Annotated in this window: 202 protein-coding genes, 2 tRNA genes and 1 pseudogene (2 of these 205 cut by a window edge); 108 read left to right on the forward strand and 97 right to left on the reverse strand. The window is 65.0% G+C overall.

Annotated elements, in window-relative coordinates; genetic code table 11:
* Both NLM15_RS02120 and NLM15_RS02125 read right to left on the reverse strand, forming a co-directional pair.
* A protein-coding gene (locus NLM15_RS02120) for an ABC transporter permease (RefSeq protein ID WP_254115046.1) crosses the window boundary here: on the reverse strand, window positions 1-480 show its 5' portion. 2,091 nt of this gene lie to the left of the window's left edge; only the first 480 of its 2,571 coding nucleotides appear in the window; the start codon lies at window positions 478-480; its stop codon lies beyond the left edge, outside the window.
* A complete protein-coding gene (locus NLM15_RS02125; RefSeq protein WP_254115047.1) occupies window positions 477-1,199 on the reverse strand; it encodes an ABC transporter ATP-binding protein in 723 nt (240 codons plus the stop codon). The genes NLM15_RS02120 and NLM15_RS02125 overlap by 4 nt, the downstream gene beginning before the upstream one ends.
* A 55-nt stretch (window positions 1,200-1,254) precedes the next feature.
* On the opposite strand from NLM15_RS02125, the gene NLM15_RS02130 reads away from it, so the two are divergent.
* The 13 genes from NLM15_RS02130 (at window position 1,255) to NLM15_RS02190 (ending at window position 16,673) form a co-directional block, all read left to right on the forward strand.
* Window positions 1,255-1,890, forward strand: coding sequence for an arylesterase (locus tag NLM15_RS02130; protein WP_254124123.1), 636 nt, complete (start codon window positions 1,255-1,257; stop codon window positions 1,888-1,890).
* 172 nt (window positions 1,891-2,062) lie between these two features.
* Window positions 2,063-2,599, forward strand: coding sequence for an RNA 2',3'-cyclic phosphodiesterase (thpR, locus tag NLM15_RS02135; protein WP_254115048.1), 537 nt, complete (start codon window positions 2,063-2,065; stop codon window positions 2,597-2,599).
* A 145-nt stretch (window positions 2,600-2,744) separates the two neighbouring features.
* Window positions 2,745-3,929: a cell division protein ZapE gene (gene zapE / locus NLM15_RS02140; RefSeq protein ID WP_254115049.1), complete on the forward strand. Its 1,185-nt coding sequence runs from the start codon at window positions 2,745-2,747 to the stop codon at window positions 3,927-3,929.
* A 241-nt stretch (window positions 3,930-4,170) separates the two neighbouring features.
* Complete coding sequence (gene mdh, locus NLM15_RS02145) at window positions 4,171-5,139, forward strand: malate dehydrogenase (RefSeq protein WP_008145224.1); 969 nt, start codon at window positions 4,171-4,173, stop codon at window positions 5,137-5,139.
* 220 nt (window positions 5,140-5,359) lie between these two features.
* Window positions 5,360-6,556 carry an ADP-forming succinate--CoA ligase subunit beta gene (gene sucC, locus NLM15_RS02150; protein WP_254115050.1) on the forward strand — a complete coding sequence of 399 codons (1,197 nt, stop codon included), beginning with the start codon at window positions 5,360-5,362 and terminating at the stop codon, window positions 6,554-6,556.
* Between the two features lie 4 nt (window positions 6,557-6,560).
* Window positions 6,561-7,040, forward strand: a complete 480-nt coding sequence (locus tag NLM15_RS02155; RefSeq protein WP_254115051.1) for a DUF1579 domain-containing protein — start codon at window positions 6,561-6,563, stop codon at window positions 7,038-7,040.
* A 33-nt stretch (window positions 7,041-7,073) separates the two neighbouring features.
* Window positions 7,074-7,958, forward strand: a complete 885-nt coding sequence (gene sucD / locus NLM15_RS02160) for a succinate--CoA ligase subunit alpha (protein WP_254115052.1) — start codon at window positions 7,074-7,076, stop codon at window positions 7,956-7,958.
* 137 nt (window positions 7,959-8,095) lie between these two features.
* The gene (locus NLM15_RS02165; RefSeq protein WP_254115053.1) at window positions 8,096-11,065 is read left to right on the forward strand and encodes a 2-oxoglutarate dehydrogenase E1 component; all 2,970 of its coding nucleotides are present in this window, start codon (window positions 8,096-8,098) and stop codon (window positions 11,063-11,065) included.
* A gap of 159 nt (window positions 11,066-11,224) precedes the next feature.
* The gene (gene odhB, locus NLM15_RS02170) at window positions 11,225-12,466 is read left to right on the forward strand and encodes a 2-oxoglutarate dehydrogenase complex dihydrolipoyllysine-residue succinyltransferase (RefSeq protein WP_254115054.1); all 1,242 of its coding nucleotides are present in this window, start codon (window positions 11,225-11,227) and stop codon (window positions 12,464-12,466) included.
* Between the two features lie 55 nt (window positions 12,467-12,521).
* Window positions 12,522-13,283: an SDR family oxidoreductase gene (locus NLM15_RS02175; protein ID WP_254115055.1), complete on the forward strand. Its 762-nt coding sequence runs from the start codon at window positions 12,522-12,524 to the stop codon at window positions 13,281-13,283.
* Between the two features lie 57 nt (window positions 13,284-13,340).
* The gene (lpdA, locus tag NLM15_RS02180) at window positions 13,341-14,741 is read left to right on the forward strand and encodes a dihydrolipoyl dehydrogenase (protein WP_254115056.1); all 1,401 of its coding nucleotides are present in this window, start codon (window positions 13,341-13,343) and stop codon (window positions 14,739-14,741) included.
* A 34-nt stretch (window positions 14,742-14,775) separates the two neighbouring features.
* A complete protein-coding gene (locus tag NLM15_RS02185; RefSeq protein ID WP_254115057.1) occupies window positions 14,776-15,306 on the forward strand; it encodes a hypothetical protein in 531 nt (176 codons plus the stop codon).
* Between the two features lie 191 nt (window positions 15,307-15,497).
* Complete coding sequence (locus NLM15_RS02190) at window positions 15,498-16,673, forward strand: IS481 family transposase (protein ID WP_254115031.1); 1,176 nt, start codon at window positions 15,498-15,500, stop codon at window positions 16,671-16,673.
* Window positions 16,674-16,727: 54 nt separating this feature from the next.
* Here NLM15_RS02190 and NLM15_RS02195 read toward each other — a convergent pair whose 3' ends face one another.
* A complete protein-coding gene (locus tag NLM15_RS02195) occupies window positions 16,728-17,318 on the reverse strand; it encodes a DUF4337 domain-containing protein (RefSeq protein WP_254115058.1) in 591 nt (196 codons plus the stop codon).
* Window positions 17,319-17,408: 90 nt separating this feature from the next.
* A complete protein-coding gene (locus NLM15_RS02200) occupies window positions 17,409-18,374 on the reverse strand; it encodes a tyrosine recombinase XerC (RefSeq protein WP_254115059.1) in 966 nt (321 codons plus the stop codon).
* A gap of 122 nt (window positions 18,375-18,496) precedes the next feature.
* On the opposite strand from NLM15_RS02200, the gene NLM15_RS02205 reads away from it, so the two are divergent.
* Entirely contained in the window at window positions 18,497-20,707 is a 2,211-nt protein-coding gene (locus NLM15_RS02205) for a primosomal protein N' (protein ID WP_254115060.1), read from the forward strand.
* Between the two features lie 205 nt (window positions 20,708-20,912).
* On the opposite strand, the gene NLM15_RS02210 is transcribed toward NLM15_RS02205, so the two are convergent.
* Window positions 20,913-21,419: a septal ring lytic transglycosylase RlpA family protein gene (locus NLM15_RS02210; RefSeq protein ID WP_254115061.1), complete on the reverse strand. Its 507-nt coding sequence runs from the start codon at window positions 21,417-21,419 to the stop codon at window positions 20,913-20,915.
* 637 nt (window positions 21,420-22,056) lie between these two features.
* Here NLM15_RS02210 and NLM15_RS02215 point away from each other — a divergent pair.
* From NLM15_RS02215 to NLM15_RS02240, 6 genes are all read left to right on the forward strand, one after another.
* On the forward strand, window positions 22,057-22,617 hold the full coding sequence (locus NLM15_RS02215; RefSeq protein ID WP_254115062.1) for a F0F1 ATP synthase subunit delta: 561 nt from the start codon (window positions 22,057-22,059) through the stop codon (window positions 22,615-22,617).
* Window positions 22,617-24,146 (forward strand): F0F1 ATP synthase subunit alpha, encoded by a 1,530-nt coding sequence (gene atpA, locus NLM15_RS02220; protein ID WP_254115063.1) that lies wholly within the window; start codon window positions 22,617-22,619, stop codon window positions 24,144-24,146. Before NLM15_RS02215 ends, atpA begins: the two co-directional genes overlap by 1 nt.
* A 142-nt stretch (window positions 24,147-24,288) precedes the next feature.
* A complete protein-coding gene (locus NLM15_RS02225) occupies window positions 24,289-25,164 on the forward strand; it encodes a F0F1 ATP synthase subunit gamma (RefSeq protein ID WP_254115064.1) in 876 nt (291 codons plus the stop codon).
* A 52-nt stretch (window positions 25,165-25,216) separates the two neighbouring features.
* The gene (gene atpD / locus NLM15_RS02230) at window positions 25,217-26,659 is read left to right on the forward strand and encodes a F0F1 ATP synthase subunit beta (protein ID WP_254115065.1); all 1,443 of its coding nucleotides are present in this window, start codon (window positions 25,217-25,219) and stop codon (window positions 26,657-26,659) included.
* Window positions 26,660-26,754: 95 nt separating this feature from the next.
* A complete protein-coding gene (locus tag NLM15_RS02235; protein WP_254115066.1) occupies window positions 26,755-27,162 on the forward strand; it encodes a F0F1 ATP synthase subunit epsilon in 408 nt (135 codons plus the stop codon).
* A 149-nt stretch (window positions 27,163-27,311) separates the two neighbouring features.
* Window positions 27,312-28,976 (forward strand): adenylate/guanylate cyclase domain-containing protein, encoded by a 1,665-nt coding sequence (locus NLM15_RS02240; protein WP_254115067.1) that lies wholly within the window; start codon window positions 27,312-27,314, stop codon window positions 28,974-28,976.
* A gap of 282 nt (window positions 28,977-29,258) precedes the next feature.
* On the opposite strand, the gene NLM15_RS02245 is transcribed toward NLM15_RS02240, so the two are convergent.
* The 10 genes from NLM15_RS02245 to proB form a co-directional block, all read right to left on the reverse strand.
* Entirely contained in the window at window positions 29,259-29,759 is a 501-nt protein-coding gene (locus NLM15_RS02245; RefSeq protein ID WP_254124124.1) for an RNA pyrophosphohydrolase, read from the reverse strand.
* 64 nt (window positions 29,760-29,823) lie between these two features.
* The gene (locus tag NLM15_RS02250) at window positions 29,824-30,330 is read right to left on the reverse strand and encodes an RNA pyrophosphohydrolase (RefSeq protein ID WP_254115068.1); all 507 of its coding nucleotides are present in this window, start codon (window positions 30,328-30,330) and stop codon (window positions 29,824-29,826) included.
* A 72-nt stretch (window positions 30,331-30,402) separates the two neighbouring features.
* On the reverse strand, window positions 30,403-31,629 hold the full coding sequence (locus NLM15_RS02255) for a divergent polysaccharide deacetylase family protein (RefSeq protein ID WP_254115069.1): 1,227 nt from the start codon (window positions 31,627-31,629) through the stop codon (window positions 30,403-30,405).
* 147 nt (window positions 31,630-31,776) lie between these two features.
* Complete coding sequence (locus tag NLM15_RS02260) at window positions 31,777-33,135, reverse strand: S41 family peptidase (protein ID WP_254115070.1); 1,359 nt, start codon at window positions 33,133-33,135, stop codon at window positions 31,777-31,779.
* Window positions 33,132-34,469 (reverse strand): murein hydrolase activator EnvC, encoded by a 1,338-nt coding sequence (locus tag NLM15_RS02265; RefSeq protein ID WP_254115071.1) that lies wholly within the window; start codon window positions 34,467-34,469, stop codon window positions 33,132-33,134. The genes NLM15_RS02260 and NLM15_RS02265 overlap by 4 nt, the downstream gene beginning before the upstream one ends.
* Before the next feature lie 33 nt (window positions 34,470-34,502).
* The gene (gene rlmH / locus NLM15_RS02270) at window positions 34,503-34,985 is read right to left on the reverse strand and encodes a 23S rRNA (pseudouridine(1915)-N(3))-methyltransferase RlmH (protein WP_254115072.1); all 483 of its coding nucleotides are present in this window, start codon (window positions 34,983-34,985) and stop codon (window positions 34,503-34,505) included.
* Window positions 34,986-35,080: 95 nt separating this feature from the next.
* The gene (gene rsfS, locus NLM15_RS02275; RefSeq protein WP_254115073.1) at window positions 35,081-35,437 is read right to left on the reverse strand and encodes a ribosome silencing factor; all 357 of its coding nucleotides are present in this window, start codon (window positions 35,435-35,437) and stop codon (window positions 35,081-35,083) included.
* Between the two features lie 209 nt (window positions 35,438-35,646).
* Window positions 35,647-36,291 carry a nicotinate-nucleotide adenylyltransferase gene (locus NLM15_RS02280; RefSeq protein WP_254115074.1) on the reverse strand — a complete coding sequence of 215 codons (645 nt, stop codon included), beginning with the start codon at window positions 36,289-36,291 and terminating at the stop codon, window positions 35,647-35,649.
* A 22-nt stretch (window positions 36,292-36,313) separates the two neighbouring features.
* Entirely contained in the window at window positions 36,314-37,609 is a 1,296-nt protein-coding gene (locus tag NLM15_RS02285; RefSeq protein ID WP_254115075.1) for a glutamate-5-semialdehyde dehydrogenase, read from the reverse strand.
* Between the two features lie 136 nt (window positions 37,610-37,745).
* The gene (gene proB / locus NLM15_RS02290; protein ID WP_085348678.1) at window positions 37,746-38,867 is read right to left on the reverse strand and encodes a glutamate 5-kinase; all 1,122 of its coding nucleotides are present in this window, start codon (window positions 38,865-38,867) and stop codon (window positions 37,746-37,748) included.
* Between the two features lie 192 nt (window positions 38,868-39,059).
* On the opposite strand from proB, the gene NLM15_RS02295 reads away from it, so the two are divergent.
* Window positions 39,060-40,019, forward strand: coding sequence for a Bug family tripartite tricarboxylate transporter substrate binding protein (locus NLM15_RS02295; RefSeq protein WP_254115076.1), 960 nt, complete (start codon window positions 39,060-39,062; stop codon window positions 40,017-40,019).
* 177 nt (window positions 40,020-40,196) lie between these two features.
* On the opposite strand, the gene NLM15_RS02300 is transcribed toward NLM15_RS02295, so the two are convergent.
* From NLM15_RS02300 to NLM15_RS02315, 4 genes are all read right to left on the reverse strand, one after another.
* Window positions 40,197-41,831: an alkaline phosphatase family protein gene (locus NLM15_RS02300; RefSeq protein ID WP_254115077.1), complete on the reverse strand. Its 1,635-nt coding sequence runs from the start codon at window positions 41,829-41,831 to the stop codon at window positions 40,197-40,199.
* A 258-nt stretch (window positions 41,832-42,089) separates the two neighbouring features.
* Complete coding sequence (gene obgE, locus NLM15_RS02305) at window positions 42,090-43,130, reverse strand: GTPase ObgE (RefSeq protein WP_254115078.1); 1,041 nt, start codon at window positions 43,128-43,130, stop codon at window positions 42,090-42,092.
* 110 nt (window positions 43,131-43,240) lie between these two features.
* Window positions 43,241-43,867 carry an ATP-dependent Clp protease adaptor ClpS gene (locus NLM15_RS02310; protein ID WP_254115079.1) on the reverse strand — a complete coding sequence of 209 codons (627 nt, stop codon included), beginning with the start codon at window positions 43,865-43,867 and terminating at the stop codon, window positions 43,241-43,243.
* A 229-nt stretch (window positions 43,868-44,096) separates the two neighbouring features.
* The gene (locus tag NLM15_RS02315) at window positions 44,097-44,576 is read right to left on the reverse strand and encodes a MaoC family dehydratase (protein WP_254115080.1); all 480 of its coding nucleotides are present in this window, start codon (window positions 44,574-44,576) and stop codon (window positions 44,097-44,099) included.
* A gap of 130 nt (window positions 44,577-44,706) precedes the next feature.
* Here NLM15_RS02315 and NLM15_RS02320 point away from each other — a divergent pair, with 130 nt between their 5' ends.
* Window positions 44,707-45,621 (forward strand): DMT family transporter, encoded by a 915-nt coding sequence (locus tag NLM15_RS02320; protein ID WP_254115081.1) that lies wholly within the window; start codon window positions 44,707-44,709, stop codon window positions 45,619-45,621.
* Window positions 45,622-45,681: 60 nt separating this feature from the next.
* Here NLM15_RS02320 and NLM15_RS02325 read toward each other — a convergent pair whose 3' ends face one another.
* The 3 genes from NLM15_RS02325 to rplU form a co-directional block, all read right to left on the reverse strand.
* Window positions 45,682-46,275, reverse strand: a complete 594-nt coding sequence (locus NLM15_RS02325; protein ID WP_254115082.1) for a GNAT family N-acetyltransferase — start codon at window positions 46,273-46,275, stop codon at window positions 45,682-45,684.
* 152 nt (window positions 46,276-46,427) lie between these two features.
* Window positions 46,428-46,697 (reverse strand): 50S ribosomal protein L27, encoded by a 270-nt coding sequence (gene rpmA / locus NLM15_RS02330; RefSeq protein ID WP_008137923.1) that lies wholly within the window; start codon window positions 46,695-46,697, stop codon window positions 46,428-46,430.
* Between the two features lie 97 nt (window positions 46,698-46,794).
* Window positions 46,795-47,184: a 50S ribosomal protein L21 gene (rplU, locus tag NLM15_RS02335; protein ID WP_254115083.1), complete on the reverse strand. Its 390-nt coding sequence runs from the start codon at window positions 47,182-47,184 to the stop codon at window positions 46,795-46,797.
* A 334-nt stretch (window positions 47,185-47,518) separates the two neighbouring features.
* Here rplU and NLM15_RS02340 point away from each other — a divergent pair, with 334 nt between their 5' ends.
* Window positions 47,519-48,643 (forward strand): ROK family protein, encoded by a 1,125-nt coding sequence (locus NLM15_RS02340; protein ID WP_254115084.1) that lies wholly within the window; start codon window positions 47,519-47,521, stop codon window positions 48,641-48,643.
* 371 nt (window positions 48,644-49,014) lie between these two features.
* On the opposite strand, the gene NLM15_RS02345 is transcribed toward NLM15_RS02340, so the two are convergent.
* Window positions 49,015-49,878, reverse strand: coding sequence for an alpha/beta fold hydrolase (locus NLM15_RS02345; protein ID WP_254115085.1), 864 nt, complete (start codon window positions 49,876-49,878; stop codon window positions 49,015-49,017).
* A 234-nt stretch (window positions 49,879-50,112) separates the two neighbouring features.
* On the opposite strand from NLM15_RS02345, the gene NLM15_RS02350 reads away from it, so the two are divergent.
* Window positions 50,113-50,202, forward strand: a tRNA-Ser gene (locus NLM15_RS02350).
* 31 nt (window positions 50,203-50,233) lie between these two features.
* Here NLM15_RS02350 and NLM15_RS02355 read toward each other — a convergent pair.
* On the reverse strand, window positions 50,234-51,145 hold the full coding sequence (locus NLM15_RS02355; protein WP_254115086.1) for a LysR family transcriptional regulator: 912 nt from the start codon (window positions 51,143-51,145) through the stop codon (window positions 50,234-50,236).
* 114 nt (window positions 51,146-51,259) lie between these two features.
* On the opposite strand from NLM15_RS02355, the gene NLM15_RS02360 reads away from it, so the two are divergent.
* From NLM15_RS02360 to NLM15_RS02390, 7 genes are all read left to right on the forward strand, one after another.
* Window positions 51,260-52,900, forward strand: coding sequence for an FAD-dependent oxidoreductase (locus NLM15_RS02360; protein WP_254115087.1), 1,641 nt, complete (start codon window positions 51,260-51,262; stop codon window positions 52,898-52,900).
* 57 nt (window positions 52,901-52,957) lie between these two features.
* Window positions 52,958-53,938 (forward strand): tripartite tricarboxylate transporter substrate binding protein, encoded by a 981-nt coding sequence (locus NLM15_RS02365; RefSeq protein WP_254115088.1) that lies wholly within the window; start codon window positions 52,958-52,960, stop codon window positions 53,936-53,938.
* Window positions 53,939-54,429: 491 nt separating this feature from the next.
* Window positions 54,430-55,212, forward strand: coding sequence for a FadR/GntR family transcriptional regulator (locus NLM15_RS02370; RefSeq protein ID WP_254115089.1), 783 nt, complete (start codon window positions 54,430-54,432; stop codon window positions 55,210-55,212).
* Entirely contained in the window at window positions 55,172-55,717 is a 546-nt protein-coding gene (locus NLM15_RS02375; protein ID WP_254115090.1) for a TRAP transporter small permease, read from the forward strand. The genes NLM15_RS02370 and NLM15_RS02375 overlap by 41 nt, the downstream gene beginning before the upstream one ends.
* Window positions 55,714-56,997: a TRAP transporter large permease gene (locus NLM15_RS02380; protein ID WP_254115091.1), complete on the forward strand. Its 1,284-nt coding sequence runs from the start codon at window positions 55,714-55,716 to the stop codon at window positions 56,995-56,997. The genes NLM15_RS02375 and NLM15_RS02380 overlap by 4 nt, the downstream gene beginning before the upstream one ends.
* Window positions 56,998-57,027: 30 nt before the next feature.
* Window positions 57,028-58,047 (forward strand): TRAP transporter substrate-binding protein, encoded by a 1,020-nt coding sequence (locus NLM15_RS02385; RefSeq protein ID WP_375166924.1) that lies wholly within the window; start codon window positions 57,028-57,030, stop codon window positions 58,045-58,047.
* 32 nt (window positions 58,048-58,079) lie between these two features.
* Entirely contained in the window at window positions 58,080-59,285 is a 1,206-nt protein-coding gene (locus NLM15_RS02390; RefSeq protein ID WP_254115093.1) for a mandelate racemase/muconate lactonizing enzyme family protein, read from the forward strand.
* A 363-nt stretch (window positions 59,286-59,648) separates the two neighbouring features.
* On the opposite strand, the gene NLM15_RS02395 is transcribed toward NLM15_RS02390, so the two are convergent.
* Window positions 59,649-60,740, reverse strand: coding sequence for a tripartite tricarboxylate transporter substrate binding protein (locus tag NLM15_RS02395; protein WP_254115094.1), 1,092 nt, complete (start codon window positions 60,738-60,740; stop codon window positions 59,649-59,651).
* 310 nt (window positions 60,741-61,050) lie between these two features.
* Here NLM15_RS02395 and NLM15_RS02400 point away from each other — a divergent pair, with 310 nt between their 5' ends.
* Window positions 61,051-62,322 carry a DUF2157 domain-containing protein gene (locus NLM15_RS02400; protein ID WP_254115095.1) on the forward strand — a complete coding sequence of 424 codons (1,272 nt, stop codon included), beginning with the start codon at window positions 61,051-61,053 and terminating at the stop codon, window positions 62,320-62,322.
* The gene (locus tag NLM15_RS02405) at window positions 62,319-62,915 is read left to right on the forward strand and encodes a GDYXXLXY domain-containing protein (protein WP_254115096.1); all 597 of its coding nucleotides are present in this window, start codon (window positions 62,319-62,321) and stop codon (window positions 62,913-62,915) included. Before NLM15_RS02400 ends, NLM15_RS02405 begins: the two co-directional genes overlap by 4 nt.
* Here the strand turns inward: NLM15_RS02405 and NLM15_RS02410 are convergent.
* Window positions 62,912-64,327 (reverse strand): PLP-dependent aminotransferase family protein, encoded by a 1,416-nt coding sequence (locus NLM15_RS02410; protein WP_254115097.1) that lies wholly within the window; start codon window positions 64,325-64,327, stop codon window positions 62,912-62,914. The two genes, NLM15_RS02405 and NLM15_RS02410, sit on opposite strands and share 4 nt — an antisense overlap.
* Before the next feature lie 105 nt (window positions 64,328-64,432).
* Between NLM15_RS02410 and NLM15_RS02415 the strand changes: the two genes are divergently transcribed.
* Window positions 64,433-65,293, forward strand: a complete 861-nt coding sequence (locus tag NLM15_RS02415; RefSeq protein WP_254115098.1) for a DMT family transporter — start codon at window positions 64,433-64,435, stop codon at window positions 65,291-65,293.
* 11 nt (window positions 65,294-65,304) lie between these two features.
* Here the strand turns inward: NLM15_RS02415 and NLM15_RS02420 are convergent, their stop codons facing one another.
* The 3 genes from NLM15_RS02420 to NLM15_RS02430 form a co-directional block, all read right to left on the reverse strand.
* Window positions 65,305-66,519: an EAL domain-containing protein gene (locus NLM15_RS02420; RefSeq protein WP_254115099.1), complete on the reverse strand. Its 1,215-nt coding sequence runs from the start codon at window positions 66,517-66,519 to the stop codon at window positions 65,305-65,307.
* Window positions 66,520-66,803: 284 nt separating this feature from the next.
* On the reverse strand, window positions 66,804-67,229 hold the full coding sequence (locus NLM15_RS02425; RefSeq protein ID WP_254115100.1) for a hypothetical protein: 426 nt from the start codon (window positions 67,227-67,229) through the stop codon (window positions 66,804-66,806).
* Between the two features lie 330 nt (window positions 67,230-67,559).
* Window positions 67,560-68,723: a hypothetical protein gene (locus NLM15_RS02430; RefSeq protein ID WP_254115101.1), complete on the reverse strand. Its 1,164-nt coding sequence runs from the start codon at window positions 68,721-68,723 to the stop codon at window positions 67,560-67,562.
* Window positions 68,724-69,062: 339 nt separating this feature from the next.
* Here NLM15_RS02430 and NLM15_RS02435 point away from each other — a divergent pair, with 339 nt between their 5' ends.
* The gene (locus NLM15_RS02435; protein WP_254115102.1) at window positions 69,063-69,686 is read left to right on the forward strand and encodes a LuxR family transcriptional regulator; all 624 of its coding nucleotides are present in this window, start codon (window positions 69,063-69,065) and stop codon (window positions 69,684-69,686) included.
* Between the two features lie 79 nt (window positions 69,687-69,765).
* Here the strand turns inward: NLM15_RS02435 and NLM15_RS02440 are convergent, their stop codons facing one another.
* The 4 genes from NLM15_RS02440 to NLM15_RS02455 form a co-directional block, all read right to left on the reverse strand.
* Window positions 69,766-70,014: a hypothetical protein gene (locus tag NLM15_RS02440; RefSeq protein ID WP_254115103.1), complete on the reverse strand. Its 249-nt coding sequence runs from the start codon at window positions 70,012-70,014 to the stop codon at window positions 69,766-69,768.
* Between the two features lie 98 nt (window positions 70,015-70,112).
* Window positions 70,113-70,490: an Hpt domain-containing protein gene (locus NLM15_RS02445; protein ID WP_254115104.1), complete on the reverse strand. Its 378-nt coding sequence runs from the start codon at window positions 70,488-70,490 to the stop codon at window positions 70,113-70,115.
* Window positions 70,491-70,641: 151 nt separating this feature from the next.
* Window positions 70,642-71,340 (reverse strand): Crp/Fnr family transcriptional regulator, encoded by a 699-nt coding sequence (locus tag NLM15_RS02450; RefSeq protein WP_254124125.1) that lies wholly within the window; start codon window positions 71,338-71,340, stop codon window positions 70,642-70,644.
* Between the two features lie 167 nt (window positions 71,341-71,507).
* Window positions 71,508-72,218: a Crp/Fnr family transcriptional regulator gene (locus NLM15_RS02455; RefSeq protein WP_254115105.1), complete on the reverse strand. Its 711-nt coding sequence runs from the start codon at window positions 72,216-72,218 to the stop codon at window positions 71,508-71,510.
* Between the two features lie 327 nt (window positions 72,219-72,545).
* Between NLM15_RS02455 and NLM15_RS02460 the strand changes: the two are divergent.
* The 7 genes and pseudogenes from NLM15_RS02460 to NLM15_RS02490 form a co-directional block, all read left to right on the forward strand.
* Window positions 72,546-72,668, forward strand: a pseudogene (locus tag NLM15_RS02460) (response regulator); the annotation flags it as partial.
* A gap of 409 nt (window positions 72,669-73,077) precedes the next feature.
* Entirely contained in the window at window positions 73,078-75,900 is a 2,823-nt protein-coding gene (locus NLM15_RS02465) for a hybrid sensor histidine kinase/response regulator (RefSeq protein WP_254115106.1), read from the forward strand.
* Window positions 75,901-75,921: 21 nt separating this feature from the next.
* Complete coding sequence (locus NLM15_RS02470; RefSeq protein WP_254115107.1) at window positions 75,922-76,395, forward strand: chemotaxis protein CheW; 474 nt, start codon at window positions 75,922-75,924, stop codon at window positions 76,393-76,395.
* 32 nt (window positions 76,396-76,427) lie between these two features.
* Window positions 76,428-76,814 carry a response regulator gene (locus NLM15_RS02475; protein ID WP_254115108.1) on the forward strand — a complete coding sequence of 129 codons (387 nt, stop codon included), beginning with the start codon at window positions 76,428-76,430 and terminating at the stop codon, window positions 76,812-76,814.
* 59 nt (window positions 76,815-76,873) lie between these two features.
* Window positions 76,874-77,752, forward strand: a complete 879-nt coding sequence (locus NLM15_RS02480) for a protein-glutamate O-methyltransferase CheR (RefSeq protein ID WP_254115109.1) — start codon at window positions 76,874-76,876, stop codon at window positions 77,750-77,752.
* A gap of 2 nt (window positions 77,753-77,754) precedes the next feature.
* Window positions 77,755-78,072: a hypothetical protein gene (locus tag NLM15_RS02485; protein WP_008565131.1), complete on the forward strand. Its 318-nt coding sequence runs from the start codon at window positions 77,755-77,757 to the stop codon at window positions 78,070-78,072.
* Window positions 78,073-78,220: 148 nt separating this feature from the next.
* Window positions 78,221-78,724: a response regulator gene (locus tag NLM15_RS02490; RefSeq protein WP_254115110.1), complete on the forward strand. Its 504-nt coding sequence runs from the start codon at window positions 78,221-78,223 to the stop codon at window positions 78,722-78,724.
* Window positions 78,725-78,778: 54 nt separating this feature from the next.
* On the opposite strand, the gene NLM15_RS02495 is transcribed toward NLM15_RS02490, so the two are convergent.
* Window positions 78,779-79,072 (reverse strand): hypothetical protein, encoded by a 294-nt coding sequence (locus NLM15_RS02495; RefSeq protein WP_254115111.1) that lies wholly within the window; start codon window positions 79,070-79,072, stop codon window positions 78,779-78,781.
* Window positions 79,073-79,221: 149 nt separating this feature from the next.
* Between NLM15_RS02495 and NLM15_RS02500 the strand changes: the two genes are divergently transcribed.
* Window positions 79,222-79,857, forward strand: coding sequence for a response regulator transcription factor (locus NLM15_RS02500; protein ID WP_254115112.1), 636 nt, complete (start codon window positions 79,222-79,224; stop codon window positions 79,855-79,857).
* Window positions 79,858-79,963: 106 nt separating this feature from the next.
* On the opposite strand, the gene NLM15_RS02505 is transcribed toward NLM15_RS02500, so the two are convergent.
* From NLM15_RS02505 to NLM15_RS02515, 3 genes are all read right to left on the reverse strand, one after another.
* Entirely contained in the window at window positions 79,964-83,464 is a 3,501-nt protein-coding gene (locus tag NLM15_RS02505; RefSeq protein WP_254115113.1) for a PAS domain S-box protein, read from the reverse strand.
* 67 nt (window positions 83,465-83,531) lie between these two features.
* Window positions 83,532-83,945, reverse strand: a complete 414-nt coding sequence (locus tag NLM15_RS02510) for a response regulator (RefSeq protein ID WP_254115114.1) — start codon at window positions 83,943-83,945, stop codon at window positions 83,532-83,534.
* 202 nt (window positions 83,946-84,147) lie between these two features.
* Window positions 84,148-84,876: a GntR family transcriptional regulator gene (locus tag NLM15_RS02515; RefSeq protein WP_254115115.1), complete on the reverse strand. Its 729-nt coding sequence runs from the start codon at window positions 84,874-84,876 to the stop codon at window positions 84,148-84,150.
* Window positions 84,877-84,971: 95 nt separating this feature from the next.
* On the opposite strand from NLM15_RS02515, the gene NLM15_RS02520 reads away from it, so the two are divergent.
* From NLM15_RS02520 to NLM15_RS02545, 6 genes are all read left to right on the forward strand, one after another.
* Window positions 84,972-85,991: an ABC transporter substrate-binding protein gene (locus NLM15_RS02520; protein WP_254115116.1), complete on the forward strand. Its 1,020-nt coding sequence runs from the start codon at window positions 84,972-84,974 to the stop codon at window positions 85,989-85,991.
* The gene (locus NLM15_RS02525) at window positions 85,991-86,752 is read left to right on the forward strand and encodes an ABC transporter ATP-binding protein (RefSeq protein WP_254115117.1); all 762 of its coding nucleotides are present in this window, start codon (window positions 85,991-85,993) and stop codon (window positions 86,750-86,752) included. Before NLM15_RS02520 ends, NLM15_RS02525 begins: the two co-directional genes overlap by 1 nt.
* Window positions 86,753-86,763: 11 nt before the next feature.
* The gene (locus NLM15_RS02530; protein WP_254115118.1) at window positions 86,764-87,627 is read left to right on the forward strand and encodes an ABC transporter permease; all 864 of its coding nucleotides are present in this window, start codon (window positions 86,764-86,766) and stop codon (window positions 87,625-87,627) included.
* Window positions 87,624-89,363, forward strand: coding sequence for an L-arabinonate dehydratase (gene araD / locus NLM15_RS02535; RefSeq protein ID WP_254115119.1), 1,740 nt, complete (start codon window positions 87,624-87,626; stop codon window positions 89,361-89,363). Before NLM15_RS02530 ends, araD begins: the two co-directional genes overlap by 4 nt.
* 124 nt (window positions 89,364-89,487) lie before the next feature.
* Window positions 89,488-90,207: a ribonuclease activity regulator RraA gene (locus NLM15_RS02540; protein ID WP_254115120.1), complete on the forward strand. Its 720-nt coding sequence runs from the start codon at window positions 89,488-89,490 to the stop codon at window positions 90,205-90,207.
* A 74-nt stretch (window positions 90,208-90,281) separates the two neighbouring features.
* Entirely contained in the window at window positions 90,282-91,373 is a 1,092-nt protein-coding gene (locus NLM15_RS02545) for an SMP-30/gluconolactonase/LRE family protein (protein ID WP_254115121.1), read from the forward strand.
* A 199-nt stretch (window positions 91,374-91,572) separates the two neighbouring features.
* Here NLM15_RS02545 and NLM15_RS02550 read toward each other — a convergent pair whose 3' ends face one another.
* Window positions 91,573-93,678, reverse strand: a complete 2,106-nt coding sequence (locus NLM15_RS02550) for a S9 family peptidase (RefSeq protein ID WP_254115122.1) — start codon at window positions 93,676-93,678, stop codon at window positions 91,573-91,575.
* A 140-nt stretch (window positions 93,679-93,818) separates the two neighbouring features.
* Between NLM15_RS02550 and NLM15_RS02555 the strand changes: the two genes are divergently transcribed.
* Together NLM15_RS02555 and NLM15_RS02560 are read left to right on the forward strand one after the other, a co-directional pair.
* Window positions 93,819-95,255, forward strand: a complete 1,437-nt coding sequence (locus tag NLM15_RS02555) for an MBOAT family protein (protein WP_254115123.1) — start codon at window positions 93,819-93,821, stop codon at window positions 95,253-95,255.
* Window positions 95,255-96,361, forward strand: coding sequence for a hypothetical protein (locus tag NLM15_RS02560; protein ID WP_254115124.1), 1,107 nt, complete (start codon window positions 95,255-95,257; stop codon window positions 96,359-96,361). Before NLM15_RS02555 ends, NLM15_RS02560 begins: the two co-directional genes overlap by 1 nt.
* A gap of 191 nt (window positions 96,362-96,552) precedes the next feature.
* Here NLM15_RS02560 and NLM15_RS02565 read toward each other — a convergent pair whose 3' ends face one another.
* From NLM15_RS02565 to NLM15_RS02575, 3 genes are all read right to left on the reverse strand, one after another.
* Window positions 96,553-97,740: an alanine--glyoxylate aminotransferase family protein gene (locus tag NLM15_RS02565; RefSeq protein WP_254115125.1), complete on the reverse strand. Its 1,188-nt coding sequence runs from the start codon at window positions 97,738-97,740 to the stop codon at window positions 96,553-96,555.
* A gap of 105 nt (window positions 97,741-97,845) precedes the next feature.
* Window positions 97,846-98,586 carry a thermonuclease family protein gene (locus NLM15_RS02570; protein ID WP_254115126.1) on the reverse strand — a complete coding sequence of 247 codons (741 nt, stop codon included), beginning with the start codon at window positions 98,584-98,586 and terminating at the stop codon, window positions 97,846-97,848.
* Window positions 98,587-98,833: 247 nt separating this feature from the next.
* Entirely contained in the window at window positions 98,834-100,561 is a 1,728-nt protein-coding gene (locus tag NLM15_RS02575) for a hypothetical protein (RefSeq protein WP_254115127.1), read from the reverse strand.
* A 425-nt stretch (window positions 100,562-100,986) separates the two neighbouring features.
* Here NLM15_RS02575 and NLM15_RS02580 point away from each other — a divergent pair, with 425 nt between their 5' ends.
* On the forward strand, window positions 100,987-101,835 hold the full coding sequence (locus NLM15_RS02580; RefSeq protein WP_254115128.1) for a caspase family protein: 849 nt from the start codon (window positions 100,987-100,989) through the stop codon (window positions 101,833-101,835).
* A 256-nt stretch (window positions 101,836-102,091) separates the two neighbouring features.
* On the opposite strand, the gene NLM15_RS02585 is transcribed toward NLM15_RS02580, so the two are convergent.
* The 3 genes from NLM15_RS02585 to NLM15_RS02595 all read right to left on the reverse strand — a co-directional run bounded on the left by NLM15_RS02585 (window position 102,092) and on the right by NLM15_RS02595 (window position 104,536).
* Complete coding sequence (locus NLM15_RS02585; protein WP_254115129.1) at window positions 102,092-102,979, reverse strand: efflux RND transporter periplasmic adaptor subunit; 888 nt, start codon at window positions 102,977-102,979, stop codon at window positions 102,092-102,094.
* Between the two features lie 178 nt (window positions 102,980-103,157).
* Window positions 103,158-104,273: a beta-propeller fold lactonase family protein gene (locus tag NLM15_RS02590; protein ID WP_254115130.1), complete on the reverse strand. Its 1,116-nt coding sequence runs from the start codon at window positions 104,271-104,273 to the stop codon at window positions 103,158-103,160.
* Between the two features lie 125 nt (window positions 104,274-104,398).
* Complete coding sequence (locus tag NLM15_RS02595; RefSeq protein ID WP_254115131.1) at window positions 104,399-104,536, reverse strand: hypothetical protein; 138 nt, start codon at window positions 104,534-104,536, stop codon at window positions 104,399-104,401.
* Between the two features lie 133 nt (window positions 104,537-104,669).
* Between NLM15_RS02595 and NLM15_RS02600 the strand changes: the two genes are divergently transcribed.
* The 3 genes from NLM15_RS02600 to NLM15_RS02605 all read left to right on the forward strand — a co-directional run bounded on the left by NLM15_RS02600 (window position 104,670) and on the right by NLM15_RS02605 (window position 105,513).
* Entirely contained in the window at window positions 104,670-104,846 is a 177-nt protein-coding gene (locus NLM15_RS02600; RefSeq protein ID WP_254115132.1) for a hypothetical protein, read from the forward strand.
* 111 nt (window positions 104,847-104,957) lie between these two features.
* Window positions 104,958-105,083 (forward strand): hypothetical protein, encoded by a 126-nt coding sequence (locus tag NLM15_RS43455; RefSeq protein WP_256565372.1) that lies wholly within the window; start codon window positions 104,958-104,960, stop codon window positions 105,081-105,083.
* Between the two features lie 133 nt (window positions 105,084-105,216).
* Entirely contained in the window at window positions 105,217-105,513 is a 297-nt protein-coding gene (locus NLM15_RS02605; protein WP_254115133.1) for a hypothetical protein, read from the forward strand.
* A 27-nt stretch (window positions 105,514-105,540) separates the two neighbouring features.
* On the opposite strand, the gene NLM15_RS02610 is transcribed toward NLM15_RS02605, so the two are convergent.
* Entirely contained in the window at window positions 105,541-106,230 is a 690-nt protein-coding gene (locus NLM15_RS02610) for an aspartate/glutamate racemase family protein (protein WP_254115134.1), read from the reverse strand.
* Between the two features lie 236 nt (window positions 106,231-106,466).
* On the opposite strand from NLM15_RS02610, the gene NLM15_RS02615 reads away from it, so the two are divergent.
* Complete coding sequence (locus NLM15_RS02615; protein ID WP_254115135.1) at window positions 106,467-107,576, forward strand: DUF937 domain-containing protein; 1,110 nt, start codon at window positions 106,467-106,469, stop codon at window positions 107,574-107,576.
* Window positions 107,577-107,669: 93 nt separating this feature from the next.
* The gene (locus NLM15_RS02620) at window positions 107,670-108,164 is read left to right on the forward strand and encodes a hypothetical protein (protein ID WP_254115136.1); all 495 of its coding nucleotides are present in this window, start codon (window positions 107,670-107,672) and stop codon (window positions 108,162-108,164) included.
* Between the two features lie 150 nt (window positions 108,165-108,314).
* Here NLM15_RS02620 and NLM15_RS02625 read toward each other — a convergent pair whose 3' ends face one another.
* Together NLM15_RS02625 and NLM15_RS02630 are read right to left on the reverse strand one after the other, a co-directional pair.
* Window positions 108,315-110,978 (reverse strand): EAL domain-containing protein, encoded by a 2,664-nt coding sequence (locus NLM15_RS02625; RefSeq protein WP_254115137.1) that lies wholly within the window; start codon window positions 110,976-110,978, stop codon window positions 108,315-108,317.
* A 113-nt stretch (window positions 110,979-111,091) separates the two neighbouring features.
* Window positions 111,092-111,775, reverse strand: coding sequence for a hypothetical protein (locus tag NLM15_RS02630; RefSeq protein ID WP_254115138.1), 684 nt, complete (start codon window positions 111,773-111,775; stop codon window positions 111,092-111,094).
* Window positions 111,776-111,962: 187 nt separating this feature from the next.
* On the opposite strand from NLM15_RS02630, the gene NLM15_RS02635 reads away from it, so the two are divergent.
* Together NLM15_RS02635 and NLM15_RS02640 are read left to right on the forward strand one after the other, a co-directional pair.
* Window positions 111,963-113,024: a LysM peptidoglycan-binding domain-containing protein gene (locus NLM15_RS02635; protein ID WP_254115139.1), complete on the forward strand. Its 1,062-nt coding sequence runs from the start codon at window positions 111,963-111,965 to the stop codon at window positions 113,022-113,024.
* Window positions 113,025-113,178: 154 nt separating this feature from the next.
* A complete protein-coding gene (locus NLM15_RS02640; protein ID WP_254124126.1) occupies window positions 113,179-114,450 on the forward strand; it encodes a Spy/CpxP family protein refolding chaperone in 1,272 nt (423 codons plus the stop codon).
* On the opposite strand, the gene NLM15_RS02645 is transcribed toward NLM15_RS02640, so the two are convergent.
* The 3 genes from NLM15_RS02645 to NLM15_RS02655 all read right to left on the reverse strand — a co-directional run bounded on the left by NLM15_RS02645 (window position 114,451) and on the right by NLM15_RS02655 (window position 120,303).
* Window positions 114,451-115,278: a hypothetical protein gene (locus tag NLM15_RS02645; protein WP_254115140.1), complete on the reverse strand. Its 828-nt coding sequence runs from the start codon at window positions 115,276-115,278 to the stop codon at window positions 114,451-114,453.
* A 266-nt stretch (window positions 115,279-115,544) separates the two neighbouring features.
* The gene (locus NLM15_RS02650; RefSeq protein ID WP_254115141.1) at window positions 115,545-117,989 is read right to left on the reverse strand and encodes an adenylate/guanylate cyclase domain-containing protein; all 2,445 of its coding nucleotides are present in this window, start codon (window positions 117,987-117,989) and stop codon (window positions 115,545-115,547) included.
* Between the two features lie 247 nt (window positions 117,990-118,236).
* Complete coding sequence (locus tag NLM15_RS02655) at window positions 118,237-120,303, reverse strand: AsmA family protein (protein ID WP_254115142.1); 2,067 nt, start codon at window positions 120,301-120,303, stop codon at window positions 118,237-118,239.
* A gap of 260 nt (window positions 120,304-120,563) precedes the next feature.
* Between NLM15_RS02655 and NLM15_RS02660 the strand changes: the two genes are divergently transcribed.
* Window positions 120,564-121,238 (forward strand): Crp/Fnr family transcriptional regulator, encoded by a 675-nt coding sequence (locus NLM15_RS02660; RefSeq protein WP_254115143.1) that lies wholly within the window; start codon window positions 120,564-120,566, stop codon window positions 121,236-121,238.
* 98 nt (window positions 121,239-121,336) lie between these two features.
* On the opposite strand, the gene NLM15_RS02665 is transcribed toward NLM15_RS02660, so the two are convergent.
* From NLM15_RS02665 to NLM15_RS02680, 4 genes are all read right to left on the reverse strand, one after another.
* Window positions 121,337-124,507 (reverse strand): efflux RND transporter permease subunit, encoded by a 3,171-nt coding sequence (locus NLM15_RS02665; RefSeq protein ID WP_254115144.1) that lies wholly within the window; start codon window positions 124,505-124,507, stop codon window positions 121,337-121,339.
* The gene (locus NLM15_RS02670) at window positions 124,507-125,436 is read right to left on the reverse strand and encodes an efflux RND transporter periplasmic adaptor subunit (protein WP_254115145.1); all 930 of its coding nucleotides are present in this window, start codon (window positions 125,434-125,436) and stop codon (window positions 124,507-124,509) included. Before NLM15_RS02670 ends, NLM15_RS02665 begins: the two co-directional genes overlap by 1 nt.
* Before the next feature lie 158 nt (window positions 125,437-125,594).
* Window positions 125,595-126,266: an OmpA family protein gene (locus tag NLM15_RS02675; RefSeq protein ID WP_254115146.1), complete on the reverse strand. Its 672-nt coding sequence runs from the start codon at window positions 126,264-126,266 to the stop codon at window positions 125,595-125,597.
* A gap of 148 nt (window positions 126,267-126,414) precedes the next feature.
* Window positions 126,415-127,956 (reverse strand): caspase family protein, encoded by a 1,542-nt coding sequence (locus tag NLM15_RS02680; RefSeq protein WP_254115147.1) that lies wholly within the window; start codon window positions 127,954-127,956, stop codon window positions 126,415-126,417.
* A gap of 367 nt (window positions 127,957-128,323) precedes the next feature.
* Here NLM15_RS02680 and NLM15_RS02685 point away from each other — a divergent pair, with 367 nt between their 5' ends.
* The gene (locus tag NLM15_RS02685) at window positions 128,324-129,130 is read left to right on the forward strand and encodes an N-acyl homoserine lactonase family protein (protein ID WP_254115148.1); all 807 of its coding nucleotides are present in this window, start codon (window positions 128,324-128,326) and stop codon (window positions 129,128-129,130) included.
* A 132-nt stretch (window positions 129,131-129,262) separates the two neighbouring features.
* Here NLM15_RS02685 and NLM15_RS02690 read toward each other — a convergent pair whose 3' ends face one another.
* Window positions 129,263-129,805, reverse strand: coding sequence for a MarR family winged helix-turn-helix transcriptional regulator (locus NLM15_RS02690; protein ID WP_254115149.1), 543 nt, complete (start codon window positions 129,803-129,805; stop codon window positions 129,263-129,265).
* A 110-nt stretch (window positions 129,806-129,915) separates the two neighbouring features.
* Between NLM15_RS02690 and NLM15_RS02695 the strand changes: the two genes are divergently transcribed.
* The 5 genes from NLM15_RS02695 (at window position 129,916) to fahA (ending at window position 135,601) form a co-directional block, all read left to right on the forward strand.
* A complete protein-coding gene (locus NLM15_RS02695; RefSeq protein ID WP_254115150.1) occupies window positions 129,916-131,532 on the forward strand; it encodes an FAD-dependent oxidoreductase in 1,617 nt (538 codons plus the stop codon).
* Window positions 131,533-131,540: 8 nt separating this feature from the next.
* The gene (locus tag NLM15_RS02700) at window positions 131,541-131,765 is read left to right on the forward strand and encodes a DUF2783 domain-containing protein (RefSeq protein WP_092192079.1); all 225 of its coding nucleotides are present in this window, start codon (window positions 131,541-131,543) and stop codon (window positions 131,763-131,765) included.
* A 35-nt stretch (window positions 131,766-131,800) separates the two neighbouring features.
* Window positions 131,801-132,757: an MBL fold metallo-hydrolase gene (locus tag NLM15_RS02705; RefSeq protein ID WP_254115151.1), complete on the forward strand. Its 957-nt coding sequence runs from the start codon at window positions 131,801-131,803 to the stop codon at window positions 132,755-132,757.
* 2 nt (window positions 132,758-132,759) lie between these two features.
* Complete coding sequence (gene hmgA / locus NLM15_RS02710) at window positions 132,760-134,106, forward strand: homogentisate 1,2-dioxygenase (protein ID WP_254115152.1); 1,347 nt, start codon at window positions 132,760-132,762, stop codon at window positions 134,104-134,106.
* Window positions 134,107-134,332: 226 nt separating this feature from the next.
* On the forward strand, window positions 134,333-135,601 hold the full coding sequence (fahA, locus tag NLM15_RS02715; protein WP_254115153.1) for a fumarylacetoacetase: 1,269 nt from the start codon (window positions 134,333-134,335) through the stop codon (window positions 135,599-135,601).
* 111 nt (window positions 135,602-135,712) lie between these two features.
* Here the strand turns inward: fahA and NLM15_RS02720 are convergent, their stop codons facing one another.
* Entirely contained in the window at window positions 135,713-136,024 is a 312-nt protein-coding gene (locus NLM15_RS02720) for a DUF1272 domain-containing protein (protein WP_254115154.1), read from the reverse strand.
* Window positions 136,025-136,097: 73 nt separating this feature from the next.
* Window positions 136,098-136,577, reverse strand: coding sequence for an Lrp/AsnC family transcriptional regulator (locus NLM15_RS02725; RefSeq protein ID WP_254115155.1), 480 nt, complete (start codon window positions 136,575-136,577; stop codon window positions 136,098-136,100).
* 120 nt (window positions 136,578-136,697) lie between these two features.
* Here NLM15_RS02725 and hppD point away from each other — a divergent pair, with 120 nt between their 5' ends.
* The gene (gene hppD / locus NLM15_RS02730; protein WP_254115156.1) at window positions 136,698-137,816 is read left to right on the forward strand and encodes a 4-hydroxyphenylpyruvate dioxygenase; all 1,119 of its coding nucleotides are present in this window, start codon (window positions 136,698-136,700) and stop codon (window positions 137,814-137,816) included.
* 134 nt (window positions 137,817-137,950) lie between these two features.
* Here the strand turns inward: hppD and NLM15_RS02735 are convergent, their stop codons facing one another.
* The 4 genes from NLM15_RS02735 to NLM15_RS02750 form a co-directional block, all read right to left on the reverse strand.
* Entirely contained in the window at window positions 137,951-139,057 is a 1,107-nt protein-coding gene (locus NLM15_RS02735; protein WP_254115157.1) for a CaiB/BaiF CoA-transferase family protein, read from the reverse strand.
* Window positions 139,058-139,262: 205 nt separating this feature from the next.
* On the reverse strand, window positions 139,263-140,063 hold the full coding sequence (locus NLM15_RS02740) for a xanthine dehydrogenase family protein subunit M (RefSeq protein ID WP_254115158.1): 801 nt from the start codon (window positions 140,061-140,063) through the stop codon (window positions 139,263-139,265).
* A 15-nt stretch (window positions 140,064-140,078) separates the two neighbouring features.
* Complete coding sequence (locus NLM15_RS02745; RefSeq protein WP_254115159.1) at window positions 140,079-142,421, reverse strand: xanthine dehydrogenase family protein molybdopterin-binding subunit; 2,343 nt, start codon at window positions 142,419-142,421, stop codon at window positions 140,079-140,081.
* A gap of 85 nt (window positions 142,422-142,506) precedes the next feature.
* Window positions 142,507-142,992, reverse strand: coding sequence for a (2Fe-2S)-binding protein (locus tag NLM15_RS02750; RefSeq protein WP_254115160.1), 486 nt, complete (start codon window positions 142,990-142,992; stop codon window positions 142,507-142,509).
* 340 nt (window positions 142,993-143,332) lie between these two features.
* Between NLM15_RS02750 and NLM15_RS02755 the strand changes: the two genes are divergently transcribed.
* Both NLM15_RS02755 and NLM15_RS02760 read left to right on the forward strand, forming a co-directional pair.
* Window positions 143,333-145,372, forward strand: a complete 2,040-nt coding sequence (locus NLM15_RS02755) for a methyl-accepting chemotaxis protein (protein ID WP_254115161.1) — start codon at window positions 143,333-143,335, stop codon at window positions 145,370-145,372.
* A gap of 219 nt (window positions 145,373-145,591) precedes the next feature.
* Window positions 145,592-147,625 (forward strand): methyl-accepting chemotaxis protein, encoded by a 2,034-nt coding sequence (locus NLM15_RS02760; RefSeq protein WP_254115162.1) that lies wholly within the window; start codon window positions 145,592-145,594, stop codon window positions 147,623-147,625.
* Between the two features lie 199 nt (window positions 147,626-147,824).
* Here the strand turns inward: NLM15_RS02760 and NLM15_RS02765 are convergent, their stop codons facing one another.
* On the reverse strand, window positions 147,825-148,163 hold the full coding sequence (locus tag NLM15_RS02765) for a DUF3175 domain-containing protein (protein WP_254115163.1): 339 nt from the start codon (window positions 148,161-148,163) through the stop codon (window positions 147,825-147,827).
* A 182-nt stretch (window positions 148,164-148,345) separates the two neighbouring features.
* On the opposite strand from NLM15_RS02765, the gene NLM15_RS02770 reads away from it, so the two are divergent.
* From NLM15_RS02770 to NLM15_RS02780, 3 genes are all read left to right on the forward strand, one after another.
* Window positions 148,346-149,833 carry an MFS transporter gene (locus NLM15_RS02770; RefSeq protein ID WP_254115164.1) on the forward strand — a complete coding sequence of 496 codons (1,488 nt, stop codon included), beginning with the start codon at window positions 148,346-148,348 and terminating at the stop codon, window positions 149,831-149,833.
* A 3-nt stretch (window positions 149,834-149,836) separates the two neighbouring features.
* A complete protein-coding gene (gene otsB / locus NLM15_RS02775; protein ID WP_254115165.1) occupies window positions 149,837-150,658 on the forward strand; it encodes a trehalose-phosphatase in 822 nt (273 codons plus the stop codon).
* Between the two features lie 235 nt (window positions 150,659-150,893).
* Window positions 150,894-152,354 carry a trehalose-6-phosphate synthase gene (locus NLM15_RS02780; RefSeq protein WP_254115166.1) on the forward strand — a complete coding sequence of 487 codons (1,461 nt, stop codon included), beginning with the start codon at window positions 150,894-150,896 and terminating at the stop codon, window positions 152,352-152,354.
* Window positions 152,355-152,539: 185 nt separating this feature from the next.
* Here NLM15_RS02780 and NLM15_RS02785 read toward each other — a convergent pair whose 3' ends face one another.
* The gene (locus NLM15_RS02785; RefSeq protein WP_254124127.1) at window positions 152,540-152,881 is read right to left on the reverse strand and encodes a hypothetical protein; all 342 of its coding nucleotides are present in this window, start codon (window positions 152,879-152,881) and stop codon (window positions 152,540-152,542) included.
* A 194-nt stretch (window positions 152,882-153,075) separates the two neighbouring features.
* Between NLM15_RS02785 and NLM15_RS02790 the strand changes: the two genes are divergently transcribed.
* Window positions 153,076-153,165: transfer RNA gene (locus tag NLM15_RS02790), tRNA-Ser, on the forward strand.
* 6 nt (window positions 153,166-153,171) lie between these two features.
* Here NLM15_RS02790 and NLM15_RS02795 read toward each other — a convergent pair.
* The gene (locus tag NLM15_RS02795; RefSeq protein WP_254115167.1) at window positions 153,172-154,125 is read right to left on the reverse strand and encodes a LysR family transcriptional regulator; all 954 of its coding nucleotides are present in this window, start codon (window positions 154,123-154,125) and stop codon (window positions 153,172-153,174) included.
* Between the two features lie 98 nt (window positions 154,126-154,223).
* On the opposite strand from NLM15_RS02795, the gene NLM15_RS02800 reads away from it, so the two are divergent.
* Window positions 154,224-155,405: an MFS transporter gene (locus NLM15_RS02800; RefSeq protein ID WP_254115168.1), complete on the forward strand. Its 1,182-nt coding sequence runs from the start codon at window positions 154,224-154,226 to the stop codon at window positions 155,403-155,405.
* A gap of 27 nt (window positions 155,406-155,432) precedes the next feature.
* On the opposite strand, the gene NLM15_RS02805 is transcribed toward NLM15_RS02800, so the two are convergent.
* Both NLM15_RS02805 and NLM15_RS02810 read right to left on the reverse strand, forming a co-directional pair.
* Window positions 155,433-157,043, reverse strand: coding sequence for an amidohydrolase family protein (locus tag NLM15_RS02805; RefSeq protein WP_254115169.1), 1,611 nt, complete (start codon window positions 157,041-157,043; stop codon window positions 155,433-155,435).
* Window positions 157,040-157,858 carry a uracil-DNA glycosylase gene (locus tag NLM15_RS02810; protein WP_254115170.1) on the reverse strand — a complete coding sequence of 273 codons (819 nt, stop codon included), beginning with the start codon at window positions 157,856-157,858 and terminating at the stop codon, window positions 157,040-157,042. Before NLM15_RS02810 ends, NLM15_RS02805 begins: the two co-directional genes overlap by 4 nt.
* Window positions 157,859-158,113: 255 nt before the next feature.
* Between NLM15_RS02810 and NLM15_RS02815 the strand changes: the two genes are divergently transcribed.
* The gene (locus NLM15_RS02815; RefSeq protein WP_254115171.1) at window positions 158,114-159,712 is read left to right on the forward strand and encodes an amidase family protein; all 1,599 of its coding nucleotides are present in this window, start codon (window positions 158,114-158,116) and stop codon (window positions 159,710-159,712) included.
* A 70-nt stretch (window positions 159,713-159,782) separates the two neighbouring features.
* Here the strand turns inward: NLM15_RS02815 and NLM15_RS02820 are convergent, their stop codons facing one another.
* Window positions 159,783-161,081 carry a TadE/TadG family type IV pilus assembly protein gene (locus NLM15_RS02820; RefSeq protein WP_254124128.1) on the reverse strand — a complete coding sequence of 433 codons (1,299 nt, stop codon included), beginning with the start codon at window positions 161,079-161,081 and terminating at the stop codon, window positions 159,783-159,785.
* Window positions 161,082-161,198: 117 nt separating this feature from the next.
* Here NLM15_RS02820 and NLM15_RS02825 point away from each other — a divergent pair, with 117 nt between their 5' ends.
* The 5 genes from NLM15_RS02825 (at window position 161,199) to recQ (ending at window position 166,928) form a co-directional block, all read left to right on the forward strand.
* Window positions 161,199-161,522 carry a hypothetical protein gene (locus NLM15_RS02825; protein WP_254115172.1) on the forward strand — a complete coding sequence of 108 codons (324 nt, stop codon included), beginning with the start codon at window positions 161,199-161,201 and terminating at the stop codon, window positions 161,520-161,522.
* A gap of 129 nt (window positions 161,523-161,651) precedes the next feature.
* On the forward strand, window positions 161,652-162,953 hold the full coding sequence (locus NLM15_RS02830) for an O-acetylhomoserine aminocarboxypropyltransferase/cysteine synthase family protein (protein WP_254115173.1): 1,302 nt from the start codon (window positions 161,652-161,654) through the stop codon (window positions 162,951-162,953).
* Between the two features lie 12 nt (window positions 162,954-162,965).
* Entirely contained in the window at window positions 162,966-163,967 is a 1,002-nt protein-coding gene (locus NLM15_RS02835; RefSeq protein WP_254115174.1) for a homoserine O-succinyltransferase, read from the forward strand.
* A 106-nt stretch (window positions 163,968-164,073) separates the two neighbouring features.
* Window positions 164,074-164,817 (forward strand): polysaccharide deacetylase family protein, encoded by a 744-nt coding sequence (locus NLM15_RS02840; RefSeq protein ID WP_309144913.1) that lies wholly within the window; start codon window positions 164,074-164,076, stop codon window positions 164,815-164,817.
* A 245-nt stretch (window positions 164,818-165,062) separates the two neighbouring features.
* The gene (gene recQ / locus NLM15_RS02845) at window positions 165,063-166,928 is read left to right on the forward strand and encodes a DNA helicase RecQ (RefSeq protein WP_254115176.1); all 1,866 of its coding nucleotides are present in this window, start codon (window positions 165,063-165,065) and stop codon (window positions 166,926-166,928) included.
* Between the two features lie 187 nt (window positions 166,929-167,115).
* Here the strand turns inward: recQ and NLM15_RS02850 are convergent, their stop codons facing one another.
* Window positions 167,116-168,132: a 1-aminocyclopropane-1-carboxylate deaminase gene (locus tag NLM15_RS02850; RefSeq protein WP_254115177.1), complete on the reverse strand. Its 1,017-nt coding sequence runs from the start codon at window positions 168,130-168,132 to the stop codon at window positions 167,116-167,118.
* Window positions 168,133-168,289: 157 nt separating this feature from the next.
* Here NLM15_RS02850 and NLM15_RS02855 point away from each other — a divergent pair, with 157 nt between their 5' ends.
* The 3 genes from NLM15_RS02855 (at window position 168,290) to NLM15_RS02865 (ending at window position 170,687) form a co-directional block, all read left to right on the forward strand.
* A complete protein-coding gene (locus NLM15_RS02855) occupies window positions 168,290-168,754 on the forward strand; it encodes an Lrp/AsnC family transcriptional regulator (protein WP_254115178.1) in 465 nt (154 codons plus the stop codon).
* A 108-nt stretch (window positions 168,755-168,862) separates the two neighbouring features.
* Entirely contained in the window at window positions 168,863-170,017 is a 1,155-nt protein-coding gene (locus NLM15_RS02860) for a PLP-dependent cysteine synthase family protein (RefSeq protein WP_254115179.1), read from the forward strand.
* A 109-nt stretch (window positions 170,018-170,126) separates the two neighbouring features.
* Window positions 170,127-170,687 (forward strand): carboxymuconolactone decarboxylase family protein, encoded by a 561-nt coding sequence (locus tag NLM15_RS02865; RefSeq protein WP_254115180.1) that lies wholly within the window; start codon window positions 170,127-170,129, stop codon window positions 170,685-170,687.
* 16 nt (window positions 170,688-170,703) lie between these two features.
* On the opposite strand, the gene NLM15_RS02870 is transcribed toward NLM15_RS02865, so the two are convergent.
* On the reverse strand, window positions 170,704-172,287 hold the full coding sequence (locus NLM15_RS02870; RefSeq protein WP_254115181.1) for a sensor domain-containing diguanylate cyclase: 1,584 nt from the start codon (window positions 172,285-172,287) through the stop codon (window positions 170,704-170,706).
* 212 nt (window positions 172,288-172,499) lie between these two features.
* Window positions 172,500-173,372, reverse strand: coding sequence for a hypothetical protein (locus NLM15_RS02875; RefSeq protein ID WP_254124129.1), 873 nt, complete (start codon window positions 173,370-173,372; stop codon window positions 172,500-172,502).
* Window positions 173,373-173,588: 216 nt separating this feature from the next.
* On the opposite strand from NLM15_RS02875, the gene NLM15_RS02880 reads away from it, so the two are divergent.
* Window positions 173,589-173,837 (forward strand): hypothetical protein, encoded by a 249-nt coding sequence (locus NLM15_RS02880; RefSeq protein WP_254115182.1) that lies wholly within the window; start codon window positions 173,589-173,591, stop codon window positions 173,835-173,837.
* Window positions 173,838-173,880: 43 nt separating this feature from the next.
* Here NLM15_RS02880 and NLM15_RS02885 read toward each other — a convergent pair whose 3' ends face one another.
* Window positions 173,881-174,816 carry an alpha/beta hydrolase gene (locus NLM15_RS02885; RefSeq protein WP_254115183.1) on the reverse strand — a complete coding sequence of 312 codons (936 nt, stop codon included), beginning with the start codon at window positions 174,814-174,816 and terminating at the stop codon, window positions 173,881-173,883.
* A gap of 119 nt (window positions 174,817-174,935) precedes the next feature.
* On the opposite strand from NLM15_RS02885, the gene NLM15_RS02890 reads away from it, so the two are divergent.
* A complete protein-coding gene (locus tag NLM15_RS02890) occupies window positions 174,936-175,823 on the forward strand; it encodes a branched-chain amino acid aminotransferase (RefSeq protein ID WP_254115184.1) in 888 nt (295 codons plus the stop codon).
* 227 nt (window positions 175,824-176,050) lie between these two features.
* On the forward strand, window positions 176,051-177,226 hold the full coding sequence (locus NLM15_RS02895; protein ID WP_254115031.1) for an IS481 family transposase: 1,176 nt from the start codon (window positions 176,051-176,053) through the stop codon (window positions 177,224-177,226).
* A 28-nt stretch (window positions 177,227-177,254) separates the two neighbouring features.
* Here NLM15_RS02895 and NLM15_RS02900 read toward each other — a convergent pair whose 3' ends face one another.
* Together NLM15_RS02900 and phaR are read right to left on the reverse strand one after the other, a co-directional pair.
* Window positions 177,255-177,872 (reverse strand): trans-aconitate 2-methyltransferase, encoded by a 618-nt coding sequence (locus tag NLM15_RS02900; RefSeq protein ID WP_254115185.1) that lies wholly within the window; start codon window positions 177,870-177,872, stop codon window positions 177,255-177,257.
* Between the two features lie 106 nt (window positions 177,873-177,978).
* A complete protein-coding gene (gene phaR, locus NLM15_RS02905) occupies window positions 177,979-178,575 on the reverse strand; it encodes a polyhydroxyalkanoate synthesis repressor PhaR (RefSeq protein ID WP_254115186.1) in 597 nt (198 codons plus the stop codon).
* A gap of 305 nt (window positions 178,576-178,880) precedes the next feature.
* On the opposite strand from phaR, the gene NLM15_RS02910 reads away from it, so the two are divergent.
* The 3 genes from NLM15_RS02910 to NLM15_RS02920 all read left to right on the forward strand — a co-directional run bounded on the left by NLM15_RS02910 (window position 178,881) and on the right by NLM15_RS02920 (window position 182,019).
* Window positions 178,881-180,059 carry an acetyl-CoA C-acetyltransferase gene (locus NLM15_RS02910; protein ID WP_254115187.1) on the forward strand — a complete coding sequence of 393 codons (1,179 nt, stop codon included), beginning with the start codon at window positions 178,881-178,883 and terminating at the stop codon, window positions 180,057-180,059.
* A gap of 249 nt (window positions 180,060-180,308) precedes the next feature.
* Window positions 180,309-181,034: an acetoacetyl-CoA reductase gene (gene phbB / locus NLM15_RS02915; RefSeq protein ID WP_254115188.1), complete on the forward strand. Its 726-nt coding sequence runs from the start codon at window positions 180,309-180,311 to the stop codon at window positions 181,032-181,034.
* Window positions 181,035-181,149: 115 nt separating this feature from the next.
* Window positions 181,150-182,019: a DMT family transporter gene (locus tag NLM15_RS02920; protein WP_254115189.1), complete on the forward strand. Its 870-nt coding sequence runs from the start codon at window positions 181,150-181,152 to the stop codon at window positions 182,017-182,019.
* Window positions 182,020-182,026: 7 nt separating this feature from the next.
* On the opposite strand, the gene NLM15_RS02925 is transcribed toward NLM15_RS02920, so the two are convergent.
* The 3 genes from NLM15_RS02925 to gloB all read right to left on the reverse strand — a co-directional run bounded on the left by NLM15_RS02925 (window position 182,027) and on the right by gloB (window position 184,076).
* On the reverse strand, window positions 182,027-182,710 hold the full coding sequence (locus NLM15_RS02925; RefSeq protein WP_254115190.1) for a flavin reductase family protein: 684 nt from the start codon (window positions 182,708-182,710) through the stop codon (window positions 182,027-182,029).
* Between the two features lie 152 nt (window positions 182,711-182,862).
* Window positions 182,863-183,285, reverse strand: a complete 423-nt coding sequence (locus NLM15_RS02930) for a cupin domain-containing protein (RefSeq protein ID WP_254115191.1) — start codon at window positions 183,283-183,285, stop codon at window positions 182,863-182,865.
* A gap of 23 nt (window positions 183,286-183,308) precedes the next feature.
* Entirely contained in the window at window positions 183,309-184,076 is a 768-nt protein-coding gene (gene gloB, locus NLM15_RS02935) for a hydroxyacylglutathione hydrolase (RefSeq protein WP_254115192.1), read from the reverse strand.
* A gap of 107 nt (window positions 184,077-184,183) precedes the next feature.
* On the opposite strand from gloB, the gene NLM15_RS02940 reads away from it, so the two are divergent.
* Window positions 184,184-184,930, forward strand: a complete 747-nt coding sequence (locus NLM15_RS02940) for a class I SAM-dependent methyltransferase (RefSeq protein WP_254115193.1) — start codon at window positions 184,184-184,186, stop codon at window positions 184,928-184,930.
* Window positions 184,931-184,994: 64 nt separating this feature from the next.
* Here NLM15_RS02940 and NLM15_RS02945 read toward each other — a convergent pair whose 3' ends face one another.
* Window positions 184,995-185,777 (reverse strand): DUF4167 domain-containing protein, encoded by a 783-nt coding sequence (locus NLM15_RS02945; protein WP_254115194.1) that lies wholly within the window; start codon window positions 185,775-185,777, stop codon window positions 184,995-184,997.
* Between the two features lie 463 nt (window positions 185,778-186,240).
* Window positions 186,241-187,137, reverse strand: a complete 897-nt coding sequence (prmC, locus tag NLM15_RS02950) for a peptide chain release factor N(5)-glutamine methyltransferase (protein ID WP_254115195.1) — start codon at window positions 187,135-187,137, stop codon at window positions 186,241-186,243.
* Window positions 187,138-187,227: 90 nt separating this feature from the next.
* On the opposite strand from prmC, the gene NLM15_RS02955 reads away from it, so the two are divergent.
* Window positions 187,228-187,653 carry an HIT family protein gene (locus tag NLM15_RS02955; protein WP_254115196.1) on the forward strand — a complete coding sequence of 142 codons (426 nt, stop codon included), beginning with the start codon at window positions 187,228-187,230 and terminating at the stop codon, window positions 187,651-187,653.
* An 11-nt stretch (window positions 187,654-187,664) separates the two neighbouring features.
* Here NLM15_RS02955 and NLM15_RS02960 read toward each other — a convergent pair whose 3' ends face one another.
* The 4 genes from NLM15_RS02960 to NLM15_RS02975 form a co-directional block, all read right to left on the reverse strand.
* A complete protein-coding gene (locus tag NLM15_RS02960) occupies window positions 187,665-188,363 on the reverse strand; it encodes an ABC transporter ATP-binding protein (protein ID WP_028149500.1) in 699 nt (232 codons plus the stop codon).
* Complete coding sequence (locus NLM15_RS02965; RefSeq protein WP_254115197.1) at window positions 188,360-190,207, reverse strand: ATP-binding cassette domain-containing protein; 1,848 nt, start codon at window positions 190,205-190,207, stop codon at window positions 188,360-188,362. The genes NLM15_RS02960 and NLM15_RS02965 overlap by 4 nt, the downstream gene beginning before the upstream one ends.
* Window positions 190,208-190,218: 11 nt before the next feature.
* A complete protein-coding gene (locus NLM15_RS02970; RefSeq protein WP_254115198.1) occupies window positions 190,219-191,094 on the reverse strand; it encodes a branched-chain amino acid ABC transporter permease in 876 nt (291 codons plus the stop codon).
* Between the two features lie 99 nt (window positions 191,095-191,193).
* A complete protein-coding gene (locus tag NLM15_RS02975; protein ID WP_254115199.1) occupies window positions 191,194-192,525 on the reverse strand; it encodes a substrate-binding protein in 1,332 nt (443 codons plus the stop codon).
* Window positions 192,526-192,935: 410 nt separating this feature from the next.
* Here NLM15_RS02975 and NLM15_RS02980 point away from each other — a divergent pair, with 410 nt between their 5' ends.
* Both NLM15_RS02980 and NLM15_RS02985 read left to right on the forward strand, forming a co-directional pair.
* Window positions 192,936-193,334 (forward strand): hypothetical protein, encoded by a 399-nt coding sequence (locus NLM15_RS02980; protein ID WP_254115200.1) that lies wholly within the window; start codon window positions 192,936-192,938, stop codon window positions 193,332-193,334.
* Window positions 193,335-193,442: 108 nt separating this feature from the next.
* Entirely contained in the window at window positions 193,443-193,922 is a 480-nt protein-coding gene (locus NLM15_RS02985; protein WP_375166925.1) for a MarR family winged helix-turn-helix transcriptional regulator, read from the forward strand.
* 7 nt (window positions 193,923-193,929) lie between these two features.
* Here NLM15_RS02985 and prfA read toward each other — a convergent pair whose 3' ends face one another.
* The 3 genes from prfA to NLM15_RS03000 form a co-directional block, all read right to left on the reverse strand.
* Window positions 193,930-195,015 carry a peptide chain release factor 1 gene (gene prfA, locus NLM15_RS02990; RefSeq protein ID WP_254115201.1) on the reverse strand — a complete coding sequence of 362 codons (1,086 nt, stop codon included), beginning with the start codon at window positions 195,013-195,015 and terminating at the stop codon, window positions 193,930-193,932.
* A gap of 57 nt (window positions 195,016-195,072) precedes the next feature.
* On the reverse strand, window positions 195,073-197,340 hold the full coding sequence (gene ptsP / locus NLM15_RS02995) for a phosphoenolpyruvate--protein phosphotransferase (protein ID WP_254115202.1): 2,268 nt from the start codon (window positions 197,338-197,340) through the stop codon (window positions 195,073-195,075).
* A 268-nt stretch (window positions 197,341-197,608) separates the two neighbouring features.
* Window positions 197,609-198,865: an aspartate kinase gene (locus NLM15_RS03000; RefSeq protein WP_254115203.1), complete on the reverse strand. Its 1,257-nt coding sequence runs from the start codon at window positions 198,863-198,865 to the stop codon at window positions 197,609-197,611.
* 148 nt (window positions 198,866-199,013) lie between these two features.
* Here NLM15_RS03000 and NLM15_RS03005 point away from each other — a divergent pair, with 148 nt between their 5' ends.
* The 3 genes from NLM15_RS03005 (at window position 199,014) to NLM15_RS03015 (ending at window position 201,430) form a co-directional block, all read left to right on the forward strand.
* The gene (locus NLM15_RS03005; RefSeq protein WP_254124131.1) at window positions 199,014-199,481 is read left to right on the forward strand and encodes a PH domain-containing protein; all 468 of its coding nucleotides are present in this window, start codon (window positions 199,014-199,016) and stop codon (window positions 199,479-199,481) included.
* 14 nt (window positions 199,482-199,495) lie between these two features.
* Window positions 199,496-200,263, forward strand: coding sequence for a bifunctional 2-polyprenyl-6-hydroxyphenol methylase/3-demethylubiquinol 3-O-methyltransferase UbiG (gene ubiG / locus NLM15_RS03010; protein WP_254115204.1), 768 nt, complete (start codon window positions 199,496-199,498; stop codon window positions 200,261-200,263).
* Window positions 200,264-200,530: 267 nt separating this feature from the next.
* A complete protein-coding gene (locus NLM15_RS03015) occupies window positions 200,531-201,430 on the forward strand; it encodes an EamA family transporter (RefSeq protein WP_254115205.1) in 900 nt (299 codons plus the stop codon).
* A gap of 13 nt (window positions 201,431-201,443) precedes the next feature.
* On the opposite strand, the gene NLM15_RS03020 is transcribed toward NLM15_RS03015, so the two are convergent.
* Genes NLM15_RS03020 through NLM15_RS03035 form a run of 4 tightly spaced genes read right to left on the reverse strand, consistent with a single transcriptional unit; the run spans window position 201,444 to window position 203,915 of the window.
* The gene (locus NLM15_RS03020) at window positions 201,444-201,923 is read right to left on the reverse strand and encodes a DUF1178 family protein (RefSeq protein ID WP_254115206.1); all 480 of its coding nucleotides are present in this window, start codon (window positions 201,921-201,923) and stop codon (window positions 201,444-201,446) included.
* Entirely contained in the window at window positions 201,920-202,798 is an 879-nt protein-coding gene (locus NLM15_RS03025) for a carbon-nitrogen hydrolase family protein (RefSeq protein ID WP_254115207.1), read from the reverse strand. The genes NLM15_RS03020 and NLM15_RS03025 overlap by 4 nt, the downstream gene beginning before the upstream one ends.
* Window positions 202,795-203,070, reverse strand: coding sequence for a glutaredoxin 3 (gene grxC, locus NLM15_RS03030; protein ID WP_254124132.1), 276 nt, complete (start codon window positions 203,068-203,070; stop codon window positions 202,795-202,797). Before grxC ends, NLM15_RS03025 begins: the two co-directional genes overlap by 4 nt.
* 35 nt (window positions 203,071-203,105) lie before the next feature.
* Window positions 203,106-203,915, reverse strand: coding sequence for a ComF family protein (locus tag NLM15_RS03035; protein ID WP_254115208.1), 810 nt, complete (start codon window positions 203,913-203,915; stop codon window positions 203,106-203,108).
* Between the two features lie 150 nt (window positions 203,916-204,065).
* Here NLM15_RS03035 and NLM15_RS03040 point away from each other — a divergent pair, with 150 nt between their 5' ends.
* Window positions 204,066-204,914, forward strand: coding sequence for a methyltransferase domain-containing protein (locus NLM15_RS03040; RefSeq protein WP_254115209.1), 849 nt, complete (start codon window positions 204,066-204,068; stop codon window positions 204,912-204,914).
* Between the two features lie 112 nt (window positions 204,915-205,026).
* Here NLM15_RS03040 and mutT read toward each other — a convergent pair whose 3' ends face one another.
* The 3 genes from mutT to NLM15_RS03055 form a co-directional block, all read right to left on the reverse strand.
* Entirely contained in the window at window positions 205,027-205,437 is a 411-nt protein-coding gene (gene mutT / locus NLM15_RS03045; RefSeq protein WP_254115210.1) for an 8-oxo-dGTP diphosphatase MutT, read from the reverse strand.
* 5 nt (window positions 205,438-205,442) lie between these two features.
* Window positions 205,443-206,684, reverse strand: coding sequence for a bifunctional glutamate N-acetyltransferase/amino-acid acetyltransferase ArgJ (gene argJ, locus NLM15_RS03050; RefSeq protein ID WP_254115211.1), 1,242 nt, complete (start codon window positions 206,682-206,684; stop codon window positions 205,443-205,445).
* A gap of 102 nt (window positions 206,685-206,786) precedes the next feature.
* Window positions 206,787-207,713, reverse strand: coding sequence for a peptidylprolyl isomerase (locus NLM15_RS03055; protein WP_254115212.1), 927 nt, complete (start codon window positions 207,711-207,713; stop codon window positions 206,787-206,789).
* Between the two features lie 353 nt (window positions 207,714-208,066).
* On the opposite strand from NLM15_RS03055, the gene secA reads away from it, so the two are divergent.
* Window positions 208,067-210,907, forward strand: coding sequence for a preprotein translocase subunit SecA (secA, locus tag NLM15_RS03060; RefSeq protein ID WP_254115213.1), 2,841 nt, complete (start codon window positions 208,067-208,069; stop codon window positions 210,905-210,907).
* A 366-nt stretch (window positions 210,908-211,273) separates the two neighbouring features.
* Here secA and NLM15_RS03065 read toward each other — a convergent pair whose 3' ends face one another.
* Window positions 211,274-211,708: a MarR family transcriptional regulator gene (locus NLM15_RS03065; RefSeq protein WP_254115214.1), complete on the reverse strand. Its 435-nt coding sequence runs from the start codon at window positions 211,706-211,708 to the stop codon at window positions 211,274-211,276.
* Window positions 211,709-211,886: 178 nt separating this feature from the next.
* Between NLM15_RS03065 and NLM15_RS03070 the strand changes: the two genes are divergently transcribed.
* From NLM15_RS03070 to NLM15_RS03100, 7 genes are all read left to right on the forward strand, one after another.
* A complete protein-coding gene (locus NLM15_RS03070; protein WP_254115215.1) occupies window positions 211,887-213,077 on the forward strand; it encodes a substrate-binding domain-containing protein in 1,191 nt (396 codons plus the stop codon).
* A gap of 152 nt (window positions 213,078-213,229) precedes the next feature.
* Window positions 213,230-214,744 carry an amidase gene (locus tag NLM15_RS03075; RefSeq protein WP_254115216.1) on the forward strand — a complete coding sequence of 505 codons (1,515 nt, stop codon included), beginning with the start codon at window positions 213,230-213,232 and terminating at the stop codon, window positions 214,742-214,744.
* A 90-nt stretch (window positions 214,745-214,834) separates the two neighbouring features.
* On the forward strand, window positions 214,835-215,692 hold the full coding sequence (locus NLM15_RS03080) for a branched-chain amino acid ABC transporter permease (protein ID WP_254115217.1): 858 nt from the start codon (window positions 214,835-214,837) through the stop codon (window positions 215,690-215,692).
* A gap of 2 nt (window positions 215,693-215,694) precedes the next feature.
* Window positions 215,695-216,912: a substrate-binding protein gene (locus NLM15_RS03085; RefSeq protein ID WP_254115218.1), complete on the forward strand. Its 1,218-nt coding sequence runs from the start codon at window positions 215,695-215,697 to the stop codon at window positions 216,910-216,912.
* Between the two features lie 6 nt (window positions 216,913-216,918).
* Window positions 216,919-218,013, forward strand: coding sequence for a branched-chain amino acid ABC transporter permease (locus tag NLM15_RS03090; protein WP_254115219.1), 1,095 nt, complete (start codon window positions 216,919-216,921; stop codon window positions 218,011-218,013).
* The gene (locus NLM15_RS03095; protein WP_254115220.1) at window positions 218,000-218,734 is read left to right on the forward strand and encodes an ABC transporter ATP-binding protein; all 735 of its coding nucleotides are present in this window, start codon (window positions 218,000-218,002) and stop codon (window positions 218,732-218,734) included. The genes NLM15_RS03090 and NLM15_RS03095 overlap by 14 nt, the downstream gene beginning before the upstream one ends.
* Window positions 218,727-219,422, forward strand: coding sequence for an ABC transporter ATP-binding protein (locus NLM15_RS03100; protein WP_254115221.1), 696 nt, complete (start codon window positions 218,727-218,729; stop codon window positions 219,420-219,422). Before NLM15_RS03095 ends, NLM15_RS03100 begins: the two co-directional genes overlap by 8 nt.
* Window positions 219,423-219,610: 188 nt before the next feature.
* Here NLM15_RS03100 and NLM15_RS03105 read toward each other — a convergent pair whose 3' ends face one another.
* From NLM15_RS03105 to NLM15_RS03120, 4 genes are all read right to left on the reverse strand, one after another.
* The gene (locus NLM15_RS03105; RefSeq protein WP_254115222.1) at window positions 219,611-221,170 is read right to left on the reverse strand and encodes a murein L,D-transpeptidase family protein; all 1,560 of its coding nucleotides are present in this window, start codon (window positions 221,168-221,170) and stop codon (window positions 219,611-219,613) included.
* 459 nt (window positions 221,171-221,629) lie between these two features.
* Window positions 221,630-222,592: an acetyl-CoA carboxylase carboxyltransferase subunit alpha gene (locus NLM15_RS03110; protein WP_254115223.1), complete on the reverse strand. Its 963-nt coding sequence runs from the start codon at window positions 222,590-222,592 to the stop codon at window positions 221,630-221,632.
* Window positions 222,593-222,866: 274 nt separating this feature from the next.
* Entirely contained in the window at window positions 222,867-223,826 is a 960-nt protein-coding gene (gene xerD / locus NLM15_RS03115) for a site-specific tyrosine recombinase XerD (RefSeq protein WP_254115224.1), read from the reverse strand.
* Between the two features lie 17 nt (window positions 223,827-223,843).
* On the reverse strand, window positions 223,844-223,990 hold the full coding sequence (locus NLM15_RS03120; RefSeq protein ID WP_014439243.1) for a hypothetical protein: 147 nt from the start codon (window positions 223,988-223,990) through the stop codon (window positions 223,844-223,846).
* A 157-nt stretch (window positions 223,991-224,147) separates the two neighbouring features.
* On the opposite strand from NLM15_RS03120, the gene NLM15_RS03125 reads away from it, so the two are divergent.
* The 3 genes from NLM15_RS03125 to NLM15_RS03135 form a co-directional block, all read left to right on the forward strand.
* Window positions 224,148-224,771 (forward strand): shikimate kinase, encoded by a 624-nt coding sequence (locus NLM15_RS03125; RefSeq protein ID WP_254115225.1) that lies wholly within the window; start codon window positions 224,148-224,150, stop codon window positions 224,769-224,771.
* Window positions 224,768-225,916: a 3-dehydroquinate synthase gene (gene aroB / locus NLM15_RS03130; RefSeq protein ID WP_254115226.1), complete on the forward strand. Its 1,149-nt coding sequence runs from the start codon at window positions 224,768-224,770 to the stop codon at window positions 225,914-225,916. Before NLM15_RS03125 ends, aroB begins: the two co-directional genes overlap by 4 nt.
* Window positions 225,917-226,008: 92 nt before the next feature.
* Window positions 226,009-226,927, forward strand: the 5' portion of a protein-coding gene (locus NLM15_RS03135) for an HlyC/CorC family transporter (protein ID WP_254115227.1). Its footprint extends 386 nt past the window's final position; only the first 919 of its 1,305 coding nucleotides appear in the window; its start codon is at window positions 226,009-226,011; its stop codon lies off the right edge, out of view.

Consider the following 226,927-nt stretch of genomic DNA (forward strand, 5'->3'; position numbering starts at 1 on the left):
CCGCGCCAGCAACGTCGGATCGGCGGCGGCACCGAACGCGCCGTCGCGCATCGCGAGCAGGTCGGACATCGCTAGCTGTGGCGCCAGCGTCAGCTGGCCCAGCATCGGATAGGTGTCGTCGACCGCCTTCATCTCGACCAGCGCGAGCTTGCCCTCGGCCGAGCGGGCCATGCCGCGCAAGGTGGCGGCCGTCGAGACGGTGCCGCGCGAGCGCAGGAAGGAGACCTCCTCGGGCTTCGCCTCGCGCTGGAACAGCACGAAGGAGACGTCGCCCCCGAGCAGCGTGCGGCCCTCGCGGGCGAGACCGTCGGAGAGGCTCGCCGAGACCGAGCCGACGCCGGCGATGGCCATCACGCCAAGCGCGATGCAGGCGATGAAGACATAGAAGCCGCGCAGGCCTCCGCGCAATTCGCGCAGCGCGTAGCGCAGCGACAGCGCGACGGCGTTGGGCCTCGCGAACGGTTCAGCCGCGACGCTCATGCCGGCGCGGACTGGGTGTCGATGCGCCCGGAGCGCAGGCGGATCACGCGATCGCAGCGATGCGCGAGCGAGGAATCGTGCGTCACCAGCACCAGCGTCATGCCGCGCTCGGCATGCTTGCCGAACAGCAGATCGACGATCTGTTTTCCCGTGGCCTCGTCGAGGTTGCCGGTCGGCTCGTCCGCGACGAGGATCGCGGGATCGGGCGCCAGCGCGCGGGCCAGTGCGACGCGCTGCTGCTCGCCGCCCGACAGCTGGGTCGGATAATGATGCAGGCGGTCGCCGAGCCCGACCGATTGCAGCTCCTGCGCCGCGCGTCTTGCAGCGTCCGGGTTGCCCGCGAGCTCGAGCGGCACGGCGACGTTCTCCAGCGCCGTCATGGTCGGGATCAAATGGAAGGACTGGAAGACGATGCCGACCTGGCGGCCGCGGAAGCGGGCCAGCGCGTCCTCGTCGAGGGCATTGAAAGGCGTGCCATTCACCACCACCTCTCCGCTATCAGGACGCTCCAACCCCGCCATCACCATCAGCAGCGTGGATTTGCCCGAGCCTGACGGGCCGATCAGGCCGATCGTCTCGCTACGGCCGACCCGCAGGCTGATATCCTTGAGGATGTGAACGCGTGCCGCGCCCGTACCCAATGAAAGATTGACGTTGGAGATGGCGATGGTGTCCGGCACGGTGCCGGCGAGCGAAGAGGTTTCGATGCGAGTGTCCATGGTCCGGTCATATGGCAACTCCGCACACGCGGTCGAGAGGCGTTACGGATTCTTCATGCACATAGCCGTGTTGATGCTCGCTTTGATGACGGTCGTGAACCCGGCTTGGGCGGAAGCGACGAAACCGGTCAAGCTCGTCGTTCTCGGCGATTCCCTGAGCGCCGGCCTCGGCCTTCAGGTCCAGGAAGCATTCCCGACAAAACTTCAAAAAGCCTTACAAGCCAAAGGGATAGCGGTGGACATGACGAATGCCGGAGTGTCCGGCGACACCTCGTCCGGCGGCCGTGACCGGCTTGACTGGTCGGTCCCGGACGGAACCGACGGCGTGATCATCGAGCTCGGCGCCAACGACGCGCTGCGCGGCATCGATCCCGACCTGACACGGACTGCGCTGACCGACATCGTCGCGCGGCTCAAGGCCCGCAAGATCGCGGTGATGCTGTGCGGCATGCTGGCACCGCCGAATTACGGCGCGGAATATGCTGCGCGCTTCAATTCGATTTATCCGGATCTAGCGAAAAAATTCGACGTGCCGCTCTATCCGTTCTTCCTCGACGGTGTTGCGGCCGACGCCAGGCTCAACCAGGCCGACGGCATTCATCCGACCGCGGCCGGTGTCGACATCATCGTCGGCAACATCATGCCCACAGTGGAGGCATTCCTTGGCACGATAAGCGAGCAACGGCGTTGAAAAGCGGGCAGCGCCAGCCGTAATTCCCAGGGATTTACCGGGGTGGGGCGCGCGATGCTTCGCAGAGTCACACAACTGCGATAGGAATCAGGGTACCGGTGATTCGTCGCCGGCTCTAATTTGGGTAAGGTCCTGCTCAGGGACTGTGCCCAAGCATCGGGAGTGCTGAACGATGCCGCGTTTGTTCACTGGTCTGGAAATTCCGGCCGAGATCGGCCAGTCGCTTTCCAACTTGCGGGGTGGCCTTCCCGGCGCCCGGTGGATCGATCCCGAAAATTATCACGTCACCTTGCGCTTCATCGGCGACATCGACGGCCTGTCCGCCAACGAGATCGCCTCGATGCTGTTTCGCGTCGACCGCAAGCCGTTCGAGGTGAAGGTGCAGGGGCTGACGAGTTTTGGCGGCCGCAAACCGAGGGCAGTCGTTGCGACGATCGCGCCGAGCAAGCCGCTGATGGAATTGCAGGCCGAGCTCGAACGCATGATGCAGCGGATCGGTCTTAATCCGGAGGGACGCAAGTTCATCCCGCATGTCACGCTGGCCCGGCTGCACGACGCCACCGACCGCGACGTCGCCGATTATCTCTCGCTGCGCGGCTACTTCCCGAGCAAGGCGTTCATGGCCGAACGCTTCGTGCTGTTCTCGTCGCGCGCCTCCACCGGCGGCGGGCCGTATGTGGTCGAGGACGCCTACGAACTGTGCGAGTAGGCCGCTCTTCGCGATGTACGAAACAGTGCGTCCCGGCTCTGCGCGGCAGCGTTCCACGCCGCCGCGCGTCCGGGACATGAAAGCGCATACCCCGTCCACCAATTGACGGCTTGCAATTTCCGCCGGTCTCTGGCGGTAAAGAGCGATGCTCTCGACCCAAAACTCCTCATTCCGCGAGGCGTATCAGGCAGAGGTCGCGTCCGGCGCGATCGAGCCCGATGCTGCGCAGGCCGAAATCGCCGAAGCCTATGCGGCGCTCGACCAGCGGCTCGCGAATTACAAGCCGCAGCGCAAGCAGGGCCTGCTCAGTCGTCTCTTCAGCGGCGACAAGGACGAGGCGCCGCACGGGCTCTACATTCATGGCGAAGTCGGTCGCGGCAAGACCATGCTGATGGACCTGTTCTTCCAGCACTCGACCGTCGAGCACAAGCGCCGCGCGCATTTCCACGAGTTCATGGCTGAAGCGCATGAGCGGATCTACGATTATCGCCAGGGTATCTCGCGCGGTGAGATCGCCGATGGCGACGTCATCGCGCTGACTGCGAACGCGATCTTCGAGGAGAGCTGGCTGCTCTGTTTCGACGAATTCCACGTCACCGACATCGCGGACGCGATGATCCTGGGGCGCCTGTTCGCAAAGCTGTTCGAGCTCGGCACCGTGGTGGTCGCGACCTCCAACGTCGCGCCCGACGATCTCTACAAGGGCGGCCTGAACCGTTCGCTGTTCCTACCCTTCATCAAGCAGATCACCGACCGCATGGACGTGCTGCGGCTCGATGCGCGCACCGATTTCCGCCTGGAGAAGCTCCAGGGCGTGCCGATGTGGCTGACGCCGGCCGACGGCGATGCGGACGCCGCGCTCAACCGCGCCTGGTCGAAGATGACCGGCAACGCCAGATGCAAGCCGCGCGATATTGCGATCAAGGGCCGCATCCTGCACGTGCCGTGCTCGGCCCATGGCGTGGCGCGGTTTGCGTTCGCCGATCTCTGCGAGAAGCCGCTCGGGGCATCCGACTATCTCAGGCTTGCGCACGACTATCACACCATCCTGGTCGACCATATTCCAGTGATGGATCTCTCCCAGCGTAACGCGGCCAAGCGCTTCATCACGCTGATCGATACGCTCTATGACAATGCCGTGAAGCTGATGGCCTCGGCCGATGCCAACCCGATCTCGCTCTACCTCGCGCACGAGGGCAACGAGGCCAACGAGTTCAAGCGGACGGCGTCGCGCCTGATCGAAATGAGCTCGGAATCCTATCTGGCGCTGCCTCACGGCCGCAAGGATTCCACCGCCAGCGGCTCCACGAAGGGCCTGGTGGAGACTTAAGTCCTATTTGCCAGCGCTGTCATTTTGGGACGCGCGAGCCCCGGAATCCATTTCGCCGCCTTTGTTGGCGCCCGATGGATTCCGGGTTCGCGACCTTCGTCGCGCCTGGGAATGACAGGGATGCGCTCGAATGCTCGGCAAGCCCGACAATTGGGCATCCGGCGACTTGAACGAGGGAAGCGAAAGGGATAACCACCCGTCTCAGTTTTCCCCTCCTTACGTGTCTAAAGGACAGGTTCACATGGCGCGCGACAAGATTGCTTTGATTGGCTCAGGTCAGATCGGCGGAACGTTGGCTCATCTCATCGGCCTGAAAGAACTGGGCGACGTGGTGATGTTCGACATCGCCGAGGGCGTGCCCCAGGGCAAGGCGCTCGACATCGCGCAGTCCTCGCCGGTCGACGGCTTCGACGCGCACTACACCGGCGCGAACTCCTACGAGGCGCTCGACAACGCCAAGGTCTGCATCGTCACCGCCGGCGTGCCGCGCAAGCCCGGCATGAGCCGCGACGACCTCCTCTCCATCAACCTCAAGGTCATGGAGCAGGTCGGCGCCGGCATCAAGAAGTATGCCCCCGACGCGTTCGTCATCTGCATCACCAACCCGCTCGACGCGATGGTCTGGGCGCTGCAGAAGGCTTCCGGCCTGCCGCACAAGAAGGTCGTCGGCATGGCCGGCGTGCTGGATTCGGCGCGCTTCCGCTACTTCCTGGCCGACGAGTTCAACGTCTCGGTCGAGGACGTCACCGCCTTCGTGCTCGGCGGCCACGGCGACACCATGGTGCCGTTGGTGAAGTACTCCACCGTCGCCGGCATTCCGTTGCCCGACCTCGTCAAGATGGGCTGGACCTCGCAGGCGCGCCTCGACGAGATCGTCGACCGCACCCGCAACGGCGGCGCCGAGATCGTCAATCTGCTCAAGACCGGCTCGGCCTTCTACGCGCCCGCCGCGTCGGCAATCGCGATGGCCGAGAGCTATCTGCGTGACAAGAAGCGCGTGCTGCCCTCGGCGGCGTATCTGAACGGCGAATACGGCGTGAAGGACATGTATGTCGGCGTGCCCGTCGTGATCGGCTCCAAGGGCGTCGAGCGCGTCGTCGAGATCGAGCTCGCCGGCAAGGACCGCGAGGCCTTCGACAAGTCGGTCGGCGCCGTACAGGGCCTGGTCGACGCCTGCAAGAAGATCGCACCCGATCTTCTCGGCCGCTAAGGTCAAACCAATCCCCGCCGAAGACCGAAACCGGTCTTCGGCGGTTTCACTTCCGGGGCCCGGCCGACCACCAGTTGAAGGCTTGGCGGGCCTCCGGTTCGGCAGTCCAGAGATCGATGTCAAAGAATCCGGGTTGCAGTTCCTGTGGTATATGGTATGCCAGCCACAAGACTGAGGTGGGCCCAAGAGGTCACCGCCCGCGGGTTCAGGGAGCGACCATATGAATATCCATGAATATCAGGCCAAAGCGCTGCTGAGCGAGTTCGGCGTAGCGATCTCCAAGGGCGTGCCGGTCCTGAAGCCCGCCGATGCGGAAGCTGCCGCCAAGGCGCTGCCGGGTCCGGTCTGGGTGGTGAAGAGCCAGATCCACGCCGGCGGCCGCGGCAAGGGCAAGTTCAAGGAAGCCAGCGCCGGCGACAAGGGCGGCGTCCGCATCGCCAAGTCGGCCGCCGAGGTCTCCGAATTCGCCAAGCAGATGCTCGGCGCCACGCTGGTGACGATCCAGACCGGCCCCGCCGGCAAGCAGGTCAACCGCCTCTACGTCGAGGACGGCTCGGACATCGACAAGGAGTTCTACCTCTCGATCCTGGTGGACCGCGAGACCTCGCGCGTCTCGTTCGTCGTCTCGACCGAAGGCGGCGTTAACATCGAGGACGTCGCGCACAACAACCCCGAGAAGATCGTGACCTTCTCGGTCGACCCGGCGACCGGCATCATGGGCCATCACGGCCGTACCGTCGCCAACGCGCTGAAGCTGTCCGGCGATCTCGCCAAGCAGGCCGAGAAGCTCACCGCGCAGCTCTACGCGGCGTTCGTCGCCAAGGACATGTCGATGCTGGAGATCAACCCGCTGGTCGTGACCAAGCAGGGCCAGCTCCGCGTGCTCGACGCCAAGGTCTCGTTCGACGACAACGCGCTGTTCCGTCACCCCGAAGTGCTCGCGCTGCGCGACGAGACCGAGGAAGACGCCAAGGAAATCGAGGCGTCGAAATACGACCTCAACTACGTCACCCTCGACGGCAACATCGGCTGCATGGTCAACGGCGCCGGTCTCGCCATGGCGACGATGGACATCATCAAGCTCTACGGCATGGCGCCGGCCAACTTCCTCGACGTTGGCGGCAGCGCCAGCAAGGAGAAGGTCGCGGCCGCCTTCAAGATCATCACCGCTGATCCCAACGTGAAGGGCATCCTGGTCAACATCTTCGGCGGCATCATGAAGTGCGATGTGATCGCCGAAGGCGTCACCGCCGCCGTGCGCGAGGTCGGCCTCAGCGTGCCGCTGGTGGTCCGCCTCGAAGGCACCAATGTCGAGCTCGGCAAGAAGATCATCCGTGAATCCGGCCTGAACGTGGTGCCGGCCGACAATCTCGACGACGCCGCGCAGAAGATCGTGAAGGCCGTCAAGGGAGGCTGAGGCCATGACCCAGGACCATCTCGCCGCATCATCTCCGCTTGCAGAGCACGCGCGCCTCGCCGCGTTCGCCGGCGAATGGAATGGCGAAGAGGTGGTCTTTCCGTCGCGCTGGATGGAGGGTGGCCCTGCCACCTCTCACATCGTCGCGCGCATGGATCTCAATGGCTTCTACCTGATCCAGGACACGGTGCAGACGCGTAACGGCAAGCAGAGCTTCGCCACCCACGGCATCTTCACCTACGACCGCGACGACCGGACCTACAAATTGTTCTGGCACGATTCGCTCGGCTACACGCCGCCCTCGCCCGCTTCCGGCGGGTGGGTCGGCAAGACCCTGACGCTGGTGCGCGGCTCGCTCCGCGGCAATGCGCGCCACGTCTACGAGATCATCGACGACAATTCCTACTCGTTGAAGATCCAGTTCTCGCCGGACGCGGAAGGCTGGGCCGACGTGCTCACCGGCGTCTACCGCCGCATCCACTGACCTCTCACTCGTTAGTTCGCGAAAGCAGACCTCATGTCCATCCTGATCGACAAGAACACCAAGGTCATCTGCCAGGGCTTCACCGGCAAGAACGGCACCTTCCATTCCGAAGCCGCGATTGCCTATGGCACCAAGATGGTCGGCGGCACCTCGCCGGGCAAAGGCGGCTCGACGCATCTGGGCCTGCCGGTGTTCGACACCGTGCGCGATGCGCGTGAGAAGACCGGCGCCGATGCGTCGGTGATCTACGTGCCGCCGCCGGGCGCCGCGGACGCGATCTGCGAAGCCATCGACGCCGAGATCCCGCTGATCGTCTGCATCACCGAAGGCATTCCCGTGGTCGACATGGTGCGCGTGAAGCGCTCGCTGGCCGGCTCCAAGTCGCGCCTGATCGGGCCGAACTGCCCGGGCGTCATGACCGCCGGCGAGTGCAAGATCGGCATCATGCCGGCCAACATCTTCAAGACCGGCAGCGTCGGCATCGTCTCCCGCTCGGGCACGCTGACCTATGAAGCCGTGTTCCAGACCTCCCAGGAGGGCCTCGGCCAGACCACCGCGGTCGGCATCGGCGGCGACCCGGTCAAGGGCACCGAGTTCATCGACGTGCTGGAGATGCTGCTGGGCGACCCCAAGACCGAATCGATCATCATGATCGGCGAGATCGGCGGTTCCGCCGAGGAGGACGCCGCCCAGTTCCTCAAGGACGAGGCCAAGCGCGGCCGCAAGAAGCCGATGGTCGGCTTCATCGCCGGCGTCACCGCACCTCCCGGGCGCCGCATGGGCCATGCCGGTGCGATCATCTCGGGCGGCAAGGGCGACGCCGGTTCCAAGACCGACGCGATGAAATCGGCTGGAATTACAGTCTCGCCGTCGCCCGCCCGCCTCGGACATACGCTTGCCGAAAAATTGAAGGGCTAATTCACTCCTTCGTGCTTTTCCGGGCGAAGTTTCGCAGCAAATAGGATAAATGGTGCCTGTCGCGCTGGGCCTCTGCCGGGGAGCTCAGCGCCAGCGCCGTTTGTTATGCGCGAACCGAAATCGCCAGGAACTCAAGTATGTCTCGCCAGGACGCGAACGCAGCCTTTGCCCTCTCTTCCTTTTTGCAGGGCACCAACGCCACCTACATCGACGAAATCTACGCCCGCTACGAGAAGGACCCGTCCTCGGTCGACGCCGAGTGGCAGGAATTCTTCAAGAGCCTCAACGACCAGCCCGGCGATATCAGCAAGAACGCCGAAGGCCCGTCCTGGGAGCGCGCCAACTGGCCGCTGACCCCGCAGGACGATCTGACCTCCGCCCTCGACGGCAACTGGGCTGAAGTCGAGAAGGCGGTTGGCGCCAAGATCGCCGCCAAGGCGCAGGCCAAGGGCGGTGACAAGGCCGCCGGCCTCTCCTCCGCCGACCTGCTCCAGGCCACGCGCGACTCGGTCCGCGCGCTGATGCTGATCCGCTCCTACCGCATGCGCGGCCATTTCCACGCCAAGCTCGATCCGCTCGGCATCGAAGCCCCGCGCAACCGCGAAGAGCTCGATCCGCGCACCTATGGCTTCAGCGAGGCCGATTTCGACCGGAAAATCTTCCTCGATCACGTGCTCGGCCTCGAATACGGCACGCTTCGCGAGATCACCGCGATCTGCGAGCGCACCTACTGCCAGACGCTCGGCGTCGAGTTCATGCATATCAGCAATGCCGCGCAGAAGGCCTGGATCCAGGAGCGCATCGAGGGTCCGGACAAGGAGATCTCGTTCACCCGCGAAGGTCGCCGCGCCATCCTGATGAAGCTCATCGAAGCCGAAGGCTTCGAAAAATTCTGCGACACCAAGTTCACCGGCACCAAGCGCTTCGGTCTCGACGGCGGCGAATCGCTGATCCCCGCGCTCGAGCAGATCATCAAGCGCGGCGGCAATCTCGGCGTGAAGGAGATTGTGCTGGGCATGCCGCATCGCGGCCGCCTCAACGTGCTGACCCAGGTGATGGGCAAGGCCCATCGCGCGCTGTTCCACGAGTTCAAGGGCGGCTCGGCCAACCCCGACGCGGTCGAAGGCTCCGGCGACGTCAAGTATCACCTCGGCGCGTCCTCGGACCGCGAGTTCGACGGTAATCGCATCCATCTGTCGCTGACCGCCAACCCCTCGCATCTCGAGATCGTCGATCCCGTCGTCCTCGGCAAGGTCCGCGCCAAGCAGGACCAGCACGGCGATCCGCCGGACATGCGCATCTCGGTGCTGCCGCTCCTGATGCACGGCGACGCTGCGTTCGCGGGGCAGGGCGTGGTCGCGGAATGCTTCGGCCTGTCGGACCTGAAGGGCTACCGCACCGGCGGCTCCGTCCACTTCATCGTCAACAACCAGATCGGCTTCACCACCTATCCGCGTTACTCGCGTTCCTCGCCCTATCCGTCTGATGTGGCGAAGATGATCGACGCGCCGATCTTCCACGTCAACGGTGACGATCCGGAAGCCGTGGTGTTCGCGGCCAAGGTCGCGATCGAGTTCCGGCAGAAGTTCCACAAGCCTGTCGTCATCGACATGTTCTGCTACCGCCGGCATGGCCATAACGAGGGCGACGAGCCGGCTTTCACCCAGCCGGTGATGTACAAGCGGATCGCCGCGCATCCGTCCACGCTGGAGCTCTACGCCCGCCGCTTGATCGGCGAAGGCGTGCTGACCGAAGGCGAGGTCGACAAGGCCAAGGCCGACTGGCGCGCGCGGCTCGACGCCGAGCTCGAAGCCGGCTCCGGCTACAAGCCCAACAAGGCCGACTGGCTCGACGGCAAGTGGTCCGGTTTCAAGATCGCCGACCAGGAAGAAGATGCACGACGCGGCGTCACCGGCGTCGACGTCGCCGAGTTGAAGGAGATCGGCCGCAAGATCACCAAGGTGCCGGACGGCTTCCGCGCCCACCGCACCATCCAGCGCTTCCTCGACAATCGCGCCAAGGCCATCGACACCGGCGTCGGCATCGATTGGGCGACCGGCGAAGCATTGGCGTTCTGCACACTGCTCAACGAGAACCACCACGTCCGCCTGTCGGGCCAGGACTCCGAGCGCGGCACCTTCTCGCAGCGCCACTCGGTCCTGATCGACCAGGAAGACGAGAGCCGCTACACGCCGTTCAACCATCTCGGCCACGAGCAGGGCCATTACGAGGTCATCAACTCGCTGCTGTCGGAAGAAGCCGTGCTCGGCTTCGAATACGGCTACTCGCTCGCGGAGCCGAACACGCTGACGCTGTGGGAAGCCCAGTTCGGCGACTTCGCCAACGGTGCGCAGGTCGTGTTCGACCAGTTCATCTCCTCGGGCGAGCGCAAATGGCTGCGCATGTCCGGCCTGGTCTGCCTGCTGCCGCACGGCTATGAGGGCCAGGGACCGGAACACTCCTCGGCGCGTCTGGAGCGATATCTGCAGATGTGCGCCGAAGACAACATGCAGGTGGTCTATCCGACCACGCCGGCGAACTACTTCCACGTGCTGCGCCGCCAGCTTCATCGCGAGATCCGCAAGCCGCTGATCCTGATGACGCCGAAGTCGCTGCTGCGTCACAAGCGGGCGGTGTCGCGTCTCGAGGAGCTGGCGAAGGGCACGACCTTCCACCGCATCCTCTATGATGACGCCCAGATGCTGCCGAACGAGGCGGTCAAGCTCGTCCCCGACGAGAAGATCCGTCGCATCGTGCTCTGCTCCGGCAAGGTCTATTACGACCTCTACGAGGAGCGTGAGAAGCGCGGCATCGACGACATCTACCTGATGCGCGTCGAGCAGCTCTATCCGGTGCCGCTGAAGGCGCTGGTGGCCGAGCTGTCCCGCTTCAAGAAGGCTGAAGTGGTGTGGTGCCAGGAAGAGCCCCGCAACATGGGTGCCTGGCACTTCATCGAGCCCTATCTGGAATGGGTGCTGAACCAGGTGCACGGCGTGAGTCGGCGTCCGCGTTATGTCGGCCGCGCCGCTTCCGCTGCGACCGCCACTGGTCTGATGTCCAAGCATCAGGCGCAGTTGAAGGCGTTCCTGGACGAAGCACTGAGCTGAAGTTTTTGAGATGCTGTCATGCCCCGCGAAGGCGGGGCATCCAGTACTCTGCGGCGTTCGTTATGATCACGAAGGTCACGGCGTACTGGATTGCCCGCCTTCGCGGGCAATGACGTTTGAATTCATGACCGCACTGGCGATCTCCTTAAGGAAAAGACCATGACTGAAATTCGTGTGCCGACGCTCGGCGAATCCGTCACCGAGGCCACCATCGGCCGCTGGTTCAAGAAGGCCGGCGATCCCGTCGCCGTCGACGAGCCCTTGGTGGAGCTCGAGACCGACAAGGTCACCATCGAAGTCCCGGCGCCCTCCGCAGGCACGCTGAGCGAGATCATCGCCGCCGATGGCGCGACCGTTGCGGTCGGCGCGCTGCTCGGCCAGATCACCGACGGTGCCGGCGCTGCGAAGCCCGCCGCCGCGCCCGCCAAGCCCGCGGCTGCCGCTCCTGCTGCGGCTGCTGCCGCGCCGGCTCCCGCTGCGGCGAAGGCGCCGCCGGCCGACGCCCCGCTCGCCCCGTCCGTGCGCAAGCTCTCGGCCGAGACCGGCATCGACGCCTCGACCGTTCCGGGCTCCGGCAAGGACGGCCGCGTCACCAAGGGCGACATGCTCGCCGCGATCGAGCGTGCGGCGTCCGCGCCGACCCCGGTCAACCAGCCCGCCGCCGCCGTGCAGGTTCGCGCGCCGTCGCCGGCCGATGACGCCGCCCGCGAAGAGCGCGTCAAGATGACCCGGCTGCGCCAGACCATCGCGCGCCGCCTCAAGGACGTGCAGAACACCGCGGCCATGCTCACGACCTTCAACGAGGTCGACATGACCAACGTCATGGCGCTGCGCGCCCACTACAAGGATGCGTTCGAGAAGAAGCATGGCTCGAAGCTCGGCTTCATGGGCTTCTTCACCAAGGCCGTCGTGCAGGCGCTGAAGGACATCCCGGCCGTCAACGCCGAGATCGACGGCACCGATCTGATCTACAAGAACTACTATCACATCGGCGTCGCCGTCGGCACCGACAAGGGCCTCGTCGTGCCGGTCGTGCGTGACTGCGACCACAAGTCGATCGCCGACATCGAGAAGGGCATCGCCGATTTCGGCCGCCGCGCGCGTGACGGCCAGCTCAAAATCGACGAGATGCAGGGCGGCACCTTCACCATCACCAATGGCGGCATCTACGGCTCGCTGATGTCGACCCCGATCCTGAACGCGCCGCAGTCCGGCATCCTGGGCATGCACAAGATCCAGGAGCGCCCGATGGTCGTCGGCGGCAAGATCGAGGTCCGCCCGATGATGTATCTGGCGCTGTCCTACGATCACCGCGTGATCGACGGCAAGGAAGCCGTCACCTTCCTGGTTCGCGTCAAGGAGAGCCTGGAAGATCCGGCGCGTCTGGTGCTCGATCTCTGATCCCTGATGCTCTGCGAGCGCCGTCGCTCTCTCGCGCGACGGCGCGTGTCGAACAATGGAGGCGCGCGTGACGGATAAAGTCGTTGTCATCACCGGCGGCAGCCGCGGCATTGGGCGGGCAACTGCGATCGCGGCGGCCGCGCGCGGCTATCGCGTCGTGGTCGGCTATGCCAGCAACAAGCAGGCCGCCGACGAGGTCGTCGCGCAGATCGCGGCGAGCAACGGCAAGGCCATCGCGGTGAAATGCGATGTCGCCGAAGAAGGCGATATCGTCGAGCTGTTCAAGCAAGCGGACAAGTTCGGCACGCTTGGCGCGCTCGTCAACAATGGCGGCATCGTCGGCAAGAGCGGCGTGCGCGTCGACGAGATGTCGGCCGAGCGCATCCAGCGCGTCATGGCGGTCAACGTCACCGGCTCCATCCTCTGCGCGCGCGAAGCCGTGAAGCGGATGTCGACCAAGCACGGCGGCAAGGGCGGCGTCATCGTCAATCTGTCATCGGTCGCTGCCAAGCTCGGTTCGCCGAACACCTACGTCGACTATGCGGCGTCCAAGGGCGCGATCGATTCCTTCACCATCGGCCTCGGCTACGAGGTCGCAAGCGAAGGCATCCGCGTCGCGGGCATCCGCCCCGGCCTGATCGACACGGAAATCCATGCCGCCGGCGGCGAGCCCGACCGTGCCCATCGTCTGGCCCATATGGTGCCGATGAAGCGCGTCGGCACCGCCGACGAAATCGCCAACGCCATCGTCTGGCTGATGTCGGACGAGGCGTCCTACGTCACCGCAGCCACTCTCGATGTGTCCGGCGGACGCTGACGCGCCGCGCGGACGCTGACACATCCTCATCACGCTAAACTTACGGGACTTCCTCTCATGGCTACCTACGATCTCGTCGTCATCGGCACCGGACCTGGCGGTTATGTCTGCGCGGTGCGCGCAAGCCAGCTCGGCATGAAAGTCGCCGTGGTCGAAAAGAACGCCACGCTCGGCGGCACCTGCCTCAATGTCGGCTGCATGCCGTCGAAGGCGCTGCTGCACGCGTCCGAGATGTTCGAGGAAGCCGGGCATTCCTTCGCCAAGATGGGCGTGTCCGTTTCCGCGCCGAAGCTCGAATTGCCTGCGATGATGAACTTCAAGCAGCAGGGCATCGACGGCAACGTCAAGGGCGTCGAGTTCCTGATGAAGAAGAACAAGGTCGACGTGCTCAAGGGCACCGGCAAGATTCTTGGCACCGGCAAGGTCGAAGTCTCCGCCGACGGCAAGTCGCAGGTGATTGAAACGAAGAACATCGTGATCGCCACCGGCTCGGACATCGCGCGTCTCAAGGGCATCGAGATCGACGAGAAGCGCATCGTCTCGTCCACCGGCGCGCTGTCGCTGGAGAAAGTGCCCGGCAGAATGCTGGTGATCGGCGCCGGTGTGATCGGGCTTGAGCTCGGCTCGGTGTGGCGCAGACTCGGGTCCGAAGTCATGGTCGTCGAATTCCTCGATCGCATCCTGCCCGGCATGGACGGCGAGATCGCGAAGCAATTCCAGCGCATCCTGGAAAAGCAGGGATTTGCGTTCAAGCTCGGCTCCAAGGTCACGGGTGTCGAGAACAATGGGAAGGCGCTGCTCGCAAAGATCGAACCGGCTGCCGGTGGCGCGGCCGAGACGATCGAAGCCGACGTCGTTCTCGTCTGTATCGGCCGCGTGCCGTACACGGATGGGCTTGGCCTGAAGGAAGCCGGCGTTGCGCTGGACAATCGCGGCCGCGTGCAGATCGATCCGCATTTCGCCACCAGCCTCAAGGGCGTCTACGCCATCGGCGACGTCGTCGCCGGGCCCATGCTCGCGCACAAGGCCGAGGATGAAGGCGTCGCGGTCGCCGAGATCATCGCGGGCCAGTCCGGCCACGTGAACTACGACGTTATCCCAGGCGTCGTGTATACCACGCCGGAAGTGTCCGCCGTCGGCAAGACCGAGGAGGAGCTGAAGCAGGCGGGCGTCGCTTATACCGTCGGGAAGTTTCCCTTTACCGCCAACGGCCGCTCCAAGGTCAACCAGACCACCGACGGCTTTGTGAAGATTCTCGCAGATGCGAAGACCGATCGCGTGCTCGGCGTGCACATTATCGGCCGCGAAGCCGGCGAAATGATCCACGAGGCCTGCGTTCTCATGGAGTTCGGCGGCAGTGCGGAAGATCTCGCCCGCACCTGCCACGCGCATCCGACCCGCTCGGAGGCCATCAAGGAGGCCGCGCTTGCGGTCGGCAAGCGGGCGATCCATATGTAGGCGGCGCCCAGCGCCAAATCGGGCGGGACATCACATGCTACGCCGCCTACTTCAACCGGTCTGGGTCCTGCTGGCGATCATCTTCCTGATCGAAGCCTGGCTGTGGGACCATCTCGAGCCGATCGTTGCGCGGGTTGTCGCAATCATCCCGCTCGCCCGGTTCAAGCAATGGCTGTCGGAGCGTGTCGATGCGCTGTCGCCGGCGATGACGCTGATCGTCTTCGCCGTCCCGATCATCCCGCTGTTTCCGCTCAAGCTGGTGGGGCTGTGGCTGCTCGCGCACGAGTACTGGACCAGCGCGGTCTTCACCATCCTGTTCGCAAAGCTGCTCGGCGTCGGCGTCACCGCCTTCGTGTTCGACGTGACGCGCGACAAGCTCATGGAGATGCACTGGTTCGAGCGGATCTATGATCTCGTGATGAAGCTGCGCGCCAAGGCCGCCGAGCTGGTCGACCCGATCAAGCGGCGCGTCCGCGAGCTGATCGCCGGCAACGGCGAGGGTTGGTCGTCACGTACGCTCCGCCTGATCCAGCGTTTCCGCAAGAGCGTGCACGAGGCGCGCTGACACATACTCAGTGTCATTGCCCGCGAAGGCGGGCAATCCAGTATTCCAGAGACGTAAATCAAACACCGAGAAGCCGCGGCGTACTGGATGCCCCGGTCAAGTGTTTAGCCCGGACAGATCACTGACGGGTGTTCGGAGACATAGCTGACACATCAACATTGGCTGGATTGGTCCGATTCGGGAGGCCGTCCATGCCTTGGAATGAGGTGTCAGTAATGGATCAGCGCCACGAGTTTGTGCGGCTTGCTTTGCAAGAGGGAGCCAATCGGCGCGAGCTCTGCCGCCGGTTCAACATCAGTCCTGATGTTGGCTACAAGTGGCTGGCGCGCTGGCAGGCCGGTGATCGGGAGCTGGCCGACCGCTCGCGGCGCCCGCACGCGATGCCCAGGCGGAGTGAGCCCGCGGTCGAGACGCAGGTTCTGGCTGTGCGCGACAAGCATCCGGCCTGGGGAGCGCGGAAGATCGCCCATTGCCTGAAGCGGGGCGGGCAGACGGTGCCTGTGCCGTCAACGGTGCACCAGATCCTGTGCCGGAACGGCCGGGTCAGCCCCAGCGAGAATGCACCGCCAAATCCGGGGCACCGCTTCGAGAAGGAAGCTCCCAACCTGCTGTGGCAGATGGACTTCAAGGGGCACCTGCCGCTCGCCAACGGAACGCGCTGCCATCCGCTCACAATCGTCGACGATCACTCGCGCTATGTTCTGTGCCTGAAGGCCTGTGCCGACGAGCAGCGTCTGACCGTGCAGGATCACCTGACGGCGACGTTCCGCTGCTATGGCCTGCCGGAGGCCTTCTACACCGACAACGGCTCACCCTGGGGCGACACGTCCGGCATTCGTTGGACCGGACTGAAGGTGTGGCTGCTCAAGCTTGGCGTCAGGGTGGTCCATGCCAGGCCGTGCCATCCACAGGCCCGCGGCAAGAACGAACGCTTCCATCGCACCCTGAAGGCCGAGGTCTTTGCCATGCGCCGCTTCCGCACCCTCCCGGAAGTCCAGCGTGCCTTCGATGCCTGGCGGCCGGTCTACAATCTGGAGCGGCCCCACGAGGGCCTGGATATGCACGTCCCTGCCGATCGCTTCCGGCCAAGTGCCCGTGCCATGCCGGCCCGCGTTCCGAACGTCGCGTATGACAGCGGCGAGATCGTGCGCAGGGTCTCATCGACAAGACCCTACATCTCCTTCAAGGGGCGCTTCTGGAAAGTTCCCCAGGCTTTCGCACGCGAACGTCTCGCCATCCGACCGCTGGATCGTGACGGCCACTACGGAATCTTCTTCGCCAGCTGGCAGGTCGCATCCATCGACTTGACCAACGCCCAACCTGTCAGTGATGTGTCCGAACAGGTGTCAGCTATGTCTCCGGACTAAACATCAAGCCGGGGCATGACACTGTCTGTGTGGCTTCAAGCGCCCCGCATCAGCTCAATGCAAATGCAGCAGATGCGGCCACCACAGGCCGAGCGCGGTCATGAACAGGCCGGCGAGCGTCAGGATGCCGCCGACATAGGCGAGCGCGATCATGCCGGTGATGATGGTGGCCGAGGCCAGCACGATGCCGATCTGGAAGGCCGCCGACGCCAGCTCGAAGTGATGGTATTTCGCGGTCGCCTCGTCGCGCACGTGCTCGGCGTGCTTGGCCTTCTCGGCGAGCTGCTCGGTGCCTTCGCCGGTCTCCGGCTCGGAGCGGTAGCGTTGCGCGGTCTTGGTCCAGTCGTCGACCTGCTTCTGCACCGTCGCCTTCATGGCGTCGTCGGTCGTGGCGCCCAGCGTGAGCTTGCCCTGCTCGGCCGCGGTGATCACCACGGTGCGGCGGATGCTCTTGGCCTGGAAGAAGGCCCAGAGATTGGCCGCCTCGACGTTCTTGCTGATCGATTCGGTCTGGGCGCCCTTGCCGAGCGTTTCCGAGATCGCCAGGAACAGCGCCAGAATCGCGATCAGGAGCGCGATCTTCTTGTTCGAGCCGGACGCGTGTTCGGCGTGCTCGGCGTGCTCCATGCTTTCGTGTGCGCTCATGATTCCCCTCCGGTCTCGGTTCCTCACGATTGACCGAACCGCGGGCGCCGCGCAAGAGGGACGCGCGTTATGACAGCTTCATGTCAGGCTTCAGCGCCGCGGATGCGCGCTCGCATAGACCTCGAGCAGCCGCTCGGAATCGATCCCGGTATAGATCTGCGTGGTCGAGAGCGAGGAATGGCCGAGCAATTCCTGGATGGCGCGCAAGTCCCCGCCGCGCGACAAGAGATGCGTGGCGAAGGAATGGCGGAGCGCGTGCGGCGTCGCGCTGTCGGGCAGGCCGAGTGCGCCGCGCAGCCGCTCCATCGCGAGCTGGATGATGCGCGGGCTGAGCGGGCCGCCGCGTGCGCCGAGGAAGATCGGGCCCTCGGGAGGCAGCGGATACGGGCACATCGCGACGTACTCTTGCACCAGCTCGAGCACGTTTTGCAGCACCGGCACCATGCGGGTCTTGTTGCCTTTGCCGGTCACGATCAACACGTCGCCCTCGCCGGGACGCGGCACCTCGCGGCGCTTCAGGCCGAGCGCTTCGGAGATGCGCAGGCCCGATCCATACAGCAGCGCCATCACCGCGGCGTCGCGCGCCAGAACCCAGGTCTCGCGTTCCTCGCCGGCGCGCTCGTCGGCGTCCGCAAGGCGCTTTGCCGATGCCATCGGCAATGGCTTTGGCAGGCTCTTCGCAACCTTTGGCGCGCGGATCGCGGATAACGCGCCGACCTTGCCCTTGCCCTCGCGTTCGAGGAAGCGGCCGAACGAACGCAGGCCCGCCAGCGCGCGCATCAAGCTGCGGCCGGCAATGTCGTCGGCGCGGCGCATCGCCATGAAGGAGCGGATGTCGGTGGCTTCCAGCGCGGCGAAGCGCGCCAACGTGACGCGTTCGCCCCAATGGGAGCAGAGGAAATCCAGGCACTGCCTGAGGTCGCGGCCATAGGCCTCCAGCGTCTTCGGCGACAGCCGCCGCTCGGCGCCGAGATGCGACAGCCAGCGCGTCATCTCCTGCGCGATGTCAGGATCGGCGCTGGCGAGCTCGATTTGTGGGGCGGCCGCTTTGCTCATGCGCTCTGGACGTAATGATTCCGCACAGTATATCGCATCACACCCGTTTACTGTTCGCTAAGGCCGCCCCGGGGCGCTAGCCTTGAGGTCTCCAGGTTCCGATTCTCCCTCCAAGACACTTCATGGATCACTCGTCGCGCAGCAACGCCGCCCCCGCCAACGCGACCCGCATGGTCGACGTGCTGGTGCCGGTCGCGCTCGACCAGACCTATTCCTACAAGGTGCCGCGCGGGATGGAGCTGAAGGCGGGCGATCTCCTCAGTGTGCCGCTCGGCCCGCGCGAGGTGCTCGCCGTGGTCTGGGCTGAAAACGCCAATCCCGATCCGCGCCTGCACAACCGCCTCAAGGAGGTCAGCGAAAAGCTCGACATCCCGCCTTTGAAGCCCGAGTTGCGTTCCGTGGTCGACTGGGTCGCCAATTACACGCTGAGCCCGCGCGGCATGGTGCTGCGCATGTGCCTGCGGATGGGCGAGAATCTCGGCCCCGAGCGGGTGCGCGCCGGCGTGCGCCTGGTCGGCGATCCGCCGCGGCGGCTGACGCCGGCGCGGCAGCGCGTGATGGAGGTGCTGTCGGACCGGCTGCTGCACGGCAAGTCCGAGGCGGCCAAGGAAGCGGGAGTCTCGGCCGGCGTGATTGACGGCCTCGTCGACGAGGGCACGCTGACGGTCGAGCCGATGCCGCCGCCTCCGCCGCCGCCCGCGCCCGATCCGGAATTCGGCCGGCCGGATTTTTCGCCGCTCCAGCGCACCGCCGCCGATACGATGCGCGCGCTCGCCGCCAACGGCACGTTTCACGTCGCGCTGCTGGACGGCGTCACCGGCTCCGGCAAGACCGAGGTCTATTTCGAGGCGGTTGCGGAAGCGATCCGTCGGGGAAAACAGTCGCTGATCCTGATGCCGGAGATCGCGCTGACCGGCCAGTTCCTCGATCGTTTCGCGCAGCGTTTTGGCGTGCGCCCGATCGAATGGCATTCGGAACTGACGCCGCGCACCCGCGCGCGCAATTGGGCCGCGATCTCCGAAGGCACCGCCCCGGTCGTGGTCGGCGCGCGCTCGGCGCTGTTTTTACCTTACGCCAATCTCGGGCTGATCGTGGTCGATGAAGAGCACGACCAGGCCTACAAGCAGGACGAGGGCGTACATTATCACGCCCGTGACATGGCGGTGGTGCGGGCGCATATCGCCAAAATTCCGATCGTGCTGGCGTCCGCCACGCCGTCGGTCGAGTCCGAGGTCAATGCGCGCAAGACCCGCTATCAGCGCATCGCGCTGCCCTCGCGCTTCGGCGGCCAGCACATGCCGCATATCGAGGCCATCGACATGCGCCGCGAGCCGCCAGCGCGCGGGCGTTTTATCTCGCCGCGCCTCGCTTCCGAGATCAGAACGGCGATCGAAAAGCGCGAGCAGGCGCTGCTGTTCCTCAATCGCCGCGGCTATGCGCCGCTGACGCTGTGCCGCGCCTGCGGCCATCGCTTTGCCTGCACGATCTGCGATGCCTGGCTGGTCGATCACCGTTTCCGCCAGCGCCTCGTCTGCCATCACTGCGGCTTCTCGATGCCGCGCCCGCAGACCTGCCCGCATTGCGCGGCGGAGGAATCGCTGGTCGCGGTCGGGCCCGGTGTCGAGCGCTTGCAGGAGGAGGCGGCGGCGCTGTTCCCGAACGCACGCACCATGGTGCTGTCGAGCGATCTCATCACCTCGATCGAGACCATGCGCTCGGAACTTGCCGAGATCGCGGAGGGCCGCGTCGACATCATCATCGGCACGCAGCTCGTCGCCAAGGGCCACAATTTCCCGCGGCTCAATCTCGTCGGCGTGGTCGATGCGGATCTCGGCCTGTCCAACGGCGATCCGCGCGCCTCGGAGCGCACCTGGCAATTGCTCAACCAGGTGATCGGCCGCGCCGGGCGCGAGCAGGGCCGCGGCGTTGGCTATCTCCAGACCCACCAGCCCGATCATCCCGTGATGAAGGCGCTGATCGCCTGCGACCGCGAGGCCTTCTACGACAGCGAGATCGATCTGCGCGAACGCACGCTCTATCCGCCGTTCGGCCGGCTCGCGAGCCTGATCATCTCGGCAGGCGACCGTCCGAGCGCCGAAGGCCTTGGCCGCCGCCTCGTTGCGCTCGCCCCGCGCGACGAGCGCGTCGTGGTGCTGGGTCCGGCGGAGGCGCCGCTCGCCGTGATCAAGGGCCGTTACCGCTTCCGCATCCTGGTGAAATCGGCGCGCGGTTTTGATCTGTCGGACTATCTGCGCAACTGGCTCGCCGTGTGCCCGAAGCCGAAGGGCAATCAGAAGCTCGAAGTGGACGTCGACCCGCAGAGCTTTTTGTAGTTCTCCCCCGTCATTGCAAGCGAAGCGAAGCAATCCAGACAGTCTCCGCGGAAAGACTCTGGATTGCTTCGCTTCGCTCGCAATGACGGAAGAATAGAAAAACCCGCCGTCCCCCAAGACGGCGGGCTTGTTTTACCCGCTGATCCCGTCGCTCACAGGTCCATGCGGACGCTGACGGGAACTGCGGTGAGGCGCATCTCACGCCTTAGGAGACGACCTCCGCGGTGACGCGGCCGACGCCGGCACCGGTGAGGCCGATGGCGCGGGCAGCGCCCGTGGAGAGATCGAGAACCCGGCCGCGAATGAACGGACCACGGTCATTGATGGTGACGATGACGCTCGAGCTGCCATGGGTGACGCGCAGCTTGGTGCCGAACGGCAGCGAACGATGCGCCGCGGTCATGGCGTTCTGGTTGAAGCGCTGGCCCGAGGCAGTCCTGCTCCCGGATTCGTTGCCGTAGTAGGAGGCCATGCCGGAGAAGCTGCGGCCCGTGCCCGACGACGGCGTCATCGACGCATTGGCGTTGCGCCAATCGGCGGTCGTGTTGGTATCGTTCTGGGCGTGGTGGCGGTGATGATGGTGAGAATAGCGGTGGTGATGCCGGGATTTGGCAGAGGCTTCGGTGGCGGTTCCACCGACGACCAGGGTTGCGGCGATGAAAGCGATCGCCGTACGCGGCCGGGTCACGCCCAGCGTCTTCAAAGACAGCATTTATCAGTCCCTAAGCTAGTATTGCCACATATGTGGCAAGAGGAGCCCCTATCAGTTTGTGAGCGGGATCGCGTTTCGATTCCTAATGAGGCGTGAATTGGGCAGTAAATCTGTTCTATGTCGTCGTGTAATATCTTGTTACCGGCGGCCGATATTCAGCCGATGCTCCGTATCTTTCGGCTTTAACGATTTGTTAATCTAAAGATTACTTGCGAATACTGTAGATCGAAGTTGTTGTTCCCGATATTTAGAATTGGGTAAGTATTCGGAAGGTGGAACCGACGGGATCGGAATCACGCCTCAGCGATCTGTGTTCATGGCGGCTATGCGCTGGGAGCAGGAACGAATGGGCGTCGGGCCGCCGCAATGCTCGCGGCAATTCCGTGTCGTGGCAGTTCGCTGACGCGGCGCCGTCGTCTGCGACGAACTGGCGACAGAAGGTCGTGCCTTTAATTTGGCGTCATGTTGCACGTGCGCGCCTGCTATGATAGCAAAGCCGCGATTTTAACGGATCCGGCACCTCCCGTGTCGGCCGAAAATCGAAGTCCCGCTTGAATTCCAAGGGCTTGGATCGCTTGGCGCCGCGTTGTGGCGACGGTTTTTCCCTTGCGAATTTGACAGCAAAAAGAGCGCGTCTGTGGCTGCAGAAGATACGTCCGTTTCAGGTGTGTCCGGTCGTTATGCAACGGCCTTGTTTGAACTGGCCCGCGACCAGAAAGTGGTCGACGAGGTCAAGGCCGATCTCGATAAATTCGAGGCCTTGCTGAACGAAAGCGCCGATCTGAAGCGCCTCGTCCGCAGCCCGGTTTTCGCGGCCGATGCCCAGTCCAGGGCCCTCTCGGCCGTGCTGGACAAGGCGGGCATAGCCGGCATCTCCGCCAATTTCCTGAAGGTCCTGACCGCCAACCGCCGCCTGTTCGCGGTGGCTGACGTCATTCGCGCCTATCGCGCCCTCGTCGCCAAGTTCAAGGGCGAGACGACGGCCGACGTCACCGTGGCGGAAGCGCTTTCGGACAAGAATCTCGACGCCCTCAAGGTTGCCCTGAAGTCGGTGACCGGCAAGGACGTCGCGCTCAACGTGAAGGTCGATCCCTCGATCATCGGTGGCCTCGTGGTCAAGCTTGGCAGCCGCATGATCGATAGTTCGCTTCGCACCAAACTCAATTCGATCAAGCACGCGATGAAAGAGGCAGGCTGATGGACATCCGCGCCGCGGAAATTTCCGCGATCCTCAAGGACCAGATCAAGAATTTCGGCCAGGAAGCTGAAGTTTCCGAAGTCGGACAGGTGCTGTCCGTCGGCGACGGTATTGCCCGCGTCTACGGTCTGGACAACGTCCAGGCCGGTGAAATGGTCGAGTTCGAGAACGGCACCCGCGGCATGGCGCTGAACCTCGAAACCGACAACGTCGGTGTCGTTATTTTCGGCGCCGACCGCGAGATCAAGGAAGGCCAGACCGTCAAGCGCACCCGCGCCATCGTGGACGCGCCGGTCGGCAAGGGCCTGCTCGGCCGCGTCGTCGACGCGCTCGGCAACCCCATCGACGGCAAGGGTCCGATCCAGGCCGACAAGCGCATGCGCGTCGACGTCAAGGCGCCCGGCATCATTCCGCGCAAGTCGGTGAACGAGCCGATGGCGACCGGCCTCAAGGCGATCGACGCCCTGATCCCGATCGGCCGCGGCCAGCGCGAGCTGATCATCGGCGACCGTCAGACCGGCAAGACCGCGATCGCGCTCGACACCATCCTGAACCAGAAGCCGCTCAACGCGCAGCCGGACGAGAACATCAAGCTGTATTGCGTCTACGTCGCGATCGGCCAGAAGCGTTCGACCGTCGCCCAGTTCGTGAAGGTGCTGGAAGAGCAGGGCGCGCTCGAATACTCGATCGTCGTCGCCGCCACCGCTTCGGATCCGGCGCCGATGCAGTACATCGCGCCGTTCACCGGCTGCACCATGGGCGAATACTTCCGCGACAACGGCATGCACGCCGTCATCATCTATGACGATCTGTCCAAGCAGGCCGTCGCCTACCGCCAGATGTCGCTGCTGCTGCGCCGCCCGCCGGGCCGCGAAGCCTATCCGGGCGACGTGTTCTATCTGCACTCCCGCCTGCTCGAGCGCGCGGCGAAGCTGAACAAGGACCAGGGCTCGGGCTCGCTGACGGCGCTGCCGGTCATCGAAACCCAGGCCAACGACGTGTCGGCCTACATCCCGACCAACGTCATCTCGATCACCGACGGCCAGATCTTCCTGGAAACCGACCTGTTCTTCCAGGGCATCCGTCCCGCGGTGAACGTCGGTCTGTCGGTGTCGCGCGTCGGTTCTTCCGCGCAGACCAAGGCCACCAAGAAGGTCGCCGGCAAGATCAAGGGCGAGCTCGCGCAGTACCGCGAAATGGCGGCGTTCGCGCAGTTCGGCTCCGATCTCGACGCCTCGACCCAGCGCCTGCTCAACCGCGGTTCGCGCCTGACCGAGCTCCTGAAGCAGCCGCAGTTCGCACCGCTGAAGATGGAAGAGCAGGTCTGCGTGATCTGGGCCGGCACCAACGGCTATCTCGATCCGCTGCCGCTCAACAAGGTGCGCGCGTTCGAGGACGGCCTGCTGTCGCTGCTGCGCGGCAAGAACGCCGACATCCTCACCGCGATCCGGGACAGCCGCGATCTCTCCGACGACACCGCCGCCAAGCTGAAGTCGGCGGTCGAAGGCTACGCCAAGAGCTTCGCCTGATTGCTGCATGGCCGGGTCTACCGGCCATGACCGCTTCGCGAGAGGCAAGACAATACGAAGCGTGCCCGGCGCCCGGCCGGGCATCGCGTTAGGGACAGGCTAGCGGTTCGATGTTGCGTCGAACCGCCGGGGTGAACGAAGAATGGCGTCACTTAAAGACATGCGCGTCCGCATCGCCTCCACCAAGGCGACGCAGAAGATCACCAAGGCGATGCAGATGGTCGCGGCGTCCAGATTGCGCCGTGCCCAGCAGGCGGCCGAGGCGGCGCGGCCTTATGCCGACAAGATGAGCGCGGTGATCTCCAACATCGCCAGCGCTGCCGCGGGTTCGCCCGGCGCGCCGGCGCTGCTGTCCGGCACCGGCAGGGACCAGGTCCACCTGCTGCTGGTCTGCACCGGCGAGCGCGGCCTGTCTGGCGCCTTCAACTCCTCGATCGTTCGCCTCGCGCGCGAACGCGCCCAGGCGCTGATCGCGCAGGGCAAGGAAGTCAAATTCTTCTGCGTCGGCCGCAAGGGCTACGAGCAGCTCCGCCGCCTGTTCGACAAGCAGATCGTCGAGCATCTCGACCTGCGCAGCGTTCGCCAGCTCGGCTTCGTCAACGCCGAGGACATCGCCAAGAAGGTGCTGGCCCGTTTCGACAACGGCGAGTTCGACGTCTGCACGTTGTTCTACGCGCAGTTCAAGTCGGTGATTGCCCAGATCCCGACCGCGCAGCAGATCATTCCGCTGGTCGTCGAGGAAAAGGCGGCGAACGCGGCGACGACGTCCTACGAATACGAGCCGGAAGAGGACGAGCTGCTGTCCGGCCTGTTGCCGCGCAATATCGCGGTGCAGATCTTCCGCGCGTTGCTGGAAAACAACGCCTCGTTCTACGGCGCGCAAATGAGCTCGATGGACAACGCCACCCGCAACGCGGGTGAAATGATTCGCAAGCAAACCCAGATCTACAACCGAACCCGTCAAGCCCAGATCACCAAGGAGCTGATCGAGATCATCTCCGGCGCCGAGGCGGTCTGACGCACGAACTAAACGACGGTCGTTCAAGTACAGAATTTCGAAGGAGAGCTTCATGGCTACAGCAGCTAACCCGGTCGGTCGCGTCACCCAGGTCATGGGCGCCGTCGTCGACGTTCAGTTCGAAGGCCACCTGCCGGCCATTCTCAATTCGCTGGAAACCAAGAACGGCAACATCCGCCTCGTGCTGGAAGTTGCGCAGCATCTCGGCGAGTCCACCGTGCGCACGATCGCGATGGACGTGACCGAGGGTCTGGTGCGCGGCCAGGAAGTGACCGACACCGGCCAGCCGATCGCGGTTCCGGTGGGCGACGGCACGCTCGGCCGCATCATGAACGTGATCGGCGAGCCGATCGACGAAGCCGGCCCGATCAAGTCCGAAGGCGTGCGCGCCATCCACCAGGACGCGCCGACCTACACCGACCAGTCGACCGAAGCTGAAATTCTCGTCACCGGTATCAAGGTCGTCGATCTCTTGGCTCCGTATGCGAAGGGCGGCAAGATCGGCCTGTTCGGCGGCGCCGGCGTCGGCAAGACCGTGCTGATTCAGGAGCTGATCAACAACGTCGCGAAGGCGCACGGTGGCTACTCCGTGTTCGCCGGCGTCGGCGAGCGTACCCGCGAGGGCAACGACCTCTATCACGAGTTCATCGAGTCCAAGGTCAACGCCGATCCGCACAATCCGGATCCGAGCGTGAAGTCGAAGTGCGCGCTGGTGTTCGGCCAGATGAACGAGCCGCCCGGCGCCCGCGCCCGCGTCGGCCTCACCGGCCTGACCGTCGCCGAGCACTTCCGCGACCAGGGCCAGGACGTGCTGTTCTTCGTCGACAACATCTTCCGCTTCACCCAGGCCGGCTCGGAAGTGTCGGCGCTCTTGGGTCGTATTCCTTCGGCGGTGGGTTATCAGCCGACGCTCGCCACCGACATGGGCGCGCTGCAGGAGCGCATCACCACCACGCAGAAGGGCTCGATCACCTCGGTGCAGGCCATCTACGTTCCGGCCGACGACTTGACCGACCCGGCGCCCGCGACCTCGTTCGCGCACTTGGACGCCACCACGGTGCTGTCGCGCGCGATCTCGGAAAAGGGCATCTACCCGGCGGTGGATCCGCTCGACTCGACCTCGCGCATGCTCTCGCCGCTCGTCGTCGGCCAGGAGCACTACGACACCGCGCGTCAGGTCCAGCAGGTGCTGCAGCGCTACAAGTCGCTCCAGGACATCATCGCCATTCTCGGCATGGACGAGCTCTCGGAAGAGGACAAGCTGACGGTGGCCCGCGCCCGCAAGATCGAGCGCTTCCTGTCGCAGCCGTTCCACGTCGCCGAAATCTTCACCGGCTCGCCCGGCAAGTTCGTCGACCTCGCGGACACCATCAAGGGCTTCCGCGGCCTCTGCGAAGGCAAGTATGACCACCTGCCGGAAGCCGCCTTCTACATGGTCGGCACCATCGAAGAGGCAGTCGAGAAGGGCAAGAAGCTGGCGGCCGAAGCCGCCTAAGAGGCGAATAGCGAATAGGGAGTGGCGAGTAGAATCTATTCGCCATTCGCTACTCGCCAGTCGCCCGTTCGCTACTCACCATTCGCAGGTTTCCAATGGCCACCTTCCACTTCGATCTCGTCTCGCCGGAAAAGCTCGCATTCTCGGGCGAGGTCGACCAGGTCGACATCCCCGGCGTCGAAGGTGACTTCGGCGTGCTGGCGGGACATGCGCCGGTCGTGGCTGCGATCCGGCCCGGCATTCTCACCGTGACCTCCGGCGGCCGGCACGAGAAGATCATCGTGCTCGGCGGTATCGCCGAAGTCTCCGAAAAGGGCCTCACCGTGCTCGCCGACGTCGCGACGTCGCTGGCCGAACTCGACCGCATCCAGTTTGCTGCGACCGTCGCGGAGATGGAGGAAGGGTTGAAGGAGCACGAGGGCGACGAGCTCGACCAGGCCATCGCGCGGCTCGACCACTTCAAGAGCATCCAGCAGCAGCTCAACAGCACGGCTATGCACTAAGCCCCGGTGCACTGCTCCGGGGCTCAGGTTTCAAATTTCTGAACAGGTTCAGCGCTCGTCACGGAAGTGGCGGGCGCTGAAACTTTGTTGCACCGCGCCGCCGATAGCGGCATTCTGCCCTCGCGAATTTGTTCCGGGGCTGGTGACAGATGAAACGCAAGATCGCAGCGATTTTCGCAGCCGATATTGCCGGTTACTCGAGGCTGGTCGCGGAAGACGAAGAGGAGACGCTGCGGCGTCTCGCCTCCTATCGCGAGGTCGTCGACGATTTCATCGCCAAGGCCGGCGGACGCATCTTCAACACGGCGGGCGACGCCGTGCTCGCGGAATTTCCGAGCGCGGTCGATGCGGTGCGCTGCGCGATCGACATCCAGGAATCCTTGCGAACCCGCAACATGGCCTATCCGCCGAGCCGGCAGATGTCGTTCCGCATCGGCATCACCATCGGCGACGTGGTCGAGCGCGACGGCGATCTGCTCGGTGACGGCGTCAATATCGCGGCCCGGCTCGAAGGCCTCGCCGAGGTCGGCGGCATCTGCGTCTCCCGCGCCGTGCACGAGCAGGTCGCCAACAAATTGTCGGTGCACTTCGCCGATATCGGCGCGCAGGAGGTCAAGAACATCCCGACGCCGGTGCACGCCTACATGGTGGCGATGCGGCGCGAGGACGGCAGCTACGCGACGCCGCAGATCAAGAAGCCGGTCTCCAAGCTGGCCGCCGCACCCGTATGGATGTGGCCGCTGGTGGTTGCGGTGGTCTCGGTCACCGCCATCGGCGTCTCCGGCTTCCTCTACAACACCAAGCTCAAGCAGACGGCGAGCGTGGCCGTGCCGCCGGTCGCGACACCGAGTGCCGCGCCGAGCGCAATGCCGGCGGCGCCGAGCCCGATGCCGACCCAGATGGCAAAGGCGCCGATGACAATGGCACCGGCGAATGCCGGCGCTGCGATGGCTCCGATGCCCGCACCGTCGCCGTCCGCCTCGCCGATGGCCGGCAAGTTCAATGCCGACAGCGTGCCCTTCATCAACGAGCGCGTCCGCAGCTACCTCGCCGGCGACTATTCCACGGCCGGCGACTACAAGGCTTTCGCGCTCAATGTCGGCGGCTTCACCGGCTCGGCGCTGAACCAGCCGAGCGAGGAGGCCGCGCGCAGCTCCGCGCTCGAGCAGTGTCAGAAGCGGGCCGATGCCGCGCAATCGCCACGGCGCTGCGAGCTCTATGCCGTCGGCAACACGATGGTCTACGCGCATGGCAAGCCGCCGATGCCGCCACAGCCCTGGGTGCGGCACGACGCCATGACCGAGCGGCCGTTCGCCTCGAAGGATTTTCCGATCGTGCGCGATCCGCAGAAGGTCCGACTCGAAAACATGTTCGTGCCGGCGGCGAAGTCCCGCTCGGTCGCGCTCGGACCGGGCGGACAATATTTCATGGTGCTCGGCGCATCATCCACTGAGGACGCGGCGCGGCGTTCCCTGGAATCGTGCGGCGCCATCGCCGGCGTCGCCTGCCTGGTCGTCGCCATCGACGACAATTTCGTCGTGCCGATCCCGACCCTGTTCAGGATCACCGGCTTCTTCAATGCCGCTTCCAGCGCCTCGATCGTCGCCGATGCACGCGGTGAGGTGATGCGCAAGCTCACCGACGCCATGGGCTGGACCGCGGTCGCGGTCGGCACCGCGGGCCGGCCGGGCCTCGGCCTGAAGGCCGCCGACGAGCAGACCGCCGTCAATTCCGCACTCGCCGACTGCGCCAAGCGCGACAGCGACTGCCACGTCATCGCGATCGGCCCGTTCACGGTCGGGCCGATGAATTAGAATTGCGATGGGTTGAGACTCGAACCAGCGCGCCAACGAAGGTGCGTTCCCTCCCCCCTTGCGGGGGAGGGCTAGGGAGAGGGGCAGCCACGAACTCAGAGCTCGCCCGGAGCCACCCCTCTCCCCAACCCTCCCCCGCAAGGGGGGAGGGAGCTCAGCGGAGCAAGCGGTGGCGTTCTTGCCGAAGAGCCATGACGCGCCCCTCACACGTAAATTTCCGGCGAAAAATCCTCTAACGATTTCAACCCCATCTCTACTGTGCATGGGGTTGTTTTCGCAGGTTCAGTTTCCGAACGGCGCAAACTCTCGCGCCACCGCGCGGTAGACGTCGCGGCGAAACGGCACCACGAGATCGGCGACGCGGTCGAGCCGCTCCCAGCGCCAGGCGTCGAACTCCGCGGGCTGTTCGTTGCGCGGCGTCAGCGGATCGATTTCGTCGTCCTTGCCGGTGAAGCGCAGCGCGAACCACTTCTGTCGCTGGCCGCGGAATTTCGCCAGCCGGTGCGTCTGCGGTCCGTCATAGGGAGGGAATTCGTAAGTCAGCCAGTCGGTCTCGCCGAGATAGTCCGCGCTCCTGACGCTGGTCTCTTCCCAAAGCTCGCGCAGCGCGGCGTCGCGCAAATTCTCGCCCTCGTCGACGCCGCCTTGCGGCATCTGCCAGTCGAGACCCGGCAGGATGATCTCGGGTCCGTCGCCCTTGAAGCGGTGGCCGATCAGCACACGGCCATCGGCATTGAAGAGGGCGATCCCCACGTTGGGGCGGTAGGGCTTCTGATCGGTCACGAGCGTATCTTTCATCGTCATTCCGGGCGATGCATTAGCATCGAACCCGGAATGACGATTTGATTTATTCATCCGCCAGCGCGGAAAATTCCTTCACCACGCGCTCATAGACCGGGCGCTTGAACGGGATGATCAGCCCCGTCAGGTTCTTCATCGGCTCCCAGCGCCAGCTCACGAACTCGGCCTTGTGGCCGCCGCCGCCGGGCTTTTCGACATTGATCTCGCTGTCCTTGCCGGTGAAGCGCACCGCGAACCATTTCTGGCGCTGGCCGCGATAGCGGCCCTTCCAGGCGCGTCCCGCGACCGTGCGCGGGATGTCGTAGATGAGCCAGTCCGGAACTTCGCCGAGCCGCTCGACCGAGCGCACGCTGGTCTCCTCGTAGAGCTCACGCCTGGCCGCATCCCAGGTGTCCTCACCGGGATCGACGCCGCCTTGCGGCATCTGCCAGACATGGGTGTCGTCGACATGCTCGATGCCGCCGGCGCGGCGGCCGATGAACACCAGACCCTTCTTGTTGATCAGCATCACACCGACGCAAGTCCGGTAGGGCAGATCTTCGTAACGCGCCATTCCGCCAGACCTCTCGCGTGCTTTTGGTGGGCATGCCGGCCTCGAGGGCCAGTGCGGTACCAATCCGTTGATTTAGCTGGATTTTGATTTCAGCATCGCGGTTGTCAATGGCACCAAAAGGATACCACGGTCGCTCAATGACTTGGTCCAGCTGCCGATGCGCTCGATCGAGACCGGCAGGGCGGAGGCGGTGCCGACCGCGACGCCGCGCTCGCGCGCCACCGATTCGAGCTTGTTCAGGGCGCGGTCGATCTCGGTCGGGGTCGGCACCACGTCGATCGCGATGTCGCCTTTGCCGAACGGCATCGCCTGGCTTGCCGCGGCCTGGGGCGCGATGCTGCGGGGCGAGGAGCCGTCGTCGAAGAAGCCGAGGCCGCGCTTGGCCGCATCGCGGATGATCGGCTGCATCGCGGCGTCGGTCGCGATGAAGCGCGCGCCCATGAAATTGGTGAGGCCGGCATAGCCCTGCATCCGGCTCAGGTGCCAGTACAGGCGGTCCATGTTCTGGTCGGCGGTGAGCGAGGTCAGCAGCGTCTGCGGGCCCGGATCGTTGTCCGGGAAGTCGTAGGGCTCCATCGGGATCTGGAGGAAGATCTCGTGGCGTTGCGCGCGGGCCCGCTCGGCGAGCTTGCCGGGATCGGCACCATAGGGCGTGAAGGCCAGCGTGACCGCCGGCGGCAGCCGCATGATCGCGTCGGTGGTCTTGGCCGCACCGACGCCGAGGCCGCCGATCAGGATCGCGACCACAGGCATTTTTGCCGCCTTGGCGCGATCGGCGTCCGCCGCGTAGACGTTGAACGGCTTCAGGTCCCCGGCAACGACCGGGATCATGCCGTAGCGCGATTTTTCCAGCAGTTTAGGGTCGATCCCGGCCATGACGGGCGGTGGAGCGGATGCGGCCGCCGCTTCGCCCCTGTCTGCGGCATCGCTGCCGCCGATCACCACGTCGTGGCGCGTGCCGGTGGAACCGTCGATCATGGTGACGGTCTTCTGCTCACCCGCCTGCTTCGGCGTCTCCTTAGTCTCGTGCTTGCTCTCTTGCCTGTTGTCCTGACCATGGCCCGCGGCGGCGGCCGGCTTCTCGTCGCTGGCCTTGGGTTCGCGGATCGCAATCCGCGTCATCGGCTCGCCGCCGAGCGGATCCTTGTTGAAGATGGCGAAGCCGGCGAAGGCGACCAGGAACAGGCCGAGCATGACCGCGAGGGCCTGCATGGCGGTGAACGGCAGCCGCAGCCGCCGTTTCCGGCGCGGCTTGTCCTGTCCGAGCGGGGCGCTCAGATCATCGGCCGTTTCAGTCATGCGCGATCCCGAATCACTCGGCAATGACGATACCACGCCGGGGTCAAGCGACGGCAGGCCGGGAGAGGCCGGGGGTGTCGGCAGCTCCAAGCAAAAAGGGGCGGCTCCTGGAGCCGCCCCTTTCGCGAGATCGAGTGATGCGCCGGCTTAGTTCGCCGCTTTGGGCTTGTCGGTCGTGGCCTTGTTGTCGTTGCCCGGCGTCGGCGCCGCGGAAGCGCTGTTCTTGATGCCGTGGAGCAGGTCGTCGGCGAGCTTGAGCGCCTTGTCGTCCTTGGCGTCCGGCGGAACGTAGGACTGCGAGCCGGTCTTCTCGTCGCCGTCGTTCTTGAGATGGCCGCGCAGCGAAGCCTCGCCCTTGGTGTCGGTGCGCGACTTCAGCTCATCCGGCACGTCCTGCAGCACTTCGATGTCGGGCACGATGCCCTTGGCCTGGATCGACTTGCCCGATGGCGTGTAGTAGCGCGCCGTGGTCAGACGCAGCGCGCCGTTGCCCGAGCCGAGGGGAATGATGGTCTGCACCGAGCCCTTGCCGAACGAGCGCGTGCCGACGATGGTCGCGCGCTTGTGGTCCTGGAGCGCGCCGGCGACGATTTCCGACGCCGAGGCCGAGCCGCCATTGACCAGCACGATGACCGGCTTGCCCTTGGTGAGGTCGCCCGCATGCGCGGTGCGGCGCTGGGTCTCCTCGGCATTGCGGCCGCGGGTCGAGACGATCTCGCCCTTCTCCAGGAACGAGTCGGAGACGGTGACCGCTTCCTCGAGCAGGCCGCCCGGGTTGTTGCGGAGATCGATGATGTAGCCCTTGAGCTTGTCGCCGATCTGATTCGAGAGGTTGGCGACCTCGCGCTTCAGGCCTTCGGTGGTCTGCTCGTTGAAGGTGGTGATGCGGATATAGGCGATGTCGTCGGCTTCGATGCGCGCGCGCACCGAGCGGACGCGGATGTTGTCACGCACCAGGGTGACGTCGATCGGATTGTCCTGGCCCTTGCGGATGATCTTGAGCTTGATCTTGGTGTTGACCGGACCGCGCATCTTCTCGACCGCCTGGTTCAGGGTCAGGCCCTGCACGGCTTCGTCGTCGAGATTGGTGATGATGTCGTTGGCCATGACGCCGGCGCGCGACGCCGGGGTGTCGTCGATCGGCGAGACCACCTTGATCAGGCCGTCCTCCATCGTGACCTCGATGCCGAGGCCGCCGAACTCGCCGCGGGTCTGCACCTGCATGTCACGGAAGCTCTTGGCGTCCATGTAGCTTGAATGCGGATCGAGCCCGGTGAGCATGCCGCTGATGGCGGATTCGATCAGCTTGGTGTCGTCGGGCTTCTCGACATAGTCCGAGCGCACGCGCTCGAAGACGTCGCCGAACAGATTGAGCTGGCGATAGGTGTCTGCGGTGGCGGCTCGCGCGCTGGAGCCCATGAAGACCGCGCGCGGCTGGGTCACGAACAGCGTCAGCGCCGCACCGGTGGCCGCGCTGAGGAGGATAACTGAAGTCTTGCGCATCATCCGCGAACCTTCTCGCCTTCATTTGCGGCCCACCATGGGCCTGGATCGATTGGAGTGCCGTCCTTACGGAACTCGACATACAGCACAGGTTGACTCGCGTTCGTGGCGAGAATGGAGGCGACTTGAGAAGTCGACCCCATGGTCGCGACCGGCTCGCCCGTGAGCACAAACTGACCGATGTTGACCGAAATGCGCTCCATCCCGGCGATCAGGACATGATACCCGCCCCCGGCGTTGAGGATCAAGAGTTGTCCATAGCTGCGGAACGGGCCGGCATAGACGACCCAGCCATCACACGGCGTCGTGACCTGGGCGCCGGGCCGACTTGCCAGCGAAATGCCCTTCTGGACACCGCCGACCCCGTCGGAACCGCCAAAGTCCCTGATCTTGTTACCGTTAACCGGAAGAGGCAGGAGGCCCTTGGCCGACGCGAAGGCGATCGCAGGGGTAGTCCGGGACCGGTCCTTGAAAGCGCCCGGACCGGGCTTAACGTTGGCGGCCGCGTTTGCAGCTGCCTTGGCCTCGGCCTGCCTTGCCGCCTCGGCCGCCTTCTCGGCCGCCTTGGCGGCGCTTTGCAGATCCTGCTCCATCTTGGCGATCAGCCCCTGGAGATCGCCGACCTGCCTCGAAAGCGCGATGGCGCGTGAATTCTCGGCGTCCAGGTCCTTTTCACGCGAGGACTGCTGGCGCTGGCGCTCGTCGACCAGGGCGGTGAGCCGGCTCTGGTCGTCGCGGACCTTGTCGCGGTCGGTGGCGAGCTGGTCGCGTTCCGCGGCGATGTTCTTGCGCAAGGCCACGAGTTCGCCGAGGTCGGCCGCGATCTTCTCGGCGCGGCCGCGCAATTCCGGCACCACGGCGCCGAGCAGCATGGCGGTGCGCAGCGATTGCAGCGCGTCTTCGGGCCGCACCAAAAGCGCCGGCGGCGTGCGCCGGCCGGCGCGCTGCAAGGCCGCCAGCACCTCGACGATGTCGGCGCGGCGCGACTCCAGCGAGCTGCGCATCTGCTGCTCGCGGCCGTTCAGCGCGCGCAGCCGCGCTTCGGCTTCGTCGATCTTGGTCTCGACGCCCCGCACATTGGCCGCGGTGTCGATCAGCTGCTGATTGAGCTGGGTGCGGTCCTGGCCGAGCGAGGTGATCTCGGCCTTGAGCTTGGCCTGGGCCTCTTCCGCACTCTTCTGCCTCGCGCGGGCAGCCTCGAGCTCCTGCTCGCGCTGCTTGATCGCATCGGGCGAGACGGCCGCCGTCTGCGGCACCGGCGCTGCCGTCTGAGCTTGCGCGAGGCTTGCGCCCGTGACGCCCGCGATCAGCAGCAGGTTGAGGATCGGCGCTCGCATCGCTTTACGCAAAGGTGCTCGTTGTGGCGCGCATCACGCGCGGTGATAGGGATGGCCGGCCAGAATGGTGGCGGCCCGATAAAGCTGTTCCAGAAGCATGACGCGGACCATTTGGTGCGGCCAGGTCGCAGAGCCGAACGCGATCGCAAGCTTGGCCTTACGGCGCAATTCGGGCGAAAGTCCGTCGGCCCCTCCGATCACGAAGATAGTATGTCCGGCACCCTCGTCGCGCCAGCGTCCGAGGTGCCGTGCGAATACGGTGGAGTCGAGATTCTGGCCGCGCTCGTCCATCGCCACCAGGATCGATTTTTCCGGGATGTGCGCCGAGATCGCGGCAGCCTCTTCGGACATCCGGGTCGCGGCGTCGCGCGCGCGGCTTTCGGGAATTTCGTGGATGACGAGCTCGCGGAATCCGAGCTTGCGGCCGGCCTCGTCGAACCGCTCGAAATAGCGGTCGGCAAGCTCCCGTTCGGGGCCCTGCTTCAGCCGGCCCACCGCAATGACAGCAACGCGCATGATATCTTCAGGGTCGTGTTTTCAAGGCCGCGCGCAGTATGCGCGCGCACGACGCTAGCATGCGCGTCAGCCGATTCGAAATCGGCCCAGCGAGCCTAGATCGCCTTCGCCGCCCCTGGGCCCTGCGTGTACAGCCTCTCGAGGTTGTAGAACTCGCGGACCTCGGGTCTGAACACGTGCACGATCACATCGCCGGAATCGATCAGCACCCAGTCGCAATTGGGCAAGCCCTCGACGTGGATGCTCTTGATGCCGTTTTCCTTGAGGCCCTTGGCGACGTTTTCCGCGATCGCGCCGACATGCCGGTTCACCCGGCCGGTGGTGACGATCATGTAGTCGGAGTACGCCGATTTGCCGCGAAGGTCGATGGTGACCGTCTCTTCCGCCTTCATGTCGTCGAGGCGGGAGAGGATCAGGCTCAGCGTCTTGTCGGCGTCGGGTTGCGCCTTCAAGGCCGCAGCTTTGGTCGATGTTTTACGCGTAGGCTTGGCAACCTTGGGTAAAACAGACTTGGACAATACAGATGTGGTCAGGGACCATTCCTTTCACTGTATCGCGAACGCCGAATCCAGCGCTCACCGGTTACACTACATCATGTGGGGTTAAGGGTTTCAATATGCCAGAGAGCCCGAAGCCCCACACTCCGTCCGCAGACTCTGTCTCACTTCGTACCTTTCCAGCTCCCGTCCGGGTTCCGCAGGCCCGTTGAGGACAGATTCAGCTTCAATCCGCTCAGGAACACCCAGGCCGGCGCCCGCTGGTCCGCGAGCAATGCCGCCTTGTTCTCGGGCAGGCGGTAGCGCGCGAGCGCCTTGGCGGCGGGCGAGGCGAGGGCACGAAAGCTCTGCGGCGGGCGATCGATCACTGCAATCGGCACCTGGGCGGCGATGCGCCGCCAGTCTTGCCAACGATGGAATTGAGCGAGGTTGTCGGCGCCCATAATCCAGACAAAGCGCAGGCCTCTGAAGCGGCGGCGCAAGGTGTTGATCGTGTCGATAGTATAGCGGGTGCGAATGACGGATTCGAGACAGCTCACCTCGATCCGGGGATCATCGGCGACGTCGCGCGCGGCCTGCATGCGCTCGCCGAGCTCGTGCAGATTGCCGTTCTCCTTCAGCGGATTGCCGGGGGTCACCAGCCACCAGACGCGGTCGAGCTGCAACCGCTTCAGCGCGAACTGGCTGATCGCGCGATGGGCCTGATGCGGCGGATTGAACGAGCCGCCGAGCAGGCCGATGCGCATGCCCGATGTCGAGGGCGGGGCCGCTTGCGCGACGGAACGCGGCACGACGAAATTTTTGCTCAATGCCCCCGCCTCGCGACGTTACTTACGGCCGCGTCTGACCGGTGCCGTGAACGCGATATTTGAAGCTCGTCAGCTGCTCGGCGCCAACCGGGCCGCGGGCGTGGAAGCGGCCGGTGGCGATGCCGATCTCGGCACCGAAGCCGAACTCGCCGCCATCGGCGAACTGCGTCGAGGCGTTGTGCAACACGATCGCGGAATCGACCTCGCTCAGGAATTTCGTCGCAGCAGCCTCATCCGCGCTCACGATCGCGTCGGTGTGATGCGAGCCGTGGTTCTGGATATGCGCGATTGCGCCGTCGACACCGTCCACCACCTTGGCCGCGATGATCGCGTCGAGATATTCGGTGTCCCAATCGTCCTCGTTGGCGGGTTTTACGCGTGCATCGGCCTTCTGCACGGCGTCGTCGCCGCGCACTTCGCAGCCGGCCTCGATCAGCATCTCGACCAGCGGCTTCAGGTTTTTGCCCGCAGCGGCGCGATCGACCAGCAGCGTCTCGGCGGCACCGCAGACGCCGGTGCGGCGCATTTTCGCGTTGAGCACGATCGACTTCGCCATGGCGAGGTCGGCGCTGGCATCGATGTAGACGTGGTTGACGCCTTCGAGATGCGCGAACACCGGCACGCGCGCCTCCTGCTCGACGCGCGCGACGAGGCTCTTGCCTCCGCGCGGCACGATCACGTCGACGGCGCCGTTCAACCCGGACAGCATCATGCCGACCGCGGCGCGGTCGCGCGTCGGCACTAGCGTGATCGCAGCTTCGGGCAGGCCGGCTTCGCGCAGTCCCTGCACCAGGCATTCATGGATGGCGCGGCAGGAACGGAAACTGTCGGAGCCGCCGCGCAGGATCACGGCGTTGCCCGACTTCAGGCACAGCACGCCGGCATCCGCCGCAACGTTCGGGCGGCTCTCGAAGATCACGCCGACGACGCCGAGCGGCACGCGTACGCGCTCGATGGTCATGCCGTTCGGCCGCTGCCAGCTTTCGGTGACGATGCCGACGGGATCGGCGATGCCGCGCACGATGCCGATGCCCTCGGCCATGCCTTCGACGCGCGCCGGCGTCAGCGTCAGGCGGTCGATGAAGGAGGAGGTGGCATTGCCGGAGGCGCGGGCCTCGGCGACGTCCTCGGCATTGGCGGCGAGGATCGCCGCAGCGTTGCTGCGGATCGCCCGCTCCATGGCCTCGAGCGCCCGGTTCTTCTGCTCCGGCGGCGCCAGCGCCAGCACGCGCGCGGCAGCGCGGGCACGGGCGGCGAGATCGGACATCAGCGCCTGGAGATCGGCATTGCCGTCGACGGCTTTGAGGGGGGCGACCATTGGAGTTTCAACCTTCTGCTAAGGCGGTGTCCTAGCACGGAAATCCCGCTTCTGCGAAGGGTCGGGAGGGTATGGCTGGTACCCCCGGGTTGCGCTCAGGCTAGGCCACTGGCCCAGCGAAAGGGCCGCAGCGGCCTTACCCGCCCACCACCAGATCGTCGCGGTGGATCATCTCGGACCTCCCGCTGATGCCGAGGATCGCCATCACGTCCGGGGACGAGCGGCCCTTGATCCGTTCGGCGTCGTCGGCGTCGTAGGCGATCAGGCCGCGGCCGACTTCGCTGGTGTCGGGGCCGCGCACGATCACGGCGTCGCCGCGGGCGAACTGGCCCTCGACCTTGATCACGCCGGCGGGGAGCAGGCTGGCGCCGGCGCGCAGCGCGGCGACCGCGCCGGCATCGATGGTCAGCGTGCCCTTCGGCTCCAGCGAGCCCGCGATCCAGCGTTTTCGCGACGTGATGGGATTGGCCGGCGTCAGGAACCAGGTGCAGCGGCCGCCGTCGGCGATCGCCTGCAACGGATGCTCGATCTTGCCGGAGGCGATCAGCATATGCGTGCCGCCGGTGGTGGCGATCTTGGCCGCCTCGACCTTGGTGCGCATGCCGCCGCGCGACAGCTCGGACTCGGCGTCGCCCGCCACCGCCTCGATCTCCGAGGAGATGCTGTCGACGACGGGAATGAGCTTTGCGTTCGGGTTGTTCTTCGGCGGGGCGTCGTAGAGCCCGTCGATGTCCGACAGCAGCACCAGCAAATCCGCGCTCGCCATGGTGGCGACGCGCGCTGCGAGGCGGTCATTGTCGCCGTAGCGGATCTCGTTGGTGGCGACCGTGTCGTTCTCGTTGATGACGGGGATCGCGCGCCACTCCAGCAGCTTGCCGATGGTGGAGCGCGCGTTGAGATAGCGGCGCCGTTCCTCAGTGTCCTGGAGCGTTACCAGGATTTGCCCCGCGCCGATGCCGTGGGCGCCGAGCACCTCCGACCAGATCCGCGCCAGCGCGATCTGGCCGACGGCAGCGGCGGCCTGGCTCTCCTCCAGCTTCAGCGGTCCGCGCGGCAGCTTTAGGCGGCTGCGGCCAAGCGCGATCGAGCCCGAGGACACCACGAGGACGTCGCGGCCCTCACGGTGCAGCTTGGCCATGTCGTCGGCGAGCGCGGCCAGCCACGACGCCCGCACCTCACCCTTGTCGGAATCGACCAGCAGTGCGGAGCCGACCTTGACGACGATGCGGCGGAATTGACTGAGTTCGGGGCTGGCCATGGCGCGTGCAACGAATTGCTTTTTGATTGGGAAGCGGCGGGACGAAAAGACGGCCCCGATGAGGCCTGCTTTTGCAGCAGGACGATGGCCGGCGCAAGGCGGCCGGAATGGTAAACGGCGAAGGTCGGCCTTGTCTTAAACGCCAGCCCGGCTCTAATGCCGCCAACCAATAATGGGCTGGAGAGGACGCGAATGGATCGCCGCAAATTCATGGCCGGATGTCTCGGTCTGCCGCTGCTGGCGCAGGCGGGCGAAGCGCAGGCCGGGCTGAGCAAGATCATCTTCCCGTTTGCGGCCGGGGCGGGCGGCGACACGCTGTGCCGGCTGATCGCGCAGGAGATGGCGCCGGCGCTGCAACGGACCATCGTGGTCGAGAACCGCACCGGCGGCGACGGTCTGATCGGCATCAAGGCGGTAAAGGGCGGCAGCCCCGACGGCAGCATGGTGCTGGTGACGACTGGTCCCACCATGTACCTGCTGCCGATGGTGGAGGCGACGCCGAGCTTCGACACCGCCAGGGATTTTGTGCCGGTGTCGCTCTTGGCGCGGTTCGAATTCGCGCTCGTGATCGGCCCGGGGATCGATGCCAGCGATTTCAAGGGATTTGTCGACTGGCTGAAGGCGCATCCGGACAAGACGTCGTTCGGCGTGCCGAGCAACGGCACCATTCCGCACTTCATGGGCTCCAAGCTCGAGAAGGATCTCGGCATTCCCCTGACCCGCGTGCCCTATCGCGGCAGCGCGCCGATCCTCAACGACCTCGTCGGCGGCCATATCTCGTTCGGCATCACGACACTGGCGGACGCGTTGCCGCAGCATCGTGCCAAGGGCGTGAAGATCATCGCGGTGTCGAGCGCGGAGCGTTCGCCCTTTGCGCCCGATGTCCCGACGCTGAAGGAGAGCGGCATCGATCTCGTCGCCGACGCCTGGTACGGCATGTGGCTCCCCGCCGGCAGCCCGCCGGAGTTTGCGAGCAAGCTCGGTGCCGCCGCAAGCGCCGCGCTTGCCAAGCCCGAGGTGAAGGAGAAGCTGACGGCGATCGGGCTGATCCCGGTTGGCTCAACTCCGGAGGGATTGACGAAGGAGCTCGCCGCGAACACCGCGTTCTGGCAGCCGATCGTGAAGGCGACGGGATACAAGATCGAGAATTGAGGTTTTCTCCCTCGCCCCGCTTGCGGGGAGAGGGTCGGGGTGAGGGGGAGTCTCCGCGGGGGCGGTGACAGTTGGGCTCGCGGAGAGTCCCCCTCACCCGCCGCGCGCGAGACGATGCTTCGCATCGCTCGGGCGCGTCGGCCTCTCCCCGCAGGCGGGGAGAGGCGAAGAGTACCTTCACATCTTCGCGCGCTGGGCGATGCCGTCCTTGATCGCGGCGAGCTCGGCTTCGTCCCAGATGCCGATAAGAACCCCGCCCTTCACCTGCAGCTGGTTGTCCGCATAGGCCGCGATCTTCTCGCGCGGCGTGGTGATGTGGTCGTTCGGATGCAGCGCCCAGTCGAACAGCTCGGCCTGCAGCCGCGCGATGATGCCGGCACACTCCGGGTCGTCGCCGCGATCGACATATTCGTCCGGATCGGTTTCGAGATCGTACAGCATCGGGCGGAAGCCGGAGGCGTGGATGTATTTCCAGCGGCCGTCGAACACCATGAACAGGCGGCAGCGCTCGATCGGCTGGTTCAGCTTCAGCCGCACATCCTGCATGGCGTAGTCGTATTCCGAGAATGCGACCTTGCGCCAATCCGCTGGCGTCGGTCCGCGCAGCAGCGGCAGCAGCGAGCGTCCTTCGAGGATGTGGCCCGGCACTTTGCCGCCGAAATAATCGACGAAGGTCGGAGCGAGATCGATGCCTTCCACCAGCGCATCGCTGCGCGTGCCGCGCGTAGCGTCGGCTTCCTTCGAGGGATCAATGATGATCAGTGGAATCTTCGCCGACTGTTCGTGGAACAGATCCTTCTCGCCCATCCAGTGATCGCCGAGGTAATCGCCGTGATCGGAGGTGAACACGATCATGGTGGTGTCCAGGAGACCGCGCGCCTCCAGGAATTTCATCAGCACGCCCATCTGGTCGTCGATCTGGGTGATCAGGCCCATATAGGTCGGGATCACCTTCTCGCGGGCATCGTCGCGCGCCATGTTGCGGGAATAGCGCATGTCCATGTAGGCGCCGAACACCGGGTGCGGATTCTGCCGCTCGCGCTCGGAGCGGATCACCGGGATCATGTCATCCGTCGAATACATGCTGGCATAGGGTTCTGGCGCGATGTAGGGCCAGTGCGGCTTGATGTAGGACAGATGCAGGCACCACGGCCGGCCGTCGGTCTCGGCTTCGCTGATGAAGTCCATCGCGCGGCGCGTCATGTAGGGCGTTTCGGAATGCTCGTCCGGCACGCGCGCGGCCTTGTCGGCGTGCACCAGCAGCCAGCCGTTCTGCAATGAGCCGTCTTCCGCCGCGCCGGAATTGGCCCAGTGCTCCCAGGGGTTCGTCGCTTCAAAACCCTGCTGGCGCAGATACTCATCGTATTTGGGGCGCGGCCGGCCGGTCGGATGCAGGCCGTCGTCACGCTCATATGGCTCGAACCCGCATTCGGCGACATGCACGCCGATCATCGATTCCGGCGGGATGCCGAGCGCCTTCATGCCTTCGAGGTCCGGCGCCATGTGGGTCTTGCCGACCAGCACGTTGCGTACGCCGATTTTCTTGAGATGATCGCCGAGCGTGGGTTCGCCGACGCGTAAGGGCCAGCCGTTCCAGTGCGAGCCGTGCGAGCGCATGTAGCGCCCCGTGTAGAACGACATCCGCGACGGGCCGCAGATCGGCGACTGCACATAGGCCTTGCTGAACAGCACGCCGCGCTTCGCCATGGCGTCGATGTTGGGCGTCTTCAGCGTCGGATGGCCGGTGCAGCCGAGATAATCATAGCGAAGCTGGTCGCACATGATCCAGAGAACGTTCTTCGCGCGCGCCATGCGTCATCCCTGCATTTTCTTGATTGTTTGATGCTGCGCTATCGCGCCGGCGATGGCAAGGTTTCAGCGATGCGTGTGCCTGCAGCCATACACTCCACTGTCGTCCCTGCGAAAGCAGGGACCCATAACCACAGGGAGTAATTTGACGATCACTAGTTGTTCGGTACTGCGACCATTTGCAACCGACAGATCACGCGGTATGGGTCCCTGCGCCCCGTGCGCAATTGCGCACTAGGCAGGGACGACAGCGGAGGGAATCTAAGCCGACCACGGCTCCGCTTCGGCCGCGCTCTTGGCCTTGGCCGAGACCGGGGCCTCGCCGATCACCTCGACGAGTGCGCGCAGCGCTTCCTTGACGCCATCGCCTGTCACGCCGGAGAGCAGCAGCGGCGTCTTCTTGGCGGCGCGCTTCAAGCGGTCCTTCTGCTTCTTCAGCTCGTCCGGCTCGACCGCGTCGATCTTGTTCAGCGCGACGATCTCGATCTTGTCGGTGAGCAGGCCGCCATAGGCGTCGAGCTCCTTGCGCACGGTCTTGTAGGCCTTGCCGGCGTGCTCGCAGGTTGCATCGATCAGATGCAACAGCACGCGGCAGCGCTCGACATGACCGAGGAAGCGGTCGCCGAGACCGGTGCCTTCATGCGCGCCTTCGATCAGACCCGGAATGTCCGCGAGCACGAATTCGCGGCCGTCGGCATTCACGACGCCGAGCTGCGGATGCAGCGTGGTGAAGGGATAGTCGGCGATCTTGGGCCGCGCCGCGCTGACCTTGCTGAGGAAGGTCGATTTGCCGGCATTGGGCATGCCGACGAGGCCGGCATCCGCGATCAGCTTCAGCCGAAGCCAGATCCAGCGCTCCTCGCCGGTCTGGCCGGGATTGGCGTTGCGCGGCGCGCGGTTGGTGGAGGATTTGAAATGCGCGTTGCCGAAGCCGCCATTGCCGCCCTCGGCCAGCACGAACTTCTCGCCGACATCGGTGAAGTCGTGGATCAGCGTCTCGCGGTCTTCGTCGAAGATCTGGGTGCCGATGGGGACCTTCAGCACGATGTTCTTGCCGTTGGCGCCGTGGCGGTCCGAGCCCGAGCCGTTCTCGCCCTTCTGGGCCTTGAAGTGCTGCTGGTAGCGGTAGTCGATCAGCGTGTTGAGGCCGTCGGCGACCTCGATGACGACATTGCCGCCGCGGCCGCCATTGCCGCCGGAGGGGCCGCCGAATTCGATGAACTTCTCGCGGCGGAACGCCACGCAGCCGTTCCCGCCGTCACCGGAGCGGATATAGACCTTTGCTTCGTCGAGGAATTTCATGGGCCATAGGTAGGGCAGGGGCGGGGACGCGGCAACCCGAACTTGTCCGTGAAAAGCAGGAAAATCGGCAAATTTCGGTGCTTGCTTAACCCCCCGATCCCGCTTCTGCCTCAATCTGGCGACGGTCGATCCTGGGCCCGCAATGCCTCGCCGGCCGGCAGCAGCACGCAGCGAAGCGGATGCTGACGGGCGGCCGCAAGGCTCTGGATTTTCGCGCGAAAGGCCGCAGCCTCGGTTCGGGGGAATATGCCGCAGGAGCCGCGCTTACGCGAATGGGTGGAAAACATCACCGCGGTCGCGCGCTCGCGGCTCATCTGGAAGACGTTTTCAAGAACCGAGACCACGAATTCCGAGGGCGTATAGGGGTCGTTCAGAAGCACGACCTCGAGATAAGGCGCCCCGCTATCGGCTTCGCCATCTGCCTTCGCGCCTTTGGCAATGCCATGGCTCAAATAGACGAGGGCATCGTAGCGGGTTGCGCCCTGGGCCTGAAGGAAGCGCCCGACCGGTTCGGCGAAGAGCTCGACGAGCATATCGGCGCCCGTCACGATCTCCCGTTCGGACAGTTGCGCCTCGTTGAAGGCGAGCTGAAGCACATGGCCCAGGCCTGTCGCAGCCGGTGCGTCGCCTGAAGGGTTTCCGGTCGTCGCGCCTGCGGCCTTGAGATCCCGTCGCAAGCGCACCAGGTCGATGCCGCAAGCCAGCATCACCGGCGATGCCTCGTCATCGTCGATCAAGGCGATCAGCAAATCCTGCGGGTCGGGATGTGCGCGGCCCCGCGTCCGGGCGATCGACGTCGCGCGCTGGAGCGAAAGCCTAAGTGTCTCGGAGCAGGGCGGAAGCAATGCCATTGCGGGCCATCATTGTACGGTCGGGACGTGCACGGGGTTTGTCGGCACTTTGCTCGCGGCGGTTCATGCCGAGCCCACGCCGATTCCGCCTCGTCCGCTGGCGCCGCGCGATGGCTCAGCCCGGCCGTCTCCGGATCAGGAATTTCTGCATCCCCTCCAGCACCAGCTCCTTGCGCTGGTTGAACACGGTGCTTTTGAGCGTCACCGCGCCGGTCGTGCGACCCGGCACCAGCTCCGTGACCTCGAGCGCGGGATAGATGGTGTCGTCGGCGAAGACAGGTTTGAGGAACCGGCTCGATTGCTCGAGGAAGCCGACCAGGGAGTCCTCGACCATGAACGGAAACAGGCCCGCGCCGGGCGCGGTGTGGATCAAGGTCTGGAAGCCGTGGGCGAGTAAATGCGGCATGCCGCGGCTGCGGCAATATTCCACGTCGTAATGCACGGGGTGAGTGTCGCCGCTCGCGGTCTGGAACGCCGCGAACACCGCCGAGGTCTGGGTGCGGCTCGGCAGCACGAAGCGCTCGCCGACCACGAAATCCTCAAACCAGCGTTGCGCGGGGATCATGCGATGCTGCGTCGGGTCGAAGTCGGTCATGTCCTGGCTCTTTTCCTGGCTCTTTGGTTCGGGTGACGCCTATCGCTATCGCGCCGCGAAGAGTGCGACAATCCGTTCAATCGGCAGATGCGGGCTTGTCCGCGGCGTCCACGTGATTAAAACGGCGCCAATGCCCCTCTTCAAGAATCTCTCCGCCTATGACGACCGCTCGGCGCGACTGGCCGGCATTGCACTGATGGTGCTGTCGATCTTCATGTTCTCGTTCGGCGACGCCATGGGCAAGTTCCTGGTCGGGACTTATTCGGTCGGGCAGCTGCTGTTCCTGCGCGCCTGCGCGGCGCTGCTGCTGCTGTCGCCGCTGGTCTGGCGGCAACGTCACCAGTTCCTGCATCTGGAGCGGCCGCGCTTGCAGCTGTTTCGCGTCGTGCTGTCGACGCTTGAAGTGGCCGCCTTCTTCCTTGCGACCGTCTATCTGCCGCTCGCCGACGTCATCACCTATTATCTCGCCGGCCCGATCTTCGTCACCGCGATGTCGGCGATCTTCCTGGGCGAGAAGGTCGGCTGGCGGCGCTGGACGGCGATCCTGATCGGCTTCTGCGGCGTCTTGATCGCGTTGCGGCCGTCGGCGCAGACGGTCAGCCTGCCGGCGCTGATCGCGCTCGGCGGCAGCCTGTCCTTTGCGACGCTGATGCTGATCACGCGCAGCCTGCGCAAGACGCCCGATATCGTGATGGCGTCGTCGCAATTCGTCGGCACGTTTTCGCTCGGTGCGGTGCTGTCCGCGTTCCACTGGGTGCCGCCGACCCCTGGCAGCCTGATGATCTTCGCGCTGGCGGGTTGCGTCTCGGTGACCGCGCTGTTCTGCGTCAACCGCTCGCTCAAGCTGGCGCCGGCCAGCGTCGTGGTGCCCTATCAATATTCGATGATCGTCTGGGCCGTGATCTTCGGCTTCGTCGTGTTCGGCGACGTGCCGTCCATCGCCACCATCATCGGCGCCGCCATCATCATCGGCGCCGGGTTCTACATCTACTTGCGGGAGCGCGATCTCGGGCGTGAGAGTGTCGAGGTGAATCCGCCGGCGTAGCTCCGCTGTCGTCCCTGCCCCGTGCGCAATTGCGCACTAGGCAGGGACGACAGCAGGCGCCTACCTCACGCGCCTTGCGCTGCTCCAGCTCTTCAGCGACGACCACACGCCGCGTGAGAGGCGGAAGCAGTCGACCGGCGTGGAGGAGCCCAGCGCCAGGAAGCGATGCAGCTGGACGCCGCTCCACTGGAAGCCGCACTTCTCCAGCACGTTGCGCGAGGCCGGATTGGTGACGCGCGCGCCTGCATAGAGGTGCTCGTCCTCGAATTCCTCGAAGAAGAAGTCGATCGCGCCCCGCGCGGCCTCGGTGGCAAAGCCCTGACCCCAATGCTCGACGCCGAGCCAGTAGCCGAGCTCGGCATTGTCGGGCGTGGAGCAGTCGATGCCGACCATGCCGACCGGCCCGGTGTCGTGCTCGATCAGGAACACGGTCTCGCTGCCGAGCACGGCGGTGGCGCGGATGAATTCGACGGCGTCGTCCTGCGAATAGGGATGCGGAAGGCGGCGGGTGTTTTCCGCGACACGGCGGTCGTTGGCGAGGTGGGCGATGGTCCTGACGTCGGCGAGAGTCGGCCGCCGCAAGGTCAGCCGCTCGGTGGCGACGACGCTGGGTCTCGCCTCCCGCAAGGTCGCGCTCGAGAAATCCTGCAACATGTCCGGCTCCGTCAAAGTCACTAAGTGAAAAGTGAGCTAGTCAAACGAAAGGGGAGGCCGGTTTCCCGCCTCCCCTGGAGCCTTAGATCTCTGTGATCTGGACTCCGCCGGTTCGGTCAGGGACCCGGCGGACTCCAAATTTGGTCCACCGTCTATTCGGCCGCCTCTGCAAGCGGGAGCACCGATACGAAGGTGCGGCCGTTGGCTTTGGCTTGGAACGTGACGCGACCCTCGATCTTGGCGAACAGAGTGTGGTCCGTGCCCATGCCGACATTAAGGCCGGGATGCCAGGTGGTGCCGCGCTGACGCGCAATGATGTTGCCGGGAATCACGACTTCCCCGCCGAACGCCTTGATGCCGAGGCGCTTGCCCTTTGAATCGCGACCGTTGCGCGATGAACCGCCTGCTTTTTTGTGAGCCATGGCTCGTCTCCAAAATCCTGCGTATTTCTAGATCAATTCCTTGACGGAATCATTTCACAATTTCTCACGCATCAATTTGTGATTGCGCGTGATCAAATTATGCGGCGTCGGCTTCCTTTGCCGGCTCCTTCGCCACCTTCTCCTTCTTCGGACGCGGGCCCTTGGTGGGCTTGGCGCCGTCCGTCAGGATCTCGGAGATGCGCAGAACCGTGATCTCGTCGCGATAGCCGCGCTTGCGGCGCGAATTCTTGCGGCGGCGCTTCTTGAACGCGATGACCTTGGGGCCACGCTTGTGGTCGAGCACCTCGACCGCAACGGAGGCACCGGCCACCGTCGGCAGACCCAGGACCGGCGTGTCGCCGCCGACCACGAGAACTTCGTTCAACTGCACGATCGAGCCGACTTCGCCTTCGATCTTGCCTACTTCCAGGACATCATCCGGCTCGACGCGGTATTGCTTGCCGCCGGTTTTGATGACTGCGAACATCGTTGTTTTCCTTCGTGTTCAATCCCGGCCTCGCGACGAGAATCGTCCGGGCCGGCTTTTTGTCAGTCGCTATGGGTTTATGCGAGTTTTGTGCGGGCGGGAGTTATCCCTTTGAAAACCCACGCAAAAACAAGCGGCGCGAGAAACGCCCCGCGCCGATTGTGGGACTTATAGCCGCCGATCGCCGAGAGTCAAGGAAAAGCGGGCGGAAAAGGCCCGGATTTGAAGGATTTGGGCCCCTTCCGGCGCATGGGCCGAATCTGCGGCCGGCTTGCAACCAACGGGTTCCCGCGCCGTTGTCCCGGCCGGAACAGGTAAGCGGGCAAGGGCTCCCATGGCAACAGACGAACTGGTCAAGACGACGGGCATCGCCCATCACGGCGCCGCGCGGCTGCCCTCGGTGGACGTCGACAGTTTCAACATCGAGATGAAGGACGAGGACGGTTTTCTCGGCGATCGCGCCAGCAAGGGTGCATTCCGCGAGATTCTCGACCGCTGGCGCAAGCCGCTGCGCAAGACCGGCGAGGATCCGTTCGGCAAGGAGCCCTCGGAGAACATCAGCAAGAAGACGCTGGACGCCATCCTGGTCGGCGACGACACCGAGGCTTCCGCAGTGGTGCACAGCGCCATCGAGGATTTCGCCCAGGAGCTCGCCTATGTCACGCGGCGTTTCCTCAAGACCAAGGCCTGGGCCAAGACCGAGCGTATCGTGGTCGGCGGCGGCTTCCGCGATTCCAGGCTCGGTGAGCTCGCGATCGCGCGCACCGAGATCATCCTCAAGGCCGAGGACTTCAAGATCGACATAATGCCGATCCGCCATCACCCCGACGAAGCCGGCCTGCTCGGCGCGCTGCATCTGGCGCCGTCCTGGATCTTCGAGGCCCATGACAGCATCCTGGCCGTCGACATCGGCGGCACCAACATCCGCTGCGGCCTGGTGGAAACCAGCTGGAAAAAGGCAAAGGACCTGTCGAAGGCCAAGGTGGTGAAGTCCGAGCTGTGGCGTCATGCCGACGACGAGCCGACCCGCGAGGGCGCGGTGAAGCGGCTCATCAAGATGCTGAAGGGGCTGATCACCGAGGCCGGGAACGAGGGCTTCAAGCTCGCGCCGTTCGTCGGCATCGCCTGCCCCGGCGTGATCGACGCGGACGGCTCGATCGAGAAGGGCGCGCAGAACCTGCCGGGCAATTGGGAGAGCAGCAAGTTCAACCTGCCGGCGAGCCTGATCGAGGGCATTCCCGAGATCGGCGAGCACGACACCGCGATCCTGATGCACAATGACGGCGTGGTTCAGGGCCTCTCCGAAGTACCGTTCATGCAGGACGTCGACCGCTGGGGCGTGCTCACCATCGGCACCGGGCTCGGCAATGCCCGCTTCACCAATCGCCGCAAGGACAACGGAAAAGACCGGGATTCTACTGAGAACGGGAAGAAAAAGAGCAAGGCGGACAAGGAGTAACCTTGACTGGTTAGGTTAAGGACCGGTTTGCGTTGCAGCGCCCCGGCCGCACGCTAGGGTCGAATCGTCGCCTCACCTGGCCGGCGAAGCCGCCCTTCCCAGCCAGTATTTTAATGAGCGGCACGGGACCGCCAGTGTTTACCGCGTCTGGCGGTCCCACCCCCGGAGCCTCCGCTCCCACGCCCGTGAAGTCCTGCGGATCATACTGGCACAAACTGCACTGGCCGGTCGCGCTCTCGCGCCTAAAATGCCTGCCATGAGCAACGATCTCTTGTTTCGTATCGCTGTGGTCGGGCTCGGGACCTTGCCGGTTCTTTTCACGGCCCTGGCCGTGTTTGGCGGCTGAGACGCCTGATCTTTCTCGGCCGCGTTCAGCTCCAGCCGATGCGCTGAAAGAACGCCCCGATCTCCGCGGCCGCGCGGTCGGGATCTTCCCGATGCGGGAAGTGTCCGACGTCTGGAAACATCTTGAGATCAAGATCGCTGAACGTCTCGCCCAGCCGGTCGGTCCACGCATAGGGAAACAGCGGGTCGTGCTCGGCCCAACGCACGCAGGTCGGCGCATTGATCGGCGGCGCTTGCGGCGCCTCGCCCTTCATCATCGCGACCCGTCCGGCATGCGAGGCGCGATAATGCGCAAAGCCGCCGGCGAGGTTGCCATCTTTGAAGAAATTGTCGACGAAGGCGTCGAGGACATCGTCGAAGGCGTTCTTGCGATGCGCCCAGCCCTTGAGGAAGTGGCTGATATAGAGCCGGCAGGTTTCCCGGCTCGCACCGACAAGCGCAGGCGCCATCTCCATCTGGTGGAAGGACTGGTACCAGATGTGGTTGAGCCTATCAGGCGCCGCCATGCGCGGCCCGATGCCGGGATAGACGAAATCGAAGAAAAACAGCCCGGCGAGCCGCCCCGGCTCCTGCCGGGCCAGCGGCTGCATCACCGCGCCGCCGACGTCGTGGCCGACCACGCCGAATCGGTCGATGCCGAGCCCGTCCATCAGCGCCAGCATGTCCGCCGCATGGCCGTCCGGACCAAAGGGCCCGTCCGGCTTGTCGCTGTCGCCGAAGCCGCGCAGATCGGGCGCGATCAGCATGAATCGGTCCGAAAGCCTTGATATCACCGGCTCCCAGGTCAGCCAGAATTCCGGCCAACCATGCAGCAAAAGCAGCGGTTTGCCGCGTCCCGCGCGAGCCACGTGGAATTTGGCGCCGTTGGCGGAGATCGTCAGGTGCTCCATGGGCGGTTCCTTCCGAGGGCAGAAGCGTTTTCGAGCGAAGTGGGCACCGGTTCGCGTCAAGAAAACGCGTCAAAACAAGAATCTGGAGCTCCGTTCCGATTCATCGGAGCGGGGCCCCACGGGTAGGAGGTGAAAGAGGCAGCGGATTTTCCCCTTTCGCGCCTTGTCTGGCCAGCCATCCTCGCCTATTAACGCCCCCAACCACAGGGGCCCTGCTCCTATATGGCGCCTTCAGGAGAGGTGGCAGAGTGGTTGAATGCACCGCACTCGAAATGCGGCATAGGTGCAAGCCTATCGGGGGTTCGAATCCCTCCCTCTCCGCCATACAAAGCGACTTCAAGAAACCCCTGCAAAATCAGCCTGATGCCGGTGCTGCTCGCGCCGCGAGAACCACCCGCGCCGCCGCCACGAACGCCTGCGCCGCCGGCGATAGCGTTCGACCCTGGCGCTTGAGCAACGACACCGGTCGCGTGATGGCTGGGCGCATGAGGGGCTTTGCGATCAGTGTCGGGAATTGGTCGGCGGGGAGCATCGTCGCCGGCAGGATGGCGAGGCCGAGGCCCTGCGCCGTCATGGCCAGCGCGGTGTTGATCAGCGTCACTTCATAGGTCGGGGAGAGGTGTTTGCCCTGCGCGCCCAGGGCCTGATCGATCTGCATGCGGATTCGGGTCTCGCGGCGCATCGCGATCGTCGGGAGTTGCGCGAGCTCGTCCCATGTCAGGGAACGCCGCGCGGCGAAGTCGGCTGTGCGGCGGCCGATCGCGCTCAGGCGTCCGCGGGTCAGCGTCTCGATCGTCATCTCCGCGAACTCGCCTTCCACGCTGCCGATTGCGAACTCCGCATCGGTCGTGCTCAGGCGCGGAACGAGATCGTCGGCGGCGACGTCGCGCATGTCGATCTCGATGTCGGGATAGCTTGCGCGGAATTTCGCGAGCACCAAAGGCAGCAGCGCCGATGCGGCGCCGGCTGACGCCAGAAACGCGACGCGACCGGCGCGCGCCTGCGCGAGGTCACGCATGCGCCGTGACAGGCCCTGCGCATCGCCGAGCATCCGCTCGGCCGATTGATAAGCCTCGTCGGCGGCAAGCGTCGGTTGCACCGATCGCGTGGAGCGATCGAACAGTTTGACGCCGAGCTGGGCTTCGAGTTGCTGGATCAACAAGCTCGCCGCCGATTGCGTGATCCCCAGCTCGCGCGCGGCCCGCGTGATGCTGCGCGCCCGGTACACTCCGGCGAAGGCCTGCAATTGTCGCAAGGTTAGATTCATAGGAAAAGCTCATGAATTGATGAGTTCTTTCCGGCTTATCGCATAAGCGGCCCTGCAATAAAATGCATGCTGCGCGGGCAGCGAATCCGCGGCGATGAGGGAATGGAAACGAGCATGAGGACACAGGTGCTGGTCGTGGGCGCCGGGCCCGTGGGATTGACCGCGGCCATGGATCTGGCCTCCCGCGGGATCGACGTTATCGTGGCGGAGATCCGGCATGCCGGCGATCCGCCCAGCGTCAAATGCAATCACGTTTCGGCGCGCTCGATGGAAATTTTCCGCCGGCTGGGCGTCGCCGCCAAGCTGCGCGATGCAGGGCTTCCGGCGGACTTTCCGAACGATTGCTCCTATCGGACCACGGCGACCGGCATCGAGCTCTGCCGCATCGACATTCCCTCCCGCGCACGCCGCTACAGCGCAACCGGCGGTCCCGACACCTGGTGGCCGACGCCCGAGCCGCCCCACCGGATCAACCAGGTCTATCTCGAGCCGATCCTGTTCAGTCATGCGGCCGCCCAGCCACGCATCACCATTCTGGCGCGCACGGAGATCACTGGCATCGAACAGCACGATGACCATGTGGTAGCACTCGCCCGTGACCTCGACGGCGGAAACTCTACCCGCATCGAAGCTTCCTTTGTGATCGGATGCGACGGCAGCCGCTCCCTGGTTCGGAAATCGATCGGCGCAAGCCTGTCGGGCACGCCGGTGATCCAGCGCGTGCAATCGACCTTCATCGAAGCGCCGCAGCTCACGGCACTGATGGGGGCGCACAAGCCGGCCTGGATGGTTCTCTCGCTCAATCCGCGCCGCTCCGGCACCACAGTTGCGATCGATGGTCGTGACCGCTGGCTGATCCACAATCACCTCAAGCCCGATGAGCCCGAGTTCGACTCGGTCGATCGCGACTGGGCGATCCGCGCCATTCTCGGCGTCGACGAGCGCTTCGAGTACAAGGTTCTCAGCAAGGAGGATTGGGTCGGGCGCCGGCTGGTGGCGGATCGCTTCCGCGACCGCCGGGTCTTCATCTGCGGCGATGCCGCGCATTTGTGGATGCCCTATGCGGGCTATGGGATGAATGCGGGCATTGCTGACGCCGTCGATCTCTGCTGGCAATTGGCGGCGCATCTGAATGGATGGGCTTCGGCTTCGATCCTCGATGCCTATGAGGCGGAGCGACAGCCCATCACCGAACAGGTGTCGCGCTTCGCGATGGACCACGCGATGAAGATGATGGCGCAGCGCGGCGGCGTCTCCGCCGAGATCGAGGATGACACACCGCGCGGCCACGCGGCGCGCGCAGCGCTGGCGAGAGCGGCCTACGATCTCAACGTGCAGCAATATTGCTGCGCGGGCCTCAACTTCGGCTACTATTACGATACCTCGCCGATCATCGCTTATGATGGCGAAACCCCTCCGGCCTATACGATGGGGAGCTTCACGCCTTCGACCGTGCCCGGCGCCCGCGCGCCGCATGTGTTCTTGCGCGATGGGCGATCGCTCTACGACGCGTTCGGCACCGGTTACACATTGCTGAGGTTCGATCCGGCGATCGATGTGACGCAGGTAGAGTCTGCCGCGAAGAAGCGCGGCGTGCCGCTCGCGCTCATCGATATCGCGCCCGATGAAGCTAACGGGGCCTATGCCGAGAAGCTCTTGCTGGCGCGGCCCGACCAGCACATCGCTTGGCGCGGGCAGGCCGCGCCCGAGAATCCAGAAGGCTTGCTGGCGCGCATCACCGGCGCGACGGCGTAACCGGACAGCGGGCAGCCTGGTCGCGCTCACAAACAAAAACGCATTGAGGAGGAGAACGTGTTTCACGTTGCAAGGCGCCGCATTCTGGCCGTGCTGGCGGCCGCGACTATCGTCGTGCTGCCGCTGGAAGCAGGTCAAGCGGCCTATCCGGAGCAATTGATCAAGATCATCGTGACCTTCCCGCCCGGCGGCAGCGCCGACACCGTCATCCGCGCGCTCGAGCCGCTGGTAACAGCCGAGCTCAAGCAGAGCCTGGTCATCGAGAACCGCGCTGGCGCGGGAGGCAATATCGGCATGGCCGCGGTCGCCCAGGCCAAGCCTGATGGCTACACGCTCGGCGTCGCGCCGGCAGGTAGCCTGACGGTGAATCCTCACCTCAATTCGTCGATGCCGTTCGACCCGAAGGATCTCGCGCCGATCACGCTGCTCGCCGAAATTCCCTTCGTGCTTGTCGCATCCGCGGAGATACCTGCGCACACGGCGGCCGAGACGATGGCGCTCGCCAAGGCAAAGCCGGGCGTGCTGTCGATCGGACATGGCGGCAATTCGACCGCGATGCATTTGACGGCTGCGCTGTTCACGCAGAAGGCCGGGATCAGCATGGAGCTGGTGCCGTATCGCGGGACGGCGCCGGCAGCAGTCGACGTCCTTGCGGGACATGTCCCTTTCGCGGTGCTGGATATCCCCGCATCGCGGCAACTGATCCTCGAACGCAAGCTCAACGCGATCGGCGTGTCGTCGGCACGCCGGCTGGCATCCCTGCCCGATGTGCCAACCCTCGCCGAGAGTGGCCTTGCGGGCTTCGAATCAGTGGGCTGGTTCGGGCTCGTTGCTCCCTCCGGCACGCCCGCCGACATCGTCGCCAGGCTGAACGACGCCTTCGTGAAGGCTCTGAAAGATCCCGCGGTGGTCGAGAAGATCCGGACGCTCGGCGCAGAGCCAGCGCCGACGTCGTCGGAGCAGTTCGGCCGATTCATTCAAAGCGAGAGCACGAAGTGGGGCAAGCTGATCGCCGAGGCCGGCATCAAGGCGAACTAGGCCTGGCGTCACGCCGGGAACGCAGCATGTAGCCGACATGGCCGCCGGCATCGTCGACGCGGCGGCCGCGGCAGGGCCATCAACGTCCACCACGACATCGGCCGTTCCGCGACTTCGCGATCGGGCGCCACGCGCCAGCCGCTCCTTCGCGTGCGCGCCATCCACGCCCGTGCGCCCGCTACTGCACACCGATCCCCGCGCTCTCGATCACCGCTTGGTCGTGCGGTCTCCTCGACGATGAACGGGACCATTTCGGCCGGCCCCTTGTCGGCAATCGACACCTGGCCGTTGGCGGTGAGGTCGGCGTCGACCAAGTTTCGATCGCGGAGGCGGCGCCTCGAGCTGTTGGTCGGGAAGGTCCAGCCCTACGCCAAACTTTGGCTCAAAAATACGTCCGGGTCGTGCCGAAGCAAGTTGCCGCGGGCGTACCTTGCAAGACTATTCATATGATGATATGACGTTTGCGATTTCTAATGTCATATGATCTTTCAATGCGCCCGACGAACTTCCACGCCTTCCTCGTCGATCAGCTCGGGCGTCTCATCGCGTCGGGGCAGATCGGGGTAGACGGCGCGTTGCCGCGGGAGGACGAACTCGCCGACCGTTTTGGCGTCAGCCGTACCGTCGTTCGCGAGGCGACAAAAACCCTGCAAGCGCTCGGACTGATCACGACGGGACCGCGGGTCGGCTCGCGCGTCCAGCCGCTGTCGTCCTGGCGGCTGCTCGACCCGCAGGTGATGGACTGGATCACGGATGCCGATATGGCGAGCGGCTTCGAGCGTGATCTGCTCGAGCTGCGCGGCATGATCGAGCCGGCGGCCGCTGGCTTCGCTGCGGAGCGCGGCTCCAACGCGCAGGTCGCCGCGATCAACACGTCGCTCGCCGCCATGGCGAACGCACAGGACAAAGCCGAACATGAGGCTTCAGACTTCCGCTTCCACGAGGCAATCCTGGAAGCGTCGGGCAACATCCTGCTGCTGCAGCTCAAGCCAATCCTGCGCGCGGTGCTGAAAGCCTCGTTCCGCCTCTCGATGCATGACCACAAGCGTGCTCAAGCTTCCATTGCGATTCACAGTCGGGTCGCGGCCGCGATTGCGGCGCGCCAGCCAGACGAGGCGCGCGCGGCCATGGTTGCGCTGCTGAAGGTCGCGCAGGCCGACATCAACACCGGTCCGCCACGCAAAGTGACCGGCTCCAAGAATCGACCAATCAAAAAAACACAGGAAACGTCCCATGCTCGCAACAGCCGAAAGATGGATCCTACGGGGGCTTGAAGCCATCCTGGTCGCCCTGCTTGCCGGGATGGTCGTGATGGTCTTCGGCAACGTGGTGCTGCGCTACGCATTCAATTCGGGCATCGACCTCTCCGAGGAGCTGTCGCGCTATTTCTTCGTCTGGCTGACCTATATCGGCGCGGTCGTGGTGATGCGCGAGAACGGCCATCTCGGCGTCGATACGCTCGTCGGCGCGATCGGCCCGCGCGGGCGGCTGATCTGCATGATGCTCAGCGATGCCATCGTGCTGGTCTGTTGCGTCATGCTGCTCGACGGGACCTGGAAGCAACATGAGATCAATGCCAGCGCCGTCGCGCCGGTCACCGGCCTGAGCATGGGTTATGTCTACGGCGTGCTGTACTTCGCCGGGCTCGGCATCGGCCTCATCACGCTGGCCCGCCTGCTGCGCGCCCTGACGGGCAAGCTCGGCCCGTACGAGCTGGCGGAATTCGCCGGCGACTATAGCGGCAACCCCTCACACGATTTGAAGGGGCATCTCGAATGACCGTCGCCGTCTTCCTGCTGTCGCTCTGCGGCGCCATGGCGCTCGGCATGCCGATCGCCTTCTCACTGATCGTCTGCGCGGTCGCGCTGATGTTCTGGCTCGGCGTCTTCGACACACAGATCATCGCGCAGAACATGATCATCGGCGCGGACTCCTTCCAGCTGCTGGCGATACCGTTCTTCCTGCTCGCAGGCGAACTGATGAACGCCGGCGGACTGTCGAAGCGTATCGTCAATTTTGCGCTCTCCATGGTCGGCCATCTGCATGGGGGCCTCGGCTATGTCGCGATCTTCGCCGCGATCATCATGGCTTCGCTCTCGGGATCGGCTGCCGCCGATACCGCCGCCCTCGCTTCGATCCTGCTCCCGATGATGCGCCAGGCCGGCTACGATGTCGGCCGATCGGCGGGACTGATCGCCTCGGGTGGTATCATCGCGCCGATCATTCCGCCCTCAATCGGATTCATCGTGTTTGGGGTCGCCGCCAACCTCTCGATCACCAAGCTCTTCCTGGCCGGGGTCTTCCCGGGGCTTCTGATTGGCCTGTCGCTGGTGATTGCCTGGGCGATCGTCTGCCGTCGCGACAAGATCGCGGTGCTGCCGCGGCGCAGCGGCGCGGAGCGCCTGAAGGCGACCTGGGACGGCTCGCTCGCTTTGCTGATGCCGATCGCGATCCTGGGCGGCATTCGCTTCGGCATCGTCACGCCGACGGAGGCGGCCGTGGTCGCGACCGTCTACGCCCTGATCGTAGGCATGTTCGTCTATCGCGAGCTCAAGCCGGCCGATCTCTACAGGGTCACGCTGACGGCGGCGAAGACGACGAGCGCAGTCATGCTGCTGGTCGCTGCAGCAGTCGTTTCAGCCTGGCTCATCACTCAGGCCAACATTCCGGCGGAGCTGTCGAGCCTGCTCGAACCCTTTATGGGCAACAAGACGATCCTCATGATCGTGATCATGCTGCTGGTGATGGTCGTCGGCACGGCGCTCGATTTCACGCCGACCGTGCTGATCCTGACTCCCGTGCTGATGCCGGTGATCAAACAGGCAGGCATCGATCCGATCTATTTCGGCGTGCTCTTCATCATCAACAACGCCATCGGCTTGATTACGCCCCCGGTGGGCATCGTGCTCAACGTCGTCTGCGGCGTTGCGCGCGTTCCGATGACGTTGGTGATCCGCGGCGTGATGCCGTTCCTGATCGCCCAGACGATCGCGATGTTCGTGCTGATCCTGTTCCCTCAACTCGTGACCGTTCCGCTGGCCTGGCTCAGCGGCCGCTAAACCAAAAAGACACTCAGGAGGACTCCCATGCTGAACAAGAAGATCGCTGTTACGCTTGCCGTCGCCCTTCCCGTCGCTCTTGCCGCGTTCGCCGGCTCCGCCCAGGCGCAGGTCAAGGAACGCAACATCCGCGTCTCCAATGGCATCAACGAGGATCATCCGGTCGGCAACGGCGTCGCCAAGATGCGCGCCTGCATGGCGGACAAGTCCGGTGGAAAGCTCAAGCTCCAGGCCTTCTGGGGCGGCGCTCTCGGCGGCGACCTGCAGGCGACGCAGGCGCTGCGGGCCGGGACGCAGGAGATGGTGATCACGTCGTCCTCGCCGCTGGTTGGAATCGTGCCGGTACTCGGCGTCTTCGACCTGCCGTTCCTCTTTACGAACGAGAAGGAGGCGGATGCGGTGCTCGATGGCGTCTACGGTAAATACATCTCCGACCAGTTGCCGGCCGCCGGCGTGGTCAACCTGTCCTATTGGGAAAATGGCTTCCGCAATCTGACCAACTCGAAGCGCGCGGTCTCGAAGGCGGAAGAGCTGACCGGCCTGAAGGTCCGCGTGATGCAGAACAACATCTTCCTCGACAGCTTCAAGAGCATGGGCGCCAACGCCACGCCGATGGCCTTCGGCGAGGTCTTCGCGGCGCTCGAGACCCACGCGATCGATGGCCAGGAGAACCCGCTCGTCACCATCGACACCTCGAAGCTCTACGAAGTACAGAAATACCTGACGTTGACGCGTCACGCCTATACGCCCTTCCTGGTGCTCTACTCCAAGAAGCTCTGGGATCAGCTCTCCGCGGAGGAGCAGACCATCCTCAGCGAATGCGCGGCGACAGGCCGCGACGAGGAACGCCGTGTCTCGCGTGAGCTCAACGACAAGTCGCTGGCAAACCTGAAGAAGCAGGGCATGCAGGTGTCCGAGGTCTCCAAGGACGAACTCGCCAAGATGCGTGAGGCCACTGCCGCAGTCTACCAGCGGCACGAGGCCTCGATCGGCAAGGAGGCGATCGAGCGTCTGAAGACCGAGCTCGCCAAGATCCGCGGCGCCAACTGATCGTCCGACACTGGAAGAAGAGTCACTGAACGATGAAAATCACCGCCGTTGAAACCATCCGCCTGACCGAGTTCGCCAATATCATCTGGGTGCGGCTCCATACTGACGACGGTCCGGTCGGACTGGGTGAAACCTTCATGGGAGCAGCGGCGGTCGAAGCCTATCTGCACGAGACCGTCGCGCCAAAACTGCTCGGCAAGGATCCGCTCCAGATCGAGGCGCGCAACGCCAGCCTGAACAACTATCTCGGCTGGCGCGGCTCCGGAGTCGAGACGCGAGGCAATTCGGCCGTGGACATCGCGCTCTGGGACATCTTCGGCAAGTCGGTCGGGCAGCCCGTCTCGATCGCACTCGGCGGCAAGGCACGCGACACGATCCGTACCTACAACACCTGTGCCGGGTACCGGTATATCCGCGATTCCCGCTCGCAAGCGGTGGCCAATTGGCACGTTGGCGAGCAAGGCGGACCCTATGAGGATCTCGAGGGTTTCCTCTATCGCGCCGACGAGCTCGCCCACTCCCTGCTCGAGCAGGGCATTACGGGTATGAAGATCTGGCCCTTCGACATCGCTGCGGAACGTTCGGCCGGTTGGGACATCAGTCCGCAGGAACTGAACACCGCGCTCGAACCGTTCCGCAAGATCCGCAAGGCGGTCGGCGACCGCATGGACATCATGGTCGAATTCCACTCGCTGTGGAGCTTGCCCATGGCCAAGAAGCTCGCCGAGCGCCTCGCCGAGTTCGACACCTATTGGCACGAGGATCCGTTCCGTCTCGATAACATCCACGACCTCGGTGAATATGCGCGGCATTCAAAGGCCTGGGTCTGCGCCTCCGAGACGCTGGCCTATACGCACTCTTTCCGGGATTACCTCGAGTCCGGTGCCGCCGGCGTCGTGATGCTGGACCTGTCCTGGTGCGGCGGCCTGTCGGAGGCACGGAAGATCGCCGGCATGGCGGAAGCCTGGCACACGCCCGTCGCACCGCATGACTGCACCGGCCCTGTGGTCTATGCGGCGTCCTGTCATTTCTCGATGCACGCGCGCAACGCGCTCATCCAGGAATCGGTACGTGCGTTCTACACGGGCTGGTACACCGAGCTGGTCACTGAGCTGCCGAAAGCCGAGAACGGGATGATCTCCATTTCCGATGCCCCCGGTCTCGGGCTTGAACTGCTGCCCGGGCTTGAAAAGCGCCCCGACGCGATCGTCCGTTTCAGTCGCCTCGGCGGGAGTTGAAGTACAAGGCTGGCTGATCTAGCCGGCCGTCGCGCTCTCGCGGTTGCGCAAGGGCATGCCGCGGCGGCCGCGACAGCGGCGGCATTCCCGCGGAGAGCGTGACCTGGGTAAACATTGTCCCTGAAGCGAAGGCCGCCTCCCTCGGATCTGGCGTTATCGGTGTTATGGTGACAGTGCACTAAATTGGCACTGTCCGGCGGCGAACGCAGCATGTAGCCGACATGGCCGGCGGCATCGTCGACGCGGCGGCCGCGGCAGGGCCACCATCGTCCACAGCGACATCGGCCCCTTTCGTGACTTCGCGATCGGTCGGCGCATGCCGAAGGCCGCTCCGCGCGCGCGACGTACGCTGCCGTGCGCCCGCTACTGCCCACCGATCCCCGCGCTCTCGATCACCCGCTTGTTTCGTGCGGTCTCGTCGACGATGAACGGCACCATCTCGGCCGGCCCCTTGTCGGCGATCGACACCTGGCCGTTGGCGGTGAGGTCGGCGACGATGCCGGGGTCGGCGAGCACGGCGGTCAGCGCCTCGGAGAGCTTGCTCACGATTTTCGGGTCGGTCCCGGCGGGGACCGAGACCCAGGTCGAGCCGGCATTGACGGCGTCGGGGTAGCCGGCCTCGAGCACCGTGGGCGCATCGGGCAGCGCGGCCAGCCGCGCCGCGCCGGTGGTGCCGAGCACCTTGACCTTGCCGGTGTCGATCAGCGGCCTCAGCACGGTGAGGTAGTCGAAGGAGACGTCCAGGATGCCCGACATCATGTCGGTCATCTGGTTCGAGCCCGACTTGTAGGGCACGTGGGTCAGCTTGATGCCGGCGGCCGCCTGGAACATCTCGCCGGCGAGGTGCTGGGCGGTGCCGGGGCCGGGGGAGCCGAAATTGACCTTGCCAGGGTTGGCCTTCGCGTAGGCGACGAACTCGGCCAGCGTGTTGTAGGGCGCTGCCGCAGTCGCGACGAGGACCTGGTTCGACGAGCTCACGCCGCGGACGTGGACGTAGCTCTTGAGCGGGTCGTAGTTGAGCTTCGTCAGTCCCAAATTCGGCTGGATCGTCATGGGCCCGCCGGAGGCGTAGAGCACGGTGTAGCCGTCGGGCTGGGCCCGGGCCACGAACTCCGTCCCGATGGTCCCGCCGGCGCCGGGCCGGTTCTCCACCACCACGGGCTGCCCAAGCCGCGTCCGCAGCAGCTCCGCGATCTTGCGCGAGACGAGGTCGGTGACGCCGCCGGCCCCGAACGGGACCACCCAGGTGATCGCACGGTTCGGCCAGGAGTCCGCGGCCGTCTGGGCCCCCGCGGCGCCCGCCTGGAGCGCCAGAATCGTCGCGGCGACGAGACATAGCAGCGTTCTTGGGAGCGCTCTCGTCGTCGTCCCTTCGGGGCGCCCGCTCTGGCCGCTGCGCGCGCCAAATCCCGCGGCGGGCCCTTGAGGACCGCCGGTATGATCCGCTCCCCCCATGGATGCAGTCCTCCCTCGTTGCAGTGTGGCCGTTGATGGCCATCTTGACCGAAGGCTACAGCCCCGAGTGTCTTCCAACCATTGGCGCAGTCTGAGCATCACTTTTGCAAAATATGAAAAGATCGATGCACCAGATGATTCGTTGGACCCAGCGGACGCCAGGCTCGCAGTCGCGGGCTACTGTGCATGGGGTTGTTTTCGCAATTTCTGTTATCAGGTCGCAGAAGACCCTCGCAGGACGGTGCTTGAACCTGTCGCCAGCGCAGTCCGACCAACATTCCGCGGCCGGCAGGGAGCCTGCTTTACGACGATGTTCGACAAGACCTACCGGCAGCGGCTCGAAGCTGATCTTGCGCAATGGGAAGCCGATGGCGTGCTCGCACCCGCGGCGGCCACCTCGATCCGCAATGCGCTGCCGCCGCTTTCCGCCGGCATCAACATCGCGGTGGTCGTTGGCATCGTCGGCGGCCTGTTGATCGCGGCCGCATTCCTTGCCTTCGTCGCGGCGCACTGGACGGAGATCGCGCGGCTGCTGCGGTTCGCGATCCTGCTCGCCGGCATGGTCGTCGCCGGCGGCCTTGGCGCGTGGTTCGCTGCAACGGGCCGCACGGTCCTCGCTGATCTCTGCGCGAGCATCGGTGCCATCATCTTCGGCGCGGGCATCGCGCTGGTCGGCCAGATGTATCATCTGGGGGACGACTTCGCCGGCGGCATGCTGCTGTGGTCGATCGGCGCGTTTGCTGCCGCGCTGCTGACCGGCTCGCGCGGCGCGCTCGCGGTCGGCCTCGTCGCCGCCTGCGTCTGGACCTGCATGCGCAGCTATGATGCGCCTGATACCCTGCATCTTCCGTTCGTTGTGGTCTGGCTGATCGCAGCCGCTCTCGCGCTTGCGTGGAATTCCCGCGTCGCCGCTCATCTCGTCGCGGTCGCGGTGCTTCCGTGGTGGATCGCGACATCGTTTCGCTTCGACCTCGATGGCCTTCAGCCGTCTTTCGTCCTCGCGAACGGTGCGGCGCTGCTGTTCGGCGCGGGGCTCGCAATCGCCGCGTCGCGGTCGCCGAGGGCGCTTCTGCTTGGGAGCGTGCTGTCGATCTATGGAGCGTTCTCGCTCGCCGTCGTCGCCTTCCTGGAGGTGACGACGGTCGACGACATCATCCGCTTCCACACCAGCACGGTGCCGGCCCAACCGCTTTGGGCAATTCTGTGCGGAGCTGCGGGCGTGGTCCTTGCTCTGGTGTCTGCCGCAATCACCAGGCGCGCAGGTGAAATCCTTGTCGCATGTGCGATCGGGCTGGTGCTGATCGCCGCGCCGATCTGGCCGGCCTCCACGGCCGGCGAGCCCTGGTACGCCTATGCCGCGCTGCTCTGCGCCATGCTGTGCCTCGTCGTCTCCGGCATGCTCGATGAGGTGCGCCCGCGCATCGTTGCCGGCTGGCTCGGCATCGCCGGCGTCATCGCGGGCATCACCTGGGCGGTGAAGGGCTCGCTGCTGCGCCGCTCGGCCTTCCTTGCCGCGGCCGGCATCATCGCGGTCGTCTTTGCAACCGCGATCAATCGTGCGCTGCCGAGGGCTGAACGATGATCGAGACCGTCACACAGCTCTGGCAGCGCATTCCGAAACCCGTGCTGTTCGGCGTCGCCGTTCTGCTTCAATGCATCCTGCTCATGTTGATGATCGCCGATCGCATGCAGATCCTGCGCGAGGGACGTGAGGTGACCTTGCAGACGCAGCCGGTCGATCCCCGCGATCTCCTGCGCGGCGACTACGTCGTGCTCCGCTACGACATCTCGCAACTGCCGGCAGGCGCGCTGGCCGGCACGCCTGCTGCCGAGCGCAATCCCGCCGTGTTCGTCAGGCTCGCGCCGAATGCCAACGGGCTCTACGAGGCTGTCTCGGTGCATGCCGCGCCTGTCGCGGTCACAGCGCCGGAAATCCTGATCCGCGGCCGCGTCAGTTATTCCTGCGGTTCAACCGGCCGCACCTTTTGCGACAAGCTGACGGTCAAATACGGCCTCGAAAGCTATTTCGTGCCGGAAGGCGAGGGCAAGAAGCTCGAGCAGGCCCGCAACCAGCAGAAGCTGCGTGTCGTCGCCGCCGTGCTGCCCTCGGGCCGCGCCGCCATCAAGCGGCTGCTGCTCGATGGCGAGCCGGTCTATGAGGAGCCGCTTTACTAGCGGCTAGTCTTCAACGCCCGCCGCAGCACGTCCCACATCCGCGGATCGCTCATGTGCGCGACGTTGAAGCGCATGAAGTTTTGCGCCGTCTGCGACACGCTGAACACGTTGCCTGGCGCCAGCACCACGTCCTCCTCGAGCGCTGCGCGCGCAACGGCCGTGGTGTCCTGCCCGTCGGCGAGACGGCACCAGAGAAAGAAGCCGCCGCGCGGCATCAGCCAGGGCTCGACGCCCAGCGCCTGCAGTTTTCGCGCGACGTCGCGGCGGGTGCGCGTGAGCTTTTGCCGGAGCTCGTCCATGTGCTTGCGATAGCTGCCGCCGGCCAGCACCTTGGCGATGATGTCCGTCGCAACCGGGCTCGGGCCGCCAAAGTTGGTTGCGACCTGGACATCGACGAGATGCTCGATCCAGTCGGCCCGCGCGGCGATGTAGCCGCAGCGCACCGAGGCCGACAGCGTCTTGGAGAAGCTGCCGATGCGGATCACGCGGGCAAGACCGTCGAGCGCGGCCAGGCGCGGCGAGCGCTCCGGCTCGAAGTCGCCAAAGATGTCGTCCTCGATGATGGTGAGATCGTGCGCGGCGGCCGCGGTCAGAAGCCGGTGCGCGGTCTGGAGCGAGCACGTCGCGCCGGTCGGGTTATGCAGCGCTGAATTGGTGATGTAGAGCCGCGGCCGCTCGCTGCCGAGGATCTGCTCGAAGCGGACGACGTCGGGGCCTGACGGCGTGTAGGGCACGCTGACGATCTTGGCCTGATGCGCCCGCAGCAGCCCACGAAAATTGAAGTAGCAGGGATCGTCGACCAGCACGGTGTCGCCGGGACGGAGCAGGAAGCGACAGATCAGGTCGGTCGCCTGCGTGCCCGAACCCGTCAGCATCAGCTGGTTGATCGAGGCCTCGATCCCGTCTTCGGCAAGGCGCGTCAGCAGCAGCCGGCGCAGGGCGAGGGAGCCGGACGTCGAGCCGTAATTGGTCAGCACGCTGGCGTCGGTGCGGGCGAGCGCGCGTGTGGCGCGGCGCAAGGCCGCCTCCGGCATCCACTCCGGCGGCAGCCAGCCGCAGCCGGGCTTTGGCGCGGCATCATCGGCATCGAGCGATTGCCTGGAGACCCAGAACGGATCGACCGCGCGGTCGCGGCGCGGCTCGACGTCGGTCAACGCCAGCGGCGGCGTGACGGTCGGCGAGACATAGAAGCCCGAGCCGCGGCGGGCACGGATCAGGCCTTCGGCGGCGAGGCGATCATAGGCTTCGACGACGGTGGACGGCGAAACACCCATCGTCGTGGCAAGGCTGCGGATCGACGGGAGGCGGTCGCCGGCACCGAGAGCGCGGCCGGCGACCTTGGCGCGGATCGCGCTCATCACGTCGTTGGTCCGTGTGCCGCCGCGTCCCTTCGATTGCGCTTCGATGTCCAAGGTGTATGACCTTCCATACCCATACAGTTTCGCCAAATTGTACTGGATTGTCTCTGGTCTCGCCACCGGAGAGGGCCGAGGATTGCCGTCCAAAAAGAGGTGGACATGCAATCTGCGGGTAGCGGCTGGGGCAACGGGCTTCTCGGCGTCATCATCTTCAGCGGCTCGTTGCCGGCGACGCGCGTCGCGGTCGGCGGCTTCTCCGCGCTGTTCCTGACCTCCGCACGCGCGGTCATCGCTGCGCTGATCGGCGTGGCCGTGCTCGGCCTGCTTCGTCAGGCCCGGCCGGAGCGAAAGGATGTCGTCTCGCTCACCATCGTCTCCATCGGCGTCGTGGTCGGCTTTCCCCTGCTGACCGCGCTGGCGCTTCAGCACATCACCTCCGCGCATTCGATCGTCTTCATTGGCCTCTTGCCGCTGTCGACGGCGATCTTCGCCGTGCTGCGCGGCGGCGAGCGGCCGCAGCCGCTGTTCTGGCTGTTCGCGATTCTGGGCAGCGCCACGGTGGCAGGCTTTGCTTTGTCGAACGACGGCTCGGCGTCAGTGACCGGCGATCTCCTGATGGTCGCCGCCATCGTGCTGTGCGGGCTCGGCTATGCCGAAGGGGCCGCGCTGTCGCGCCGCCTTGGCGGCTGGCAGGTGATCTCCTGGGCGCTGCTGCTCGCTCTGCCGCTGATGGTGCCGGTCGCGATCCTGACATGGCCGGCGACATGGAGCGGCGTAGGCGTGCCCGCCTGGATCGGGCTCGCCTACGTTTCCGTCTTCAGCATGTTCGTCGGCTTCATCTTCTGGTACCGCGGCCTTGCGATCGGCGGCATCGCGCGCGTCGGCCAATTGCAACAGCTTCAGCCGTTCTTCGGCCTCGCGCTCGCCGGCTTCCTGCTGCACGAGCCGGTCGCATGGAGCATGATCGCTGCGACCGCGCTCGTGGTCGTCTGCGTCTTCTTCGCGCGCCGGTATGCGTGAGGCAGCGCGCCTCACTCCTGCCCCATCACCGTTCGCGTCAGCGTGCTCCGCGCGAATTTCTTCAGCGGCATCGGCTTGCCGAACAGGAAGCCCTGCACGAGGTCGAAGCCGAGCTCGTTGGCGGCGACGAGGTCGGCGCGGCTCTCGACGCCTTCGGCCACGGCGCCCACGCCGTAGCCATGTGAAAGCTCGACGATGTGGCGGCACACCGTGCGCTTGAGGCGGTCATTGCCGCTGCCGGTGACGAAGTGCCGGTCGGCCTTCAGCTTGATGAAGGGAATTTTGTCCAGATCCATCAGCGAGGGCCAGTTGGCGCCGAGATTGTCGATCGACAGGCCTATATTGTGCAGGCGCATTTCGCGCGAGACTTCGGTCAGGACATCGAGATCGCGGATTGCTTCCTCGCTGTTGATCTCGATCGTGAGCCCGCCGAAGGCCGGATGTGTCGGCACGCGGCGGCAGAGATCGCGCACCGACTGCGGCTCCTTCAGATACGACGCCGGCAGGTTGATCGAGAGATCGACCGGGCTCTGCTGCTCCAGCAGATAGTGCCAGTCCTGCACGGCGCGCTCGATCACGAATTCCGAAAGGTCGCGCAGATGCGGATCGTGCTCTTCGGGGATGAAATAGGCCGGCGGCACCACGCCCCATGTCGGATGGCGCATCCGCACCAGCGCCTCGGCGCCGCAGCGGATCAGCGTGCGCGCGTCGATCTTGGGCTGGTACCACAGCTCGAGCCAGCCGGCATGCAAGGCCTCGCCGACATGCACGGCCGGGCTCGGCGCGGGCTCGTCCGGCAGCAGCATCGCGACGCGCTCGCGCAGCGTTTCCGCGGCAAAGGGCGTCGTCAGCGGCGGCAGCATCGCGAGGCCGTATTCCTCGCCGACCTGCTGCACCGCCTTGACGATGATCGACTCGCGGGCGCCGACGGCGAGCACCTTGCCGTCGAAGGCCTCGCGGACCAGCGTCTCCAGAAATGTGCCGGGCTCGATGCCGTCGGCGGCGACGCCGAACAGGATCAAATCCGGCAGCTCGCCGGCGAGCACGGTCTTCAGCTCGTCCGCGCTGGCGCATTCGCTGGTGACGAAGCCAAGGTCCTCCAGCACTTCTGAAAGGAAGGCGCGCAGATGGCGCTTGCCGTCGGCGACACATGCGCGCGGCGTGACTTTTCGCCGTCCGAAGGTTTTTGGCCTCCGTTCGGCGAGCTCAACAAGTTCATCGTTCATCGCAAACCACTCCCGTTCCGCGGCCGGTGTTAGCGACGAGAGCAGTTTCAAATAAGGAGGGCTTGAGCCGATTGTTGAATTATCTGGGTAACGTTAAAGCCCGCATCATATCTAAAATTGTTCGGATCTCCTTCGAGAAGTTTTTACGTCTGCGCGCGCGCAGCGCGCTGGAGTGCGGCAATCACCGGAGATTTTCGCGGCGTTCAATCTGGCGGCATGCACGCGCAGTGTCCTGCTATTGGACGAGGCCGCGCGTGCTTCGCCCAATTCAATAATGTACGGCCTTAATTGGCCGTGGCCTTGTCGTGTTGGGCCATGCCGACCGCCTTGTAGTCGTAGGTCGGATAGAACTCGGTGCGATAGGAGCCCCACGCAGTGTCCTCGATGATTCGATTGACCTCGCGCAGCCGCGATGCCGGCAAACGCAGCGTGATCACCTGGCCTATGCCCATCATCACGTACCAGCTCACGACCTCGACGCCCGGCGGGGGAAACGCCTTGTAGAATCCCTGCTTCTCGAGCTGCGCATTCAGCTCGTTCAACGGGCGGGATTGGTCGTGCTTGAAGAACACGGTGAGCAGCACGGCGTTGTCGGCGGTCGGCGCGGCATTGCCTTGCGGCGGCGTCGTCTGCGCCAACGACGTCGAGCTCAGCGCCAGCGCGCCCGCAAGCAACGCCGCCATCGTCACTGTCCGTCGGTTCGATCTCATCGCAACCTCCTTCCTGTCGCTCTCTCGGGTGCATCGCAGGATAGGAGCGGCGGCGACGATCGAAGAATTCATTTTCGCGCGATGCGCGCATTATCTCAAGTCGCGCGTGACAGTTCTGCGACAATGAGCCCGGCTGGAACAGCGCAATTGTGAAGCAGATCACACGTGTCTTGCTGCACCCGCGCTATTGCTGCGCAGCCGGTGGCGGGCTGTCGAGGATTACAGCAATGACGATGCGGCGAATGATGTATTGGTGGTTCAGATTCGTGCTGTCAGGGCGATTCCTGGATCGCTTCCTGTGCCTGCCGCGTGCTCACTAGCTGCGCGATATCAGGTTTGGCCGATCAATTTGCGAAATGCCGCCGCGCCGTCCTGCACGGCGTCGCGTCCCTTCCAGGCCAGGTAGGACAGCTTGCCGCCGAGCGTGTCGTGGCTACGTAGCCGGCGCGAGCCGAGAATGTGGCCGACATTCGAGGGGAAGCGGCTCACCTCGGCGGACACCAGCGCCGCGATCGCATCCATCAATTGCTGGAGGCGGATGCCCCATTCGCAACTCTCGATCCCGTCGATGCGGACCTTGAGCGCATATTCGGTGTCGTAGATTTCGGTGAGCAGGTCGCGCGCGACCAGCACGCGGTTGTGCCTGAGCGCGACCCGCAGCGCGAGCCGCTTGTCGTCGAGCCGGTCGAGCACCATGGGAACGACGCAGGCATAGGGCGTGGCGGCGACGTCGGCCGCGCTCTTGCTCGCGGCGGTCTTGGTGGCAAGGCGCACCAATTGCCAGGACGTCTTCAGGCGCCTGGCCACCAGCGCCAGCGCAAAGGGTAGCGCGTCCGGGTGCGACTTCTTGAAGGCATCGAGCTGGGCGGTGATCTGGGTAACCTGGCCGTCGTCGAATTTCGCGATCTTCTCAGGCAGCTTTTCGTTGAACTTCGGCAGCGCGTCGCCGGCGCGCAGCACATGCTGCATTTTCTTCACGTCGTCGAAGGCGGTACGCGAGGCGGTGTATTGCGTGAGCTTGGCGCGCGCGAACTCGGTGCTCTCCGCTGACGCGAGGGTGCTCTCGAGGACCTTGACGACCTTGGTCTGGAAGATCGACGCGATTTTCAGCACTTCCTTCGGGTTGTTGGCGGTGACCTGGTCGTTGATCGCCTTGATGTAGTCGCGCGCCATGGTCGGCAGCAGGTCGCGGCAGATCCACTCCCAGATCGGGGTGAGCGTGTTGCGTGAAATCCGCCCCGCATTGGCGTGCTCGGGCGCGCCGTCGATCAGGAGCAGTTCGAGCGGCGCGAAGAAATAGCGTGAGGGACTGGTGGCGCGTGCCTGGGTCGATCCGTCCTTGCGGAATTCGGCGCGCAACTTGGCCTGGATGTCGGACGAGCCCGGCATGTCGATGCCGCACAGCTCGAGCCGCTCGAGCTCGCTAAGCAGGCAGCTGCGCGACAGCGGCGTCAGCCTCTGCAAGAACTCGGACAGCCGATTGACCTCGTTCATGGCACGCAATCTTCCGCAGCGTTTCCCGCAGGCCTACAGGCCTCATGCGTGGAGGCATTTGCGCGCTCTCAATCGTGATCAAGAGAAGCAAGTCATTGTTAATTTATCCGTAAAAGCCGGGAGGCGCGGGCGCCCGCTGGGGGTGTTGGTTAAGGAGGCTTTTCCTTGCCTGCTCAAGTTTTGGGCGAAAACCTCAACCTCAGTTTGGTCGGCAGTGAGGGCGCACAAGCATAAATTGTGCCTATGCCGGGGTTTCAGCACAAAACTGCCAAAATCACCGTAGTCTTACGGAGCAAAAAGTTAACCACAGCACGGCCCAGGTTCCGCTAAACGAGTCACATGGGGTCACAGAACGATACGGCCACCGATTCGCGGCCGTCGGAATGGTTCGAAAGCAGCACTGCTCCGACCGAAGAGCTCGATTTCGCCCGTCTGAACGCGGCCCGCGCCAAGGCCGCCGACGAGATGGCCACCGCCATCGCCCGCGAGCTCAACGGCCCCCTGACCGCGCTCCTGCTCTATATGGGCGAGATCAAGCACCACAGCGACCAGCTCGCGCCGGTTACCGGCGATCGAGCCTATCTGCAGCGCGTGGTGGAGAATGCGCTGGCGCAGACCGAGCGTGTTTGCGGCCTGGTCAAGCAGCTTGCCGGTCCTCACAAGGACGCCTTGCCGATCCCGCCCAGGACCGAGGCGGCGGAATTGAATGCCGCCCGCGCGCCGCAGCCGCAGCGCGTGCCGAGCACCGAGTTGCCGGGCCTGTCGGGCCAGAAGCGGCTGACCAAGCGCGAACGCGAGGTGCTGAGGCTGATCAGCGAGGGCTACTCGAACAAGCAGGGCGCGCTGCGGATGCAGATCAGCCCGCGCACGTTCGAGAGCCATCGCGCCGAGGCGATGCGCAAGCTCGGTGCGCGCAACACCGCGGACCTCGTCCGTGCGGCGCTGCTGCACTCGATCGATTGAGGTTCTGTCCTGCGCCGCCGGGCGGGCGATCAAGTCCGGGATTGGCCTGATACAGAAGGGCGGGCGACCGCGATCGCGCTCAGAGGTAATCCTCGGCGAAAGGGCGCACGCGCGACGGCGGCCGCAGCGACTTCGACTCTTCCTTTGGCGCGTTCGGAATGATCGTGATGGTCCAGCGCGGCGGCTTGCTCGATTCCTGCTCCAGCACCGAACGAACGAAACCAGTCACCGTCGCCTCGCCAGACTTCACCGTTGCCGTCCGGCCGTTGAACTGTGCGATGCGGAAGCGACGGACCTCTTTCTGGTCCGCAGTCTCATAGGTGAACATGGAAACCCTCCTGGTTTCCGGCGACTATCGCCACCTATGATTAGCCATCTGTGAAAATCCCAAACCGTAGAAGTACGGCGGGCTTGGCGCGCGCTTTTCTAGCCCTGCGGCTCCTGCGCACGCGCGGCGGCGTAGGCGACATCCATCAGGTCCAGCAGGTCGCGGAATTCAGCCTCGCCAAGCTTGTCCGCGGTCTTCTCCAGCCGCAGCGCCAGCGCCGCGAGCCTGACATAGCCGAACGTCCCGGCCGCGCTCTTCAGCGAATGCGCTTCGCGTATGATCCTGGCAAGGTGCTGTGCGAGCGTGAGCGTGCGAAACAGTTGCAGGCGCGCGCAGGTCTCGCTCCAGAATACGTCACGGACTTCACGGGCCCCGTCCTCGCCGATCTCGCGCACCAGCGCTTCATACGCACCCGGCTCGCGCGCGGGCTCGGCATCGAGCGCTCTTTGCATCGGTGCGGCGGTCACTTCAAACATGGCCTGTCCTGGTCGCGGTTGGTCTGCCCCGCGGCCGGTACGGCGCGAGGCACGCTCCCTGTCTACGGCATTCGAATTTCAGGTCCGGTAGCAGGACGATCGGTGTTTGCAGGCCGGCATTAGCCGCCGGTTTACCAAGCCGTGGTGCCGGTCAGCGCGGGCCGAGCAGCCGGTCGTACTGGGCCTTCACGGTGGCGTAGCATTCGCACGCGGTCTGGCGCAGGCCGTCCAGGTTGAGGATCTGGATGTGTCCGCGGCTGTAGTGGATGAAATTGGCGTGCTGCAACGTATTGGCGACCAGCGACACGCTGTTGCGGCGCGCCCCGATCATCTGCGCCATCGCCTCCTGGGTCAGCAGCAGCCGGTAGTCGCCGCTGAGGTCATGGGTGTGCAGCAGGCAACGCGACAGCCGCGACTCCACCGGATGGGCAGCGTTGCAGCCCGCGGTCTGCTGGACCTGGGCGTAGACCGCCAACCCGTGGCGGGTGAGCTGGGTCCGCAAGGTGCTGCTCTGGTCGGCCGCGTCGCGCAGCCGGTCGAGCTCCATCACGGAGGCGGCACCGGGAACCAGCACGATCGCCGTATTCAGCGCGCAGGCATCACCCATGGTCGAGAGCGTTCCGAGCAGGCTGTCGCGGCCGATCATGGCGACCTGCACATGCTCGCCCCTGGCGAGTTTCACCACCAGCGAGATGACGCCGCGGTGGGGAAAGTAGGCGCGCTTGAGCGTCTCGCCGGTCTCCACCAGGATCGCCTCATGCGGCAGATCGACCGCGCGCAGATGCGGGCGGATCAATTCGTAATCCTCCGCCGACAGCGCGGACAGGAAACCGTTGGATGGGCGCACCATCGTTTCCAAGACTGCCTCCGTCTCGTCAGCCCAGAATTCACGTCGAACGGGCTGCTCCCAACACGGGGAGGTTTCATCATGTTCACGTCGGGATATATTGGCAATTGGGACAAGTTGTCCGGTTCCCATTGCCACACGGGATGCAGGCCGGTTGCGCCGAGCGATCGTCACCGCGGGCCTTCCAGCAGGCGCTCGTGGCAGGCCTTCACCGCCGCATAGCAGTCGCAGGACGTCGTTTCCAATGCGCGCTCGTTGACGATCTCGATCTGGCCACGGGTGTAGCGAATGACGCCGGCGCGCTGCAGCGCATTTGCGACGAGGGAGATCGCGTTGCGGCGTACGCCCATCATCTGCGCCAGCACCTCCTGTGTCAGCGGAAGCAGCTTGCTGTCGGAGAGGTCGCGGGCACGCAAGAGCCAGCGCGCCAGCCGCGCTTCGACCGGGTGCAGCGTATTGCACAGCACCGATTGCTGCGCATGCGCGAGCAGCACCTGCTCGTGGCGGATCATCAGGCCGCGGAACTGCGCGCTCGCGCCCGCCACCGCCCGGAAGGCCGCGATATCGAGGACGGAAGCAGTCCCGGGGAAGAGCACGGCGGCGTCTGTCGGTGCGATGCCGTCGCCAAGCGCTGCGCCGGCGCCCACGACGCCGTCGCAGCCCAGCATCGCGACCTCGATCATCTGTCCCTCGGAGAGACCCACCGTGATCGAAACCGATCCGCCATGCGGGAAGTAGACATATCTCAGTGCGGTGCCTGCCTCGGCCAAGACAGACTCCCTGACCATTTCGACTGTCGCGAGATGGGGGCGCAGCAGATCGAAATCCGCCACGTCGAGCATTTGCAGCAGCTGGTTGGACGGGTGGCCGCTCGCGGTCATGCAGGCTCAATCCGGCGCGTTCGGTCATATGATCGGCGCCGCACCCTGCGCCTCGTCCAGTTGTACGACGATAAAAACATATTATAAAGGTTGTGGCGCCGTTTATATACCCGTTGGAGGGCAGACAGCCTGCGGCATTTGCAGCGGAAATCAGAAATGCGCGCTGGTTCGCTCGGGAATTCGGGGCGACTCGTCCTGCATCGGGCGGCAGGAAAAAGCGGCAAGGGGCCATCATGGGCCGGGCGCATTGCATCCGCGCCGCCATCGGACGCCGGCCGAGAGCTGCGGCTTCCTTTCTCGAACGGGCATTTTCAAACATCCGGGGACCGGATGGCGCTGGAGCTCGGCGCCGCGCGCTGCCTTCGCAAGCCGTTTACGCCGGATGCGTTACTCGCCGCCATCAAGGATTGCCTCGCGGAGCATCGTGCTGCCGCCGCGCGATTCGGTTAGCGCGGTACCAATCGCGGTGGCCGCGAAGTAAGCGTCCGTTTACCGCAAGCGCAGCTCTTGCGGATTCCGGCACGCGAGCCGTGTGAGCGACTCTGATCGCGAGCGATTTGATTCAATTCGCGCGGCCCGTGGATATCGCCCTTCGCCGGCAGGATTTTTTCGCGCAAATCGCAGTGCTGTTATCGGAGCGTTTACCTATGGTTTTTCCCGCATGAGATGCGGCGGCGCTGCTGTCGAAAGGCGCGATCGCGTGCCGTCGAAGCGCAAACTTGTCTTCAATATCCGTATTAGCACGGAGGCTGAAATTAACGGGACCGTGAAAGGGGTTGTCTAACGATCCGGCAGCGCGCCTCCGCCGAATTCCAGGTGCGGCTCAGGCGTCGAAGTCCGGCTCAGTAAGGCGTAGCTCATGGATGATCTGTTGCGGGAGTTTTTGACGGAGACCAGCGAGAGCCTGGACACCGTCGACAATCAGCTGGTGAAGTTCGAGCAGGAGCCGAACAACGCCAAGATCCTGGATAACATCTTCCGCCTCGTCCACACCATCAAGGGCACTTGCGGCTTCCTCGGGCTGCCGCGGCTCGAAGCGCTGGCGCATGCCGGCGAGACGCTGATGGGCAAATTCCGCGACGGCATGCCGGTGACCGGACAGGCCGTGACGGTGATCCTGTCCTCGATCGACCGCATCAAGGAGATCCTTGCCGGTCTCGAAGCCACCGAAGCCGAGCCCGAGGGCAACGACCGCGACCTCATCGACAAGCTCGAAGCGATGGTCGAGCAGGGCATGGCGGCGATGTCAGGCTCGGCGCAGCCGATGCCGGCTGCCGGGGCCGCCGCACCGGCTGCGGCTCCCGTCGCCGAAGCGCCGCCGCTGGTGCCGGAAGCACCCGTTGCTGCGGCGCCTGCGCCCGCAAAAGCGATGACCACGGGCTCGCTGATCGACCAGACCCTGGAGCGTCCGCTGCGTCCGGGCGAGGTCTCGCTCGACGAGCTCGAGCGCGCCTTCCGCGAGACCGCGATCGAAGCGCCGGCGCCCGTCGTCAAGGCCGAACCCGCGCCGGTCGCTGAAGCGCCCGCTGCCAAGGAAACCGTCAAGGAAGCCAAGGCGGCCAAGGAAAAGGCCGCGCCGAAGAAGTCGATGGCCGACGAGGGCGCCGGCGAAGGCGCCAGCATCGCCAACCAGTCGATCCGCGTCAACGTGGACACGCTGGAGCATCTGATGACCATGGTCTCCGAGCTGGTGCTGACCCGCAACCAGCTGCTGGAGATCAGCAGGCGCAACGAGGACACCGAGTTCAAGGTGCCGTTGCAGCGCCTGTCCAACGTCACCGCCGAGCTGCAGGAAGGCGTCATGAAGACGCGCATGCAGCCGATCGGCAATGCCTGGCAGAAGCTGCCCCGCATCGTCCGCGACCTCTCGAGCGAACTCGGCAAGCAGATCGAGCTGGAGATGCACGGCGCCGACACCGAGCTCGACCGCCAGGTGCTCGATTTGATCAAGGACCCGCTCACCCACATGGTGCGCAACTCCGCCGACCATGGCCTCGAGACCCCCGCCGAGCGTCTGGCCTCCGGCAAGGGCGAGCAGGGCACCATCCGCCTGTCCGCCTATCACGAGGGCGGCCACATCATCATCTGCATCGCCGACAACGGCCGCGGCCTCAACACCGAGAAGATCAAGGCCAAGGCGATCTCCTCGGGTCTCGTCACCGAGGCCGAGCTCGAGAAGATGAGCGAAGCCCAGATCCACAAGTTCATCTTCGCGCCGGGCTTCTCGACCGCGGCCGCCATCACGTCGGTCTCGGGCCGCGGCGTCGGCATGGACGTGGTGCGCACCAATATCGACCAGATCGGCGGCACCATCGACATCAAGTCGGTCGCCGGTGAAGGCTCCTCCGTCACCATCAAGATCCCGCTGACCTTGGCCATCGTCTCGGCGCTGATCGTCGAGGCCGCCGGCGACCGCTTTGCGATCCCGCAGCTCTCGGTCGTCGAGCTGGTGCGGGCCCGCGCCAACTCCGAGCACCGCATCGAGCGCATCAAGGACACCGCGGTCCTTCGCCTGCGCAACAAGCTGCTGCCGCTGATCCACCTCAAGAAGCTGCTCAAGATCGACGACGGTGCCGCCTCCGATCCCGAGAACGGTTTTATCGTGGTGACCCAGGTCGGCAGCCAGACCTTCGGTATCGTCGTCGACGGTGTGTTCCACACCGAAGAAATCGTGGTCAAGCCGATGTCGACGAAGCTGCGTCACATCGACATGTTCTCCGGCAACACCATTCTGGGCGATGGCGCGGTCATCATGATCATCGACCCCAACGGCATTGCCAAGGCGCTCGGCGCCGCCGGCTCCTCGGCCCACGACATGGCCGACGAGAACGGCGCGCATCACATCGGATCGGGCGAGCAGACCACCTCGCTGCTGGTGTTCCGCGCCGGCTCGTCGCAGCCCAAGGCGGTCCCGCTCGGGCTCGTCACCCGCCTCGAAGAGCTTCCGGCCGACAAGATCGAGTTCAGCAACGGCCGCTACATGGTGCAGTACCGCGAGCAGCTGATGCCGCTCGTCGCCATGGAGAGCGTCACCATTGCGAGCCAGGGCGCCCAGCCGATCCTGGTGTTCGCCGACGACGGCCGCTCCATGGGCCTCGTCGTCGACGAGATCATCGACATCGTCGAGGAACGGCTCAACATCGAGGTCGGCGGCTCCTCCTCCGGCATTCTCGGCTCGGCCGTGATCAAGGGCCAGGCTACCGAGGTGATCGACGTCGGCCACTTCCTGCCGATGGCGTTCGCCGACTGGTTCACCCGCAAGGAGATGAAGCCGTCGATGCACTCGCAATCGGTGCTGCTGGTCGACGACAGCGCGTTCTTCCGCAACATGCTGGCCCCGGTGCTGAAGGCGGCCGGCTACCGCGTCCGCACCGCGCCGACCGCGCAGGAGGGCCTCGCGGCGCTGCGCGCGCAAACCTTCGACGTGGTCCTGACCGACATCGAGATGCCCGACATGAACGGGTTCGAGTTCGCGGAAGTGATCCGCTCCGACAACAATCTGGGCTCGATGCCGATCATCGGTCTCTCCGCGCTGGTGTCGCCGGCGGCGATCGAGCGCGGCCGACAGGCCGGCTTCCACGACTATGTCGCCAAGTTCGACCGTCCCGGCCTGATCGCGGCGTTGAAGGAGCAGACCGCGGGCGCCGCCGGCGCCTCCGAGCTGAACCGGGCCGCGGCCTAAACGGGACGAGGAGATACCGAGATGAGCAACAAGACCCAGTCCAGCGAAGGCGCCATGGTCGAATACGTCACCGCGATGATCGGCGGTCAGCTGTTCGGCCTGCCGATCTCCCGCGTCCAGGACGTGTTCATGCCCGAGCGCGTCACCCGCGTGCCGCTGTCCTCGCGCGAGATCGCGGGCGTGCTGAACCTGCGCGGCCGCATCGTCACCGTGGTCGACATGCGTTCGCGCCTTGGCCTGCCCAGGGACGAGGACGGCAAGACCCCGATGGCGGTCGGCGTCGACCTGCGCGGGGAATCCTATGGCCTGCTGATCGACCAGATCGGCGAGGTCCTGCGCCTGCCCGAGGCCGGCATGGAAGAAAACCCCGTCAACCTCGATCCCCGCATGGCCAAGCTCGCCGGCGGCGTCCATCGCCTCGACGGCCAGCTCATGGTCGTCCTCGACGTCGATCGCGTCCTCGAGCTCAAAACCGAAGTGCAAATCGCTGCGTGAGCTAACGAAAACATCGAAGCCGGAGAACCAAAATGAAGACATGTTTGGTGGTCGATGATTCCAGCGTCGTGCGAAAGATCGCGCGCCGGATCCTGGAAGGCCTGGAATTCGAAGTCACCGAAGCGGAGGACGGCTCGAAGGCGCTGGAGATCTGCCGGCGGCAGCTGCCCGATGCGGTGCTGCTCGACTGGAACATGCCCGTGATGGACGGCTTCGAATTCATGGGCCACATGCGCCGCCTGCCCGGCGGCGACCAGCCGAAGGTGGTGTTCTGCACCACCGAGAACAACGTGGCGCACATCGCCCAGGCGCTCAGCGGCGGCGCCAACGAGTACATCATGAAGCCCTTCGACAAAGACATCATCGCTGACAAATTCGCTGAAGTTGGTTTGATCCCGGTCGGACAAGCCATGGTCTGAGTGTCTGGCCGGAGCGTTCCGGCCAGAGTGTTCCCAGTACAGCTTCCGAGAGGCTATCCGTGACCCCGACCGAGTATGAGTATCTGCGTAAGTTCCTGAGGGATCATTCCGGGCTCGACCTGTCCGCAGACAAGCAATATCTGATCGAAAGCCGGCTGTTGCCGCTCGCCCGCAAGGCCGGGCTCTCCGGTATCGGCGAGCTCGTGCAGAAGCTGCAGGGCAATTCGAGCGCGCTCGTCACCAGCGTGGTCGAAGCCATGACCACCAACGAGACCTTCTTCTTCCGCGACAAGGTCCCGTTCGATCATTTTCGCGACACCATCATGCCCGAGGTCATCAAGGCGCGCGCCGGCCGACGGAGCGTGCGCATCTGGTGCGCCGCCGGCTCGACCGGACAGGAACCTTATTCGCTGGCGATGTGCCTGAAGGAGATGGGTGCGGCCCTGACCGGCTGGCGCGTCGAGATCATCGCGACCGACCTGTCGCAGGAAGTGCTCGAGAAGGCCAAGGCCGGCATCTACAGCCAGTTCGAAGTGCAGCGCGGCCTGCCGATCCAGATGCTGATGAAATATTTCAAGCAGACCGGCGAGACGTGGCAGATCAATCCGGAGCTGCGCGCGATGATCCAGCACCGGCAACTCAACCTGTTGCATGATTTTGCCCAGCTCGGCACCTTCGACGTCATCTTCTGCCGCAACGTGCTGATCTATTTCGACCAGGATACCAAGATCAACATCTTCAACCGCCTCGCCCGCCAGATCGAGCCCGACGGCTTCCTGGTGCTGGGTGCCGCCGAAACGGTGGTCGGACTGACCGATACTTTCAGGCCGATCCCGGATCGTCGCGGCCTCTACAAGCCGAACGACCCGCGTGCGGCCGCAGCCAGGCCGGCTGTCGCAGGTGCGCCGCCGCGCATGGCGGTGATGGCGGGACGATAAGCATGGCCGAGGATGGCAAGGGCGCAGAGCGCGTCACGTTCAGCCGCGGCTATGATGTCTGCATCATGGCCATCGACGGCACGTGGCGGCGCGACTGCAAGCTCAATGCGATTTCCGACACCGACGCCATCCTCACGGTGGAAGGCTCGATCCAGGGCTTGAACCTGAAGGAATTCTTCCTGCTGCTGTCGTCGACCGGGCTCGCCTATCGCCGTTGCGAGCTGGTGCGCGTCAACGGCGCCGAGATGGACATCCAGTTCCTGCGCGGCAAGAACCGGAAGAAGCGCGGCGCTGCCGGCGGCCGCGACGAGGCGGCGTGATCTCCAAACAGGCATGCGTCCCGCCGCCGTTTTCCGCGACGTTGGTTCATATTTGCTAAAACATCCGGACGAATTCGCCGGGCCGGCTTTACGGGGCCTAAGCGCGTGCCGTGTATCCATTGCCGGTCTCAATTCTCAGGATACGGAAATGCCCCGAAGTTCCCTTTCCCCCATCCCGTCAAACCTGCCCGACGTCGCCGAGCGGCGTGCGCTTCAGCTCCTGGTGGTCGACGACGACGCCACGCAGCGCAGCCTGATCACGGTCGCCGCCAAGCAGGCCGGCCATGAAGTCACGGTGGCGCCGTCGGTGGCGGAAGCGATCGAAAAGCTCCGCGCGGCGCGCTTCGACTGCGTGACGCTCGATCTGGTGCTGGAGGATGGCGACGGCATCGACGTGCTGCGCGAGATGGCGGCCGCGAAATTCGCAGGCGCCGTGATCGTCATCAGCGGCATGGACGGCAAGCGCCGCAGCGCCGCCCGCAGCTTCGCGCGTTCCGTCGGGATCCAGCTCCAGGGCCTGCCGAAGCCGCTCGATCTCGCGGCGCTGCGCATCAGCCTCGCCAATCTCGGCAAGACCGCGATGGGGCTGCCGGCGATGCACACCTGGGGTGGCGTCGCCACCGACGCGATCGTGGAACGGCACCGCGCCTGAGGCGCGGAGCTGCCATGCGATCGGATGCGGACGATCCGCCGCGCTGATCGCGATTTAAGCCGGGTTGCCGGATTCCGACGACAGGCATTGCAGGGCGTGGCCGAGGCCCGCCCGGCAGGCGTTGAGGGCGGCGTTCGCCGAGGCATAACGCGGCGTGACGTCGTCGAGGACGAAGACGTCGGCGGAACCTTCCGGATCGTTGCTGTGTTCTTGATCCATGGCTGCGGCTATCCGGCGCATGCTGGTCTCGATCTGCGCGATCAGCAAGCGAAGGTCGGCCGCAATCAATCGTTGGCTGTCGGCATCGGATGTCGCGACCAGCGGCGGTGTATCGGCCAAATTTAGCATGGATATTCTCCGTCTCCTGCAATTAGGCGCATTGCCGCTACTTGTGCGTTAAGTCCATGTCCCGTACAAATACGGGTGGGCCGAATCCGCGCCGAACGCCATAACAGTTGGCGCGGACGCGAGTCCGTAATGCCAACTGGATGTGGCAAATGGCCGAGCAAATCTCTCGTGGTGAAATCTTCGTGGTCGACGACGACCCTGCCGTTCGCGACACCTTGTCGATGGTGTTGAAGGCCGCGGGCTATGAGGTGATCTGTTTTGCGGACGGCGCAGCTCTGCTCTCCGTCGCGCGAAACCGCACACCGGCTGCGATCCTGCTCGACGTGCACATTCCCGGAAAGTCGGGCCTCGACATTCTGAAGGAACTGCACGGCGAAGATTATCCGGCGCCGATCTTCATGATCTCCGGACAGGGCGATATCACGATGGCGGTGGGCGCGATCAAGAGCGGCGCGCTCGATTTCATCGAGAAGCCGTTCCGCGGCAGCGAGATCGTCGGCCGGCTTGACGAAGCGATCGGCGCTTATGCACGCAGGCAGGCAGAGAGCGCGTCGCCGAAATTCTCTTCGCTGCATTTCCCCGGGCGCGAGCCGTTGACGCGGCGCGAACGCGAGGTGCTCGAACAGTTCGCGTCCGGTGCATCCAACAAGGAAGCCGGCCGCACGCTCGGCATCAGCCCGCGCACCATCGAGGACCACCGCGCCAACATCATGAAGAAGCTCGGGGCGCGCAACGCCGCAGACCTGATCCGCATCGTGATGACCGCGGCCCAGCGCGCGTCGTAGGGCGCAGTCACGTTTCGTAGCCCGGATGAGCGCCGCGACATCCGGGACTTTGCGCGTAGCGTTCCCGGGTATCGCTTCGCTCACCCGGGCTACCGTTGCCCACGCGTCAACTGCTCAGCGCCTTGCGGATCATCCGCGCCAGATCGGATTTGCGATACGGCTTCGCCAGCAGCAGGACGCCTGAATCGAGCCGGCCGTGATGGATGATCGCGTTCTCGGTATAGCCTGAGGTGTAGACCACCCTGAGCCCGGGATGCGTCTTCAACACCTCGTCGGCAAGCTGCCGTCCGTTCAACTTGCCGGGCATGATGACGTCGGTGAACAGCAGGTCGAACGGCTTGCCGCTGGCGACGATCGCGAGCGCTTCGGCGGCGTTCGCGGCCTGCAGGGTGACGTAGCCGAGCGAATGCAGCTGCGCCAGCACGTAGTCGCGCACCAGCCGGTCGTCCTCGACCACGAGGATCGTCTCCTGTCCGCCCTCGATCGTCGACGGCATCACGCCTTCGCTCACTGCGGTGGGCGTCTTGCCCGGCGGCAGGTACATCTTGATCGTGGTGCCGTGGCCTTCCTCACTGTAGATCTTGATGTGGCCCGTGGACTGCTTGATGAAGCCATAGACCATCGAAAGCCCAAGCCCGGTGCCCTTGCCCGGTCCCTTCGAGGTGAAGAACGGATCGAACACCCGGGCCAGCATGTTGGCAGGGATTCCGGTGCCGGTGTCGCTCACGGCAATCAGCACATAATGTCCCGGCCGGATATCGTTGACGCTGGCATAGACCTCGTCGAGATAGGCGGCGCCCGTCTCCACGATCAGCTTGCCGCCGCCCGGCATGGCGTCGCGGGCATTGAGCGCGAGGTTGAGGATCGCGGTGGTGAGCTGGTTGGGATCGACCATCGCGACGCAGTTCTCGTCCTCGAACACCGATTCGATCTGGATCTGCTCGCCCAGCGTCGGCCGCAACAGCTTTGCGGTGTCGATGACCAGCGAGTTGACGTCGATCTCGCGCGGCTGGAGCGGCTGCTTGCGCGCGAAGGCGAGCAGGTGCTGGGTCAGCTCGGCGCCGCGCCCGGCGGCCTCGTCGATCATCTTCGTGATCGCCGCAAGCTCCGGCTCCTTCGCCACCGCGTCGGCCAAAATCTCGATCGTCCCGGTGATGACGGTGAGGATGTTGTTGAAGTCGTGCGCCACGCCGCCGGTGAGCTGGCCGACCGCCTCCATCTTCTCGGCGTGGCGGATGCGCTCCTCGGACGCGATCTTGTCGGTGAGGTCGCGGTAGAACACGTTGAACAGAACGCCTTCGCGGCGTCTCAGCGCCGTGACGCTCAGCTCGGCCTTGAATTCCTTGCCGTCGCGGCGACGGACCATGAGCTCGCGGCGCCGGTTGAGCGTCTGGCCGTCCTGGGACTCGAGGAAGCGCGCAAGGCCGGCCTTCACCCTCTCGCGCTCGCTCTCGGCGACGATGAGGTCGACCGCGTTCCTGCCGAGCGCCTCGTCGCGTTGCCAGCCGAACAACTCTTCGGCCCGCGAGCTCCAGTTCAGGATGGTGCTGCGGTCATCGGTCTGGACGAAGGCGTCGAGCGCGGTCTCGACGATGTTGCGCGCGAGCTGCTCGCTTTCGCGCAGGGATTCTTCCGCGCGCCTCGCCTCGGTCATGTCGCGTCCGACGAAGAAGAAGCGCCTCGCCTGATCCGACCAGTTGCCGAGCCAGGACAGCCAGACCTCGCGCCCGTCCTTGTGGATGCAGCGGGTGTCGGCGAGCTTCGGGTGGCCGCCGCGCCGGAGCGCGCGCATCTCCGCGCGGGATTGCTCGAGATGGGCGGGGTGAATGAAATCGACGCCGCTGCGGCCGATCATCTCGTCCGGACTGTAGCCGAGAACGGTCTGGCTGCTGGGACTGATCTGTACGATATGGCCGCGTGAATCCATGACCATGATCAGATCTTCCGAGGCGTCGAACAGCTGCCGCCGCTCCTCGATCTGCTGTTTCAGGGCGCGCTCGGTCCGCCGCGCCTCCGTCAGGCTGCGCGCCGTGCCGGATGCGCCGATGATCTCACCCGAATCGCCTCGGATCGGCGACAGGCTCACCGAGATTTCGACCGGACTGCCGTCCTTGCGCAGGCGCACCGTTTCGAAGTGCTCGATCCGCTCGCCGAGCGAAATCCGGCGAAGATAGTCCTTGCCCTCTTCGCGGCGATCGGGCGGCAGGATGATCGAGGTCCGCTGTCCGACCGCTTCCTCCGCCGTAAAGCCGTAGAGGCGCTCGGCCGCCGCATTCCATCCGATGACGACGCCGTCGAGCGTCTGCATGACGATCGAATCGTCGGAGGATTCGACCGCCGCGCTGAACAGGCGTTCGCGGACGGCGAGCTGGTCGCGCGCGGCCTCCGTGCGCCGCCGCTCCTCGACCTCATGCTCCAGCGCTGCCGTCTTCGCCCGCATCTCATCGATCAGACGGGCAAATGCCCGCGCCAGCACGCCGGTCTCGCCGGGGGCGTCGGTTGGAATTCTGATGGAATTGTCCCGACCGAACCACTCGACCGCCGCAGTGAGCTGCGCGATCGGCCGGGTCAGCGACCGCGCCAGCAGCACGGCCAGCGCGGCAGCGACCAGCACCGCGATGAGGCCGATCGTGATGGTCGTTCTTTCGATGATGACGGCCGGCGCCATGAAGACGGCGTTGGGCACGACGCGGATGATGCCGACCCACTGATCCTCGGCCAGGATTGCGGGCGCGATCGCGGTGCCGCTCGGCTTGTTGTCACTGCCCGGCACGACCTGGGTCGCACCCAGGGTCGATCCGGTCATTGCAGCGAAATAGGGGAAGTCGTCCTGCCAGCGCGTTGGCCTCCCGAGCTGCGAACCGAACTCACGGGTGCGGTCAGGATGCACGAGATAATCGCCGTTACGGCCGACGACATAAACCGACTCTCCGTTCCGGATCGCTATCCTGATACGGTCGAACGCCTGACGCATGTCGACATTGACGACGACGATGCCGAACAGCCGATGATCGGCCCCAAACAGGGGGGCCGCGACGCGCAACATCGGAGCGTAGGGCATCCGAAGCACGCCGTCGTCGACGTCCAGGTCGACTGGGGAGACGCTGACCTGGTCTTCCGATAGCTTGATCGCCTCCTGGAAGAAGCCGCGCTCGCCCTTGTTCTGCAAGGCATCGTCGGGAACGGCACGCACCGCCCCGTTCGGGCCGGAGCGGTCGACGCGCAAATATTCGACGCCGTCGGCACCGATGATGCGGAATTTTGCGTAGGCCGGGTTGGCGCCGACGTCAGCCACGAGGCGCGTCAGCAGCCGGTCGCGCCAGGTCTTCTCCGAGAGGTGGTCGACCGGATCGATCCCGTTGTTGAAATGGGCATCGATCATGCCACGCGCGGCCGCACGGGAACGGAACGTCGCAACGTCGGCGCGGGCGCCATTCGCATGGGCTTCGAGCTGCGAGGCCAGCAGCCGCGAGTGGCTCTCGATACGGTCGAGCACACGCGGCAGGAAGGCCTGCTCCAGGCTGTAATGGCTGAGCCATCCGACGGCGGCGACCGCGATCGCGACCAGCAGGATCATTGCGATGGCCAGCCGGGTTGCGAGGGTCATATCGTCCTTCGCGCCGCGTCGCGAGCGGGTCCGAACGTGCTGCTACGCTGCAACATACATCACCCCGTCATCGGCCGCAGGCGCCGGCATCGGATCGCGGCGCGGATGCGAGGCAGCCATCGACAGCGGCGAGCAGCGCATCCGGCCGGAACGGCTTCTGCAGGCTTGCCACCGCGCCAAGCTTGGTCGCCATCTTCAGAAAGTCCGGCTCGGCATAGGCGTCCGGCGTGATGGACCGGCCGGAAATCACGACGATCGGAAGGGTCGGTTGCAGCACCCGGATGTGGCGCATCGTCTCCAGTCCGTCCATGCCGGGCATGAATATGTCGAGGAACAGGAGGTCGAACCGGCTCGCCCCAACCAGCGCAAGTCCCTTGTGGCCATCGCCGGCGACGGTGACTTGGTGACCCGCTCTCTCCAGGATCAGCCGGATCGTGATCTGCACGGCCGGATCGTCATCCACAATCAGGATGTTGGCCACGTCAAAAACCTCCGGGTCGGACAGGGATGTTCCCGGCGACCCAAATCAAAGCGTCAAATACGAAATTGTTGCGCGGATTGTGCCCATCCTGCAAGCACTTCGCGGCCGACACGCTGTCCGCGCCTCGCGCGATCTTGGCGATATCGGCCATATGCATGCTGACGTGCACATGCATTCCCGGCGCACGCCCCTGTCCGCGCGCCTAATCGGTCAGGTATTCGGGATAGTGGCTCCGGATCTTGTCCAGCTCGCTCAGCGTGCCGGACAGATGCTTGCGCAGATGCTGTTGCGCCGCATCGGCGTCGCCGGCCTCGATCGCGCGCGTGATCAGCTTGTGGTGGCGGACGATGTTCTGGGCCTTGCCGGGCGAGGGCAAATGCAGCCGGCGTAGCCGGTCGATATGTCCGCTGCGGCTGCGCACCAGCGTCCACAGGTCCTGTTTTCCGGCGGCAGCATAGAGTTGGGCGTGAAAATCATTGTCGCCGGCCATGAAGGCCTCGAAGTCGCCAGCCTTGGCAAATTGCTGTTGCAGCGCAATGGCTTGATCCAGGCGGATGACCAGTGCGGCGTCGTGGTTGCCTGCGAGCAGGCGGATGATCTCCAGCTCCAGTGCCTGACGCAGGAAATGCGCCTGCTCGGCGCGGCTGATGTCGATCCGGCTGACCACGGTGGCGTGCTGCGGGAAAACGTCGACCAGACCCTCTTCCTCGAGCCGCATCAAGGCATCGCGCACCGGTGTCGAGCTGACGCCGAACTGGCCCGCAAGCTCGGCACGTGACAGCGGCGCGCCCGGCGGCAGCTCCAGGGCGATGATCGCATTGCGCAGCCGCTCGAACACCTGCGGCGCGGCCTGGCGGGCGCGATCGAGCCGGGCGGCGGGTCGCGGGGCGGTTTTTGCGGCCGCGCGCGGCGAAGGTTGGGCTGCTTCCATGTCGGGTCCCGCGAGCTTGCCTTTGATGCACTAATATATTAGTGCATCAGCAGGGTCAACGCGGGCTCGCGGCACCCCGGAGGAAACACACAACAATGATCAAGCATCTTCGTAGCAAGCTTGCGGCTGCCACCCTGATCGCCGCAACCGCCCTGTCGGTATCCGCGGCGCATGCGCAGCAGAAATCCGAGATCTCGCTGTCGCGCCAGCCCGGCATTTTCTACATGCCGAGCCACATCATGGAAAAGCAGAAGCTGATCGAGAAGCACGCAGCTCAGCTCGGCGTAACCGGCGTCACCACCAAATGGATCACCTTCTCCGGCGGCGGCGCACAGACCGATGCGCTACTTGCCGGCGGCGTCGACATCCTCAACACCGGCACCGGCAATCTTCTGCTGCTGTGGGACCGCACCCGCGGCGGCGTGAAGGGCATCGTCGCGACCTCGGCGCAGCCGATGACGCTGATCAGCCGCGACGCCAACATCAAGTCGATCAAGGATTTCGGGCCGACCGACAAGATCGCGGTGCCGACGGTGAAGGTCTCGACCCAGGCGATCGTGCTGCAGATCGCGGCCGCCGAGGCTTTCGGTGCGGACCAATGGTCGAAGCTCGACGCCAACACGGTGCAGCTCGGCCATCCCGACGCCTATGCGGCGCTGTCCAATCCCAAGCACGAGGTGCACACCCACTTCTCGATTCCGCCGTTCACCTTCCTGGAGCTGAAGAACGTGCCGGGCGCGCATGTCGTGCTGTCGTCGCCGGACGTGATGGGCGGTCCGCTCAGCCAGGCGCAGTTCTTCACCACGACGAAATTCGCCGATGCCAATCCGAAGATCATCCAGGCCGTGCGCGACGCCACCAAGGAGGCGCAGGACCTGATCCGCAGCGACACCAAGCAGGCGGTCGAGATCTACAAGGAGATCACCGGCGACAAGACCTCGGTGGAGGAGCTGCTCGATCTCCTGAAGGAGCCTGGCATGATGGAGTGGAATCTCGAGCCGCAGGGCACGATGAAGTTCGCCGCCCATCTCTACAAGACCGGCACGCTGAAGAACCAGCCCAAGGCCTGGACCGACTATTATCTCCCGGTCGCGCACGACCTGAAAGGCAACTGATGGCGCTGCTCGACGTCAATGGGGTGACGCTGCGCTACAAGACCTCCAGCGCCGTCGTCACCGCCACCGAAAGGGTGAGTTTCACCGTCGACAAGTCCGACCGCTTCGTGCTGCTCGGGCCGTCCGGCTGCGGCAAGTCGACCCTGCTCAAGGCCGTCGGCGGCTACATGACGCCGAGTGAGGGACGCATGACCATTGGCGATCGCGAGATCCACGGTCCCGGCGCCGACCGCATGATGATCTTCCAGGAGTTCGACCAGCTGCTGCCCTGGAAGAGCGTGCTGGCCAACGTGATGTTTCCGCTGCTGACCGCGCGGAAGCTGTCGCGCAAGGACGCCGAGATGCGGGCGCGGGCCTATATCGAGAAGGTCGGCCTCACCCGCGTGGTCGATGCCTATCCGCATACACTGTCGGGCGGCATGAAGCAGCGCGTTGCGATCGCGCGCGGCATGGCGATGGAGCCTGACATCCTGCTGATGGACGAGCCGTTCGCCGCGCTCGATGCGCTGACGCGCCGAACCTGCCAGGACGAGCTGCTCCAGCTCTGGAGCGAGACCAAATTCACCGTGCTGTTCGTGACGCATTCGATTGCGGAAGCGATCCGCATCGGCAACCGCATCCTGCTGCTGTCGCCACACCCCGGCCGCGTCAAGGCCGAGGTGATCGACGTCGACAAGGTCTCCAATGGTGATGGCAGCGCCGGCCGGCTGGAGAAGGAGATCCACGATCTCCTGTTCGCCTCCGAAGCAACGGCGCATTGAGGGAGCCGGTCATGGGCGAAGCGAGAATTTTGCTGCGTGAGGCGGGGGTTACCGCCGCCGGCGGCGCAGGCGAGGTCGAGCGCAAGCTGAGCGTGCTCGAGCTGCTGTGGAACGACGGCTTTGTCCGCAAGACCGCCATCATCCTGTTCCTGGCGGCGGTCTGGGAGGCCTACGGCCTTTATCTCGACAATCCCCTGCTGTTTCCGACGCTGCACGATACCATCGTGACGCTGTACGATCGCGTCAAGGACGGCACCATTCCGATGCGGGCCTGGACTTCGCTGAAGGTGCTGTTCATGGGCTATTCGGCGGGTATCGTGCTGGCCGCGATCTTCACCGTGCTCGCGATCTCCACCCGCATCGGCACCGACTTCCTGGAGACGGTGACGGCGATGTTCAACCCGCTGCCGGCGATCGCGCTGCTGCCGCTGGCTTTGATCTGGTTCGGGCTCGGCAATGGCAGCCTCGTGTTCGTGCTGATCCATTCGGTGCTCTGGCCGGTCGCGCTCAACACCCATTCCGGCTTCAAGAGCGTGTCCAACACGCTGCGTATGGTCGGCCGAAACTACGGCCTGCGCGGGCTGCCTTACGTCGCCAGGATCCTGATCCCCGCGGCCTTCGGCTCGATCCTCACCGGCCTCAAGATCGGCTGGGCCTTTGCCTGGCGCACGCTGATCGCGGCCGAGCTGGTGTTCGGCGTGTCGTCGGGGCAGGGCGGGCTCGGCTGGTTCATCTTCGAGAACCGCAATCTCCTGGACATTCCTGCGGTGTTCGCAGGCCTCTTGACCGTGATCATCATTGGGCTCTTTGTCGAGAACCTGATCTTCCGCGCTATCGAGCGGAATACCGTCCAGAAATGGGGCACCCAATCATGACCAAGAAGAAAATCACGCCCGACCAGCTCCGCAGCGCGCGCTGGTTTGCGCCCGACGATCTGCGCTCGTTCGGCCACCGCTCCCGCACCATGCAGATGGGCTACGCCCCGGAGGAGTGGAAGGACCGGCCGTGCATCGCGATCCTCAACACCTGGTCGGACGCGCAGCCCTGCCACATGCACTTCAAGTCGCGCGTCGACGACGTCAAGCGCGGCATCCTGATGGCGGGCGGTCTGCCGATCGAGTTGCCGGCGCTGTCGCTGTCGGAATCGCTGCTCAAGCCGACCACCATGCTCTACCGCAATCTGCTGGCGATGGACGCGGAGGAGCTGCTGCGCAGCCATCCCGTCGACGGCGTGGTGCTGATGGGCGGCTGCGACAAGACCACGCCGGCGCTGTTGTTAGGGGCGACCTCGATGAATATCCCGGCGATCTATCTGCCGGCGGGGCCGATGCTGCGCGGCAACTGGAAGGGCAAGACGCTCGGCTCCGGCTCGGACGGCTGGAAATACTGGGACGAGCGGCGCGCCGGAAAGATCTCTGACAAGGACTGGCTCGACATCGAGGCCGGCATCGCGCGCAGCTACGGCACCTGCATGACCATGGGCACGGCCTCGACCATGACCGCGATTGCGGAAGCGATCGGCATGACGCTGCCGGGCGCCTCCTCGATCCCCGCGGCCGACGCCAACCACATCCGCATGGCCAGCGAATGCGGCCGCCGCATCGTCGAGATGGTGTGGGAGGATCTGACGCCGAAGACGATCCAGACGCGCAAGGCGTTCGAGAACGCCATTGCGGTCGCGATGGCGATGGGCTGCTCGACCAACGCGATCATCCATTTGATCGCGCAGGCTCGCCGCGCCGGCCTCGACATCGGCCTCGACGATTTCGAGAAGGCCTCCCGCAAGGTCCCTGTTATCGCCAACGTCCGTCCGAGCGGCGATGCTTATCTGATGGAGGACTTCTTCTACGCCGGCGGCCTGCCGGCGCTAATGGGGCAGATCAAGCAGCATCTGCATCTCGATTGCATCACCGTCACCGGCAAGACTCTCGGTGAGAACATCGACGGTGCCGAGGTGCACAATGCCGACGTGATCCGCTCGGTCGACAATCCCATCTACAAGGAGGGCGCGCTCGCGGTGCTCAAGGGTAATCTCGCGCCCGACGGTTGCGTCATCAAGCCGAGCGCCTGCGCGCCGCGTTTCCTCAAGCACACCGGCCCCGCGCTGGTGTTCGACGACTACCCCTCGATGAAGAAGGCAGTCGACGATCCCAACTTGGACGTCACCGAGGACCATATCCTCATTCTGCGCAATGCCGGGCCGCAGGGCGGACCGGGCATGCCGGAATGGGGCATGCTGCCGATCCCGACCAAGCTCGTGAAGCAGGGCGTGCGCGACATGGTGCGCATCTCGGATGCGCGCATGAGCGGCACCAGCTACGGCGCCTGCATCCTGCACGTTTCGCCCGAGTCCTACATCGGCGGTCCGCTGGCGCTGGTGCGGAACGGCGACCGCATCACGCTCGACGTCGCCGCGCGCACCATCAATCTCGATGTCCCCGAAGCCGAGCTGGACAAGCGCCGCGCCGCCTGGAAGCAGCCCGAACGCCGCTTCGAGCGCGGCTATGGCTGGATGTTCACCAAGCACATCAAGCAGGCCAATGACGGCTGCGACTTCGACTTCCTCGAGACCGATTTCGGCGCGCCGATCGGCGAGCCGTCGATTTATTGACCCACCGTCGTTCCGGGGCGCGAAGCGAACCCGGAACCTCGAGATTCTCAGGGGCGCAATTGCGCACCATAGTTCACTCGCTGATGCGAGCGCCCCGGAATGACGAACGAAAGAGAAAGCGCCAATGTCAAAACTTTCCGAAGCCACCCGCAACAAGCTCAAATCCGTCTCCACCGCCACCGTCGCCACCGCGCTGTTCAAGCGCGGCCTGCGCATCCAGATGATCCAGGACGTGCACCCGCTCGGTGCGGACCAGCCGACCATGGTCGGTGAGGCCTTCACGCTGCGCTACATGCCGGCGCGGGAAGACCTCAACACCATCGACGTCTTCAAGGACCGCTCGCATCCGCAGCGCAAGGCGGTCGAGGATTGCCCGCCCGGAGCCGTGCTGGTGATGGACAGCCGCAAGGACGCGCGCGCGGCCTCCGCCGGTGCGATCCTGGTGACGCGGCTGATGAAGCGCGGTGTCGCCGGCGTCGTCACCGACGGCGGCTTTCGCGATTCCGCCGAGATCGCCAAGCTCGGTATCCCCGCCTACCATCACCGCCCCTCGGCGCCGACGAACCTCACGCTGCACCAGGCGATCGAGATCAACGTGCCGATCGGCTGCGGCGATGCGCCGGTGTTCCCCGGCGATATCATCCTCGGCGACAGCGACGGCGTGATCGTCATCCCCGCGCATCTCGCCGACGAGATCGCCAACGAGACCTTTGAGATGACCGCGTTCGAGGACTTCGTCACCGAGGAAGTCGGCAAGGGCCGCGGCATCTTTGGTCTCTATCCGGCCACGGACCCGCAGACGCTGACCGATTTTGCGGAATGGCGGAAAAAGAACGGCCGCTAGACCGAGACTGAAGCACGTCAGGAAACGAGCCGGCGCAGCAAGCGCCGGCTTTTTATCAAGCAGGGAGGACTACAATGAATTTCACGCGACGTAACCTCATGGCCGGCGTTGGAGCGATGGCCGCGTCCACGCTTCTCGCCCGCGTCGCCGCTGCCCAGTCGTTCCCGTTCACGCCCAACCAGCGCTACCCCGATCCCGCCGTCCAGATCCTCGATCCGAGCTTCGGAAAATACCGGCTCTATTCCTCGACGGTCGAGCAGGTCGCGTCAGGTATGCGCTGGGCCGAGGGTCCCGCCTATTTCCCCGAGGGCGGCTATCTCCTGTTCTCCGACATTCCCAACAACCGGATCATGAAGTTCGACGAGAAGACCGGACAGACCAGCATCTTCCGCGCCAATGCCAACTACGCCAACGGCAATGCACGTGATCGCCAGGGTCGCCTCGTCACCTGCGAGCATTCCGTCACCCGTCGCATCACCCGCACGGAGAAGGACGGCAAGATCACCGTTTTGGCCGACAAGTTCGAGGGCAAGCGGCTGAACGCGCCGAACGACATCGTGGTGAAGTCCGACGACAGCATCTGGTTCACCGATCCGCTGTTCGGCATCAACGGCGAGTGGGAAGGCAAGAAGGAGAAGGCCGAGCAGGCTACCACCAACGTCTATCGGATCGCCAAGGACGGCAAGATCACCGCCGTCCTCACCGACCTCGTCAATCCGAACGGCCTGGCCTTCTCGCCCGACGAGAAGAAGCTCTATATCGTCGAATGGAAAGGCACGCCGAATCGCAGCATCTGGAGCTACAATGTCGGCGACGACGGTGCCCTCAGCGGCAAGACCAAGCTGATCGACGCCGCCGACCAGGCCTCGCTCGACGGTTTTCGCGTCGACCGCGACGGCAATCTCTGGTGCGGCTGGGGCTCCAACGGCGCGCTGCAGGCCGAGCCCACCGATATCGGCGGCCGCAAGGTGTTTCAGCTCCGGGGCAAGTCCGAAGATCTCGACGGCGTGATGGTGTTCAACCCGGACGGCAAGCCGCTCGCCTTCATCAAGCTGCCCGAACGCTGCGCCAATCTCTGCTTCGGCGGTCCCAAGAACAACAGGCTCTACATGGCGAGCAGCCACTCGGTGTATGCGCTGTATGTCGAGGCGCACGGGGCGGTGTGAGGCGGCGCGTTGTGGGACGGCAACGGTCGTCCCACAATCTCCCCTGTCGTCCCTGCGAACGCAGGGACCCATAACCCCAGGGAGTAGTTTGGCGAAGACTTCCAGTTAAGAAGTCTTCGTCGGTATGAGCACCGCCCTCTACCGATAAATCTCGCGGTATGGGTCCCTGCGTTCGCAGGGACGACAGCGGAGGGGGTGGCTACACCCCGGCCTCCGCCATCCCCGCCGCCCACAGCGCGAACGCATAGACGATCGCGACTTCGTCGAGACGATCAAACCGCCCCGACGCGCCACCATGTCCTGCGCCCATGTTGGTGCGGAGTAACACCGGGCCGCCGCCGCTCATGGTGGCGCGCAGGCGCGCGATCCATTTGGCGGGCTCCCAATAGGTCACGCGTGGATCGGTCAAGCCGCCCATCGCCAGGATCGCCGGATAGTCCTTTGCTGCGACATTGTCGTAGGGCGAGTAGGACAGGATCGTGCGAAAATCCTTTTCGCTCTCGATCGGATTGCCCCATTCCGGCCATTCCGGCGGCGTCAGCGGCAGCGTGTCGTCGAGCATGGTGTTGAGCACGTCGACGAACGGCACCTCGGCGACGATGCCGGCGAACAGCTCGCCGGCGCGGTTGGCCACCGCGCCCATCAGCATGCCGCCGGCCGAGCCGCCATGCCCGACGATGCGTTTTGCACGCGTGTACTTCGCCGCGATCAGGGCGCGGGCGCTGGCGGCGAAATCGTCGAACGAATTCGTCTTCTTCTCGCGCTTGCCGTCGAGATACCAGCCCCAGCCCTTGTCGGCGCCGCCGCGGATATGGGCGATGGCGTAGACGAAGCCGCGGTCGACCAGCGACAGGCGGTTGGCGTTGAACGAGGCCGGCATCGCCATGCCGTAGGAGCCGTAGCCGTAGAGCAGCAGCGGCGCCGAGCCGTCGAGCGTCAGCCCGCGGCGATGGAGGATCGACACCGGCACCTCGGCGCCGTCATGGGCTTTGGCCATGATGCGCGTGGTGACGTAGTCGGCGGCGTTGTGGCCGGACGGAATCTCCTGGCGCTTGCGCAGGGTGCGCGTGCGCTTGACCATGTCGTAATCGTAGACTTCCGACGGCGTCGTCATCGACGAATAAGCGAAGCGCAAATTCGTCGTTTCGAATTCGTAGGAGCCCATCGTATCCAGCGAATAGGCAGCCTCGTCGAAGGCAATGGCGTGCTCGTCATGGCCAGCGAGATCGCGGATCACGATCGACGGCAGGGCGTTGGCACGCTCCAGCCGGACCAGATGGCCGGCATAGAGATCGAGGTCGATGATGTAGATCCCCGGACGATAGGGGATCAGATCGCGCCAGTTCTTGCGCTCGGGCGTGCCGAGCGGCGCGGTGACGATCTTGAAGTCGATGGCGTCATCGGCATTGGTGAGGATGAAGAGCTCGTCGCCGCGATCGGTGAGTGAATATTGCACGCCTTCCTCGCGTGCCGCGACGAGGCGCGGCGGCGCCTCGGGGTGGGCGAGGTCGATCAGCCGCTGCTCGGAGGTCTCGTGGTCGCCGCCCGCGATCACGCAGAAGCGGCCGCTGGTGCTCTCGTGCAGATGGGTGAACCAGCCGGAATCCGGCTCCTCGTAGACCAGCGTGTCGTCGGCCTGCTTCGTGCCGAGCTTGTGCCGCCACACCTGCATCGGCCGGTGATTGTCGTCGAGCTTCACATAGAAGAAGCTCTTGCAGTCCGCGGCCCAGACGATGCCGCCATCGGTCTCCTCGACCACATCGTCAAGATCCTTGCCGCTCGCCCAGTCGCGCACGCGGATCGAGAAATACTCCGAGCCCTTGGTGTCCGCGCTCCAGGCCTGCAGCTTGTGATCGTGCGAGTGCCGGCTGCCGCCGAACTTGAAATATTTATGGTCCTTGGCGAGCGCATCGCCGTCGAGCACGATGTGGCCATCGCCGCCGTCGCGCGGCATGCGGCCGAACAGCTCGTGCTGGCCGCCCTCGCGAAACCTGCGGAAATAGGCGAAGGGGCCGTCCGGCGACGGCACGCTGGAATCGTCTTCCTTGATCCGGGAGCGCATCTCGCGCACCAGCGTCTTCTGCAGGGACGAGGTATGGCCGAGCAGGCTCTCGGTGTAGATGTTCTCTTCATCCAGATATTTGCGGATGTCGGGATCGAGCACCGCGGGATCGCGCAGCACCTCCTGCCATTTCTCATCCTTCAGCCAGGCGTAATCGTCGGTCACGGTGATCCCGTGCCGCGTGAAGGAATGCGGCCGGCGCGGGGCAACGGGAGGCTGGGAAGGGGTTTTGGCCTGGGTCACTCGATCCTCATCTCAAAGCGTGTTCCACCTTATATCGTCCCGATTCCGCGAATTGCCAGCGCACTGCGCCAAGTCGCCGGGTTGTTGATCCGCCCCTGGTGTGCTTTGAGGGGCGATATTCCCGCCGCCGGTCCAGCCTGATGCTGTTCAATTCCTATCCGTTCATCCTGCTGTTCCTGCCGGTCGTGCTGGCCGGCTATTTCTGGCTGGGGCGGCGCAGCAATCTGACCCCGGTGATCTGGCTGGCGGCAGCTTCGCTCGCTTTCTACGCCATCGGCAACTGGCAGTTCGTGCCCCTGCTGCTGCTCTCGATCGCCTTCAACTATGGTGTCGGCCATCTCCTGATCGTGGCGAAGCTCGGTGTGTCGCAACGGAAGGCGGCGCTCGCTCTTGGCGTCGTCGGCGACCTTCTCGTGCTCGGCATCTTCAAATATGCCGGCTTCGTCACCGAGAACGTCAATGCGCTGGCCGGCACGCATTTCGCCGTTCACATCCTGCTGCCGGTCGGCATCTCCTTCTACACCTTCACCCAGATCGCGTTCCTGGTCGATGCTTATCGCGGACAGGTCGCGGCCTATGCGCTGCCGCATTACACGCTGTTCGTGACTTACTTTCCGCACCTGATCGCGGGGCCGATCCTCCACCACAAGGACATGATCCCGCAGTTCGAGCGGAAGGAGACCAAGTTCCCCGACGCGCATCTCATTCTCTGCGGAATCATCATCTTCGCGATCGGCCTGTTCAAGAAGACCTGCCTTGCCGACGGCATCCAGCCGCTGGTCGCGCTCGCCTTCGAAGCGCGCTCGCCGAGCTTCGACCAGGCCTGGCTCGGCGCGCTCGCCTACACGTTCCAGCTCTATTTCGACTTCTCCGGCTATTCCGACATGGCGATCGGGATCTCGCTGATGTTCGGCATCTTCCTGCCCGTCAACTTCAACTCGCCCTACAAGGCCACCAGCATCGTCGAGTTCTGGCGCCGCTGGCACATGACCTTGTCGCAGTTCCTGCGCGACTACCTCTACATCTCGCTTGGCGGCAATCGCCGCGGCCGCGTGCTGCGCTACGTCAATCTGATGGTCACGATGCTGCTCGGCGGACTCTGGCACGGCGCGGCCTGGACGTTCGTGGTATGGGGTGCGCTGCACGGCGCCTATCTCTGCGTCAATCACGCCTTCAATGCGCTGGTGCCGAACATTCCGGCGCCTCTTGCGCGGCCGGCTGGTATCGCCGGGGCGGTGCTGACTTTCCTCGCGGTCGTCGTGGCCTGGGTGTTCTTCCGCGCCGAGAGCGTTGCGTGGGCGCTGCGGGTCCTCCACGCCATGGCCGATCCCTCGAATATCGTCTTCGGCCGTGAGGAGATCGCGGCGCTGGTGCTGGTGGCGATCTATGCTGCGCTGGCGTGGCTGGCGCCGAACACGCAGGGCATCATGGGATACGATCACGACAATCGCAGGGTCGGTGAGAACTTGCGGGCAGGGCGGATGCGGCCGCTGGTCCTTTACGGCGCGTCGCTGGTGCTCGCTCTCGGGATTCTCGGCATCCAGAGCCACAGCGAATTCATCTATTTCCGGTTCTGATGCGGGGCACATTCAAATATTTGAGGCGTCTCCTCCTCGCGAGCATCGTGTGCACGCTGGGCGCAGCAGTGCTCACCTACGCCGTCGATCCCCTGCAGCTGTTTCGCCCCTCGCGTCTCGTCGCCTTCTATTCCGACGAGACGCGCGTGCAGAATGCCGGGCTGATCCGCAGCCAGCCGTTCGACGCCGCCTTCATGGGCACCTCGCTCGCGATTCATTTCCGCCAGAGCGACATCGATCGCGCGCTCGGCGTGCATTCGCTCAAGCTGGCGATGACCGGCTCGAACTCGCGCCAGCAGAGCTTCGTGCTGGAGCAGGCGATCGCCCGCGGCGCAAGGCGGGTGGTCTGGCAGATGGACGACTTCATCTTTGTCGATGCGGCCGACATCGAAGCCGATCCCTTTCTCTCCGTCGATCTCTATCGCGGGACAGCCAAGGGGATCGCGTCGTATGTGTTCAGTGCCGCGATGGCGAAGGAATCCGCGTTCGCGCTGCTCCGCTCGCTTCCGCCGCTACAGGAGCCGCTGACCCGGGCAGCGCCTTATCTGCCCGTCAAGTTCGCGCTGGCGGATGTCGACGATATCTACGCGCTGCCACGGGATTTCGACGTTGCGCGGGACTACAATGCGAAGAAGACGCTTGCCTCCTTCGCCTATATCACCAGTCCCGTGCGCAGCCGCTTCCTTGGCGAAGGCTATGGCTACGACGCCATGGTCCGGCATTTCGAGCGCGACGCCGTCGGGCTGATCGCGCGCCATCCGGACGTCACCTTCGACATTTACTTCCCGCCCTATTCGATCCTGCAATTCGTCGCGATGCGCGATGCCTCGCCTGCGACGCTGAAGATCGTGACTGACCTCACCGCAGGCATTGCGCAGCGCCTGACTCAGCTTCCCAATGTGCGCCTCCACGATTTCCGCGCGATCAAGGCGGTGACGCACGACCTCGGCAATTACGCCGACGTCATCCACCATTCGCCGGTGATTGATGCGAAAGTGCTGCAATGGCTGGCGAGCGGGGAGTACCGCGTGGATCCGAGGAAGCCGACTGCGTCGCTGGATGAGCTGAAGGCGCAGGTCGAGGCGTATCAGGTGCCGCAGCCCTAGCCAAACACTCCGCCGTCGTCCCGGACAAGCGAAGCGCAGATCCGGGACCCATAACCACAGGGAGGAGTTTGGCGAAGACACGTCGTGAAAAGATTTAGGCGCGGTATTGCGACCGCGCCTAATCGATAAATCACGCGGTATGGGTCCCTGCGCTGCGCAATTGCGCACTAGGCAGGGACGACGGCGGCCTATTACACCGCCACCTCTTCACCCAAATACGCGACCGCCGCTTCCAGCCCGCCCTTGCCGTGCGGGATCTTCAGCGCATTCAATCCGATCTCGATCACGCCCAGCGTGCCGAGCAGCATCGGCGCGTTGACGTGGCCCATATGGGCGATGCGGAAGGCTTGTCCCGAGAGATCGCCGATGCCGGTGCCGAGCACGACGCCGCACTTGTCCTTGCAGTAGCGTTGCAGCACCGCGGGATCATGGCCGTTGTTCATGGTCACCGTGGTCACGGTGTTGGAGCGTTCGTTGGCCTCCGCGACGTTGAAGCCGAGCACCTGGCCTTCCGACCATGCGGCGACCGCGCGGCGTGCGGCTTCGCCGAGCAGGCTGTGGCGGCGGAAGGCGTTCTCCAGGCCTTCCTCGTGCAAGAGGTCGATCGCCTGGCGCAGCGCGAACAGCAGATGCACCGGCGCCGTGCCGGCATATTTGCGATAGTTCTCGGTGCCTTCGCGCTCGCTCCAGCTCCAATAGGGCGTCGCCATGTTGGCTTTCTTGTGCACTTCCTGTGCGCGCGCGTTGGCGGAGACGAAGCCGAGGCCCGGCGGCGTCATCAGGCCCTTCTGCGAGCCGGACATCGCGACGTCGACGCCCCATTTGTCCATCTCGAACGGCATGCAGCCGAGGGACGCGACAGTGTCGACCATGTACAGCGCGGGATGGCCGGCCGCCTTGATCGCCTTGCCGATCGCCTCGATGTCGTTCTGCACGCCGGAGGCCGTGTCGACCTGGACGACGACGACGGCCTTGATGGTGTGCTCCTTGTCGCGGCGCAGGCGCTCCTCGACCTCGCTCGGCCGCACCGCGCGGCGCCAGTCGCCCTTGAGCACCTCGACCTCGGCGCCCATCAGCGCCGCCGCATTGCCCCAGCCGATCGCGAAGCGTCCGCTCTCCAGCACCAGCACCTTGTCGCCGCGCGACAAAACGTTGCTCAAAGCGGCTTCCCAGGCGCCGTGACCGTTGGCGATGTAGATGTAGGACTTGCCCTTGGTCGCGAACAATTTCGAGATGTCGCGGAGCAGGCTCTCGGTCAGGTCGAGCATCTCCTTGGAGTAGATGTCGATCGCCGGACGATGCATGGCCCGCAGCACCTCGTCGGGCATCGTGGTGGGCCCGGGGATGGCCAGAAATTCCCGGCCCGCGCGAACGGTCATTGCTGTTGGTCCTTGTTGCTTGAGAACAGGATGGTGGGTTGCTGGATCACCGTTTTACGCGCCGCGAGCGCTTGAGAAAAGCGCGCAAAACGCAGGTCTGGGGCTCTATCTCTTCGTTTCCCGGCAGCCGGCGGCTTCGGCCTCTTCCACCGAGCAGAACCAGCGGGTGCCCTTGCTGATCTTCATCTTGATCTGGGTGTACCAGCGGCTGGTCGGCTGGTGATAGATGCACTCGCCGGCGGTGTTGACATTGCCCTTGATGGTGCAGTCCGGCGAGGGCGCGACCGGCCCGGAGGCCGAGGCGAGCAGCACCGCGTGCGCCCCTTCGGGCGGCTTGGTCGCGCCCAGAATGGGGGTCTTCTTGTTGCGGACGCGCCAGTCCCAGGGCGCGATGAAGGCGCCCTGCCACATGCCGGCCTTGGCCTCACGCGCGGCGGCCTCATCGGGTTCGTAGTCCTTGGAGACGCGGGTATAGGCCAGCGCCCAGCCGGCGCGCACCAGCCATTTCTGGATGTCCTCGCCGCCGACCTCGCAGCGCGCCACGGTGCGGCCGCGCCGGTCGATCGCGCGGGCATGGCAGACCCAGTTCTTGCCCTCGGCGTATTTGGCGAGCTCGTCGCGGGCCGCGACGCCGCAGGTCCAGCGCTCGCTCTTGGTGTTGAGGCAGAGCTGGTCGACCGCGGGCGCGTCGATGCCGCCGAGCCGGATTCGTGTGTTTCCGATCACGACGGCGTCGCCGGCGCGGACCTTCGCGGCGCCGGTGATGTCGGCGGCCTCCGCCAGCGACGGCAAGCCGGGCAAGGACAAGGCGAGCAAAGACAGCGCAATCAGGATTTTTCGCAACATGCCGGTCCGCGTGTGAAGAAAATCTCGATAGACCCCGCAATTGTGGTCGGCTTTTGGCCTCCGGGCCAGCGTATGCCCAACAGATGGGCTTTCAACTTCCCGTCATTGCATGCGCCGCTCTCGTAGGGTGGGTTAGCCGAAGGCGTAACCCACCTCTTTGGTCTCCGCGGCGACAGAAGTGGTGGGTTACGCCAAGCGACTGCGCTTCGCGCAGCCGCAAGGCTAACCCACCCTACGAGACCTACCCTCACCCCCGCGCCATCGCGCGCTTGGCCACCGCCAGCGCCATCAGCACGAACGCCGATGTCACCTCCGGACCGCCCACCAGAATCCGTGTCGGCGTCTTCATCTTGTTCCATTCATATGCGCGGAACGGGCCGCGGCGGCCGCCTTCGCCGAGGCTTGCCACGATGACGTTCAGCGCCGGCGCGAATGCGCGCGGGTCGGCGCCGAGATGGCCGAGCGCGATCAGCGCCAGCGCCGCGTCGAACACGTTCATCTCCGCGGCCATCAGCTCGCCCTTGACGTAGGAGAGCACGCGATGACGGATGAAATCGAAATCGCCGTCGGGATCGATCGCGGCCTGCGCCGCCAGCGGCAGCGCCAGGAAGGCCGCGTAGCAGCGGCCGAAATAGGCGCTGTAGAGCTCCGGCAGGTAATAGATGTGCGAGCGCGGATTGGCGAAGGCACCGCTCGCCGCCAGCCGCTTCTGGAAGCCGATGATGCGATGCACGGTCGCCAGCCGCGCCGGCGTTTCCAAAATTTTCCAGCGCGCCAGATTGCGGAAGCTCACCTCGAGAATGTCGAGATTGAGCGTTGGATCGAGATCGTTGCCGTAGGGCCGTTCGCCCTTGAGGTTGTCGATCCAGGTCGCGACGCCGCCCTCGTAGTCGATATTGTCGTTGAGCGGCACGGTCACGCGCGGCTCGTTGACGCCGGCGCGCACCTGGTAGCCCGCGTAGAAGTCGAGCAGCGGCTGGTCGATGATCGGATCGGTGCAGCCGGCTTGCGTCGCTGCGGAAATCGAGCACGCCGTGGTGTCGCAATCCGGCACGTAAACGCCGAAGCCGAGGTCCTGCTTGATCTGGGCGAAGTAGCGGGAGAAGCGCGGATGCGGCGCGGGCGCGAGCGCGGTGATGACGTTGAACCGCGCGCCGTCGCTGCCCTCGACCTCCTCGCGGCTGATGTTGACGCAGAAATCGACCATGTCGGCGACCGCGCGCTCGGCTGCAATCTTGTCGGCCGGCGAGGCGAGCCCGGTCTCGACATAGCTCAGCAGCGCCTCGATGAAGAACGCGTCGTAATAGGCCGAGCGGTGGCGGATCTGCACCGGCTCCCACATCGGCTCGGCAACGCCGGTCCAGGGTGGATTGACCACGGCGCGCGCGGGCGAGCGCGCGATGAAAACGCGGGCGAGGTTGAACAGTAGCGACGAATTCTTGTAGCCGCGCGCGTTCAGCCCCGTGAGCGCCATGGTCAGCTCGCGCCCGCGGAAATCAGGATCGCCGATCAGGTTGAAGGCGGCATAGGTCGGCAGGAAACCGTTCTTGCGGTATGAGCCGAGCAGGTGCTGCGCGCAGTCGCGGATGACGCCGTCGATCTGCACCTGTGAAGGTGCCGAGCCGGTGAATATTGCCGGCGGCGGCTTCGGATGGTCCAGCGCGATGCCGTCGACGAGATCGGCGACGGGCTGGCCGACCGCTGCCCAGTCGGGCTCGGCCTCGTCGCGGGCACGGGCGAGCGCATCGCGCAGCCGCGTCAGCTTCGCCTCGTTGCGCAGCTCGGGCACGCCCGCGCGTCGCAGCAGGATCCGCAGTGCGGGATTGCCGAGCGCGGTCTTGTAGAACTTGGCCAGATGCGGATCGCCGCTGGCGGTAGCAGACAATACGGGATCGCAGACGTCGTAAAGCGAGGGGCCGTCTTTCCGCGCCGTCAGCGCCCGGCAGGCGGCGCCGGCGAAATAATGAAAGTTCATGAAATACCTGGTCGCGGGGTCTTGGCCAGGGGCCGGCCGGCACGCTCCCATCTGCGTGCCACCCCCTGCAAGTCTTTGAAAAAGCTACCCGGATTCGCAGGAAAAACAAATGTGACGGATGTCACGAAAAAAACCGGCACGAGGGCTGCATGATCAGCCTCCGGAAGGCTACGGGATGGGCAAAAAATGGCGAAAGCTGGCTCGGAGGATTAACTAATATAATCAGCATGTTAGGTCAATTTTTTGGCAATCTATTGCCCGGGAGGCTATATCCGGTTAAGGGTTTGTTTGGTGCGGCGCCGCAAATTGCGCGCAATTCGGGGGCACATCCCCGGCCAATCCCTCAAACCTGAAGACGCTATCGCGCTACTCAATCTGTGTGCGCGCGCGTGGCTGGTCTTTGGCACTGACAGGAATGAAGCGAGATGAATGTAAGGCAGCTCGACATTTCCCGCCGCACGATCGCGGTCGCCGCGGCCCTCGTCGGCACGGTGTCGCTCGTGATCGGCGCCCACGCTGCCCTCAACATGCGCGCGATCGACGCCGCCAAGGCCGTCTCGACCGACCATGTCACCGGCTCGATCGGCCAGACGTCCCGGCTCGCCCTCGTCATCGGCAATGGACATTATCCCGACGCCAGCGCGCCGCTGACGCAGTCGATCAACGACGCCCGCGCGCTGTCCTCGAGCTTGCGCAAGAGCGGCTTTGACGTCGACATGGTGGAAGACGCCACCAAGGACGACATGGTCCGCGCCGTCAATCGCCTGAAGTCCCGGATCAAGCGCGACACCACAGTGATGCTGTTCTTCGGCGGCTACGGCGTGCAGACCGGCCGGCAGAGCTACATGCTGCCGGTCGATGCCGTGATCTGGAAAGAAAGCGACGTCCGCCGCCAGGGCGTCTCGATCGACGGCGTGCTCGAGATGATGAAGGAGCAGGGCGCCAAGGCCAAGCTCGTCGTCGTCGATGCGTCCCGCCGCAATCCCTATGAGCGCCGCTTCCGCTCCTACAGCCACGGTCTCGCGCCGATCAGCGCGACCGACAATGCGCTGATCCTCTCCTCGGCGTCGCCCGGCAAGGTCGTCGACGACGGCAAGGGCGAGCACAGCGTGCTGGTCGGCGAGTTCCTCACCAACCTCAATGCGCAGGGCAGCGCCGAAGGCGTCTTCAACAAGACCCGCATCGCCATCTCCCGCGCCTCCGAAGGCGATCAGGTCCCGACCATCTCCTCCTCGCTGCTCGAGGATGTGCAGTTCGATCAGGCCGGCGGCTAAGTTTTTTCCGAGGGCTCGCGAGCTCTCGTAGGGTGGGCAAAGGCGCAACGCGCCGTGCCCACGATCCTTATCTTTCGAACATTCTGATAGAAAGACGTGGGCACGCTACGCTTTGCCCACCCTACGGCATGCGTGTGCGGGGCGCGTCTGCCTCTCCATCGTCATTGCGAGCGAAGCGAAGCAATCCAGAATCTCTCCGCGGAAAGACTCTGGATTGCTTCGTCGCTTCGCTTCTCGCAATGACGGCGGCGAAAACCTACTTCGCCGCTTCCGTGGCCATCACCGGGCGCACCGGATCGCCTTCGCGCAAGATTGCGCCGGCGCGGGCGACGACGACGTCGCCTTCGTTGAGGCCGTCACGCACCTCGATATTGCCGCCCGACATCAAGCCGACCTCGACACGCTTGGTCTCGACGCGGTTGCGGCGGATCACCTGCACGACGGTGCCGGCGGTGGAATACTGCACGGCGGTCAGCGGCACCGCGACGTTGCAGCTCTGTCCGGTCTTGATCAGCGCGCGCCCGCTCGCCTTCAGCAACAGCCGCTTCTGCGAGTTGATGCCGATATAGACCATGCCCTGCTGGATGTTCGGCTCGACGGTCGGTCCGATGCGACGCACCTTGCCGTCGAGATCGCCGGCGCCGGCAACGCGCACGGTCGCCTGCTGGTTGACCGCGAGCTTCCTGATGTCGGTGGTCGCGACCAAGCCGACGAGATCGTATTCGCTGCGCGCCACGATCGTGAACAGCGCCTCGCCCTTGGCCGAGGCGAAGTTGCCGATCTGCGCGGTCGAGGTCGCGATCACGCCCGCCACGGGGGCGGTGACCTGAAGCGTGCCGCCTTCGGGCAGCGCCAGCCGCGCCAGCACCTGGCCGGCCGTGATGGTGTCGCCGGCTTCCGCCAGCACGTCCGTGACCTTCAGGCCGGGACGCTCCGGCCGCACGGAGGTCTCCTCGCGCGCGATGATCGTGCCGGTGGCCTCGACGATGTCGGAGAAGCAGGATTTTGCGACCTTCAGCACCGTGACCGCGGGCCCCTTGGGCGTATCGTCATCGGCGGCGAGCGCGGGCTGTCCGGACAGCAGAGCCAGTCCGGCGAGAGCAACGAGCTTTTGGGAAAAGGAACGCGCAGGCAATGGACGCATCGGTCATTCCGGTTGGGGCCTTGACGGCCTCATCGTTAGCAGAAGCGCGCGCACCGGACCATGGGCCGGCCGGATGAGAATGCCGCAGCGCAGGCGGCGCGATGCCGCCTGTCGAATTAGTCTTCGCACAAGCAAATAGGTTCGCCGCCCTTACCCTCCCCTCCAGGGGAGGGTAAGTTCACGGCAGGTTCAAGAACTCCACCCAGTTCGGCTTCTTGCCGGTGGGATAGGATTTCAGCTTGGCCAATGCGCCGCTGCTCTGGTCGATCGCATAGACCGTCATGCTGTCGGAGAGCTCGCCGACTGCGGCGAGGTAGCGCCCCGCGGGATCGATGTGGAAGCCGCGCGGCTGCTTCTCGGTCGGCACGCTGCCGATCGCGGTCAGCTTGCCGCTTTCTGCGTCGACCTTGTAGCCGGCGAGCGTGTTGGTGGTGCGCTCGGAGGCGTAGAGGAAACGGCCGTCCGGGGTGATGTGGATGTCGGCGGCCCAGGGCTTTCCACTAAACCCTTCCGGCAGCGCAGTGGTGCGCTGGATCTCGGTCCAGGCGCCGCTCTTGGCCTCATAGGCGAACGCCGCGACGTCGCCGTTCAGCTCGTGGACGAGATAGACGAACTTGCCGTTGGGATGAAACACGAAGTGCCGTGGCCCCGATTTCTCCGGCACCTTGATGACAGGCGGATCGCTCGGCGTCAGCGTGCCGGCCGTAGCGTCGAATGCGAAGCTCAGAACCTGATCGGAGCCGAGATTGGTCGCGAACACAAATCGGTTGTCGGGCGAGGGCAGGAAGGCGTGCGCGTTCAGCCCGGTCGGGATCACCTGCTTCGGCTCGCCGGCGACGCCGTTTGCGTTGAGCGGATTGAGCGCGACCTTGTTGCCGCCATAGGAGGCGCTGAACAGGAATTTGCCGCCGCGGTCGCTCGCGATGTTCGCCATGCTGTCGGCGAGCGGGCCGTTGCCGATATGGCTGAGCTGGCCCGTCTTGGGATCGATCGCGAAGCTCACCGCGAGGAACGGCTGCGAGCGCACGCCGGCAATCAGGACACGGTGGTCGGGCGTGATCGCCAGCGGCGTCGAGGAGCCGGGCTTGTCGACGCCGGTGAAGGCGGCGGTCTGCACCGGTGTCATCTCGCCGCTCTCGGCCATCTTGAACACGCTGATGTCGTTGCTGTCGGCGTTGCCGACATAGGCGAAGGTCTCGGCCATGCCGGGGCGGGCTCCAGAAATGAAAGCGAGGAAGGCGAGGGTGATGGCGACCGCAACGCGTGGCGCGCTGCGGCGTGTCGGTTTCAACATGGGGCTCCTCCTTGGGCCGGTACGGCATCGTCGTTTTGCCGTGGAGGATAGCGGGAGCCGTGCCGCCGCACCAAATTCCAGTTGGGATCGATCGATGCCGAAATTGTATCGGTCGCGCGGGACGGCTACCGCACCGCCGCCGTCAGGCTGCGGGACGGCAGATGCGGGCCGGACGCAGTGTTGGGTGCTCCGAGCAGGCCCCAAACGGCCACGGCAAGCAGCGCGCAGGTCAAAATGGTCCAGGTGACCAGTCGTTTCCGCATCAGGCCAGGTCCGTCCGTCGTTTGAGGCACCTGCGATCGTGCACTGCAAACGGCGACGATCCTATGAACTCGTTCACAGGCAAACATCGCAACGTCATGGCGAACCAATGCCGCGCGAGCGCATTGACCCCGCATGCCCCGTGAAAATGACCTCGAAGGCAAGCCCGATATGGGCGGCAAGCATGGCGGCCAGAAAGGCCAGCCCAAGCCGCCGCCGCGCCCGCGCGAGGGCGAGCGCGATGAGGACGTCGTGGCAAAGCGCCACACCGATCAAACCGATCGCGGCTCGCCGCCGACCAACAAAAAATAGCGCCGCGTTTCGCCCGCACACCGCCGTGCCGCAATCGCGCCGGGAACGACCGCCTTGCCTTGCCGTTAGCTTGATCCCGCGGGCGGAGGAGATCGAAACGGAGGCTGGCAGATGTTTTGGATTTATTGGAACACCGCCTGGTCGCTGATCATCAGCGGCATCTGGGTTGCCACCATCGTCAGCCATCCCGATTCCGAAATCGCCGAGGTGCGAGCGGCCAAACGACGGCTGATGTGAATTTTCGCATCTCCCCTGACATTTGCCGCCTGATCGCTGCTCGCCTTTGCTGCTTGACCCACCGCGTTCATTGACGCTGTGAAGCGGCGACCGCAGGATGCATCGCCGTCAATGCCCGCGTGAGATTCCGGCGATGTCCGACCAGGCCAGCCTCCTGACCTTCGTGCTCGTGGCCCGGATACCCGAAGAGGGTATCGCGGACTTCCAGGCCTACGAGGCTGCCGTCCTGCCGCTGCTGGGGGAGTTTGGCGGGCGTCTGGAGCGTCGCCTTCGAAGTCAGGACGGCACCACGGAGGTGCACATCGTCAGCTTCGCGTCCGAAGCGGACTTTCAGAATTACCGGAACGACCCTCGGCGCACGGCGCAAGTCCGGCTGCTGGAGACATCAGCGGCGAAGCTGGAATTGCTGCCAATGACGAACGTCCAATAGCTCTACCGCGAAGCCACGCCGGCGCGCTCATCCGATCGCGAAATCGGCCGCTGTCTCGGCGTGAATGGCCGTCGTGTCGAACGTCTCGACCGTCGTGTCGTCGCGGCCGACCAGCATCGTGATCTCGGTGCAGCCGAGGATGACGCACTCGGCGCCGCGGGCGACGAGCGCCGCCATCACGTCCTGATAGCGACGGCGCGAAGGCGCGGAGGCGATGCCGAGGCACAGTTCATCGTAGATGATGCGGTTCACGTCGGCCCGCTCGTCGGTGGGAGGTATCAGGACGTCGAGATCGTGCGCGCGCAGCCGGGCGATGTAGAAGTCCTCCTCCATCGTGAATTTCGTGCCGAGCAGGCCGACCCGCCGGTACCCTTTGGCCCTGATGCGCTCCGCCGTTGCGTCGCCGATGTGAATGAAGGGAATGGTCACGCGCGACATGATGTCGGGCGCGAGCTTGTGCATCGTGTTGGTGCACAGCACGATCGCACGCGCGCCGGCGTCCTCGAGACGCCGCGCGACCTCCGCAAGGCTCGCCGTCGCTTCGTCCCAGCGGCCGGCATATTGCATCTCCTTGATCTCCTGAAAGTCGTAGGAATACATCAGCAGCGGGGCCGAATGCAGCTTGCCCATGCGATCGCGGACCCGCTCGTTGATGAGCTTGTAGTAGAGCGCCGTACTCTCCCAGCTCATGCCCCCAATCAGGCCAATCGTTCGCATTCCGCGGCTCCGAGAATGATCGAATGTGGGGATCGTAAGCGAAGAAGCCGAAGCTCGCCATCGTAGTGGAGGATTGCTGACCCGTTTGCCACTTTTGCCCTGAGCTGAACTCGTTGATCTAGATCAAGGCGCCGGATGATAGGCCAGCGTTTGAGCTAACGACGATTGTCTCAGCAAACTCACGGATTGGGGGCGAACCAAGCAGACACATCCTGCAACGTAGTGGAGAAATCGCCATGGCCATCAATCTCAGTTCAGTTGCGGCGCAACTCCTGACGCCTGACGTCATTGCGCAGATTGCTTCCTTTCTCGGCATGGACCGAAGCACGGCGCAGAAGGCCGCGGGAGCAACGATCCCCGCAATACTGGCAAGCCTTGCCGATCTGGTCGGCACTCCGGCCGGCGCCAGCCAACTATCGAAACTGCTGTCGCAACAGCAAGGCCCTAACCCCATCGACCTGCTACGCAACTCCGGCGCTCAGGGCTTGGCCCAGATGGGCTCGAGCATGTTGTCCGGACTGTTTGGCGGCCGAACCGTGGACACCATGGCCCAGGCGATCGGCAAGTTCGCCGGGACGAACGATAACGGCGGAAAGTCGTTGCTATCCGTGGTCGGCCCGCTCGTGCTGGGCATGCTCGGTCAGCAGCAGCGTGACTCCGGGCTGGATGCAAACGGACTGGCGTCGCTGCTGCGCTCGCAGAAGGACCAGATCATGGCGGCGATCCCGTCGGGGCTCGCGGATCAGCTCGGCGCCGCAGGCCTGATCGACAAGACGGTAGCCGGAGCGCGCAGTGGCATGGCCACGGCCGCCGGCGCATCCGAACGGGTAGCCTCCAGTGCGAGCCAAGCCGCCTCTGCCGCCGGCAGAGCGCAATGGCCATATTGGCTGGGCGCTCTGGCCATCGTTCTCGGCCTTGGCTGGTATGCGCTTCAGCGCCCAACCGAGCCCACGGTCGCTCAGAGTCCCACTGTCACGCGACCCGCAGCTGGAACAGTGGGCTTGGCGCCCGCGAACTTGACCGTTGACGGGGTGAATCTGGCGAACCAGATCGATTCGTCGATGGGCACGCTGAGGGCCGCACTGCCGACCATCACCGATGACGCCAGTGCGCAGGCAGCCCTGCCGAAGATCAACGACGCCATCGCGCAGCTGGATGGCATCACGGCGCGGGCGGCCAAGCTTTCTCCGGAAGGGCGAAGCGCGCTTGCCAAGCTGATCATCGCGGCGACGCCGACGATCAATCAGATGTGCGACAAGGTATTGTCGACGCCGGGCGCAGGCACGCTCGCAAAACCCACGATTGACAATCTTCGCGCCAAGCTCGATGCGCTGACGAAAGTCTAAAAGTCTAGAAGTGGCGCGCAACAATCTGGCCACCAACCTGCGGCGACGCGATGTACCTGCTGCATCCGTCGCCGCCATCAGGGAGATACGCCCATGACCGACAAGACCAATTTCACCAAGGATGAATGGGCGCTCCTCCTGAGAAGTCCCATGAATGCGGGAATGGCCATTACGGCCGCCGATCCGAGCGGACTGTTCGGGCTTCTGAAGGAATCGTTCGCCAGCGGTACGGCGCTCGCACGGGCCGCCACCGACCCCAATGCCAACTCGCTGGTCAAGGCCGTGGTTGCCGATTTCCAGACGAGCGAGGGCAGGGCCGCGGCCCACGACGGATTGAAGGCAGAGATTGGCAACAGCAAGCCGGCTGAGATGACGAGCAAGGCGGTCAACTCATTGCGCGAGGTTGCGGCCCTTCTTGCTGCAAAAGCTCCAGCTGATGCCGCGGATTTCAAGGGATGGCTGCGTCAAATCAGTCAAAAGACGGCCGAGGCTGCATCGGAGGGCGGAGGCTTGTTTGGCGGAGGCGTTCAGGTCAGCGATGCCGAGAAGGCAACCCTCGGCGAAATCTCGAGCGCGCTTGGCGTCTAGCCCAGGTGCACCGAACGGACGTCATCCCTCTGGCGCGCCGGCCAGGCGCAAGCCCTGATACGTCCGTTCGCGCATTGCAAGATAGGTTGGCAAGACAGGTTGGATGATCGCTCAGTGCGCCGTTGCGGAAGCGAAGAACGGTAAAATTGGCTAGGCCGCCTTCGCCTGCGCCGACAGCAGCTGCTTCAGCTTCGCTGCGGGCACGGCCGGGCTGAACAGCCAGCCCTGCATCTGGCTGCATCCGAGCTGGCGCAGCACCTCGCGCTGGGCTTCGGTCTCGACGCCTTCCGCGGTCGTCGCCATGCGGCGGGCGGCGGCCATGTGCACCACGGCCTGCACGATCGGGGACGAATCTTCGGACTGGCCGATGTCGCTGATGAAGCTGCGGTCGATCTTGATCTTGTCGAATGGGAAGCGGTGCAGATAGCTCAGCGAGGAATAGCCGGTACCGAAATCGTCGAGCGCGATGCGCACGCCGAGCTCGCGGAGCTGCTGGAGAATCGTCAGCGCTTCCTCGTCGTCGCGAATGAGGACGGTTTCGGTGACCTCGAGCTCGAGCCGTCCGGGCGCAAGCCCTGACTCCGCGAGTGCGGCCGCAACCTTCAGCGCCAGCGTCCTGGCGCGGAACTGCACCGGCGAGACGTTGACGGCGACATGGATATCGCCCGGCCAGCTCGCGGCCTCGAGGCAGGCCTGCTTCAGCACCCATTCGCCGATCTCGCCGATCAGGCCGGTCTCTTCCGCGACCGGAATGAAATCGGCCGGCGAGATCATGCCGCGCTCGGGATGGCGCCAGCGCAGCAGCGCCTCGCAGCCGTTCACCACATTGGCCGCGAGATCGACCAGCGGCTGGTAATGCACCTCGAACTCGCCGCGGACCAGGGCCTGGCGCAAATCGAGCTCGAGCTGGCGGCGCAGCCGCGCCTTGGCGTCGTATTCGGGCACGAACACGCGGAAGGTGCGGCGTCCCTCGGACTTCGCCGCATACATCGCGAGATCGGCGCGCTTGAGCAGATCGTCGAGATTGTCGCCATGGTCGGGCGCGATCGCGATGCCGATGCTGGCGTCGGTCGGGATCTCCTGGCCCTTGCAGTCCACGGGCGTGCGCAGCGCCTTGAGGATATTTTCCGCAAGCGCCGTCAGCTCGGCCTGGTCGCTGGTGCCGGCCTTGACGATGGCGAACTCGTCGCCCCCGAGCCGCGCGACGAGGTCGTTGCCGCTAACGCAGGCGCGCAGGCGGTTGGCAACCTGGCGGAGCAGCTCGTCGCCGACCTCGTGGCCGAGCGAATCGTTGACGCCCTTGAACTCGTCGACGTCGATGTAGAGGATCGCGAACGGCTTACCTTGGGCAAGCTCCGCCACGCGGCGCTCCAGATGGCCGCGCATCAGCACGCGGTTGGGCAGGTCGGTCAGCGCGTCGTAATGCGCCATATGCGCGATGCGCTCGTCGGCGCGGATGCGCTCGGTGACGTCGTCGTGGGTCGCGAGCCAGCCGCCGGCGGCACCGGGATGGTTCTTGATCTCGATCAGACGGCCGTCGGCGGTCTCCACGACGGCGCTCTGGGTACGTCCGACCTGGCTCAGGATTCCGTCGCAATAGGAATCAACGTCGCCCTCGAACGATCCGGTGTCGTGGCGATGCTGGATCACGTCGCGGAAATAGGCGCCGGGCTTCACCACGTCGGCCGACAGTCCGTACATCTCGACATAGCGCCGGTTGCAGACGATCAGACGCTCGTCCTGGTCGAACATCAGAAGGCCTTGCGTCATCGTGTTCATCGCGGTGTCGAGCCGCTGCTTCTCGACCGAGAGGCGGTGCATCATCTGACGGAAGATCAGATAGAGCGTGAGCACGAGCAGGCCGATCGACAGCACGGCCACGAAGACGAAGAACTTCGTCTGCGTGCGCCAGGTCGCCAGCGTCGCATCCAGCGATTTGGTGGCGACCACGACCAGCGGCTCGCCGGTCAGCATGCGCGAGGCGACGATGCGGTCCTTGCCGTCCATCGGGCTGGCGAGCTGCGTCGTCACGAAGGTGCGCTCGAACACCGCCATCTGCTCGCGCGTGCCGTTGCGAAAATTCTGTCCGATCATCGCGTCGACATGCGGAACGCGCGCGAGCAGCTGGCCATTCTGGTGGTGCATCGCGATCGAGGAGTCCTCGCCGAGCCCGGCCGAGGCGAAGAAGGATTCGAGCTGCGCCGGCGAAATGGCCCGCGACACCATACCGAGGAACTCGCCATGCGGGCCGGTGACGCGCCGCGCGAACACGATCGCAGGTCCGTTGCCGAACCGGCCGGGCACGACCTCGATCTCTTCCTGCGAAGCCGGATCGTTCTTGAGGCGATTGAAATAGTTGCGGTCGGACACCGAGATATCGGCGACCGGCCAGCGCCGCGACGAGTTGATCAGCACGCCGCCGGCATCGAACACGTTGGCGCCGGCGACGTCGGACCAGCCGCTGGCTTTGGCGCGCAGCACCTCGTGCATGGCCAGCGTGCCCATCTCGCTGCGGAAGACGTCGGCGGATTCGATGCCGTGGCTTTCGAGTTCCGCGATGACGCTCTTCTGGAGCACCGCGAAGTCGGCGAATTCGCGGTCGAAGTGACGGGCGAGCAGGCGGACGGAATTTTCCAGGCTGTCGCGGCCGCTCTCGATCGCATTCTGCCGGAAACGGTCGACGGTGAGCGCGGTGCCGATGGCCATCGCGACCATCAGCACGAAGCCGCCGGCGATCAGCCACGTCAGCGGCGCTCCCCGCCAACGGCGAAGCAGCGCGCGCATGCGCGCGGTCCATCGGATTGATGTGCCCATCCAGCCCTCCCGTGGGATGCAAGATGCAGCAAAACCGACAAGAGCCCGTTACCAGTGAGGGTTAGGAAAACATGAATCGGAGCGGAATCAGAGGGTTGGTTCCCTCAGGCGGATCACCGGCGGATTTCCCACCTCAAGGCTTCCGCATTCCCCTTCGCGAACATCGCCGGTACGTCGAACGTCCCGGTCTTGAGGTCATAGCGGCAGCGCCAGTCGGCCAGCCCCTTCACCGCGACGTTCTTCGGATGCTTGTCCATCTCGCCCGACAGCGAGATCACGAGGTAACGGTTGTCGGGCCATGTCACGCCGAGCCCGCGATAGGCCTCCTCGGTGCCTTTCACGAGATTGGCCGAGATGTGGTAGTCGAGCTTCATCTTCTGCCGGCTATGGAAATAAGCCCAGGCGAGGTCGCTGAACGGCTTTTTCGTCGCGCTGGCGAAGGCGCCCTTCTCGACATGGTAGAGAAAGAGGTCCTGCTCGCCGGAGCCGGTCTTCTGCATCCGCACCAGCCATTGCGAATCGTTGGTGAAGCGGAAGCCGGCTGGATAGTCCTGCTCCGGCTTCAACTCGGTCATCCGCTCGCCGTGCCGCGCCCACGCCTGCCATTTGAAGTCGATATCTTCGCTGTCCTTCTTGTACTGCTCGATCCCGGTGGCCTTGTCGGGCGAGGTGAAGGCAAGATCGGCGTTGTCGCTGAGAACGAAGCCCGGGGGCGGGCCGGATCCGGCGAGCGCGGGAGCTGCCGCCAGCGTCAGGGCAAGCGCCAGCCATGGCGCGGGGCGGTAAAATGCGGCCACAGGAAAAATCCTTAAGAAATGACCGCGATGCGGCCTCGATGATTTGACGCCGTCGGCACCCTGCCGGTTCACGCCGATGCGCGCCGGAACGAAAGGTGCATCATCCCAAGGATCGTCTTGCTGCGGCAGCCAAATCGGCGCAATTTGCCGGCCTCGTTTGATTTGCGACCCAAGGGTTCATTGTCTGATGATCACCGCTTCCAAGGCTCTCATTGCGTTCTGCCTGCTCGCGGTGGGCGGCACCGTCCTGGTGATCGGTCCCACCGAGCTACGCCGCCTGCTGCCGGGCGGCGCGCAGACCGAGACCGCCGTCGCCGCCAGGCCGGAGACAAAACCCGAAGCCAAGGCGGAGACCAAGGCCGAGATTAAGGCCGAGACCAAGCCGGAGCCGAAGCTGGACGAGCCGAAGCTCGCCGCCGTCGCGCCGCCTGCGCCATCGGCGCCCCCGGCCTCCGCGCCGAAGGTGGATGCGCTCGCCGAGACGCAGAAACAGGCCATGGCGCTCGCCGATCTCGTACCGGCCAAGCCGCCGGCGGCGGTTGCGGACACCGGCCCGCGGTTCGACGTCGCGCGCGTCGACGATCATGGCGAGGCGGCGGTGATCGCGGGGCGGGCCGCGCCGGGTGCGCAGGTCGAGCTGCTGCGTGACGGCAAGCCGCTCGATACGGTGGTCGCCGATGCGTCGGGCCAGTTCGTGATGACCCCGCCGCAGCTTCCCGCCGGCTCCTATGAATTGACCCTGCGGGCGAGAGCGCCTGACGGTACCGTCACGCAATCGGGCCGCAGCATGCCGGTGACCATCGCCGAAGCCGCGCCGCCGCCCGCGCGCCCCGCGCCGGTCGCGCGGCAGGAGCCGGCACAAGCGCCGAAGCAGGCCGAGAAGACCGACGACAAATCTGATGTCGTGGCATCGCTGCCGTCGGCATCGTCGCGCCTGGCATCGGCGCCTGACCGGACCGCGGCCCGGCCGAGATTCATCGGGGCACCGAAGCCCAGGGTGATGGCGCGGGCGCCCGCGGCCACGACCGTTGCATCGGCCTCGCCGGCGGATGTCATCAGCGCTGCACCGGCCGAGGCCGGCGGCAACCGGGTGATCTCCCGCGGCGACAGCCTGTGGGCGCTGAGCAAGCTCGCTTACGGCGACGGCTCCCGCTACGCGGTGATCTTCAACGCCAACCGGGGCAAGATCCACAACCCCAATTTGATCTATCCCGGCCAGACTTTCGTGGTGCCCCAGAAGGCGGAGTGAGATCGCGTCGGCAACGCCGATGCTTGTTGCGACGCTTTGCCCTCGATGTCTCCGGAACCTTCGGTTCCCCGGCGCGTCATTGTGATGCGACCCGGTGCGCGCGTGGCGCTGGGAGGAGGCCGAGGTGGTCAGGTCAGCTTTCAGGTCTGGACGCATGGGACTGGCGCTGGCGGGCGCTGCTCTCATGATTGCGGCAGTGCTGCTGCCGAACAAGGCCGAGGCGCAGTTCGGATTGCGTGGCGGCCCGCTCGGTGTCGCGCGCTTTGCCGTCGGCCACGTCATCGGCATGTCGCGGCTGCGGCACTCGCGCATGGCGGTTCGCGGCGGCCGATATCGCTCCGCCGCGTTGAGGTCGCAGGATCCTCGCGGCGCCGAGCGCGGCCAGCCTGCCAACCCCTACATCCTGCGCGCGGCGCTCACGGCGCAAGCTGCGCTGTCGGGCTGGCACGGCGGCCGCCGCCCGCAGGGCTGGTGGCGTCACCCCGATGGCAGCTATGGCTGGGCGGGCCCGGTGTTCTGGCCGTTCGCGCATGACGATCTCACCACCGCAATCATCTTCGGCGATACGACCAGCCTCTCGCTCTATGGCTATGGCGACATCTATGCCGCGATCTTCGCGCCCTACGCGGCCACGGAGCTCGCCGCCTACACGGCGCCGCAAGGCAGGCGCGCGCGAAAAGTCCCTTCGGCCGAGACTGTTTGCGATGCCAGCGACACCGGCGGCTTGCCGGTCGATCGCATCGCAGCGCTGGTGCGGCCGAACGAATTGCAGCGCGCGGCGCTCGACGAGCTCGGCACCGCCTGGGTCGCCGCGCGCGACACCATCCGCGCCGCCTGCCCGACGCAGGCCCCCGCGACCGCTCCGGAACGCCTCGGCCTGATGCGCGAGCGCCTTGCGGCCATGATCAAGGCAACGGAGGGGATCGCGCCGCCGCTCGCGAAATTCGTCGATCTGCTCGACGACGGGCAGAAGGCAAAGCTCGATTCGCTCGCCAGGGACCGCCGCGCCGCGCTTGCGGCGGGCCAGCCCAACAAGGATGCGCAAGCTGCGGCAGCCTGTGATGCGAACAGCGATCCCCGCTACGACGAGAAGCTGCAACGTCAGTACGAGCAGCTCGTGCAGCAGCAATGGCCCGCCGCCGAGATCGCCACCACCCTCCGTCTCGACGAGGTCGCGCGCGCCCGGTTCGAGGTGCTCCAGGACACGACGCTGCGCACCATGGAGACGCTCAGCGCCTGCCCGTCCAAGTCCGAGCCCAAGGCCGAGCCCTCGCCGCAGGCCCGCGTCACCGCGGTGAAGGCGCGGCTGGAGACGATGCTGCAAGCGGTGAACGGCGTCGGCGATGCCCTCGACGATTTCGAGGCCGACTTGAGCGACGAGCAGAAGGCGGGATTCGAGACGATCGGGCCGAAGCGGGGGGTGTGATCACCCGCACGCCCAGTCGAACTTCATGTCCTTGAAGTCGAGCTGCGCGTTGCCGCCGCCGAAATTGTAGCCGCCGAAATATTCCTCGAACTCGATGTAGAACGGACTCATCTCCGGCTCCGCCTGGCACGGCCGCATGGTGCCGCCGAGATGGTCGTGGGCGTGGTCCTTGACCCAGTCGTGCAGGCGGAAATTGTCGCTGCTCACGACGCCGCCGACATAGTAATAATAAGACTGATAGCCGGTCGGCGCGTTCTTTCGGGTGTGCTCGTCCTGCGGACCCTTGCCGGCATTGGGATCGGTGGCGCGTGGCGTGAGCGCAATCGCGCGGGTCTCGCTGAGATCGGTGCGCGGCGGGCTTGTAAACATCTTCTTCGCGTAAGGCGCTGCGGCCTCGTAGTAGGCACTGGCGCCGCCGACATCGAGCCAGCGCGGCCGCTCCGCCGTCGCAAGCGCGAGCGGCGCCGGCGGGGTCGCGAACGCGCCCTCGTATTCGGCCCTGGTCAGCAGCAGCGCGGCATAACCGTAGTCGAGGATATCCGTCATGCGCGACAGGCGCGGATGCGAGGCGCGCGCCAGCACCGCTTCGCGGATTTCGGGATCGTCGGGCGCGCCGCCGTCATTGTGGTCGGGCGCGGTGGCGAAGAACGACACCGCGACGATGTCCTCGCCATGGACGCGATAATCCTCCGGCAGCAGAAGCGTGAAGCCGTGCATCAGCGGAAAACCGGTGACGGGATCGAGCGGCCATTGCTCGCTGCTGATGCCCGGCGGCAGCCCATAGACCCAGCCCTGGTCGCGCGCACGATCGGCGGGACGGTCCAGCATCTGCAAATCATAAGCACGCGAAGGCAAGGCAAACGCCACAGGTCGTCTCCATTCCGGATTCCAGCCTCGACGTTGAGGCGATGGTTAGTCGCGGGGAGAGGAGATGTGGTTCGTGGGAGAGGCGAGGGAGATGATGCCATCCTGCCGGTGTTTTGCCCGACGTGTCAAAGCGCTTCGCCAAGCGCGCGAGGCCCACGTAAGTCATTGATCTTGCAGCCCCCGGCTACTGTGCATGGGGTTGTTTTCGACCTTTTTGTTTTGGAAGCCTACATCCGCCGCCGCGCCGCCGCATCCACCACGTGCTCCACCTCCTCGCGCCAGGACAAGATCTCCATCGCGAGCACGGGGTGGTTGAATCCTTTGACCTGGAGATCGTCGAGCGCGCGGGCCTCCACCCAGGGCTCGACGATGCCGTAGACGCGGCGGCTGACCACGATCTGGTTGGCCTTGGCTTCGCCGCAGAGGCGGGAGGCGAGGTTGGTGACGCTGCCGATCGCGGCATATTCCAGCCGCTGCTCGAAGCCGACCTGGCCGAGCGTGGCGTAGCCGACCGCGATGCCGATGCCGAAGCCGAGGCTGTGCCCGCGGTTGCGCCAGCGCTCGGTCAGCGGGCCGATGGTGTCACGCATCTCCACCGCCATCTTCACGGCGCGCTGGGTGTGGTCCTCGAATTGAATCGGCGCGTTGAACAGGATCATCACGCCGTCGCCGGCATATTTGTCGAGCGTGCCCTCATATTTGAAGATCAGCTTGCCCAGCGCCGCGTGATATTCGCGGAGCACGTTCATCGCCTCTTCCGGCTCGGTCGCTTCCGTGAACGCGGTGAAGCCGCGCAGGTCGCAGAACACCACGGTCACCTCGCGGCGTTGGCTGGTGAGCAGCCCCTCGGGGCTGTCGGAGGATGCGATCAGCTGCGCCACCTGCGGCGCCAGGAAACGCTCGAGCTTGCGGATGCGCTCGATCTCGCCGAGCTGGGTCTCGACGCGTTCCTCCAGCGACTTGTTCCAGTCCTTGAGCTGCTCGGTCTGCACGCGTAGCTTGTCGGCTTGCGCGCGCACGGTCTCGTTCGCCGCCTCCAGCGCGTGGCTCTTGTGATCGACCTCGGTGAACAGGCGCGCATTGCGCATCGCCAGCACGGCCTGGTTGGCGAAGGTGCGCATCAGGCCGATGATGCTGGCGGCGAACTCGCCGCTGGCACGGCGCAGCACCACGAGGGAGCCGAGCGTGCCCTGCTGATCGACCAGCGGCACCACCAGCACCGAGTGGAAGCCGGCCTCGACCGCGGCGTCGCGCAGCGGCTGCTCGGTCGCATGGTCGAGATCGGCAATCGCGATCGGCTCGCCTGAGCTCGCGGCATCACTCAGGATGTTCGCGCCTTCCTCGATCGTGACATGCGCGCCCTCGGCCGATTTGTCGATGCCGTTGGACTCGACCAGGTTGAAGCGGTGCGCCTCTGCATCATAGCCGTAGATCAGCACGGCATCGGCATGGGTAATCTCGATCGCGCGGGCGGCGATCGTCGGCAACACCGCGTTGAGATCGAGCGAGGAAGCGACGGCGCGGCCGACCTCTTCCAGCACCTTGAGCTCGTTGATCGACTGAGCGAGATCGCGGGTCCGCTCGTCGACCTTGGTTTCGAGGTTTGAATAGGTCTCCTGGATCTGGCCGGCCATGCGGTTGAACTGGCCGGCGAGGTCTTCCAGCTCGTCGGAGGTGTGGACGTCGATGCGGTGGCTGAAATCGCCTTCGCCGAGCTTGTGCGCGCCGTCGCGCAGCGCGGTGATCGGGATGATCATGCGGCGGGCGAGCAGCGTGCCGGCGAGGATCGCGACCATCAGGCCCATGCCGATCAGAAGCGCGATGCGCACGAGCTGGTCGCGGATCGGCATCAAGGCCTGCGCGGCCGGCTGCTCGAACATCACGCTCCAGCCGAGCTTCGGCACGGTGCTGGCAGCGCTGATCACCGCATGGCCGTTGAAGTCGGTGCCCGACGTGTCGGGCTCGCGGCCGGGCGCAATCGCGGCCGCCACCTGCGGCAGCTTCGACAGGTCCTTGCCGACATCGGGCCCCTTCGACGACGTCGCCAGCACGCGGCCGCGCGGATCGACCACATAGGCATGGGCCGCCTTGCCGACCTGGGCGTCGGACAGGAAGTCGGAGAGGAAGCTGAGATCGATCTCGGCCACGGTGACGCCGGCATTGAAGCCGGAATGCGCCACCGAGATCGACATGAACGGCGTCCGGTCGGTGAACCAGGCCGGCGCGTAGCTGACGCCGCGGGCAACCGTGTCGGTGAAGCGCATGTCGCGGGAGAGGTCGGCGTTGCCGCCGGTCGTGGTCGACTGGCGCGAGACGCGCAGCACCTCACGTCCCTCGCCGTTGAGCTGGAACAGCTGATTGACGACCGAGACCTGGTGCAGCAGCGAGGCGTAGTCGGCGCGGCGCTTCTCGAGCGTGTCCTGGCTTGCCCGCGTCACCCAGCTGATCTGGCGTTCGAGCTCGGAGATCGACTGCTCGATCCGCCGGGCGGCTCCTTGCGCCTTGTCCTCGAGCCCGTCGGTCAGCTGCGTCTTGGTCGCGCGATAGGAGATCCAGGTCTCCATCGCGCCGTTGACGGCGAGGACAAACACGACGAGGCCGACGAGGGAGACGACGTATTTGGCGAACAGACCCTCGCGCAGAAACCGTGTCTTGTCTTTCGCTCCGGCCATCCAGATCCTCTTGCGCCGCCTCCGGCGCCGGCGCTACGGGCCGTACCGGCCCAAGGGGCCTTCTAGCACAATTTGGGCGAAGGGACCGTCCCGCGACCCGTGGACCGGCCGGCGTGGTTACCGCTGGAGAGGTCGGGCGGGACGGAAAGTGGCGTTAATTGTCGCAGCCTCGTCCGTTCGGAGGAAGCGGCGGACCGGGAGGCCGATGTAAGGGATTGGCGTGGAGTTCCGTGCGTTGGTCCGCCAATCATCGATTAAAGAGCTGTCGCAGCACGTCGTTCATCGGCTGACTGTCCTGCTGCGCCATCGGCGGGTCGTCCAGGACCTGAGCTTGGGCCGGGGGCGTGGGAGAGGCCTGTGGAGCGGGTGTGGTCGGTGTTGCCGGCAGGCCGCGGCTCCGCCCGGTGCCAGTGCCGGTGCCAGTACCGCTGGAAAGCCCCTGCTGGATCAAATTGCCGATCGCCTCGCCCAAGGGGCCGCCGAGCGGATTGTTCTGTCCCGGCTGCTGGGTTTGCGGATTGGCATTGCCGGCCGCATTGCCGCCGCCCGGCGCGGTCGCGCCGCCCAGTCCGAGGCTGCCCAGGATATTGCCGAGCCCGGCGCCATCTGGGCCGAACAGGCCCTTGCCCATCTCGCGCAGCTTGGCATAGGCGGCGTCCGGATTGTCCAGCACTCCGGCCATATCAGGGTAGATCCGCGGCTGCGACCAGTTGCCCTGGATCATCACGGGAATGCCGAAGCCGACCGGCTCCGACGAGCGGCCCTGGCCTTCGGTCGTCATCACGAGCTTCGGCTCGACGCGGAAGCCCATCATCTTGGTGTCGAGCGCGATGGTGCCGGCGCCGGTCACGCGCACCAGCGGCCCGATCAGGTTGAGGTCTGTCGTCACCGCCTGACCCTTGTCGATGCGGAAGGACGCCGAGAGCTGCGACAGATCCGTGCTCTGCTCCTGGCTGGGGGCCTGGTTCTCCTGCCAGCCGGACAAGGTGCCCGCCGTCAGCGAGCGGATCATCTGCGCGACGTTGATGCCGCGGATGGCGCCGTCCTGGAAATTGACGAAGGCCGTGCCTTGCATGTTCGCCATCAGCGTGCGCTGGCTGGTGCCGGCGCTGCGCAGCGCGAGCTTGGCTTGCAGCTTGCCGTCGATCCGGTCGAAATCGGCAAGGCCCTGGAGCAGCGGCAGCGCGCGCACGCCGACGAGATCGGAATGCATGGCAAAGCTCGGCGCGCCAGTTGTGGCATCCAGGATCACCTCGCCCGAGACCTGGCCGCCATAGGCGCCGAGATTGGCGGTGCCGGCTTTGAGCACGCCGCCGGCGAGCTTCGCATCGAGCGCCAGCGGCGCGATGCGCGCATCGCCGATCACGGCCTCGTTCGCGGAGATCCTGACTTGAGCATCGACATAGTTGAGCCCGGACACATCGATCGGCGCATCGCTCCAGGGCTGTCCCGACGTGCCCTCCGGCGATTTAGCCAGCGGTATCGCGAGCCGCTGGAAGTCGAGATCGACCTTGACCAGTGGCTTGCTGGCAATATCGACCGAGGCCCAGCCGTTGAACGCGCCGTCGCCGAGCTTGCCGTTCACGCCGTTGATCATCACGACATCGCCGCTCAGCCGCATCTCGGCATGACCGGTGAGCTGAGACTTCAGCACATCAGGCATGTCGATGGCGAAATCCACCGGAATGGTCGGCCGGTCGGCCGGCGCCGCCGGCGTCGTCGCCTTGATGTCGAACTTGGTCGGGTGCTGGCCGACCCGCGCAGTGCCGGCGATGTCGAGCCTGCGGTCGCGGCCGACGACGGCATCGGCGTTGATGGCGCTGATGCGTCCCTCGACACGATCGCGCACGCGGGCGAACGCGACTTCACCGTCGATGACCTTGACGCGGTCGATGGTCGCGCCCGCGGTGTCGAGCGCCAGCGGCTTCGACGCGGCGCCGGCGTTCGGCAGGCGCTCACGCAGCAGCGGCTGATGGAGCACGGGATGGGTGACGACGAGTTCGCTGATCTTCGGGCGGCCCGACCATACGCTCGAGAGCGACATGTCGGCCTGCACGCTGCCGATCGTCAGGCGCGTGATGCCGCTGCGGTCCTTGGGGTCGGCAAGCGTGAGATCGTTGAGCGTGACGTTCAGCGTCGGCCACAGGCTGATCCTCGTGGCGCCGTCGACGGACAGGCGATAGCCGGTCGCGCTCTCGACCCGCGAGGCAATCGTCGTGGTCAGGAATCCCGAGGGGATCCCCACCACGAGGAGAAGTCCGATCACGACGATGACTGCGGCAATCGCCGCGCCGGCGAATTTCAATGCTCTCATCTCGACTTTCCAACAACGGACAACCGGCGTCGAAGCCGGCAGATCGCCGTCCTTTGCGCATGAGTTTATCCCCGGACGGGAAGCGGCTCCAAGCGCGTAAAATTAGTCAGGGGGTGCTGCAAAGTTATGTGACTTATGACACACTTCTCCGGCGCGGTTTTACGCGATTCTGATGTCGATGGTTCCAAGCGATTTGCCGAGGACACTGGCCGGAAGACAGGCCAGGGAAACTGACCAAGAACATTCACAAGGACATTGAAATGAGCAAGCAGGCCGAATTTGCGGTCATCCTGAAGATGAACGCGCTGTTCGCCGATCTCGGCGCAGACGAGCTGCAGCGGCTGTCCAACCTCTGCCACACCCAGCATCTGGGAAATGGCGAGGTGCTGTTCCAGAAGGGCGATGCGGGCGACGCGCTGTTCGGCGTGCGCCGGGGCCAGGTCCGCATCGAGACCGGCGCCTCGGATGGCAGCCGTCTGACCCTGAACTTCATGGGCCCGGGCGACCTGTTCGGCGAGGTCGCGGTGCTGGACGGCCAGAGCCGCACCGCGGATGCGACCGCGGGCGAAGCCAGCGAACTGTTCGTGCTGCGGCGCGAGGATTTTCTCAGCTTCCTCGAACGCGAGCCGAAGGTCGCGATCAAGATCATCGCGCTGCTGTGCCAGCGCATCCGCTGGCAGAGCGAGCGCATGGAAGAATCCATGCTGCAACCGCTGCCGGTTCGCCTCGCGCGGCGACTCTGCGCGCTCGCCGCCGATTTCGGCTCCGAGGTGCACATCTCGCAGGAGCAGCTCGGCGTCTTCGTCGGTGCCGCCCGCGAAAGCGTCAACCGCCAGCTTCAGGCCTGGCGCAAGGATGCGATTCTCGATCTCCAGCGCGGCCGCATCCTGCTGAGGAACATGACCAAGCTGACGGCGATCGCGCGGAACGAGTAGGGATTATTTGCGCACCTCGTCCGCGATGGGATGAGGCACGCTTGAACATTTCGTAGCGAAGAAGACCTTCAGCAATGTCGAGGTGTCCGACGTCGCTTTCAGAACTGTCTTGCGCTTTCGACATCTGAGTTGCGGTTCTCCGCCGCAGGGGGCGCGACGTTCTTCGGGGCCGGCGTCGCACCATGATGATCAGCGGTCTCGGCATCCTCGCTGTGCACGATCAGCCGCTTGGCGAAGCGCCAGATCAGGGCGCCGAGATCGTCCATCACCATGAACATCGCGGGCACGAACACCAGCGACAGGATGGTCGAGAAGATCAGGCCGCCGATCACCGCGAGCGCCATCGGCGAGCGGAACTCGCCGCCGGCGCCGACCGCGAGCGCGCTCGGCATCATGCCCGCGGCCATCGCGATCGTGGTCATCACGATCGGACGGGCGCGCTTCATGCCGGCGTCGATCATCGCCTCCTCGCGCGGTTTGCCGGCGCGAATGGATTCGATGGCGAACTCGACCAGCATGATCGCGTTCTTGGTGACGATGCCCATCAGCATCAGGATGCCGATCCACACCGGCGTCGTGAGCTGCTTGCCGGTGATGAGCAGGGCGGCGATGGCGCCGCCGATCGACAGCGGCAGCGAGAACAGGATGGTGATCGGCTGGAGGAAGGTGCCGAACAGCAGCACCAGCACCGCGTAGACCATCAACAGGCCGGCCGTGATCGCAGTGGCGAAGCCGTCGGACAGCTCGTTGAGGCTTTCGGCGTCGCCGGAGGGGGAGACTTTCACGCCCTTCGGCCGGCTCTTCATCACCGGCAGCTCGTAGATCTTCTTGGTGGCGTCGCCGAGCGCGGCGGAGCCGACGAGGTCGGCTGCGACCGTCGCCTGCCGCTCGCGGTCGTAGCGGTTGATGCTGGTCGGACCCTGGTCGAGCTTGACGTCGGCGATGACCGAGAGCGGCACACCGCCCTTCTCGCCGCGCTCGCCGAGCGGCACGCGCAGCTGCTCGAGCGTCTTCAGATTGCCGCGTGCGGCATCCTCGAGCTGCACGCGGATCGGCACCAGACGGTCGCCGACATCGAATTTGGCGAGCGCGGGACCGACGTCGCCGATGGTGGCGACGCGAATGGTCTGCGACAGGCTTTCGGTCGAGACGCCGAGCCGCGCGGCGAGATCGGCGCGGGGCTCGATGCGCAGTTCGGGCCGCTCCAGCGTGGTTTCCGAGATCACGTTGGAGATGGTCGGAATCCGCTTCATCTGCGTCGCGAGCTCGCTCGCGAAATTGTTGACGATGTTGGCGTCGACGCCGGTCACGACCAGCGAGATGGCGCGCAGGCCGTTCTCGTCGAGGAACCAGAAGCGGATGTCGGGAACGTTCTCCAGCTCCTGGCTGATCGAGAATTCGAGCTCGCGCTGGGTGATGTCGCGGCTGTCCTTGGGCGTGTAGTTGATGATCAAAGCTGCGCGCCGGACTTCCTGGGTTCCCGGAGGAACACGTCCGCCGTCGACGAAGATGCTCTTCACCTCGGGCCGCTTGCGCAGCCGCGCGACGATGTCCTCGGTGACTTTTTCGGTGTAGGCGAGCTGGGTGCCCGGCGGCAGCTCGAGTGCAAGCAGCGAGCGCGCGCTGTCCTGCGCCGGCAGGAAGCCTTGCGGCAGCAGCGTGATGCTCCAGATCGAAGCGGCGAAGACGCCGAAGCCGACCAGCACCGTGATGAAATAGTGCCTCACCGACCAGGCCACGATCCTGTGATAGGACCGCAGCACGCGGCCGGGCGGCGGCTCTTCGTGATTGCCATGTTTGAGGAAGTAGGCGGCGAGCACCGGCGTGACGAAGCGCGCTGCGAGCAGCGAGAAGAACACCTGCACCGAGACGGTGATGCCGAACTGCTTGAAGAACTGTCCGGCGATGCCGGACATGAAGCTCGCGGGTGCGAAGATCGCGATGATCGTCAGCGAGATCGCGATGACCGCGAGGCCGATCTCGTCGGCGGCTTCGAGGGCGGCACGATAGGGCGACTTGCCCATGTTCATGTGCCTGACGATGTTCTCGATCTCGACGATGGCGTCGTCGACGAGAATACCCGTCGACAGCGTGATGGCGAGGAAGCTGACGAGGTTCAGCGAGAAGCCGAGCAGGTCCATCGCCCAGAACGCCGGGAAGATCGACAATGGCAGCGAGATCGCGGCGATGATTGTGGCGCGCAGGTCGCGCAGGAACAGCAGCACGATGATGACGGCGAGGATGGCGCCTTCGAACAGGGTCGAGATCGCCGCGTGGTAATTGCCGTTGGTATAATCGACCGAGGTGTCGATCACCTTCAGGTCGACGTCGGGATAGGCGGCCTTCAGCGCGTCGATGCGCTTTTGCACGGCCTCGGCCACCTTCACGTCGCTGGCGCCCTTGGAGCGCTTGATGCCGAGCGCGACGATCGGCTCGCCGTTGAAGCGGGCGAAGGTGCGGCGGTCCGCGATGGTGTCGGTGACGGTGCCGAGGTCGTCGAGCCGGACCTCGCCGCCGCCGAACAGCGGGATCATGGTGCCGGCAAGGTCGCCCAGCGTCTTGGCGCCCGCGAGCGTGCGGATGGCCTGGTCGTTCTTGCCGATCTCGGCGCGGCCGCCGGCGACGTCGACATTGGTGCCGCGCAGGCTCTGGCTGACATTGACCGCGGTCAGCCCCATGGCCTGCAAGCGGTCCGGATCGAGCGAGACCAGGATCTCGCGCTCGACACCGCCGATGCGCTCGACCTGGGCGACGCCGCGCACGCCTTGCAGCGCGCGCTTGACCACGTCGTCGACGAAATAGGAGAGCTGCTCCGGCGTCTTGCCGGGCGAGATCGCGGCATAGGTGACGATCGGCAGGCCGATCACGTCGACGCGCTGGATCAGCGGCTCGGTGACGTTCTGCGGCAGGTTGGAGCGCACGCGCGTCACCGCGTCCTTGACGTCGTTGAGCGCGCGGTCGGTGTTGGTCTCCAGCGCGAACTGGATGGTGGTCACCGACAGGCCGTCGGTGATCGACGAGGTGATGTGCCGTACGCCCTCGACGCCGGAGACGGCGTCTTCAACCGTCTTGGTGACCTGGGACTCCAGCTCGGCGGGCGCCGCGCCGAACTGCGACACCGCGACCGAGATCACGGGAATGTCCGCCGAGGGCAGCCGCGTCACCGCGAGCTTGGTGAAGGACACCCAGCCGAGGATCAGGAGAATGATCGAGAAGACGACCGACGGCAGCGGATTGCGGATCGACCAAGCCGAGATATTGAGAGCCATCAGCGTACCCGCGTGCGATCGAGTTCATCGGCGAACATGGTCTTGATCTGGTCGCCGTCATGGAGCGAAGAGCCGGCGTCGGCCACGACGATTTCGCCGACGTCGAGGCCCTCCAGGATTTCCGTCGCGCTGTCGGACGACAGTCCGACCCGCACCTTGCGTGTCTCGACCGTATTGCCCTTGACGACCTGCACGGTGAGATGGTCGATCGCGGTCTTGGGGATCGAGACGCCGCAGCTTCGCTTGGCGTCGATCGAGGCGCGGGCAAACACGCCGACCTTCAGCGATGGATTGTTGGTGACGCTGATGCGGACGCGGCCGAGCTGCGTGGCGCGGTCGATTTCGGGCGCAACCAGCCGGACCCGGCCGATCAAATCGGGCGCGTCGTCGCGGCTGATGCGCACGGTCGCGCCGGAGCTGAGCTTGGGCATGTGCACCGCCGGGACCTGGGCGTCGAGCTCGATCTCGTTGTTGACGGCGATGCGGAACATCGGACCGGCTTGCGGCGAGGCGGGGGCGCCGACGATGGTGCGGACTTCGGTGACGAGGCCCGGCGCGGGCGCCTTCAGCGAGATCGGGCCTTGCGGGCCGGGTCGTTGCGGCTGGCCGGGAATCTGCGGCGGCGCCGTCAGGCGTGCCAGTTCCTGATTGTCGGTGACCATGGTGCCTTCGGTGACGAAGAGGTCGGTGACCCTGGAGCCTTCCTGGTCGGCGACGACCACGGCCTCGCGGCGCGGCACGAAGAATCCGGTCACCCGCACGAGGTCGGAGAAGCAGGCGTTGGTCGACTTCGTCACGATGACGAGCGCCTCGCTCGGCGTTTCCTTCGCCTCGGGGCGCCGCCGATGCTCGAACAGGTAATAGCCGACGCCGAGCGCAACGATGAACACCACGGTTCCGGCAGGCTTGAGATAGTCGGAGACGTTCATCGCCGGATTGTCCTGGCCTGGCTCACGGCCATCCGCACGAGGCCTGCTGAGAGCGTTTCCCTGAAATAAAGCGGCGTCCCGCAGGGCTGCGGGACGCGCGCTGGAAGCAAGACTTTACACCACATCACGACTTGTCACTTCAACGGATTGCGTCGTGCTCACTTCGATGCGGTGGTCTTGTTTTCCATGTTGACGACCTGCACGCGACGATTGACCTCCGCCATCGGCTGGCTCGGGTCTTTCAGCTTGCTCTTGCCGTAGCCGACGGTGACGAGGTCGGTTGCGGAGATGCTGTACTTGTCGATGAGGTAGCGCTTGATCGAATCCGCGCGGCGCTCCGACAGGTCCTGATTATAGCCCTCGCCGCCGGCGGCGTCGGTGTGGCCGGCCACCACGAAGGTCGAGCCCTTCAGGTCGGGGCTGGTCAGTGCGCGGCCGAGCGCCTGCACGGAGGCAAGCGACTTGGCGCTGATATTGGCCGAGTTGTAGTCGAAGGTGATCTCAAGATCGATGTTCGGCTTGTCCTTGGCGGCGGAGGCGATTTCCTCGCGCTCGGTCGACGAAAGCGAACGCGTCGAGCGGCCGCGCACCGACTGGATCAGCTTGGTCTCGGCCGCGCTCGGCGCGGGATCGGCCGGCGGGGCAATCGAGAGGCCGCGGGTCAACGGCTTTTTCGACGGCGGCGCCAGCGCGCGGACGATGTCGTCTTCGGTGACGTTCTTGCTGTTGCCGTCGTCGCCCGCGAACGCGAGCGGGGTCGTCAGCGACAGAGCGGCGCCGACCGTGACGATGGACAGGATCGCGGTAAATCCCTTTGCAGCCAATCTCATTGCCAGTCCCTCCTGCGCAGCTGACCTGCGCGGTTCCAAAATTCCTGCAAATGGGCCCCCCGGGAAAGGCCGCCTGCGGCATCCGTTCGTTAGTCTTCCTTGGGCTGCCGAGGGTTCGAGGCGTCCCCCGCCTCAACTCAAAAAAATACTAGCGGACTCCGTAGCTTGCGAACTCCTGAACAATGTTCGGGTCCATCGCCTTGGCATTGGCGATGTCAAGCGCGCCTTCCTGGGCCGAGCCGTTGCGCTGCTTGGCAATCCCGCGGCCATAGAGTGAGGAGGTCAGGCGCGGATTGATCTTCAGCGCTGCGTCGAAATCGGCGATGGAGTTCTTGACCGCGCCCGATTTCAGATTGACGAGCCCCCGGCTGTCCAGCGCATCGACGAAATTCGGCCGCAGCCGCAACGCTTCGTTGCAATCCTTCAGCGCGCCCTGGAGGTCGCCGACCACGGTGCGGGTCCAGCAGCGGTTGTTCAGCGCCTCGACGTCCTTCGAGTTGATCCGGAGCGTCTCGTCGAAATCCTTGATGGCCAGGTTGTAGGCGCCCTTGCTGGCATAGACCTGGCCGCGCCGGTACAACGCGTTCACGTCATCCGGATTGGCGGCGATCTTGGCCGTCAGGCCCTTGATGGTTGGGTCCTCCGCCAGTGCGGCCGCGCTAGGCCCGCTATCCATGCTCGGCGCGGGGGTGGTCTCGGTTGGTTTCACCGGCGGTGGCGGCGGGGGCAAGGCGGCCTCGACCTGCGGCTTCGGCGAGGGCGCCGGTGCGGGAGCAGGGGCCGCTGCCGTGTCCGCCGGCTTTGGCGGCGGCGGCGGTGCGGGCGGAGTTGGCGGCGGGTTGGCGGCGACGACCGGCGGCGGTGCGGGCGGAGCCGGCGGCGGGTTGGTGGCGACGACCGGCGGCGGCGGTGCCGTCACCGGCGGGCGCGATCCGCCGGCGCCCGGAATGAACGAAAAATCTTCGGCCAGCGAGGAGGAGATCCACGGCACCTGCTCGCCGCGCGAGGCGCGGGTGACGCCCATCTTGGTGCGGTTCAGCGTCTCCTCGGCCATCAGGTCGGGGACCCGAATTTCCTTCAGGAGTTCCTGGACGAACAGGCTGTGATCGCCGCCGGCATCCGAGACCACCGAGGCCAGCGCCGCCGAATACATCACCAGCGTGCCGTTCGGCGCGATGACCGGCGTGAGGCCGGCCGAGAAGCTGCGGAACCGGCGCTCGAAGGGATTGCGCCTGGAGGCGTCGACCAGCGCGATCTTGACGCCGGCGCCGCGGGTGTTGAGCTCGCCGAGCACGGTCTCCAGGCTGAAACCGTCGCGGCGCACGTCGGATTCGGTCCAGATCTGCGCGTCGATCGGCAGCATGTAGCTCTGCCGCGCCGACTGGATGCCGAAACCGCTGAAGAAGACCAGCGCCACCGAGCCCGGCTTGATCTTGCCATAGAGCTTGTCGAAGGCGCGTCGCATACCGTCGCCGGTCAGGTTCTCGCCGATTTCGACCGAAAAGCCGTCGCGCTTGAGCTCGTCGGCGACGTCGCGCGCGTCGTTGAGCGGTTCCTTCAGCGGGGCATCCGCGTCGGGATATTTGGCGTTGCCGATGACCAGCGCATAGCGGTCGCCGGCGGCCAGGGATGGCGCGGCCGGGATGAGCGAGACGAGCAGGGGCAGAAGAAAAAGGAAGCGAATTTTCATAATCAGCGCGGTCCAGCCAAAAAGGCGCCGTTACCAGCTTGCGCCGCGGCGACCTTAACTTACGCAATGTGCATTATCAAACCGGGGGAGGGGGGCGTCAACCGCTTGGAGATTCGGCATTATCGCGACAATTGACCGCGATGCTTGGGCGCGCTGCGAGGGGAATAAACGGGCTGTCACGGTTGGGCTCGACGTCATCCGGTTCGACTCTGCCGCGGGATGCTAGAGCAGTCGCGGCAAGGAACATGTGATGGGTCTCACATAGCAGGCCGGACGTTGTCGCAGCCCTCCGGTGTTTGACCTTTGCGGCGGACGATGGCTTGGTGCGCTCGATCGTCCCCGAAGGTCCAACTCAGAAAAGAAAACCATGGGAAACGCCTACGAAATCTACGCCCTGCGATATGCGACGATGTCGCCGCGCACCCCCAACATGAACTTCCTGCAGCCCGACCCGCATGACAGCGCGGCGCAGGACCTCGACTATTTCGTCTGGCTGATCCGCGGCGGCGGCCGCGACATCCTGGTCGACACCGGCTTCAATGCCGAGGAGGCGAGCGCGCGGGCGCGCAAGCTGACGCTCAATCCGGTCGATGCGCTGGAGCGCTTCGGCGTCGCGGCATCGAGCATTCGCGACATTATCGTGACACATCTGCATTACGACCACGCGGGCAATCTCGATCGCTTCCCGAACGCGCGCTTCCATCTCCAGGAGCGCGAGATGGCTTACGCGACGGGCCGCTGCATGTGCAACGGACTGCTGCGACATCCGTTCTCGGTCGAGCACGTCACGCAGATGGTGCGCCATGTCTATGGCGAGCGCGTCAATTTCTATTCCGGCGACGGCGAGGTTGCGCCCGGCGTCACCGTGCACCGTGTCGGCGGTCATTCCGACGGCTTGCAGGTGGTCAAGGTCGAGACCGCGCGCGGGCCGGTGGTGCTGGCATCCGATGCCGCGCACTACTACGCCAATTTGCAGCGCAAGAGCCCGTTTCCCATCGTCTACAACATCGGCGACATGGCGCAGGGCTGGGAGACGATCGAACGCCTCGCCGGCCATCCCGACAGGTTCATTCCCGGCCATGATCCGATCGTGACGGACATCTATCCGCGGGCCAGCGACAAGGTCGATGCCTGGGCATTGCACCTGCCGCCGACGCGGTCGTTTGCGAAATAGGGCGCACTGCCAGACCCTCATCCTGAGGAGCGCGCTTCTTCGCGCGCGTCTCGAAGGATGAAGGCCGAGCTGTAGCAGCGGGGCCTTCATGGTTCGAGACGGCACCTCGCGCCTCCTCACCATGAGGGGCAATCAATACGCCTGCTTGGCGTCCGCCTCTTCGCTGGTCTGGATCAGGTCGAGGCTCTGCTCGATCTTGCCGAGCAATGCCGCGAGTTGCTTGCGCTCCTGCGCGGAGAGGCAGGCGAGGATCTCGTCTTCCCGCCGCAGCAATTGCGGGAACAGCTCTTCGTACAGCGCGCGGCCCTTTTTCGTCAGTTGCAGGCGGAATTCGCGGCGGTCGGCTTCGTTCTCGACCCGCTCGATCAGCCCCTGGTGCAGCAGCGTGGTCACCGCGCGGCTGATGGTGGATTTGTGCGTGCGGGTGCATTGCGAGATGTACTGCGCGCTACAGGCATCGTTGCGGAAGCCGAGCGTGGCAATCACGCGCCAGGCCGGAATGTCGAGACCGTGGCGTTCCTGATATTCGACCGAAAGCGCGGCGCTGACCTCCGCCGCCAGCCGGTTGAGGCGGAACGGCACGAACTTGAACAGGTCGAGCCGTGACTTTGGCCGCGCTGAAGCCTCGTCGGCTTCGCGTGTCTTCAGCGCGATGTTGCTGGATGTCCTCGTCAAGGAGAGCGCTCCGAATTTCAGTTGACGGCCGGCCGGCTCCGGTCCAAAGTAGTTGCACGTGAGACTATCTAGCAGATCAGTCCTCTCCTGACCAGAGCCGAGGTTAGCGCATGGCGCAGGCCAATACGCAGCAGGCCAAAACCCAGTTCGGCTATCGCCGCCACCCCGATCAGGATCGCCCCGGCCAGAGCGCCGCCGAGCATCCCGTTGTGGTCGTCGGCGCTGGCCCGGTCGGGCTGTCGCTCGCCATTGATCTTGCCCAGCGCGGCCAGCGCGTCGTCCTTCTGGATGATGCCGACCGCATCGGCGAAGGCTCGCGCGCGATCTGCTTCTCCAAGCGCTCGCTCGAATATTGGGACCGGCTCGGCGTCGGCGACCGCATGGTCGACAAGGGCGTGGTGTGGAGCGTCGGCCGCATCTTTCATGGCGAGTCGCAGCTCTACCAGTTCAACCTGCTGCCCGAAGACGGTCACAAGCGGCCAGCCTTCATCAACCTCCAGCAATATTACGCCGAGGCCTATCTGGTCGATCGCATCGGCGACCTTCCGGGGATTGACCTGCGCTGGCGCAACAAGGTGACGGCGCTGGAGAACCGCAACGATTCCGCCGTATTGACGATCGAAACGCCGGAAGGCGCCTATCGCCTGCACGCGCAATATGTCGTCGCCTGCGACGGCGCGCGTTCCTCGCTGCGGCAGATGGTCGGCGCCGACTTCGCCGGCCAGGTGTTCGAGGATCAGTTCCTGATCGCCGACGTCAAGATGACGGCGGAGTTTCCGACCGAGCGCTGGTTCTGGTTCGATCCGCCGTTCCATGCGGGACGTTCGGCGCTGTTGCACCGGCAGCCCGATGACGTCTGGCGCATCGACCTCCAACTCAACCGCTATGCCGATCCCGTGGTCGAGAAGAAGCCGGAGAACGTGCGGCCGCGGATCGCGCGCATGCTCGGCCACGACAAGTTCGAGTTCGAGTGGATCTCGCTCTACAAATTCCAGTGCCGGCGGATGGATCGCTTCCTCCATGGCCGCGTGATCTTTGCGGGAGATTCCGCGCACCAGGTTTCGCCCTTCGGTGCGCGCGGCGCGAATTCCGGCCTCGAGGATGCCGAAAATCTTTCCTGGAAGCTCGACCGCGTGCTGCGCGGGACCTCGCCCGCGAGCCTGCTCGAGAGCTACCATGTCGAGCGCAGCCTGGCGGCCGACGAGAACATCCGCGAATCCACCCGCTCGACCGATTTCATGGCGCCGAACTCGCATCAGGAAGCGCGGCTGCGCAAGGCGGTGTTGTCGCTGGCCAAGGAGACGGAGTTCGGCAAGCGCATGGTCAATGGCGGACGGCTCTCGGTGCCGTGCAGCTACGACTCGCCGCTGTCATCGCCCGATGCGGATGCGTGGCGCGGCGGACCGTCGCCCGGCTGTTCCATGCTCGACGCGCCCGTTGCCGAGCAGGTCTATCTGACGGATGCATTCCGCCGGGGTGGAACGGACTTCACCTTGCTGTCGTTCAGCAATGGCGCGGCGATTGATGCGCCCGATGGCGTGAAGGATATCCGCATCGGCGGCGAGGGCGGGCTTGCCGATCCCTCGGGCCTTGTCGCAAAGCGCTATGACGCCGGGCCGGGTGCCGCCTATCTGCTCAGGCCCGACGGCTATGTCGCGGCGCGCTTTCGCCATCCGACGCGCCAGGCGGTCACGGCCGCGCTGTCGCGGGCTCAAGGTTTGAATTGAGGTTTCGCATGCCGCTTTCCACCAGCTCCAATTTTGCGCGGCCTGACGATGCCTTTCGTGCCATCGTCGAGGCGCATCGCGGCTTCACCGAAGAGCAGAGCGCCGATTTCGACGCGGCGCTGGTGCTGATCCTCGCCAACCATATCGGCGACATCGACGTGCTGCGTGAGGCGATCGGGCTCGCCAAGCGGCGCATGATCGACGGCCAGCAGCAACAACAGCAACAACAATAACCCAGAACCTGAAGCAAAGACTTAAGGATGAACTGATGGCGAAGAACTTCGCATCCACCGGCGATCTCTCCGAGAAGAAGATCACCTTCTCCGAGATCGGCACCGATCTCTATGCCTTCACTGCCGAGGGCGATCCGAACACCGCGATCATCGTCGGCGACGACGGCTGCCTGGTGTTCGACGCGCAATCGACGCCGGCGATGGCCAACAAGGTGATCGAGCGCGTCCGCACCGTCACCGACAAGCCGATCAAATATGTCGTGCTGTCGCACTATCACGCCGTGCGCGTGCTCGGCGCCTCCGCCTACAAGGCGCAAGGAATCGTGGCCTCGCAGGAGACCTATCGGCTGATCGAGGAGCGCGGCCAGCAGGATTGGGATTCCGAATACGGCCGCTTCCCGCGGCTGTTCCAGGATGCCGAGAGCATTCCCGGCCTGACCTGGCCGACGCTGACCTTCGAAGGCGAGATGTCGATTTATCTCGGAAAACGCGAGGTGCGCCTGATGCAGCTCGGCGCCGGCCACACGTCCGGCGACATCGTCGCCTGGGTGCCGGATGCCGAAGTCATGTTCTCCGGCGACCTCATCGAGTATCACTCGGCCTGCTATTGCGGCGATGCGCATTTGCGCGAATGGCCGCTGACGCTGAACGAGATCCGCAATTTCAATCCCAAGGCGATCGCGCCGGGCCGCGGCGATGCGCTGAAGGGCGTTGGCACCGTGCGCGAAGCCATCGCCATGACGCGCGATTTCGTCACCTCGCTCTATGGTGCGGCCGAAATCTCGGTCGCGAAGGGACGCACGCTGAAGGAATCGATGGCCGCGACCCGTGAGGTGATGGATCCGAAATTCCACAGCTTCGCCATCTACGAGCACTGCCTGCCGTTCAACGTCTCGCGCGCCTATGACGAGGCGTCGGGAATCGATGACCCCGTGATCTGGACCGACAAGCGCGACCAGGAAATGTGGGCGAACTTGCAAGGAGGAGGATAGTCATGAACATCAACACCTCGCCTGATCAGGTCATCCGCAGCTCGGCCCAGGTGACGCCGGGCTACATGTCCGGCTTCGGCAACAGCTTTGAGACCGAGGCGCTGCCGGGTGCGCTGCCGATCGGGCGCAACTCGCCGCAGCGCTGCGCTTACGGGCTCTACGCCGAGCAGCTTTCCGGCTCGCCCTTCACCGCGCCGCGCGGCACCAACGAGCGCTCCTGGCTCTATCGCATCCGCCCCTCGGTGAAGCATTCCGGCCGCTTCGAGAAGGCCGATGCCGGCCTGTGGCGCTCGGCGCCGTGCCACGAAAACGATTTGCCGATCGCGCAGCTGCGCTGGGACCCGGCGCCGATCCCGAAGGAGGACATGACCTTCCTTCAGGGCGTGCAGACCATGACGACCGCCGGTGACGTCAATACGCAGGCCGGCATGGCCGCGCATGTCTACCTCATCACCAGGTCGATGGTGGACCAGCACTTCTACAATGCCGATGGCGAGCTGATGTTCGTGCTTCAGCAGGGGGTCTTGCGCCTCGTCACCGAGTTCGGCCGCATCGACGCCGAGCCCGGCGAGATCGTTGTGATCCCGCGCGGCGTCAAGTTCCGCGTCGAGATTCCGAATGGCCCTGCGCGCGGTTATCTCTGCGAGAACTACGGCGGCGCCTTCACGCTGCCGGAGCGCGGGCCGATCGGCGCCAATTGCCTCGCCAACGCGCGCGATTTCCTGACTCCGGTTGCGAATTATGAAGACAAGGACACGCCGACCGAGCTGTTCGTGAAATGGGGCGGATCGCTGTTCAAGACGACCTTGCCGCATTCGCCGATCGATGTCGTCGCCTGGCACGGCAACTACGCGCCGTATAAATACGATCTGCGCACCTTCTCTCCCGTCGGTGCGATCGGCTTCGATCATCCCGATCCCTCGATCTTCACGGTGCTGACCTCGCCGTCGGAGACCGCGGGTACCGCGAATATCGACTTCGTGATCTTCCCGGAACGCTGGATGGTCGCCGACAATACCTTCCGTCCGCCCTGGTATCACATGAACATCATGAGCGAGTTCATGGGCCTGATCTACGGCGTCTACGATGCGAAGCCGCAAGGCTTTGTCCCAGGCGGCATCTCGCTGCACAATTGCATGCTGCCGCATGGCCCCGATCGCGACGCCTTCGAGCACGCCAGCAATGGCGAATTGAAGCCGGTGAAGCTGACGGGCACCATGGCCTTCATGTTCGAAACCCGTTACCCGCAACGCGTCACCGCCCACGCTGCCAATTCCGCGACGTTGCAGGACGACTACGCGGACTGCTGGAAGGGACTCGAGAAGCGGTTCGATCCGAACAAGCCGTAGTTTTCTTCCCCTCTCCCCTTGTGGGAGAGGGTGGCATAGGCGGCCTTCGGCCGCCGTCTCTTAAGAACGCCGATGCTTTGCATCGGCTGTGGCGGAGCGGCGAGACGGGTGAGGGGTTCTCTCGGTACGGAAATCTCTCATTGGAGTTCGCTGAGACAACCCCTCATCCGGCGCTTCGCGCCACCTTCTCCCACAAGGGGAGAAGGAAGATAGGACCGAGCAAAAAGTGACAACCCACCCCAACGACCCCAGCCTCCGCTCCTTCATCGAGGTCGATCCCGGCTCCGACTTCCCGATCCAGAACCTGCCCTATGGCGTGTTCTCGACGGACAAGATGAGCCCGCGCCTCGGAGTCGCCATTGGTGATTTCGTGCTCGACCTCTGGGAGTTGGAGCAGGAGGGGTTGATCAGCGCCGGCGATCCCGGCGTCTTCGCCGTCGGTCTCAACGCACTGATGCAAAAGGGGCCGCAAGTCTGGTCTCAGGTGCGTGCACGTATCTCCGAGCTGCTTCGCCACGATCATCCCGAGCTGCGCGACAACAAGCAACTGCGCGACCGTGTGCTGATCCCGCGCGCCGACGTGACGATGCACATGCCGTTCACCGTCTCTGGCTACACCGATTTCTATTCGTCGAAAGAGCACGCCACCAATGTCGGCGTGATGTTCCGCGGCAAGGACAATGCGCTGCAGCCGAACTGGCTGCATATGCCGATCGCCTATAACGGCCGCGCCTCCACGGTTGTGGTTTCCGGCACTAAGGTGAAGCGGCCGCGCGGGCAGCTGAAACCGCCGAATGTCGAGGTGCCGAGCTTCGGACCGTGCAAGCGGCTCGACTTCGAGCTGGAGATGGGTGTCGTGGTCGGCCAGTCCTCGCCGATGGGCGGCATGCTGACGGAGAGCCAAGCCGAGGACATGATCTTCGGCTTCGTGCTGCTCAACGACTGGAGCGCGCGCGACATCCAGCAATGGGAATATGTGCCGCTCGGCCCGTTCCTCGCCAAGGCGTTTGCGACCTCGATCAGCCCGTGGGTGGTGACGCGCGAGGCGCTGGAGCCGTTTCGGTTACAGGGACCGGAGCAGGCGCCGGTGCCGCTGGATTATCTCAAGCAGGCGAAGCCGCAGAACTACGACATCGCGCTCGACGTGTCCTTGCGCGCGGCCGGCGCCAATGCGCCCGCCAGCATCAGCCGCACCAACTTCAAATACATGTACTGGTCCTCGGTGCAGCAACTGATGCACCACGCCTCCAGCGGCTGCGCCATGAATGTCGGCGATCTCCTCGGCAGTGGCACCATCTCCGGCCCGGAGAAGAACCAGCGCGGCAGCCTGCTCGAGATCAGCTGGAACGGCACCGAGCCGGCGGAGTTGCCCGGCGGCGCCAAGCGCTCGTTCCTGGAGGACGGCGACAGCCTCATCATGCGCGGCTGGTGCCAGGGCAACGGTTATCGCGTGGGATTTGGCGAGGTCGAGGGGACGATTTTGGCGGCGGAGTGATTGCTGCGCGTTCGGGCTTCGTAGGGTGGGTTAGCGTTAGCGTAACCCACCTCTTTGGCGTCTGCGGCAGCAGAAGTGGTGGGTTACGCTACGCTAACCCACCCTACGAGTTCACCGCCTCTCCGGTGGCACCTCGCGGACCCGCGCGCAATGCGCCGCCACATCCTCCACGCTGTACTTCAAATGCACCCGCTTGTCGGACGGCGCCTGCTTCGTCGTGCACACCCCCGGCCGCCATTCCTGCGTGGGACGGATCGGGCGCGGCGCAAAGCCGCCGCCGCAGTTCGGGCAGACGTTGGAGAGCTTTGTCTCCACGCAATCCGCACAGAACGTGCATTCATAGGAACAGATCCGCGCATCCGTTACATCGGGCGGAAGGTCGCGGTCGCAATATTCGCAGTTCGGTCGAAGCTGGAGGGCCATGGCTGAATCTCCCGGATTGGCCGGGATCATCGCAGATCGTGCGCGGGGCGCGAATGCCGTAGTTCCCTCGATTTCAGCCGGGCTTGATCTCCTTGAGCGGCAGCTTTGAGCTTTCCTTCAGCCGATCGAGCACGATCGAGGAGCGCACATGCGCCACGCTCTGGTGCGGCATCAACACGTCGTTGACGAGATTGGACAGACCCTTGAGGTCACGCAGCACGGCTTTCAGCACATAGTCGGCATCGCCCGTCAGCGAATAGGCCTCCTGGATCTCGTCGATCCGATTGACCAGAGCACGAAACCGCTTGGAATTATCAGGCGAGTGGGTCGCAAGCCCCACCTGGATGAACGCGATCACACCGAAGCCGAGCGCCTCGCTGGAGAGGTCGGCGTGATAGCCCGCAATCACCTTCTCCTCCTCCAGCCGCATCCGCCGCCGTGAGCATTGCGAGGCCGAGAGGCCCGCGAGATCGGCGAGCTCCTGATTGGTCAGGCGGCCGTCATCCTGGAGCGCACCCAGGATCTTGAGGTCGAAGGCATCTACCGGAATCATGCGTCATTTGTCCATTTCATGCACGGATCGTGCACAAGATAGCCAAATCACGTGCCGTTTGCACGCTCCTTGCGTGTCCCATGAAGGATAGTTCCTTCCAGCAGCAATTGGGAGAGCACCATGGGTCCGTTTCCGCACGATGCACCGCCGGCCACTGTGAGCGCCGACAATCCGATGGGCACCGACGGGTTCGAGTTCGTCGAATATGCGCATCCCAATCCGGAAGAGCTGCACGCGCTGTTCAAGCTGATGGGCTATGCGCCCGTCGCGCGCCACAGAACCAAGAAGATCACGGTCTATCGCCAGGGCGACATCAACTATCTCGTCAACGAGGAGCCCGGCACCCACGGTTACGACTTCGTTGCCGCACACGGTCCCTGCGCGCCGTCGATGGCGTTCCGCGTGGTCGATGCGCAGGCGGCCTATGAGCGCGCGATCTCGCTCGGCGCGGAGCCTGCCGATGCGTCGTCGGCGCAGAAGACGCTCGATGTCCCCGCGATCAAGGGCATCGGCGGCAGCCTGCTCTATTTCGTCGATCGTTATGGGACCAAGGGTTCGGCCTACGATGGCGAGTTCGAATGGATTGGCGCGCGCGATCCGCGGCCCAACGGTGCCGGCCTGTTCTATCTCGATCACCTCACCCACAACGTCCATCGCGGCCGCATGGATGTGTGGACCGGCTTCTACGAGAAGCTGTTCAACTTCCGCCAGATCCGCTTCTTCGACATCGAGGGCCGCGCCTCCGGCCTGTTCTCGCGGGCGCTGACCAGCCCGGACGGCAAGATCCGGATTCCGATCAACGAGGACGCCGGCGATTCCGGCCAGATCGAGGAATATCTGAACATCTATCGCGGCGAGGGTATCCAGCACATCGCCTGCGGCTGCCGCGAGATCCACAGCACCATCGAAGGCCTGCGCGAGGCCGGCCTGCCATTCATGCCGTCACCGCCCGACACCTATTTCGAGAAGGTCGACACGCGCCTGCCGAAGCACGGCGAGGACGTCGCGCGTCTGCAGAAGAACGGCATCCTGATCGACGGCGAGGGCGTGGTCGCGGGCGGCCAGACCAAGGTGCTGCTCCAGATCTTCTCGGCGAACGCGATCGGCCCGATCTTCTTCGAGTTCATCCAGCGCAAGGGCGACGACGGCTTTGGCGAGGGCAATTTCAAGGCCCTGTTCGAATCGATCGAGGAGGATCAGATCCGGCGCGGGGTGTTGAAGGTGGATACGGCGGCGTAGGGCCCGACGTTCGCGCACACTGCCGTAGGGTGGGCAAAGCGAAGCGTGCCCACCACTTCCGCTCATCTTTGGAAGATGGTGGGCACGGCGCTATGCGCCTTTGCCCACCCTATAATACTGCCACCGCGGAGACTCTACCTCTTCCACGCAGCCGTCACTGCCGCGATCTCTGCGCCTTCCGGTTCGCGAACCGCAGACGGAGTCCTTGAGAACCGCGGCGCCGGCGCCGGCTGTTTCACGCCGTGACGCTCGATGAAGACCTCGCGGGCGACCATGTGCGGATGCTCTGTCGCTTCCGACATGGTCAGCACCGGCGCGAAGCAGATGTCGGTGCCTTCCATGATCTTACACCAGTCCTCGCGGGTCTTGCTCTTGAACACGGCTTGCAGCTTCTGCTTCAGCGCGGGCCAGGCCTTGCGGTCCATCTGCGCGTCGAAATCGGCATCGGTCAGGCCGGCATGCTCGCGGAGCAGCGCGTAGAACTGCGGCTCGATCGAGCCGATCGAGACGAAATGGCCGCAGGCGCATTCGTAGACGCCGTAGAAATGCGCGCCGCCGTCGAGGAAGTTCTGGTTGCGGCCCTCGGTCCAGCGGCCGATCGTGGTCATGTCGAAGAAGAACGACATCAGCGATGCCGCGCCGTCGCACATCGCGGTGTCGACGACCTGACCCTTGCCGGACTTCTGCGCTTCCAGGAGCGCAGCGAGCACGCCGACGACCATGTAGAGCGCGCCGCCGCCGAAATCGCCGACCAGATTGAGCGGCGGCACCGGCGCTTCCTTCGTGCCGATCGCGGCGAGCGCGCCGGTGATGGAGATGTAGTTGATGTCATGGCCGGCGGCATTGGCAAGCGGGCCTTCCTGGCCCCAACCGGTCATGCGGCCGTAGACGAGCTTCGGGTTGCGCGCGAGCACGACATCGGGGCCGAGGCCGAGCCGCTCCATCACGCCGGGACGAAAACCCTCGACCAGCGCATCGGCGCTGGCGAGCAGGTCGAGCACCTGCGCGATCGCCGCCTTGTCCTTGAGGTCGAGCTCGATCACCTTGCGGCCGCGGCCCGCCACTGACTTCATGCTCTTCTTGGCGCCAACGCGGTCGAGCGTGACGACATCGGCGCCCATGTCGGCCAGCATCATGCAGGCGAACGGGCCGGGGCCGATGCCGGCGAATTCGACGATGCGGAAACCCGACAGCGGGCCGGAGGTGCGGACGGAGGAGTTTTGGGCTGGTTTATCGAGCACGTTGTTGTTTCCTCGGGTCGCAGCGCGCATGCGCGATGAGCGCATTCACGTGGACGTTCCTCTGATAGCGAGTTAATTGGCTGATTAACTTTTCTCGCCTTCACGCCAGCGAGGCAAGTGCTTTTCATGCATGGGCGCATAATAAAAGCGGCGCGCATTTCTGCGCGCCGCGGAAGATTTGTGTTGAGGCGCTAAGGCGGGATTGTCAGCCCGCAGCGGTCACGGCGCGTTGCGCCATCACCTTGACGAGGTTGGCGCGGTATTCGGCCGTGCCGTGGATGTCAGCCAGCAATCCGTTTGCCGAGACAGTGACGCCGTCGATCGCCGACGGCGACCAGTTCGCCTTCAGCGCGGCTTCGATCGCGGGCACCCGCATCACGCCGCTTTGCGAAGCGCCGGTCGCGGCGACGCGAATCTCGCCCGACTTCGTCTGCGCGACGAAGACGGCGGTCAGCGCGAAGCGCGAGGCCGGATGCCGCATCTTGGCGTAGCCCGCCTTCGCCGGAACCGGGAACGCCACGGCGGTGATGATCTCGCCGTCTTCAAGGGCGGTGGTGAACAGGCCCTGGAAGAAGTCCTCGGCGGAGATCGACCGCTTGTTGGTCTTCACGGTGGCGCCGAGTCCGAGCAGGGCGGCCGGATAATCCGCGGCCGGATCGTTGTTGGCGATCGAGCCGCCGATCGTGCCGCGATAGCGCACGGCGGGATCGCCGAGCACCGAGGTGAGATAGGCGATCGCGGGGATCGCCTTCTTCACATCGGCATTCTGCATGATGTCGAAATAGGTCGTGCCGGCCTTGATGGTCAGCACGTCGCCCGACAGCTCGACGCCCTGCAACTCCTTGATCTTGCCGAGGTCGATCACGTCGGACGGCCCGGCGAGGCGCTGCTTCATGACCGGCAGCAACGTCTGGCCGCCGGCGAGGAATTTCGCCTCGCTGCTCTTGCCGAACAGGCTGACGGCCTCGTCGACCGAGGAGGCGCGATGATAGGTGGTCTGGTACATCTTCGTTCCTCCCTCTTAAGCCGCGTGGATCGTGCGCCACACCCGGTCCGGGGTTGCGGGCATTTCCAGATTGTTCTTGCCGATCGCATCCGTGATCGCGTTGATCACGGCCGCAGAGGCGCCGATCGCGCCGGCCTCACCGCAGCCCTTGATGCCCAGCGGATTGCCCGGGCACAGCGTCGTGGTGTGGGAGAGGTTGAACGAGGGCAAGTCGTCGGCGCGCGGCATCGAGTAATCCATGAACGAGGCCGTGACCGGCTGGCCGTTGGCGTCGTAGATGGCGTGCTCGAGCAGCGCCTGGCCAATCCCTTGCGCGAGGCCGCCATGGACCTGGCCTTCGACGATCATCGGGTTGATCAGCCGGCCGAAATCGTCGGCTGCGACGAAGTTGACGAAGGAGGTCTTGCCGGTGCCGGGATCGACCTCGAGCTCGCAGATATAGGCGCCGGCCGGGAAGGTGAAGTTGGAGGGATCGTAGAAGGCGCTTTCCTTCAGGCCCGGCTCCATCCCGTCAGGCAGATTGTGTGCGGTATAGGCCGCAAGCGCCACCATCGGGAAGGCGATCGCCTTGTCGGTGCCGGCCACCTTGAACTCGCCGTTCTCGATGACGATGTCGCCTTCCGACGCTTCGAGGGCATGCGCGGCGATCTTCTTGGCCTTGGATTCCATCTTCTCCATGGCCTTCAGGATCGCGGTGAGACCGACGGCCGCGGAGCGCGAGCCATAGGTGCCCATGCCGAACTGCACCTTGTCGGTGTCGCCATGAACGATCGAGACCTGGCTGATCGGAACGCCGAGGCGATCCGCAACGAGCTGGCAGAACGTGGTCTCGTGACCCTGGCCATGGCTGTGCGAGCCCGTCAGGATCTCGATGGTGCCGACGGGATTGACGCGCACTTCGGCGGATTCCCACAAACCGACGCCGGCGCCCAGGCTGCCGACCGCCTTCGACGGTGCGATGCCGCAGGCCTCGATGTAGCAGGACACGCCGATGCCACGCAGCTTGCCGTCGGCTTTCGCCTTGGCCTTGCGCGCTGCGAAGCCGGCATAGTCGATCGCCTTCATCGCAGCATCGAGGGAAGCATTAAAGTCGCCGGTGTCATAGGCCATGATCACCGGCGTCTGGTGCGGGAACTGGGTGATGAAGTTGGTCCGGCGCAGCTGCGCCGGATCGACCTTGAGCTGCCGCGCGGCCGTTTCCATCAGACGTTCGATCAGGTAGCTCGCCTCGGGGCGGCCCGCGCCGCGATAGGCATCGACCGGCGTGGTGTTGGTGTAGACGCCGACCACCTCGGCATGGATCGCCGGGATGTTGTATTGGCCCGACAGCAGCGTCGCGTAGAGATAGGTCGGGACCGACGACGAGAACAGCGACATGTAGGCGCCGAAGTTGGCGTAGGTCTTCACCTTCAAGCCGGTGATCTTGTTGTTGGCGTCGAACGCCATCTCGGCATGGGTCACATGGTCGCGGCCATGCGCGTCGGTGAGGAAGGCTTCGGTGCGATCGCCGGTCCATTTCACGGGACGGCCGACCTTCTTCGAGGCCCACAGCGCCACCATCTCTTCGGGATAGATGAAGATCTTGGAGCCGAAGCCGCCGCCGACGTCGGGGGCGATCACGCGCAGCTTGTGCTCGGGGGCGATGTTGTAGAACGCCGACAGCACGAGGCGGGCGACGTGCGGGTTCTGCGACGTCGTATAAAGAGTGAAGTGCTCCTCAGCCGCGTCGTAATCCGCGATCGCCGCGCGCGGCTCCATCGCGTTGGGTGCGAGGCGGTTGTTGGTGACGTCGAGCTTGACGACGTTGGCGGCCTTCGAGAAGGCGGCGTCCGTCGCACCCTCGTCGCCGATCACCCAGTCATAGACCTGGTTGCCGGGGGCCTCGGGGTGAAGCTGCGGCGCGCCCGATTTGATCGCGGCCTGGACGTCGGCGACCGCGGGAAGTTCCTCGTAATCGACGACGACAGCTTCCGCCGCGTCGCGCGCGAGGTTCTTGCTGTCGGCGATCACGACCGCGACGGCCTGGCCGACGAAGCGCACCGTCTCCGGCGCCATCGCCGGCCATGCGCCCATCTTCATCGGGCTGCCGTCCTTTGAGGTGATGGCCCAGCCGCAGATGAGGTTGCCGACCTTGTCGTCGACGATCTGCTGTCCGGTGAGCACGGCGACCACGCCCGGCATCTTCAGCGCGGCGGTGGAGTCGATCTTCTTCACCTTGGCGTGCGCGTGCGGGCTTCTGATGAAATGGGCATGGGTCATGCCCTGCAATTTGATGTCGTCGACGTAGCGGCCCTTGCCGGTAATGAAACGCTTGTCTTCCTTGCGCACGACGCGCGCGCCGATGCCTTCAACACCCATGTCTGGTCCTCCCGACCGGAAATTTCTTTGACCGCGCTTTCCCTCGAAAGCAGCGGCGGTGGTTCTTATTTCGAGGCGGGCCGCTTTACTCGGCCGCCTGCGAGACCTTCATGCGTCCGGCTGCATCCAGCACGGCCTTGACGATGTTGTGGTAGCCGGTGCAGCGGCAGATATTACCCTCGAGCTCGTGGCGCACGGTGGCCTCGTCGAGCTGGCCACTATGGCGGTGCACGATGTCGATCGCCGACATGATCATGCCCGGCGTGCAATAGCCGCACTGCAGGCCGTGATTGTCGCGGAAGGCGGCCTGCATCGGGTGCAGCTCGTCGCCCTTGGCGATGCCTTCGATCGTGGTGACGTTGGCGCCGTCGGCCTGGCCCGCCAGCATGGTGCAGGATTTCACCGCCTTGCCGTCCATGTGCACGACGCAGGCGCCGCACTGGCTGGTGTCGCAGCCGACATGGGTCCCGGTGAGGTTGAGGTGATCGCGCAGGAGCTGGACCAGCAGCGTCCGGTCCTCGACGTCGACAGCAACGGCCTTGCCGTTCACTGTCAGTTTGACTGTAGACACGGTGTAGTCCTCCCGGGATTGATTTTGATTGTTTCTAATTAGAGACCAGCGACCCGGAACTTTGCAACTAGGATTTTGGTCGCCCGCGTCATGGAAAAGTCATTGATCCAGACGGGCCTGCGACGATTTGCGGGGTGCGCCGCACCGATCCGGACGGAGTGGCCGGCCAGCGTGGGATGCCAGCCGTCATCCCGTCCCATCGGCCTCTGGCCGATGAAGCTCCGGATTGCACCAGCCTGCCGAATTTACCGCCCTTTATCCATTGTGCCCTAGTTTTGCGCATCCGGTCTGGGGGCGGGGCGCCTCCGGAACACGGCTGAATAGAAAATGGGGGTTGGGAATGTCCGGGCGTACCGCGTCGCCGTCGAAGCGTACAATATTTCCGACCCTCAAGTTCCGCGCCAAGATCATCCTGGGCTTCGCCGCGGTGCTGGTGATCTCCGCCGGCAGCATGGCATTCTCCTATTTTGGCTTCGAGCGGGTCTCGTCCGGGGTCGGGTCCTACCGCAGCAGCGTCACGGAGGCCGATCTCGCCCGCAACATCGATCGCGAGTTGCTCGCCTACCGTTCGGCAGTCCGCTATTTCGTCGTCACCGGCAAGGAGGACGATGCCAAGGTGGCGCTGGACGCCGAGACCGGCTTGAAGAGTGCCATCGACCAGGCGGTCAAGAGCGCCAAGAAGCCGGCGCGGCAGGAGAGCCTCAACAAGCTCGCCAAGGAATTTTCCAACTTCTCCGCGACCTTCGCGAAGGTTCTCCAGGCCAAGCGCGACAGCGCGCTGCTGGTGCAGAACCAGCTGACGCGTAACGCCAACCTCCTGAAATACAAGCTGGACGACATCGGCAACAACGCCTCCGACGCCGAGGCGCAGTCGATCGAGTTCGGCACCAAGCAGGTCAACGCCCAGTTCCAGACCGCGAGCGCGGCCGCGACCAATTTCGTGCTGACGTCCGACCAGGCGATCGCGACCAGCGCGCTGGCGCGGCTGAAATTCGTCGAGAACTCGCTCGGCGCGGTCTATTCCATGGACGACAAGATCGTCGCCGGCCTGAAGGATGCCAGGGGATTGCTCGGTGCCTATCGGGAATCGCTGGAGAAGCTGATCGCGAACGCCAAGATGGTCGACGACCTCGTCACCGAGATGAACGGTTCGGCCGGCGCGATCCTGCAAGGAGCCACCGCGATGAAGGCGGACCTCGTCGCCGAACAGCAGCGGCTGGAATCGGAGTCGGAGGCGACCATCGGGCAGACCGAGCAATTGGTGCTGATGCTGGCCGTCGGCGGCACGCTGTTAGGTGCGATCCTCGCCTTCCTGCTCGGGACCGGCATCTCGCGCCCGATGATCGCGATGTGCAAGGCGATGCGCGAGCTTGCCTCGGGCAATTTCGACGTCGTGCTGCCGGGCTTGGGGCGCAAGGACGAGATCGGCGAGATGGCCGGCGCGGTCGAGGAGTTCAAGGTTCAGGCCGTGGCCAAGGCCGAGCGCGACGCTGCCGCCAGCGAAGCCCAGAACAAGGAACTGGCCACCGCGCGCCGTTCCGAGCTGATTCGCTTCGCCGACGACTTCGAAAGCGCGGTCGGCGCCATCGTTTCGAATGTGTCGGCCTCCGCCGTGCAGCTCGAATCGGCGGCGTCCACGCTGACCCGCACCGCGGAGACCACGCAGACCCTGTCGAGCCAGGTTGCCGGCGTCTCCGAGCAGGCCTCGAGCAACATGCAGTCGGTCGCAACCGCGACCGAAGAGCTCTCGGCCTCGGTCGAGGAGATCGGCCGCCAGGTCCGCGATTCCAGCCGCATTGCGGAAGCCGCCGTGGTGCAGGCCAAGGAAACCGACGGCCGGATCGGCAAGCTCTCCCATGCCGCCCAGCAGATCGGCGAGGTCGTAAAACTGATCACGGCGATCGCCGAGCAGACCAATCTGTTGGCGCTGAATGCCACCATCGAGGCGGCGCGCGCCGGCGACGCTGGCCGCGGCTTTGCCGTGGTCGCCAGCGAAGTGAAGTCGCTGGCGAGCCAGACCGCCAAGGCCACCGACGAGATTTCCTCGCACATCGCGGGCATGCAGGGTGCGACGGCCGAGTCGGTCGCCGCCATCAAGGAGATCGGCGCCACCATCGGCCAGATCTCGTCGATCTCGACGTCCATCGCGAGCGCCGTGGAAGAGCAGGGCGCAGCGACGCAGGAGATTGCCCGCAGCGTCCAGACCGTCGCGCAGGGCACCCAGACCGCCGCCACCGACATCGGCCAGGTCAACCGCGGCGCCGCCGAAACCGGCTCGGCCTCGGAGGAGGTGCTGCACTCGGCCAAGACGCTGTCATCGGAAAGCACCCGCCTGCGTGCCGAGCTCGACCGCTTCATGGGGAATATCCGGGCGGCCTAGGGGTCGCCGTCGCCTCATACTCCCTGTCGTCCTCGCCTAGTGCGCAATTGCGCACCAGGCAGGGACGACAGCGGCGGCTCCCCCCGCGTCACCTAACCGCCGGTTGCGACGCCATAAATTTACCGCCGCTTATCCTTTGCACTTTACCGTGCTGACGAGTCGGGAAGCGGGCTGCTTTCGGGCTGCGCCTGGTTTTCCGCGAATGGAATGGGGTGGGGAATGCCCGTCAAGTCGAAGCCGAACACGTCGAAGCTGCTCACCTTGCGTTTTCGTGCAAAAATCATCCTCGGCTTCGTGGCGGTGCTCGCCATCCTCGCCGTCAGCATGGCTTTCGCCTATTTCGGTTTCGAGCGGATCCAGGCCGCCGTGGCATCCTACCGGGCCAGCGTATCGGAAGCTGACCTCGCGCGGACCGTCGATCGCGACCTCATCAGCTATCAGGGACTGGCGCGGGCCTATACGTTGACGGGCGCGACCGATGACGAGACCGCGGCCAAGGCGGCCGAAGAGAGTTTGAAGAACTCGATCGCCAAGTCGATGGCCGCGACCACCGGCGCGGCGCGCCGCGAGCAGGTCGGCAAGCTCGAGGCCGAGTTCCAGCGCTTTACGAAGGTGTTCGGCGAGATCATCACGCTGACGCGCGAGAACAACAAGATCGCCGCCGACGAGCTCAACAGCGTCGGCAACAAGATCCGCTTCAAGTTCGACGATCTCGCCGATACCGCCGCGCTGGCGGGCCTGAATTCGGTTCAGACCACGGCCAAGGACGTCACCTCGCAATATCTTGCAGTCTCCACCTCGGTCAGCGCCTTCGTCGCCAAGCCGGAGCCGAAGACCGCCGACGGCGTGATCGCCCGCATCAAATTTCTGGAGACGCTGCTGGTCTCGATCTATGCCAACGACCAGAAGATCACAGACCGCGTCACCGAGATCGGCAATCTGCTGAAGCAGTACCGCACCTCGTTCTCGAAGCTGACCGAGAACGTGAAGATCATCGTCAAGTCGAACGGCGAGATGACCAAGACGGCGGCGACCATCCTCAAGCTTTCGGGTGAGCTGCGGTCGGATCTGACCGCTGATCAGCAGCGCATCGAGACGAGCGCCAATGCGACGATCGTGGACACCGAGCGGCTGATGCTGATGATGGCGCTTGGCGGCCTCGCCATCGGTGCCGTGCTGGCCCTGATGCTCGGCAACGGCATCTCGCGTCCGATGATCGCGATGTGCAAGGCGATGCGCGAACTCGCGTCGGGCAATTTCGACGTCGTGCTGCCGGGTCTCGGACGCAAGGACGAGATCGGCGAGATGGCCAGTGCAGTCGAGGAGTTCAAGGTTCAGGCCGTCGCCAAGGCCGAGCGCGACGCTGCCGCAAGCGAAGTCCAGAACAGGGAGCAGGCCGCTAGCCGCCGCTCCGAGCTGATCCGCTTTGCCGACGATTTCGAGAGCGCCGTCGGCGCCATCGTCTCCAACGTCTCATCCTCCGCCGTGCAGCTCGAATCGGCAGCGTCCACGCTGACACGCACTGCCGAGACCACGCAGAGCTTGTCGAACCAGGTCGCCGGCGTGTCCGAGCAGGCTTCCAGCAACATGCAGTCGGTCGCAACCGCAACGGAAGAACTCTCGGCTTCGGTCGAGGAGATCGGCCGCCAGGTCCGCGACTCCAGCCGCATCGCCGAAGCCGCCGTGGTGCAGGCCAAGGAGACCGATACCCGTATCGGAAAACTGTCCCATGCCGCCCAGCAGATCGGCGAAGTTGTAAAACTGATCACGGCGATTGCCGAGCAGACCAACCTTCTGGCGCTGAACGCCACCATCGAGGCGGCGCGCGCCGGTGAAGCCGGCCGCGGCTTCGCGGTGGTTGCCAGCGAAGTGAAGTCGCTGGCGAGCCAGACCGCGAAGGCGACCGACGAAATCTCCTCCCACATTACGGGGATGCAGGGCGCGACCGCCGAGTCGGTCGCCGCGATCAAGGAGATCGGCGCCACCATCGGCCAGATCTCGTCGATCTCGACGTCGATTGCGAGCGCAGTCGAGCAGCAGGGCGCCGCGACGCAGGAAATCGCGCGCAGCGTCCAGACCGTCGCGCAGGGGACCCAGACCGCCGCCACCGACATCGGTCAGGTCAACCGTGGCGCCGCCGAAACCGGCTCGGCCTCGGAAGAGGTGCTGAACTCGGCCAGGTCGCTCTCCAGCGAAAGCACGCGCCTGCGTGCCGAGCTCGACCGCTTCATGGGCAATATCCGGGCGGCCTAAGAGCCGAGCTGTCGCGTCATACTCCCTGTCGTCCCCGCGAAAGCGGGGACCCATAACCACAGGGAGCAGTTATGGGGCAGGCAGGTTAACTCCGAGTCTTAGCCAAACTCGTCCCTGTGGTTATGGATCCCGGATCTGCGCTCCGCTTCGCTACGCTTGTCCGGGACGACAGTGGAGCGAGGATCGCCGTTCACGGCTCTCACTCCCTCCCGAACGCCCGCTTCAACTCCATCTTCGCCCGCTCCAGCCGCGTGCGCTCTGTCTTCGGCAGCGTCTTGCCGGCGCGGTTGATGTAGAAAGTCAGCATCGACAGCGCCGAGCGGTAGGCGCCGGCCTTGCGGCGCGAGCTGTGCTCGGCCGAGCGCTTCAGCGACGCCGCGATCTTCTTCGCGCTGGTCAGCTTGAACACGCCTTGCTTGAGGTCGAGCGCATCGCTCTGCTTCGTCACGCGCTGCGACCAGCGCTTTGGTGGGGCGCGTTGGGAGCTCCTGCGCGCCGCAGTTTTGCGAGAATGTGTCGTCTTTCTGACGGGAGCCATGCGTTAACTCCTTGTGGCTCCATCGGAAACGAGCCGCGTCAACGGCCGTTCCCATGGGAACCTGCCTTCGCCGCAGACGTTGTCGCAGGTGGCAGGCGGAATGCCGCACCCCCATGATCGGATCGACCCCGTCCACGTCCTGTGAACCGGGGCCGCGCCCATTGGTCAGATGCAACAACGCGATGGAATTGCAGCGAAGCCCAGCGCCGAATTATGGACCTGTGGTCGCCACGGCGGCCGCGCCTGACCGCATCGTCGAGACCAGCATTCCCGCGCGGCTCGATGCGCTGCCGTGGAGCGGCTTTCACACCCGCGTCGTGCTGGCGCTCGGGATCACCTGGATCCTCGACGGGCTGGAGGTGACGCTGGCCGGCGCGCTCTCCGGCGCGTTGAAGCAGAGTCCGACGCTGAACTTCTCAAATCTCGATCTCGGCATCGCCAATTCCGCGTATCTTGCGGGTGCGGTGCTCGGTGCGCTCGGCTTCGGCTGGCTCACCGATCGCATCGGCCGCAAGAAGCTGTTCTTCATCACGCTGGCGCTTTATCTCTCTGCGACCGCCGCGACGGCTCTGTCGTGGAACGTCGCGAGCTACGCGCTGTTTCGTTTCCTCACCGGCGCCGGCATCGGCGGCGAATACACCGCGATCAACTCGACCATCCAGGAGCTGGTGCCGGCGCGCTATCGCGGCTGGACCGATCTGGTCATCAACGGCAGTTTCTGGATCGGCGCGGCGATGGGCGCGGTCGCGGCCATCGTGCTGCTCGATCCTGCAACGATCAGCCCGGATCTCGGCTGGCGTCTCGCCTATCTCATCGGCGCGACCCTCGGCCTCGTCGTGCTGTTGATGCGGATGTGGATTCCGGAAAGTCCCCGCTGGTTGATGATCCACGGCCGGCCCGACCAGGCCCATGCCATCGTGGACGAGATCGAGCGCTCGGTGATCGGGCACGACCAGGATACGAGCGACGGCCGCTTCACGAAAATCCGCCTGAGGATGCGCGACCACACCCCGATCAGGGAGGTCGTGCACACGCTGTTCTCCGCCTATCGCCAGCGCGCGCTGGTCGGCCTCGTGCTGATGAGCGCGCAGGCGTTCTTCTACAACGCGATCTTCTTCACCTTCGCGCTGGTGCTGACCGACTTCTACGGCATCAGTGCCGAACACGTCGGTTGGTATCTGCTGCCGTTCGCGGCCGGCAACTTCCTCGGCCCGCTGCTGCTCGGCCGCCTGTTCGATACGCTCGGCCGCCGCGTCATGATCATGTTTACCTACGGCGTGTCGGGCGTGCTGCTGGCGCTGTCGGGCTATCTGTTCTCGATCGGCGCACTGAGCGCGCAGGGGCAGACCATCGCCTGGATGGTGATCTTCTTCTTTGCCTCGCCCGCCGCGAGCGCGGCCTATCTCACCGTCAGCGAGACCTTCCCGCTCGAAGTGCGCGCGCTGGCGATTGCCGTGTTCTACGCAGTCGGCACCGGCATCGGCGGTGTGATCGGCCCGGCGCTGTTCGGCGCGCTGATCGATACGGGATCACGCACCAGCGTGTTCGCCGGCTATTTGCTGGGGGCCTTCCTGATGATCGCGGCTGCGATCGTGGCGTGGCGCTACGCCGTCGCCGCGGAACGAAAATCGCTCGAACAAATCGCGCGGCCGCTTGCCTATATGGAGTAGACTATGAAATCGGAGCTCGCGGAATTGGATCAGAAGCGCACCATGCCAGATGATGAAGCACCCGACGCGGTGCCGGTGCCGCATGCGCTCGTGCCGCATCTGCACGAGACGGCGATCCTGCTCGATATCGACGGCACGCTGCTCGACCTGATGCCGACGCCGCGCGAGGTGTGGGTGCCGCCGGGCCTGTCGGAAACGCTGAACAAGCTGACGGAGCGCACGTCGGGCGCGCTGGCGATGGTCAGCGGCCGCTCGCTCAACGACATCGACCTGATCTTCGCGCCCGACGTGTTTCGTGCCGTCGCCGGACACGGCGCGGAGATGCGGCTGTCGGTGGGCAACGAGGCCGACGACGTCCATGCGCCGCCGATGGACAAGGAGCTGAAGCGGCGGCTCGCTGCCATCGCAAAGCTCAGCCCGGGCATTCTGCTCGAGGACAAGGGCTATTCGCTGGCGCTGCATTATCGCCTTGCGCCGCATGCGGAGAAGGCGATCTACGAATCCGTCTCGCTGATCCGCGCCGATCTGCCCAACGCGCCGATCGAGGTGCTGCCCGGCAAGTTCGTTTGCGAGATCAAGCATTCCGGTTTCACCAAGGCGACCGGCGTGCGCGAACTGATGAAGCATGAACCGTTCAAGGGGCGGCGTCCGATCTTCATCGGCGACGACGTCACCGATGAGACCGTGTTCGCGATCATGCCCGACATGAACGGCCTTGCCTTCTCGGTCGGCCGCCGCGCCATCGGCGTCAACGGCCATTTCGATGCGCCGAACGATGTGCGCGCGTTCCTTGCGCGTCTGCTCGACGATACAAGGTTGGAATAGGGCACGACACCTCAGGGCCACATTGTTGCTCGCGTCGCGCCTTAGCCCGGGCAGTTCATGCTGCGCGACACAGCCGCGAAAACCAACTTTGTTGAGTGAAATCGCCGGGTTCCCTGGGCAAAACTGGTTCCAACGCGCGTGCCTGATTTTGGTTTCAATTCGTGCAAATGATGATCAGGAACCATATTGATGAACGGCAGTTAAACGGGACGGAATGAACAGGAGGGGACGACCTGTGAACTTAGTCGTCGTTTCAAATCGAGTTGCGCGCGGTAAACCTAACGAGCCTATGACGGGCGGCCTTGCGGCAGCCTTGCTTCCCGTTGTGGAACATTCTGGTGCCATCTGGGTGGGTTCGTCGGGCCGCGTGCGCGACGGCCAGCAGAAGGAACCGTTCGCCGAGATCGAAGCGCTTGGCTCGGGCGCGATTGCGACGCTGGATCTGCCGTCGGCGCATTACGGCGGCTATTACGAAGGCTTTGCCAATTCGGCGCTGTGGCCGGCGCTGCATTCGCGCAGCGATCTGATCCGCGTCTCGCGAGAGGACTATGTCAGCTATCGCGAGGTCAACGCCTTCATGGCGCGCGCCTTGATGCGCTTCCGCAAGGCCAAGACCGCGTTCTGGGTGCAGGATTATCATTTCCTCGCGCTCGGCGCGGAGCTGCGCGATCTCGGCGTCGATGATCCGATCGGCTTCTTCCTGCACACGCCGTGGCCGGTCGCCGCGGTGATGCAGGGCGTACCCAATCATCGCGAGCTGATCACGGCGATGCTGGCCTACGATCTGCTCGGCTTCCAGACCAATGAAGATTGCCAGAACTTCCTCGGCTATGTCGCGGGCGAACTCGGCCTCCCCGTCGAAGACGGCGTTGCGATCTCGCACCATGGCCGGACGCGCTGCGAGGTGTTCCCGATCGGCATCGATGCGGAGAAGTTCGCAGCCTACGCCGCGAAGTCTGCGTCGCATCCCGACGTGTCGCGGCTGCGTCGCAGTCTCAACGGCGAACGGCTCGCGATCGGCGTCGACCGGCTCGATTATTCCAAGGGGCTGGTCAATCGCATCAGCGCGTTCGACCGGCTCTGGACCGAGCAGCCGCAGTTTGCGCGCAGCATCTCGCTGCTCCAGATCGCCAATCCCTCGCGCGGTGCGATCGAGGCCTATGGCAATCTCCAGAACGAGGTCGCGCGCCTCGTCACCGACGTCAACGGCCGCCATGGCGAGGTCGACTGGACGCCGATCCGCTACCTGAACAAGGGCTTCAGCCAGGCCGTGCTCGCGGGCCTTTACCGGACCGCCCAGATCGGCGTGGTTACGCCGCTGCATGACGGCATGAACCTCGTCGCCAAGGAATATGTCGCCGCGCAAAACCCGGCCGATCCCGGCGTGCTGGTGCTGTCGAAATTCGCCGGCGCCGCCAACGAGCTCGAAACGGCATTGCTGGTCAATCCGCATGACATCGACGGCATGGCGCGCGCGATCGCGGTCGCGGCCGCGATGCCGCTCACCGAGCGCAAGATGCGCTGGGACGCGATGATGAAGAAGCTGCGCGGCCACACCATCCAGCAATGGTCCGCCGACTTCGTTGCCGAGCTGGAGAAATGCCGGACCGAAAAGGCGGTCGTGCCACTCGCAGCACAGCCGCCGCAGGCGCTGCGCTGGCTGAAGTCGGCGATCTCGGGCGTGCGGTTGATTTAGATTTCGAGAAGCTTGTTCGATCTCACCCTCTCCCCTTGTGGGAGAGGGTGGCTCGCCGCGCCGCGGCGAGACGGGTGAGGGGTATCTCTCCTCACGCAAGCCTCTCGCAGCATGACTCGCGGATGCAACCCCTCAACCGGCGCTTCGCGCCACCTTCTCCCACAAGGGGAGAAGGAAGAGTAGCCTCAATAGCAATACGACAGTCCCTCCAGAATCGCGCACTGCCGCTTGTTCGGCGCGTTCGGATCATCCAGCGGCACCATGCCCTTGCCCTGGCCGACGAACACGCCGGGCCCGACATGCACCGAGCTCTTGTTGCCGATGATCACGCTCGGATGCGGCGAGGCGCTCGAGCGCGTCCCGTCCGGCCAGATGATGGCATCGCCCGAAAGCACCCCGCGCCGTCCGTCGTCGCAGCTGACGTCGACGCCCTGACGGGTGCAGACCTGCGCCAGGGCCGGCCCGGCGAAGGCAAAGCCGAGCACCAGAATCAGGCTCAGCGCGGCGATGGTGTTGCGGATGGTCATGGCGTCCCCGGTCATGTTTGGCGTCCTCGAGTGAATCGTCGCGCCAAACCCGCCAGGGGTTCAGTCGGCAGGCGGGTCAGGGGCTGTGTATCACCAGATATTATCTTTTAAATACAACGGGTTGCTGAAAAATCATCCGATTTCCCCGCGATCCCTTGCAAAATCACCGGCGTCCCTTCAAGAGAGGGCGCTCCGGAGAGATGGCCGAGTGGCTTAAGGCGCACGCTTGGAAAGCGTGTGTGCGGGAAACCGTACCGTGGGTTCGAATCCCACTCTCTCCGCCACTGGCCTCATCCCACCAATTTCCACGTCCCATCCCCCGCGCGCTTCAGCGCAGGGTCGCTCACGCGCACATGCTCCGCCAGGAAATCGATGAACGCGCGCACGCGGGCGGGCAGGGGCGCGGTGTGGCCGACATAGACGGCGTGGATGTCTTCGCGGTCGCCGGGATTGTAGCCTTGCAGCACCGGGACAAGGCGACCGGCTTCGATGTCGGGGCCGATGTGGAAGAGGGCGAGGCGGGCGAGGCCGACGCCGCCGAGCGCGAGGCGGCGGGCGATTTCGCCGTCGCTGGCGCGCGCCACAAGCGGCGGCACCGCTTCCTCGGTGCGGTCTCCCCGGCGGAACGGCCAGCCGCCGCGGATACGCGGAAATGTCCAGCCGATGCCGCGATGCTCCGCGAGATTCGTCGGGGTTTTCGGGGTGCCAAAGCGCGTCAGATAATCAGGTGTGCCGACGATGACCATGCGGCTGGTGCCGAGCTTCCGCGCGATCAGACGCGAAGTTTTCAGAGGTCCGACGCGGATGGCGACGTCGGCGCGCTCCTGCATCAGGTCGATCAGCGTGTCGGTCAGCACGAGATCGAGCGTGACGTCGGGATGCCGTTCGAGAAAGCGCGGGATCAGCGGCATCACATGCAGCATGCCGAAGGGGATGTTGCAGTTGACCGTGAGCCGGCCGCGCGGCGTCGCGCCCGAGGCTGCCTCGCGCTCGGCCTCTTCCATCTCGCCGAGGATGCGCAACGAGCGCTGGTAGAAGGCCTGGCCTTCCTCGGTCAGCGTGAGCTTGCGCGTGGTGCGGTTGATCAGCCGCGAGCCAAGCCGCGTCTCCAGCCGCGAGATCAGCTTGCTGACGCCTGACGGCGTCAGCCGCAGTTTTCGCGCGGCCTGCGTGAAGCCGCCGAAATCGACGACGCGGACGAAAACCTCCATCTCCGCGGAGCGGTTGGTGTCGAAACGGGCCATGTTGAATTCACGTCACAAATGATTGGATTGCGGACATTCTAACGGATTTGCTGCGGTGCGGCTATCTCCGTGGCTCGTCTCATCCTTCGGAGCCACGCATGCCTCTCGCCGTCCTCGCGCTCACCGCCGGTGCCTTTGGCATCGGCACCACCGAATTCATCATCATGGGCCTGCTGCTCCAGGTCGCCGCCGACATGCACGTTTCCGTGCCGGTCGCGGGCCTGCTGATCTCCGGCTATGCGCTCGGCGTGTTCGTCGGCGCGCCGGTGCTGACGCTCGCGACGCGGCGAATGCCGCGGAAGACCGTTCTTCTCGCCCTGATGGCGATCTTCACGCTCGGCAATGCGGCGTGCGCGCTGGCGCCTAACTATGAATTGCTGATGGCCGCGCGGGTGCTGACCTCGCTCGCCCACGGCACGTTCTTCGGCGTGGGCTCGGTGGTGGCGACCAGCCTCGTCGCCGAGGACAAGCGCGCCTCTGCCATCGCGACCATGTTCATCGGTCTGACCGTCGCGACGCTGCTGGGCGTGCCCTTCGGCGCCTGGTTCGGCCTGATGCTCGGCTGGCGTGCCGCGTTCTGGGCGGTGACGGTGATCGGCGTGATCGCATTCGCGGTCGTCGCGGCGCTCGTGCCCGGCCATGTCGGCAATGGCGACAAGCCGATCTCGCTTGCCGAGGAGGTCGCGGTGCTGGGCCGTCCGCAGGTGCTGCTCGGCCTTGCCATGACGGTGTTCGGCTTTGCCGGCCTGTTCGTCGTCTTCACCTATATCCAGCCGATCCTGACCCGCTTCACCGGGTTTTCGGAAGCGGCGGTATCGCCGATCCTGCTGGTGTTCGGCGCGGGCCTTGCGATCGGCAACGTCGCCGGCGGCAAGCTCGCCGACCGCGGCCTTGCGCGCGCCCTGATCGGCACGCTCGCTGCGCTCGCCATCGTGCTGCTGGGCCTTGCCGCCGTGCTCTCGGTCAAGATCGCTGCCATCGTGCTGATCCTGCTGCTCGGCGTCGCCGCCTTTGCGACGGTTGCGCCGCTTCAGCTGCGCGTGCTGGAAGCCGCCGGGCCCAGCGGCCGCACGCTGGCCTCCAGCCTGAACATCGCCGCGTTCAATCTCGGCAACGCGCTCGGCGCCTGGGCCGGCGGTGTCACCATCGATCGCGGCCTCGGTCTCTCCGCGCTGCCTCTGGTCGCCGCCGGCATCACGGCCGTCGGTCTCGTGCTCGCGCTGTGGAGCTTCCAGCTCGACCGCAGGCAGGCGACCCTCGCGGCGTGCCCGGCGGAATGAAGCGGCGATGACGACGGCGATCGCGGCTCAATAAAAAGCCGCGATCGCCGTTGCGATTCCGGCCGGGAGATTCGTCTCGCTCTTCAGCATGTCCAGGAAGGCGGAATCGCCTGCTACCGTCAGGCCGTCCAGCTTGATGGGATGCAGCGGCTCGGCCGCCGCTGTGACGGCCTGCAAATCGGGACCGGTCCTGACACCGTTATATTCGAGCCGCGGGCGCAATTGGACATTGTTGCCGAACTGCTCGTCCAGCGCGAGACGCCAGCCGGTCCGCGAGACCGTTCCACTGGCGATCGCCGCCGACATGGCGAGGCTATGCGGTTGCAGCGTGCCGAGTTGACCGAGCGCGGTGCGGAGCCGGCTGGTCGCTTCCGCCAGCGTGATCTTCTCGATTTCCGGATCCTGGTCGGGCGAAGAGAAATCGATCACCCGTGCGCTGCTGCCGATCTTGAGGGCCTCGCCGCTTCCGCCCGCCAGCTGCATGGCCCTCTTCATTCCATAGCGCGGCCGTCCGCCGATCGTGACCAGGACGATATCCTGCTCGCGCGATTTGATCAGGTGGCCGTAGGGCTCGCCGGTCACGCCCTTCACGACCATAAGATCGGCGAACTTGCCCTTGGCGATCGTCCCCAGCCCTGCGTCCCACTTCAGGATCGCAGCCGGATTGCGCGTCGCCATCGAGACGATGGCGTAGTCGCTGAAGCCGAGGTTGAAATGCGCGGAGACGACCTTCGCTGCTTTCAGCTCGCCGAGCAGGTTCTTGCTGCCCGAGGGCGACCAGTCAGAGCCGAGCGCGATGGTGAGGCCGGCCGTGCGTGCCGCCACGACGTCGGTCGTTTTCCCGTAGAGCAGCAGATTGCTCAGCGGGGACCAGACCACCTTGGCCTGATTTTGGGCCATCGTTCCGAAGTCGGTCGCATCGAGCGCCGTGCAATGAATGCCGGCCAGCGATGGTTCGATCGCCCAATCGCCTGCGGGATTGCGCAAGGCGAGAAAGTGGCTGTGCGCACTGGTATCGACGCCTTCGCTCAGATGCAGCAGGAAGCACGTCGACGATTTGAGCTCGTTGTCGAACTTCGCCCAATCCTCCGCATCGATATCGGGGATCTTCGAGTGGGCCCGCGGAAGATCGGGAGGGCTCCCGATCTCGGCGGCGCGCAGCGCTCCCTTGTAGTATTTGTGGATCGTGCCGCTCCAGTTCGACAGCGTGATCCCCTGGCTGGTCGTCGTGCCCGCGACCATGCACTTGGCTTCGACATAGCGGACCAGCGCCGGCAGCAGCGAGCCGTCGTCGGCCAGCGCAATCGCGCTCATGGGGCCGGTCACGGACGTCTTGTACGATCTGGCGTTCTGCCACTGGTCGCGATTGCGGTAGAGCTGCGGCACGCTCCAGAGCGGCAGGATGTTGTAGCTCAAATGATTGTGCAGCTCGATCAGGCCGGGATAGATGGTGCCGCCGGTGATGACCGGATCGACGGCCTCGAAGCCTGCCGGGGCGGGCTGTCCCTTGGGCACGATCGCGGCGATGCGATCGTCTTCGATGAAGATCGTCCCGCTCTTGATGACGTCGCCCTCACTGGCCATCGTCACGATCCGCCCGCTCAGCGCCCAGCGCGTCGGGGTCGCGGCCGGGCTCATGGGATCACCCCGTCGGGAACGGTGATCGCGATCGTGCGTCGCTTGGCTGCCGCGTCAGCGCCCTGGCGCGTGGCCCACGGCGTGTCCCCGCGCATCCAGGCCGGTAGTCCCGCGGGAAGATCCTTTGCGATGATGTCGATGAGTTCGGTCGGCTTGAAGGTGTCGCCATACGGCACGAGTGTGGTCGGTATGTCGGGATGCAGGACCGCAGATGCGAGGGCTGCGAGCGCGGCATTCCACTTGGTCAGCATGATCTTGGTGTTCGCAGCCCGTGTCGCGTTATCACTGGCGGAACTTTCCGGCCAGGTCGGGTGCGTGATGTGCTGATAGGCGAGGGTCTTGAAGGCTGCGCCATCGGCGGTCTTGAGCCAGGCTTTCCAGGCCTCGTCCGCAAGGCCGCCAAGCGAGATCACGGCCTCGATGTTGCCGGGCGCGAGCACGGCCTTGAACCATTTGTTGCGGTAGTCGACGATGCCGGGCTCGTTCTTGTGCTTGTTGCCGCCGCTCTGTCCATAGACGCTGTACAGGAAGGTGTTCACCATCACGTAGCTCTGCGTGATGCCGAGCTTTGCGAGAAAGCCCTGGGCCCGGCGGCCCGCGGTGCCGACCAGGATGCGGCGCACGATGGTCTCGTGCTGAGCGGGATCCTGACCGACGACGAGCACGCGCGCCGATCCGTCGAGCCGGCCACGGTGAAAGATCGGTCCCCATTCGATCCGAAAGTCATCTGGATCGTACGCTTCAGCGCCCGGGTAGCCGGCGCACAAGTCGCGAAATGGTTGCTGGTCGTATCCGCTGTCGAATTCCACGAGCATCGCAAATGCTCCGATGTATCGGTGTCAAACTGGCTGCGTCAAAAAAGCCAGTCACCATGCCGCAATCTTGGCGGTCGTTTGTTGCGTCATTCAACCACTATGTGGGTCAAGGGAGGGGCCCCAAAGGTTCATGAGCTTCTCTTGATCCGCTTGGGGCTGTGACAGAGCGCCGCGACAATGCGCCATGCAGAAACGCGCCTGTACACGGTCCCGTGACCTCCATAACCTCCGCGGCGCAAATTCAGGAGATGCGGCGTGGCGAAGAAGACGGCGACCAAGAAGAAAACTGCTTCGAAGCAGGCAGCGAAGACCTCGAGCAAGACGAGCACCGCCCGCAAGGCGGCCGTCGCGAAGGCGGCCAGGAAGGCAGTCAGCAAGACAGCCAAAAAGACAGTCAAGACGCCGGCACCGCGCAAGCCGGCCGCGGCCCGCCGGCCGAAGGGCCCGGCCTGGCAATGGTCGGCGGTCGAGACCGCCGCTGCGATCCGCTCCGGCGCAATCTCCGCCGTGGAGACCGTCGAAGCGCATCTCGAACGGATGCGCGCGGTCAATCCGAAGCTGAACGCGGTCGTCGTCGATCTCTCGGAAGAAGCGCTTGCCGCCGCGCGGGCGGCCGACAAGCAGCGCGGCAGGGGCGGCGAGCTCGGCCTCCTGCACGGCGTGCCTGTTACCATCAAGGAGAACGTCGATTACGAAGGCAGGCCCAATTTCAACGGCGTGCCCGCCAACAAGGACCTCGTCGCGCCGTCGGATTCGCCTGTTGTCCGTAACCTGAAGAAGGCCGGCGCGATCGTCATCGGTCTCACCAACACGCCCGAATTCTCGTTCCGCGGCTTCACCGACAATCCCCTGCACGGGCTGACGCTCAATCCCTGGGATCCCAACATCACCTGCGGCGGCTCCTCGGGCGGTGCGGGGTCGGCGGTCGCCGCCGGCATCGGCACCATCGCCCATGGCAACGATATCGGCGGCTCGCTGCGCTGGCCGGCGCATTGCAACGGCGTTGCCACCATCAAGCCGACGCAGGGCCGCATCCCGGCCTTCAACGGAAGCGCAACGGCCGAGCGGCCGATGCTGGCGCATTTGATGTCGGCACAGGGCCCGCTCGCCCGCCACGTCGGCGACGTTCGTCTCGCTCTGGAAGTGATGAGCCAGCGCGATCCGCGCGATCCCTGGTGGGTGCCGGCGCCGCTGGCCGGGCCGAAGCCGAAAGGGCCGATCAAGGTCGCGCTGGCCAAGATCCCGGAGGACATGGACGTCGATCCGTCTGTGCACGCGGCACTGCGCCAGGCCGCCGATCATCTCGAACGCTCCGGCTATCGCGTGAGCGAGGTCGATGTCCCCGACATCAACGGCGTCTGGCAGACCTGGTGCGACATCATCACCAACGAGACCGTGGTGATGCAGGAAGCCGGCATGCTGAAGGTGACTTCGGAAGACTTCCACAAGGCGTGGGGCGGCATGAAGGCCAAGGCCGGCGTACTCGACCTGCCGGCCTGGATGCGCGCCACCGCCGCACGCAACGGCCATATCCGTGCCTGGCAATTGTTCTTCGAGGAATACCCGGTGGTGCTGGCGCCGACTACGGTGAAGCCGACGCCCGGGCCGCGCGACGACACCGTCAGCGCCGAGCGCGTGCGCGAGATCTTCTGGGGCGAGATCCGCTTCATCTCCGCCATCAACGTATTGGGCCTGCCCGGCGCGGTGGTGCCGGTGACCCTGCATGACGGCAAGCCGATCGGCGTGCAGCTCATCGCGGGACGCTATCGCGAGGACCTCGCGCTCGATGCGGCGGCCGCGATCGAGAAGCGTGCCGGTGTGCTCACCCATCGGCTCTGGGAGGCGATGGCCTGAACCCGCGGCCAAAGCGCTTGGCGTAAGGAAAAAAGGCTCCGTTCCGATTTCATCGGAACGGAGCTGATGGCTAGTTCGTCAGATGCGAGGCGGCGATCGCCTTCTGGAACAGCGCGTTCAGCGCGTCGCTGATGCTGGCATCGCTCGACACCTCGTAATAATAGCCCGACGTCGCGCAAGCCTGCATCTTGGTCCCGATCGAGCTGCGCCATGGCGCGATATAAGTGTTGTACCAGCTGTTGTTGGTGATCGCGAGATAGGTGGTGTAGAGCACCGCGATCTTGACGCCGCGCGCCTTGATGGTGTCGCAGATCGTGGTCGTGAGCGGCTCCTGGCACCGCCCTGACGAGCTGATCACCGTCTTGCTGCACGTCGAGGGATAATAGTAGTCGGCGACGCCATCCGAGACGAAGAACAGCCATTTCTGCGGCGACGACGAGGAGCCGTCGCCGGGTGTCGGGATCGTGCCGTTCATCGACGACAGCGTGCCGTCGAAATCGGTGCACATGTCGTTGTTGTAGTTGGTGTAGGGGATCGTCATCAGGTCGACGCCGGCAACCGCCGTCTTCACCGAGGAGAGGCTCGACGAGAGCGCGGATATGGTCGTCAGGCCGATCGAGCTGCAATCGCTGCCCATCGTGTAGACCGCCATCCGGTACTGGTTGCTGACGAGCTGGCTCGCGGTCGCCGTATCCGTCAGCGACTGCGTCGCGTCACGCACCAGGTCGATCCGCATCTTGATCCCCAGCTTCTTGGCGATCGAGTAGTAGCTCGAGGTCTGAAGCGTCTTCTTCGAGCTCGACGTATAGGTGTCGTGGCAGGCAAAGGCGCAGCTGTCGGAGGTCGCGTTCTGCAAGGCCGTCATGTCGGCCGTGGTCGCGCCCAGCCCCTGCGACGGCGAATTGTCCAGCAGCACGTAGAAGTCGATGTAGGACGGTAGCGAGGCCGCGGCGCTCGATGTTGCCGAGATCGCGAGCGTCTTGTAGCCCATGATTCCCATGAAATAAGTTGTCACGCTCGACGAGGCCGTTCCGGTGGCGGTGCGGGTGGTGACGCTGTCGGTCACGGTGATGGTCACGGAGCTCGTCGTCAGGCCGAGCGCGGACATCTGCCCGGTGAAGGTGTTCACGGCATCGCTCTGTGCCGCCGATGCGGTCTTCGTGATCTCGCTCTTGGCGGTGGCGACCAGCACGGCGGTGTCGAGGGCCGCCACCAGCTTCGCTCTTGCCCGCGTCGCGAGCGAGTAATCGATGGCGGCGCCGACAAAGGACAGCAGCGGCAACAGCGACAGCGCGAAGATGATGACGATGTTGCCACGGCGATCGGTCGCAAAGCGCGAGAGCAGGCGATGAGCATTCCCGGTGATCATGGTCAAACAGGGGGATCCTTCAGCGAAAATCGTATGGATCCGTAGCATCGCGGAAATTACGCAAGGGTTGATCCTGACGTCAGCGCGCATGTCTGCGCGTTACAGTTCGTGTCGCGGATGTGCCGCAAGCTCCTTGAAGAAAGGCTCTTCGTGCGAGAGCTCCGGTCTGCTCCGTGGGATCACCGAGGCGATGCGTTACCGGTCTCCGCACGGCAAGGCGTGCGCGCGGATGCCGCGTCGCGCAGGAGTGCGCCGACTTACGGCGAAGACGCGCTGAATGATCATGCGATCTTCTGCATCGTCACTTCGATGCGTTGCCGCTTCACGCCGTGTTTCTGCCACGACGGGTGCAGACAGACCATCGCGCAAGCTGTGCTGACCGGTATCGATTCCTTAACGAAAATTGACTCGAATTTTAGCCAATTCGCCAACAAGCGTTAGGGTTACTTCCTCGATCTCTAGGCGAATTATTGTCCGCTTTACCACCCGCCTCTAACAGAGGGGCGGCGGACAACGCACATGCCTCATACAGGCCAATAAGTGCGGCCCGCTCCACGCGGAGGTGGCACGATGCGCAACGAGACGATCGCTATTCACGCCGGCTACGAGCCCGAAGCCACCACGCACGCGGTGGCCGTGCCGATCTACCAGACCGCGGCCTACGCCTTCGACAGCGCCGATCACGGCGCCGCGCTCTTCAATCTCGAGGCCGAAGGCTTTCGCTACAGCCGTATCGCCAATCCGACCAGCGCAGTGCTGGAGAAGCGTATCGCCCAGCTCGAGGGCGGCGTCGGCGCGCTCGCGGTTGCGACCGGCCAGGCGGCGCTGCATTTCGCCTTCGTCAACGTCGCCGACCACGGCGGCAACATCGTTTCCGTGCCGCAGCTCTACGGCACCACGCATACGCTGCTCTCGCACATCCTGCCACGCCAGGGCATCACCGGCCGCTTCGCCGAGAGCGACAAGCCGGATGCGATCGAGAAACTGATCGACGAGAACACCCGCGCCGTGTTCGCCGAGACCATCGGCAATCCCGCCGGCAATGTCTGCGACATCGAGGCGCTGGCGAAGATCGCGCATGCGCATGGCGTGCCGCTCATCGTCGACAACACGGTCGCGACCCCGATCCTGCTCAAGCCGTTCGACTACGGCGCCGACATCGCGGTACACTCGCTCACCAAGTTTCTCGGCGGCCACGGCACCACGCTGGGCGGCGCCATCGTCGATTCCGGCAACTTCCCCTGGGCGAGGCACGCCGACCGCTTCCCGGCCTACAACAAGCCCGACGCCTCCTATCACGGCCTCGTCTATGCCGAGCGCTTCGGCAAGACCGCCTATATCGAGCGCGCCCGCAGTGTCTATCAGCGTACCATGGGCTCGGTGCTTTCGCCGTTCAACGCCTTCCTGTTGCTCCAGGGCATCGAGACCGTAGCGCTGCGGATGGAGCGCCACGTCGAGAACGCCCGCAAGGTCGCCGAATTCCTCCGCAAGGACTCGCGCGTCGCCTGGGTCAACTACACCGGCTTCCCGGACAGCCCGTACTATCCGCTCGTTCAGAAGTACCTCGACGGCAACGCCTCCTCGCTGTTCACCTTCGGCATCAAGGGCGGCATGGAAGCCGGCAAGACCTTCTACGACGCGCTGAAACTGATCACGCGCCTCGTCAATATCGGCGATGCCAAGTCGCTGGCTTGCCATCCGGCTTCGACCACGCATCGGCAGATGTCGACGGAGCAGCAGCGCACGGCCGGCGTGCTGCCGGAGACGATCCGCCTGTCGATCGGCATCGAGCATTCCGCAGATATCATCGAGGACATCGACCAGGCGCTCGAGAAGGCCTGCCCGTCGGCGCGCCTCCAGGCCGCGGAGTAGGCGACTGCGCCGATGACGATCCTGATCGACAGGGATCAAGGCATATCGAGCCCGGCACTGGTGCCGGCCGAGGGCGATCTCACGCGCGACCACGGTGGTGCTGAGCTCACGATCGGCCTGATCAACAACATGCCGGACCCGGCACTGAAAGCGACCGAGCGGCAGTTCATGAAGCTGCTCCAGGCCGCCGCAGGTCCGCGCCGCATCCGCTTCCACTGCTTCTCACTGCCCTCGGTGAAACGCTCGCCGGAAGCGAAGTGGCATGTCGAGAGTGAATATTCGGATCTCACCGAGCTCAGGCGCCACAGATTCGACGGGCTGATCGTGACCGGAGCCGAACCGGTCGCGCCCGAGCTCGACCAGGAGCCGTACTGGCGCGATCTCACCGAGCTGATCGACTGGGCCAAGGTCAACACGCGCTCGGCGATCTGGTCGTGCCTCGCCGCGCACGCGGCGGTGCTGCATCTCGACCACATCGAACGGCGGCGGCTGCCTGCCAAATGCCACGGCATTTTCGACTGCGAAGCCGTCGCGAACGATGCCCTGACGCGCGCCGCGCCTGCGCCGCTCAAGGTTTCGCATTCGCGTCTGAACGAGATCGCGGAGAGCGATCTGGCGCAGGCCGGCTATCAGGTGCTGACGCGCTCGGCAAAGGCCGGTGTCGATATCTTCACCCGGCAATATGCCAGCCGCTTCGTGTTCTTCCAGGGGCACCCGGAATACGATGCGCTGTCGCTCCAGCGTGAATATCTGCGCGACATCGGCCGCTATCTCGCCCGTGAGCGCGACAATTATCCGCACCTGCCCGTGAGCTATTTTGACGCAGCGACCGAAGAGAAGCTCGCGCGATTCGAAAGACGGGCGAAGCACGAACGCCATCCGGCGCTCACCAACGAGCTGCCTGCGCTGACTTTGCGCGCCGATATCGCGGCCGGCAGCGCCGCGGCGGCGCTTTTCCGCAACTGGCTGCAATATCTCGCGGCGGAAGCCGATGCGCCGGTCCTGACGCCCTAGCCGGAGGGCGTTGGCTCCGCGTTAGGATTACCCGAGCGTTAGGCTTGCCTCAACCAGCGCACGAATGTTTCAGTAGAGAAATATAGAATCACGGGAAACGTAAGTCGTGTGGTCGGCACTCCAGGGACGCGTGAGCAATCGGCTCGCCCGGCATTTCCGTGCCGCGCCGCACCGGCTGCCCTCGCATGCGCCGATGGTGAGCTTCACCTTCGACGATGCTCCCGACAGCGCCGCAGGCGAGGGCGCCGAGCTTCTGGAGCGGCATGGCGGTCGCGGCACCTACTACCTCGCCGGCAGCCTGATCGATCGTCCCTCGGACCATTGGCACGGCCTCTCGAACGACGCGATCGTGCGGCTCCATCGGGCCGGTCACGAGATCGCCTGCCACACCTTCTCGCACCGCAGCTCGGCCAATCTCGACGAGGCCGCAATGGCTCGCGAGATCGAGCGGAATCGCAGCTATTTCCACGGCATCGATTCCTCGATCAAGCTGGAGAACTTCGCCTATCCCTACGGAATCGCCTCGGTCTGGCGCAAGCCACAGCTCGCAAAGGCGTTCCGCTCGGCGCGCGGCATTCTTCCCGGCGTCAATCGCGACGTCATCGACCTCCAGTTCCTGCGTGCTTCGCCTCTGGTCGATTGCGAGATCGATATTGCAGGCGTCGATCGCTATTTCGACGAGGCGGTCGCAAGCGGCGGATGGCTGATCTTCTACGGCCATGACGTCACGAACACGCCAAGCCCCTATGGATGTACGCCCCACCTGATGCGCCACGCGCTGGAAGCAGCCGGGAAGCGCGGCATGCCGATCGTGACGGTCGCCGAAGCGCTGCGAAGGATCGGGGCGTAGCTTCTTCTTCCCTTCTCCCCCTGTGGGAGAAGGTGGCGCGAAGCGCCGGATGAGGGGTGTGTTTCAGCGAATCAGCTTCTGTCGATTCGCGGAAAGAACCCCTCACCCGTCTCGCCGCTACGCGGCGAGCCACCCTCTCCCACAGGGGGAGAGGGGACGAATTCCCGATGCCGCGCGAATAGTCTTGTCATGACCCCTACGGCATGCGACTGGCGTTGACCGAAATCTCAACGTCTCACACGCTCATGTCCGCTCCTTCCACCGCTCCGCTGCCTGCGCCGGCCAACGGCCGCGATGCGCTGTCGGTGCTGCATTCGGTGTTCGGCCTGCCGGGGTTCCGGGGGGCTCAGGGCGAGATCATCCGGCACGTCACGGACGGCGGCAATTGTCTGGTGCTGATGCCGACCGGCGGCGGCAAGTCGCTGTGCTACCAGCTGCCGTCATTGCTGCGCGAAGGCTGCGGCATCGTGGTGTCGCCGCTGATCGCGCTGATGCGCGACCAGGTCGCCGGCCTGATCGAGGCCGGTGTCAACGCGGCCGCGCTGAACTCCTCGCTGACCTTGCAAGAGGCCTCCGATATCGAGCGGCGCCTGATCGCGGGCGATCTCGACCTGCTCTATGTTGCGCCGGAACGCCTGGTGACGCCGCGCTGCCTGTCGATGCTGGCGCAGGCCAAGGTGTCGCTGTTTGCGATCGACGAAGCGCATTGCGTCTCGCAATGGGGCCACGACTTCCGCCCCGAATATGTCGGCCTCTCTATCATCGCCGAGCGGTTCCCCGACGTGCCGCGGATCGCGCTGACCGCGACGGCCGACGAGCTGACGCGCAAGGAGATCGTCCAGCGGCTGCAGCTTGCGGACAGCCCGCAATTCGTCTCCAGCTTCGACCGACCCAACATCCGCTACGAGATCGTCGACAAGCGCAACGCGGTGTCGCAGCTCAAGGACTTCATCCGGGAGCGCCACGCCGGCGACGCGGGCGTGGTCTATTGCCTCTCGCGCAACCGCGTTGAGGAGGTTGCCGCGGCGCTCGATGACGCCGGCATTGCGGCGCTGCCTTATCACGCCGGGCTCGACAGCAGCGTGCGCTCGCGCAACCAGGATCGGTTCCTCAACGAGGACGGCATCGTCATCGTCGCGACCATCGCCTTCGGCATGGGCATCGACAAGCCCGACGTGCGCTTCGTCGCCCATCTCGACCTGCCCAAGAGCATCGAGGCCTATTACCAGGAGACGGGGCGCGCGGGGCGCGACGGCAAGCCGTCCGCGGCCTGGATGGCGTATGGCCTCTCGGACATCGTGCAGCAGCGCCGCATGATCGACGAATCCAGCGGCTCCGACGATTTCAAGCGCGTGTCGATCGGCAAGCTCGACGCGCTCGTAGGCCTCGCCGAGACCGCGCAGTGCCGGCGCAAACGACTGCTCGCCTATTTCGGCGAGACGGAGACCGCGAACAGTTGCGGCAATTGCGACAACTGCCTGACGCCGCCGAAGATGCGCGACGGCAAGGTGCTGGCCCAAAAGCTGCTCTCCTGCGCCTACCGCACCGGGCAACGTTTTGGCGCGATGCACCTGATCGACGTGCTGATCGGCCGTCTGACCGAGAAGGTGACGCAGTTCGGCCACGACAAGCTCTCGGTGTTCGGCATCGGGCGCGAGCTGAACGAGAAGCAGTGGCGCACGGTGCTGCGGCAACTGGTGGCGATGGGCCATTTGCAGAGCGACAGCGAGGCGTTCGGCGCGCTGAAGCTGACGGACACCGCGCGCGGCGTGCTGCGTGGCGAGACCGAGGTGTGGCTGCGCGAGGAGGCGCCGGGCACGCGTGTCCGCGCCAGCCGGACCAAATCCCGCCGCGGCGACCTCGCGCCCGCGGCCAACGCACCGCAAGGCGATGTCGATCCCGAGTTGCGCGCGCGCCTGCGGTCCTGGCGTTCAGATGTCGCGCGCGAGCGCGGCGTGCCGGCCTATGTCGTGCTGCACGATGCCACCATCGACGGCATCGTCCGGGCCTGGCCGACGACGCTGGACGAACTGCGTGGCGTGCCGGGGATCGGCGACAAGAAGCTCGAGCATTACGGCGACGATCTGCTGCAGATCATCAGGACACGATAGCGAGTCCCGATCTCTCCACATCGTCATCCCGGACAAGCGAAGCGCAGATCCGGGATCCATAACCACAGGCCAACCTAGTTATGGCAAGCTGGTCATTACGAGTCTTCGCCAAACGCGATCCTATGGCTATGGGTCCCGGGTTCGCGACTTTGTCGCGCCCCGGGACGACAGTCTTGGTGGGGTAACTTCACCCATTCCTGAACGCATAAGCATATCCGTTCAGCGCCGGCGCACCGCCGAGATGGGCGTACAGAACCTTCGCACCCTTCTCGAAATAACCCTTCTGCGCGAGGTCGATCAGGCCCTGCATCGATTTGCCTTCGTAGACCGGGTCGGTGATCATGCCTTCGAGACGCGCGGTGAGGCGGATCGCCTCCTTGGTCTCTTCCGACGGCACGCCATAGGCGGGATAGGCGTAGTCCTCGATCAGCACGACGTCGTCGGCGACGAGATCCTTGCCGAGCTCGACCAGCTTGGCCGTGTTCTGTGCGATCTCGAGCACCTGGGCTTTCGTCTGTGCCGGCGTGAAGGATGCGTCGATGCCGATCACCTTTCGCGCGCGGCCGTCCGCCGCAAAACCGACCAGCATGCCGGCATGGGTCGAGCCGGTGACCGTGCAGACCACGATGTAGTCGAACTTGAAGCCGAGCTCCTTCTCCTGCTTGCGCACTTCCTCGGCGAAGCCGACATAGCCGAGCCCGCCAAACTTGTGCACGGAGGCGCCGGCCGGAATCGCATAAGGCTTGCCGCCTGCCGCCTTCACCTCGTCGATCGCCTGCTCCCAGCTCTTGCGGATGCCGATGTCGAAGCCGTCGTCGACGAGGCGCACGTCGGCGCCCATGATGCGCGACAGCATGATGTTGCCGACACGGTCATAGACCGCGTCCTCGTGCGGCACCCAGGCTTCCTGCACCAGGCGGCACTTCATGCCGATCTTGGCCGCGACCGCTGCGATCATGCGGGTGTGGTTGGACTGCACGCCGCCGATCGAGACCAGCGTGTCGGCGTTGGAGGCGATCGCATCGGGAATGATGTATTCGAGCTTGCGCAGCTTGTTGCCGCCATAGGCGAGGCCGGAATTGCAGTCCTCGCGCTTGGCATAGACCTCGACATTGCCGCCGAGATGCTTTGACAGCCGCTCCAGCTTCTCGATGGGCGTCGGGCCGAAGGTCAGCGGATAGCGCGCGAATTGGTCCAGCTTCATGGGTCATCCCGGTTGGTGTGTGTCTGGGATGTGGCTAGCATTGGCCTGGAAAAATGTGCTCCCGAATATTGCGTCGATATTGCGCCTTATCTTGCGGAAATCGCGCCAATGGTTAGTATTTCTTCCGATTGAATAGCCCATTACGGAAGCTTCTTCCATGTCCGCCCGGCTCGATCGCATCGACCTCAAGATGTTGAGATTGCTGCAGAATAACGGTCGGCTCAGCAACGCCGAGCTGGCCGAAACCGTCGCCATCAGCCCCGCCACCTGCCATCGCCGCACCCAGCGCCTGTTCGAGGACGGCTTCATCGCCGCCGTCCGGGCCATGGTCGCCCCGAAGAAGGTGGCGAAGGGGACGCTGGTGATGGTCGGCGTCGTGCTCGACCGCTCGACGCCGGAGAGCTTTGCCACCTTCGAGCAGGCGATCGCCAAGCTGAAATTCGTGCTCGACTGCCATCTCGTGGCCGGCGATTTCGACTACTTCCTCAAGATCCGGGTCGGCGACATGGAGGATTTCAACCGCATCCACGGCGAGCAGCTCATCGCGCTGCCCGGTGTCCGGCAGACCCGCACCTTCTTCGTGATGAAGGAAGTCGTCGACAACGCGCCGCTGGAGTTTTGAGCTGCAGCGTTTTTCAGCGCGTTGGAAGCCGGTTCGCGCCGTAAAAACGCGTCGAAACAGCAATTCGACGCTATTGATGCGCGATACTCATCATGAGAGATTCGCCCAATGCAGCCGCCTCCCTTTCGTCAGCAAAATCCTGTCGCGCCGGACTACCGGCGCGGCTGGGTGGACGAGGCCGTCGCCGCGATCGAGGCGGACCAGTGCCGGACCGCAGACACGCATCTGATCCGGCTGATCGTGCCGGCGCTATCAGGCATCGACATCTATCTGAAGGACGAATCCACGCATCCGACCGGCAGCCTGAAGCACCGGCTGGCGCGCTCGCTGTTCCTTTACGCGCTCTGCAACGGCCACATCCGTGAAGGCACGCCTGTCGTCGAGGCATCTTCCGGATCGACCGCGGTGTCGGAAGCCTATTTCGCGCAGATGATCGGCGTGCCGTTCTACGCCGTGATGCCGCGCACGACCTCGGCGGAGAAGATCGCGGCGATCGAACATTATGGCGGCAACTGCCATCTGATCGACGACGGCCGCGCGCTCTACGCGGAGGCCGCCGCGCTCGCGACCCGGCTGGGTGGCCACTACATGGACCAGTTTACCTTCGCCGAGCGCGCCACGGATTGGCGCGGCAACAACAACATCGCCGAATCGATCTTCACGCAATTGCACGGCGAGCCGCGCCCGCTGCCGGACTGGATCGTGATGGGAGCCGGCACCGGCGGCACCTCGGCCACCATCGGACGCTATTTGCGCTATCGTCAGTATCCGACGCGTCTCTGCGTCGCCGATGTCGAGCATTCCGCCTTCTTCGACTGCTTTCGCACGCAGGACCGCTCCCATGTTTGCGACCGTCCGTCGCTGATTGAAGGTGTCGGCCGGCCGCGCTGCGAGCCGTCCTTTGTGCCGGGCGTGGTCGATCGCATGATGAAGATTCCGGATGCGGCGACGATCGCCGCGATGAACGTATTGTCGCGCCGGCTGCGCCGCGCAGTCGGCGGCTCCACTGGCACCAACTTCCTGGCGCTGTGCCGGCTCGCCGCGGAGATGCGCAAGGCGAATGTAACGGGCTCGTTGGTGACGTTGATCTGCGATTCCGGCGAGCGCTACGGGCAGACCTATTACGAGCCCGGATGGCTGAAAGCGCGCGGCCTCGATCCTGCGCCGGTCGAGACGGCCCTGTCGTCGTTCCTCGCGACGGGCGACCCGCTGACGCTTGACGTCGATGACGTCGTCAATCCGCAAGGCGTTGGGGCCTCATAGCCGACGTCTCCCTGCCATTTGCAAAATGGCACGGTCGTCACGGCAACTTCACTTGCCATGCGCTCGCCTGCAGATGAGCTTTGCCTCTTCTCAACGAGGAGATCCCGCCGTGCGCCTTCCCATTCTCGATCCCAAGGATCTGACCAACGAACAGAAGCCGCTCTATGACGACATGCGAGCCGGCATCAAGGACCACTTCAAGGGCTTCGTGAACATGCGCGACGACGGCGCGCTGCTCGGGCCCTGGAATCCCTGGATCCGCGAACCGCGCTTCGGCAAGCCGGTGTGGGAGCTGGTCAAGGCGATCGCGTCGAACCCGCTGCTGCCGGCGCCGGTGCGCGAGGTCGCGATCCTCGTCACCGGCTCGCATTTCCGCTCCGGCTACGAGCTCTATGCTCATGTCCTGGTCGCCGAGCAGCGCGGCCTCTCCGACGAGAAGCTCGCGACCATCGTCGCCGGACAGCGGCCGGTGGATCTGACCAAGCAGGAGGCGGTCGCTTACGACATGGCCTCGGCACTGGTGAGCGGTGGCGTGCTGCCGGAGTTGACTTATCGGGCGGCGGTGAAGGAGTTCGGCGAGCATGGTGCGGCCGAGCTGTCCTATCTCGTCGGCATCTATTGCATGGTCTCGGTCACGCTCAACACGTTTGACGTGCCGGTGCCGGAATAGAAACGGCTCCCTTCGATCACTCCGCCGCCTTGCTTGCGGGCGGCGGGAGCGCGAAGGCGATGCAGCGATTGCGGCCTTCGGCCTTGGCCTGGTAGAGCGCATGATCGGCCGCGCCCATCAGCGCGTCGGTGCCCGACATGCTGACGGTGGCTTCCGCGATGCCGATGCTCACGGTGACGCCGAACTGGATCCTGTCTGCGAGGATCTGCGCACTCATCACGCGCTTGCGGATGCGCTCGGCGACCGTCCTTGCACGGGACAGGCTGGTCTCGGGCAGGAGAACCGCAAATTCCTCGCCGCCGACGCGGCCGACGATGTCCGACTTGCGCTTGCCTTCGAGGCACGCAGCCGCAACCGCCTTGATCGCGGCGTCACCCGTCGCATGGCCATGGCGATCGTTGACCGACTTGAAGTGGTCGATGTCGAGCATCAGCACCGAGACGGAGCGATAGTAGCGTTGAAAGCGGCTCCATTCCGCAGCGAGGCACTCGAGAAAGTGGCGGCGATTGTAGAGCCCGGTCAGCGGATCGGTGGTGGCGAGCGTCTCCAGCATCGCGGCTTTTTGCGTCAGATCGGTGATGTCGACATAGGTCAGCATGCGGCCGCCATTCGACATCGTGGTGCAATGGGCCCTGATGCGTCTGCCGTCCGGGGTCTGCAGGTCGCGCACATGATCGCCGGCCTTGACCTCATCGACGCGCCTTGCCGGAAATTTCGCGAGCTCGTTGGTTGGAAGATTCGGTGCGCTGGCGCGATGCAGGCCTCGCACCAGCGACGAATAGGCCGGCCGGTTCGCGGCCTCGTCGTCGCTGATCTCCCAAAAACGTCGCATGCGCCGGTTCATGAAGGTGGCGTGCAGGTCGGAGTCGAGCAGGAGGACCCCGTCCTGGACGTTCTCCAGCGCATCCCGCAGCAGCTTCAGCTCGTCGGAGGTGCGCACAATGTCGGTGACGGGCGTGTAGGTCAGCATGCGTCCGCCGTCGGGCAGTGGGGTGACCTGGACGCGCACGACATCGCCATTGGTCCGGCGCAGATCGATCGGCGTCGGATCACCGGCTTCGATCACACGGACGCGTTCCGCCACCAGAGCATCGAGCTCGGGGTCCGGCACCTCATAGGCTCCGATGTCACGTCCGTGACGAAGCAGCGTGAGAATGGACGGATTGCTGTCGGCGACCTCGTCGGGGAGGCGCCACATCTGTCGAAACGACCGGTTGATCAGGCGCGCCCTGAGGCTGGAGTCGAGCAGCACGATGCCGGTCGGCACATGATCGAGCGCGGCGCGCAGCGCCAGCATCTGGCCGCGCATCAGCGCGTCGGAGGAGCGTTCCCGTTCCTCGCCGGCCGAGCGCTCGATGGTGTTCGGCTGCTCGAAGGCGACGCCGACCTGACGGTCCGATCGCCAGATCACGCGGCAGGTCAGGATCTCGCGTCCCGCAAGCCTGAGCTGGAATCGCTCAGGCACGCCGAGGCCACTCTCCATCTCGAGCGTGGCGCCCTCCTCGGAGAGCCGGCGCACGACGCAATCGATCGACGACTGGCCGAAATTGAAGAAGATCTTCCCAGCAAGGAACGTCCGTTCCGGGACCAAGCGGGACATTCACAGCCTCCAAGCTGAACACGCCACGAACAAGCCGGTCCAGTCTCGCGCAAGGTTACTTGCGGCGGTGTAACGCGATCGACGTTTTGGGATGAGGATTAACAACCGGTTGACGCGCAATGCGAGCGGCGGATGCGAAAGGCTTCAATGCACCCGCTCCATAGCCGGTCGTCCGGACGCTGCGCTCTATCGAAAATCCTCTGCGACCGCAGTCAGTTGCGTACCGCGTAGAGCGGTGTGCGCAACGTCAGCTGGCAGGACGGCTTCGGCATCCAGGCGATCTGGGCGGTGATGCCGAACAGGCGGTTGTCGTTATCGTCCATGCGGTCGAGATCGAGCCGCAGGAGCGGCTGGGTGAAGGACTCCGCCAGCGTCCGGCCTGCAAGCTGCGCGCCGCCGAACGACTGCACGCCGAGGCGTCCCGTGAACTTCCAGTTGCTCGGCCACTGGTAATAGCCGCCGCCATAGAGGATCGTGTTCGGCCTGATGCTGGCGAGCTGGCTGGCGATGTCGGTGTGGGTGTATTGCACCCCGGCAAGCCAGCCCCGGGTCTCGTCCTCGTCCAGCGCGTAGTCGAATTCCAGGATGTTGTTGAACGATGTCGTCATGCCCTGCTCGTTCGGCACCGACTGCGTCAGGGTCGATTGCAGCGTAATGGTCGGGATCTTTCCGCCGTTCTGCTGATAGAGATCGGCCTGCACGCCGATGTTCCAGCTGGTGATGTCGAACGCCGTCCAGCCGCCACCGATGTCGGTCGTTGAGCCCGATACGCCGCCATAGAGCGATACGCTATCGCTGACGTCGACGGTCAGCGGCAGGTCGACGGCGATCGCCTTTGCCGCCGGCAAGCCGTTTGGCAGGGTCGTGCCTCTGCGCGCCGCCAGCGCCTCGAACGCGGCCGACAATGATGTGTTGCCGAAGCCGAGCCCGAGCGTGCCCGCGGGAATCGCCGCATAGATCGTGCGCAGATCAAGGTAGATGTTCGGCAGAGCCGGCTTTGCCGGTGCATCCTCCTCGGCCTCATCGGCGACGGCAGCGCCCGCCGAAACCGCCAGGGAAAGCAACCCTATCGCGGCAATGCGCAAAGCCCGATGATGCGATGGGTTACAATGAGACACGTGACAATCCGACGCGTGGCACGGCGATGCCGGAACCGCGCGCTAGATGGAACGTGATCGCTCCCAGGGTCAAGCGCTATCCGCAGGCGATGGACTGCACCGACGTGCGCGGCTAATCTGCCGTGATCGCACTGACACACGCGCCGGCCAGAGTGCAGGCCGGACATCGGAAGGACAACAGCCATGAACACGTCACGCCGCATCCTGCTCACCGGTCTGGCGGGACTCGCTGTGGCCCCGACTGCCGTGGCCGCCTCCATACCGTCGGCCGAGCCCGACGACGTGACGGTCGCCGAAGAACGCTTCGCGCGCACGATCGCCGCCGCGCATGCGCCCGACGTCACCTGCGCGCGGCAGGCCGAGCGTTACGCGGATGCGCATTGGCTTGAGTATGTCGTGGCAGCGCGCGCAGTGATCGGCGCAAGGGTGTGAGTCTTTCTTCCTTCTCCCACAAGGGGGAGGGTAAGCGAGCGCCTCACGTCTCCACTGCGCGTCTGACCTGCTCGCCGATCTGCGACAGCACGAGCTGCGCCTGCGGCAGGATCGCGCCCATGGCATGGAAATTGTGGACCATGCCGTCATGGCAGACGTGCTCGACCGCGACGCCCGCGGCGAGCAGCTTGCGCGCATAGGCGTTACCTTCGTCGCGCATCGGATCGAATTCGGCGGTGTGGATGATGGCGGTCGGCAGGCCCGCGAGCCGTGTCGCGCGCAGGGGCGAGATGCGGGGATCGGCGGCATCCAGGCCCTCGGGCAGATAGTCCGCGAGGTCGGCTTCGATGGTGACGCGATCGATCAGATGGCCTTCGGCGAATTCCTCGCGCGAGGGCGAGGTTTCCTCGAAATCCAGCACCGGACAGATCAGGCATTGCGCGACGATCGAGAGGCCGGCGGTCTGCGCCGCTTCCTGGCACACGATCGCGGCGAGGGTGGCGCCGGCGGAATCGCCGCCGACCACCAGACGTTCGGCGTCGATACCCAGCGACGAGGCTTGCCGCGCGACCCATTCGGTCGCTGCGATCGCGTCGTCGACGGCAGCGGGATATTTGTGCTCCGGCGCCAGCCGGTAATCGACCGAGACGAGGCGGCAGCCGGTCACATGCGCCAGCGCCGCCGCGATGCGGTCATGCGTCGCAATGCTTCCGGCCACGAGCCCGCCGCCATGAAAGAACACGAAGCCCGGCGCGCGCTCGCCGGCAGAAGCGGGCGAATAAAGCCGATAGGGCAGCTTGCCACCGGGCCCCGGAAACATGCCGTCGGACGTGCTCACATCCGGCGCCTCGGCACGCGTGAACTGCATCAGCTTCGCCAGCGACTGCCGCCGCGCCTCAACGCTCGGCCGGCTCCGCGCCTGCGGCGCGGCCGCAGCCATCATGGTCAACAAACGCTTTGCGAGCGGATCGAGCGGCATGGCACTTCCTTTTCCCCTTGTGGGAGAGGGTAACTCAGCAGCCCGGCGCAGCAAATCATTTAGAAATTGCGACCAATAGTGGCGCTATAGTGTGGCGTCACGCCAAGGGGAGGCCGGTCATGGCCGAGATCAAGAAGCCGATCGAATATTCGCCGAGCTGGACCTTCTTCGAAGGCAAATGGCACGACGGCAATGTGCCGATCATGGGCCCGCGCACGCATGCGGCCTGGCTCGGCTCGGTCGTGTTCGACGGTGCGCGCGCGTTCGAAGGCGTCGCGCCCGATCTCGACCGTCACGTCGCCCGCGCCAATCAATCCGCGATCAATTTTGGCCTGAAGCCGGTGGTCGACATCGGCACCTGGCTCGCGCTCGCCAACGAAGGCATCGCGCGCTTCGCCCCGAATGCCGAGCTCTACGTCCGTCCGATGTACTGGGCGCAGAACGGTTCGGGCGGCGGCGTGCTGTTCGACCCCGAGACCACCAACTGGTGCCTGTGCATCTACGAGGCGCCGATGCCGAAACCCGTCGGCAACGCCATCACTCTGTCGCCGTTCCGCAGGCCCACGGCCGAATGTGCGCCGGTCGAGGCCAAGGCCGCCTGTCTCTATCCGAACAATTCGCGCGCGCTCGCCGAAGCTGCCGGGCGCGGCTTCCAGAACGCCCTGATGCTCGACATGCTCGGCAACGTCGCGGAGTTCGGCAATTCCAACGTATTCATGGCCAGGGACGGCGTGGTCTACACGCCGGTCCCGAACGGCACGTTCCTGAACGGCATCACGCGTCAGCGCGTCATCAGCCTGCTGCGCGGCGACGGCGTCACGGTGGTCGAGAAGACGCTGCGCTATCCCGACTTCCTCGCCGCCGACGAGATCTTCTCCACCGGCAATTTCGCCAAGGTCGCTCCCGTGATCCGCATCGACGAGCGCGAGCTGAAGCCGGGCCCGCTCTACACCAAAGCGCGAAAACTCTATTGGGATTTTGCGCATGCGGTGAGGCTGGCGGCGTAGGCGGCATGCGGCTGTCGGTGAGGGCCCTTCACGCCGATCACTCCGCTGTCATCGCCCGACTTGATCGGGCGATCCAGTATTCCAGAGGCGGCTGCGATTCTCCGATGGGCCGCGGCGTACTGGATGCCCCGGTCAAGTGTTTAGCCCGGACAGATCACTGACGGGTGTTCGGAGACATAGCTGACACATCAACATTGGCTGGATTGGTCCGATTCGGGAGGCCGTCCATGCCTTGGAATGAGGTGTCAGTAATGGATCAGCGCCACGAGTTTGTGCGGCTTGCTTTGCAAGAGGGAGCCAATCGGCGCGAGCTCTGCCGCCGGTTCAACATCAGTCCTGATGTTGGCTACAAGTGGCTGGCGCGCTGGCAGGCCGGTGATCGGGAGCTGGCCGACCGCTCGCGGCGCCCGCACGCGATGCCCAGGCGGAGTGAGCCCGCGGTCGAGACGCAGGTTCTGGCTGTGCGCGACAAGCATCCGGCCTGGGGAGCGCGGAAGATCGCCCATTGCCTGAAGCGGGGCGGGCAGACGGTGCCTGTGCCGTCAACGGTGCACCAGATCCTGTGCCGGAACGGCCGGGTCAGCCCCAGCGAGAATGCACCGCCAAATCCGGGGCACCGCTTCGAGAAGGAAGCTCCCAACCTGCTGTGGCAGATGGACTTCAAGGGGCACCTGCCGCTCGCCAACGGAACGCGCTGCCATCCGCTCACAATCGTCGACGATCACTCGCGCTATGTTCTGTGCCTGAAGGCCTGTGCCGACGAGCAGCGTCTGACCGTGCAGGATCACCTGACGGCGACGTTCCGCTGCTATGGCCTGCCGGAGGCCTTCTACACCGACAACGGCTCACCCTGGGGCGACACGTCCGGCATTCGTTGGACCGGACTGAAGGTGTGGCTGCTCAAGCTTGGCGTCAGGGTGGTCCATGCCAGGCCGTGCCATCCACAGGCCCGCGGCAAGAACGAACGCTTCCATCGCACCCTGAAGGCCGAGGTCTTTGCCATGCGCCGCTTCCGCACCCTCCCGGAAGTCCAGCGTGCCTTCGATGCCTGGCGGCCGGTCTACAATCTGGAGCGGCCCCACGAGGGCCTGGATATGCACGTCCCTGCCGATCGCTTCCGGCCAAGTGCCCGTGCCATGCCGGCCCGCGTTCCGAACGTCGCGTATGACAGCGGCGAGATCGTGCGCAGGGTCTCATCGACAAGACCCTACATCTCCTTCAAGGGGCGCTTCTGGAAAGTTCCCCAGGCTTTCGCACGCGAACGTCTCGCCATCCGACCGCTGGATCGTGACGGCCACTACGGAATCTTCTTCGCCAGCTGGCAGGTCGCATCCATCGACTTGACCAACGCCCAACCTGTCAGTGATGTGTCCGAACAGGTGTCAGCTATGTCTCCGGACTAAACATCAAGCCGGGGCATAACGCCTGCTTCTAACGAGCTCTCCTGAACCGGCTGAACTGAAACGCCTGCGTCGAATCCCACGGCGTGTGGTGGACCTCGCTCCGCGTCTCGACCAGCTCGAACTCCGGCCCCAGCTCCGCCGCAAGGCTCGCGCTGTCGTGCCGTTGCACCGGCAGGCCGCTGCATTTCTCCGGGCCGTCGGGTGCGAAGGTCGCGATGATGACGTGCCCGCCGGGCGCAACCGTCGACCTCAGGCGCTGGACGTAAGCCGCCCTGTCATGCGGGTCGGTCAGGAAGTGAAACGCCGCGCGGTCGTGCCAGACATCGCAGCTCTTCGACGGTTGCCATGTCGTGATGTCGGCGACGATCCAATCGACCGTTGATGCGGCTGCGCCAATTCGTCTCCGCGCTGCCTCGAGCGCGTTGGCGGAAAGGTCCAGCACGGCGAGGTCGCGGTATCCGTCCCGCAGGAGAGCGTCCACCAGCCGCGAAGCGCCGCCGCCGATGTCGATGATGGCGGTGCCATGATCCGGACTGGCCGAGCGGATCATATCGAGCGAGATGGCCGGGCTGTCCTGAAACCAGCTGACCTCGGTCTCGCCCTTGGTGGCGTAGACGTTGTCCCAATGTGTGCTGCGGTCAGACATGGCGGCTCCGGCCTTGGCCGGGACGGCAGCGCGCAAGTGGCTATGCCGCGATGAACTGGCAGTTCGCGCGCCCGCCGCATGCGGACGCGCCGGCATGAAGAAGGACCTACTCGTCCTTCTTCGACATCCTCTCGAGGCGTTCCTGCATGTCCTTCATCTGCTGACGCAGGTCGTCGATATTGCTGTCCTTCGGCGCCGCAGCGTTCGCATCGGGCTCCGGCTCCGTGCTGGCCGCCGGGCGGCCCGTGCCAGGAGCGAACGGCTTGAACATCGAGAAGGTCTGCTGGAACAGCTCCATGTTGCGGCGGACCTGTTCTTCCAGCGGCGCGAACGGAGTTCCGGACAGCGAGTTGGCGATCTGCTTGCGGAACTTCTCCTGCTCCTGGGTCAGCGTCGCGATCGACTGCTCCAGATATTTCGGCACCACCATCTGCATGCTGTCGCCATAGAAGCGGATCAGCTGGCGCAGGAAGGTGGTCGGCAGCAGGTTCTGGCCGGCCTTGTTCTCCTGCTCGAAGATGATCTGGGCGAGCACGGAGCGGGTGATGTCGTCGCCGGTCTTGGCGTCGTAGACCAGGAAATCCTCGCCGTCCTTGACCATGGCGGCGAGGTCCTCGAGCGTCACGTAGGTGCTCGTTCCGGTGTTATAGAGCCGGCGGTTCGCGTATTTCTTGATGGTGGTGGGTTGGTCTGATTTCGCCATGGGCTCTCACTTGCAAGCGCGGAGAACGGGAACCCGGCGGGCCATGCCGCAGGGCGGGAAGAGTACGCAACGCAACAAAATAAGCATTTTCAAAGGGGTCACGCTACCGTTTTGTGCGCCACGGTTAATCGGGCAGCAAAAACGTGCTTGCGAAAGCGCCAAGAACGCTATTTTGAATGCGCTGCGGTATGGATTCGGTCATCGGCCGATTGACATGCCTCAACGACGTTAACAGGATGCCATTCGAGACTGGCGAGCCGTTTTCCCCAGCCCCGCCTGCCCCCTTTCAACACCAGGAGATGCCCATGTCAGACGATGTCGTCATCGTCAGCGCCGCCCGCACCCCGGTCGGAAGCTTCAACGGAGCGTTCGCGACCCTTCCCGCCCATGACCTCGGCGCGATCGCCATCAAGGCCGCGCTGGAGCGTGGTGGCATCGAGCCCGGCCGGGTTTCGGAAGTCATCATGGGCCAGATCCTCACCGCGGCTCAGGGCCAGAACCCGGCCCGCCAGGCCTCGATTGCCGCCGGCATTCCGGTGGAGAGCCCGGCCTGGGGTGTCAACCAGCTCTGCGGCTCGGGCCTGCGCACCGTCGCACTCGGCTACCAGGCGCTGCTCAACGGCGATTCCGAGATCGTGGTCGCCGGCGGCCAAGAATCCATGAGCATGGCACCGCACGCCCAGTATCTGCGCGGCGGCGTCAAGATGGGCGCGGTCGAGTTCGTCGACACCATGATCAAGGACGGCCTGTGGGATGCCTTCAACGGCTATCACATGGGCAACACCGCCGAGAACGTCGCGCGGCAGTGGCAGATCACCCGCGCTCAGCAGGACGAGTTCGCCGTCGCTTCGCAGCAGAAGGCCGAAGCTGCGCAGAAGGCCGGCAAGTTCAACGACGAGATCGTCCCCGTCACCATCAAGGGCCGCAAGGGCGACACGGTCGTCAGCGCTGACGAATATCCGCGCCATGGCGCCACCCTTGATGCGATGGCCAAGCTTCGTCCGGCCTTCGAGAAGGAAGGCACGGTCACAGCGGGTTCGGCCTCCGGCATCAACGACGGCGCTGCCGCCGTTGTGCTGATGACCGCCAAGCAGGCGGCCAAGGAAGGCAAGAAGCCGCTCGCGCGCATCGTGTCCTGGGCGCAGGCCGGCGTCGATCCGAAGATCATGGGCTCGGGCCCGATCCCGGCCTCGCGTGCCGCGCTGAAGAAGGCCGGCTGGAACGTCGGCGATCTCGACCTGATCGAGGCCAACGAGGCCTTCGCGGCGCAGGCCTGCGCCGTCAACAAGGATCTCGGCTGGGATACCTCCAAGGTCAACGTCAACGGCGGTGCGATTGCGATCGGCCATCCGGTCGGCGCTTCCGGCGCGCGCGTGCTGGTGACGCTGCTGCACGAAATGCAGAAGCGCGATTCGAAGAAGGGCCTTGCCACGCTGTGCATCGGCGGCGGCATGGGTATCGCGATGTGTCTGGCGCGCGACTGAGATAGCTGACGCGTAACTTACGTGTCACTTGCGCGTGCGCTGCACACAGACCGAGTGCGTTGCACGCGACTAAAAAGGCAGCGGTTGCAAATCAAATATTCTTCGCAACCGCGCAAGCCTCGACTAAATACAAACGCCCGGCTCGACGCCGGGCGTTTTGTTCTTGATGTCCGTCAAACCAGCCGCATAATCCACCACTAAAAACGATCACTCAGAAACGTCCGAAGAGTCCAAGGGAAGGAATACGATATGGCACGTGTTGCACTGGTGACGGGTGGTACGCGGGGCATCGGAGCTGCGATCAGCAAAGCGCTGAAGGCGGCCGGCTACAAGGTCGCGGCGAGCTATGCCGGCAACGATGCGGCGGCGGAGAAGTTCAAGGCCGAGACCGGCATCGCCGTCTACAAATGGGACGTGAGCAGTTTCGACGCCTGCGCGGAAGGCGTGAAGAAGGTCGAGGCCGATCTCGGTCCCGTCGAGGTGCTCGTCAACAATGCCGGCATCACCCGCGACACCGCCTTCCACAAGATGACGCTCGAGCAGTGGAACGCCGTGATCAACACCAATCTCGGCTCGCTGTTCAACATGACGCGCCAGGTGATCGAGGGCATGCGTTCGCGCAAGTTCGGCCGCGTCATCTCGATCTCGTCGATCAACGGCCAGAAGGGGCAGTTCGGCCAGGTCAACTATTCCGCGGCCAAGGCCGGCGACATCGGCTTCACCAAGGCGCTCGCGATCGAGAACGCCAAGGGCGGCATCACCGTCAACGTGATCGCGCCGGGCTACATCAATACCGAAATGGTGCAGGCGGTGCCGAAGGACGTTCTGGAGAAGAACGTGATCCCGCAGATTCCGGTCAATCGCCTCGGTGAGCCCGAGGAGATTGCGCGCGCCGTCGTGTTCCTCGCGTCCGACGATGCCGGCTTCATCACCGGCTCGACCCTGACCATCAATGGCGGCCAGTATCACGCCTGACAGGGTGTCGGGCCTGTGTGCCAAAAGCCTGTAGATTCAGGCGCGACAAGGCGATAGTGAAGACGAAATGCCCGGCCTCGTGCCGGGCATCATCGTCCTCAGAGCCCTTCGATTGATGACCCCGCGCACAGCCACACTGGTCGGACTGACCGCGATCCTGATGTGGTCGCTGCTATCGGTGATGACGGTGGCCACCGGAAAGATTCCGGCGTTCCAGCTCGCCGCCATGACGTTCGCGATCGGCGGTCTCGTCGGCCTCCTCACCTGGATCGGCCGCGGCGATGCGGCGAAAAGCCTGCGTCAGCCGCTGGTCGTATGGGTCGTCGGCGTCGGTGGCCTGTTCGGCTATCACGCACTGTACTTCCTTGCGCTACGCTTCGCGCCACCGGCCGAAGCCGGTCTTTTGAATTACATGTGGCCGCTGCTGATCGTGCTGTTCTCGTCGTTCCTGCCGGGCGAGCGGCTTGCCATGCATCACATCGTCGGTGCCGTGCTCGGCCTCGTCGGCACCGTGCTGCTGTTCGCCGGCAGCACCTCCGGCTTCGCGCCGGGCCAGCTGCCGGGATTGATCGCAGCGTTCATTGCGGCGTTCGTCTGGGCGACCTATTCCGTGCTGTCGCGACGATTGAAAGCGGTGCCGACCGATGCGGTCGCGGGATTCTGCCTTGCCACCGCCGCGCTCGCCGCGCTGATGCATGGCCTGCTTGAAACCACGGTGTGGCCGGAAACGACGCTGCAATGGCTCTCCGTAGCCGCCCTCGGTGTCGGCCCCGTCGGTGCCGCGTTCTATGCCTGGGACATCGGCATGAAGCGCGGCGACATCCGCGTGCTCGGCGCCGCATCCTATGCCACGCCGCTGCTCTCGACCGGCTTCCTCATCGCCGCCGGCTTTGCAAAAGCCAGCGCCAACATCGCCATCGCCGCGATCCTGATCGCCGGCGGCGGCCTGATCGCGGCGAAGGACATGGTGCTGCGGAAGCGCTAAGCGTGCGTCAAAGCGCCGGCTGCCAGCCCGGCGGCCGATACATTGCCTCCGGAATCTGCCCGAGCTCGGAGCGCTGCAGGCGTTGCGGCGTCAGGCCATAGAATTCCTGGAAGCTGAGGATCAGCGGGCGCCATTTGTCGGGATCGATTCGATTGGGCGCGCCGTCCATCATGATGTCGGGATGTGCGTGCACGCGGGTGATGCGGACTTCGATCGCAGCCAGATTGCCGCGCCAGACCGTGTCATCCTGCGCCATCTCGTGCACATGAGCGACCTTGGCTTCCATCTGCACCGGACATTCCGCCACACGCGGCGCGCCGACCGTTTCGCTCGCCAGTGCGGTCAATCCGCTGAGACCGAATTTGTCCTTCTCGTGCCGGTAGCCGCGATAGAGCTTTCCTGGAGGTACCGGATCCGACCCGGTGGTGCGTGCGAGGCGATCGACGGCGGCAACGAGGTCGGTTGACGGCAGGTTGAGCACGCATTCGCCGGTACGAATCATGTTCTCGGTGGTCTTGGAATTGCGCGCGAGCCCGAGCATGCAGCGCCAGCCCACCCACCATGCCGAGGACATCGGCGCGAGATTGTGGGAGCCGTCGTCATTGGTCGATCCGATCAGGACGACGGGTGTCCCGAAATATAGAATCGCAGGGTCTATCTGAATTGTCGGTGGATCGAATGTTCCGTGCATCGTGCGCTCCTGTTGACTATGAGCGCTGTCCTACGGTGTGCAATGGATCGGTCCCACCCGATTCCAGATCGCGGATCAGACGCGTTTTCGAGCGACGTGGATGCCGGTTTGCGTGAAGAAAACTCGTTTCTGATTCACTCAAAACCGAAGCTCTACGGCTCCCAGCCCTTCGGCGCGAGCTCGAACTTCGCGAATTCGAACGCGGGCGCCACGGTGCAGCCGACCAGCGTCCACTCTCCCATGCTCTCCGCCATCTGCCACGCATCTGCCGGCACGATCGCTTGCGGCCGCTCGCCGCCTGACAGATCCGTGCCGAGGCGCACCTCGTGTTGCGAGCAGCCTTCATGCGCGATGCGCAGCCTCAGCGGACTGCCGGCGTAATAGTGCCAGATCTCGACCGCATCGATGCGATGCCAGTGCGAGCGTTCGCCGCGCGCGAGCAGGAAGTAAATGAGAGTCGAGCGCGAGCGTCCGTTGGTATCAGTGGTCTGGTCGCGAAACGTCTCGCGGTAGTGCCCGCCCTCGGGATGCGGACGGAGTTCGAGGCGCGCGATGATCTCGGCTGCGGTCGGCATCGATCCCCGTCAGGATTTGTTCTTCAAGACTTGTTCTTGCGCTCGCGCAGTTCGCCGAACACCGCGGCGGCGTCCGCGCCCTTCATGTGTAGCCTGGCCGCGACCGAGGGTTCATCGGCGCGCAGGAACACATTTGCTCGCTTCTCATCACCAAGCAGTGAGGGAATGGTCGGCTTGTTCTCGGCCCGCAGCTTCGCGACGTCCGCCGCGCGCGCCTGGAGCGCCGCGTTGTCCGGATCGATGGTGAGCGCGAACTTGACGTTGGACGCCGTGTATTCGTGGCCGCAATAGAGCCTGAAGTCGTCGGGCAGGGCCCGCAGCTTCAGAAGCGAATCCCACATCATCGGGTAGTCGCCTTCGAACACGCGGCCGCAGCCGATCGAGAACAACGTGTCGGCCGCGAACAGCGTTTTCTCGTTGTCGAACACGTAGGAGATGTGGTCGAGCGTGTGGCCTGGCGTCTCCAGTACGCGCCCCAGCAAATTGCCGACCTTGACGATGTCGGCATTGGCGACGCGCAGGTCGACGTTGGCGATCGCAGTCGTCTTGTCATGCGGCGCGACGACGCGGCAGTTATATTTCTGCTTGAGTTCGGCGACCCCGCCGACATGATCGCCATGATGATGAGTGATCAGGATGTCGGTGAGCTGCCAGCCCTCGCGCTCCAGCGCCTTCAGGATGGGGCCGGCCTCCGGCGCGTCGATCGACGCCGTTGCCTTGGTTTCCACATCGTGGATCAGATAACCGAAATTATCGTTTAAACAGGTGAAAGTACGAATTTCGGCGGCCATGTCATCTCCATCGCGCTCAGCCCCGCAGACAAATATGGCGTTAACGTTGCGCAGGCAATGCAATATTCCGCGCGCGGGGGCCGCCTTGTGCATGTTACATTGCCGTCATGACCATTGATGTCGTCGACCTCCGCGAGTTCTATTCCCGTCGCCTCGGGATTGTGGCGCGGCAAATGATCAATCGCGGCATCAGGGAGCGCTGGCCGACCGCCGCGGGCCAGCGTGTGCTCGGCTTCGGCTATCCCACGCCCTATCTCGGCCTGTTCCGCGAGGACGCGGAGCGCTGCATCGCCTTCATGCCGTCGGCGCAGGGCGTGTTGAAATGGCCGACGGGACGGCCGGCGCTGGCCTCGCTGGTCGATGAATTCTCGCTGCCGCTTCCCGACGCCGCGGTCGACCGTATCCTGCTGATTCATGCATTGGAGATGTCGGATGATCCGGCGGCGCTCTTGCGCGAGGTGTGGCGGGTGTTGTCGCCCTCCGGCCGCGTGATCGCGGTGATCCCGAACCGGCGCGGGGTGTGGACCCGCACCGACAGCACGCCGTTCGGTCACGGCCGGCCCTATTCGCGTTCACAGATCACTGACCTCTTGCGCCAGACCTGGTTCACGCCGACCGCCTGGGGCGAGGCGCTGTTCATGCCGCCCTATGCCGGCGGCTGGGTGCTGAAATCGGCGCAGATGTGGGAGCGTGCGGGCGCGGCGCTGTCGTTGCCCTTTGCCGGCGTGCACATTGTCGAGGCGACCAAGCAGGTCTATCGCGCGATCCCCGCCAAGCGCGAACGGGCGCGGCTGATTCCCGCGCTGACGAAGCCCGTGCTGGTGCCGTCCTCGACCACGGTCAGGCGCAGCTAAAAACAAATCGTCCCGGCGAGGCCGGGACGATTCAGTTCAGGATGTCTGGCGAAAGGGCTGCGGCTTACTCGCCGGAGGCCACTTCGTCGCTGGAGCCGGCGGGAGCCGCCTCGCGCTCGGCGCGCGGGCCATGCGGGCGGCGCCGGCGCCGCGGAAAGCGCTCGCCGCCACCACCGCCTTCGAAGCCGGGCTGAGCGCCATTTGCGGCACTATTCACCTGCGGCTGTGCGCCGGTGATGAAGGAGGGCAGGCGATCGACGCTGCCGGTGTCGGCAACGACGGGCTGCGGCTGGTTCTGCGGTTGCGGCTGCGGCTGATATTGCGGCTGCGGACGATGGTCGCGCTCGCGATGCTCGCGCGGCTGCTGCTGGTCGCGCTGATAGGGCTGCTGGCTGTCGCGCTGCTGATGATCACGCTGGTGATCGCGCTGACCGTCACGGTCACGCACGAAAGGCTGCTGCTGCGGCTGCGGGACGAAGCCCGGCTCCTGGCCGAAATTCGAGAAATTCTCGCCGTCGTCCTCGCTGTCGTCAGCGCTGGTGCTGACGGGCTCGTCGCCGCGCGGCTGCTGGTTCTGGCGGAACTGTTCCTGGGCCGCCGCGATCAGGCGGAAATAATGCTCGGCATGCTGGTAGTAGTTCTCGGCGGCGACCGGGTCGCCGGAGGAGCGCGCATCGCGCGCGAGCTGAAGATATTTTTCGGCGATGTGCGAAGCCGTGCCGCGGATCTTGATGTCGGGTCCGTTCGATTCGTAAACCCGGGTCATCGGGTTCTGGCCGCGCCGGTTATTGTTGTTGTTATTGTTGTTGCGGTTGCGCATCCGCTGCTTGTTCTGACCGTTTCTCATGTCCTGCCTTTAATTCCAGCCCTAAAGGTTGCACGCATTACTGATTGCTCGGAGTGACCTGGTGACAGCGGTTCACATTTCTCGCGCGCACCGCGCGCAAGAGCGGCTTGAACCCTGCCGATGTTCGTCGACCGTCGCGTTCAACAAAGACGCGTTCCCCACCCGCCAGCACTCATTGCCAGCGAACCCATTCATATCGCCTGCCGAAACAAGCCCAGCTTTGTTGCGTAAGTCTTCAAGCGCAATATCAGGCTTTCGTTCACTTTGCGGTCGGAGAGCAGCGCAGCTCCAATGGCGATCGCGCTCAACAGGACCAGCGGCTTGGAACCTTTAATCAGTAAAGCTCTCGCCCGAGAGCCCGGCTTTCGCCCGTAGGTCTACGGGGCCGGCACCGATGTGTTGACCGGAACGTAGTCGTTCCCAAGAGATATTCCAAGAGGTTTTTTGCAGCCCAATCCGGCTTTTATGGGGGCATTTTTCGGGCCGAGACGGCCCGCGGGATGCCCGCCAGATCGGCCCTGGGCGGCCTGTCCACAGACAACGCGGCGGCCGTCATCAAGGTTTCAATATCCCCGGCCTGTCCCTGTCCCGCCTCGACGATCAACGCCCCGCCGGGTGCGAGACGCTCGGCCGCCTGCGGGATCAGGGCGCGGTAGGCGTCATAGCCGTCATTGCCGCCGTCGAGCGCCAGATGCGGATCGTGCTCGCGCACTTCGATGCCCAGTTTCGGAATTTCCCCTGAGGGAATATAGGGCGGATTCGACACGATGAGATCGAACGGGCCGCTTAGCGCCGCCGCATAGGAGCAGGCGACGAAGCCGGAGCGGCCGGCAAGACCAAGAGCTGCGGCATTGCTCCTCGCGGTGTTGAGGGCGGAGAGGCTGAGATCGGTTCCGACACCGAAGGCATCGGGAATTTCGTGCAGCAGCGCGAGCAGGATCGCGCCGGATCCGGTGCCGATATCCGCAATTCGCGGGTGCCGCCCCGATATCGTGGCCCCGCGAAAGATCTCGAGTGCCAGTTCGACGACGGTCTCGGTGTCCGGCCGCGGCACCAGCGTCGCCTCGGACAGCTGGAACGGCAGGCCCCAGAATTCGCGCGCGCCGAGAATGCGGGCGACCGGCTCATGCGCGAGGCGGCGCTGCGCATATGCTTCGAGCCGCGCAGCCTCTTCGGCCGTGAGTTGGCGCGCCGCCTGCGTGACCATGCCGGTCAAATCAAGCCTCAGCGCAGCGCCGACAAGCAGGCGCGCATCAAGGGCGGGCTCCTCGATGCCGGCCGATTTAAGCCGTGCCGCAAGTGCGCGCCGCGCACTCTCGATGCTGTGTCCGGGATCGAAACCTGTCGCCAATGGAGCCATCCTGCCTGGTCTCGTGGATAGATCGGCGGCATTGCTTGCGTCAACGGAAAGGAGCGCGTTTGATCGCATCTCGCAGCGAGGGAGGGATCCATGACGGCCTACGACGATCAGAACGTCTTCGCAAAGATCCTGCGCGGCGAGATTCCCTGCTTCGAGGTTTTCAGGGACGACCGCAGCCTCGCCTTCCTCGACATCATGCCGCGCTCGCCCGGACACACGCTGGTCATTCCCCGGGCGCCGGCGCGCGGCATCCTCGACATCGCGGACGACGATCTCGCCGCAGTTGCACGAACCGCCAAGCGGATCGCGGTCGCGGCGATGAAGGCGTTCGACGCCGAGGGTATCATTCTGCAGCAGTTCAGCGAGCCCGCCAGCGGGCAGGTCGTCCTTCACCTGCACATGCACGTCATGCCGGTCAGGGCCGGCGTCGAATTGCTGCCGGCGCAGACGCGCAAGGAAGACATGGCGGTGCTCGCCGATCACGCCAAACGGATGATCGCTGCGCTGGGCAGTTGATTGGCGGCTAACTAGACGCCGAGATAGCGCTGCAGCAGCTCCGGCTGGGCCTTGAGCTCCTGCGCTGGGCCTTCGTGCACGATGTGGCCGTTGTTGATGATGTAGATCCGTGTCGCCAGCGCCAGCGTCGCCGCCAGATTCTGCTCGACGAGCACGATGGTCTGGCCGGCGGCTGCGAGCTCGCGGCAGGCCTTGACGAGATCGTGGACGATCACGGGCGCGAGCCCCTCGAACGGCTCATCCAGCAGCACGATCTTGGGATCGCGCACCAGCGCGCGCGCGATCGCGAGCATCTGCTGCTCGCCGCCGGAGAGCTCGGTGCCGCGGTTGTTGCGCCGCTCCTTCAGCCGCGGAAACATCTCGTAGATGCGCTCGAGCGGCCAGCGCTTTGGCGCGGTGATCCCGGCGAGGACGATGTTCTCCTCCACCGACAGGCTGCCGAAGATCCGCCGCTCCTCGTGCACGAGCTGCATGCCGGCCTGCGCGATTCTGTGGCTCTTGCGTCCGGCGATGTCGATGCCGTCGAACTTCACACTGCCGCTGCGCGGCGTCACGACGCCCATCAGGCTCTTCAGCGTCGTGCTCTTGCCGGCGCCGTTCCGCCCGAGCAGCGCCACCACCTCGTGCCGCTCGACGCGCATCGCGACGTCGAACAGGATGTGGGAGTCGCCGTAATAGCTGTTCAGGCCATTGACCTCGATCAGGCTCATGCGGCGATCTCTCCGTGAACGCCGCCGAGATAGGCTTCCTGCACTGCGGCGTTGGTCCTGATTTCTTCCGGTGTGCCGTCCAGCAGCACCTTGCCCTCCTGGAGCACCGTCACGCGCTCGACCAGCTCGAACAGCGAATCCATGTCGTGGTCGATGATGATCATGGTGCGCCCGCGCGCGATCGATTTGAGCAGCTTGACGGTCTCGACCCGCTCGCGCGGGCTCATGCCCGCGAGCGGCTCGTCGAGCAGCAGCAGGCGCGGCGAGGTGGCGAGTGCAAGCCCGATCTCCAGCCTGCGCTTCTCGCCATAGGCGAGCTCGGAGACCGGCGTGTCGGCGCGGCGGGTCAGATTGACCAGGGCCAGCGTGTGCTCCACCTGCTCGGTCAGGCCCTTGACGCCCGAGAGCTTGCGGAACAGGTCGAGCCGGAATATTCCGCGTAGTTCCGCCAGCGCTGCGATGGTCAGGTTCTGCCGCACTGTCAGCCCGGTGAAGAGCTGGTTGACCTGGTAGCTCTTGGTGAGCCCGAGCTGGCAAACCTCGGTGACCTTCAATCCCGTGATGTCGCGGCCCTCGAACACGATCTGGCCGGAGGTCGGCGCGATCTCGCAGGTCAGCATTTTGAAGAAGGTCGATTTGCCGGCGCCGTTGGGTCCGATGATGCCGCGCAGCTCGCCCTGATTGACGCTGAAATCGATGTCGCTGTTGGCGACGAGGCCGCCATAACGCTTGGTCAGGCCCGTGGCTTTCAGGATCGGGCCGGAATAGGCGGGATGCTCGACCTCCTTGGCCTGCATCGGTGCCGGCGCGGGCTGCTGCATGGCCTCGGCGTCAGCGGCTTCCTGTTCGGCCTCCGCTTCCGTCCGCTTACGCTTGCCGGAGAACAGGCGATAGAGATCGGCGATCCCGCCGATGATGCCGCCGCGCAGGAAGCAGACCAGCAGCACGAACACGACGCCGAGCACGAGCTTCCAGGCGGCCCCCAGGCCCAGCGCGGACTGCAGGAAATCCTGAAGGAAGAGCCAAACGGTCGCGCCGACCAGCGGCCCGAACAGCGTGCCCCGGCCGCCGATCGCCGTCTGCATCACGAGCTGGCCCGAGGTGTCGAAGGTGAAGGCGTCGGGCGGCATGAAGGCCTGCAGCACGCCGAGCAGGCCGCCGGCGAAGCCCGCGTAAGCGGCCGCGATCACGAAGGCTGTCAGCTTGTAGCCGTGGATGTTGTGGCCGACGGCGGTGGCGCGCAGCGGATTGTCCCGGATCGCACTGAAGATGGCGCCGACCGGCGAGCGGACGATCCTGAGCGCGATGATGACGCCGATGAAGTAGCAGAGCGCGATGAACTGATAGAGCGACCAGCCATTGGTGAAGTGCAGTGTGGTGAAACCGAGGTTGAAGCTCGGTGTCGGTACGCCCGGCAGGCCGTTCTCGCCGCCGGTGAAGTCCGAGAGCGGGTTGAACTCGACGAAGAAAAATACCTCCGCGATCGCCACGGTGATCATGGCGAAATAGATGCCTGTGCGGCGCAGCGCGATCAGGCCGATCAGATAGCCGGTCGCCGCCGCTGCGATCATGCCGATGATCAGCGCGCCCAGCACGTTGCCGAAGCCCGCGCGGGTCAGGAGATAGGCGGCGACGAAGCCGCCGGTGCCGTAGAAGGCGGACTGGCCGAACGACAAGAGGCCGGTGAATCCGAACAGGATGTCGAAGCCGAGACCGAACAGGCCCCAGACCAGGATCCGGTTCACGGTGTTCGGGGCGAAGCCGAGATGCGGCAGCACGAACGGGGCTGCGATCAACCCGATCGCGGTCAGGATCTCGATCAGGAACGGGCGTTGCTTGAGCATCTCGAAATCGCTTACTCGCGGCCCTGGACGCCGAGCAGGCCATGCGGTCGCACCACGAGTACGAGCGTCATTGCCGCAAACAGCATCACATAGGCATAGCCGGGGTTGAACATGGAGGTGACGCTGATGATCTCGCCGGCGATCAGGCCGCCGAGGATGGCGCCGGGGAACGAGCCGACGCCGCCGATCACCACCACCACGAAGGTCTGGACCAGGATGTCGTCACCGATGCCCGGTGTCAGCGACACCACCGGCGCGTTGACGATGCCGGCAAAGCCCGCGGCCATCGCGCCGATGCCGAACACGACCATGAAGACGCGGTAGACGTTGATGCCGAGTGAATCGACCATCACCGAATCCTCGATGCCGGCGCGCACGATCATGCCGAGCCGGGTGCGGTAGAGGATGATGAACAGCGCGCCGAGCGCGATCGCGACGATGCCGACCACGGCGAGGCGGTAGGTCGGATAGAACATGAAGCCGAGATTGGTGATGCCCTGGAACAGCGCCGGCGGCGGCACCAGCTGCGACTGGCTCGAGAAGATCAGGCGCACGAGCTCGACGAAACAGATGCCGAGCCCGAAGGTCACGAGCAGCTGATCCTCGTGCGGGCGGTGATAGAAGTGCCGGATGATCACGCGTTCCATGAGAACGCCGAGCAACATCACGAACAGCGAGCCCGCGATGACGGCGATGACGAACGACTCCGTGTACTGGTAGGCGACGAAGCCGGCATAGCCGCCGATCATGAACATCGCGCCATGCGCGAGGTTGAGCACGCCGAGCGTGCCGTAGATGATGGTCAGGCCGGAGCTGATCAGCGCGAGCAAAGCGCCGAGTGCGAGCCCGTTGAAGAGCTGTGAAACGAGGTTGGGCCAACTGATCATGCGACTGTCGCCGTTGTGACGCGCGATGGAGCTGCGTCAAAAAAGGTGACGCCGCAGGACCAGAGTGCAGCCCGCGGCGTCACAGGGGTTAGCGCGGGCTCAGCTGTAGTCGCCGGGATGGCAGCCGAACGCGTCCGGCTTCTGCATCAGGCCTTCACCCTGGACGATCTCGACGACGTCATACCAGTCTTCCTTGTTCTTCATGTCCTTCTGCTGCTTGCCCTTGACGATGATCACCGGGCGGACGCACTGGTGATCCTCGGGGCGGTAATGCACGTCGCCGACGAGGGAGGGGATCGTCTCGCCCTTCTCATAGGCCTTGATCACGTCGGGCGGATTGAAGCTGCCGGCCTGCTCGCACATGCGGGCCCAGTGCGCGAAGCTGACATAGGCGTTCTCGGCGCCCCATTCCGGCTTGTAGCCGTACTTCTTCTCGAAGGCCTCGTTGAACATCTTGGCCAGCGGGAACTTGTCCTCGATCGTCCACCAATAGTCGGTGGCGGCGTAGACGCCCTGCATCAGGCCGCCGGTCTCGCGCGCGATGAACGGCACCTGGTAGGGGACGACCAGCTTCATCTTGTCGAGCACGCCGAACTGCTTGGCCTGCTGGGTCGACAGCACCGCGTCGTGGCCCCAATTGACGTTGATGAGCACGTCGGCGCCGGAGTTCGCGACGTTCAGCAGATAGGATGAATAGTCGGGCGCGCCGAGCGGTGCGACCTGGTTGGTCACTGTCGTCCAGCCCGCGGTCGCGAGAAAATCCTGCATCGACTTGGTGACGGTGTGTCCATAGGTGTAATCGGGTGTCAGGTAGGCCGCCTTCTTGCCCTTGCCGAACTCCCTCACCATCACCGGGCCGATCGCCGCAGCGGCGGTCTGGCCGAAGAAATTCTGGCGGAAGCCGTAGCGAACGCAGTCCTTGCCGGTGGTGTCGTTCGAGCCGGAAATGCCGCACACGAACAGCACGTGTTCGCGCTGCGCGAGCTTGTTGAGCGCGACCGCAACGGCGCTCGACGTGCCGCCGGTGATCATGATCGCCTTGTTCTCGCTGATGAAGCGCTGCTGCGCCTGCACCGCCTCGTTCGGCTTGGCCGCGGAATCCGCGACGCCGAACTTTAGCTCCTTGCCCAGCACGCCCTTGCTGGTCTTCGGCGAGATCTTCTTGATCAGGTCATGGCCGCTGTTGATGTGCTCGATCGCGAGCTGGTAGCCCTTGAGTTCGTCTTCGCCCTGTACGGCATAGGTGCCGGTGCGCGGCACCGAGATTCCGATGAAGGCGGTGGAACCCGACACGCCGGCGGGGTAGGAGCCGATCGGCTTGTCCTCGGCAAAGGCCGGCATCGCGGGCAGCATCGAGCCGCCGATCAGGCCTGCCGTGGTCTGGAGCAGGCCGCGGCGCGAGAGGCCGCGGCGGATGAGATCGTCAGTCATGGTCGTTTCCTCCGAACATCGTTCTTGTTTTGCAGGCGCAAGCGCGACCTGTCCGGCGCCAGCCGACCTCGTTGGCCTGCTGCGCCGGGCACGTCACATCCGCGTGTAGCTCTTGGCCCTAAGCATTGCTTGTGAAGGTCTTCTGTCAAATTCGCCTTTGGTCGAACGACGAAAATTATGTCGTGAAAACATATCGGATAACGATATATATTAGTCTTTGTGACTATGAGGCTGGCGGGTTCGGCGAGAGAAATGGCGCGGCAGACGACAGTGGCGGGTGTGCGGAAGCGACGATCCTGGCCGCAGGAGGCGGAGCGGCCTGAGGCGGCGTGGCCTGCGGAGGGCAATCGGCCGACCAACGAGCGGGGACCGGCTATCGGCTCCGCTCAGGTGAGCGCGCGCCTGCGCCGATGAAGAGACTGAGCGTGCGGGCCCAGAACATCCTGAAGGAACTCGCGGTTGAGCTCACCGGCGAGCAGCCGCCGAAGGGAAATTGGTCGCCGTCGCGCGATCTGCTGCGTGCGTTGACGGCCGAGCGTCTCGCGACCGCGCGCAATTGCGGTCCGCATACGATGCGGGAGATCGTCGACTGGGCGCAGGGCTGCGGCGTGACCATCAGGCCGCTGCTTCCGCCGGGCGGCTCGCTGTCGCAGATGTGGGCGGAGCTGATTGCCAATGCGTCGGCAGGTAGCCTGACCAGTGCAGAGATCGCCGGCGCACTGCAGCGCTCGATCCGGCGGAAGAGCGTCCGCATCCCGATCGCGTTTCAGGTCATCCTGGTGAAAATCCTGCTCTCCAGCTTCGAATAGGGGGCGGATAGCTGTGCATCCGCGGCGCCGGCCGGTTGGTCCGGCTGGGGTCGCTTGCTACTTTCGGCTATGCCTCCGGTGATGACGGGCGGCATGGTCGAGGTGGTCATGGTTCAGGCGAAGAAGGTGCAGCGGTCCAAGGTGACGACGCCGGCCAAGCGCACCGGCGGCGCGATGCGTGATTCCGATTACGCCGCGCTGGCACAGTTCCGCTACCAGATCCGCAGCTTTCTGGCGTTCAGCGAGGCGGCGGCGGCCCAGCAGGGTTTGACGCCGACGCAGCACCAGGCGCTGCTTGGTATCAAGGGCTTTGTCCGTCCGGGACCAGCGACCGTCGGTGACGTCGCGCGATTCCTGCTGATCCGCCATCACTCCGCTGTCGAACTCATCAACCGCCTCGCCAAGCTCGAGCTGGTCAGCCGGGTTGCCGACCCCGAAGACGCGAGACGCGTCCTTCTCAAGCTGACGAAGAAGGGGGAGCAGAAGCTCCAGGCCCTTTCCCGGAAGAATCTCGAAGAGCTTCGCCGCGCCGCGAGCCCGGCATTGAGCCGGCTGTTGAAATCGTTCCGAGTCGCCAGCGAGGCCTGAGCGCCGGCTACGCCGCCGCACCTTGTGCGGCGAGCTGCGCGGCCTGGTGCTCGGTGGTCAGCGCGTCGGTCAATTCGCCGAGCGCTTCGCCGGCGATCACCTGGGGCAGCTTGTAGAGCGTCAGGTTGATGCGATGATCGGTGACGCGGCCTTGCGGGAAATTATAGGTCCGGATGCGCTCGCTGCGGTCGCCGGAGCCGACCTTCTCCTTGCGCTCGGCCGAGCGGGCGGCATCGGCGCGCTGGCGCTCGGCATCATAGATGCGCGAGCGCAGAATGTTCATGGCGGAGGCGCGGTTCTTGTGCTGCGAGCGGCTGTCCTGCATCATCACCACGATGCCGGTCGGAATGTGGGTGATGCGGATCGCCGATTCCGTCTTGTTGACGTGCTGGCCGCCGGCGCCTTGCGCACGCATGGTCTCGATGCGCAGATCGTCGTTCTTGATCTCGACGTCGACATCCTCGACCTCCGGCAGCACGGCGACCGTCGCGGCGGAGGTGTGGATACGCCCTTGCGTCTCGGTGTCGGGCACGCGCTGCACGCGGTGCACGCCGGATTCGAATTTCAGTTTCGAGAACGCGCCGCGGCCCTGGACCTCCGCGATGATTTCCTTGTAGCCGCCGACCGTGCCTTCGCTCGCCGAGATCACCTCGACCTTCCAGCCTTGCAGGCTGGCGAAGCGCTCGTACATCCGGAACAGATCGCCGGCGAACAGCGAGGCCTCGTCGCCGCCGGTGCCGGCGCGGATTTCCAGCACCACGTTGCGGTCGTCCATGGCGTCCTTGGGCAGCAGCGCGACACGGATCTTCTGGACCAGCTCCTCGATCTTGGGTGCGAGCTCGTCGCGCTCGGCTTCCGCCATGCCGCGCATCTCGGCATCCGTCGTGGGATCGGCGATCAGCGCCTCGGTGTCGGCAAGCTCTTTGACGGCAGCGCGATAAGCCTTCACCGCCTCGATCAGCGGCGTGATCTCGGCGAGCTCGCGCGTAATCTGCACATAGCGCTCGGAGGCGAGCTGGCCCAGCGATTCGGCCTCGAGCGAGGCGTGATGCGCGAGCAGGACGTCCAGTTTGGCTTCGGGGAGTGACGACATCGGTTCAGTCTCGGGTGCGGAAAAGGGCAAAGCGGCGGGGTAGCGGCACTTGGCCCGCTACAACGCCAGGCCCTCGGCCTCGGCAAACTCCGTCAGCTTCTGCCGGATCGAGACGCTGCCCGAGGGCGCGTCCAGCAGCGGGCCGAGCATCGCTTCGGCCTTCTTCACGTCGAGATCGATCACCATCGCCTTGACCGGGCCGAGCGCGGTCGCCGAGAGCGACAGCGAGCGATAGCCCATCGCGATCAGCGCCAGTGCGCCGATCGGCTTGGAGGCCATCTCGCCGCACAGCGACAGCGACTTCTGCGCGGCGTTGGATTTTCGTGCGATCTCGCGCAGCACCCGCAGGATCGGCGCCGACATGGTGTCGAAGCGCTCGGAAACCTTGGCATTGCCGCGGTCGACCGCGAACAGGAACTGGAACAGATCGTTGGATCCGACCGAGATGAAGTCGACCTTCTTCAGGAGCTCGTCGAGCTGGTAGAGCAGGGCGGGCACCTCGACCATGGTGCCGATGTCGATGCGCTCCGGCAGGGTATGGCCGTGCTGGCGCAGATAGGTCAGCTCGCGCTCGACCAGCGCCTTCGCCGAGTCGAATTCGGCGACCTCCGAGATCATCGGGAACATGATGCGCAGCGCGCGGCCGCCGCCGGCGCGCAGCAGCGCGCGGATCTGGCCGCGCAAGAGGCCGGGGCGATCGAGCCCGAGCCGGATCGCGCGCCAGCCGAGTGCGGGATTCTCCTCGATCACCGCTTCCATATAGGGCAGTGCCTTGTCGCCGCCGATGTCGAGGGTGCGGAAGGTCACGGGCTTGGTGCCTGCGGCATCCAGCACCGTGCGATAGAGCGCGAGCTGGTCGCTGGTGCGCGGCAGGCTCTGGCCGACCATGAATTGCAGCTCGGTGCGGAACAGGCCGATGCCTGCGCTGCCGGTGTCCTCGATATGCGGCAGGTCGATGGCGAGCCCTGCGTTGATCATCAGCTCGACCTTCTGGCCGTCCTTGGTGACGCACGGAAGATCGCGCAGGGCCAGGTATTGCGCCTGGCGGCGGGCACGAAAGCGCACGCGCTCGGCGAAGGCGGCCTCGACCTCCTGCGACGGGCGGACATAGATCGAGCCCGACGTGCCGTCGACGATGATGGCGTCGCCGGGATCGGCGATGCCGGGCGCGTTCGGGACTTCGCCGACGGCGGGAATGCCGAGCGCGCGGGCCACGATCGAGACGTGGGAATTGGCGGTGCCTTCCTCCAGCACGATGCCGCGCAGGCGCTTGCGGTCGTAGTCGAGCAGCGCCGCTGGGCCCATCGCGCGCGCGATGACGATGGCGTTGTCGGGCAATTGTTCACGTGACGGCGCGTGGTCCTGCCCGACCAGCTGCCGCATCAGGCGATAACCGAGGTCCTCGAGATCGTGCAGCCGGTCGCGCAGATAGGGATCGGTCGAGCGCAGCATGCGCGCGCGGGTGTCGGATTGCACGCGCTCGACGGCTGCCTCCGCCGTGAGGCCGGTGGCGACCGCCTCGTGCAGCTTGTGCGACCAGCCCTGGTCGTTGGCGAACATGCGATAGGCTTCCAGCACCTCGCGGTGCTCGCCCCCCTCGGCGACGTCGCCGCGCTCCAGCATGCGGTCGAGATCGGCGCGCAGCTTGGTCAGCGCGGTGTCGAGCCGCTTGATCTCCTTCGGCAGATCCTCGGCGATGTAGTCCTTGATGACGACGCGCGGCTCGTGCAGCACGACATGGCCGAGCGCAATGCCTTCCGAGAGGATCGCGCCGACCTTCTGTGCCGAATGGCGGGCGGCCGGCTCCTGGCCCGGCTGGGCGAGCGCAGACAATTCGCCGGAGGCGATCAGTTCCGCCAGCACCATCGCGGTGGTCTGGAGCGCCTCGAGCTCCTCCTCGACATAGTTGCGCTTGGCGCGGTTCTGCACCACCAGCACGCCGAGCGTGTTGCCGGCGCGCAGGATCGGCACGCCGAGGAAGGAGTGGTAGATTTCTTCGCCGGTCTCCGGGCGGAACGAGAAGGCCGGGTGGTTTTGCGCGTCGCTCAGGTTGAGCGGGGTCGCCTCGCTGGCGACGAGGCCGACCAGGCCCTCATGGGCGCTCAGCACGGTGTGGTGCACCGCCTCGCGGTTGAGGCCTTCGGTGGCGTAGAGCTCGAGCGTGTTGTCGATGCGCAGCACATAGACCGAGCACACCTCCGCCACCATGTTGGCGGCGATCAGCACCACGATCTTGTCCAGCCGCTCCTGGGCCGAGACCTGCTCCGCCATGGTTTCGCGGAGCCGTCTCAACAAGACGCGGGGACCTCCCGACGCGCTCCGCATGAACCGTCAATCTCCTCCGTCTGCCGGGCCCGGCGGTATCGGCCGGCGGCTGGCCTAAAATTCCAGAAAAACAACCAGTTTGTTTGTCCGGCGCAGGCGCAAACTCTCGCTTGCACCGAATCAGCGGCCTGAACTGGGACACAGTCTGCGGCAGCCCACCCTGTTCGCCGTATAGCGAATTGAGGCTTGTTTTGCCAAGCAAAACGCCTGCCAAACGCGAAGGTGTGTACACCTTCGCGTTTGCTGCGACCGCTAAGAGAAAATTAGCCTAGGCCTGATCGAGACCGTAGAGCGTGTGCAGGGTGCGCACCGCAAGCTCTGTGTAAGCCGTGTCGATCAAAACCGAGAATTTGATCTCGGAGGTTGTGATGGCCCGGATGTTGATATTCCGTCCGGCGAGGGCCGAGAACGCCTGGGCGGCGACGCCGGCATGGCTGCGCATGCCGCTGCCGATCACCGAGATCTTGGCGACGTCGGTGGCGGTATCGAGCCGGGCATAGCCGATCTTGCCTTTGGCGGCCGTGATCGTGTCCCTGGCGCGGGTGTAGTCGGCCGCCGGCACCGTGAAGGTGAGGTCGGTGGTCTTGCCGTCCTCGGAGACGTTCTGAACGATCATGTCGACGTTGATGTTGGCGTCCGCCAGCGGGCCGAAGATCGACGCTGCCACGCCGGGCTTGTCCTCGATCTGGCGCACCGAGATCTGGGCCTCGTCCTTCGAAAAGGCGATACCGGTGACGACGTGGCTTTCCATGATCTCCTCCTCGCTGCAGATCAGCGTGCCGGGCGGCTGGTTGGCATGCGGGTCGATATCCTCGGGCTTGTCGAAGCTCGAGCGGACGAAGATCGGCATGTTGTGGACCATGCCGAGTTCCACCGAGCGGACCTGGAGCACTTTTGCGCCCTGGGAGGCCAGTTCCAGCATGTCTTCGAACGCGATCTTGTCGAGGCGGCGGGCCTTCGGCACGATTCGCGGGTCGGTGGTGTAGACGCCGTCGACGTCGGTGTAGATGTCGCAGCGGTCTGCCTTGACGGCGGCGGCGATCGCCACGGCCGAGGTGTCGGAGCCGCCGCGGCCGAGCGTGGTGATGCGATTCGTCTCGGGGTTGATGCCCTGGAAGCCGGCGACAACCGCGACCTCCTTGCGCTCCTGGAAGCGCTTGATGATCTCGCTGCCGTCGATGTCCTCGATCCGGGCCGAGGCATGGGCATCGCTGGTCTTGATCGGGATCTGCCAGCCCTGCCAGGAGCGGGCCTGGATACCCATGCCCTGAAGCACGATGGCAAGCAGGCCGGATGTCACCTGTTCGCCGGAAGCGACGACGGCGTCGTATTCGCGCGCGTCGTGCATCGGCGAGGCCTCGGTGCACCAGGCCACCAGCTCGTTGGTCTTGCCTGACATCGCCGAGACGACCACGGCCACTTCATGGCCGGCGTCGACCTCACGCTTCACATGGCGTGCGACGTTGCGGATACGTTCGATGTTGGCGACGGACGTGCCGCCGAATTTCATCACGAGGCGGCTCATGACGACGCGTGCATTCCCTCATAAGGATAAGTATGGTGACCCGCGCGAGGCGATGCCGGGGACACCCGACCGCGCGTATACAGAGGGGCGGGGCCGGGGGCAAGCGGGTTCCTGCGGGGCCATTCCGGGCAATGGGTTAATCGAGGTTATGGCGCGCTATATTGACGAAATCCTGCAACCCGGCGAACGGGTGCTGTATTCGACCAATGCGCACTGGATCTTCTATTTCCCGGCCATCCTGGCCTGGATCGTGGCCCTGGGCCTGCTGCTCCTGTCAGGGCAGACCTCGGTCGAGGGGCTCGCGATTCTGTGTCGCATCGCGGCGGGCGTGGTGGCCTTGGCGGCCCTGTTCTGGACCCTGAAGGGCTGGTTCCACCGCTTCACCACCGAGACCGACGTCACCAACCTCAGAGTTGTGCACAAGACCGGCTTCATCAAGCGCCGCACCTTTGAAATGGCGCTCGACAAGGTCGAGAGTGTCGACGTCAACCAGTCGATTCTTGGACGTATTCTCAACTACGGCGACGTGACCATCAACGGCGTCGGCGAAGGTCGCGAAACCATCCGGACCATCGCCTCGCCGCTCGCCTTCCGTAGTTCGATCACCACGCGGTAGGACCGCGCCTAACCATGAGCATGCAGCAAAATACTTCCGCCACCACCCAGCCGGGCTCGACCGTCGACGCCGCCGAGATCGCGAAATTCTCAAAGCTCTCGGCCGAATGGTGGGACCCCAACGGCAAGATGGCGCCGCTGCACCGGATCAATCCGCTGCGGCTCGGCTACATCCGCGACGCCGCCTGCCGCAAGTTCGAGCGCAACGTGCGCAGCCTCAACTGCCTCGGCGGCCTGCGGGTGCTCGACATCGGCTGCGGCGCCGGCCTGTTGTGCGAGCCGCTGTCGCGCCTCGGTGCACAGGTCATCGGCGTCGATCCGTCCCAGAGCAACATCGCCGCGGCGAAGCTGCATGCCGGCAAGAGCCATCTCGCGATCGACTATCGCTGCACCACGGTCGAGGAGATCGACCCGCGCGAGCGCTTCGACATCGTGCTGGCGATGGAGGTGGTCGAGCACGTCGTCGACGTCGGCGTCTTCCTGAAGCGCTGCGCATCGATGCTCAAGCCGAACGGTTTGATGGTGGTCTCGACCCTGAACCGGAACTGGAAGAGCTTTGCGCTCGCCATCGTCGGCGCCGAATACGTCCTGCGCTGGCTGCCGCGCGGCACCCATGAATGGAACAAGTTCGTCACCCCCGACGAGCTGACGAAGTACCTGCTCGACAACCGCCTCGTCATCACCGAGCAGACCGGCGTCGTCTACAGCCCATTCGCCGACAAATGGACCCTCTCGTCGGATATGGACGTGAACTACATGGTCGTGGCGGAAGGGATGGTGTGAGTGAGATGCGAGCTCATGCCCCTCGGACAGTGTCGTCCCTGCGAACGCAGGGACCCATAACCACAGGGAGCAGCTATGTGAAAGCTGCTAGCCCGCGCATCTAATACCGTCCGTCATCGATCGATTCCGCGGTATGGGTCCCTGCGTTCGCAGGGACGACAGAGGAGTTGGTGGCGAGAGCATCGCTCCCATGACATCGATGCGGTTGACCGCGCGGGCCTCAGCTTGCAGGTTGGCCGCAATCCTTTCCCCGCTTTAGCTACCCCCATGCTCACCATCGCCAGCCTCTGGATTCCCTTCACAGTCATTGCCGCGCTGGGCCAGGTCGCGCGCAATGCGATGCAGCGGTCGCTGACGAAGCCGCTGGGGACCTGGGGCGCGACCAATATCCGCTTCCTGTTCGGTTTTCCGTTCTCGCTGCTGTTCCTTGGGGTGGTGCTGGTCGCGACCGGCGATCATCTCGGCATGCCGCCGGGCGTGTTCTGGCCGTGGCTGCTGCTCGGGGCGCTCAGCCAGATCGTCGCGACCGGGCTGATGCTGCTCGCGATGAACGATCGCTCCTTCGTGGTGACGACGGCGTACCTCAAGACCGAGGCGATCCAGACCGCGATCTTCGGCTTCATCTTCCTCGGCGATCACCTGACCTGGCTGAAGGTGCTGGCGATCGTGATCGCGACAGTCGGCGTCGTCATCACCGCGCTGCGGCCCGGCGGCGAGAAGAGCTTTGCGGAGCTGAAGCCGACCATCACCGGTCTCGTCGCGGCCGCAGCGTTCGCGCTCTCAGCGGTCGGCTTCCGCGGTGCCATCATCAACGTCCCTGATGTCTCCTTCGTGACGGCGGCCTCGTTCACGCTGGTGCTCGGCCTGTTCGTGCAGACGCTGATCCTGACGATCTATCTGCTCTGGCAGGCGCCAAAAGTGCTTCAGTCGATCCTGGGGCTGTGGAAGCCGTCGCTGCTCGCCGGCTTCATGGGCGCTTTCGCCTCGCAATTCTGGTTCCTGGCGTTCGCGCTGACGGCGGCCGCCAATGTCCGCACGCTCGCTCTGATCGAGGTGCTGTTCGCACAGGCCGTGGCGTACTACTCGTTCAAGCAGCCGATCGCGCCGCGCGAGATTTTCGGGATCGTGCTGATCGTTGTTGGAGTCGCGTTGCTCGTGGGAGTCTGACGCGCAGCGCGCGTCAGTTCCTGTCTTCCGGCAGCGTCGGCAGTGGCGACACCTCGATGCCTTCGTCGATCAGGGACTTGGCCTCGTCGGGCGAGGCCTCGCCGTAGATCGGGCGGTGCTCCTTGTCGCCGTAATGCATCGCACGGGCTTCGTTGGCAAAACGCTCGCCGACATTGTCGGCATTTTTGACGATGTGATCGCGCAGCTCCTTGAGCTTGGCGCGCAGCTCCTTCTCTTGCGCCATCATCAGCGAGGTCGGCCCTGATGGAGCTGCCTCGGGCGTCGTCGTGGCCGGCTCCGGCGGTGGCGTCGCACGCCCGCGGCCCTTCTTGCCGACGATGCGCGGCGCCATGATCGCCTTGTCGACCTTGGCCGAGCCGCAGATCGGACAGGTCACGAGCTTGCGCTTCACCTGCGAATCGTAGGCCGACGAGCTCTGGAACCAGCTTTCGAATGCGTGGTTGCGGTCGCAGTGGAGCGCGTAGCGGATCATGCCGATCCCCGCACGAGATGCAGATGGTCTGGCCCGGCCTTGGGGTCTGCGACGCCGAAGCGGCGGCCGTGCTGGAGCGATGGGATCGCGCGGCGCGCGGTCTCGACCTTGGCCGGATCGATTTTGGCCATGATGATGCCGGGCTCGACATCGCCCTCGGCAAGGATTTCGCCCCAGGGGTCGATGATCAGGGAGTGGCCAAACGTCTCGCGCTTGTTCTCGTGCAGGCCGGCCTGCGCGGCGGCGAAGATGAAGCAGCCGGTCTCGATCGCGCGCGAACGCAGCAGGATGTGCCAATGCGCCTCACCGGTCTTGCGGGTGAAGGCGGACGGCACCGTGATGAAGGACGCGCCGCTTTCGGCCAGCGCACGGTAGAGCGCAGGGAAGCGCACGTCGTAGCAGATCGTCAGCCCGACGCGGCCCCAGGGCAGGTCGGAGATCACCGCGGTCTCGCCCGGCTGGTAATTGGCGGATTCGCGATAGCTCTCGCCGTCCGGTAGCTCGATGTCGAACATGTGGATCTTGTCGTAGCTCGCGAGCACATTGCCCTCGGGCCCGATCAGGAAGGAACGGTTGACCGCCTTCTCCTCCGAGAAGCGTAGCGCCAGCGAGCCGACATGGATGTGAATCCCGAGTTCCGCCGCGAGCGCCCGGTACGCCTTCAGCGAGGTGTCGTCCTCTTCGCGCTGGAGATGCTCGAACAGCGCCTTGCGGTTGAGCTGCATCATGTTGCTGACTTCGGGCGTCTGCACGTAGTCGGCGCCGTTGGCCGCGGCCTGCCGGATCAACCTGGTGGCCTGCGCGAGGCTCGGCTCGGGCATCAGGCCGGTGCGCATCTGCACCATGGCGGCGGTGAAAGTGCGGTTCTCGCTCATGACACCGCCTTTACGTTGTCGAGCATGCCGTCGAGCTTGCCTTCACGATCCAGCGCGTAGAGGTCGTCGCAGCCACCAATGTGAGTTCCGCCGATCCAGATCTGCGGGAAGGTCGAGCCGTCGCCGGCGCGGTCGTACATCTCCTGGCGCCAGGACGGGTCCTTGGCGATGTCGAACTCCGTGAAGGTCGCCTTCTTGCGGGTCAGCAGCGACCGGGCGGCGGAACAATAGCCGCAGCCCGGCCTGGTGTAGATCTCGACAGCAGCGGTCATGTCGTCTGGCGCTCTCATGTCATGAATTCATTGAACTATATGGGACGGGGGCCGCTCTCGACAACCCGGGCGAAGACCAGCACGTCGACCTGGGCCGCCTTGGCGCGAAGCAGGGCCCGCGCGCAGGCGTCCAGCGTCGCGCCCGAGGTCAGGACGTCGTCGATCAGGATGATCCGGCGGCCCTGGATTTCGACCTGACGGTCGGGGGATACCTGGAACGCCCCCTGCACATTGGTGGCCCGCTGGGCCCGCGACAGGCCGATCTGCTGCTCGGTGGCGCGTACCCGGCGCAGCACCTCGGCCTTCACCGTCACCCCGCTTTGCCGTGCGATGATGCGCGCCAGCGCTCCCGACTGGTTGTAGCGGCGGCGCCAGGCCCTGCGCCAATGCAAGGGCACGGGCACCAGCATATCGGCCCCGGCGAGCAGCTCGCCGCCTGCGCGTGCCATCCAGCGGCCCATGGCCGGCGCCAGATCCGTGCGGTCCTGGTATTTCAGCGCATGGACCAGCGTGCGCGCGACGTCGTCATAGCGCACCGCCGCGCGCGCCCGCTGGTAGGCCGGGGGGCTCGCGATCGCCTCCATCGACAGCATGTCGGGGCCGGGGTCGTATACGAAGGGGATGCCAAGCCGCGGGCAATAGGGCCGTTCGATGAACGACAGCCGCGTCCAGCAGGCCGCGCAAACGCCCTCGCCATCGACCGGCTCGCGGCACGACACGCACAGCGTCGGCAGCGCAATGTCGAGCGCAAGCCTTGCCGCGCGTGACAGCGCGGTGCGGCCGGCCGTCCATGCGGCCCGCAACGGTGCGGCGATGGAGCGGGTGGGGGCGGCGTCGGCTTCCATGAGGGCAGGCTAGCGTTCCGCGACAATCCGCTCAAGCCGCGCCCTCGTGCCCCGGACGCGGCGCAGCGCCACTTCGGCGGTGCGCAGTAGCGCGTCCGGGACACGCGAGAGGAGATTGCCAGAACCATTGGGATCAGCGTAACCAGCGGCATGGCCCAGACCCCTCAAGCTCCGCCTGCTCTGTTCGATCGTGCGCTTCTGCATGCGCGGCAGGGGCGCGCGCGGACGCAGGGCGAGGTGACGTTCCTGCTCGATCGCGTCGCCGAGGACATGTCCGACCGGCTGGCCGCCGTGATGCGCGAGTTTCACGCCCCGGTCGATCTCTGGACGCCCAGTGAAGGGCTCGCTGGACTGCGCACTCGGCTTCCCTCCATCCAACGGATCGCGCTCGATGCGGCGGGCGTCGAGACGCTCCCCTTCGCGCCGGAAAGCCTCGACCTCGTCGTCTCGGCACTGGCGCTGCAATTCGTCAACGACCTGCCGGGCGTGCTCGCGCAAATCCGCCGCGCGTTGAAGCCGGATGGCCTGCTGCTCGCCGCAATGATCGGTGGCGACAGCCTGACCGAGCTGCGCCAGGCCTTTGCCGCCGCCGAAGCCGAATGCGAGGGCGGCGTGTCGCCGCGCGTGGCGCCGTTCGCGGATTTGCGCGACATCGGCGCACTGTTGCAACGGGCGGGCTTTGCGCTGCCGGTCACCGACGTCGACCGCGTCGTGGTGCGCTACGCCAATGCGTTCGCGCTGATGCAGGATCTTCGCCGCATGGGCGCGGCCAATGTGCTGATCGAGCGGCGCCGCGCGCCGAGCCGTCGCGCAACGCTGCTGCGCATGGCGGAAATCTACACTGAGCGTTTTGCCGATGCCGACGGCCGCATCCGCGCGACGTTCGACATCGTCTGGCTCTCCGGCTGGGCGCCGCATGCGAGCCAGCAGCAGCCGCTGAAGCCGGGGTCGGCGAAAGCAAGCCTCGCGGAAGCGGTGAAGAAGGCGGGGAAGGAGTGATCCTCATGGTGAGGAGGCGCGTCAGCGCCGTCTCGAACCATGCAGGCCCGGCTCTCACCCGCGGCCATCCTTCGAGACGCCGCTTCGCGGCTCCTCAGGATGAGGTCTGAACTCACATCAACAAATCAATCAAATGCGGGATCAGCGGAATGTCCGCTGGCGGCATCGGATAGTCGCGGAGCTTGTTGGCGCGGACCCAGGCGAGGGTCTGGCCTTCGCGCGCTTCTACCTGTCCCTCCCAGCGCCGGCAGATATAGAGCGGCATCAGCAGGTGAAAGGTCTCGTAGCCGTAGCTCGCGAATGTCAGCGGCGCCAGGCATGGCTCGGCGACGGTGATGCCGAGCTCTTCATGCAGCTCGCGGATCAGGCTCTGCTCCGGCCGCTCGCCGGGCTCGAGCTTGCCGCCGGGAAACTCCCAGAGGCCGGCAAGCGTCTTGCCCGCGGGGCGCTGTGCGATCAGCACGCGCTTGTCGGCGTCGACAAGCGCGCAGGCCACCACCAATGTCAGCTTGAGATCGGTCATGAGGTTTACGACCGGTAATCCCCGTTGATCGCGACATACTCCTTGGTGAGGTCGCAGGTCAGCACGCGGTCGCGGCCCTTGCCGAGGCCGAGCGAGACCTTGATCGCGATTTCCGGGGCCTTCATCGCCTCCGACACTTGCGCTTCGTCATAGGACGGATCGCGTGCGCCGCTCTTGGCGACGCGGATGCCGTTGAAGGAGATCGAGAGCTTGTCGCGATCGGCCGGCTCGCCGGCCTTGCCGACCGCCATCACCACGCGGCCCCAATTGGCGTCCTCGCCGGCGATCGCGGTCTTCACCAGCGGCGAGTTGGCGATCGACATCGCGATCTTGCGTGCCGAGGCCTTGGTCTTGGCGCCCTCGACCGTGATCTCGACCAGCTTGCGCGCGCCCTCGCCGTCGCGGGCGACCTGCTCGGACAGATTGGCGAGCACCTGGTTGAACGCCTTGACGAAGGCCTTGAGGCGCGGGTCGCTGGCGCGGCTGATCTTTGGCGCGCCATGCTCGGCGGCAGCACCGGTGGCGAAGGCCAGCAGCGTGTCCGAGGTCGAGGTGTCGCCGTCGATCGTCACCGCGTTAAAGGTGTCCTCGACGCCGGCCTTGAGCAGCGCCTGCAGCGCGGCCGGTGCGATCGGGGCGTCGGTGAAGATGAAGGACAGCATAGTCGCCATATCGGGCGCGATCATGCCGGCGCCCTTGGCCATGCCGTTGATGGTGACCTTGGCCTTGCCGAGCTTGACGGTCGCGGTCGCGACCTTCGGGAAGGTGTCGGTGGTCATGATCGCCTTGGCGGCCGCCAGATAGTCGCCGGCCTCGGCAGTTTCCGCGAGGCGGCCGAGCACGCCGTCGAACTTGGTCGCGTCCAGCGGCTCGCCGATCACGCCGGTGGAGGCCAGGAAGATTTCGCCCTCGCTGCAGCCGACCGCCTTGGCCGCGATCTTCGCGGTCAGCGCGGTGGAGGCTCGCCCGGTCTTGCCGGTGAAGGCATTGGCATTGCCGGAATTCACCACCAGTGCGCGCGCCTTGCCGCCCTTCAACTTGGTGCGGCACCATTCCACCGGCGCGGACGGGCATTTCGACTTGGTGAAGACGCCGGCGACCGCGGTGCCCTTGTCCATCACCGCCAGCAGCACGTCGGTGCGGTTCTTGTAGCGGATGCCGGCTTCGGCCGTCGCAAGACGGACGCCCGCGATCACGGGCATGTCTGGAACGGTTTTGGGGGCGAGCGGGGAGACGGAGGAGGACATCGCGGGGCGCCTTGGTGAGGTCTGGATATGCAGATGGCCGGGCGTTTGCCCGGCCATTGCGACGTTAGATACTATTGGCGTCCGTGAAGTGACAGCGAATTCTTACTTCTTCGCGGGGGGCGCCATCTTGCTGTCGGACGGCTTGGCGTCGGTCTTGGCCGCGTCGGCCGGCTTGGCATCCGCCGCCGGCTGGTCCAGCCGTTCGACCTTGGCCTCCGCGCGCAGCTTGGCGACGTAGTCGGCCTGGGCCTTGCGGGTGACGTACTGCTCGATCTGCGCCTTGACCTGCTCGAAGTCCGGCGCCTTGCGGTTGCGCTTTTCCTCGACCTTGATGATGTGCCAGCCGAACTGCGACTTCACGGGATCGGAGATCTTGCCCGGCTCCAGCGCGAAGGCGACCGCCGAGAATTCCGGCACCATCTGTTCCTTGGTGAAGAAGCCGAGGTCGCCGCCGTCGGCCGAGCCCGGATCCTTGGACTTCTTCTTGGCGAGCTCGGCGAAATCGGCGCCCTTGTCGAGCTCGGCCTTCACCGCCTTGGCCTCGTCCTCGGTCTCGACCAGGATGTGGCGGGCGCGCACCTCCTGCTCGCCGGTGATCTGCTTGGAGGCCTCCTCGTAGACCTTCTTCATGGCGTCGGGGGTGGTGGCGGCCTTGCCCTCGCCCGCGAGCAGGCTGTCCATCAGCAGGCGGTTGCGGGCGAACGCCAGGCGCTTCTTGAACTCCTCGCTGTCGGCGACCTTCTTGTCCTCGGCAGCCTTGCCGACGATCTTCATGTCGATCAGGAACGACAGGACGTTCTCGTCCTTGGTCGCCGGGTCCATCTGGGCGAGGCTCGGTCCGAGTTCCTCCTCGGCCATGGCGACGTCGCTCTTCCTGATTTCCGCGCCATTGACCTTCGCCAGCACCGGATCGTCAGCGGCCCGGAGCGGGCCCGCAAACGCCAGGGTCAGCGCCAGAGCGAGGCTGCCAGCCAGGGCGGACGCATAGCGGAAACGCTGGCCGGTGATTACCGGGAACGAGGTGGTCATGGAAAATCCTTTTGTTGAAGCAGGGGGCTGCTCGAGCGGGGCGGACACTCGCCCAATTCAGGGGGGCTTGGCAACGCGAAAAGTCTGTCAAAATGATGAATTAGCCGCAATGCGCCCGCCGTTGACAAGGCCCTGACCGGGCCATATCTCTGCCCGGTCGCGACCATGGCGATGGCGTTTATTTTGCTGCGTTTTTGGCCGTTGAACCCAGACTTGCCCAATTCCCACCCATATGGCGGATGACCCCCGCAGTCCGGGCTCTGGCGCCATCAGGCGTCACGGTGAGTTGATAGGCAGGCGGGTGACAACTTCTTGGCTGCACCGCGGTTAAATCGCGAACACAGGAACTAGGCATGATCGGCGCGCTCGCCCGCAAGTTTTTCGGCTCCGCCAACGACCGGCGGGTGAAGGGATATCAGTCCCGCGTCAACGCGATCAACGCGCTGGAGCCGGAGGTCTCGAAACTCTCCGACGAGGCGCTGAAGGCCCGCACCGCCGAATTCAAGAAGCAGCTCGCCGAAGGCAAGACGCTCGACGACCTGCTGGTGCCCGCCTTCGCCACCGTGCGCGAGGCCGCCAAGCGGACGCTCGGCCAGCGCCATTTCGACGTCCAGCTGATCGGCGGCATCGTGCTGCACGAGGGCGACATCGCCGAGATGAAGACCGGCGAAGGCAAGACGCTGGTCGCAACGCTTGCGGTGTACCTGAACGCGCTCGCCGGCAAGGGCGTCCACGTCGTCACCGTCAACGACTACCTCGCCCGCCGCGACTCCGGCTGGATGGGCCAGATCTACGGCTTCCTCGGCATGACCACGGGCGTGATCGTCCATGGCCTGGACGATGCCGAGCGCAAGGCCGCCTATGCCTGCGACATCACCTACGGCACCAACAACGAATACGGCTTCGACTATCTGCGCGACAACATGAAGTACCGGCTCGAGGACATGGTCCAGCGGCCGCACTTCTACGCCATCGTCGACGAGGTCGATTCCATCCTGATCGACGAAGCGCGCACGCCGCTGATCATCTCCGGCCCGCTCGACGACCGTTCGGAATTCTACAACACCATCGACGGCTTCCTGCCCAAGCTCGACAAGACCGACTACGAGGTCGACGAGAAGCAGCGTACGGTGACGCTGACCGAAGGCGGCATGGAGAAGATCGAGACGTTGCTGCGTGACGCCGGCCAGCTCAAGGGCGAGTCGCTCTACGACGTCGAGAACGTCTCCGTCGTGCACCACATCAACCAGGCGCTGCGCGCCCACACGCTGTTCACGCGCGACAAGGACTACATCGTCCGCGACGACGAGGTCGTCATCATCGACGAGTTCACCGGACGCATGATGGCCGGCCGGCGCTATTCGGAAGGCCTGCACCAGGCGCTGGAAGCCAAGGAGCATGTCCAGGTCCAGCCGGAAAACCAGACGCTGGCCTCGATCACCTTCCAGAACTATTTCCGGATGTACGAAAAGCTCGCCGGCATGACCGGTACGGCGCTGACCGAAGCCGACGAATTGTTCGACATCTACAAGCTCGAGGTCGTGGAAATCCCGACCAATCTGTCGGTCGCCCGCCTCGACGAGGACGACGAGGTCTATCGCACCCAGAACGAGAAATACGCCGCGATCCTGGCCGAGATCGAGCGCGCCAATGCGCGCCTGCAGCCGGTGCTGGTCGGCACCGCCTCGATCGAAAAGTCGGAAGTGATCGCCGAATATCTGAAGAAGCACGGCTACCGGCAGATCGATTTCGGCAACGAAAACTCGATGCAGAAGCTGTACGCCGCCGCCCGCGCCGGCAAGCCGGCCAAGCTGTTCGCGGTGCTGAACGCGCGCTTCCACGAGCAGGAAGCCTATATCGTCGCGGAAGCCGGCGTGCCCGGTGCGATCACGATCGCGACCAACATGGCCGGCCGCGGTACCGACATCAAGCTCGGCGGCTCGCTCGAGATGCGCATCCAGCAGGAGACTGCGGGCATCGAGGACGAGGCCGAGAAGGCCAAGAAGATCGAGCAGATCAAGGCCGACATCGAGCACTTCCGCGACATCGTGCTGAGGGCCGAGGAAGAGGTCGAGATCGAGCCGGCCAAGGGTAGTAAGCCCGCCAAGACCGTGAAGAAGCCCGGCGGCCTCTACATCATGGGCTCCGAGCGCCACGAATCCCGCCGCATCGACAACCAGCTGCGCGGCCGCTCCGGCCGTCAGGGCGACCCCGGCCGCTCGAAGTTCTTCCTGTCGCTGGAAGACGATCTGATGCGCATCTTCGGCTCGGATCGCCTCGACAGCATGCTGCAGCGTCTCGGCCTGAAGGAAGGCGAGGCGATCATCCATCCCTGGATCAACAAGGCGCTCGAGAAGGCGCAGCAGAAGGTCGAGGCGCGCAACTTCGACATCCGCAAGAACCTGCTCAAGTTCGACAACGTCCAGAACGACCAGCGCAAGGTGATCTTCGACCAGCGCGTCGATTTGATGAAGGACGAGAGCGTCGCCGAGACGATCTCCGACATGCGCCACGCCTTCATCGACGATCTCGTCGCCAAGCACGTGCCCGAGCATGCCTATGCCGAGCAGTGGGACGTCGCCGGCCTGAAGGACGAGCTGAAGCGCGTGCTCGATCTCGACCTGCCGGTCGACGACTGGGCGAAGGAAGAGGGCATCGCCGACGAGGAGCTGCTCACCCGCATCGAGACCAAGGCCGACGAGCACATGGCCGCCAAGGTCGCGCAGTGGGGTCCCGACGTGATGCGTTACGTCGAGAAGACCATTTTGCTGCAGACGCTCGACCATCTCTGGCGCGAGCACCTGATCATGCTCGACCATCTGCGTCAGGTCATCGGCCTGCGCGGCTACGGCCAGCGCGATCCCTTGCAGGAGTACAAGACCGAAGCCTTCAATCTCTTCCAGGAGATGAGCGCCCACTTGCGCGAGGCCGTCACGGCGCAGCTGATGCGCGTCGAGATCGTCCCGCCGGAGCAGGAAGCTCCTGTCCTGCCGCAGATGGAAGCGCATAAGCTCAACCCGGACACCGGCGAGGACGAAATGGCCCTCGCCAGCGTGACGCTGGCCCCGCAGGCCACCGACGCTGCGCTGCGCGATCCCAAGAACCCGGCAAGCTGGGGCAAGGTCGGCCGCAACGAGGATTGCCCGTGCGGCTCAGGCAAGAAGTACAAGCATTGCCACGGGCGGTACGGCTAGGATCTGAATGTCCTAGTGAGGCGCGACATCGTCGCCTCACCTTCCACTGTCGTCGCCCGGTTTAACCGGGCGACCCAGTACGCCGTGGCCCCTCGGCTCAATCACAGCGGTCTCTGGAATACTGGATCGCCCGATTTAATCGGGCGATGACAGGCGAATGTGTGGCTTGCAACTGCCACCACACCGTCGTCCCTGCGAACGCAGGGACCCATACCGCGGAATCTATCGGCGACGCGCAGTCGTCGTACCGCGCACGAAAGCACAACTCCTAATCTCTGAAACAACCACGGTCTGTGGTTATGGATCCCGGATCTGCGCTTCGCTTGTCCGGGACGACGTGCTGAGAGGGCCGCGCGAAGCCGCCACTCAATTCGAGCTGTCGATCAGGCTCTCCAGCAGCCGCTTCAATTCGCTCGTGGACTTGTCGCCGTAGCTCTCCAGGATGTGCTCCTCCTGGTCCACCGCGAGCGAGTTGAGCTTCTTGCACAGCACCTTGCCGCGGTCGGAGATGAACATCAGCACCTTGCGGCGGTCGTTCGGGTCCTGCACGCGATAGACCAGCGTGTCGGAGACCATGCGGTCGATCATCTTGGTCAGCGTCGGATGGTTGAGCAGCACGGCGTCCGCGAGTTCGCCCATCGAATGGCCGCTGCCATCGGAGAGAACCTTGAGGATGCGCCATTGCTCGACGGGCACGCCTTCCTTGCTCAACCGTAGTTCGAGCTGCCGGTTGATCTCCCGGTTTGCTTGCGCGAGCAGGTAGGCGAGGTGTTCGGTGATCGGAGAGTTCGGTTTTGCCACGGCTAAGACTTCGTCTTGACCCAAATGAGTGAATGTCTTGCAATCAATGCTGCATCTATATGCACTTCAATTGTTGAATATTCAATATTTTCAAAATAGGATATTGCCCAACAAAAGGGCGGATGCCGCGGTCGCCCGAAGAATGTGCTTTCAAGTCTGGTGCCAGACAGGAGTAGGCGTGCGCACGACGGTGAACTTCCCGGCTCACGGCGGCCCGGCGTTGCCGCCGTCCATGCTGCTCAGGAATCTGTCGTCATCGGCGGCTGATGCCGATGGAGCGTTGTCGCCGGGCGATCACGCCTTCCTCAGGCGGCGCGGCGCCAACAAGCTGCGCATCGGCGGATTCATCTGCTGCACCGGATCGCCGGGGGTCTGGGGCCCCTGCGCGACGAACAGCGCGCAGCTCGCGGTCGCCGAGATCAACAAGCGGGGCGGCATCCTTGGCCGCGAGATCGAGCTTTCGATCTACGACGCCGGCGGGCCGCTCGACGAGGTCCTGAACCGCGCCGAGCAGGCGATCGCTTTCGACGAGCTCGATCTCATCGTCGGGCTGCACACCAGCGCGATCCGCGTCGGCTTGCGCGACGTCACCACGCGCCACCGCATTCCCTACATCTACACGCCCGTCTACGAGGGCGGCGAGCGCACGCCCGGCGTGATGGCGATTGGCGAGACGCCGCGCTGGCAGAGCCGGCCGTCGATCCACTGGCTTGCCGACGTCAAGAAGGCGTCGCGCTGGTACCTGATCGGCAGCGACTATGTCTGGCCCTGGCAATCGCATCGCGCCGTGAAGAACTACATCAGGGAAACCGGCGGCCATGTCGTCGGCGAAGAGTTCGTTCCCCTCGGCGAGGACAATCACGAGCCGCATCTGGCGCGCATCCGAGCCGCGAGGCCCGACGTCGTGCTGATTTCGCTGATCGGCACCGACAGCATCACCTTCAACCGTGCCTTCGGCGAATGCGGCCTCGGCGCCACGACGTTGCGGCTGGCCGGCGCCATGGACGAGACCGTGCTGCTCGGCATTGGCGCCGACAACAGCGAGAACATGTTCTGCGCGTCCGGCTATTTCTCCTGGATCGGCTCGCGGGCCAATGACGACTTCCAGATCCGCTATCGCGCGATGTTCGGGCCGAACGCCCCGCCGATCGGCTCACTCGGCCAGTCCAGCTATGAAGGCCTGCGTTTCCTCGAAGCCGTGGCGAAAAAGGCCGGTTCGCTGGCGATGGCGCCGATGCTCGCGGCGGGCCGCAACATCGTTTACGGCGGCGCGCGCGGCCCGGTCGTCGTTCGCAACGGTCACGCCCGGATGCAGATGTATCTCGCCGAGGCCGACGGCCTCGACTTCAAGCTGATCAAACCGGTCTGAGTTTGCCGCGGCAATCCGGACAGGCCGCATTTCAAAATAATACTTGAAAAGGAAAATATTTCCGTTTTGAATGTTTCGGCAGGGTCGCCGCGCGCGTCGCGCGCGTCGCGGCGGCGCGCAGCGACAGTTCAAAGAAACTTCAGGAGAGCGCCGTGACAGTTGTCCTTCCCACGCCAGCCCAGCTTCGCAGTGTCGCCGAGCAGTGCGGCCTTTCGCTCACCGACGACGACGTCGCCTCGTTCCGTGGCCTGATGCAGGGCTCGATCGAAGCCTACAATCTCGTCGGCGCGATGCCGGATGAAGTGCCGGTGGTCAAATATCCGCGCACGCCGGGCTATCAGCCGTCGGCGGAGGAAAACCCGCGCAACGCCTGGTACCGCAAATCGACCGTGAAGGGCGCCGCCAGCGGCAAGCTCAAGGGCAAGACCGTCGCGCTGAAAGACAACATCATGCTCGCCGGCGTTCCCATGATGAACGGCTCGACGACGCTCGAAGGCTACGTTCCCGATTTCGACGCCACCATCGTCACGCGCATGCTGGACGCCGGTGCCGAGATCAAGGGCAAGGTGCATTGCGAATCCTTCTGCATGTCCGGCGGCAGCCACACCAATGCGGCGGGTGCCGTCCATAATCCCTACAAAATGGGCTATTCGGCCGGCGGCTCATCGTCGGGCAGCGGCGTCGTGGTCGCGCTGGGCGAGGTCGACATGGCGATCGGCGGCGACCAGGGCGGCTCGATCCGCATGCCGTCCTCGTTCTGCGGCACCTACGGCATGAAGCCGACCTGGGGCCTCGTGCCCTACACCGGCATCATGCCGATCGAGATCTTCGTCGATCACACCGGCCCGATGACCGCGACCGTCGCCGACAACGCGCTGTTGCTCGAAGTGCTGGCCGGCGACGACGGCTACGATCCGCGCATCAAGGCACCGAAGGTCGACGAGTACACCAAGGCGCTCGGCCAGGGCGTGAAGGGCATGAAGATCGGCATCCTCAAGGAAGGTTTTGAGCAGCCGACCGCGGAGGCCGCTGTCAATGAGAGCGTCCGCGAGGCCGCCAAGCGCTTCAGGGATCTGGGTGCGACGGTCGAGACCGTCTCGATCCCGATGCATCTCGTCGGTCCCGCGATCTGGACCCCGATCGGCACCGAAGGCATGACCCAGACCATGATGTACGGCGACGGCTACGGCCTGTCCCGTGCCGATCTCTACTCGACCTCGCTGATGGATTTCCACCGCGGCTGGCGCCGGCAGGCGGACTCGCTGTCCGAGACGACAAAGCTGTTCCTGATGCTCGGCACCTACATCAACAACACGTTCGGTCCCCGCTATTACGGCAAGGCGCTCAACATCTCGCGACGCCTGACCGCAGCCTATGACAAGGCGTTCGGCGACTACGACCTGCTGCTGCTGCCGACCACGCCGATGAAGGCAACCAAGCTGCCGGAGCCCACCGCCAGCCGCGAGGACTATGTCGCCCGCGCGCTGGAGATGATCTCCAACACCGCCCCGTTCGACATCACCCATCATCCCGCGATGTCGCTGCCCTGCGGCATGGTCGACGGCCTGCCGGTCGGCCTGATGCTGGTCGGCCGGATGTTCGAGGAATCCACCATCTACCGCGCCGCGCATGCCTTCGAGCAGATCGGCGACTGGAAGAAGATGTGAGCGAGGCATTGATGCAGACGGACGGAACGCGTCAGAACAACAACCCAGAGCCCTGTTCCGATTCCATCGGAACGGGAAAGGCTCTGGCGCATGGCTAACGCGTTCGTCGCGGCGTTCGAGATCCTGAGCTTTGGCGCGATCATCGTCCTGATCGTGCTGGGGCTCGGGATCATCGCCAGCATGATGGGCATCTTCAACTTCGCGCAAGGCGAGTTCGTCCTGCTCGGGGCCTACATCACCTATCTCGCCTACGCCAAGGGCCTGCCGATCTGGGCCGGCATGCTCGCGGCGCCCGTCTTGGTCGGGGCGCTCGGCTTCGTGCTGGAGGCGCTGATCATCCGCCGCTTCTACGCCGCGCCGATCGTGGCGATGCTCGGCACCTATGCGCTCGGCCTGATCATCCGCGAGGCCGTACGTGGCCTGATCGGCGGCTTCTATCTCACCGTGCCCGAGCCGATCGGCGGCTCCATCGACATCGGTACGATCCATATCTCGGCCTGGCGCTTCACCATCATCGTCATCACGCTGCTGGTGATGGCGGGCTGCTATCTCCTGCTGTCGCGGACGAGCTTTGGCCTGCGTATGCGCGCCACGCTGGAAAATCCGTCGCTGGCGCGTGCCTCCGGCATTTCCACGCCCCTGATGTACGGCGCCACGTTTGCCTTTGGGTCAGCGCTCGCCGGCCTTGCCGGTGCGTTGATCGTGCCGGTGTTCAGCCTCTACGCCGATCTCGGCCTGCGCTTCCTGATCCAGGGCTTCGTCGCGGTGATGGTCGGCGGCGTCGGCTCCTTCATCGGACCGGTCGCGGGCGCCGGCGTCATCGGCACGCTCAGCGCCGCGCTGCCATGGGTGATGGCGCCCGTCGTCGCCGACGTCCTCGTCTTCGTGCTCGCCATTGTCTTCATCAAATTTCGGCCACAGGGCCTCATCGCTGGAAAAGGGGTTTAGTCATGTTCGATCGTACTCAACTTTCACGTCGCCGCTTCCTGTCCAACCTTGCGTTCACCACCGGTGCGGTCGCGACCGGCGTCGGCAGCTGGGTGATCCCGGCGCCGTGGGCCAATGCGGCGGAAGGCCCGATCAAGGTCGGCATCGCCACCGACCTGACCGGCCCGATCGCTTATGCCGGCAATGCCGACGCCAACGTCGCAAAGATGGTGATCAAGGAGATCAACGCGGCCGGCGGCCTGCTCGGCCGCCCGCTCGAGCTCTTCATCGAGGACACCGCCTCCAACGAATCCGTCGCCGTCGGCAACGTCCGCAAGCTGATCCAGCGCGACAAGGTCGACATGGTGCTCGGCGGCATCACCTCCTCGATGCGCAACGCGATCAAGGACCCGATCGTGGCACGCGGCAAGACGCTCTACATCTATCCGCAGCTCTACGAGGGCAAGGAGTGCACACCCTATCTGTTCTGCACCGGGCCGACGCCGGCGCAGCAGTGCGACGAGTTCATCCCCTGGCTGATCAAGAACGGCGGCAAGAAGTTCGCGCTGCCCAGCGCCAATTACGTCTGGCCGCACACGCTCAACGTCTATGCCCGCAAGGTGATCGAGGCGAATGGCGGCGAGGTCGTGTTCGAGGAATATTACCCGCTCGACCAGGTCGATTTCTCCGCGACCGTCAACCGCATCGTCTCCAACAAGGTCGACGTCGTCTTCAACACCGTCATCCCGCCGGGCGTCGGTCCGTTCTTCAAGCAGCTCTATGAAGCCGGCTTCCTCAAGAACGGCGGGCGTCTGGCTTGCGTCTACTATGACGAGAACACGCTCAACATCAATCAGGCCGCCGAGATCGAAGGGCTCGCAAGCTGTCTCGATTACTTCAAGGTGCTGACCAAGGAAAACCCGTTCGACGCGAAGATCCAGGCGGCCTACGAGAAGGACTTTCCGGGCAACTTCCTGTTCGCCGCGGGCAGCGCTGCCACCGGCACCTATCGCGGCCTGAAGCTGTGGGAGGCCGCCGTCAAGGAAGCCGGCAAGATCGACCGCGAGTCCGTCGCCGCCGCGCTTGATCACGCCAAGATCGCCGAAGGCCCGGGCGGACCGGCCGAAATGGTGCCGGGCAAGCGGCACTGCAAGATGAAGATGTACACCGCGGTCGCCAAGGGCGGGAACTACGAGATCGTCGCGCGCAGCGAGGGTCTGGTCGATCCCAAGGAATGCTGAGGCGGAATGCCGAAGTCGATGAGTGTGGTAAGAGAAGCCATCGCAGGCGACGAAGCGGACGATGCGATGGTTGAACGCGTGGCGGCGGGACAGGCCAAGAAGCAGGTCAAGGCAGGACGAAAAGTCCTGCCGATCGTGGAGGGCGTCGTGCTCGTCGCGGCGCTGCTCGCGCCGCTGGTGCTGCAGGACTATCTTACGGTGTTCGCGACCCGCGTGATCATCCTCGCACTGTTCGCGCTGTCGTTCGATCTGGTCTGGGGCTATGCCGGCATCATGAGCTTCGGCCAGGCCCTGTTCTTCGGTTCGGCCGGCTACGGTGTCGCGCTGCTCGCGCGCGACCTTGACATTACCAACATCTTCCTGGTGCTGCCGGCGGGCACGCTGATCGGCCTCACCTTCGCGCTGCTGCTCGGCGGCTTCCTGCTGCTCGGGCGGCATCCCTCCAGCGTGATCTTCGTCTCGCTGGGCACGCTCACCGGCTCCTACGCGGCCGATCGTCTCGCGCGCGGCTGGTACTATCTCGGCGGCCAGAACGGCATTCCCTCGATCGCGCCGATGTCCATTGGCGGCTACGAGTTCACGGAAGGGCCGGCCTTCTACTATCTCGTGCTCGGCATCCTCGTCGTGGTCTACCTGCTCTGCCGCTTCCTGGTGCGCTCGCAATTCGGCCTCGCGCTCGCCGGCCTGCGCGAGAACGAGCAGCGCATCGCCTTTTTCGGCTACAAGGCGCAGCATCTGAAAGCGATCATCTTCGCGATCGGCGGCGCCATCGCAGGCCTTGCCGGCAGCCTCTATGCCTTCCATGAAGGGTTCGTCTGGCCCAACATGGTCGGCGTCGTCGTCTCGACCCAGGTCGTGCTGTATGTGCTGTTCGGCGGTTCCGGCACGCTGATCGGCGCCGTCATCGGCACTGTGATCGTCGAGGGCGTCAGCTTCTGGCTGTCGGACAATTATCGCGACATCTGGCCGATCATTCTGGGCTTGCTGCTGTTGCTCGTGATCCTGTTCCGTCCGCTCGGCCTGATCAGTTTTGTGCTCGGCGAGCGCGAGCGGGTCGGCAGCTTCGGTGCTAAAGCCAAGGAGAAGCGTGATGCTCCTTGAAGCCGCCGGCATCAAGAAGGTCTTCGGCAAGCTCACCGCGCTCGACGGCGCCGCGCTCACCGTCGACGAGAACGAGTTTCACGGCCTGATCGGCCCGAACGGCTCGGGCAAGAGCACGCTGATGAAGTGTATCGCGGGGGCCGAAGTGCCGACGCAGGGCAAGGTCTCCTTCGTCGACACCGACATCACCGCATTCACGCCGACCGAACGCGCCCGCGCCGGCATGAGCCTGAAATTCCAGATCACGTCCGTGCTGCCGTCGCTGACGCTCTACGACAACATCCTGCTCGCACTGCAGGCGCAGTCCTCGCTGTTCGACCTCGTCTTCTCGCGCACGCGCGGTGCGCTGCACGACCAGGTCATGATCATGCTGACGCAGTTCCGCCTCGCCGATCGCGCCTTCGACGCGGCGGCCGCCCTGTCGCACGGCCAGCAGCAATGGCTGGAGATCGCGATGGCGCTGGCGGGCAAGCCGAAGCTGCTGTTGCTGGACGAGCCGACCGGCGGCATGAGCCTGGAGGAACGCCGCGTCACCGGCGAATTGCTCCAGCCGATCAAGAAACATTGCTCGCTCGTCATCGTCGAGCACGATCTCGATTTCATTCGCGACATCTGCGATCGCCTCACCGTGCTCGACCAGGGCAAGGTGCTGGCATCCGGCACCGTGTCCGAGATCCAGGCCAATAAAGCCGTCCAGGAGATTTATCTGCGCCGTGCCTGAATTTTTGGACATCAAGCATCTCGACGCCGGCTATGGCCGCAGCCAGGTCCTGTTCGACGTCACCCTCGGCATTCCCTGGCGCGGCGGCGTCGCCGTGCTCGGCCGCAATGGCGCCGGCAAGACCACGCTGATGAAGACCATCGTCGGCGAATTGCCGGCGTGGAAGGGTGAGGTCGCCTTCGACGGCCGCGACATCAGCCGCCGCGCGACCCAGGAGCGCGTGCGTGCCGGCATCGGCTACGTCCCGCAGGAGCATTCGGTGTTCGCGCGCCTGTCGGTGCGCGACAATCTCGCGGTCGGCTCGCTCGCGAGCAAGAAGGCCGACGCGGTCGACCAGGTGCTGACCATCTTCCCGAAACTCGGCCAGCGCCTCGACCAGCCCGCCGGCACGCTCTCCGGCGGCGAGCGCAAGATGCTCGCGATCGGCCGCGCCATGCTGGGCGATCCAAAGCTGTTGCTGCTGGATGAGCCGACCGAAGGCGTCTGGATCGGCGTGATCGAGGAGATCACCGAGCGCCTGATCGAGCTCGCGAAGACAATCGCCGTCATCATCGTCGAGCAGCACCTCGACCTCGCCCTGCGCGTCGCCGACTACGCCTACGTGCTGGATCGCGGAAGGGTCGCGCTGCAGGGGGAGGCGGGGGAGGTCAGGCGCAATCCGGAGCTGATGCGATATCTGGCGCCGTAGGGTGCGCCAGCCGAGCGGCCTTACTCACCTCAATCTCAACTGTCATGCCCCGCGAAGGCGGGGCATCCAGTACGCCGCGGCGTCTCGGTTCAAGCACAACCGTCTCTGGAATACTGGATTCCCCGCCTTCGCGGGGAATGACGGCGTCAAGCCTGGATGGACCGGAGAAAACGAGCCGCCGCCGTCGCTTACTTCACCGCTCCAAACCGGCTGTCGAACGAGTTCGACTGCACCACCGGCGCGGCTCCCATGATCTGCGTCGCTTCACTCGCACCATCGTTCACTGACGGCTTCAGCGCCGGGCGTGTCGCGGCGAGGCGCGTATCGGGCTTCGCCGGCTCGACGGGCTTGGCGGCCACGGTCGCGGCTGGCTTCGGCGCATCCTTTGCCGCATCCTTGGACTTGTCGTGTCCGGGCACGAACCGCGTCACTGCGGCCTTCAGCCGGGACGCTGCGGTGGGCGGCGTCGTGGTCGTGGCGGCCGGGGCCACGGATGCGGTGGCTTGCGGCGGCGGAGGCGTGGTCGCCGTCGTGTCGGCGGTGCCCATGCCCATCTTGCGGCCGAGATTGGAGAAGAAGCCGCCGCTGGATTTTTCGGCAGGCTGAGCTGCGGCGACGCGGGTGTTGGCGGCGGGCGCGCTGACGGCGACGACCGGCTCCTGGCTCGCGGAAGCAGTGGCGGCCGCGTCGAGATTCGGCTTGGGCGGATTGACGTGTCCGGGGATCGTGCCCGGCGCCTTCGCCATCGCCAGCATTTCCAGGGTCGAGCCTTCGGCATTCTCGGACAGGCCGGTCGAGCCCTCCGGAATCTTGGAGGCGAAGATCTTGTTCATGCCGCCGTCGATGCCGGTGTTCATGCGCGCCATCGGCGTGCCCTTGGCGACGAGCTTGTTGTACTCGGCCTGGTCGCGCTGGTCCTTCTCGCGCACGGCGCTGGCGATGTCCTCGGGGATCACATAGGCGGGGCATTTTGCCGATGCATCGAACACCGGATCGCGTTTCGCGTCGGGCGCCTTCGCCGCGTCGAACACGTATTTCCGCTCGCAGAAATCGACCTTCGGCTCCTGCCGCGTCACCTCGAAATGATCATAGCCTTCCTTGATCATCTTCCAGAACGGCATGTTCGGATTGTTCCGGTGCTTGGCCATGTTCACCGGCGTCATCTTGAACGGATAGGCCTGGAGCTGGAACGCCTTCTGGCCGCCGAAGAAGGACTCGCGGCCGAGCGAATAGATCTCCGCGATCTGCTCGTCCGTCATCGCGTAGCAGCCGCGCGAGGAGCAATCGCCATGCACCATCAGCTGCGAGCCGGTGCGGCCCAGCGCCTTGTCGAACGCGTTCGGATAGCCCGTGTTGAACGAGAGATAGTAGGCCGACTGCGGATTCATCTGGCCCGGATTGATCGAGTAAAATCCCTCCGGCGCCTGGCGGTCGCCTTCGCGCACCTTCGGTCCGAGATCGCCCGACCAGCGGCAGATCGGATAGGTCTTGAGCAGCGCGAACTGGCCGTTGCGGGTCTGCTTCCAGACCTCGAGCTCGGCCTCCTGCTTGAACAGGCGGACCAGGATCGGCGATTGCAGGTCCATGTTCTTCTCGACCATCGCGGAGAGAAGCTTTGCCGGCACCGGCTGGTTGGCCTTGGCGTTGGCCGCGAGCGAAACCTGGTCGGTGTCGCAACCGGCCAGCACAATGCTGGCGGCGAGCGCAACCGAAGCCAAGAGCGCGCGAGCAAGCGAACGAGAAATCAAGATGGACCCCACACCGTGCCGGGCAGAGAGCGCGAACCCCAGTTCTTTAGAGCATGATTCGACCGGAGATCCGGACCCGCCGTGACGGGCTTTTTCAAACCACGCTCCAGCGCTTATGCCCTGAAGCCATTGATTAAAATTCTAACCTCTGGGTCAGGTGGTCGCAACCCGAGCGGGGATCACGAGCCCGTTGGCCCAGCGGCATGGTCAACGAAGACTAAATGGACGCGACTTTGGGCCTTACTTGGGCCTTCCGGCCCAAACGGAACAGAGATCGCCGATTTGGGCAAAAAAAGGGTTAACGCGAGGTTACCGGAAGAGCTTCGTAGGGTGGGTTAGCCCCGCAGATGCGCAAAGCGCATCTGCTCGGCGTAACCCACCTCTTTTGCCTCTGCGGACGCCGCCAGTGGTGGGTTACGCCTTCGGCTAACCCACCCTACGGCACCTGAAATGCCCGAATCAGCCCAGTTTCCGGCCGATATCGAGGAATTTCTGCCGGCGCTGCTTGCGGATGGCGTCGCCGTCCAGGCCGCGCAGCTCGTCAAAGGCCTTGGCGATGGCGTCGCCCGTGGTAGCGATCATGGCGGCGGGGTCGCGGTGGGCGCCGCCGACCGGCTCCTTCAGGATGCTGTCGATCACCCCGAAGCGCAGCATGTCCTGGGCGGTGATCTTCATGTTGTTGGCGGCTTCCTGCGCCTTGCTGCCGTCGCGCCACAGGATGGAGGAGGCGGCTTCGGGCGAGATCACGCTGTAGATCGCGTGCTCCAGCATCAAGACCTTGTTGGCGGTGGTGATGGCGATGGCGCCGCCCGACATGCCTTCGCCGGTGATGATGGCGACGTTGGGCACGGTCAGCGCCATGCAGGCATCGGTCGAACGCGCGATCGCCTCGGCCTGGCCGCGCTCTTCGGCGCCGATGCCGGGATAGGCCCCGGCGGAATCGGCGAGCGACAGCACCGGCAGGCCGAACCGCTCGGCCATCTCCATCAGCCGCACGCATTTGCGATAGCCTTCGGGCCGCGCCATGCCGAAATTATGCCGGATGCGGCTTTCGGTGGAATCGCCCTTTTCCTGGCCCATCACGCAGATCGGCTCGCCGCGGAAGCGGCCGAAGCCGGCAACCAGCGCCTCGTCCTCGCCGAACTTGCGGTCGCCGGCGAGCGGGGTGAATTCGGTGATCAGGCCCTTGATGAAGTCGTTGAAATGCGGCCGCTGCGGATGCCGCGCGACCAGCGTCTTCTGCCACGGCGTCAGGTTCAGATAGAGGTCGGCCAGCGCCTGCGCCGCCTTGTCCTCGATCCGCCCGATCTCATCAGCGATGTCGGTGCCGTTGGCCGCAAGCGTCCGCAGCTCGTCGACCTTGGAGTCGAGCTCGGCGACGGGCTTTTCGAAGTCGAGATAGCTGCGCATCTGATCTGGCATCAACTCAGTATAGGGAGGACGGGACGGGGCGTCGAAGCGGATTTGAGCTCGAGGAAAGAAGTGTAGCTTCTTCAATGAGTTGGCCTGTGCGCTCCCGAGAGCGGCCAAATCGATCGTGAGGCCACGGCTCTTTCTGCGGAGATGTGGCCGAAGTCAAGGCGGTTTCATGGGGGGCCGAAGCTTGTAGCCCGGATGAGCGAAGCGATATCCGGGGCAGGTCGAGCCTCGGGCACCATCCCGGATGTCGCTTCGCTCGTCCGGGCTACGGGAGCAACTATGTCTCCGCCAGCGGGTGCAGGTCGCGCACCAGGCTCTTCAGGCGCTCCTCGACCACATGGGTGTAGATCTGCGTCGTCGAGATATCGGTGTGGCCGAGCAGGGTCTGCACGATGCGCAAGTCTGCGCCGTTGTGCAGGAGGTGGCTGGCAAAGGCGTGCCGCAGCACGTGCGGGGAGACCAGCCGGGCCTGCAGCCCCGAGGCGACCGCGAGCTCCTTGAGGTCGCGGGCGAAATGCTGCCGCGTCAGATGCCCGCTCTCGCCGGACGAGGGGAACAGCCATTTCGAAGCGGCGAGGCTGTCTTTTTTCTTCTCCGTCTTCGCCGCTTCCGTCGCCGCGAGATAATCGGCCATCGCCTGCCGTGAGGCCTCGTTGAGCGGCACCAGACGCTCCTTGTTGCCCTTGCCGCGCACCACGATCATCCGGGCGTCGCGTTTGGCCGCCGAGCGCGGCAGCGCCACCAGCTCGGAGACGCGCAGCCCGGTGGCGTAGAGCACCTCGAGCAGGCAATAGAGTCGCAAGGCGCGCAATCGCTTTGACGGCGAGGCGTCCTCCGCCTCGCTCAATTCTTTGGCGCGGCGGAGCATGCGGTCGACATCCGCGATCGACAGCACTTTCGGCAGGCCGCGGCCGCGCTTGGGGCCGGACAGGATCGCGGCGGGATCCTCGGTGCGGATGCGCTCGTTCAGGAGGAAGCGGTAGAGATGCCGCATCGCCGACAGCCGCCGCGCGACGCTGGTGGATTTGAAGCCGCGCGTGTCGAGATCGGCGAGGTAGTCGCGTAACGTCTGCGTCTCCGCGTTCGCAAAAGTATGGCCGACGCGGCCCAAAAATTCCGAGAAATCGGTGAGGTCGCGGCGGTAGGCGTCGAGCGTATTGGGGCCGGCGCCCTGTTCCGCCGCGAGCATGTCGAGGAACAGGCCGGTGAGCTTGGCATCTGAGGGCTGTACGCGCATGCCCTGGAAGCTAGCTCCTATTTCTTGAGAAATTTATCCGGCGGGATCGTCACCGTCATTTCCCGCGACTTCGGGCTCACGAAGTTCGCCAGCGCGAAGACCACGCCATAGACGATGCCGGCGATCACGGCGACGACCGTCAGGAAGCGGAACAGGCTGGGCATCGGCAAGATCTCGGAGAGGGTCCAGACGGGCAAATTAACCAATGAAATCATCCAACATGTTCGCCGTTTCGTGGCAAGAGTCCTCTGGCGAGGCCCCCTGCGGGGTCGTATAGGTGGCGAAAGCATGCCGCCTTTGGCGGCGGATCGAGCGAGACCCATGTCCGACGCCGTGTTGCCGATTCCCGGTTCGCCTGAGGCCGACATCCTGTCGGCGCTCGGGGCGCGCTCGATCGTGCTCGTCGGCATGATGGGGGTGGGCAAATCCACCATCGGCCGCCGCATGGCCGCCCGGCTCAAGCTGCCATTCGTGGACGCCGACACCGAGATCGAGGCGGCGGCCACCATGACCATACCGGAGATTTTCGAGCGTCACGGCGAGCCGCATTTCCGCGACGGCGAGGCGCGGGTGATCGCGCGTCTCCTGGACGGCGGCCCGATCGTGCTTGCGACCGGCGGCGGCGCCTTCATGCGCGAGGAGACGCGGACCCGCATCGCGGCGAAGGCGGTCTCGATCTGGCTCAAGGCGGACCACGACGTCATCATGCGCCGCGTCCGCCGCCGTGCCGACCGCCCGCTGCTCCAGACCGCCGATCCCGAAGGAACCGTGACGCGTCTGCTCACCGAGCGCGAGCCGGTCTACAGCCATGCCGACCTTACCATCGCCTCGCGCGACGTGCCGCACGACAAGATCGTCGAGGAATGCATCGAGACGCTGCGCGCCCATCTCTGCGGCGAACAGGCCGTCCAACCACCTGCCGACGTTGCGAGTGCCGTACGATGACTGCGCCCCTGAAACATTCCGATCCCGTCAATGTCGACGTCGCGCTCGGTGATCGCGCCTATGACATCGTCATCGGCCGTGGCGTGCTGGCTTCGCTCGGCGAGCGGGTCGCGGCTTTACGTCCCGGCGTGCGCACGGCGATCGTCACCGACCGCACCGTCGCGAAACACTGGCTCGAGCCGACTGAGGCATCGCTCGCGGCGAGCGGAATTCCGACCTCGCGCGTCGTGGTCGAGGAAGGCGAGATTTCCAAAACCTATGCCGGCTTGGAAAAGGTCAGCGAAGCCCTGATCGCCGCGAAGATCGAGCGTAATGATCTGGTCATCGCGCTCGGCGGCGGCGTCGTCGGCGATCTCGCCGGTTTTGCGGCGGCGATCCTGCGCCGCGGCGTCGATTTCGTGCAGGTGCCGACCTCGCTGCTGGCGCAGGTCGATTCCAGCGTCGGCGGCAAGACCGGCATCAACTCGCCGCAGGGCAAGAACCTGCTCGGCGCCTTCCACCAGCCGCTGCTCGTCATCGCCGACACCGCCGTGCTCGACACGCTGTCACCGCGGCAATTCCGCGCCGGCTACGCCGAGGTCGCCAAATACGGCGTGCTCGGCGACGAGGCTTTCTTCACCTGGCTTGAGAAGAACCATTCCGACATCTTCAAGGGTGGCTCCGCCCGCGAGCATGCGATCGCGACCTCCTGCCGCGCCAAGGCCGGAATCGTCTCGCGCGACGAGCGTGAGACCGGCGAGCGCGCGCTGCTCAATCTCGGCCACACCTTCGGTCACGCGCTGGAGGCGGCGACCGGCTTCTCCGACCGCCTGTTCCACGGCGAGGGCGTTGCGATCGGCATGACCCTGGCCGCGCAGTTCTCGGCCAGCCTCGGCATGATCGGCGAGGCCGATGCGGTGCGCGTCGAGCGGCACCTGATCGAGGCGGGCTTGCCCACCCGCCTGCAGGACATCGCCGGTTTCGCGCAGGAAGGGCTTGCCGATGCCGACGCGCTGATGGCGCTGATGGCGCAGGACAAGAAGGTCAAGCGCGGCAAGCTGACCTTCATCCTGCTGGAGGCGGTGGGGCGGGCCGTCATCGCGAAGGACGTCGAGCCGGCGCCGGTGCGCGATTTCCTGAAGGACAAGCTCGCGCAGAAAGCGTGATGCGCGACTGAAAGGCGCGAAAGCGTTTTCAAGCGAAGTGGGTACCGGTTCGCGTCAGGAAAACGCGTCAGAACGAGAAACCAGAGTGGTGCATGGACTGGCTCGGCTTCACCATCGTCATTATCTGCCTGCTGGTCTCGGGCTTCTTCGCCGCGAGCGAGACCGCGCTGACTGGCGCCTCGCGCGCCAGCATGCTCAGGCTCTCCAAGCAGGGTAACCACGACGCCGATGTGGTCTCGCAGCTGCTCGACATGCGCGAGCGCCTGATCGGCGCGCTGCTGCTCGGCAACAACATCGCCAATATCAGCGCATCCGCGCTCGCAACCTCCATCTTCACGGCCTGGTTCGGCGATGTCGGCGTGCTCTATGCCACCGGCGTGATGACGGCGCTGGTCGTGATCTTCGCGGAGGTGCTGCCGAAGACCATCGCCATCAATGCGCCCGACCGCATGGCGCTGGCCGTCGCCCGCCCGATGCGGCTGACGATGTATGTGCTGGGGCCGCTGCTGCGGATCGTCGAAGTCATCGTCCGCCTGTTGATGCGCCTGTTCGGCCTTGCCGGCGAGCACCAGGCAATCCTGTCGCCGACCGAGCGCCTGCGCGGCGCGGTCGACCTGTTGCATCACGAGGGCAAGTTCGAGAAGCAGGACCGCGACATGCTCGGCGGTCTCCTGGACCTGCGCGAGCTTCAGGTCTCCGACGTCATGATCCATCGCACCGAGATGATGATGATCAACGCCGACCTGCCGCCGGAAGAGCTGGTGCGCGAGGTGCTGGCGACCGAATACACCCGCATTCCGCTGTGGCGCGAGAAGCCGGAGAACATCATCGGCGTGCTCCACGCCAAGGATCTGCTGCGCGCGATCCGCGCCTCCGACGGCGACACCTCGCGCATCGACGTCTCCACCATCGCGCTGCCGCCCTGGTTCGTGCCGGAGATGCGCCCGGTCTCCGAGCAGCTCAAGGCGTTCCGCCGCCGCAAGACCCATTTCGCGCTCGTCGTCGACGAAT

Origin of the sequence: Bradyrhizobium sp. CCGB20 (assembly GCF_024199855.1) — a bacterium.
Classification (GTDB): domain Bacteria; phylum Pseudomonadota; class Alphaproteobacteria; order Rhizobiales; family Xanthobacteraceae; genus Bradyrhizobium.

Excerpts from the sequence above, each read along its gene's own strand:
- zapE (WP_254115049.1), top strand. The coding sequence starts at position 2,745 with ATGCTCTCGACCCAAAACTCCTCATTCCGCGAGGCGTATCAGGCAGAG.
- NLM15_RS02515 (WP_254115115.1), bottom strand. The coding sequence starts at position 84,876 with ATGGAAGCAGCCCAACCTTCGCCGCGCGCGGCCGCAAAAACCGCCCCG.
- NLM15_RS02400 (WP_254115095.1), top strand. The coding sequence starts at position 61,051 with ATGTTCGACAAGACCTACCGGCAGCGGCTCGAAGCTGATCTTGCGCAA.
- NLM15_RS02920 (WP_254115189.1), top strand. The coding sequence starts at position 181,150 with ATGACCCCGCGCACAGCCACACTGGTCGGACTGACCGCGATCCTGATG.
- NLM15_RS02445 (WP_254115104.1), bottom strand. The coding sequence starts at position 70,490 with ATGTTTGAAGTGACCGCCGCACCGATGCAAAGAGCGCTCGATGCCGAG.
- NLM15_RS02695 (WP_254115150.1), top strand. The coding sequence starts at position 129,916 with ATGGCGCAGGCCAATACGCAGCAGGCCAAAACCCAGTTCGGCTATCGC.
- NLM15_RS02440 (WP_254115103.1), bottom strand. The coding sequence starts at position 70,014 with ATGTTCACCTATGAGACTGCGGACCAGAAAGAGGTCCGTCGCTTCCGC.
- rpmA (WP_008137923.1), bottom strand. The coding sequence starts at position 46,697 with ATGGCTCACAAAAAAGCAGGCGGTTCATCGCGCAACGGTCGCGATTCA.
- rplU (WP_254115083.1), bottom strand. The coding sequence starts at position 47,184 with ATGTTCGCAGTCATCAAAACCGGCGGCAAGCAATACCGCGTCGAGCCG.
- NLM15_RS02525 (WP_254115117.1), top strand. The coding sequence starts at position 85,991 with ATGGCGCTGCTCGACGTCAATGGGGTGACGCTGCGCTACAAGACCTCC.
- NLM15_RS02300 (WP_254115077.1), bottom strand. The coding sequence starts at position 41,831 with ATGGCGCGCGCGAAGAACGTTCTCTGGATCATGTGCGACCAGCTTCGC.
- xerD (WP_254115224.1), bottom strand. The coding sequence starts at position 223,826 with ATGCGCGTACAGCCCTCAGATGCCAAGCTCACCGGCCTGTTCCTCGAC.
- sucD (WP_254115052.1), top strand. The coding sequence starts at position 7,074 with ATGTCCATCCTGATCGACAAGAACACCAAGGTCATCTGCCAGGGCTTC.
- NLM15_RS02255 (WP_254115069.1), bottom strand. The coding sequence starts at position 31,629 with ATGACTGAAACGGCCGATGATCTGAGCGCCCCGCTCGGACAGGACAAG.
- NLM15_RS02345 (WP_254115085.1), bottom strand. The coding sequence starts at position 49,878 with ATGGAGCACCTGACGATCTCCGCCAACGGCGCCAAATTCCACGTGGCT.
- NLM15_RS02895 (WP_254115031.1), top strand. The coding sequence starts at position 176,051 with ATGCCTTGGAATGAGGTGTCAGTAATGGATCAGCGCCACGAGTTTGTG.
- NLM15_RS02945 (WP_254115194.1), bottom strand. The coding sequence starts at position 185,777 with ATGAGAAACGGTCAGAACAAGCAGCGGATGCGCAACCGCAACAACAAT.
- NLM15_RS03110 (WP_254115223.1), bottom strand. The coding sequence starts at position 222,592 with ATGCCAGATCAGATGCGCAGCTATCTCGACTTCGAAAAGCCCGTCGCC.
- NLM15_RS02190 (WP_254115031.1), top strand. The coding sequence starts at position 15,498 with ATGCCTTGGAATGAGGTGTCAGTAATGGATCAGCGCCACGAGTTTGTG.
- NLM15_RS02485 (WP_008565131.1), top strand. The coding sequence starts at position 77,755 with ATGGCCGAGGATGGCAAGGGCGCAGAGCGCGTCACGTTCAGCCGCGGC.
- NLM15_RS02540 (WP_254115120.1), top strand. The coding sequence starts at position 89,488 with ATGTCAAAACTTTCCGAAGCCACCCGCAACAAGCTCAAATCCGTCTCC.
- NLM15_RS02430 (WP_254115101.1), bottom strand. The coding sequence starts at position 68,723 with ATGAACGAGGTCAATCGGCTGTCCGAGTTCTTGCAGAGGCTGACGCCG.
- NLM15_RS02455 (WP_254115105.1), bottom strand. The coding sequence starts at position 72,218 with ATGACCGCGAGCGGCCACCCGTCCAACCAGCTGCTGCAAATGCTCGAC.
- obgE (WP_254115078.1), bottom strand. The coding sequence starts at position 43,130 with ATGAAATTCCTCGACGAAGCAAAGGTCTATATCCGCTCCGGTGACGGC.
- NLM15_RS02965 (WP_254115197.1), bottom strand. The coding sequence starts at position 190,207 with ATGCTCAAGCAACGCCCGTTCCTGATCGAGATCCTGACCGCGATCGGG.
- NLM15_RS02360 (WP_254115087.1), top strand. The coding sequence starts at position 51,260 with ATGAGGACACAGGTGCTGGTCGTGGGCGCCGGGCCCGTGGGATTGACC.
- NLM15_RS02720 (WP_254115154.1), bottom strand. The coding sequence starts at position 136,024 with ATGGCCCTCCAGCTTCGACCGAACTGCGAATATTGCGACCGCGACCTT.
- NLM15_RS02705 (WP_254115151.1), top strand. The coding sequence starts at position 131,801 with ATGGCGAAGAACTTCGCATCCACCGGCGATCTCTCCGAGAAGAAGATC.
- NLM15_RS02375 (WP_254115090.1), top strand. The coding sequence starts at position 55,172 with ATGCTCGCAACAGCCGAAAGATGGATCCTACGGGGGCTTGAAGCCATC.
- NLM15_RS02450 (WP_254124125.1), bottom strand. The coding sequence starts at position 71,340 with ATGGTGCGCCCATCCAACGGTTTCCTGTCCGCGCTGTCGGCGGAGGAT.
- NLM15_RS02370 (WP_254115089.1), top strand. The coding sequence starts at position 54,430 with ATGCGCCCGACGAACTTCCACGCCTTCCTCGTCGATCAGCTCGGGCGT.
- NLM15_RS02665 (WP_254115144.1), bottom strand. The coding sequence starts at position 124,507 with ATGGCTCTCAATATCTCGGCTTGGTCGATCCGCAATCCGCTGCCGTCG.
- aroB (WP_254115226.1), top strand. The coding sequence starts at position 224,768 with ATGACTGCGCCCCTGAAACATTCCGATCCCGTCAATGTCGACGTCGCG.
- NLM15_RS03035 (WP_254115208.1), bottom strand. The coding sequence starts at position 203,915 with ATGGAAGCCGACGCCGCCCCCACCCGCTCCATCGCCGCACCGTTGCGG.
- NLM15_RS02425 (WP_254115100.1), bottom strand. The coding sequence starts at position 67,229 with ATGAGATCGAACCGACGGACAGTGACGATGGCGGCGTTGCTTGCGGGC.
- NLM15_RS02250 (WP_254115068.1), bottom strand. The coding sequence starts at position 30,330 with ATGGCGCGTTACGAAGATCTGCCCTACCGGACTTGCGTCGGTGTGATG.
- NLM15_RS02395 (WP_254115094.1), bottom strand. The coding sequence starts at position 60,740 with ATGGGGGGAGCGGATCATACCGGCGGTCCTCAAGGGCCCGCCGCGGGA.
- NLM15_RS02315 (WP_254115080.1), bottom strand. The coding sequence starts at position 44,576 with ATGACCGACTTCGACCCGACGCAGCATCGCATGATCCCCGCGCAACGC.
- NLM15_RS02820 (WP_254124128.1), bottom strand. The coding sequence starts at position 161,081 with ATGATCACCGGGAATGCTCATCGCCTGCTCTCGCGCTTTGCGACCGAT.
- NLM15_RS02165 (WP_254115053.1), top strand. The coding sequence starts at position 8,096 with ATGTCTCGCCAGGACGCGAACGCAGCCTTTGCCCTCTCTTCCTTTTTG.
- NLM15_RS02635 (WP_254115139.1), top strand. The coding sequence starts at position 111,963 with ATGATCACCGCTTCCAAGGCTCTCATTGCGTTCTGCCTGCTCGCGGTG.
- NLM15_RS02195 (WP_254115058.1), bottom strand. The coding sequence starts at position 17,318 with ATGAGCGCACACGAAAGCATGGAGCACGCCGAGCACGCCGAACACGCG.
- NLM15_RS02320 (WP_254115081.1), top strand. The coding sequence starts at position 44,707 with ATGCCCCTCTTCAAGAATCTCTCCGCCTATGACGACCGCTCGGCGCGA.
- rlmH (WP_254115072.1), bottom strand. The coding sequence starts at position 34,985 with ATGCGCGTTGCTGTCATTGCGGTGGGCCGGCTGAAGCAGGGCCCCGAA.
- NLM15_RS02235 (WP_254115066.1), top strand. The coding sequence starts at position 26,755 with ATGGCCACCTTCCACTTCGATCTCGTCTCGCCGGAAAAGCTCGCATTC.
- NLM15_RS02835 (WP_254115174.1), top strand. The coding sequence starts at position 162,966 with ATGACGATCCTGATCGACAGGGATCAAGGCATATCGAGCCCGGCACTG.
- NLM15_RS02490 (WP_254115110.1), top strand. The coding sequence starts at position 78,221 with ATGCCCCGAAGTTCCCTTTCCCCCATCCCGTCAAACCTGCCCGACGTC.
- NLM15_RS03020 (WP_254115206.1), bottom strand. The coding sequence starts at position 201,923 with ATGATCCGCTACGCGCTCCACTGCGACCGCAACCACGCATTCGAAAGC.
- NLM15_RS02975 (WP_254115199.1), bottom strand. The coding sequence starts at position 192,525 with ATGACTGACGATCTCATCCGCCGCGGCCTCTCGCGCCGCGGCCTGCTC.
- atpA (WP_254115063.1), top strand. The coding sequence starts at position 22,617 with ATGGACATCCGCGCCGCGGAAATTTCCGCGATCCTCAAGGACCAGATC.
- secA (WP_254115213.1), top strand. The coding sequence starts at position 208,067 with ATGATCGGCGCGCTCGCCCGCAAGTTTTTCGGCTCCGCCAACGACCGG.
- odhB (WP_254115054.1), top strand. The coding sequence starts at position 11,225 with ATGACTGAAATTCGTGTGCCGACGCTCGGCGAATCCGTCACCGAGGCC.
- NLM15_RS02475 (WP_254115108.1), top strand. The coding sequence starts at position 76,428 with ATGAAGACATGTTTGGTGGTCGATGATTCCAGCGTCGTGCGAAAGATC.
- NLM15_RS02930 (WP_254115191.1), bottom strand. The coding sequence starts at position 183,285 with ATGCCGACCGCAGCCGAGATCATCGCGCGCCTCGAACTCCGTCCGCAT.
- NLM15_RS02435 (WP_254115102.1), top strand. The coding sequence starts at position 69,063 with ATGGGGTCACAGAACGATACGGCCACCGATTCGCGGCCGTCGGAATGG.
- NLM15_RS02185 (WP_254115057.1), top strand. The coding sequence starts at position 14,776 with ATGCTACGCCGCCTACTTCAACCGGTCTGGGTCCTGCTGGCGATCATC.
- NLM15_RS02650 (WP_254115141.1), bottom strand. The coding sequence starts at position 117,989 with ATGGCCGGAGCGAAAGACAAGACACGGTTTCTGCGCGAGGGTCTGTTC.
- NLM15_RS02675 (WP_254115146.1), bottom strand. The coding sequence starts at position 126,266 with ATGAGATTGGCTGCAAAGGGATTTACCGCGATCCTGTCCATCGTCACG.
- NLM15_RS03125 (WP_254115225.1), top strand. The coding sequence starts at position 224,148 with ATGTCCGACGCCGTGTTGCCGATTCCCGGTTCGCCTGAGGCCGACATC.
- NLM15_RS02620 (WP_254115136.1), top strand. The coding sequence starts at position 107,670 with ATGACCGACAAGACCAATTTCACCAAGGATGAATGGGCGCTCCTCCTG.
- NLM15_RS02530 (WP_254115118.1), top strand. The coding sequence starts at position 86,764 with ATGGGCGAAGCGAGAATTTTGCTGCGTGAGGCGGGGGTTACCGCCGCC.
- NLM15_RS02880 (WP_254115182.1), top strand. The coding sequence starts at position 173,589 with ATGAACACGTCACGCCGCATCCTGCTCACCGGTCTGGCGGGACTCGCT.
- gloB (WP_254115192.1), bottom strand. The coding sequence starts at position 184,076 with ATGGCCGCCGAAATTCGTACTTTCACCTGTTTAAACGATAATTTCGGT.
- NLM15_RS03040 (WP_254115209.1), top strand. The coding sequence starts at position 204,066 with ATGGCCCAGACCCCTCAAGCTCCGCCTGCTCTGTTCGATCGTGCGCTT.
- NLM15_RS02980 (WP_254115200.1), top strand. The coding sequence starts at position 192,936 with ATGAAGAGACTGAGCGTGCGGGCCCAGAACATCCTGAAGGAACTCGCG.
- NLM15_RS02285 (WP_254115075.1), bottom strand. The coding sequence starts at position 37,609 with ATGGTCGCCCCCCTCAAAGCCGTCGACGGCAATGCCGATCTCCAGGCG.
- NLM15_RS02795 (WP_254115167.1), bottom strand. The coding sequence starts at position 154,125 with ATGGCCCGTTTCGACACCAACCGCTCCGCGGAGATGGAGGTTTTCGTC.
- NLM15_RS02925 (WP_254115190.1), bottom strand. The coding sequence starts at position 182,710 with ATGCACGGAACATTCGATCCACCGACAATTCAGATAGACCCTGCGATT.
- NLM15_RS02660 (WP_254115143.1), top strand. The coding sequence starts at position 120,564 with ATGAGCAAGCAGGCCGAATTTGCGGTCATCCTGAAGATGAACGCGCTG.
- NLM15_RS02295 (WP_254115076.1), top strand. The coding sequence starts at position 39,060 with ATGGATCGCCGCAAATTCATGGCCGGATGTCTCGGTCTGCCGCTGCTG.
- NLM15_RS02590 (WP_254115130.1), bottom strand. The coding sequence starts at position 104,273 with ATGTTGAAACCGACACGCCGCAGCGCGCCACGCGTTGCGGTCGCCATC.
- NLM15_RS02830 (WP_254115173.1), top strand. The coding sequence starts at position 161,652 with ATGCGCAACGAGACGATCGCTATTCACGCCGGCTACGAGCCCGAAGCC.
- NLM15_RS02910 (WP_254115187.1), top strand. The coding sequence starts at position 178,881 with ATGTCAGACGATGTCGTCATCGTCAGCGCCGCCCGCACCCCGGTCGGA.
- NLM15_RS02465 (WP_254115106.1), top strand. The coding sequence starts at position 73,078 with ATGGATGATCTGTTGCGGGAGTTTTTGACGGAGACCAGCGAGAGCCTG.
- NLM15_RS02870 (WP_254115181.1), bottom strand. The coding sequence starts at position 172,287 with ATGTCCCGCTTGGTCCCGGAACGGACGTTCCTTGCTGGGAAGATCTTC.
- NLM15_RS02340 (WP_254115084.1), top strand. The coding sequence starts at position 47,519 with ATGGCAACAGACGAACTGGTCAAGACGACGGGCATCGCCCATCACGGC.
- NLM15_RS02855 (WP_254115178.1), top strand. The coding sequence starts at position 168,290 with ATGTCCGCCCGGCTCGATCGCATCGACCTCAAGATGTTGAGATTGCTG.
- ubiG (WP_254115204.1), top strand. The coding sequence starts at position 199,496 with ATGAGCATGCAGCAAAATACTTCCGCCACCACCCAGCCGGGCTCGACC.
- NLM15_RS02155 (WP_254115051.1), top strand. The coding sequence starts at position 6,561 with ATGACCCAGGACCATCTCGCCGCATCATCTCCGCTTGCAGAGCACGCG.
- NLM15_RS02625 (WP_254115137.1), bottom strand. The coding sequence starts at position 110,978 with ATGGGCACATCAATCCGATGGACCGCGCGCATGCGCGCGCTGCTTCGC.
- NLM15_RS02765 (WP_254115163.1), bottom strand. The coding sequence starts at position 148,163 with ATGGCTCCCGTCAGAAAGACGACACATTCTCGCAAAACTGCGGCGCGC.
- sucC (WP_254115050.1), top strand. The coding sequence starts at position 5,360 with ATGAATATCCATGAATATCAGGCCAAAGCGCTGCTGAGCGAGTTCGGC.
- NLM15_RS02210 (WP_254115061.1), bottom strand. The coding sequence starts at position 21,419 with ATGCTGTCTTTGAAGACGCTGGGCGTGACCCGGCCGCGTACGGCGATC.
- NLM15_RS02585 (WP_254115129.1), bottom strand. The coding sequence starts at position 102,979 with ATGCGTCCATTGCCTGCGCGTTCCTTTTCCCAAAAGCTCGTTGCTCTC.
- NLM15_RS02645 (WP_254115140.1), bottom strand. The coding sequence starts at position 115,278 with ATGCTGGACCGTCCCGCCGATCGTGCGCGCGACCAGGGCTGGGTCTAT.
- thpR (WP_254115048.1), top strand. The coding sequence starts at position 2,063 with ATGCCGCGTTTGTTCACTGGTCTGGAAATTCCGGCCGAGATCGGCCAG.
- NLM15_RS02890 (WP_254115184.1), top strand. The coding sequence starts at position 174,936 with ATGGCCGAGATCAAGAAGCCGATCGAATATTCGCCGAGCTGGACCTTC.
- ptsP (WP_254115202.1), bottom strand. The coding sequence starts at position 197,340 with ATGCGGAGCGCGTCGGGAGGTCCCCGCGTCTTGTTGAGACGGCTCCGC.
- NLM15_RS02940 (WP_254115193.1), top strand. The coding sequence starts at position 184,184 with ATGACCATTGATGTCGTCGACCTCCGCGAGTTCTATTCCCGTCGCCTC.
- mdh (WP_008145224.1), top strand. The coding sequence starts at position 4,171 with ATGGCGCGCGACAAGATTGCTTTGATTGGCTCAGGTCAGATCGGCGGA.
- NLM15_RS02325 (WP_254115082.1), bottom strand. The coding sequence starts at position 46,275 with ATGTTGCAGGATTTCTCGAGCGCGACCTTGCGGGAGGCGAGACCCAGC.
- NLM15_RS02545 (WP_254115121.1), top strand. The coding sequence starts at position 90,282 with ATGAATTTCACGCGACGTAACCTCATGGCCGGCGTTGGAGCGATGGCC.
- NLM15_RS02955 (WP_254115196.1), top strand. The coding sequence starts at position 187,228 with ATGACGGCCTACGACGATCAGAACGTCTTCGCAAAGATCCTGCGCGGC.
- NLM15_RS02495 (WP_254115111.1), bottom strand. The coding sequence starts at position 79,072 with ATGCTAAATTTGGCCGATACACCGCCGCTGGTCGCGACATCCGATGCC.
- phaR (WP_254115186.1), bottom strand. The coding sequence starts at position 178,575 with ATGGCGAAATCAGACCAACCCACCACCATCAAGAAATACGCGAACCGC.
- NLM15_RS03025 (WP_254115207.1), bottom strand. The coding sequence starts at position 202,798 with ATGAGCGAGAACCGCACTTTCACCGCCGCCATGGTGCAGATGCGCACC.
- phbB (WP_254115188.1), top strand. The coding sequence starts at position 180,309 with ATGGCACGTGTTGCACTGGTGACGGGTGGTACGCGGGGCATCGGAGCT.
- NLM15_RS02655 (WP_254115142.1), bottom strand. The coding sequence starts at position 120,303 with ATGAGAGCATTGAAATTCGCCGGCGCGGCGATTGCCGCAGTCATCGTC.
- NLM15_RS02405 (WP_254115096.1), top strand. The coding sequence starts at position 62,319 with ATGATCGAGACCGTCACACAGCTCTGGCAGCGCATTCCGAAACCCGTG.
- NLM15_RS02500 (WP_254115112.1), top strand. The coding sequence starts at position 79,222 with ATGGCCGAGCAAATCTCTCGTGGTGAAATCTTCGTGGTCGACGACGAC.
- lpdA (WP_254115056.1), top strand. The coding sequence starts at position 13,341 with ATGGCTACCTACGATCTCGTCGTCATCGGCACCGGACCTGGCGGTTAT.
- NLM15_RS03000 (WP_254115203.1), bottom strand. The coding sequence starts at position 198,865 with ATGAGCCGCCTCGTGATGAAATTCGGCGGCACGTCCGTCGCCAACATC.
- NLM15_RS02470 (WP_254115107.1), top strand. The coding sequence starts at position 75,922 with ATGAGCAACAAGACCCAGTCCAGCGAAGGCGCCATGGTCGAATACGTC.
- NLM15_RS03120 (WP_014439243.1), bottom strand. The coding sequence starts at position 223,990 with ATGCCCAGCCTGTTCCGCTTCCTGACGGTCGTCGCCGTGATCGCCGGC.
- NLM15_RS03015 (WP_254115205.1), top strand. The coding sequence starts at position 200,531 with ATGCTCACCATCGCCAGCCTCTGGATTCCCTTCACAGTCATTGCCGCG.
- NLM15_RS02595 (WP_254115131.1), bottom strand. The coding sequence starts at position 104,536 with ATGCGGAAACGACTGGTCACCTGGACCATTTTGACCTGCGCGCTGCTT.
- NLM15_RS02175 (WP_254115055.1), top strand. The coding sequence starts at position 12,522 with ATGGAGGCGCGCGTGACGGATAAAGTCGTTGTCATCACCGGCGGCAGC.
- recQ (WP_254115176.1), top strand. The coding sequence starts at position 165,063 with ATGTCCGCTCCTTCCACCGCTCCGCTGCCTGCGCCGGCCAACGGCCGC.
- NLM15_RS02520 (WP_254115116.1), top strand. The coding sequence starts at position 84,972 with ATGATCAAGCATCTTCGTAGCAAGCTTGCGGCTGCCACCCTGATCGCC.
- NLM15_RS02390 (WP_254115093.1), top strand. The coding sequence starts at position 58,080 with ATGAAAATCACCGCCGTTGAAACCATCCGCCTGACCGAGTTCGCCAAT.
- NLM15_RS02605 (WP_254115133.1), top strand. The coding sequence starts at position 105,217 with ATGTCCGACCAGGCCAGCCTCCTGACCTTCGTGCTCGTGGCCCGGATA.
- NLM15_RS02415 (WP_254115098.1), top strand. The coding sequence starts at position 64,433 with ATGCAATCTGCGGGTAGCGGCTGGGGCAACGGGCTTCTCGGCGTCATC.
- prmC (WP_254115195.1), bottom strand. The coding sequence starts at position 187,137 with ATGGCTCCATTGGCGACAGGTTTCGATCCCGGACACAGCATCGAGAGT.
- NLM15_RS02225 (WP_254115064.1), top strand. The coding sequence starts at position 24,289 with ATGGCGTCACTTAAAGACATGCGCGTCCGCATCGCCTCCACCAAGGCG.
- NLM15_RS02700 (WP_092192079.1), top strand. The coding sequence starts at position 131,541 with ATGCCGCTTTCCACCAGCTCCAATTTTGCGCGGCCTGACGATGCCTTT.
- hmgA (WP_254115152.1), top strand. The coding sequence starts at position 132,760 with ATGAACATCAACACCTCGCCTGATCAGGTCATCCGCAGCTCGGCCCAG.
- NLM15_RS02610 (WP_254115134.1), bottom strand. The coding sequence starts at position 106,230 with ATGCGAACGATTGGCCTGATTGGGGGCATGAGCTGGGAGAGTACGGCG.
- NLM15_RS02125 (WP_254115047.1), bottom strand. The coding sequence starts at position 1,199 with ATGGACACTCGCATCGAAACCTCTTCGCTCGCCGGCACCGTGCCGGAC.
- NLM15_RS02885 (WP_254115183.1), bottom strand. The coding sequence starts at position 174,816 with ATGCCGCTCGATCCGCTCGCAAAGCGTTTGTTGACCATGATGGCTGCG.
- NLM15_RS02785 (WP_254124127.1), bottom strand. The coding sequence starts at position 152,881 with ATGACCATCCGCAACACCATCGCCGCGCTGAGCCTGATTCTGGTGCTC.
- NLM15_RS02760 (WP_254115162.1), top strand. The coding sequence starts at position 145,592 with ATGCCCGTCAAGTCGAAGCCGAACACGTCGAAGCTGCTCACCTTGCGT.
- NLM15_RS02265 (WP_254115071.1), bottom strand. The coding sequence starts at position 34,469 with ATGCGAGCGCCGATCCTCAACCTGCTGCTGATCGCGGGCGTCACGGGC.
- NLM15_RS02850 (WP_254115177.1), bottom strand. The coding sequence starts at position 168,132 with ATGAAGCTGGACCAATTCGCGCGCTATCCGCTGACCTTCGGCCCGACG.
- NLM15_RS03085 (WP_254115218.1), top strand. The coding sequence starts at position 215,695 with ATGTTCGATCGTACTCAACTTTCACGTCGCCGCTTCCTGTCCAACCTT.
- NLM15_RS43455 (WP_256565372.1), top strand. The coding sequence starts at position 104,958 with ATGTTTTGGATTTATTGGAACACCGCCTGGTCGCTGATCATCAGCGGC.
- NLM15_RS02565 (WP_254115125.1), bottom strand. The coding sequence starts at position 97,740 with ATGACCGTTCGCGCGGGCCGGGAATTTCTGGCCATCCCCGGGCCCACC.
- NLM15_RS02755 (WP_254115161.1), top strand. The coding sequence starts at position 143,333 with ATGTCCGGGCGTACCGCGTCGCCGTCGAAGCGTACAATATTTCCGACC.
- argJ (WP_254115211.1), bottom strand. The coding sequence starts at position 206,684 with ATGTCCTCCTCCGTCTCCCCGCTCGCCCCCAAAACCGTTCCAGACATG.
- NLM15_RS02740 (WP_254115158.1), bottom strand. The coding sequence starts at position 140,063 with ATGTACCAGACCACCTATCATCGCGCCTCCTCGGTCGACGAGGCCGTC.
- NLM15_RS02900 (WP_254115185.1), bottom strand. The coding sequence starts at position 177,872 with ATGTCTGACCGCAGCACACATTGGGACAACGTCTACGCCACCAAGGGC.
- NLM15_RS02770 (WP_254115164.1), top strand. The coding sequence starts at position 148,346 with ATGGAATTGCAGCGAAGCCCAGCGCCGAATTATGGACCTGTGGTCGCC.
- NLM15_RS02505 (WP_254115113.1), bottom strand. The coding sequence starts at position 83,464 with ATGACCCTCGCAACCCGGCTGGCCATCGCAATGATCCTGCTGGTCGCG.
- NLM15_RS02420 (WP_254115099.1), bottom strand. The coding sequence starts at position 66,519 with ATGAACGATGAACTTGTTGAGCTCGCCGAACGGAGGCCAAAAACCTTC.
- NLM15_RS02745 (WP_254115159.1), bottom strand. The coding sequence starts at position 142,421 with ATGGGTGTTGAAGGCATCGGCGCGCGCGTCGTGCGCAAGGAAGACAAG.
- NLM15_RS02200 (WP_254115059.1), bottom strand. The coding sequence starts at position 18,374 with ATGAGCAAAGCGGCCGCCCCACAAATCGAGCTCGCCAGCGCCGATCCT.
- NLM15_RS02240 (WP_254115067.1), top strand. The coding sequence starts at position 27,312 with ATGAAACGCAAGATCGCAGCGATTTTCGCAGCCGATATTGCCGGTTAC.
- NLM15_RS03005 (WP_254124131.1), top strand. The coding sequence starts at position 199,014 with ATGGCGCGCTATATTGACGAAATCCTGCAACCCGGCGAACGGGTGCTG.
- NLM15_RS02860 (WP_254115179.1), top strand. The coding sequence starts at position 168,863 with ATGCAGCCGCCTCCCTTTCGTCAGCAAAATCCTGTCGCGCCGGACTAC.
- araD (WP_254115119.1), top strand. The coding sequence starts at position 87,624 with ATGACCAAGAAGAAAATCACGCCCGACCAGCTCCGCAGCGCGCGCTGG.
- NLM15_RS02555 (WP_254115123.1), top strand. The coding sequence starts at position 93,819 with ATGCTGTTCAATTCCTATCCGTTCATCCTGCTGTTCCTGCCGGTCGTG.
- prfA (WP_254115201.1), bottom strand. The coding sequence starts at position 195,015 with ATGTCGTCACTCCCCGAAGCCAAACTGGACGTCCTGCTCGCGCATCAC.
- NLM15_RS02800 (WP_254115168.1), top strand. The coding sequence starts at position 154,224 with ATGCCTCTCGCCGTCCTCGCGCTCACCGCCGGTGCCTTTGGCATCGGC.
- NLM15_RS03080 (WP_254115217.1), top strand. The coding sequence starts at position 214,835 with ATGGCTAACGCGTTCGTCGCGGCGTTCGAGATCCTGAGCTTTGGCGCG.
- NLM15_RS02575 (WP_254115127.1), bottom strand. The coding sequence starts at position 100,561 with ATGAACTTTCATTATTTCGCCGGCGCCGCCTGCCGGGCGCTGACGGCG.
- NLM15_RS02680 (WP_254115147.1), bottom strand. The coding sequence starts at position 127,956 with ATGAAAATTCGCTTCCTTTTTCTTCTGCCCCTGCTCGTCTCGCTCATC.
- NLM15_RS02260 (WP_254115070.1), bottom strand. The coding sequence starts at position 33,135 with ATGATGCGCAAGACTTCAGTTATCCTCCTCAGCGCGGCCACCGGTGCG.
- NLM15_RS02580 (WP_254115128.1), top strand. The coding sequence starts at position 100,987 with ATGAATGTAAGGCAGCTCGACATTTCCCGCCGCACGATCGCGGTCGCC.
- NLM15_RS02725 (WP_254115155.1), bottom strand. The coding sequence starts at position 136,577 with ATGATTCCGGTAGATGCCTTCGACCTCAAGATCCTGGGTGCGCTCCAG.
- NLM15_RS02205 (WP_254115060.1), top strand. The coding sequence starts at position 18,497 with ATGGATCACTCGTCGCGCAGCAACGCCGCCCCCGCCAACGCGACCCGC.
- NLM15_RS02130 (WP_254124123.1), top strand. The coding sequence starts at position 1,255 with ATGCACATAGCCGTGTTGATGCTCGCTTTGATGACGGTCGTGAACCCG.
- NLM15_RS03055 (WP_254115212.1), bottom strand. The coding sequence starts at position 207,713 with ATGACCACCTCGTTCCCGGTAATCACCGGCCAGCGTTTCCGCTATGCG.
- NLM15_RS03090 (WP_254115219.1), top strand. The coding sequence starts at position 216,919 with ATGCCGAAGTCGATGAGTGTGGTAAGAGAAGCCATCGCAGGCGACGAA.
- NLM15_RS02355 (WP_254115086.1), bottom strand. The coding sequence starts at position 51,145 with ATGAATCTAACCTTGCGACAATTGCAGGCCTTCGCCGGAGTGTACCGG.
- NLM15_RS02670 (WP_254115145.1), bottom strand. The coding sequence starts at position 125,436 with ATGAACGTCTCCGACTATCTCAAGCCTGCCGGAACCGTGGTGTTCATC.
- atpD (WP_254115065.1), top strand. The coding sequence starts at position 25,217 with ATGGCTACAGCAGCTAACCCGGTCGGTCGCGTCACCCAGGTCATGGGC.
- otsB (WP_254115165.1), top strand. The coding sequence starts at position 149,837 with ATGAAATCGGAGCTCGCGGAATTGGATCAGAAGCGCACCATGCCAGAT.
- NLM15_RS02985 (WP_375166925.1), top strand. The coding sequence starts at position 193,443 with ATGGTTCAGGCGAAGAAGGTGCAGCGGTCCAAGGTGACGACGCCGGCC.
- NLM15_RS02810 (WP_254115170.1), bottom strand. The coding sequence starts at position 157,858 with ATGCTCGTGGAATTCGACAGCGGATACGACCAGCAACCATTTCGCGAC.
- NLM15_RS02600 (WP_254115132.1), top strand. The coding sequence starts at position 104,670 with ATGCCCCGTGAAAATGACCTCGAAGGCAAGCCCGATATGGGCGGCAAG.
- NLM15_RS02560 (WP_254115124.1), top strand. The coding sequence starts at position 95,255 with ATGCGGGGCACATTCAAATATTTGAGGCGTCTCCTCCTCGCGAGCATC.
- hppD (WP_254115156.1), top strand. The coding sequence starts at position 136,698 with ATGGGTCCGTTTCCGCACGATGCACCGCCGGCCACTGTGAGCGCCGAC.
- NLM15_RS02805 (WP_254115169.1), bottom strand. The coding sequence starts at position 157,043 with ATGAGCCCGGCCGCGACCCCGACGCGCTGGGCGCTGAGCGGGCGGATC.
- mutT (WP_254115210.1), bottom strand. The coding sequence starts at position 205,437 with ATGACCGATCTCAAGCTGACATTGGTGGTGGCCTGCGCGCTTGTCGAC.
- NLM15_RS02615 (WP_254115135.1), top strand. The coding sequence starts at position 106,467 with ATGGCCATCAATCTCAGTTCAGTTGCGGCGCAACTCCTGACGCCTGAC.
- proB (WP_085348678.1), bottom strand. The coding sequence starts at position 38,867 with ATGGCCAGCCCCGAACTCAGTCAATTCCGCCGCATCGTCGTCAAGGTC.
- grxC (WP_254124132.1), bottom strand. The coding sequence starts at position 203,070 with ATGACCGCTGCTGTCGAGATCTACACCAGGCCGGGCTGCGGCTATTGT.
- NLM15_RS02960 (WP_028149500.1), bottom strand. The coding sequence starts at position 188,363 with ATGAGCCTGATCGAGGTCAATGGCCTGAACAGCTATTACGGCGACTCC.
- NLM15_RS02640 (WP_254124126.1), top strand. The coding sequence starts at position 113,179 with ATGGGACTGGCGCTGGCGGGCGCTGCTCTCATGATTGCGGCAGTGCTG.
- NLM15_RS02970 (WP_254115198.1), bottom strand. The coding sequence starts at position 191,094 with ATGATCAGTTGGCCCAACCTCGTTTCACAGCTCTTCAACGGGCTCGCA.
- NLM15_RS02570 (WP_254115126.1), bottom strand. The coding sequence starts at position 98,586 with ATGTTGCGAAAAATCCTGATTGCGCTGTCTTTGCTCGCCTTGTCCTTG.
- NLM15_RS02825 (WP_254115172.1), top strand. The coding sequence starts at position 161,199 with ATGTGCCGCAAGCTCCTTGAAGAAAGGCTCTTCGTGCGAGAGCTCCGG.
- NLM15_RS02685 (WP_254115148.1), top strand. The coding sequence starts at position 128,324 with ATGGGAAACGCCTACGAAATCTACGCCCTGCGATATGCGACGATGTCG.
- NLM15_RS02380 (WP_254115091.1), top strand. The coding sequence starts at position 55,714 with ATGACCGTCGCCGTCTTCCTGCTGTCGCTCTGCGGCGCCATGGCGCTC.